This window comes from Pseudomonas pudica (assembly GCF_015680405.1).
Lineage (GTDB): Bacteria > Pseudomonadota > Gammaproteobacteria > Pseudomonadales > Pseudomonadaceae > Aquipseudomonas > Aquipseudomonas pudica.
The window spans coordinates 1-222058 of record NZ_JADLJS010000007.1; the positions used below are offsets into that span (position 1 = coordinate 1).

Genomic DNA, 222058 nt, shown 5'->3' on the forward strand with positions numbered 1-222058 from the left:
CTCCCACAGGTTCGGCACAGTTCCCAAGCCCCGTGATGAATCTGTGGGAGCGGGCGAGCCCGCGAAGAGGCCAGCAATGGCAGCCTCGCCCTCCGCCCATCAGCCAATATCAAAACTTTTTGATATTGCCCTTGCTAGGGCAACGATGCCTGTCTAGACTGCCGCACCATGAACCTCCGTGCGCAATCGATCCCCGAGCAACGCGAAGCATTAGCTGCCTTGTGCAAAGCCAGTGGCGACGAGTTGCGCCTGAACGTATTGCGCGCCCTGGCCAACGACTCGTTCGGCGTGCTGGAGCTGGCGCAGATCTTCGACGTGGGCCAGTCGGGCATGAGCCACCACCTGAAGGTGCTGGCCCAGGCCGAGCTGGTGGCGACCCGCCGCGAGGGCAATGCCATCTTCTACCGCCGCGCCCTGCCCGACAGCCTGCGCCTGGGCGGTCGGCTGCACGCGGCGCTGCTCGAAGAGGTGGATGACCTGGCCCTGCCGCTCGACGTGCAGGCACGCATCGCCCAGGTGCAGCAACGCCGCGCAGCCACAAGCCAGGACTTCTTCCTGCGCGTGGAAGAAAAATTCCGCGCACAGCAGGACCTGATCGCTGGCCTGCCGCAGTACCGCGAAAGCCTGCTGGCGCTGCTCGACAAACTGAATTTCGACCCGGCCGCCAGCGCCCTGGAGGTCGGCCCCGGTGACGGTGGCTTCCTGCCCGACCTGGCCCGGCGCTTCGCCCAGGTCACCGCCCTGGACAACAGCCCGACCATGCTCGAGCTGGCGCGCCAGGTGTGCCAGCGCGAAGGGCTCGACAACGTGAACCTGCAGTTGGCCGATGCACTGGGTGCAACGGATGTGGCCGCCGACTGCGTTGTGCTGAACATGGTGCTGCACCATTTCAGCGACCCGGCCCTGGCCTTGCGCCAGCTGGCCAAACGGGTGAAGGCAGGCGGCAGCCTGCTGGTAACCGAACTGTGCAGCCATGACCAGGGGTGGGCGCGCGAAGCATGCGGCGACCTGTGGCTTGGCTTCGAACAGGACGACCTGGCCCGTTGGGCCAATGACGCCGGGCTGGCCCCCGGGGACAGCCTGTACGTGGGCTTGCGTAACGGTTTCCAGATCCAGGTCCGCCATTTCCAGCGGACGGCTGGCGACATACACCATCGGTAAATTTCAGGAACCTTCGAGATGAGCGAATACTCCCTTTTCACCTCCGAGTCCGTGTCCGAAGGGCATCCGGACAAGATCGCCGACCAGATTTCGGACGCCGTCCTTGATGCCATCATCGCCCAGGACAAATACGCCCGCGTAGCCTGCGAAACCCTGGTCAAGACCGGTGTCGCCATCATCGCCGGCGAAGTCACCACTTCCGCCTGGGTCGACCTGGAAGAGCTGGTACGCAAGGTCATCATCGACATCGGCTACAACAGCTCCGACGTCGGTTTCGACGGCGCCACCTGCGCCGTGATGAACATCATCGGCAAGCAGTCGGTGGACATCGCCCAAGGCGTAGACCGCTCCCGTCCGGAAGACCAGGGCGCCGGTGACCAGGGCCTGATGTTCGGCTACGCCAGCAACGAAACCGACGTGCTGATGCCAGCACCGATCTGCTTCTCGCACCGTCTGGTCGAGCGCCAGGCCGAAGCGCGCAAATCGAAACTGCTGCCATGGCTGCGCCCGGACGCCAAGTCGCAGGTAACCTGCCGTTACGAAAATGGCAAGGTGGTCGGCATCGACGCCGTGGTGCTGTCGACCCAGCACAACCCTGAGGTTTCGCAGAAAGACCTGCAGGAAGCCGTGATGGAGCTGATCGTCAAGCACACCCTGCCTGCCGAACTGCTGCACAAGGGCACCCAGTATCACATCAACCCGACCGGCAACTTCATCATCGGCGGCCCGGTGGGTGACTGCGGCCTGACCGGGCGCAAGATCATCGTCGACTCCTACGGCGGCATGGCCCGCCATGGTGGTGGCGCGTTCTCTGGCAAGGACCCGTCCAAGGTCGACCGTTCCGCCGCCTACGCCGGCCGCTACGTGGCCAAGAACATCGTCGCCGCCGGCCTGGCCGAGCGTTGCGAGATCCAGGTGTCGTACGCCATCGGCGTGGCCCAGCCGACCTCCATCTCGATCAACACCTTCGGTACCGGCAAGGTCTCCGACGACAAGATCATCCAGCTGGTGCGCGAGTGCTTCGACCTGCGCCCTTACGCCATCACCACCATGCTCGACCTGCTGCACCCGATGTACCAGGAAACCGCTGCCTACGGCCACTTCGGCCGTACCCCGCAGCAGAAGACGGTCGGCGACGACACCTTCACCACCTTCACCTGGGAACGCACCGACCGCGCCCAGTCGCTGCGTGACGCTGCCGGTCTGTAAGTTTTCCTGCAGCGGAAACTGAAAGCCCCTGCCGAGCGATCGGCAGGGGCTTTTTTGTGACATATGGGCTGACAAACGCTGCATGGCGACCCGCACGCTACCTGCCTAGGCTGAGGGCTCCCACCCGCCATGCAAGGATGCTGGCCATGCCGCTCATGCTGCTTTTCGCCCTGCTGTTGACGTTGAATGCTCCCCTGGCCCGTGCTGCCACATGCCCCTCCTGGAAACCGCAACAAGTCGAGACTGAAGTGAGCCGACTGCGCGCCACGCTTGCTCGCTGGGACGACCACTACCATCGCCAGGGCGTTGCGCTCGTACCCGATGAGCTCTATGACCAGAGCCGCCAGCGCCTGGCGCACCTGCAGCAGTGCTTTGGCATTGCCGCTACTCCGTCCCCGCTTGCCAGTGCTCGCGGTCCAATCCCGCATCCGGTCCCGCATACCGGTGTCGACAAGCTGGCCGACCGCCTGGCTGTAGAACGTTGGCTGGCCGGCAAGGCCGATGTCTGGGTGCAGCCAAAGGTCGATGGCGTAGCGGTGTCCCTCATCTACCGACAAGGCCGGCTGGTGCAGTTGATCAGCAGGGGGGACGGCGTGCAGGGGCACGACTGGAGCCGCCACATCCCTCTGCTCGACGCAATCAACCGGAAGTTGCCCCAGGACATCGACCTGCAACTTCAGGGCGAACTGTACCTGCGCCGGGACGCACATGTGCAAGCCCAGGCAGGCAGCGCCAACGCCCGAGGGACGGTAGCGGGGCTGCTGGCTCGCAAGCAGCTGAGTCGTGAACAGGGCGAGCGCATCGGCCTGTTCGTGTGGGACTGGCCGCAGGGCCCTGAGCAGCAGGCCGAACGCCTCGCGCAGTTGACGGAACTGGGTTTCGCGCACAGCCAGGATTACAGCGTCGCCATAGAAACAGCGGACGATGCCGCGCACTGGCGTGACTACTGGTACCGCTCACCCCTGCCCTTCGCCACCGATGGCGTGGTGTTGCGCCAAGGCGTACGGCCCTCGGCCGAGCGCTGGCAGGCCAAGGCACCCTACTGGATCGCGGCGTGGAAGCACCCTTACACGCAGGCCCTGGCCGAAGTGCGCGAAGTACGCTTCCGCGTTGGCCGCACTGGTAGGGTCACGCCAGTCTTGCACGTGCTGCCGGTCACCCTGGATGACCGGAGAATCACCCAGGTCAGCCTGGGCTCACTGGCACGCTGGCTCAAGCTCGACATCCGCCCCGGTGACCAGGTGGCCGTCAGCCTTGCCGGGCTGACCATCCCACGCCTGGAGCAAGTGGTGCACCGCACCGCCGAGCGCCAACCGGTGACCGCACCAGCGCCTGGTCAACACCATGCACACAGTTGCTGGCAGGCCAGCGAAGGCTGCGAGGAACAGTTCATTGCCCGCCTCACCTGGCTCAGCGGCAAGCAGGGGCTGGCACTGCCGCGCACCGGGCCTGGCACCTGGCGCCGACTGGTGGCTGCCGGGCTGGTGACTTCGATGACCGACTGGCTGCACCTGGATGCCAACCGCCTGGGCCAGGTTGCAGGTATCAGTGACGCAACGGCTTCGCAGTTGCTGAGCAGTTTCGACCAAGCCCGCTCACGGCCCTTCGCTCAATGGCTGCGCGGACTGGGCGCCCCCATACCCACCGGCATGCAGGTGACAGGCGGCTGGCGGGAGCTTGCTGCCCGCACGAATCTCGAATGGCAAACCATGCCCGGCATCGGCGAAAAGCGCGGGCAACAGCTTGCAGTTTTTTTTGCGACCACCGAGGTTCAAGCCATTGCTACGCAGCTGGCCAAGGCAGGGATCGACGGTTTCCCCATCGACCGGCAACGCGTTGAGCAATGATTATTTACCAATTTACCTGTAGGAAAATCCCGAGATTAAGCCGGAAAACCCCAGCAAGGGTTTCTAAATGGGCAAAACCAAGGCAGGATTTCCCCCAACTTTTGCTGCCCCGCCCCGTCAAGGAGGCTTTTCATGAAACGTATTTCGTCCCTTTTCCTGTTTGCGACACTGGGCCTGGCCGCTAGTGCCGCACAAGCCGCCCAGCCGGATGCCGGCCTGACCGGTTGCGCCGCCAAACGCAGCGCCATCGAGAACCAGTTGAAGATTGCCCGCGAACACGGCAACACCGCCCAGGCCGCAGGGCTTGAAGAGGCCCTGCGAGGGGTCGACAACTGCACCGATGCCGGCCTGCGCAAAGAACGTGAGCAGAAGGTGCTCGACGCCCGTCACGAAGTGGCGCAGCGGGAAAGGGACCTGAAGAAAGCCGAAAAGAAAGGCGATCCGGAGAAGATCAACAAGCGCAAGGACAAGCTGGCCGAGTCGCGCAAGGAACTGCAGGAAGCGGTGGATGATCTGGATCGCTGACAGAAATCCGAATACTGCGCCTTTACTGGCCTCATCGCCGGCAAGCCGGCGATGAGGCCAGTAAAGGCCATCAATGATTACGAAACTCGGTATGACAGGCCTTGCAAGCCGCTTCGACCTTGTCCATCGGCGCCTTCAACTGCGCAGCGTCCAACGGCTGGCCACGGGTGACATCGACCAGTTCGCCAGTGACGCCTTCCAGCTGCCGGGCCAGGTCATGAAAGCGTGCCTGACGCTCCCACACCTCGGCACGCGCACTACTGTCGCCACCATCGCGCACCTGTGGGAAGTGCTGCCAAGGCTGGTGCGAAAGGTTGTCCAGCTTCAGCGCACCGTCGGCAAACTTCACCCCGTCGAACGGCAAACGCCCGCGCAACATGCCGCCAAGGTCTTCGCTGGTCTTGAGCATGTCCTTGAAGATCACCTTGCGCTTGCCCAGCGGGGAGTTCGGGTCAACCCGGTCACAACCACCCAGGGCCAGCACCGCCAGCAGAACAACAGTCAATCGCTTCAACATCACGGTCTCTTCGGCCAATGCAAATGGGCGGCCAGTATCGCTGCCAAGTGGCCAAAGACCAATAGCCACAAAAAACCAGGGGTGAATATCCGTGTTCACTCATGACAGGAACGTACTCATGAAATCTGCCCTGCGCCACCTGGCCTGGACACTCCCGGCGCTGGCCCTGCTGGCCGGCTGCAACGGCGGCGAAAGCGCCAAACCCGAACCCCATGCCATCGCCACCTACGCCAATGCCACCTGGCAGGACCTGCCCACCGTCAGCGACAGCGACCTGGTGGCGGGCTTCCAGGCCTGGCGCAACGGCTGTGAAAAGCTCAAGCGCGACACCGTCTGGGCCGGTACCTGCGAAGCAGCCGCCAGCGTGCCCGACGATGCCTTGCAGGTGCGCGCCTTCCTGCAACAGAACCTGCAGGTATACGGCCTGCGTTCGGCCGAAAACAATGCCAACGGCCTGATCACCGGTTACTACGAACCGGTCTACCCTGGCAGCCTGAGCCAGTCGGCAACCAACCATGTGCCGGTCTATGGCATCCCCGACGACATGATCGTGGTCGACCTGGCCAGCGTGTACCCAGAACTCAAGGGCAAGCGCCTGCGCGGCCGCCTCGATGGCCGGGTGCTCAAGCCTTACGACACCGCCGAGGTGATCAACCGCGACGGCGCCAAGGCGCCGGTACTGGCCTGGCTGACCGACCCGATGGACCTGCAGTTCCTGCAGATCCAGGGTTCCGGCCGGGTACAACTGGAAGATGGCCGCCAGCTGCGCCTGGGTTACGCCGACCAGAACGGCCACCCCTATCGGCCGATCGGGCGCTGGCTGGTAGAACAGGGTCAGTTGAAGAAGGAAGAAGTGAGCATGGGGGCCATTCACGCCTGGGCCCAGGCCAACCCGCAGCGGGTACCGGAACTGCTCGCCAGCAACCCCAGCTACGTGTTCTTCAGCACCCGCCCGGACAGCAACGAAGGGCCGCGGGGTTCGCTGAACGTGCCGCTGACGGCTGGCTACAGCGTGGCCATCGACCGCAAGGTGATTCCGCTGGGCAGCTTGCTATGGCTGTCCACCACTCGCCCGGACGGTACGCCGGTGGTACGCCCGGTGGGTGCTCAGGATACTGGCGGGGCAATTACGGGCGAGGTGCGCGCGGACCTGTTCTGGGGCACCGGGCCGGAAGCAGGGGAACTGGCCGGAAACATGAAGCAGCAAGGGCAGATCTGGATGCTGTGGCCCAAGGGCAAGCCGCTGCCTGAGGTGCCAAAAGTGCCTTGATCGGTGCTTGGATTCTTCGCGGGTTCATCCGCGAAGAAGGCGACGCGGTCTCAGATGGAAACCACGAAGAACGCCACGATCATGGCCATCCCGGCAAACCACACCAGCGATCGCAGCATGGCCCAGTCGGCCAGGTAACAGATGATGTAGAGCAGCCGGCTGGTGATGTACATCACCCCCAGTACATCCTGGGTCACCTGCTCGGCATTGCCGACGATATCTGCCACCAGCACCGCCGCGGCAAATGCCGGGAAGGCTTCGAAACTGTTCTGCTGGGCAGCATGTGCGCGCCGCGGGAGCCCGGACAGGGTATCCAGGAACGCGCGCGGGTCGTGGTTGTCGCGCAGGCGGAAGCGGCCACTACCAACTTTGGCTATCAACGCACACAGAGGCGGCAAGAACAGCGCGATCAGGATGCACCACAGGGCAACAGTCATGGACAGGACTCCTTGTTCAGTCTTCGGGTCAAAGCTTCATTACCAGCATGCCGGCCAATACCAGCCCGCAAGCTAGGAGTCTCGGCCCGCCAAAAGGTTCTTTCAGGTAGCGCATACCCAGCAGCACCACCAGGATCACGCTCAACTCCCGCAACGCCGCCGCTTCGGCCACCGACCCAAGGTGCATGGCCCACAGCACCAGCGCGTAACTGAGCAATACACACAGCCCCACCGCAAGCCCCAGGCGCCACTGCAGGCGCCAGAACAACACGAACGGCGCACGCCGCGCCACGCTGGCCAGCAACGGGAAGGGCCAGGCACTGAGCAAGGTCAGCCACACCAGGTAATCCAAGGGTTTGCCCCACAAGCGCACCGCCTGGCCGTCGAACCAGGTGTAGCAACCAATGCACAGGCCGATCAGGGCAACCACCGGCAGCATCGACCAAGGTAGCCGGTCACCCCCACCGCCCTGCCACAACAGGCAGGCCATGCCACAGGGGATCAACAGGATGCCGATTATCTGCTGCTGGCTCAGCGATTCACCGGCAAAGGTCAGCGTCAGCCCCAGCACAACCAGCGGCGACAGCCCGCGCATCAGAGGATAGACCAGCCCCAGATCGCCCACGCGGTAGGCCTGGATCAGCAGAAAGCGGTACAGCTGCTCGGCCAGCGCCGAAGCCAGCAGCCAGGGCCAGATGTTGGCCGGAGGCACCTCGACAAAGGCCACCGCAAGAACCGCGAAGGCCAACGCCACCGTATCCATGCTGGCGATTACCAGCAGGCGCTCGCCGCTGAATTTGATCAGGGTGTTCCAGGTCGCGTGCAGCAGGGCGGCGATCAGTACCAGGGAAGTTGCCAACACGCCTTCTTATCCTTGTGGCTATTTATGGCTGGGACTATATAGCGTTCGCGGGCCGCTGTGCGGCCCCTTACATGGGAACGATTCAAACGACTCTGGTCAAACCTTGTGTCCCGAACCCCGCGCCAGGTCATCAAAGAACTGCCCGAGTAATTCGGGTTACGACTTGGAAGCCACTGTTACAGGATTCGGGATGCTTGAACTAGTTGCCGCGTTTATCTGCCTTACCACCCTTCTCACCTATGTAAATTACCGTTTTATCGGCCTGCCCCCTGCCATCGGCGTGATGGTCACGGCGCTGCTGTTTTCACTGATACTGCAGGGCTTGAGCCTTATCGGCTTCCCTGGTCTGGAAGCGCGCGTCGAAGGGTTGATGAACCAGATCGACTTCAACGACCTGCTGATGCACTGGATGCTGGCGTTCCTGCTGTTCGCCGGCGCCTTGCACGTCAACCTCTCCGACCTGCGCAACTACCGCTGGCCCATCGGCCTGCTGGCCACCGTCGGCGTGCTGATTGCCACCGTGGTCATCGGTTACCTGTCGCACTGGGTGTTCGCCCTTTTCGGCTGGCAGGTGCCGCTGATCTACTGCCTGTTGTTCGGTGCGCTGATCTCGCCCACCGACCCGATTGCCGTGCTTGGTGCGCTACGTACCGCCAATGCCTCCAAACCGCTTAAAACCACCATCGTCGGCGAGTCGCTATTCAACGACGGCACTGCGGTGGTGGTGTTCACCGTGCTGCTGGGCATCATCCAGCTGGGGGAAACACCGAGCATGACCGACACGGCGATCCTGTTCGCCCGCGAGGCCATCGGCGGTGTGGTGTTCGGCGGCCTGATCGGCTACGCCACCTACCGCATGATCAAGAGCGTCGAGCAGTACCAGGTGGAAGTGATGCTGACCCTGGCATTGGTCATCGGCGGCTCGGCGATGTGCTACGAACTGCACGTTTCGGCGCCGATCGCCATGGTGGTGGCCGGGCTGATCATCGGTAACCTGGGGCGCAACCTGGCGATGAACGACATGACCCGTCGCTACATGGACGGTTTCTGGGAACTGATCGACGACATGCTCAACGCCCTGCTGTTCGCGCTGATCGGCCTGGAACTGTTGCTGCTACCATTCAACTGGATGCACCTGGCGGCCGGTAGCGTGCTGGCGCTGGCGGTGCTGCTGTCGCGGCTGCTGACCGTGGCCCCGGCGATAGTGCTGCTGCGGCGCTGGCGCCCGGTGCCCAAGGGCACGGTACGTGTGCTGACCTGGGGTGGCCTGCGCGGTGGGGTGTCGGTTGCCCTGGCACTGTCGCTGCCACTGGGCGAGGAGCGTGACCTGCTGCTGTCGATCACCTACATCGTGGTGCTGTCGTCGATCCTGGTGCAGGGGTTGAGCATCGGGCGAGTGGTACGCAAGGTCAGCGCTCAGCCGTGAGCAATTGTGCCGGCCTGTTTGCGGGTAAACCCGCTCCCACAGAATCTCCGCTACCTTTCGGGCAGTGAAAACCTTGTGGGAGCGGGTTTACCCGCGAAGAGGCCAGCACCTACAACCGGGATCTATTCGACTGCACTGTCCGGGAACTGGTCCTGGATGTACTTGATCTCGGTCCGCCCATGCGGTGCCGGCAACCCGTCCTCGCCAAGGTTGACGAAGACCATCTTGTCGACCGTGAGAATGGCCTTGCGAGTGATCTTGTTGCGCACTTCGCACTTGAGGGTGATCGAGGTGCGGCCGAACTCGGTGGCGGTGATGCCCAGTTCGATGATGTCGCCCTGACGCGAGGCACTGACGAAGTTGATTTCCGATATGTACTTGGTCACCACGCGCTGGTTGCCCAGCTGGACGATGGCGTAGATCGCCGCCTCCTCGTCGATCCAGCGCAGCAGGCTGCCACCGAACAAAGTGCCGTTTGGGTTGAGGTCTTCGGGTTTAACCCACTTGCGGGTATGAAAGTTCATCTGTACTCCTGACCTGCTTGGCTAACGTGCAGCAATGATGGCAGAGCTGCCGCTGCCGCTCCATTGAACATCGACTATCGTCGCGATTAATCGACAGAAAACCTTGGGCAAGCCGACGGGCACGGCTATAATCTCCGCCGCTTCACATGGCCGCCCACAGCGGCGCCATGCCCGCCACCCGTCCGAGGGGCGCTGCAGCAGGCTAGGCCTGTCAGGCTCGGATGGGGCGTTGCTCGCTCTCGCGAGCGCTTAACGCACAACGGCGCCCATTCGCACACTACGAATGGAGGCTCTCATGAGCGCTGCAAACATGCCTGCTGGTTTTACCGATTACAAAGTCGCCGACATCTCCCTGGCCGCCTGGGGTCGTCGCGAAACCATCATCGCCGAATCGGAAATGCCTGCACTGATGGGCCTGCGTCGCAAGTACCTGGCCGAGCAACCGCTCAAGGGTGCGAAGATCCTGGGCTGCATTCACATGACCATCCAGACCGCCGTGCTGATCGAAACTCTGGTTGCCCTGGGTGCCGAAGTGCGCTGGTCGTCCTGCAACATCTTCTCCACCCAGGACCAGGCCGCCGCGTCCATCGCCGCCGCCGGTATCCCGGTGTTCGCCTGGAAAGGTGAAACCGAGCAAGAGTACGAGTGGTGCCTGGAGCAGACCATCCTCAAGGATGGCAAGCCATGGGACGCTAACATGGTCCTCGACGACGGTGGCGACCTGACCGAGCTGCTGCACAAGAAGTACCCGCAAGTACTGGAGCGCGTGCACGGCGTGACCGAAGAGACCACCACCGGCGTGCACCGCCTGCTGGACATGCTGGCCAAGGGCGAGCTGAAAGTCCCGGCGATCAACGTCAACGACTCGGTTACCAAGAGCAAGAACGACAACAAGTACGGCTGCCGTCACAGCCTGAACGACGCCATCAAGCGTGGTACCGACCACCTGCTGTCGGGCAAGCAGGCCCTGGTGATCGGCTACGGTGACGTGGGCAAGGGCTCGGCCCAGTCCCTGCGCCAGGAAGGCATGATCGTCAAGGTCACCGAAGTCGACCCGATCTGCGCCATGCAGGCCTGCATGGACGGCTTCGAAGTGGTTTCGCCATTCATCGACGGTATCAACAACGGCACCGAAGCCAGCATCGACAAGGCCCTGCTGGGCAAGATCGACCTGATCGTGACCACCACCGGCAACGTCAATGTCTGCGACGCCAACATGCTCAAGGCGCTGAAGAAGCGCGCCGTGGTATGCAACATCGGCCACTTCGACAACGAAATCGATACCGCCTTCATGCGCAAGAACTGGGCCTGGGAAGAGGTCAAGCCGCAGGTGCACAAGATCCACCGCACCGGCGCCGGCAGCTTCGACCCGCAGAACGATGACTACCTGATCCTGCTGGCCGAAGGCCGCCTGGTCAACCTGGGCAACGCCACTGGCCACCCAAGCCGCATCATGGACGGTTCGTTCGCCAACCAGGTACTGGCGCAGATCTTCCTGTTCGAGCAGAAGTTCGCTGACCTGCCGGCCGAGAAGAAAGCCGAGCGCCTGACCGTTGAAGTACTGCCGAAGAAGCTCGATGAAGAAGTGGCCCTGGAAATGGTCCGCGGCTTCGGCGGCGTGGTCACCCAGCTGACCAAGCAGCAGGCTGACTACATCGGTGTCACCGTCGAAGGCCCGTTCAAGCCGCACGCCTACCGCTACTAAGCGGCCAGCTTGAAGCTTCAAGCGGCAATCAAAGGCAGACCATGCCATTGCCGCTTGCAGCTCGAGCATCAAGGATCTTGAACGATGCCCAAGCCAGGCCGGCCATGACCGATCTGGCTTTTACTTGCAGCCTGCCGCTTGAAGCTTGCTGCCAGAGGAACGCCCGATGTCCCAGGAACGCCGTTACAGTTTCGAGTTCTTCCCGACCAAGACCGATGCCGGCCACGAAAAGCTGATGGGCGTCGCCCGCCAGCTGGCCGCCTACAACCCGGACTTCTTCTCCTGCACCTACGGTGCCGGTGGCTCTACCCGCGACCGCACGCTGAACACCGTGCTGCAGCTGGAAAGCGAAGTGAAGGTACCTGCCGCGCCGCACCTGTCGTGCGTAGGCGATACCAAGGCCGAACTGCGCGCCCTGCTGGCCGAATACAAGGCTGCAGGCATCAAGCGCATCGTCGCCTTGCGTGGAGACCTGCCATCGGGCATGGGCATGGCCAGTGGCGAACTGCGCTACGCCAGTGACCTGGTCGAATTCATCCGCCAGGAAACCGCGGATCACTTCCACCTGGAAGTGGCCGCCTATCCGGAGATGCACCCCCAGGCCCGCAATTTCGAGGCTGACCTGGCCAACTTCGTGCACAAGGTCAAGGCCGGTGCCGACAGTGCCATCACCCAGTATTTCTTCAACGCCGACAGCTACTTCTACTTCGTCGAGCGCGCACAGAAGTTGGGCGTGGACATCCCGGTGGTACCCGGCATCATGCCGATCACCAACTACAGCAAGCTGGCGCGCTTCTCCGACGCCTGCGGCGCCGAGATCCCGCGCTGGATCCGCAAGCAGCTGGAAGCCTATGCCGACGATACTGCCAGCATCCAGGCATTCGGCGAAGAAGTGATCACCCGCATGTGCGAACAGCTGCTGCAAGGCGGCGCTCCAGGGCTGCACTTCTATACCTTGAACCAGGCCGAGCCGAGCCTTGCGATCTGGAACAATCTGAAGCTGCCACGCTGAAATTTTTTGCAAAACCTGTTTAAGATTTGATTAAGGCTTTGGTCATAGACTAAAGCCTTATTCATTTTCCGGTTACACAGGTCTTGCCTGCCATGCAGCCCCACCAGCCATCGCGTCCCCAGCTCGTCTACCTGGCTTTTGGCCCGGCAACCTACCATCAGGAAGCCTGTTTCAGCATCATCAGCGCCCTCGCCCACCTGGGCACGGCAGCAGACGAAGCCATGGACATCCAGGTCTACACCGACAACCCGCAGCCCTATACCGGCCTGCCTGTCACTGTACACCTGCTGGACGAAGCCACGCGCCAGGCATGGAACGCCCCTCACGGTTATCACTTTCGCAGCAAGCATGTGCTGTTGCGCCAGGTGCTGCAGCAACACCCGCTGGCAGTGCTGATCGACACCGACACCTTCTTCCGCAAGTCGCCGCTGGAGCTGTTCGCCCGGGTGGCCCCAGGCCGCCTGCTGTGCAATGCCATCGGTGCGCGCTATGGCAGCAACCAGAAGTGCCTGCTGTACAAGAACCTGCTGGCCATCCTTGAATCCCGCGGTCTGGCCGATTGCCAGATGCCACTGGTCAATTCCGGGGTGATCGGCCTCACCGCCGAAGACGCCGGCGCCCTGGACCGCTCCATCGCCATGATGGACGAGTTCCACCCCTTGGCTCGCGAAGCCTATACCCTCGAGGAGTTCTGCCTGGCGGTGGCGGCCTACCGCACGCTGGAGTTGGCCGAGTGCACAGATGTCATCCACCACTACTGGAGCCGCAAGGCGCAGTTCCGCGCCAAGATCCAGGCCTGGCTGCGCAAGCACGGCCATGACCCACTGAGCCACGCGGCGCTGGCCGACGTGTCCCTGGTCAATGACCAGCTGCCACGGCCACCAGCCCTGCAACGCCTGGGTTACAAGGCGCTGAGCATGACCCTGCCCAGCCACGAGCGCCAGTTCGCCCGCGAGCTGCTGTATGGCTGCTACCCCTACCCTAATGAATTCGACCGCGCCTGCGCGCCGGCCTGGTGGGACAAGGCCCTGGAAAACCTCAACGCCCGCCATGGCCATATGGGGCCCGAGCAACTGCGCCAGTGCCTGCGCCACCCGGGGTTGCGCCTGTCATTGGGCGAACGGCGCAAGGATATCGAAGCGCATCTGCTGAGGTCATCCCACACTTGAGTGACCCTGTGTCGGCCTCTTCGCGGGTAAACCCGCTCCCACAGGATCTGCTGGCTTGCAGGCTGGTGCTGTACTTGTGGGAGCGGGTTCACCCGCGAAGAGGCCAGCACAGGAGAACATCATCCTCACTGGCCTTGAACAGGCCGAGCGCGTAATCTCCGGCCATGCCACACGTCGCCCGCCTGTTCTGGATCCTGTTGCTTGCCTGCCTGAGCCCGCTGGCCCTGGGCGAGCGCCTGCGCCTGGTGACCGACGACTGGGCACCCTATGCATACCAGCACGACGGCGAGCCGCACGGCATCGACTACGAAGTCACCACACGGGTGTTCGAACGCCTTGGCGTCGAGGTGGAGTGGGAATTCCTGCCGTGGAAGCGCTGCCTGGCAATGATCGAGCAGGGCCAGGCCGACGGCATCATGGACATCTTCCAGACCGAGTCGCGCCAGCCATACCTGGTGTACGCCCCCGAGCCCATGTCGGAGGTAGAGTTCGTCCTGTTCGAGGCCAGTGCACGCCCCCATGCCGTCAAGGCGCTGGAAGACCTTGCCGGCCTCACAGTCGGTACCTCACCCGGCTACGTCTATGGTGCCGCGTTCAATGAGGCCGTACATTTCACGCGCGAAGCCGCGCCTACCCATGAAGCCAACTTCGGCAAGCTGGTGCTAGGCCGCATCGACCTGGCAATCACCGACCGCAGGGTCGGCCATTACCTGCTGCGGCATCTGGGCCTGCAACAGCAGGTCAAGGAGCTGCCACTGGTGATCAACCGCCAGGCGCAGTACCTGGGGCTCGCGCGCAAGCCGGGGCGGGAGGCACTGGCCCAAGCCTTCGCCGCGGAACTGCGTCGCTTCAAGCAGGAACCGGCCTATGCAGCAATCAGCAACCGCTACACAGGCGACATCGGAAACATTCTCAACGCCGTTGAGCAGCAGGAAAGCAGCACAGCGCGATAGCTCTGTTATACTCGGGCCTTCCCGCCCGGCTCACGCCCGGACGCTCGGCCTCGCAACAGGCATCCCGATCGGCATCGACGCGCCTTCGCGTTACCCTCCGCTACCCGGATGTGCAGTGAAAGCCCAGCTGGACCGGACGCGATCGCATCCCACCGATGCCCGTCGCGCCAGGCAGAACATCCCAAACGGGCCCAGCCCACACGAGAACAGGATTGCCCATGTCCTTTGCTTCCCTCGGTCTCTCCGAGGCTCTTGTCCGCGCTATCGAGGCTGCGGGCTACACCCAGCCGACCCCCGTGCAACAGCGGGCGATTCCCGCCGTGTTGCAAGGCCGCGACCTGATGGTCGCCGCACAGACAGGTACTGGTAAAACCGGCGGTTTCGCCCTGCCGATCCTCGAGCGCCTGTTCCCGGCCGGCCACCCCGACAAGTCGCAGCGCCATGGCCCGCGCCAACCTCGCGTGCTGGTCCTGACCCCGACCCGCGAACTGGCAGCCCAGGTGCATGACAGCTTCAAGGTCTATGCCCGTGACCTGCCACTGGTCAGCGCCTGCATTTTCGGCGGCGTCGGCATGAACCCGCAGATCCAGGCCATTGCCAAGGGTGTGGACGTGCTGGTCGCCTGCCCGGGTCGCCTGCTCGACCTGGCAGGCCAAGGCAAGGTTGACCTGGCCCACGTGGAAATCCTGGTGCTGGACGAAGCCGACCGCATGCTCGACATGGGCTTCATCCATGACGTCAAGAAGGTCCTAGCCCGCCTGCCGGCCAAGCGCCAGAACCTGTTGTTCTCGGCCACCTTCTCCAAAGACATTACCGACCTCGCCGACAAGCTCCTGCACAACCCGGAGCGTATCGAGGTCACCCCGCCGAACACTACCGTCGAGCGTATCGAGCAGCGCGTATACCGCCTGCCCGCCAGCCACAAGCGCGCGCTGCTGGCACACCTGATCACCCAGGGTGCCTGGGAACAGGTACTGGTGTTCACTCGCACCAAGCACGGCGCCAACCGCCTGGCCGAGTACCTGGAAAAGCACGGCCTGACCGCCGCCGCGATCCACGGCAACAAGAGCCAGAACGCCCGCACCAAGGCCCTGGCCGACTTCAAGGCCAACAACGTGCGCGTACTGGTCGCCACCGACATCGCCGCCCGAGGCCTGGACATCGACCAATTGCCGCACGTGGTCAACTTCGAGCTGCCGAACGTCGAGGAAGACTACGTCCACCGTATCGGCCGTACCGGCCGTGCCGGGCGTTCGGGCGAGGCCATTTCCATGGTCGCGCCGGATGAAGAGAAGCTGCTCAAGAGCATCGAACGGGTGACCAAGCAGAAGATCCCGGACGGCGACCTGATGGGCTTCGACGCCAGCCAGATAGAAGCCGAAAAACCTGAAGTACGCGAACGCCAGCAGAACAACGGCCGTGGTGGCCGCAACCAGCAGGCCCGCGGCGAAGGCGGCAAAGACGCCAACGGCGGCCGCAAGGACAAGGGCAAGGATAAAGGCAAGGCCAAGCAACAGGCTGCTGACAAGCCGGCCGACAAGGAAAAGAGCGGCGACAAGCAGCAGCAACGCAAGCCGCGTGACAAGAAGCCACGCCAGCAGCAACAGCAGGCCAGCAACAGCAGCGTGCCGAAAGTGCCTGTCGACCGTGATCCGGAAGAGTTCCTGGACGACGAAATCGACAACTTCGGCAACCGTGCCGACTACGTCAGCCCGTATCAGGGCAAGAACCAGGGCCGCAATCGCCGCCCGGGTGGCAGTGCCGGCCAAGGTCAGGGCCAGGGTAATGGCCAGCGCAGCAATGCCGGTGGCCAGGGTCGCACCAGCGGCCAGCCGCGCAGCGGCGGGGGCGGCGAGAAACGTCCGGCCCGCGGCAACAACGGTGGCGGTGCCCGTCGTGATGGCGGTGGCCGTGGCCGCCCGGCCCGTGACGATGCCGCCCGGCAAGAACCGGCCGTGCGCAACCCGCGTCAGCCGGAAAAACAGCCGGTGATCATCCGCAAGGAATCGAAGCTCGACCGATACCCGACGCCGGAGCAACTGGATGACCTGCCAAGCCGTCCGCGCGGTGAGCGCCCGGCGCTGCTTACCCGCAAGGGCTGACAAAAAGCATGAGGGGGCCGCTTTGCGGCCCTTTCGCGACACAAGGCCGCTCCTAAAGGTTTTGCGCAGTTTTCACTTGCAGCGCAATACCTGTAGGAGCGGCCTTGTGTCGCGAAAGGGCTGCGAAGCAGCCCCCTCGGTCTTTCAGCTAAGCCGAATTACTTCTGCTTCACGCCTTCAACACTGATATCCAGGTCCAGGGTCTGCGAAGTAGCGCCCGGGCCCTTGATGCCGAAGTCGTTCAGGTTCAGCGTGGTGGTAGCGTTGAAACCAGCGCGCTCGCCGCCCCATGGGTCCTTGCCTTCACCGTTGAAGGTGGCCTTGAAGGTGACCGGCTTGGTCACACCATGCATGGTCAGGTCGCCTGTCACATCAGCAGTCTTCTCGCCAGTCGGCTTGACGCTGGTGGAGACGAACTTGGCTTCGGGGTACTTTTTCACGTCGAGGAAGTCGGCGCTGGCAATGTGCTTGTCACGCTCGGCGTGGTTCGACCACAGGCTGGCGGTTTTCAGGTCGACGTTGATCTTGCTGGCTTCAGGCTTGGCGCTGTCCCAGGTGAAGTTGCCGTCGAAGTCCTTGAAGGTACCGTGAATGAAGCTGTAGCCCAGGTGGCTGATCTTCCAGTCAACGAACGCGTGCTGGCCTTCCTTGTCGATCTTGTACTCGGCAGCCATGGCCTGGCCGGCGGAGAACAGAGCGGTACCGAGCGCCAGGGCGGCAAAAGTCTTTTTCAACATCCTTACTTCCTTCCTATGCAATTGAGGTTGAGAGTCAAGCTTTGCGGCCCAGCATGCGGGTCAGGGTCGCGTCACGGTCGATGAAATGGTGCTTTAGCGCTGCCAGGCCATGCAGCACGGCAAAAATCACCAAGCCCCAGGCCAGCCAGAGATGAATCACGCCAGCCAGGTCTGCCTGGTCGGGCAGGTCGCTGACCAGTGCCGGCACTTCGAACAGGCCGAAGACCGGAATGCCGACACCGTCGGCGGTAGAAATCAGGTAACCGGCGATCATTACCGCGAACAACCCCAAGTACAGGGCCAGGTGGCCCAACTTGGCTGCCAGGCGGGTGAGTGCGCCATGGTTGGCCAGTGCAGGTGGTGGCGGGCTGATGAAGCGCCAGACCACCCGCAGCAGCATCACCGCCAGCAGCAGCAGGCCGATGCTCTTGTGCAGGTCCGGGCCGGCCTTGCGCCAAGGGCTGTAATAGTCGAGGCCGACCATCCACAGGCCCAGGCCGAACAGGCCGAAGACAGCCAGAGCCACGCCCCAGTGCAGGACAATGCTGACCACGCCGTAGCGAGAAGGTGAATTGCGCAGTTGCATGTTGACGTGTTTCCCCGTGAAAGCTGTGCACAGACTAACGCGTAACGTATCGAAGAAAAGCGGAAAAAATTGCTTTGGATTATCGAGAAATCCGATATTTATTGTGTGGGTTTCCCATTAAGGAAACATTAACGATAGTTGGGTAATCGGCGGTTGCCAGTGCCGACCCTTCGCAGCACAAGGCTGCTCCTACAGGGCAGCGCAGTACTTGTAGGAGCAGCCTGGTGCTGCGAAGAGGCTGGCAATAAATCAACCCGCTTTGGCCTGGGTATTGGCTACAGCTTTCCTGGCAGGCTCGGACTTGGCAGTTGCCTTCTTGGTCTCGGCAGGCTTGTGGGCCGGTTTGTGCGCCGGTGCATGCTTGCCAGGTGCAGCCTTGGTAGCAGCAGGCTTGGCCGCCGCTTCCTTGACCACAGGTGCTGGTGCAACCGGGGCCGGTGCTTGCGGCGCAGGCACAGGTGCCGGCGCCACTTCCTCGGCCTTGGCAATCGGCTCGGCCTTTATCTCAGGCTTGTCGGCCCCGCCGAACAGGCGCTTGAAGAAGCCCGGCTTGTCCTGCTTGGCCTCATCGACCGCCTTCGGCTCAGCTTTGGCCGGGGCCTTTTCAACCTTGTCGCCCTTGCTGGAAGAGCCGCCAAACAGGTTGGAGAAGAACCCACCCTTGCTCTCCTTGGCCGCCACGGCGCCTGCAGCTGCTGCCGCCGCCACCGGCGCCGCCTTGGCCGGGTCGAACGACTTGCCGGCCAGCAGGTCCTGCACCTGGTTGGCCGCGCGCTGGCCGCTGCGCAGCGCGCCCTCCAGAGTGCCTGGGTAGAGGGCGTCGGTATGCTCACCAGCAAAGGTGATGCGCTGCACCGGGCGCTCCCACAGGCGCCAGTACTTGCTGATCTGGCCCGGGCCATAGGCCAGGTAGGCGCCGCCGGTACCGGCGTCGGTGCTGTAGCGCTTGACCTCGTAGCCTGTGAACGAGCCACGGGCCTGTGGGTAGAACGCATGCAGGCGGATCAGCACCTGGTCGACCATCTGCTTGTCGCCGAACGCCTGAAGCAGGCGAGCGTTGTCACCCGACAGGTTGATCACCACGTTGGCGCCACCCTTGAGCGCAGGTTCGATCCACAGCATGCCCAAGCCAGCGTTACTGAAGATTTCGCCCGACATCCGCGCGCGGCTTTCCCACACCGGCTTCTTGAACTTGAGCATCAGCTGGTCACGCCAGCCATAGTTGGTGCCCTTCAATGCCGCCAGGTGCTGGCTGTCCAGGCCCGGGGTCATCTGGATCTTGGCCAGGGCACGCAGGGGCACGGCCATGACCAGGTAATCGGCCTGGTAGCCGACACTGCCGACCTTGACCGTGACGCCGTCCTTGTCCTGGACGATGGAGGTCACCGGCGAACTGGTCTTGATGGTCTTCAGTTGCTTGACGAAAGCCTGGGCCAGCACCGGGCTGCCGCCGGGCAGGCGAGCGGCACGCAGGTCACGGTCGCTGACGCCGCGATACACGCGGTTCTGCTGAGCGAAGTACAACAGCGACAGGCGCGATGGCTCATCGTAGCGGGTACGGATCTGCTGGTTCACCAACTGACGGGCGGTGGCCGGCAGTTGCAGCTTGTCCAGCCAGGTGGAAACGTTGATCTGGTCGAGGGCGAACAGCGTGCTGTTGGCTTGCGGGTTCAGCGGGTCATCAATCGAACGGGCCAGGTCATCGAGGGTTTTCTCGTAACGTTTGAGCGCATCGGCAGTAGCCGGCTGCTTGGTTGCCAGGTCGGTGGCGCTGAAATACTCGCCGTCGATCAGGTAACCGGGGGTACGTACGAACTCCGGTGCCGGCAGTGTTTCAAGTTTGAAACGGTCAAGGTACTGGTTGAGCACCGGCTGCGCCTTGGCGTTGCCGATCCACTCGCTGGTGGCCAGGCCCGAGCGCCCGCCCATGCCCGGTTTGGCTTCCAGCAGCGTCACCTGCCAGCCTTTGTTCTGCAGCTCATAAGCGGCGGTCAGGCCCGCCAGGCCGCCACCCACGACGATCGCCGAAGGTGTCTTGTCCTTTGCCAGCGCGGCGCCGCTGGACACACCAATCAATACCAACGCGCACAGGCGCACCCAAGCAGCAGCCATGTCGGCGAACTCCGAGTCAGGGGGTTACAGAAACGGGGAGAGGCAGGAATGCCCCGGGAGAGATGCGTTAAGAATACGTCAGGTCTGCGGACCCTGCCAGCGCAGTGACATCAAGTCCTTTTGGCCACTGACAATTTTGCCTGCGACGATTCGGCACGGTAGCAAGCGAAGCTGGCAACCCGGTGAACAGCAGCGGTTGTCCTGCCCTGCGGCATTGCTTAGGCTTACGCGGTCGAACCAAGCCGCAAAGCCAGGAGAAGTGCCCATGGGCCTCAATGATCAGTGGATGCAACGCGACCTCAAGGTCCTGTGGCACCCCTGCACCCAGATGAAAGACCACGAGCAGCTGCCGCTGATCCCGATCAGGCGCGGCGAAGGCGTGTGGCTGGAAGACTTCGAAGGCAAGCGCTACCTGGATGCGGTGAGCAGTTGGTGGGTCAACGTGTTTGGCCATGCCAACCCGCGAATCAACCAGCGCATCAAGGACCAGGTCGACCAGCTGGAGCACGTGATCCTGGCCGGCTTCAGCCACCAACCGGTGATCGAGCTGTCCGAGCGCCTTGTAGCCATGACTCCGGCTGGCCTCGACCGGGTGTTCTATGCCGACAACGGTTCGTCATGTATCGAAGTGGCGCTGAAGATGAGCTTCCACTACTGGCAGAACGTCGGCAAACCGGGCAAGAAGCGCTTCGTCACCCTGACCAACAGCTACCACGGCGAAACCATCGCCGCCATGTCGGTCGGTGATGTGCCGCTGTTCACCGAAACCTACAAGGCGTTGCTGCTCGACACCCTCAAGGTGCCCAGCCCCGACTGCTACCTGCGCCCCGAGGGCACGAGCTGGGAAGAGCACTCGCGCACCATGTTCCAGGCCATGGAACAGACCCTGGCCGAGCACCACGCCTCGATCAGCGCGGTGATCGTCGAACCGCTGATCCAGGGTGCCGGCGGCATGCGCATGTACCACCCGGTGTACCTCAAGCTGCTGCGCGAGGCCTGCGACCGCTACGACGTGCACCTGATCCACGACGAAATCGCCGTGGGCTTCGGCCGCACAGGCACCATGTTCGCCTGTGAACAGGCCGGCATCCGCCCGGACTTCCTGTGCCTGTCCAAGGCCCTGACCGGTGGTTACCTGCCACTGGCTGCCTGCCTGACCACCGACAAGGTGTATCAGGCGTTCTACGACGACTACCCGACCCTGCGCGCATTCCTCCACTCGCACAGCTACACCGGCAACCCGCTGGCCTGCGCCGCAGCGCTGGCGACCCTGGACATCTTCGAGCAGGACAACGTGATCGAGGCCAACAAGGCCCTGGCCACCCGCATGGCCAGCGCCACCGCGCACCTGGCCGACCACGAGCATGTGGCCGAGATTCGTCAGACCGGCATGGCTCTGGCCATCGAAATGGTCCAGGACAAGGCCGGCAAGGTCGCCTACCCGTGGCAGGAGCGCCGTGGCCTTAAAGTGTTCGAGCATGCCCTGACGCGTGGCGCCCTGCTGCGCCCGCTGGGCAGCGTGGTGTACTTCCTGCCGCCCTATGTGATTACGCCGGAGCAAATCGACTTCCTGGCAGAAGTGGCCAGCGAAGGCATCGACATTGCCACCCGCGACAGCGTCAGCGTGGCCGTACCAGCCAACTTCCACCCCGACTTCCGCGACCCGGGCTAGGTCCTACAGCCTGCCGCCTAACCCTGTGGGAGCGGGTTCACCCGCGAATGCGATAGTGGACTCACCGCCGCATTCGCGGGTAAACCCGCTCCCACAGGGTCACATGTCCCCTTTTCGTCCGAGCTGAACCATGAGACTGTCCCGCTTTTTCATCGACGCCCCCCTGAGCCTTGGCGAGCACGACCTGCCCGAAGCCCAGGCCCACTACATCGGCCGCGTATTGCGCATGGCACCCGGCGACCCCGTGCAGTTGTTCGACGGCAGTGGCCAGGAATACCGCGGCCAGTTGCTCGAAGTGGGCAAGAAAGCCGTGCGCGTCAGCCTCGACCAGGCCCTCGCTGGCCAAGCCGATTCACCACTGCACGTGCACCTCGGCCAAGGCCTGTCCCGTGGCGAGCGCATGGACTGGGCAGTCCAGAAAGCCACCGAACTGGGCGCCAACGAAATCACCCCGATCGTGAGCGAACGCTGCGAAGTGCGGCTGAAGGACGAGCGCGCCGACAAGCGCCTGGCCCACTGGCGCCAGGTGGCGATCAGCGCCTGTGAACAATGCGGCCGCTCGACCTTGCCGGTCATCCACCCGCCAGTGACCCTGGCTGAATGGCTGAACACCGCCAAGGCCGACCTGAAACTGGTCCTGCACCCGGTGGCCGAACCGCTCACCAGCCACGCCAAGCCTGCTACCCTGGCCTTCCTCATCGGCCCCGAGGGCGGCCTGAGCGAGGCGGAGGTCGACCAGGCCAAGGCTGCCGGCTTCCATGCAGCACGCCTGGGCCCACGCGTGCTGCGCACCGAAACCGCACCGGTGGTGGCATTGTCGGTGGCGCAGCAACTGTGGGGCGACTTTTAACTAACGCACGTAGAACGACACCGCCACGAAGTGCATGAGGCTGCCGGCGATCACGAACAGATGCCAGATGCCATGCCAGTGGCGGAAGCGGCTGTCGAAGGCGAAGAAGATGATGCCGACGGTATAGAACACCCCGCCGGCGGCCAACCAGGCAAAGCCTGCGCTGCCGAGCGAGTGCAGCAATGGCTTGACCGCCACCAGCACGATCCAGCCCATCACCGCATAGATGATGATCGACAGGATGCGCGCCTCGGATCGCGGCTTGATCTCCTGCAGCATGCCGATCACCGCCAGCCCCCAGACCACCCCGAACAGGCTCCAGCCCCAGGGGCCGCGCAGGCTGACCAGGCAGAATGGCGTGTAGCTGCCGGCGATCAGCAGGTAGATCGACAGGTGATCGAGCTTGCGCATGATCACCTTCGCCCGCCCGCGAGTGCTGTGGTACAGGGTAGAAATGCTGTACAGCAACAACAAGGTGCTGCCGTAGATGGAGAAACTGACGATCTTCCACGGGTCGCCCTGCAGGCCCGCGACCACGATCAGCCAGATGGCACCGATACAGGCCAGGACGGCACCGACCAGGTGGGTCCAGGCGTTGAAGCGTTCACCGTAGTACATGCAAACACAGACCTCCTGAGGTGGGCTGGGTTCCTGCGTCGTTCTGTTCCGGCCTCTTCGCGGGTGAACCCGCTCCCACAGGTACGGCACTGCCCTCAGGCTTTTGGGGGCCCCTGTGGGAGCGGGTTCACCCGCGAAGAGGCCCTATGGCTTACATCCTACCCAAAGTCAGGTTGCAGTTCCGCGTCACGCACCAGCCGTTCCAGCCCGACCAGGTCCGGCACCCGCGCCACCTGCTCGCCCACCTGCACTGCCGCCAGCTCCAGCCGGCCCAGCGCCACGTCCACGTAGTTCAGTTGGCTGTCGAGCTTGCACGAGCGCGGTATGTCTTGCAGCAACAACGCCAGGTAGCGCAGGCCGGTATCACCCAGGGCATTGAGCACCACCACGCGGGCCCGCTCGCCGCAGGGTGTCTCGCCACCGCACGCGGCTTCGAAGCCGATCAGCGGCAGGCGCTGCTGGCGCCAGTCGATCCAGCCCAGGTGCCAGGCCGGCTCGCCGCGTTGACACACCAGGTTGCGCTGGCCACTCAGTTCGGCCACCGCCACGTTGGGCAACACCAAGGTACGGTCGCCCAACGGCAGCAAAAGCCCGGTCAGGCTGCTGCGCTGGCCGGCGATCAGTTCAAGCATGGGTCTGGCTCCAGTGGGCAATGCTCTGCAACAGGACCGACTCCTGATAAGGCTTGCCCAGGTATTCGTTGACGCCGATGGCCATCGCTCGGTCGCGGTGCTTCTGCCCGGTGCGCGAGGTGATCATGATGATCGGCAAGTCTTTCAGCCGCTCGTCACGGCGGATGCGTGTGGCCACCTCGAAGCCGTCCATGCGCGGCATCTCGATGTCCAGCAGCAGCACATCGGGGCGGTGCTCTTCCAACAGGGCCATGGCGTCAACCCCGTCCTTGGCCGTCAGCACGCTCATGCCGTGCCGTTCCAGCAGGCGGCTGGTGACCTTGCGCACGGTCACCGAATCGTCCACCACCATTACCAGCAACGCCCGCCGTGGCGCCGGGCCGAACACTTGGCGCCGGGCCGCACCATCGCCCGGCAGGCGCGCCAGGCGCCGCTGCTGGCCACGCAACTGGCCCAGCAGGTCGAGAATCAATACCACCCGGCCATCGCCCAGCAGCGTCGCCCCCGACAACCCGGCAACCGCGGCAAACTGCGGCCCCAGGCTCTTCACCACGATCTCGCGGCTGGGCGACAGGCTGTCGGCCTGGATGGCGAACGATTGCTCCTGGGAATGCACCAGCAACACCGGCAGCGGCACGCTCTGCCCGAGCAATGCCGGGCGTGGCATGCCCTGCAGCAGTTCACCCAGGTAGCGCAGCTCGTATTCGTGGCCGGCGTACACATAACGCGGGGCATCCAGCTGGTAGCACGCCGCCAGTTCGGCCGGCGGCACGCGGACGATGCCCTCGATGGTGTTCAGCGGAATGGCGTACTGCTCTTCGCCCAGATGCACCATCAGCGCACGGTTGACCGACACGGTGAACGGCAGGCGGATCAGGAAGCGCGCGCCCTTGCCCTGGGCCGACTCGATACTCATCGAGCCGCCCAGTTGCTTGACCTCCTCATGTACCACGTCCATGCCCAGGCCACGCCCGGAGATCTGGGTGATCTTCTCGGCAGTGGAAAAGCCCGGGCGCAAGATGAACTGGAGGATTTCGTGATCGCTCAGTTGCGCCTGCGGGTCCAGCAGGCCGCGTTTGATGGCCTTGCGGCGCACCGCTTCCAGTGGCACGCCGGCACCGTCGTCGGTCATTTCGATTACGATGTCCGCGCCTTCGTGCAGCAGATTCAGGTGAATGGTGCCCTGCTCCGGCTTGCCGGCGGCCAGGCGCATTTCGCGGCTTTCCAGGCCATGGTCGACGGCGTTGCGCAGCATGTGCTCCAGCGGCGCCACCATACGTTCGAGCACGCTGCGGTCCAGTTCGCCCTCGGCATTGCCGACCACCAGCTCCACCTGCTTGCCCAGCTCGCTGGCCACCTGCCGTACCACACGCTGCAAGCGCGGCACCAGGCGCTCGAAGGGCACCATCAGGGTGGCGGTCAGGCCTTCCTGCAACTGGCTGTTCACCCGCGCCTGCTGCTGCAGCAGGCTGTAGGCCTCCTGGGCGCGCTGTGCCAGGGTTTCCTTGAGGTCCAGCAAATCCGAGGCGGACTCGAACAGGGCCCGCGACAGCTGCTGCAGTTGCGAGTGGCGGTCCATTTCCAGCGGGTCGAAGTCGTCATACGCATCACCTTCGAACTGCTGCCGGCTGGATATCCGCCCTTGGGTCTCGATGTCCAGGCGCAGCAACTGGTCGCGCATGCGCTCGAGGGTGGTTTCCATCTCGTTGAGGGTGAACTGCGCATCGTTGACCTGCTGCTCGATGCGCCCACGGATGATCGAGTGCTCACCGGCCAGGTTGCCCAGGTCGTCGAGCAGCTCGGCATCGACCTTGACCATGTCGCCCGGTGCCCGCTCCGGTGCCACCGCCGGCGCCTCACTGGTCGCGGCCTCGACCGCCCCCTGGCCGGCGGCGCTATCGGCCAGGGCCGAGAAGCTGAAGTTGCGGATGTAGTCGATCAGCGCGGTGGCGGCATGCAACGGCTGCCCCAGGCGCACGGCATCGAGCATGTGCGCCAGGCGGTCATGGCAGTTCTGCAGCAAGGCGAACAATGGTGCGCTAGGCGGCATACGGCCAGCGGCCAGCAGCTCGTAGAGAAACTCCAGCTCGTGGGCCAGGTCGCCGATCGGCGCAATTTCGACCATGCGCGCCACACCCTTGAGGGTGTGCAGGTCGCGCATCAGGTTGTCCACCTCCACACTGTTGCGCGGGTCGGCCTGCCAACGCGCCAGTGCTGCGGCGGCACTCTCGACGATGTCCGAGCTTTCTTCGAGGAAGACTTCCAGCAGCTCTTCGCCTGGGCTTTCCGGCTCTTCGACCAGCGGCTCGGCCACAGCAGGCAGCAAAGGGTGGTGCGCCGGCCCCAGGCCAAGGGTATCGGCCAGGTCCATGTCCGGGTGCAGCGGCGTGACCGTGTCGATGCCCACCAGGCCGGTAGCCTCCGGAGCCAGGGCCTGGCCCAGCAGGTGGCGCAGGCTGTCGACCAGCCCCGACCTTGGCGGGATGTCCTGCCCGGCCGCCACTTCGTCGAGCATGTCCAGCAGGGCCTCATGGGCCCGTTGCACGTGGGCGAAGAAACGCGCATCGGCGGGCAGGCTGCCCTCCTCCACGGCGCCGTACAGGTCGAGCAAGGCCTCGCACACGTCATCCATCTGCCACAGGTCGGCCGAGTGTGCTGCGTGGCCCAAGGTGGTCAGTTCGTCGAGCAGCGTGTCCAGCGCATCGCGCTGGCCGGGCTGTTCCTGCCAGCGCGACAGCAACGATTCGGCATCCAGCAGGATATCCATGGCCTGGGCCAGGAAACTGGCAATCAACTGCGGGTCGCGCTTGCTGCGCCGCTGATGCTGCGAGTCGTCATGCAAGCTGGCCAAGTGCGCGTCCACCGCCTGGCCAACCTGCTCGATCAGCTCCGCGGCACCAGGGATGGCCGCCAGCGGCGTACTATCGAGTTGCGCCAGGCCCAGGTGGAACAGCGAGCGAGCAGCTTCCAGCCATTCGATCTCGGCCATTTGCAGAGGCAGTTGGTGGCCTTTGTATTCACGTGCCAGGCGATCGAAGGCGGTGGCCAGTTCGGCGACCGGCATCACCCCGGCCATGGCGGCACTGCCCTTGAGCGTATGCAGGGCGCGCTGCAGGCCATCGCTGACCTGCGTATCGTGGCCGTCGGCGCCCTGCAGGAAAGCATCCAGGCTGGCCAGGTGGCCCTGCGCCTCGCTACGGAAAATGTCGAGCAATTGCGGGTCGAGACCATCGATGTCAGCTGCCACCGGGGCATCGTTTTCGGCCAGGGCATGCAGATGCCCGGCCAGCTCCTCGATTTCCGTCAGTTGCGGTAACTGGCCTGCGGCAAAGTCGGCGAGCAGGTCGGGCAGGTAGACGAATACCTGCTGCAGGGCCACAACGCCTTCCGGGCCGAGCACGCTGCGGCCCTCGAGTACCCGGTTCAGCAGGTGTTCGGCGCCCCAGGCCAGTTCGGCCACCGCCTCGGCATGCACCATGCGGCCGCTGCCCTTGAGCGTATGCAAGGCACGGCGCACTTCTCCCAATGCCTCGCGCTGCTGGTTATCGGCACGCCAGCGCAGCCAGTGGCGCTCGATTTCCGGCAGCAGCTCACCGGCCTCGTCGAGGAACACTTCACGCAACTCGTCATCGATGCCATCAGCGCTGCCATCGCGGCCCGCGGTGGCCTCGACCAGCGCGCAGTGCACCCCCAGCGCCGCAAGGCTGGCGCGCGCCATGTCGATGAAGGGCTGGCCATCCGCCAATGGGTCCGCCACCCGCCATTGCAGGTAGCATTCGGCGGCGCTCAGGGCCTCGGCCAGGTGCGTCAGCTCATCGGCTGGGGGCTCCATCTCCAGGTGCTGCAGCCAGCGCTGCACATAGCTGGCGCAACCGGCAAACAGCTCGGCCACGGCTGGTAGCATCAACATCGCCAGCGCACCGCGAATCTGCTGCAACAGCCCTGGCAAGGGTTGCAGGCGTTGCCGCGGCCAGCCGGACTCCAGGCAATCGCCGATCAGATCCTTGGCCTGCTGCAGTACGTTCAGCGACTCGTTCAACACCAGTTGGCGGATCTCGGCCAGGTCCGAGCCCGGCAGGCCGCCCTGGCCGTTTTCCTCCAGCGGGCCGACCATGCCGTTGAGCGTAGCCTCCACGTACAGCAAGGCCCCTGCTACATCCATCAACACCGCGTCGTCCACGGCCCGCTCGCCCTGGGCCAGGGCCTGCAGCGCCAGCACCTGGTCGATGATCACCCGGCGTGGCTGCTGGAAGCCCAGCACTGCCAGGGTGTCGGCCACGTGGCGCAGGGGCGCCAGCAGTGCATCGAGCTGCTCGCTGTTCTGGCGGTCGCCACGCACGAACTGGTCCAGCCGCTCCTTGATGCGCATCAGGTCGTCGCACAGCGCGGTCACCACCGAGCGCAGGGCATCGCGGCCAGGCCCTGCCTGCAGCTGCTCGCGCCAGTTGCCCAGCGACAGGTCGAGGTTGGCCAGGTCGTCGGCACCGGCAAAGCGTTGGGCGGCGCCGCTGATCAGGCTGGCCTGGGCCAATGGCTCCTCGCCACGGCAGGCACGCAGTTGGTTGAGCAGCGGCAGCATCACCAGAGGCAGGTCGTGGCGGGCGCCGCGCAGGCGCTCCAGGTACGACGGCAATTGCTCCAGGCCGCGGAACAACGCGCCCAGGCAATCACCGCGGGGGCTGACCTGGCCATCGGCCAGGGCCTTGGCGAACAGTTCCAGTTCTTCGGCCAGGCGCGTGGCGCCGCGCAGTTCGAGCATGCGCAGGCAGCCGTGCACCTGGTGCAGGTTGTCGACCACGAATGCCAGCATCGACAGGTCGCCAGGCTCGCCGGCAAAGCGCTCCAGCGCCTGGCGCGCCTGGCCCAGGCAGTCGAGGATGGCGGCCTTGGTCCAGGCCAGCGCCACCGTGTCGTGGCGCTCGGGGCTTACTGGTGCTACAGCCATGGGCACTCCTCGGCGCGGCTCTTCAGCAGGACCATTCACTTGGGCTCTGCTGGTGGCGGCAGGGTGAATCCGGACACCGAACGGCGCATCTCGCTGGCCATGCGTGCCAGATGGCGGATGCTGTCGGCGGTGGCGCCGGAACCGGCGGAGGTCTGCGCGGTAATCTGCTGGATGACCGCCATGGTGTGGGAGATCTGCCCGGCAGACGAAGTCTGCAGCTGGGCGGCATCGGAGATGCTGTGGATAAGATCGGCGAGGTTCTGCGATACGCCTTCGATCTCGGCCAGCGCCACCCCGGCATCCTGGGCCAGGCGGGCACCGCGCACCACTTCGGCGGTGGTCTGCTCCATGGAAATGACCGCCTCGTTGGTGTCGGCCTGGATGGTGCGCACCAGCGCCTCGATCTGCCGGGTGGCCGACGACGAGCGCTCGGCCAGGCGCTGCACTTCGTCGGCAACCACGGCGAACCCACGGCCAGCCTCGCCGGCCAGCGAGGCCTGAATCGCCGCGTTGAGCGCGAGAATGTTGGTTTGGTCGGCAATGTCGTCAATCAGGCTGACGATATCGCCGATTTCCTGGGAAGACTCACCGAGGCGCTTGATGCGTTTGGCGGTGTCCTGGATCTGCTCGCGAATGTTGTCCATGCCGTTGATGGTGTTGTGCACCACCTCGTTGCCCTTGTTGGCGATCGCCACCGAGCGTTCGGCCACCTTGGCCGACTCGTAGGCGTGTGCCGAAACCCGGTCTATCGACTCGACCATGTCGCCTACCGCCTCGGATGCCTCGCTGATCTGCTCGGCCTGGTGTTCGGAGGCCTTGGCCAGCTGGCGTGCGGTGTTCTGTGTGTCCTGCACGGCGGCAGCGACCTGCACGGCGCTGTGGTTGATGGTGGCGACCAGGTCGCGCAGTTGGTCCACGGAATAGTTGATCGAATCGGCAATGGCGCCGGTGAAGTCTTCGGTCACCGATACGGTCACGGTCAGGTCGCCGTCAGCCAGCTCTTCGATTTCATCGAGCAGGCGCATGATCGCCTGCTGGTTGCGTTCGTTCTTTTCCGCTGTCTCACGCAGCTGGCGGTTGGTGGTGCGCACCATCACCAGGCCGATGAGGATGATCGAAGCCAGCGCCAGCAGGCCCAGCACATAGCCGCCGACAGTGTCGAGGGTGCGCCCGCCGGCCAGGTTCTCGAAACCGTTGGCCAGGTGCGAGGCCTCGTCGAGCAGGGTTTGCGACAGGCTGAAGATGTTGCCGGCAGCCTCGCGCACCCGGAACAGTTCCGGCGAGGTTTCGAGGATTTCATCCACCGAGCCGGCAACGAACTGGAACAGCTCGGCAATTTCGGCCAGGCGCGCACGAGCGTCGGCGTCTTCGACACGGGTCACCTGGATCGCCGCGTTGCCACTGAGCATGCCCTCGAGCACCTGGCCGAAGCGCCCGGCATCGCGGCCGAAGGCGTCGGCCGCCTGGGCCGCGGCGTCGTCACCGGCCAGCACGGTGTTGACCGAGCCGAGAATGCGTTCGGCCAGCAGCAGCTGACGCTGGGCTACAGCCACCTGGCTGGCCGGGGCGCCGCTCTGCAGCAGGATTTCGACCACTTTCTCGTATTCCACCTGCAACTGCGGCACGGTCTCGGCCAGGGTCGCCGCCACCTGGTGCAGCGACAGCACCGTCTGCTCGCTGGCCAGGATGGTGTCGGTGTTCTTGCGCAGGTTTTCCCAGTCGCGGCGTACCGCCTCCATCTCGTCACGCACCGTGGGCGGCGCGGGTGGCAGGCCGGTGGACTTGTCACCTTCACGCAGGTAGCCCCAGCGCCGCTCGAAATCGTTGCGCGCGTCCGACAGCAGTTTGAAGGCCAGGGCCTTGCCGGTGGCGGCTTCCGTGGCGTTCTTGGCGATGCGCTGCGACAGCACCCGCAGTTCGCCGGCGTGGCCGATGTACTGCTTGTCGTAGTTGGACTGGGTATTCAGGTAGGCAAAGTTGGCGAACAGCAGGATGATCGACAGGATCAGGATCAGGAACAACAAGGTGATCTGCGCGATGCTGCGGGTACGCGGGGTCACGGTGGTGACGGGGGTGACAGGCTTGTTCACGTTCGCAGGTCCTATAACGCCACATCGAGAAAGCCCGGCGCCTGGGCCAGGGCGAAGGGGCTGAAGATCGCCCAGTTGCGTTCACGCGGGAAGTGCCCCTGCACGAAAGGTGCAGCGGCGCGGATCAGCGGCTGTGGTGGCGACAGCTGCAGGCTGTCGAGGGCAAAGTGCTGCAGGCCCAGCACCTCGTCCACCAGCAGGCCGACGAACAGGTCCTCGTGGTCCAGCACCAGCACCCGCCGCTGCTTGCCCGGGGCGGCGTGGCCCAGGCCGAAGAAGCTGCTCAGGTCCATCACCGGCAACAGCCGGCCGCGCAGGTTGGCTACCCCGCACACCCACGGCTGCACGCCGGGCACGCGGCTGCTGCGCGGTTCGCGCAGCACCTCGGCAACCTCGCCCATGGGCGCGACGAACCATTGCCCGGCAATACGAAAGCCGATGCCGCTCCACTGTTGCAGGCGGTTGTCCTGCGGCGGCTGGTCGGCGACCAGCAGGCGGCAGCGCCGGTCGATGTCCAGCAACAACTCGAAGGCGGTCAGCGACGCGCCCTGCGGGCGGGTGGTCAAGCCCCGAGCACTTCTTTGAGCTTGGCGATCAACGCGTCCTCTTCCACCGGTTTGGTCAGGAAGTCACGAGCGCCCTGGCGCGTGGCCCAGATACGGTCGGTTTCCTGGTCCTTGGTGGTGACCACGATCACCGGGATGGCGCTGGTTTCCGGGTCCTTGCTGAGCTGGCGGGTGGCCTGGAAGCCGTTCATGCCGGGCATGACGATGTCCATCAGCACCGCGTCGGGCTTGTCCTGCCTGGCCAGGGCCACGCCATCGGCACCGTTGTTGGCCTTGAGCACCTGGTAGCCGTGCTTTTCCAGCCATTCGGTCAATCGGTACATCTCTGTCGGCGAGTCGTCGACAATCAGAACTCGGGCCATGCTGGTTCCCCATCAGGAAAGAAAGACCGTGCCATGGCGGGGCGCGGTCAGGGTGCGTGTTGTTGGGCTGCGGCAAAACCGGGCACGTGGGCGCGGATCGCGTCGAGCAGTTCTTCCTTGCTGAACGGTTTGGTCAGGAACTGGTCGGAGCCGACCACCCGGCCGCGGGCCTTGTCGAACAGACCGTCACGTGACGAAAGCAGAATGACCGGGGTGTTCTTGAAGGCACTGTTGTGCTTGATTACCGCGCAGGTCTGGTAGCCGTCCAGGCGCGGCATCAACACATCGACGAAGATGATGCTGGGCTGGTGGTCGACGATCTTGGCCAGGGCATCGAAGCCATCACTGGCGGTGATCACCTCGCAGCCCGCTTCACCGAGCAACATCTGCGCGGTGCGGCGGATCGTGCGCGAATCGTCGATCACCATCACCTTCAGGGGTTGTTCCATCACTTGGGCTACCGTCGCTGCTTATGCCGAATTCCTGGGGCCGCTTCGCGCCCCTATCGCGACACAAGGCCGCTCCTACAAGGGACCGCAATCTCCTGTAGGAGCGGCCTTGCGTCGCGATAGGGCTGCGCAGCAGCCGCAAAGGCCTGTTGTATAGCGCTATGACTGGCATTTTTAGCACACTCCGGGTGGCCGTTCCATCTGCGGAGCCCCTTGACCGGCGGCGCTCACGGCGCCACCCTGAGCCACTTTTCTTTCGATCCATCGCGGCCATGCGCCGCCAAGAGGAACCACCCCATGAGCGTTCGCCTCGGCATTGTCATGGACCCCATCGCGTCCATCTCCTACAAGAAGGACAGCTCGCTGGCCATGTTGCTGGCCGCACAGGCGCGCGGCTGGAGCCTGTTCTACATGGAACAGCGCGACATGTACCTGGGCGCCGGCCAGGCGCGTGCGCAGATGCGCCCGCTGAAAGTGTTCGCCGACCCGGCCCGCTGGTTCGAGCTGGGCGATGAGCAGGACAGCGCGCTGGCCGAGCTGGACGTGATCCTGATGCGCAAGGACCCGCCCTTCGACATGGAGTTCGTCTACAGCACCTACCTGCTGGAGCAGGCCGAGCGCGAAGGCGTGCTGGTGGTCAACCGCCCGCAGAGCCTGCGCGACTGCAACGAAAAACTGTTCGCCACCCAGTTCCCGCAGTGCATGGCGCCGACCCTGGTCAGCCGCCGTGTCGACATCCTGCGCGAGTTCGCCAACAGCCGCGGTGACGTGATCCTCAAGCCGCTGGACGGCATGGGCGGCGCCTCGGTGTTCCGCCACCGCAAGGACGACCCGAACCTGTCGGTGATTCTGGAAACCCTGACCCAGCACGGCAACCAGCAGATCATGGCGCAGGAATACCTGCCGCAGATCGTCGACGGCGACAAGCGCATCCTGATGATCGACGGCGAGCCGGTGGACTACTGCCTGGCGCGTATCCCGGCCAGCGGCGAGACCCGTGGCAACCTGGCCGCCGGCGGCCGTGGCGAGGCACGCCCGCTGACCGACCGCGACCGCTGGATCGCCGCCCAGGTCGGCCCGACCCTGCGCGAGAAGGGCCTGATGTTCGTGGGCCTGGACGTGATCGGCGACTACCTCACCGAAATCAATGTCACCAGCCCCACCTGCATCCGCGAGATCGATGCCGCCTACAACACCGATATCGGCGGGAAATTGATGGATGCCATTGATCGCCAGCTGAAGGCGCGCTGACCGCCGACGCACGGCAACAACCCAGAGTGGGGTATGATGCGGGTCCTTTTGGCCTGGCCTGCTACCCCGCCCTGCGGTTGCTGGAAACCTGATGACGCTGCCCGCTGACATCCCCGCCGACCTGCTCCCCCCCCGTGTTCGCCCGGTGGACCGGCTCGGCTTTACCCTGTTCCTGGCCGCCCTGGTGCACCTGGCGCTGATCCTTGGCGTCGGCTTCAGCGTGGTCAAGCCTGCCGAAATCCGCCACACCATGGACATCACCCTGGCCACCTTCAAGAGCGAGAAACCGCCGGAGAAGGCCGATTTCCAGGCCCAGGACAACCAGCAGGGCAGCGGCACCCTGGACAAGAAAGCGGTGCCCAAGACCACCGAACTGGCACCGTTCCAGGACAGCAAGATCAACAAGATCACCCCGCCACCCGCCGCGAAGCCCGAGGTGGTACTGCCCCCTGTCCCGCAGAAGTCGGCGGTAGTGACCACGGCGCCCAAGCCACAGAAGGTCGAGCCCAAGCCCAAGGAAAGCAAGCCGCAGCCCAAGCCGGCAGCCCCGGCACCGGACTTCGACAGCTCGCAGTTGTCCAGCCAGATCGCCAGCCTGGAGGCGGAGCTGTCCAACGAACAGCAGATGTACGCCAAGCGCCCACGCATCCACCGGCTCAATGCTGCATCGACCATGCGCGACAAGGGTGCCTGGTACAAGGAGGAGTGGCGCAAGAAGGTCGAGCGTGTGGGCAATTTGAACTACCCCGACGAAGCGCGCCGGCAACAGATCTACGGCAACCTGCGCATGATGGTGTCGATCAACCGCGATGGCTCGCTCTACGAAGTGCTGGTGCTGGAGTCGTCCGGTCAACCGGTGCTGGACCAGGCGGCGCAGCGCATCGTGCGGCTGGCGGCGCCGTTTGCGCCGTTTACCGGGGACCTGGCCGAGTTTGACCGGCTGGAGATCATCCGCACGTGGCGCTTTGCCCGTGGGGACCGTCTGTCCAGTAACTGAATCAGGGCCGCTTTGCGCCCCATCGCCGGCAAGCCAGCTCCCACAGGGATAGCACATGGCTTGAGATCGATGCGATCGGTGTGGGAGCTGGCTTGCCGGCGATGGGCTGCACAGCAGCCTCAAAACAGCCATGCCGAGCACCTTGTCAGCCTCGCCACCTGGCGCCACACTATCCCCCATGAAAACCCTCACGCCGAGCTACCTCAAGCATCAGTTCCTGATCGCCATGCCGCACATGGCCGATCCGAACTTCGCCCAGACCCTCACGTACATTGTCGAGCACAATGCCCATGGCGCCATGGGTCTGGTGGTCAACCGGCCGCAGGAGCTGAACCTGGCCGACATCCTCGAGCAGCTGCGCCCGGACGAAATGCCACCGGCCAGCACCTTGCAGGTTCCGATCTACCAAGGTGGCCCGGTACAGACCGACCGCGGCTTCGTGCTGCACAGCAGCGAATGCAGTTTCCAGGCCACCGTGGCGCTGGAGGGGCTATCGCTGACCACTTCGCAGGACATATTGCTTGCCATCGCCGCCGGCGTAGGTCCGAAACAGAGCTTGATCACCCTGGGCTATGCCGGCTGGGAAGCGGGCCAACTGGAAGCGGAGCTTGCCGACAACGCCTGGCTCAACTGCCCGTTCGACCCGGAAATCATCTTCGGCCTGACCAGTGACCTGCGCCTGGAAGCCGCCGCCGCCAGCCTGGGGATCAACCTGAACCTGCTGACCAGCCAGGCGGGCCATGCCTGATGGCCGAACTGCACCCTGAACTGCGTCTGCTGCTGGGCTTCGACTACGGCAGCAAACAGATCGGCGTGGCCGTCGGCCAGGTGGTCACCGGCCAGGCCCGCGAGCTTTGCACCCTGAAGGCACAGAACGGCGTGCCGGACTGGGCCCAGGTGGAAAAGCTGATTGCCGAATGGAAGCCCGACGCAATCGTCGTTGGCCTGCCGCTGAACATGGACGGCACCCCCAGCGAAATGAGCGCCCGCGCAGAAAAGTTCGCCCGCCGCCTGAACGGCCGCTTCAACCTGCCCGTGCACACCCACGACGAACGCCTGACCACCTTCGAGGCCAAGGGCGAGCGCATGGCCCGTGGCGGCCAGCGCGGCAGCTACCGCGACAACCCGGTCGATGCCATCGCGGCCGCCCTGTTGCTGCAAGGCTGGCTGGAGGCCAATACCTGATCATCTTTGCCGCCGGGCCCGCCCGGCGCACCCTTCCGAGGAGCCTGCAATGAGCCTACCCGATCCAGCCGAACTGATTCGGCAGATGGCCGTCGACCTTCGCGCCCACCTGGCCCGCCGGGCAATTACCGAACCGCGCTACATCGGCATCCGCACCGGCGGCGTCTGGGTTGCCCAGGCCCTGCAGGAAGCCATGGGCGACACCAGCCCCATGGGCACTCTGGATGTGTCGTTCTATCGCGACGACTTCAGCCAGAACGGCCTGCACCCGCAAGTGCGCCCGTCCGAGCTGCCGTTCGAGGTCGAGGGCCAGCACCTGGTGCTGGTGGATGACGTGCTGATGAGCGGCCGCACGGTGCGCGCCGCGCTCAACGAACTGTTCGATTATGGCCGCCCGGCCAGCGTCACCCTGGTCTGCCTGCTGGACCTGGATGCCGGCGAACTGCCAATCCGCCCGAATGTACTCGGCGCCACCCTGTCGCTGGCCGCCCATGAACGGGTAAAATTGACCGGACCCGCACCGCTCGCCCTCGAGCGCCAGGACCTCGCCTCCGCTTCCGCCCTTTAAGAGTCCCCCGCGATGACGCCAATCGACGCCAAGCGCCCGCTGCAGCTCAATGATCAGGGCCAGCTGCGCCACTTCCTCTCGCTCGACGGTTTGCCCCGCGAACTGCTCACCGAGATCCTCGACACTGCCGACTCCTTCCTGGAAGTCGGTGCCCGGGCCGTGAAGAAAGTCCCGTTGCTGCGCGGCAAGACCGTGTGCAACGTGTTCTTCGAGAACTCCACACGTACCCGTACCACCTTCGAACTGGCGGCCCAGCGCCTGTCGGCCGACGTGATCAGCCTGAACGTGTCGACCTCCTCGACCAGCAAGGGCGAAACCCTGTTCGACACCCTGCGCAACCTCGAAGCCATGGCCGCCGACATGTTCGTGGTGCGCCACTCCGATTCCGGGGCCGCGCACTTCATCGCCGAGCACGTGTGCCCGGAAGTTGCCGTGATCAATGGCGGCGACGGCCGGCATGCGCACCCGACCCAGGGCATGCTCGACATGCTCACCATCCGCCGCCACAAGGGCAGCTTCGAGAACCTGTCGGTGGCCATCGTCGGCGACATCCTGCACTCGCGCGTGGCTCGCTCCGACATGCTGGCGCTCAAAGCCCTGGGCTGCCCGGACATTCGCGTGGTCGGCCCGAAAACCCTGATCCCGATCGGTATCGAGCAGTACGGTGTGAAGGTATACACCGACCTTGCCGAAGGCCTGAAGGACGTCGATGTGGTGATCATGCTGCGCCTGCAGCGTGAGCGCATGGCCGGTGGCCTGCTGCCCAGCGAAGGCGAGTTCTACCGCCTGTTCGGCCTGACCACCGCGCGCCTGGCCGGCGCCAAGCCCGACGCCATCGTCATGCACCCGGGCCCGATCAACCGTGGCGTGGAAATCGAGTCGGCGGTGGCCGACGGCAAGCACTCGGTGATCCTCAACCAGGTCACCTACGGCATCGCCGTGCGCATGGCCGTGCTGTCCATGGCCATGAGCGGGCAGAACGCGCAACGTCAATTCGACCAGGAGAACGCCCAGTGACCATCAGTATTCTCGGCGCCCGGGTCATCGACCCCAACAGCGGCCTGGACCAGGTCACCGACCTGCACCTGGACGGCGGCCGCGTTGCCGCCATCGGTGCCGCACCGGCCGGGTTCAGCGCCAGCCGCACGATCCAGGCTGATGGCCTGGTCGCCGCGCCCGGCCTGGTCGACCTCGGCGTGTCCCTGCGCGAGCCGGGCTACAGCCGCAAAGGCAACATCGCCAGTGAAACCCGCGCCGCCGTCGCCGGCGGTGTCACCAGCCTGTGCTGCCCACCGCAGACCAAGCCGGTGCTGGACACCTCGGCCGTGGCAGAACTGATCCTCGACCGCGCCCGCGAGGCCGCCAACAGCAAGGTCTACCCGATCGGCGCCCTGACCAAGGGCCTGGAAGGCGAGCAACTGGCCGAGCTGGTGGCCCTGCGCGACACCGGCTGCGTGGCCTTCGGCAATGGCCTGAAGGAAATCCCCAACAACCGTACCCTGGCCCGCGCCCTGGAATACGCCGCCACCTTCGACCTGACCGTGGTGTTCCACTCCCAGGACCGCGACCTGGCCCACGGTGGCCTGGCCCACGAAGGTGCCATGGCCAGCTTCCTCGGCCTGCCGGGCATCCCGGAAACCGCCGAGACCGTGGCCCTGGCGCGCAACCTGCTGCTGGTGGAACAGACCGGCGTGCGTGCGCACTTCACCCAGATCACCAGCGCCCGCGGCGCGCGGCTGATCGCCCAGGCACAGGCCCTGGGCCTGCCGGTGACCGCCGATGTGGCGCTGTATCAGCTGATTCTCACCGACGAATCGCTGCGCGAGTTCTCCAGCCTGTACCACGTGCAGCCGCCGCTGCGCACCGCCGCCGACCGCGACGGCCTGCGCGAGGCGGTGAAGTCGGGGGTGATCCAGGCGATTTCCAGCCACCACCAGCCGCACGAGCGCGACGCCAAGCTGGCCCCGTTTGGCGCCACCGAGCCGGGCATCAGCAGCGTCGAGCTGCTGTTGCCATTGGCCATGACCCTGGTGCAGGACGGCCTGCTCGACCTGCCAACCTTGCTGGCCCGCCTGAGCAGCGGCCCGGCGGCGGCCCTGCGCCTGCCGGCCGGCGAGCTGAAAGTGGGTGGCGCGGCCGACCTGGTGCTGTTCGACCCGCAAGCCTCGACTGTGGCCGGCGAGCAGTGGTTCTCGCGTGGCGAGAACTGCCCGTTCATCGGCCACTGCCTGCCGGGTGCGGTGCGTTATACCTTGGTCGATGGGCATGTCTGCCACGAGGCCTGAGTAACCCCTGTGGGAGCGGCCTTGTATCGCGATAGGGCCGCAAAGCGGCCCCAGCAATCTATGCATGATGCCGAGAACCTGGGGCCGCTGCGCGGCCCTTTCGCGACGCAAGGCCGCTCCCACATTGACCGCGTACAACCTTGAGCCTGCACCGACCATTCATCCCCCACGGTTGAAATCCTTCCCCCCACCCCCATATGAGTCTGCATCAGGCACTTTCGCCCCGCTGCGTGGAGACTCTCCCCTTGACCACCATCGTTTCTGTCCGCCGTAACGGCAAAGTCGTCATGGGCGGCGACGGCCAGGTATCCCTCGGCAACACCGTGATGAAAGGCAACGCCAAGAAGGTGCGCCGCCTGTACCACGGCCAGGTCATCGCGGGCTTCGCCGGCGCCACCGCCGATGCGTTCACCCTGTTCGAGCGCTTCGAAGGCCAGCTCGAGAAACATCAGGGCCATCTGGTCCGCGCCGCCGTGGAACTGGCCAAGGAATGGCGTACCGACCGTTCCCTGAGCCGCCTGGAAGCCATGCTGGCCGTGGCCAACAAGGACGCCTCTCTGATCATCACCGGCAACGGCGATGTGGTCGAGCCCGAAGACGGCCTGATCGCCATGGGTTCCGGCGGCGCCTACGCCCAGGCCGCAGCCCGCGCCCTGCTGAACAAGACCGACCTCTCGGCCCGTGAAATCGCCGAGACCGCCCTGAACATCGCTGGCGATATCTGCGTGTTCACCAACCACAACCTGACCATCGAGGAGCAGGACCTGGCCGACTGATCAGCTGTTCTGGCGCCTCATCCCGGTGATGGGGTTTTTCCACGCTGATTCATTCCGCCCGAGGACCATTTTCATCATGTCCATGACCCCCCGCGAGATCGTCCACGAACTCAACCGCCACATCATCGGCCAGGACGACGCCAAGCGCGCCGTGGCCATCGCCCTGCGCAACCGTTGGCGGCGCATGCAGCTCCCCGCCGAGCTGCGCACAGAAGTGACCCCGAAAAACATCCTGATGATCGGCCCCACCGGCGTCGGCAAGACCGAGATCGCCCGCCGCCTGGCCAAGCTGGCCAACGCGCCGTTCCTCAAGGTCGAAGCCACCAAGTTCACCGAAGTGGGCTACGTGGGCCGCGACGTCGAGTCGATCATCCGCGACCTGGCCGATGCCGCGCTGAAGATGCTGCGTGAGCAAGAGATCATCCGCGTGCGCCACCGCGCCGAGGACGCCGCCGAAGACCGCATCCTCGACGCCCTGCTGCCGCAGGCGCGGGTCAGCAGCTTCGCCGAGGAAGCCGCGCAGACCAGCACCGACTCCAACACCCGCCAGCTGTTCCGCAAGCGCTTGCGCGAAGGCCAGCTGGACGACAAGGAAATCGAGATCGAAGTGGCCGATGCAGTGGGCGTCGAAATTGCCGCGCCGCCCGGCATGGAAGAAATGACCAACCAGCTGCAGAGCCTGTTCGCCAACATGGGCAAAGGCAAGCGCAAGGCGCGCAAGCTGAAGGTTAAAGAAGCGCTGAAGATGGTTCGCGATGAAGAAGCGAGCCGCCTGGTCAACGAGGAAGAGCTCAAGGCCAAGGCCCTGGAAGCGGTCGAACAGCACGGCATCGTGTTCATCGACGAAATCGACAAGGTTGCCAAGCGCGGTAACGTTGGCGGCGCCGACGTGTCCCGTGAAGGCGTGCAGCGCGATTTGCTGCCGCTGATCGAAGGCTGCACCGTCAACACCAAGCTGGGCATGGTCAAGACCGACCACATCCTGTTCATTGCCTCGGGTGCGTTCCATCTGAGCAAGCCGAGCGACCTGGTGCCCGAACTGCAAGGCCGCCTGCCGATCCGTGTGGAGCTCAAGGCACTGACTCCGGAAGACTTCGAGCGCATCCTGCAGGAGCCGCACGCGTCGCTGACCGAACAGTACCAGGCCCTGCTCAAGACCGAAGGCCTGAACATCGAGTTCCTCGCCGACGGCATCAAGCGCCTGGCCGAAATTGCCTACCAGGTCAACGAGAAGACCGAGAACATCGGTGCCCGCCGCCTGCACACCCTGCTCGAGCGTTTGCTCGAAGAGGTGTCGTTCAGCGCTGGCGACCTGGCCAGCACTCATGACGAAGCGCCGATCCAGATCGACGCAGCGTATGTGAACAGCCACCTGGGTGAGCTGGCGCAGAACGAAGACCTGTCGCGTTACATCCTGTAAGACCGCACGGGGCCGCTTTGCGGCCCAATCGCCGGCAAGCCAGCTCCCACAAGTCAGCGCGGCCCTCAAGGCCAGTGGAGTACCTGTGGGAGCTGGCTTGCCGGCGATTGGGCTGCAAAGCAGCCCCCTTGCACAATCCCCCGAATCTCCCGAAGCTGTACACCATCAGTTCTCCAGAGATTCCAGCCATGGCCCGCCTGCCCACCGCCATCAACCTGCACAAAGCCTCGAAAACCCTCAGCCTCACCTACGCCCCCGGCGAGGTCTACCACTTGCCCGCCGAATTCCTGCGCGTGCACTCTCCCTCCGCCGAGGTCCAGGGCCACGGCAACCCCATCCTGCAGTTCGGCAAGATCAACGTTGGCCTCAGCGGCCTGGAGCCTGCCGGCCAATACGCACTGAAACTGACCTTCGACGATGGCCATGACAGCGGCCTGTTCACCTGGGAATACCTCGAGCAGCTGTGTCTGCGCCAGGAACAGCTGTGGGCCGAGTACCTCGACGAACTGCACAAGGCTGGGAAGTCCCGCGACCCCGCCGAGTCGGTGGTTAAACTCATGCTCTAGCGCAAGGCCTGCGGGATTTAGAGCGCATTTTCTAAAATCATCTGTTTGAATGCCTTACAGACAGCCCAGTGACGGGCTGTCTTGCGCATTACATGAAAGTCGGGTAACCAATGGGGGGTGGCAAGTTCCCTGCATCGAATTGCAGGTAGTCAGCACCCTCGCAGCACCGCTGTTCCTTATCACTGGTCACCCGAGTAGCAGTACCGGGCTCAGAACTGTGCACCCGTCACAGCAACCGGTACTCGTCTCAGGACAACGGAGCGTCGTAGATGAGTAACAAGAACAATGATGAGCTGCAGCGGCAGGCCTCGGAAAACACCCTGGGGCTGAACCCGGTCATCGGTATCCGTCGCAAGGACCTGTTGAGCTCGGCACGCACCGTGCTGCGCCAGGCCGTGCGCCAACCGCTGCACAGCGCCAAGCATGTGGCCCACTTTGGCCTGGAGCTGAAGAACGTGCTGCTGGGCAAGTCCAGCCTTGCCCCGGAAAGCGACGACCGTCGCTTCAATGACCCGGCCTGGAGCAACAACCCGCTTTACCGCCGCTACCTGCAAACCTACCTGGCCTGGCGCAAGGAGCTGCAGGACTGGATCGGCAGCAGCGACCTGTCGCCCCAGGACATCAGCCGCGGCCAGTTCGTCATCAACCTGATGACCGAAGCCATGGCCCCGACCAACACCCTGTCCAACCCGGCAGCGGTCAAACGTTTCTTCGAAACCGGCGGCAAGAGCCTGCTCGATGGCCTGTCCAACCTGGCCAAGGACCTGGTCAACAACGGTGGCATGCCCAGCCAGGTGAACATGGACGCGTTCGAAGTGGGCAAGAACCTGGGCACCAGCGAAGGTGCCGTGGTGTACCGCAACGACGTGCTGGAGCTGATCCAGTACAGCCCCATCACCGAGCAGGTGCATGCCCGACCTCTACTGGTGGTGCCACCGCAGATCAACAAGTTCTACGTATTCGACCTGAGCCCGGAAAAGAGCCTGGCGCGCTACTGCCTGCGCTCGCAGCAGCAGACCTTCATCATCAGCTGGCGCAACCCGACCAAGGCCCAGCGCGAATGGGGCCTGTCCACCTACATCGATGCCCTCAAGGAAGCGGTCGACGCGGTGCTGGCTATTACCGGCAGCAAGGACCTGAACATGCTCGGTGCCTGCTCCGGCGGCATCACCTGCACGGCATTGGTCGGCCACTATGCCGCCCTTGGCGAGAACAAGGTCAATGCCCTGACCCTGCTGGTCAGCGTGCTGGACACCACCCTGGACAACCAGGTCGCCCTGTTCGTCGACGAGCAGACCCTGGAGGCCGCCAAGCGCCACTCCTACCAGGCCGGGGTGCTCGAAGGCAGCGAGATGGCCAAGGTGTTCGCCTGGATGCGCCCCAACGACCTGATCTGGAACTACTGGGTCAACAACTACCTGCTCGGCAACGAACCGCCGGTGTTCGACATCCTGTTCTGGAACAACGACACCACGCGCCTGCCGGCCGCCTTCCACGGCGACCTGATCGAGATGTTCAAGAGCAACCCGCTGACCCGCCCGGACGCCCTGGAAGTGTGCGGCACCCCGATCGACCTGAAGAAAGTGCCGTGCGACATCTTCAGCGTGGCCGGCACCGCAGACCACATCACCCCTTGGCAGTCCTGCTATCGCTCGGCGCACCTGTTCGGCGGCAAGATCGAATTCGTACTGTCCAACAGTGGCCATATCCAGAGCATCCTCAACCCGCCGGGCAACCCCAAGGCGCGCTTCATGACCGGCGCCGATCGCCCGGGTGACCCAGTGGCCTGGCAGGAGAACGCCACCAAGCATGCCGACTCCTGGTGGCTGCACTGGCAGAGCTGGCTGGCCGAGCGCGCCGGCGAGCTGAAGAAGGCGCCGACCCGCCTGGGCAACCGTGCCTATGCCGCAGGCGAAGCCGCCCCAGGCACCTACGTTCACGAACGTTGAGCTGCAGCGCCGTTGCCCCCTGCGGGGCTACGGTGTTCATTTCACCCCATGAGTCACGCGCATGCCGCAACCCTACATCTTCAGGACCGTCGAGCTGGACAATCAGTCCATCCGCACCGCCGTCCGCCCGGGCAAACCGCACCTTACGCCGTTGCTGATCTTCAACGGTATCGGCGCCAACCTGGAGCTGGTGTTTCCGTTCATCGAAGCACTGGACCCGGACCTGGAAGTCATTGCCTTCGATGTGCCCGGGGTCGGCGGCTCGTCCACGCCCCGCCACCCGTATCGCTTCCCCGGTTTGGCCAAACTGACGGCGCGCATGCTCGACTACCTCGACTACGGCCAGGTCAATGTCATCGGCGTGTCATGGGGCGGCGCCCTGGCCCAGCAGTTTGCCCACGATTACCCCGAGCGCTGCAAGAAGCTGGTACTGGCCGCCACTGCGGCCGGTGCGGTGATGGTGCCGGGCAAGCCCAAGGTGTTGTGGATGATGGCCAGCCCGCGGCGTTACGTGCAGCCGTCGCATGTTATCCGCATTGCGCCGATGATCTATGGCGGCGGCTTCCGGCGCGACCCGGAGCTGGCCATGCACCATGCTGCCAAGGTGCGCTCCGGCGGCAAAATGGGCTACTACTGGCAACTGTTCGCCGGGCTTGGCTGGACCAGCATCCACTGGCTGCACAAGATCCAGCAGCCTACCCTGGTGCTGGCTGGCGACGACGACCCGCTGATCCCGCTGATCAACATGCGCCTGCTGGCCTGGCGAATTCCCAATGCCCAGCTACACATTATCGACGACGGCCATCTGTTCCTGATCACCCGGGCCGAGGCCGTCGCGCCGATCATCATGAAGTTCCTTCAGCAAGAGCGTCAGCGTGCCGTCATGCATCCTCGCCCGGCTTCGGGTGTGTGAGGGCGATTTGGGGGCCTGTGGGAGCGGGTTCACCCGCGAAGAATCCAACTCGGTGTATGGCACCGGCTTCGCCGGTGTGCGCGGGTGAACCCGCTCCCACAGAGACCCTGCTAAATCAGTAAGTATGTTTAGTCATGAGGCACCAGGTCAGGACGAGGGAGTGTTGCCATGAAAGACAAACCGGCCAAAGGAACGACAACGCTTCCCGCCACCAGCATGAACGTGCAGAACGCCATCCTCGGCCTGCGCGGTCGTGACCTGATTTCCACGCTGCGCAATGTCAGCCGCCAGAGCCTGCGCCACCCGCTGCACACCGCACATCACCTGTTGGCACTGGGGGGCCAACTGGGCCGGGTGATGCTGGGGGACACACCGTTTCAGCCGAACCCGCGCGATCCGCGCTTCAACGACCCGACATGGAGCCAGAACCCGCTCTACCGGCGCGGCCTGCAGGCCTACCTGGCGTGGCAGAAACAAACTCGCCTGTGGATCGAGGAAAGTCACCTGGACGATGATGACCGGGCCCGTGCGCACTTTCTGTTCAACCTGATCAACGATGCCCTGGCTCCGAGCAACTCGCTGCTCAACCCGTTGGCAGTCAAGGAACTGTTCAACAGCGGTGGCCAAAGCCTGGTACGCGGCATGGCCCATCTGCTCGATGACCTGCGCCACAACAACGGCCTGCCACGCCAGGTCGACGAGCGCGCCTTCGAAGTGGGCGTCAACCTGGCCGCGACCGCCGGCGCCGTGGTGTTTCGCAACGAGCTGCTGGAGCTGATCCAGTACAAGCCGATGAGCGAAAAGCAGTACGCCCGGCCACTGCTGGTGGTGCCGCCACAGATCAACAAGTTCTACATCTTCGACCTCAGCGCGACCAACAGCTTTGTCCAGTACATGCTCAAGAGCGGCCTGCAGGTTTTCATGGTCAGCTGGCGCAACCCCGACCCGCGCCACCGCGAATGGGGCCTGTCCAGCTACGTGCAGGCCCTGGAAGAAGCGCTCAACGCCTGCCGGAGCATCAGTGGCAACCGCGACCCCAACCTGATGGGGGCCTGCGCCGGCGGCCTGACCATGGCCGCGCTGCAGGGCCACCTGCAAGCCAAGCACCAGCTGCGCCGGGTGCGCAGCGCCACCTACCTGGTCAGCCTGCTGGACAGCAAGTTCGAAAGCCCAGCCAGCCTGTTCGCCGACGAGCAGACCATCGAGGCCGCCAAGCGCCGCTCCTACCAGCGCGGCGTGCTGGATGGCGCCGAGGTGGCACGGATCTTTGCCTGGATGCGGCCCAACGACCTGATATGGAACTACTGGGTAAACAACTACCTGCTCGGCAAGACACCACCAGCCTTCGACATCCTGTACTGGAACGCCGACAGCACACGCCTGCCCGCCGCGCTGCATGGCGACCTGCTGGACTTCTTCAAGCTCAACCCGCTGACCCACCCCGCCGGCCTGGAAGTGTGCGGCACACCCATCGACCTGCAGAAGGTCGAACTGGACAGCTTCACCGTGGCCGGCAGCAACGACCACATCACCCCATGGGACGCCGTGTACCGCTCGGCCTTGCTGCTGGGCGGTGACCGGCGCTTCGTGCTGGCCAACAGCGGGCACATCCAGAGCATCATCAACCCGCCCGGCAACCCCAAGGCCTACTACCTGGCCAACCCCAAGCTGTCCAGCGACCCGCGTGCCTGGTTCCACGACGCCAAGCGCAGCGAAGGTAGCTGGTGGCCGTTGTGGCTGGAGTGGATCACCCCACGCTCCGGTCCGCTCAAGCCACCGCGCAGCGAGCTGGGCAATACCACCTACCCACCGCTGGGCCCAGCGCCGGGTACTTACGTGCTGACCCGATGAGCATGCCGACTGGATGAAGACTCGCGACCGAATCCTCGAATGTGCCCTGCAGTTGTTCAACCGGCAGGGCGAACCGAACGTATCCACCCTGGAAATTGCCAACGAACTGGGTATCAGCCCCGGCAACCTCTACTACCACTTCCACGGCAAGGAGCCGTTGGTGCTGGGGCTGTTCGAGCGCTTCGAAGAAGCGCTGATGCCCTTGCTCGACCCGCCGCTGGAGGTACGCCTGGACGCCGAGGATTACTGGCTGTTCCTGCACCTGATCGTCGAACGCATGGCGCAGTACCGCTTCCTGTTCCAGGACCTGTCGAACCTGACTGGGCGCCTGCCCAAGCTGGCCCGCGGCATGCGTAGCCTGATCAACGCGCTCAAGCGCACGCTGGCGGCATTGCTGGCCAGCCTCAAGGGCCAGGGACTGGTGGAGAGCGAGACCCAGGCGCTGGGGCAACTGGTGGAGCAGATCACTTTGACACTGATGTTCTCGCTGGATTATCAGCGGGTACTGGGGCGCGAGGGGGATGTGGGGATTGTGGTGTACCAGGTGATGATGCTGGTGGCGCCGCATTTGCAGGCTCAGGCGCGGGGGGCGGCGGAGCAGTTGGCGGTGCGCTACCTGGAGGGTTAAGCCTGACAGGAATGTATTGCAGCAGCCGACGCATTCGCGGTTGAACCCGCTCCCACAGGTACGGTGCAGTACCTGTGGGAGCGGGTTTACCCGCGAAGAAGGCGACGGGGTATCAGATCAGGGTACCGGTGCCTGTCTGTGCCGAAGGTGGGTTGCTGGCCGGAGCCGCGGTTGGTGCAGGAGCTGCGCTAGCGACCGGAGCGGCGCTGGCCGCTGGGGCTGCCGGCTTGGCGGCTGCCGGTTTCGCCGGTGCTTTCTTCACCGCAGGTTTCTTGGCTGCCGCAGGCTTGGCTGCCGCAGGCTTGGCCGCTGCCGGTTTCGCCGCTGGTTTGGCTGCTACAGGTTTGGCAGCCGCCTTGGTGGCAGGTTTTGCCGCAGCAGTTTTGGCTGCCGGCTTGGCTGCCGCGGTTTTTGCCGCAGGCTTGGCCGCTGCCGTCTTGGCCAGTGGCTTGGCCGCCGCCTTGCTCGCAGCCGGTTTGGCCGCAGCGCGCGACGAAATCGGCGTAACCGAGGCACCGGTGAGTTTCTCGATCTGCTTGGTCAGGCTATCCACTTGCTGGTGCAGGGCCTTGATCTCGTTGCGGCTCGGCACGCCAAGGCGCGAGATGGCGCTGTTCAGGCGCTTGTCGAAGGCCTCTTCGAGTTCGCTCCACTTGCCCAGCGCACGGTCCTTCACGCCCGATACACGCGAAGTGGTCGACGACTTGGCAGTTTCAGCGACATCTTCGGCGGTCTTCTTCGCCTGCTTCTCGGCCTTCTCACCATCCTTCACCAGCGAGTCGAACAGCTTCGGGCCGTCCTGGTCGATCTTCGAATAGATACCAAGCCCAGCCAGCCAGATCTTGCGGGAGTACTTCTCGATCCCGCCGACCCAGGAGCTGCCTTCTTTCTCTGAATTCTTCTTGCCAGCCATCCTGCTCTCCTTATGGTTTGTGCGCGACGCGCTCGAGCAGCTCGTGCAGCTGTTCAAGCTTGATGGACAACGCCTCAACGTCATGTTTAGACGGAATGCCAAGGCGATTCAAGGCGCGACCTACCCGCGCGTCGAAAGCTTTTTCGATCTTGTCCAGTTGAACTTCGACCTTGCCGCGTACGCGACTGACTTCCTGGGTGGCTTCGTCGATCTGGTTGTTGGCAGCATCGAGCTCCTTGTCGATGCGCTTCTTGCCACGCTTCTCGACGCCTTCGCCGGCCTTGACCAGCTCATTGAAGTAGTCGGAGCCTTCATGGCCCACACGCGCATAGGCGCCGATGCCCGCCAGCCAGATTTTGCGCGCGTAGCCGCGCACCTCGCCCAGCGTGCCCGGGGCGTCGTCCTTTTTCTTCACAGTCACTTTGGCCATGCTCTGTACCTCATGCTCATGAGTGGAGGAGAAACCGCCCATGGAGGTTGGGCTTGAGCACAAGGTAGAGAGGGAAATTAGAATCTTCACCCTAAGGTGAAGGAGCATGGCCCGGGAAGGGCTCAGGCCAGGGCTTTGTCCAGCGCCCGCTCGATCTCGCCCTTGATGGTGCCGCTCATCATCGAAAGCATCATGCCCAGCTTCAATTCGACACGGATGCGGTCATCGAAGATGTGCACGCTGCCGTTGGCACCGCTGCGCGCCACGTCGACCCGGTCACCGTTCCAGGTGGCCTTGAGGTCGTACTCGCGGGTCAGTTTGTCGACCAGCGCTTCAGCCTTGGCACGGGCGGCATCGCGGCCGAGGGAATGTTTGCGTTCGACGCTGATCTGGGTCATGCGGGTGTTCCTGAAGATGAAGACATAATGAGCATTATGCCCGCCCCCGCCCACTGGCACACCCCGCCAAGACAAATCCGCCCGTTCGCCCTAGAATGGCGGTAATTTTTTCCGGTGAAGCGATATGAACGACCAGCGCAAAGGCGACCACGCCGAACCCACCACCCATTTCGGTTACCAGGACGTCCCTGAAAGCCAGAAGGCGAAGAAAGTCGCCGAGGTGTTCCACTCGGTAGCGGCCAAGTATGACCTGATGAACGACGTACTTTCCGGCGGCATGCACCGCCTGTGGAAGCGCTTCACCATCGAGCTGTCGGGTGTACGCGCCGGCAATCGTGTACTGGACATCGCCGGCGGTACCGGCGACCTGGCCGCCAAGTTTTCGCGGCTGGTCGGCCCGACCGGCCAGGTAGTGCTGGCCGACATCAACGAATCAATGCTCAAGGTGGGCCGTGACCGCCTGCTCGACCGTGGCGTGGCCGGCAACATCGAGTTCGTCCAGGCCGACGCCGAGAAGCTGCCATTCCCGGACAACCACTTCGACTGCGTGACCATTGCCTTCGGCCTGCGCAACGTCACCCACAAGGACGAAGCCATCCGCTCGATGCTGCGCGTGCTCAAGCCGGGCGGTCGCCTGCTGGTGCTGGAGTTCTCCAAGCCTACCAACAAGCTGATGTCCAAGGCCTACGACGCTTACTCGTTCGCCTTCATGCCGCTGGCCGGCAAGCTGATCACGAACGACTCGGAGAGCTACCGTTACCTCGCCGAGTCGATCCGCATGCACCCCGATCAGGAAACCCTGAAGGCCATGATGGTCGATGCCGGTTTCGACCGCGTCACCTATCACAACATGACCAGCGGCATCGTTGCCGTGCACCGGGGAATCAAACCCTGATGCTGCTGGCCGGGCTGTTCGCCAGCGTCGAACATGGCCTGAACCGCGTCCTGCGCATGGACAGCACGGCACTGCCGCGGCTGGCCGCGCTCGAGGGCAAGGTCATCGAGATCGACTGCCGCCAACCGGCCCTGCAGGTGTTCATCCTGCCCGATGAAGAGGGCCTGATGCTCGCCGCCCACTGGCAAGGCGAGGTCGACTGCAGCCTGCGCGCCCCGGCCGGCAGCCTGGCGCAACTGGCCCTGGCCAGGGACAAGACTGCCGTGCTGCACAGCCCGCAAGTGGAACTGCATGGCGACAGCGCCGTGCTGCTCGACCTGTTCGGTGTGCTGCAGGACCTGGAGCTGGACTGGGAGCACGAGCTGCAACGCTGGCTCGGCCCGGTCGCCACGGCGCTGCTGGCCGGCCACATCCGCCTGCGCGCACGTTGGACCCGTCAGGGCCTGGCGCGCTTCAGCCAGAACCTTTCCGAGTACCTGGCCGAAGAGTCCCGCACTCTGGTCGGCAAGCGCGAAGCCGAAGCCGCCTTCAGCGAGCTCGATGCCCTGAAGCTCGATACAGAACGACTCGAGGCGCGTCTCAAGCGCCTTTCCCGAACCCTTGATACCAGCGATAACGCATGAAGCTGCTCGCCGTCCGCCGTCTATTTCGCATCCAGCGTGTGGTGATCCGCTACCGTCTCGATGACCTGCTGTTCGACCTGCCGCTGCCCTGGTGGCTGATGAGCCTGCGCCTGCTGATGCCGTGGCGCTGGTTGCCGCGCAAGCCGTCCGAGCTCAGCCGTGGCGCGCGCCTGCGCCTGGCCCTGCAGGACCTGGGGCCGATCTTCATCAAGTTCGGCCAATTGTTGTCCACCCGCCGAGACCTGCTGCCCAACGACATTGCCGATGAGCTGATGCTGCTGCAGGACCGCGTGCCGCCGTTCGACCCCAAGCAGGCCGTGGCGCTGATCGAGGCACAGCTAGGCGCCCCGGTAACGCAACTGTTCAGCCGCTTCGACGTCGAGCCGCTGGCATCGGCCTCGGTGGCCCAGGTGCACGCTGCGCGCCTGAAAAGTGGCGAGGAAGTGGTGGTCAAGGTGGTACGCCCGGGCCTGAAGCCGGTGATCGCCCAGGACCTGGCATGGTTGTTCCTGATCGCCAAGGCTGCCGAGCGCGCTTCGGCTGATGCCCGCCGCCTGCACCCTGTGGAAATCGTCGGCGACTACGAAAAAACGATCTACGACGAGCTCGACCTGCTGCGCGAAGCGGCCAACGCCAGCCAGCTGCGGCGCAACTTCGAAGGCTCCGAGCTGATGTACGTGCCCCAGGTGTACTGGGACCTGTGCCGTCCCAAGGTGCTGGTGATGGAGCGCATCTATGGCGTGCCGGTGACCGACATGGCCACCTTGGCCGACCAGCGCACCGACATGAAGCTGCTGGCCGAACGAGGCGTGGAGGTGTTCTTCACCCAGGTGTTCCGCGACAGCTTCTTCCATGCCGACATGCACCCCGGCAACATCTTCGTCAGCACGGTCAAACCATGGAGCCCGCAGTACATCGCCATCGACTGCGGCATCGTCGGCAGCCTGACCGACGAGGACCAGGACTACCTGGCGCGCAACCTGATCGCCTTCTTCAAGCGTGACTACCGCCGCGTCGCCCAGTTGCACATCGACTCGGGCTGGGTGCCGGCGCACACCAAGGTCAACGAGTTCGAAGCGGCGATCCGCACCGTATGCGAGCCGATCTTCGAAAAACCGTTAAAGGATATTTCCTTTGGCCAGGTGCTGATGCGCCTGTTCCAGACCGCCCGGCGCTTCAACATGGAAGTGCAGCCGCAGCTGGTCCTGTTGCAGAAGACCCTGCTCAACATCGAAGGCCTGGGCCGTCAGCTGTACCCGGAGCTGGACCTGTGGAGCACCGCCAAGCCATTCCTCGAGCGCTGGATGCGCGACCGCATGAGCCCCAAGGCCGTGCTCGGCAACATCCACAGCCAGGTCGAGCAACTGCCGCACCTGGCAGACATGGCCCGCGACCTGCTCGAGCGCCTGTCGCAACCGCACCTGCACGATCCGCAACTGCCGGAGCGGCGCCGCCAGGGCGACCGTTGGGCGCTGCGCCTGCTCGGCGCCGGCCTGCTCGGCGGTGGTGCGGTACTGGCCGCTGGTGCCGCCGCAGATGCCAGCCTGGCCGCCCCTGCCGCCTGGCCGGCCTGGCTGATGCTGGCCGCCGGCCTTTACCTGATCGTGCGCCAATAGCCAGCCGCGCCCATGGCTGGCACACTAGCGCAAAGGGCCCGGCACAGGAGCGGGCCCGCTTTGGAGTCGACGATGAAAGACTGGCTGGACGAGATCAAGTGGAACAGCGAGGGCCTGGTACCGGCGATCGCCCAGGACCACAAGACCGGACGCGTGCTGATGATGGCCTGGATGAACCGCGAATCGCTGGCCCTGACCGCCGCCGAGCAACGCGCCATCTACTGGTCGCGTTCGCGTGGCAAGCTGTGGCGCAAGGGTGAGGAGTCCGGGCATGTGCAGAAGCTGCATGAAATGCGCCTGGACTGCGATGCCGATGTGATCATTCTGATGGTCGAGCAACTGGGCCATATCGCCTGCCATACCGGCCGGGAAAGCTGCTTCTACCGCGTCTTCGAAGACGGCCAGTGGAAAACCGTCGACCCGGTCCTGAAAGACCCGGATGCCATCTACAGCGCAGGACACTGACATGAGCGACACCCTCAACCGCCTTGCCGAAGTGCTTGAAGAACGCAAGCAAGCGGCGCCCGACAGCTCCTACGTGGCCAGCCTGTACCACAAGGGCCTGAACAAGATCCTCGAAAAGCTCGGCGAAGAGTCGGTCGAGACGATCATTGCCGCCAAGGACGCGGCGGTCAGCAAGGATTACAGCGATGTCATCTACGAAACCGCCGACCTGTGGTTTCATAGCCTGGTAATGCTCAGCGCGCTGGGCCAGCATCCACAGGCCGTGCTAGATGAGCTGGAACGCCGTTTCGGGCTTTCCGGGCATGATGAGAAGGCGGCTCGACAGCCGTCTGCCTGATGTAATTTAAGTGCGCGGGGCCCCTCTCTTTTTTGTGGGAGCGGGTTCACCCGCGAAGAATGCGACGTGGTGTATGGCACCGGCTAAGCCGGTGTTCGCGGGTGAACCCGCTCCCACAGGGACCGCGTTGCCAGAACAATTCGCTTTACATGTAAAATTCAGGAGTACGAAATGGGTATCTTTGACTGGAAACACTGGATCGTCCTGCTGGTGGTCGTGGTCCTGGTGTTCGGCACCAAGAAGCTGAAGAATTTCGGCAGTGACCTGGGCGAGTCGATCAAAGGCTTCCGCAAGGCCATGAGCGATGAAGAGAACAAGCCGGCCGAGCAGACCCCGCCGCCTGCCCAACCCGTTCCACCAGTGCAGAATACTGCCCAGCAGAACCAGGGCCACACCATCGAAGGCCAGGCCCAGCCGGTCCAAGAGCCGCAGCGGAAAGACTGACCTATGTTCGGCATCAGTTTCAGCGAGCTGCTGCTCGTCGGCCTGGTCGCCCTGCTGGTGCTCGGCCCCGAGCGCCTGCCCGGTGCCGCGCGCACGGCAGGCCTGTGGATCGGCCGGCTCAAACGCAGCTTCAACAGCATCAAGATGGAAGTGGAACGCGAAATCGGCGCCGACGAAATCCGCCGCCAGCTGCATAACGAACACATCCTGCAGATGGAAGAGGAGGCCAAGCGCATCCTCAACCCGATGACGCCACCGGCGCAGCCACCTGTTACCACCGCAACCGTTCAGCCGCCCGCCGGGCTCGAAGCCAGGCCGGTCGAGACCGCTGCCACCCCGGCCACGCCTTCTGAACCGCCTCAACCGCCGCGAGCCCCATGAGCGAAAATCCGGAACACGACCAGCCAATGCCGCTGGTTTCGCACCTGACCGAACTGCGCACCCGCCTGCTGCGTTGCGTTGCCGTCATTTTCCTGATCTTTGCCGGGCTGTTCTCCTTTGCCCAGCAGATCTACACCCTGGTCTCCGCGCCGCTGCGCGAGCACTTGCCGGCCAATGCCACGATGATCGCCACCGACGTGGCCTCTCCGTTCCTCACGCCGTTCAAGCTAACCATGATCGTCTCGCTGTTCCTGGCGATCCCGTTCATCCTGCAGCAGATCTGGGGCTTCATCGCACCCGGGCTGTACCGGCATGAAAAGCGCATTGCCATTCCGCTGCTTGTTTCCAGCATCTTCCTGTTCTACGCCGGCATGGCCTTCGCCTATTTCCTGGTGTTCCCGCTGATCTTCGGCTTCTTCGCCAGCGCCACACCGGAAGGCGTGTCGATGATGACCGACATCGCCAGCTACCTCGACTTCGTGATGACGCTGTTCTTCGCCTTTGGCGTGGCCTTCGAAATCCCGGTAGCGGTGGTGCTGCTGGTATGGATCGGCGTGGTCGACGTCAAGTACCTGAAGAAGATTCGCCCCTACGTGATCATCGGCTGCTTCGTGGTCGGCATGGTCCTTACCCCACCGGACATCTTCTCTCAGACCCTGCTGGCCGTACCCATGTGGCTGCTGTTCGAGATCGGCGTGCTGTGCGGCAGTCTGATCCGCAAGCGCAGCGCCCACGACGAAACCGCCAACGACCACAACGACCAGCCACCAGCGACCCAACCGTGAACCTGTTGCTCCTTGAAGAGGCCGACTTCGTGTCGGCCGAACGCGTCGTTCTCGCAGACCGGCGTTTCACCCACATGCAGGACATCCACCGTGTAGCGGTGGGCGACAACCTGCGCGTGGGCCGTATCAACGGCCTGATGGGAAAGGCCACGGTGCTGCGCCTGGAAAGGCACGAAGCCGAACTTGAAGTCGTCTTTGACCAGCAGCCACCGGCCAAGCTGCCGCTGACACTGGTGCTGGCCGTACCTCGGCCGAAAATGCTGCGCCGGCTGTTCCAGACCGTATCTACCCTTGGCGTGCCGCGGCTGATTTTGCTGAACAGCTACAAGGTCGAGAAAAGCTTCTGGCAAACACCCTTCCTGCACCCGGACAGCATTCGCGAGAACCTCATCCTGGGCCTGGAACAAGCCCGCGACACTGTGCTGCCCGAAGTGATCATCGAGAAGCGCTTCAAGCCGTTCGTCGAAGACCGCCTGCCGGCCATCGCCGCAGGCACCCTGGGCCTGGTCGGGCACCCCGGCCCCTACCCCGCCTGCCCGCGCGCAGTGGAGCAGCCAGTGACCCTGGCCATTGGCCCGGAGGGCGGCTGGATCCCCTACGAGGTGGACCTGCTGGGCAAGGCCGGCCTGGCTCCGGTCCAGCTGGGCGACCGCATCCTGCGGGTAGAAACCGCGGTGACAGCGTTGCTTTCACGGATTTTCTGACACACAAGTCAACTTTCACCCATAAAGTTTCCCTTCCCCAGGCCGATTGTCTTGGCAACACAACAATTAATCGTGCTGCCAAGGCGCCGGGGAGTCGTACATGTATCAATGGTTCGCCCAATCATTGGGCAATGTGAGCGTCAATCGCAAACTGGGGCTGGGCTTCGGCTTGGTGCTGCTGTTGACACTGGCCATCACCCTGGCCGGCTGGCACGGCATGGACAGCATCATCAACCGTGGCGACAAGCTGGGGAACATCTCGGTCATCCAGCAGTACACCCAGGAGCTGCGCATCGCCCGTCAGCATTACCAGCGCCAGCCTGACGAAGCCTCGGTGGCAGAGCTGGAAAAGGCCCTGGGCAACCTCGACCGCCAGGTACAGTTCATGCTCGGGCAGATCGAGCAGCCCGCTGACAGTCAACGCCTTGAGCAGCAGCGCGAGGCCGTGCGCGGCTATCAGCAGGCATTCAACGAGCTGAAACAGGCCGGCCAACGCCGCGAGGCCAGCCGCGCCGTGCTTGGCGACACTGCCGACAAGGCCGCGGAGCTGATTGCCCGGGTGCAACGCGGCCTGCTGCAGGGTGGCGATATCAGCCAGTACCAGCACGCAGTGGAAGTCAGCGCCCTGTTGCAGCAGGCGCGCTTCCAGGTACGCGGCTATACCTACAGCGGCAATGCCGACTACCAGCAAACGGCGCTGAAGGCCATAGACCAGGCCTTGGCCGAGCTGCGCGCGCTGCCGGCCAAAGTACCAGCGGAGCACGCTGCCAGCCTGGACGATGCCACCACCGCCCTGGCAGGCTACCGCGACGCGGTCACCCAGTTCGGCAATGCCCAGGTCGCCAGTGAGCAGGCCCTGCAGAGCATGGTCGAACACGGCACGGTACTGCTGCAGACCAGCCAGGCGATGACCACCTCGCAAACCGCTGTGCGTGACGCCGGGGCTACCCAGGCCAAGACCCTGCTCGCCGTGGCGACCGTCCTGGCGCTGGCCCTAGGCCTGCTGGCGGCCTGGGTCATCACCCGGCAGATCATCATTCCGCTGCGCCAGACCTTGCACGCCGCCGAACGCGTGGCCAGTGGCGACCTGACCCTGAACCTGCAGGTACAACGCCGCGACGAACTGGGCCAATTGCAAGCCAGCATGCATCGCATGACCCAGGGCCTGCGCGAGCTGATCAGCGGCATCGGTGATGGTGTCACGCAGATCGCCAGCGCTGCCGAGGAGCTGTCGGCGGTGACCGAGCAGACCAGTGCCGGGGTCAACAACCAGAAGGTCGAGACTGATCAGGTGGCGACCGCCATGAACCAGATGACTGCCACGGTGCATGAGGTGGCGCGCAATGCCGAACAGGCCTCGGAAGCTGCGTTGATGGCCGACCAGCAAGCCTGTGAAGGCGATCGTGTGGTCGGCGAGGCGGTAGCGCAGATCGAGCGCCTTGCCGGCGAAGTGGTCAACTCCAGCGAAGCGATGAACCAGCTCAAGGTCGAAAGCGACAAGATTGGCAGCGTGCTTGATGTGATCAAGTCGGTGGCCCAGCAGACCAACCTGCTGGCCCTCAACGCCGCGATCGAAGCGGCCCGTGCCGGCGAAGCCGGGCGTGGCTTTGCCGTGGTGGCCGATGAAGTGCGCAGCCTGGCGCAGCGCACCCAGCAATCGACCGAAGAGATCGAAGAACTGATTGCCGGGCTTCAGAGCGGCACCCAGCGCGTGGCCAGCGTGATGGACAGCAGCCGCCAGTTGACCGACAGCAGCGTCGAACTGACGCGCCGTGCCGGCAGCTCCCTGGAGACTATCACCCGGACCGTTTCGTCGATCCAGGCCATGAACCAGCAGATTGCCACGGCAGCGGAAGAACAAACCGCCGTGGCAGAAGAAATCAACCGCAGCGTGATGAACGTACGGGATATTTCTGACCAGACCTCGGCGGCCAGTGAAGAAACGGCCAGCTCAAGTGTGGAGCTGGCGCGGTTGGGTACCCACCTGCAAGGGTTGGTGGGGCGGTTCAGGCTCTAGGTTGATGTGTAGGTCGCCTGCAGTGGCCTCTTCGCGGGTTTGCCTGCGAAGAGGCCAGTGCAGGCGGTGTATTCCTACCTATTTAGGCGAAATTTCCTACCTGATTATCAGGTCAAGTCCTACAGCTCCGCTGCCGATTGGCAAAGGTGTGATGCCAGCAATGCGCCTGCATCCCCGCCCCCAATCGCACGGAGATCCCTCATGCTCGGCTACCTCAACCGAAAGCTCGGCAACATCAGTGTCGCAGCCAAGCTCGCCCTCGGCTTCGCCGTAGTCCTGCTGCTAACCCTGGCCACCACCGTCAGTGGCTGGCGTGCACTGGATGACGCCATTGTGCGCTCGCAGCAACTCAGCGAAATCGGCCTGATCAACGATCTGACCAAAGACCTGCGCGCAGAGCGCATCACTTACCGTGTGCTCAACGACGACGCCAGCAGAACGCGCATAGCCAACATTCTCGACCAGCTCGACAGCATGCTGACCACCTTGCAGCAACGCAGCAGCGTGGATGAATCTCGGCAGATGCTGACGGAAAAGCTGGTATTGCTGCAGCGCCTGCGCGACGACTTCAGCGAGCTGGAAAACACTGTCAACAAGCGCATCGCCCTGCGCCAGGCCATGCTGGCACAGGAGCAGAAGCTCAGTGAAGTAATCGATGATCTCCAGACCCAGGCCTTGCTGAAAATGCCTGCTGACAGCCAGCAAGGCGGTGTGCTGGGGCTGATGGACACGCTCAGCCGTCATATCGATGGTGCCAACCAGCAGAGCCTCGTTCCGGCCTATACCTTCTCCCCCGTGGAAAGCTTTGCCAAGGTCGGCGAGGCTTCGCTGGATGCCGCTGACAACAGCCTTGCGCAATTGCTCAAAGGCCTTGCTCCACTCGGCTTGCCCCGTACGCTCACCCAGCAGCCCGGGGAGCAGTTGGCCAGGTATCGCGCCAGCCTGGATGAATATCGCCGGACCGCAGTGCGTGTCGAACAGCTGCAAAACAACATGGAGAACATGGGCAACGAGCTGCGCGCGGTCAGCCTGGAACTTGGCAAACGCAAGATCGAGCAGCGCGACAGGGAAGCCCTCGAAGCACGCTCGCTACTGGCCACAGTAGCCCTGCTGGCGTTAGTCGTAGGTGTGGTGGCCGGCTGGTTGATCACTTTGCAGATCACCCAGCCTTTGCGCCAAACCTTGGCCGTGGCCGGGCGCATCGCCATGGGCGACCTGAGCCAGATCGAACCGGTACAACGCCGCGACGAGATGGGCCAGTTGCAAACCAGCATGCGCGAAATGACCTTGAGCCTGCGCGAGCTGATCGGTGGCATCGACCAGGGCGTCGGTCAGCTGTCACAGGCCGCCACACAGTTGGCGGCCAGCAGCGAAGACACCAAGTTGCGCATCAACCAGCAGCGCGAGGAAACCGACCAGGTGGCCACGGCCATGAACCAGATGAGCGCCACCGTGCAGGAAGTGGCACAGAACGCTGAACAGGCCTCGCTGGCAGCGACCAACGCCGACCAGCAAGCGCAGGTCGGCGACCAGGTAGTGGCCGAAGCTATCGGCCGTATCGAACAACTGGCCGGCCAGATGGACCATTGCCTGGCAGCCATGCAGCACCTGGCTGGCGAAAGCCAGCGTATCAGCGGCATCCTCGATGTGATCAAGTCGGTGTCCGAGCAAACCAACCTGCTGGCCCTGAACGCGGCGATCGAAGCGGCACGGGCGGGTGAAGCAGGACGTGGTTTTGCCGTGGTGGCCGACGAAGTACGCGGCTTGGCCCAGCGCACATCGACGGCGACCGAAGAGATTGGCCAGCTTATCGACAGCCTGCACAGCGGCACCGACGAAGTGACCCGCTTGCTGGACAACAGCAAGAACCTGACCGAACAGAGCGTGGAGCTGAGCCGCAAGGCGGGGCAGGCCCTGAGCCAGATAACTGATACCGTGTCGAACATCCAGGGCATGAACCAGCAGATTGCAACGGCCAGCGAAGAGCAGAGCGTGGTCGCCGAGCAGATCAACCGTAGTGTGCTGAATGTGCGGGATGTGTCGGATCAGACCAGTGCGGCCAGTGAGCAGACGGCGGCTTCGAGTGGGGAACTGGAGCAGCTGGGGCAGCAGTTGCGAGGGATGGTGGGGCGATTCAGCATTTGAGTTTGCGGGGGGCTGCTTTGCAGCCCATTCGCCGGCAAGCCAACGCCCACAGGGACCGCACAGTTCTCAGTACCTGTGGTAATCCTGTGGGAGCCGGCTTGCCGGCGATTGGGGCGCAAAGCGCCCCCTGCGGTTAAAGCACCTGGCGCAGGAACGCCTGCGCGCGCGGGTCTTTCGGCGAGGCGAAGAACGCAGCCGGCGCCGAATCTTCCAGCAGCTTGCCATGATCGAAGAACAGCACCCGGTCCGCCACTTCACGGGCAAAGCCCATTTCGTGTGTGACGCAGACCATGGTCATGCCTTCCTGGGCCAGGGTCTTCATCACATCCAGCACCTCGCCGACCATTTCCGGGTCGAGCGCCGAGGTCGGTTCGTCGAACAGCATCACTTTCGGGTCCATGGCCAGGGCTCGGGCGATCGCCACCCGCTGCTGCTGGCCACCGGACAGGCGCGACGGGTATTCGTTGGCTTTCTGCGCAATGCCCACCTTCTCCAGCAGCGCCCGGGCCTTGGCTTCGCGGTCGGCCTTGTTGCGCTTGCGCACCACCTTCTGTGCCAGGCACAGGTTCTCCAGCACGGTCATGTGCGGGAACAGGTTGAAGTGCTGGAACACCATGCCGACTTCGCGGCGATAGGCGTTGATGTCGGTTTTCGGATCGGCCAGTTGCAGGCCGTCGATGGCCACATGGCCTTCGTCGAAATGCTCCAGGCCGTTGAGGCAGCGCAGGAAGGTCGACTTGCCCGAGCCCGACGGGCCGAGTACCACCACCACTTCGCCCTTGGCGACCTGGGTGGTGACGTTATCCACGGCCCGTACCACGTGGCCACGGGTGTCGAAGACTTTCAGCAGGTCACGGACTTCAATCACTTTGCGCAAGCCTCCGCTCGAGCCGGCTGGCCAGGTGCGACAGCGGCAGGTTGATCAGCAGGTACAGGCCTGCCACGCAGAACCAGATCTCGAAGGTCGAGAACGAGGTGGTGATGGCCTCGCGGCCGCTCTTGGTCAGTTCGGTAATGGCGATCACCGAGACCAGCGAGGTGTCCTTGACCAGGCTGATGAACTGGCCGGCCAAAGGCGGCAGCACACGCTTGAAGGCCTGCGGCAGGATCACGTGGCGCATCGACTGGCCCGCGTTCAGGCCCAGCGAGCGGGCCGCTTCGTTCTGGCCCTTGGCGATGGACTGCACGCCGGCACGAACGATTTCGGCCACGTAGGCACCGGTGAACAGCGCCAGTGCAGCCACCCCGGCAAACTCGCGGGACAGGTTGAGCACGGTACCGATGAAGAAGTAGAAGATGAAGATCTGTACCAGCAGCGGTGTACCGCGCACCAGTTCGACATACACGGTCGACAGGTCACGCAGCGTAGGGTTGCTGGACAGGCGGCAGAGGCCGGCGAACAGGCCGATCAACAGGCCCAGGGCACCGGATACCACCGAAATCCAAAGCGTGGTCCACAGGCCCCAGGCCAGCGGGCCGGCCGCCCAGTGACGGGTGACGCCAATCTGGTCGCCTTCGGAAACATCGTCGCCGCGGGCCAGCTGCAGGCTGTCCTTGGCAACATCGAGCACCTGCTCGGCACCGCTCTCGTCTTTCAGCGTGACACGGGCATTGTCGCCAGAGATGACGATGTCCTGCACGGTGCCGTAACCGGCGGCGCGCTGTGCTTCCTCGGCCTTGTAGGCGAAGTACTGCGGTACGCGGTTCCAGCGCCACTCGTAGGAAATCATCGAGGTGGCCATGTACAGGCTGAACGCCAGGCCCACCAGGACCAGGGCAGTCAAACCGTGCCAGGGCCACTGGGCTTTCTTGTGTTTGATCACGTGGGGTACTTCCGTAAATGCGAACGCGCAGGGTTTGCCTGCGCGTCGGGGTCATAAAGCCGGCTTGTGGCCTGGGCCTTATTCCATTTCCTTCAGCCAGTCCTTGTTCTTGAACCACTTGTCGTGAATACGATCGTAGGTCCCGTCATGCTTGATCTGGTGCAGGAAGTTGTTGATGAAGTTGATGCTGTCGTAGTCGCCTTTCTTCAGGCCGAAGGCCAGCGGCTCGTAGGTGAAGGGTTCTTCGAGGAACAGCAGCTTGCCGGCACCGGCCTTGTCCACTGCCACCACGTTGTAAGGCGCGTCGTAGACGAAGGCGTCAGCCTTGCCGTTGACCACGTCCATCACCGCTTCCTGCTCGTTGTCGTAGCCGTGGTATTTGGCCTTGGCGATCAGCTTCTTGGAAACCATTTCGCCGGTGGTGCCGAGCTTGGAGGTGATGCGGTACTTCTCGTTGTTCAGGTCCTTGTACGACTTGATCTCGCCCGCCAGTTCCTTGCGGATCAGCAGGGTCTGGCCAACCACAATGAAGGGTTCGCTGAAGTTCAGGCGCAGGTTGCGTTCCTGGGTCAGGGTCATGCCGCTGCCGATCATGTCGAACTTGTCGGTCAGCAGGGCCGGGATGATGCCGTCATAGGCCGTGGATACCGGCTCGAACTTGACGCCCATGGACTTGGCCATGGCTTTGAGGATATCGACTTCGAAGCCGATGATCTCGCCACGCTTGTTGGTCATCTGGAAAGGCATGTAGGTCGGATCCATGCCCACCCGCAGGGTGCCGCGCTTGACCGCGTCATCGATCGCGCCCGCCTGGGCCGCCGTCACGGCGACCAGGGCGGTGACACCGACCAGCAGTCGCGAAAGGTATTTCTTGATCATCACCAAGTCCCCTAGCAAGAAAAGTAGCGAATCTTATTGTTGGCATGGCCGTGGCGGCCGATGCGTCATATCGGAGAGGGATGCTAACGCATGGCGGCTCGGGGACCTAGAGCCGGGGGGGACTTTGTTGGCCAAAATCGGTGGGAGCCCTGAAAAGCTTCGCGGGCACGCCCGCTCCCACAGGTACAGCGCATGCCTCAAAGGCTGTGAAGTACCCTGTGGGAGCGGGCGTGCCCGCGAATAGGCCCGATCAGGCGCCGACGAGTGCCGGTTGGCCTTCATTCTCCGGATGCAGCGGCAACAGCGGCGAATGCGGGTCGTTCTTGATCGATGCACGCCACACGTTGATCCACGCCGCATTGTGCTCGGCCCAGACCTGCTCGTGCAGGCGGGTCAGCGCCACCGGGTCGCTGAGCAGGGCCAGGCGGGTATTGAGGTCCAGCCCTTGCGGCCCGACCTCCATCGCCTTGGCCACGCGCTCGACGCGCAATGCCTCGATAGGCGCCGCCTGACCATGACGGGCAGTGGCCATGGCGCATGCCAGGGCGTTCTGCCGCGGGTCGACCACAGCCCGCACGAAGCCGTCATGCAGGGCATGCCAGCGGTTTTCGTGGGTGTACTGGTCGGTGGCCAGCAGCTCCTGCGGAGTGGCGTATTCCTCGGGGATGAGGAACAGCTTCTCGTCCTTGGCCGCCAGGCCCAGGCGGGTGCGGCTGGAGATCACCGAAACCGGAATCGACAGCACCAGCGAACCAACGATTGGCGCCAGCCACCACAGGAAGCTTGGGTTCAGCCAGGCCACCAGCGCCGCCCAGGCAATGCCCAACAGGGTCTGCGGGCCGTGGCGGCGCACCGCTTCGCTCCACGGAGTGGAGTCGTCGTCACGCTGCGGCGAGTTCCAGGTCGCGGCCCAGCCGAGGAACGCGGCCAGCACGAAGCGAGTGTGGAAGATCATGCGCACCGGTGCCAGCAGCATGGAGAAAAGCATCTCCATCAGCATCGACAGGGTGACCTTGATGCGCCCGCCAAACTCGGTCGCGCCCTTGGCCCAGATCAGGATGACGCTGAGCAGCTTGGGCAGGAACAGCAGCACGATGGTGGTGGAGAACAGCGCCACGGCCTTCTCCGGATGCCACTGCGGCCACAGCGGGTAGAGCTGGTACGGCTCGATGAAGTACTGCGGCTCCATCAGCGTGTTGGTCGCCAGCAGCGCGGTCGACAGCACCAGGAACAGGAACCACAGCGGTGCCGACAGGTACGACATCACCCCGGTGAGGAACACCGCACGGTGCACCGGGTGCATGCCCTTGACCAGGAACAGGCGGAAGTTCATCAGGTTGCCGTGGCACCAGCGGCGGTCGCGCTTGAGCTCGTCGAGCAGGTTCGGCGGCAGTTCTTCGTAGCTGCCCGGCAGGTCGTAGGCAATCCACACGCCCCAGCCGGCACGGCGCATCAGCGCAGCTTCGACGAAGTCGTGGGAGAGGATTGCACCAGCGAACGCACCCTTGCCCGGCAACGGCGCCAGGGCGCAGTGCTCGATGAACGGCTTCATGCGGATGATCGCGTTGTGGCCCCAGTAGTGCGACTCGCCCAGCTGCCAGAAGTGCAGGCCGGCGGTGAACAGCGGGCCATACACGCGGGTGGCGAACTGCTGCAGGCGCGCATACAAGGTATCCATGCCCGAAGCCTTCGGCCCGGTCTGGATGATGCCGGCGTCCGGGTTGGCCTCCATCAGGCGCACCAGGCTGCTCAGGCACTCGCCGCTCATGACGCTGTCGGCGTCGAGTACGACCATGTATTTGTATTCGCCGCCCCAACGACGGCAGAAGTCGTCGAGGTTGCCGCTCTTGCGCTTCACCCGGCGCCGACGGCGGCGGTAGAAGATGCGGCCGAAGCCTTTGGTTTCGCGGCACACGTCCAGCCAGGCCTGTTGTTCGGCCACGGCGATGTCGGTGTCGTTGGTGTCGCTGAGCACGAAGAAGTCGAATCGGTCGAGGTTGCCGCTGGCGGCCACCGATTCGAACGTTGCGCGCAGGCCGGCGAACACACGTGGCACGTCTTCGTTGCAGATCGGCATCACCAACGCGGTACGCGCCTCGGGCGCGATCGGCTCGTTGCCTGCACTGCTACCCGATATCTTGTACTTGTCACGCCCGGTGAGCAGCTCGAGGAAGCCCATCAGCGCGGTCCAGAAGCCCGCCGATACCCAGCAGAACAGGATGCCGAAGAGAACCAGGATGGACGTCTGCAAGGCATACGGCCAAACCTGTACCACGGTGTCCCACAGCGGCTGGTTGACGACTTCGTCAAAGTCCACGAACGACCAGCCTTGGTACGGCAGGATGCCCTTCATGTACCAGCCGGCAACGATGGTCTGGCCGATCATCAGCGCCAGCAGGATGTAACGGCGGATCGAGCCGACCGTGCGCCAGCGGGCTGGCGGCAGCTCGCGCTTGGGCGGCTGCGGGGCGTTGGTGCGACCGGTCATGCGCCGCCACATGCGAATCAGCACGTTGGTGCGCCATGGCTCGGGCACGACCTTGGTGCGCTTGATCGGCGGTGCGATCTTCAGGCACAGGCGGCCACTGCCGTCGACGCCAAGCATTTCGGCGTCTTCCAGCTCGGCGGCGCTGCCTACGGTCAGGCGCGGGCCCACCGAGGCCTGCACGGCCTCGGCAGAGCTAGCGGCCGGGTTGGCCGCCAGGCGTTGGTGCAGCTCACTGAAGGACGTGCAGCTGGCGAGTTCCGCACGCTGCTCGTCGCTCAGTGGTAGGTGGGCCAGGTACTCGCGAAGCGATTCCGGCCTTGCGCTTGAGTTACTCATCGGCAGGCAACTGATAGCTCCAGGTCTCGGTCAGCACCTTCTCGGTGGTGGCCGGGGTCCCGTTGGTGGGCGCCGCATCGGCGGCAGGTTGTTCGGCCTTGGCGGCTTTCTCGGCCTTGGCTTGCTTGGCTGCAGCCTTGTCCTGGTTGGCGTCCTTGGCAGGCTTGGCGGCTTCGACCGGCACGTCACGCACCAGCGCGGCACGCATTTCGGTCGATTTGTTGGCTTCCTTGACCTTCAAACGAAGGGTCAGGCGCCAGCCCTTGGTCTCAGGGTTATAGCGCAGGTTGTTCTCGACCACCTCGGCATTGTCGCCCACGCTGATCTGGCTGCGCACGGCGGTATCTTCCGGCAGGGCGGCCAGCGTCGGGCCGGCGAAGTCGACCAGGAAGGCCACGCTGCCGTCTGGCTGGCGGATCAGGTTGGACTGCTTGACGTCGCCGGTGGAACGCAGGGTCTGCTTGACCCAGCCCAGCTCTGGAGCCTGGAACTTCGGCTCGTCGATGGTCCAGTGCAGGCGGTAGGCGTACTCGAATGGCTTGCCTGGCTCAGGCAGCTTTTCCGGGCTCCAGAAGGCCACGATGTTGTCGTTGGTCTCGTCGGCAGTCGGGATTTCGACCAGGTCGACGGTGCCCTTGCCCCAGTCACCCTTCGGCTCGATCCAGGCGCTCGGGCGCTTCTGGTAGTTGTCGTCGAGGTCTTCATAGTCGCTGAAGGCACGCTGGCGCTGCATCAGGCCGAAACCACGCGGGTTCTCGACACTGAAGTTGCTCACGGCCAGGTGTTTCGGGTTGTTCAGCGGGCGCCACAGCCACTCGCCGTTGCCGGCATGGATCGACAGGCCTTCGGAGTCGTGCAGGGCCGGGCGGTAGTTGAGGACCTTGGACGGCTGGTTGGGGCCGAACAGGTACATGCTGGTCAGCGGGGCAATGCCCAGGCGGCTGACATGGTCACGCAGGAAGACGCGGGACTGCACGTCGACCACGGTGTCGTTGCCTGGGCGCAGGATCAGCTTGTAGGCACCGGTGGAGCGTGGCGAGTCCAGCAAGGCGTAGATGACCAGGTGCTTGTCGGCCGGCTTGGGCTTCTCGACCCAGAACTCGGTGAAGCGCGGGAATTCCTCGCCCGACGGCAGTGCGGTGTCGATGGCCAGGCCACGGGCCGACAGGCCGTACACGTGGCCCTTGCCGACCACGCGGAAGTAGCTGGCGCCAAGCAAGGTCATGATCTCGTCCTGCTTGTCGGCCTTGTTGATCGGGTACAACACACGGAAGCCGGCGTAACCGAGGTTCTTGGTGGTTTCCGGGTCGTGTGGCACGTCACCGAACTCGAAACGGCTCGGGTCGTACTTGATTTCCTCGACCTTGGTGGCGGTGACCTGGTTGATCTTCACCGGGGTGTCGAAGTGCATGCCCTGGTGATAGAACGACAGCTTGAATGGGGTCTTGTCCTTGGCCCACTCGGCCTTTTCCTGCAGGAAATGAATCTTCTGGTAGTCCGCGAACTTCATGTCGCGGAATACGGCCGGCAGGTTGCTTTTCGGTGCTTCGTACTTCTGGCCGGCCAGATCCTTTGCCTTGGCTGCAACATCGTCAAGATTGAATGCCCACAGCTGGCCCGCGCTCATCAGGCCGACCACTGCCACACTGGCCATCAGGGCCTTGCGCAGCCCGGTACCGGGGATTCTTGATGCTTTTTGGGGACTAACAATCACGAGCAACCCTCGCCGAAAACAGATCATGAAACCAACGGCCAGCGACAAATGCCGGGTTGGCGAGCACTGTTCGGACCCCGTGAGGGCGTAATGATTCCCCAAACGGATCCAGACAGTACTCGAGTCAGAGTGAAACGAACCTGCGAACGCAGGTCCATGCAGCGCGCGATTATCCAGCAGGTCGCGTGACAACGCATCAGGCTGGAACAACTATTTATCGTACAAAACCCCTTGTTTTCCTGTGAACAAGGGGTTTTTTATACTCACATTTGTAACATAAATGTTACGGGGCCATCATTGACCAGGTGCACCTGCATGTCTGCCCCGAAACGGCCGCTTGCCACATTGGCGTGCCGGGCCTTCGCCTGCTGCAAAAGATAGTCGAACAACTCGGCGCCGAGGGCCGGTGGCGCTGCTGTCGAAAAGCTCGGGCGCATGCCGTTGCGGGTGTCCGCCGCCAGGGTGAACTGCGACACCAGCAACAAACCTCCCCCGACATCCTTGAGCGACAGGTTCATCTTGCCCTGCTCGTCGCTGAACACCCGGTAGTTCAACAGCTTGTGCAACAGTTTGTCGGCCTGCTCACGGGAATCTTCAGGCTCGACGGCCACCAGTACCAGTAACCCCTGGTCGATTGCACCCACTACCTCCCCCGCCACCTCCACCCGTGCGCCACGCACACGCTGCAATAGGCCCCTCATGCTTCTTCCAGGGGCAGGTCGAGCAGGCGCCGGGCCATCTGGTCGGCGGCACGCACCAGGGCATCGGTGATGCCCGGCTCGGAAGCGGCGTGGCCAGCGTCACGGATCACCTTCAGCTCGCTGTTCGGCCAGGCCTGGTGCAACGCCCAAGCGTTGTCCAGCGGGCAGATCACATCATAGCGGCCATGCACGATCACCGCCGGCAGGTGGGCGATCTTTGGCAGATCGCGGATCAGCTGGTCCGGCTCGAGGAAGGCATTGTTCATGAAATAGTGGCATTCGATACGGGCGATCGACAGCGCGCGCTGCGGCTCGGAGAAACGGTCGACCACCAGCGGGTTGGGGCGAAGGGTGGCGGTACGGCCTTCCCAGGTGGACCAGGCCTTGGCCGCGTGCATCTGGGCGATCTGGTCGTTGCCGGTAAGGCGCTTGTGGAATGCCGTGACCAGGTCACCACGCTCCTCTGGCGGGATTGGCGCAATGTAGTCCTGCCAGTAATCGGGGAACAGCCGGCTGGCGCCTTCCTGGTAGAACCACTGGATCTCCTGAGGCCTGCACAGGAAGATGCCGCGCAGGATCAGGCCATGCACCCGCTCGGGGTGGGTCTGGGCGTAGGCCAGGGCCAGCGTGGAGCCCCACGAACCGCCGAACAGCACCCACTTGTCGATGCCAAGGTGCTCGCGGATGCGCTCGAGGTCCTCGACCAGGTGCCAGGTGGTGTTGTTCTCCAGGCTTGCGTGCGGCGTGGAACGGCCACAGCCGCGCTGGTCGAAAGTGATTATGCGGTACAGGGTCGGGTCGAAGTAGCAGCGGCTCTGGGCGTCGCAACCGGCGCCCGGGCCGCCGTGGATGAACACCACCGGCAGACCTTCTGGCGAGCCGCTTTCGTCGACATACAGCACATGCGGCGCTTCCACGGCCAGATCGTGCCGGGCGTAGGGTTTGATCTGCGGGTACAGGGTCTGCATTGCGCACTCCGTGTGAGGATTATTCGGCCGTGGGCCATCATAAACCTGAATTGCGCTTTGAGCACTGCCCGCGCTTATGCCACCGCACGGCAAGGGGCACATATATCTACCTCCAGCAACTCAGGCAGGCCCGCGATAGTCCCTCGCCCCAAATCAAGCAAGGGCCTCGCCATGCCAACTGCAGTCACTGCCGTGCCTAGTGCTCATTACGCCACCATCGAGCGCAGAATCCCCACCTGGCTCAAGCACGCTCCACCAGAAACCCACCGTGCGATGCGCAACTGGCATCAGCCCCCTGCTTGGCTGGCGATGGCCCTCCAGCAACAACCGGAAGTCGCCAAGGCATGGCAGGTAGAACACGCACGCCACCGCGAGCACCAGGTACAGGTGCACAAGCTTTTCGAACAGCTTCCCACCCTGGAAACTTACGCCACCAAGGCACTCACCGAAGCCATAAAGCAGCGATTCAGGCTTGACCTGGATGTGCGCAACACTTACCTCGTCGATGCCCGCCTGATCGAAACGACCAACGCCGTCGACAGCCGCCAGGCCGTCGACCGGGCTACACGCTCGCTGCTGCAGTGCGCCTTGCACAACTTCGACCGTGACGCCACCGCCGAACATGGCATGGACGCGCCCGCCTCCCTGCTCAAGCGGTCGGTCATCGTCGATCACCGCCGCTTCATGGGCACCGTGCCGATCATCAATACACTGGATATCGCCGCCGAAGATTTCGCCGACTTGTGTCGCACGCTGGATATCGGCGGCAAGTACCATGAACAGGTACATGCCATCTATTACCCGGCGGCCACGCTTTCACTCGGCGCCGATGAAGCTGCACTGGCCGTTTATGAAACCCTGGGGCGTGCCGAGGTCTCGGCATTCCGGCAATCCCTGCATTTCGCCCGCCTCAAGGGTGATATCAGCGAAGCACTCTATTGCGCCGCTCTTGCAACACCACTTGACCAGGTGCCATCGCCCTCTTCGCCGGTGACGTTCAGCTTGCTCGACCTGTGGGAAGCCGAGCTGACCGGCGTTGTGCTCATTACCCTGCAAACTGAAGGGCATCAGGCCGTGGCGCTGTACATTCCTGAAGACAGCACGACGCCCCTCAAGGAGTTCGCCAGCCAGCAAGCCGTGCACGACGAATTGCGCGACAGGCTACAGACCGATATCGGCTATCTGGACAGGCACCTCGCCGACCGCGACAAGGCGTCTATAACCACCCGCCTGAAAGACCGGCTCATGCCCCTCGCCTGGAGTGCCCGCGGCTTGCATGAACGTGTAATGGACCCGCATGCCACCCTGTACCCGGTCATGAGGCCTTTCAGCCACGCCTTCCAAGGCGTGATGGCTTTCCAGAAGGCCCAGCGTCATGAGAAGGATGTGCTGTTCCACGCCACTCCGACCGAAATCGTCGACCGGCGCACAACGCAAGCCCACCGGGAATTGGTTGCCGGCCGCGTGCTTACGGCCTTGAACATCGCCGGCTTCTTCGTGCCAGGGCTTGGCGAGGCAATGCTTGCCGTTTGCCTGGCCCAGCTGGCCCATGAGGTGTATGAAGGGATCGACGCCTGGAAAAACGACGAGCGTGACACTGCCTATGGCTATCTGGTCGATGTGATCGAAAACGTGGCCGTCATGGCCGCCCTCGCCGCAGCAGCCAGGGCATTGGGGGGCTCACGGGGCAGCGAAAGCGGCACGGCGCCGGAAGGGCCGGAGACAGAAGAGCGAGCGGGCGCGGAGCCAGAGATAGCCCGTATTCCTGTAGAAACGCCTTCATTCATCGAAGAACTGGAAAGCGTGGAAACAGCCGATGGTCAGATACGGTTGTGGAAACCCGACCTGACGCCCTACCAGAGCTCCGAAATGCTGCCCCATGACCTGGTACCGGACGAACTGGGCCTACGGCATCACCAAGGGAAACGCTGGCTGGTACTGCAGGGCAATCAGTACATCGTCAGCCAAGCGCCAACGACAGGTGAATATCGTTTGCAACACCCTGCAAGTCCTCGCCGTTACCAGCCGCCAATGCGGCACAACGGTGCCGGAGCATGGTTGCACGTTACGGATAAGCCACTGAGCTGGTCGGGCATGACACTCCTGCGCCGCATCGGCCACTTGAGTGCGCACTTCGATGAGCCGACGCTGCAGCAGATTGTCACCATCAGTGGCGTACACGAAGACGAGCTGCGCCGAACCTTGGCCGAAAGCCGGCGGCTGCCCGCCTTGCTGGAAGACACCCTGCAACGCTTCAAGCTGGACGAAACAATCCGCCAGCTAGCAGACGAGAGCACTCGGCCAGCTGAGTTTTACAGGGCCTACGCCGGCCTTTCGCGCAACCTGGCACCGGGCGCCGAGGCGATCCAGAGAGCGTATCCGAAATTGCCGCCAGCAGTCGCCGATGAGCTGGCGCGCGAGGCCAGTGCCAACGAACTGAAGATGCTCGACAACGGCAAGGTACCAATACGCCTTGCCGAGGAAGTGCGCATCTACCAGCAACAAATTCGCCTTGCCCGCGCCCGCGAAGGGCTGTACCTGTCCAGCGTGCCGAACTGGGATAGCGACCTGTTGATCATGCATATGCTAGAACGCTTGCCAGGCTGGCCTGCGCAGACCAGGCTCCGGCTGCTCCAGCGCATGTTCTGGCCGACCCAGGCTCATGCCATAGGCACGCCTGACACCTACCCAGTCAAGACCATCACCCATGCCCAAGCAGGGTACATCGTCCACGACCAGAGTCTGCCCAGTGCGGTGGTCAAGGTGCATCCAAGCCTTTTCGCTGCATTGTACGAGGCACTACCAGCGGCCATGGCAAGCATGGACGTCACCGATCAGCAAGCGCTGCAGCGCCTTGTACAGGAGAGCCCGTTGCCGCCCCGCCCGGCCCTGAGGATGCTACTGGGCATGCAGCCCGTACGTCCTGGCTACCGTTCTCCCATGCGCCTGGCCGATGGCCGCCTGGGCTACCCGCTCAGTGGCGGCGGCCCGGCCACCCATGGCATCACCCGCCAGCGCCTGCTGGAAGCTATCGAAGCCACAGGGCTCGCCGCACGTACCGGCCGCTCAGCGGATCAGATTCTGCTGGCACTTGCCAGCCGCGGCCGTACGCAACTGCAGATACTCGAACATTTGCAGACACTGCTGGAGCAGCGCCAGGAGCTGCAAAGCAGCCTTGACGATTGGAGCGAAGCCATTTCGCCGGCAACCGACCAGGCAGCACACGACTACGACAGCCTGCGTGACTCGATCATGCAACATTGGTACGACACTGCTCTGGACGAGAGCAGCGGGCCCACCACCGAACTGCGTATTGCCCGCGTCCCCCTTGCCGACGTGCCGCTCACCTTGCCCGCCTTTTTCAATTCACGCGTGCGCAGCCTGAGCCTGATCGACCTGCCGTCTGGGTCCTTGGCGGGTTGGGCGCAGAACGAGCGCCTGCTGCAACGCCTGCTCAGGCAGATGCCACAGATCGAGTCGCTGGAAATCAGCCGTTCGTTTGACCCCAGGGCAACGCCCTCGCCCTTCCTGTTCAGCGTGCCCACCATCACCGAGTGCCTGCCAGGGTTGCAACGACTGGTGCTCACCAACCAGAACATGACGCTCTCCGAAAGCGACCTGAACCTGCTGTCAGGGCTTCGCCAATTGAGACACCTCGACCTGAGTGGTAACCGGCTGGCGCAGAGTAACAGGCCAAGCTTCCATGAATTGACCCTGGATTACCTGGGCCTGGACCAGATGCAACTGGCCCAATGGCCGATCGGGATTGGCAGCGACGCCCTGGCGCGCATTGCCCATCTGTCATTGCGCCACAACAATCTCAGGTCGTTGCCCTCGTTCCTGCTTCATGAAGCAGACATGCTGACCACCCCACCGGTGATCTCGCTGGAAGGCAACAGCATCAATGAAACCCACCTGCAGCGCTTGTTGCTGAATGACCGCATCGACACCTCGGGTATCACCACTGACCAGCCAGCAGCACTTTCCGAACAGCTCACACGCATTCGCGATGAGCGACGGCAGATGCGCGATGCGATCGATGGCTGGGCCCAGGCATCCAGCTCGAGCAACCCATTGACCCAGGCCGCGCTGGCGGACAGGCAACGCATCGCGTCGGCGATCGGTCAATTCTGGGAACAACAGGAGCAGGGCCAGTCATACCTGCGCCTGCAACTCGAGGATGTGGCCATCGAGCATTTCCCCAGGCGACTTCCAGCATTCTTCGGCGCCCGGGTGCGTGCACTAAGCCTGACGCGGTTGCGGGGCAGCGCCTCGCAGCTCGATGAACTACTCAGCCGGTTCCCCAACATCAGCCGGTTGACCATCGATGAACACCAGGCCGCCATGCCCTCGCTGGCATCTGCCCTGGTTCGCCTTCCCCGACTTACCTACCTGGAGTTTCGCAACATGGGGCTGGAGGTCGACCAGGCCATGATGGACATTTTCGCAGGGCTGCGAAACCTGACCTCGCTGGACCTGTCGGGCAACCGTGTAGGCAACATCGACCGGGTACCCGCATCATTGGCCAACAACCTGCAGTCACTCGCATTGACCAACATGAACCTGCAAGCCTGGCCCAGCTGGTGTGACAGCTTGCTGCCACTGGAACTTCTGGACCTGAGCTCGAACAACATCACCCAGTTGCCCGAGCACATCCTGTCGAACCTGAACAATCCCATGCCGATCTCGTCGATCGCGTTGTTCGACAACCCGCTGCCTCTTGAAACCATCCTGCGGGTACGCACCTTCTCGGACAGTCAGCACAGCTATTCCTTTGCCCTGGATATCCCCGACGACCTGATGTTCGCCGATTCTTCAAGCGAAGGATCTCTCGACCATCCTCACTTCCCACTGCTGGGAGATGATACGCCCAGGCTGGAACACTGGATGCTGGGTAGCGAGGCGCAGAATGCCGCATTGCAGGACTGCTGGGAGCAGCTCGAAGGCAGTGACCTATTGCGTCTGACGGGCCGCTTGCACAATGCCGCCCCATACGTTGACCCAAATACGCGAGCCACCTTCTGCGAACGGGTGCGCTTGATGCTGGTGGTGGCTGCAAGCAACGAAACCGAGCGCCTGATCATGGAGAGCATCGCCGCAGCGGCATTGCCAGACCCGATAACCGGCTCGCAGACCTGCCATGACGGAGCGCTGCAGGAGTTCAACAATATTGAACTGTACCTGATGAGCCAACGCCTGTTGGTCGACGCCGGCGATTCCCTGCAAGCATTGCGTCGTCGCCTGTTGCAGCTTTTCCGGATCGAACAGCTGGAGCTGCTGGCAAACCAACGGACCGGCTCGGGTGACCGGGTTTCGGTACGCCTGGCCTACCGCCGGGAACTGGCCGGGGAACTGGACCTGCCGATTGCCGACAGCATGCGTTTTCGAGGTGCTGCGAACCTGGCGCACGATGAGCTATCCAGTGTGCTGGAAAAGGTCCGGAAAAGTGAACTGAGCGACGCACTGGTCGACTACATGCTGGCAAATACGGACTGGACCACGCGTCTGCGAGCCGAGTGTGCCGACCGCTTCGCCGAAATAGACGCACGTTTCCGTCTGCGGGTGCTCGAGCTGGCCAGCAAGGACCACTCGCTTCAGGACGAGTTGAACTTGCAGCAAGGCCTGCAAGATGACAAGGATCAGGAAGAGAGGGAGCTACTGCGCGAACTCACCATCAAGCAGATCAACAACAACTGACCCAAAGTAACTGGCGACGCGCATGACCTGCATCGCGTCGCCCATTTAATGGCCGAACCTTACCACCGATATCTCGCCTTCCCCCCATTCCATCAGCGCCTGCGCTGATACGGGAGCTACCCCTTCCGAGCAACTCCGATCACTGGCCGCGAGTTTGCAAACAACTATCTAACACCTCCGGCCCCACCAAGGCGCCAAAACTTTCGCAAGCCACAGCTCGAATGAAACCTGTGGCGACCTTGATCAGCAAGATTCGGAGATGTTCATGCGAAAGCTTTCCCAAGCACCCACGGTGTCCACTCGCCACGTTGAAATCGTCCAGGCCAAGCTTCCAGAATGGGTGAGCGACCTCTCCGCGGACGAGGCCAGCGCGTTGAAAACATTCAGCTCCTCGCTGTGGGATTGGTTCGACCGGTCCAACCGCTCTCATCCAGACATCATCAAAGAGTTGCTGCACCACTATGCTGCTTATCGCAAGAGTACGGGCCCGCTGGCGGCTACCGTCGCAACCCTCCCAACCGTTGAGGAGTACGCGGCACCACTACTGACAGCTGCGATCAAGGCACGCTTCCGTATCGACCTTGATGTTCGCACAACCTATCTGAATGACGCCCGCCTATGGTCCTCGCATGCCACGCATATCGACGTGGCGAGCTATCCGACCGATATTCGCAAGCCGGTGCTACGTACTGACTACAGAACACTGTTGACCGCAGCGTTGCAAAACTTCAGCCCTAGCGAAACTGCATTGGGTGCGCTGGATTTCGATCGGCGTATCCGGGCCAAGATCGCTACGGGTCCGTCCCATGATAAACGCACGCTTTACGACATGGAGCCTGCACATTTCGCTGCGCTTTGCCGCGACCTCGATTTGGGACAAGGCTATCAAGACCTGATTGACTCGACGTTGGCGGATACGCAGCAGCAGCGGACGGCAGAGCGTTCAGCATTACTTGTAGAGGCTCACATGGCGTACCTCAAAGGGGATGTGAGTGAGGTATTCTACGAGCGGATAAAAGCGACCGCTGCCGGGCAGACGCCTGACGATGGCGCTGCCAACCTGACTGCTTACGCGCTTCGGCTCTGGGATATACCTCTTAACGGCGTGCTGGTTTTGAGCGACGATCTGGACAGCGTCGAACGCACCCTGCCCGTGGTCGTCCATATCCCCGGCGACCCGGTGGCCCCGCTGAAAGAGTATCCATCATCGACCGCTTTTACCCAAGCGCTGGTAAAACGGCTTGAACAGATGAATTACCTGGATTTCTTCCAGCGTTTCTTCCCGGCAAGGCACCGGGCCAAGTTGCGCGAAAAGGTCGTTGCCAGTATTTACCCCTATGGCTGGAGCCCGAAGTCCAACCTTTTGATACGTCAGCGCAGCACCAACCCTTCATTGCATCTACGTGCCAGCAAGCTCCCCGGGTCACCACTGGATGAAATGGTGAAGAGGAAAGTGGCCTCGGTGAAAGACGATGCCTTGTTCCATGCGGTACCCACTCGCCTGAAGAACCAACAAGCATTTGATGAGCGCATTCATCACTATCTGGCATTGGGCCTCGGTGCCCTCAATGCAGCTGCGTTCATCGTGCCGGTCGTTGGCCAGGCGATGGCTGTGGTCAATGTCATACAACTCGCATCCGAAACCTTCGATGGCATCCAGGCCTGGTCCCGCGGTGAGCAGGAACAGGCCTGGAGCTACCTGACGGATGTGATAGAGAACATAGCCTTGATCGGCGCGCTGGGGGCGGAGGGCCAAAGCAGTGTGCCTGCCAGAGAAATCATCCCCGTGGAAACTCCTTCCTTCATTACCGAACTGGAGCCGGTGACCTTGCCAGATGGACAGGAGCGTTTATGGAAACCAGACATGACGCCCTATGCCCACGACATCGTTCTGCCTCCTGGCCTGCAACCAGACCAATACGGCATCTATCACTATCAGGACAAAGCATGGGTCGCCATCGAGGACAAATATTTTGCGGTCACCCACAACCGGAATGGCGCCGACTATCGAGCCCGGCACGCCACTCTGATCGGGACCTACGAGCCCAAGCTGCGTCATAACGGGTTTGGCACTTGGCAACATGAACTGGACCGCCCTCTGCAGTGGCAGGGAGCCAAGCTGGTAAAACGTCTGGGACCCGACTTCTGGCAGCTGGATGAGCAAACCGCACAGCGGCTGTTGCGCATAAGTGACACCCACGAAACCGTACTTCGCCGCGCCTTGAGCGAAAACGACCGACCGCCGGCGCTGCTGGAGGACGCCAGGCGACGCTTCGCAGCGGATGAGCAAGCTTGCCTGGCTTACCCGGCAAGCGAAGCGTCAGCCCGGGCCGAGGCGTTCGAAAACTACTATCTGGAACTGTCCAGCACGGACGACCCAGCGGCGCTAGCCTTACAGCAGCACTATCCTCGGCTGCCGACGGTCATTGCCGAAGAGCTTGGTTTTCACGCCAATGCCGAGGAGCTGAACCAGCTCGCCCAAGGCCGGGTACCTCAACGCCTTGCCGAGGAAGTCAGGGTCTATCAACAGGAGGTGCGCCTGGCTCGCGCCTATGAAAAGCTGTATCTGCAAACCCCGGCCTACAACCCGGATAGCGACAAACTGATCTTCCACAGCCTCGCTCGGATTACCGGCTGGTCAGATCAGCTACGTCTGGAAATACGCGATCGCTGGTACGGCGGTGCATTGATCGACAGCATCGGACAACCCAATGCGCCGACCCGGAAAATCCTCGTGCGAGAGGCCCCCCTGTACCAAGCCCAAGATGACCAAGGTCTTCACCTGCATGGCGCTGACGAGCTCTATGCATCGGTACTGCACGCGTTGCCTGACGACATGCGTACCGCACTGGGTTTCCCCGGCACTTGGCAAAGCCAGGACCTGAAAGCGGCAATAGAACACAACTTGATGCCACGTCATGGCTTGCGCAAGCTACTGGGCATGCAACCGACACATCCTTCCCGCGTACCACCCATGCGCCTGGCTGGGGGCCGTATCGGCTATGCCTTGAGCGGCAGGGGCGCGCTAAGCGGCTTCATTGCACGGGAAACGCTGCTCGACTTGATATTGACGCTGCAGCTGGGTCCAGGCCTGGACCTGGAGCCTGAGAACATACTCAGGGCACTGGAAGCAAACTACGACCGCCAAAGCATTCTGGACAGGCTGCGGCAACTTCTGGACGAGCGCAGCCAGCTGGCCCTAGCCTTGGATACATGGGGGGCAGGCTCGGCGCATTCATTGGACCCGCAAGCCGAAGCACCAGGTCGAGCGAGGTTGGTAGAGGCAATCTGGCAAGCATGGTTGGATACCGCATTGGCCGACGTAATGGAGACCCCGTCTACCCTGTGGCTACAAGAGATATGGCCTACATTGTTACCTACCCAATTGCCTGCTTTCCTCACTCGGCGGATCAGGCAACTTCGCATCCAGACAACGACTCCGACGGCCAATGAGTTTGTCCGCGCTCATGAAACGATGGTCGCTTTCCTAGAACAATTCAGCGACCTGAGGGTACTGGAGCTGACCACTGCGGACCACACTCCCAGTAATGTGAGCCTCCCCCTGCTGCCTACACTTTTCAGCCGCTTTCCCAACTTGCAAGAACTTCGCCTGATCAACCAGAGCCTGGTGATCGGCACATGGGAGATTCAAAGACTTCGGGAGATGCCACACCTTGAAGTTCTGGACCTGTCCGGCAACCTTGTACCAGATTCCGCAAACCTTGAGCGTTTACTGCAGATGCATTTGCGTTACCTCGGCCTCGATCGTATAGCGCTACGCCAATGGCCCACCTGGATCACGCCCACCAATCTGGAAGGCGTGGGGGAACTCTCACTGAGAGAAAACAACATCACCAGTATCCCGGGTGACCTTTTCAGTCAACCCAGTCTCCATGCTGCCCGGACGCGGATCAATCTGCATGGCAACGTTCTGACGGATCGAACCATTCGCAGGATCCTGCTTGACTGGAACCACCCGGGATACCCACTGTGGTTTGAATTGGATGTGCCGCAAGGGCTGCAAACTCAAATAGAGCATCTGCAAACCGAACGCTCCGAACTGAATGCTGTCATCAAGCAATGGACTTACGGCCAAGCTTCGTCCTCCGCACAAGCGGCGGACCGGCAGCATATAGGCGAATGCATCATGAATGCCTGGCGCCGCCAAGCCGAAGGGGACAACTTTTCAGCAATGGAGCTCAGGAATGTCGGCCTCGAACATTTTCCTGAACGATTGCCAGCATTTTTCTGCAATCGCCTGCGCAGCCTGCAGCTTGACCGAGTAACTTTCTGGCAGCCCCAGCTGGACAATTTCTTGATGCGCTTTCCTAACCTGGAGGCGCTGAGAATGCATGGTCATGTCTACCCGTTACAGGCAGTCCCGAATGCCTTGCTGCGGTTGGAACAGCTTCGAACTGTGGTACTGGTAGACCAAGGTCTTCTGGTGGATCAGCAGGCCATGACGTTACTCGGCCAAATCCGCCAACTGGACACACTTGAACTCAGCGGCAATACCATTGGCCAGATCACAGATCATTCAACTTTGCCGCGGCACTTGAGCATGCTGCACCTGGATAACACAGGTTTGGTCGCCTGGCCCGAATGGGTCGAATCTATGATGCCAATCAGCGTTCTGGACCTGGACCACAACCAGATCAGCACGTTGCCTGCGCATGTTCTCGAAAATCCGCGCGACGACGGCATTCATACTGAAATTTCGCTGATGGGCAACCCGTTGAATCGGGAAACCATGATCAGTGCACATACCTCCGAGGGATATCACCGACGCTTTTCTTTCAATATGGACTTGCCGCCTGATATCGAGGCAATGTCCCCTAACGTCCACTCCGACTCCAACAGCAGCTCCGTGGCATCCAGTGGGCATGTACATTCACCGGCACCCTTGGAGCAGGAAGTACCTACCGTTGATCATTGGTTATCGACACAGGAAGGCCAGGCGAGCGCCCGGAGAACTGTCTGGGCCAGGCTGGAACAACAAGACCCCAATAACAACCTGCTGCGCCTGGTACAGCGGTTGACACACTCTGCGCCCTATCGCAACACTACCCTGCGCCCCGAATTGGTTCAGCGCGTGTGGGCAGTGATAGAGGCTGCGGACCGTGATGATGGCCTGCGAGCCTTGTTCAACGGGATAGCACAAGATGCATTACCCCAAGCTGACGGCAACCAGACTTGTGCCGATGGCGCGCTGCTGGTGTTCGTCCAGATTGAACAACAGATACTCCTGCAAAACATCCTTGGCGGACCGCCTGAGCATTATGGCGAAAACCTGCTCCGGTGGATGCGGAGCCAGTATCGTCTTCAGGCGCTTGATGAATACGCAGGCGCTCACCTTGTCGGGCGGGACGAAGCAGAGGTACGGCTGGCGTACCGCTTGCGCCTGAGTGCCGAACTTGACCTGCCGCTGCCCCCACAAGGCATGCTCTATGAAGGATCAGCTGACGTGGGTCAGCGCGAGCGGGAAGCCGTTGTCGAGTATGTACGCCAACGTGAAGACGGTGACGGCTGGCTCAGTTATGCGGCCGCGCAAGACCAATGGGTCCAATATCTGAGAAGTACGGATGAAGCGTACTTCCGCCAACAGAAAGAGGCCTATGAACTCAGTGTGCTCAACCTGCCTGACAGATACCCTGGCATGACCATCGAAGCACTACAACCTATGTACGAGCAGCTCAAGCTCGACTATGACTCTCTGGTGCTCAGCCGCATTTATCAGCTGACCATTCAAAAGAGACGCGAGTACTTGCACGACTGATCGGCGCAAAGCCCGGCAGCATTGTAGACGCTGTCGGGCTTTGGTAACTGCTCGCTTTCCATGCATGGCTGCTTGTCAGCTATTCCCCAGGTTGGCCGGGTTACCGACCATAACGCTGTTCCGCCCACGCCAGGCACGCCTGCAACAATCTCCGCAGCGCCTCCTGTGTCGGCCGTGCCAGGTCTTCGCGGTAATCGAACGGCTCGCTTTCTTCCATATACGTGCTCTGCGCCAGCTCCAGCTGCACCGCATGGATGTGATTGGCTGGGTTGCCGTAATGCCGGGTGATATGCCCGCCTTTGAAACGACCGTTGAGCACATGGCTGTAGCCCTGTGCCTGGGCACAAACACCTTGCAGGCGCTCGGCCAAATCCGGATCGCAGCTGGCGCCATTGAAGGTACCCAGGTTGAAGTCCGGCAGCTTGCCGTCGAACAGGTGCGGGATCAGCGAACGGATCGAATGGGCGTCCCACAGCAGGGCGTAGCCGAATTGCTCGCGCAGCCGCGCCAGCTCGCGACGAATCGTGTCGTGGTAGGGGCGCCAGATCTGCTCCAGATACTGCTTGCGCTCCTCGCCTGTCGGCACCAGCCCGTCCTTGAACAATGGCTCGCCATCGAACAGCGTGGCTGGGTACAGGCCAGTGGTGGCACCGGCGTACAGCGGCTTGTCGTCATCCGGGCGGTTCAGGTCGATGACGAAGCGCGAATACTCCGCGGCCACGACACTGGCGCCCATCTCACGGGCAAAGTCATACAGCCGTGGAATATGCCAGTCGGTGTCCGGCAGGCTGCGCGCCTGGTCCACCAGACCGTCTCGTACAGCCGGCGAAAGTTTCAGGCCGGCATGGGGCATGCTGATCAGCAGCGGCAGGCGCCCCTGGTGAAAACTCAGTACCTTGTCCATCGTGCCTCACTCAGTTGGAAATCTCGTGGCCCTTGCGCACCACGCGCTTGGGCAGGTCGCCGCCCAGCCAATAGGCCAGGTCGGCGGGGCGTTCGATCTGCCAGGCGACGAAGTCGGCGACCTTGCCCACTTCCAGCGAGCCGTGGCTGTCACCCAGGCCCAGCGCCGTGGCGGCGTGCACGGTGACACCGGCCAGGGCTTCCTCTGGAGTCATGCAGAAGCAGGTGCAGCCCATGTTCAGCATCAACCGCAGCGACAACCCTGGCGAGGTGCCGGGGTTAAGGTCGCTGGCCAGGGCAATCTTCACGCCGTGGTGGCGCAAGGCGTCCATCGGTGGCAGCTGGGTTTCGCGCAGGAAGTAGAACGCGCCCGGCAGCAGCACGGCGACCGTGCCGGCTTTTGCCATGGCTATGGCGTCTTCCTCGGTCATGAATTCCAGATGGTCGGCCGACAGCGCGTGGTAGCGCGCCGCCAGGCTGGAACCGTGCAGCGACGACAACTGTTCTGCGTGCAGCTTGACCGGCAAGCCCAGCTCGCGCGCCTTGATGAACAGCCGCTCGACCTGGGTCGGGGAGAACGCCAGGTGTTCACAGAAGGCATCCACTGCGTCCACCAGGCCTTCGGCGGCCAGGGCCGGCAGCATTTCGTCGCAGATGTGCGCGATGTAGTCGTCAGCCCGGCCCACGTATTCCGGCGGCAAGGCATGGGCTGCCAGGCAGGTGGCGCGCACCGCCAGCGGCAACTCGTCGGCCAGGCGCCGGGCCACGCGCAGCATCTTGCGCTCGTTGGCAAGGTCCAGGCCATAGCCGGACTTGATCTCCATGGTGGTCACGCCATCGCGCATCAGCGCCTGGACCCGCTGGCGGGCACTGGCGAACAGCTCGTCCTCGCTGGCAGCGCGGGTGGCCCGCACGGTGCTGGCGATGCCGCCGCCCTGTGCGGCGATTTCGGCATAGCTAACGCCCTGCAGGCGCTGCTCGAACTCGCCGCTGCGGTTGCCACCGAACACCGCGTGGGTGTGGCAGTCGATCAGCCCCGGGGTGACCCAGGCGCCGCCAAGGTCAACCGTACGCTCGGCCTCGACCGCCGCCAGCTCGACACGTGGGCCGATCCACTCGATCAGCCCGGCGTTGGTGACGATGGCCGCGTCCTCGATGGCCGAATAACGACCCCCGACCATGGTTGCTACATGGCAGTGCTGCCAGACGGTTCTCATACATTGACTCCTGTACTTAGCGGTGCAGCTCGGCCGGTTCCGCTACCGGTTCGCCTTGCCCTGCGCGCGGCTTGCACCACAGCAGGTAGGACGCCACCAGGAACACCACCCAGACCACGCCGACGAGCAATGCCGCCTGGGTATCCGGGAAGTAACCGAGCACGCCAAAGATGAACACCATGAACGCAATGGCCATGGCCGGGCCGTAAGGCCAGAACGGTACCGGGAACTGCAGCTGGGCCACTTGTTCACTGCTCATGCTGCGGCGCATGGCCACTTGGGTGAGCAGGATCATCAGCCACACCCACACGGTGGCGAAGGTGGCGATCGATGCGATCAGCAGGAACACATTTTCCGGGATCAGGTAGTTGAGCAGCACGCCGATCAGCAACGCAGCCCCCATCACCACCACGGTCATCCACGGCACGCCATGCTTCGACAGCTTGCTGAAACCGCGCGGTGCATGGCCTTGCTGGGCCAGGCCGTACATCATGCGGCCGGCGCCGAAGATGTCGCTGTTGATGGCCGAGATCGCTGCGGAAATCACCACGATGTTCAGCACGGCGGCGGCAGAGCCGATGCCCAGGTTACTGAAGATCTGCACGAACGGGCTGCCCTGGCTGCCGATCTGCGGCCATGGGAACAGGCACATCAGCACGAACAGGGTGAGCACGTAGAACAGCAGGATGCGCAGGGGCACGGCGTTGATCGCCTTGGGGATGACCCGTTGCGGGTCCTTGGCCTCACCAGCGGTGACGCCGATGATCTCGATGCCGCCGAACGCGAACATCACCACTGCAAAGGAGGCAATCAGGCCACCCACGCCATTGGGCATGAAGCCGCCGTGCTCGAACAGGTTGCTGACACCCACGGCCTGCCCGGTGCCTACCTGACTGAAGCCGAAGGCCATGATGCCGAGGCCGGCCAGGATCATCGCCACGATGGCGCCGACCTTGAGCAGCGACAGCCAGAATTCCATTTCGCCAAAGACCTTGACGTTGCACAGGTTGAGGCCGCCGATCAGGAAGACGATGCCCAGCACCCAGATCCAGCGGGCCACTTCCGGGAACCAGAAGCCCATGTAGATACCGAAGGCGGTGACATCGGCGATGGCGACGATGACCATCTCGAAGGCGTAGGTCCAGCCGAGGATGAAGCCGGCCATGGGGCCGAGGTAGGTGCTTGCATAGTGGCCGAACGAGCCGGCGACCGGGTTGTGCACGGCCATTTCGCCGAGGGCGCGCATGACCATGAATACGGCGGCGCCGCCGATCAGGTAGGCCAGCAACACGGCCGGGCCGGCCATCTGGATGGCCGAGGCGGAACCGTAGAACAGCCCGGTGCCGATGGCGGAGCCGAGGGCCATGAAACGGATGTGGCGGGCACTTAGCCCGCGTTTTAGACCTTGAGCTTGTTGCATGTCACGTCCTTAAATTGTTTTTGTGGTCGTGAGATCGAGGGGGCTGCCTTGCAGCCCTTTCGCAGCACAAGGCTGCTCCTACAAGGGAGCGCGTCGCCTTTGCAGGAGCAGCCTTGCGCTGCGAATGGGCCGCAGAGCGGCCCCTGGGGGCATTACAGGCTTGGCAGCACACCAGCCGGCAGCAGGCCGGTCAGGCGACCCTTGGCCAACAGTTCCACGGCCTTTTCGATGTCGGGCGCGAAGAAACGGTCACGGTCGTAGTGCGGCACTTCGCTGCGCAGCGCCTGGCGCGCCTGCTCCAGCTTGGCCGAGGTCTTCAGGCCCTTGCGCAGGTCCAGACCCTGGCAGGCGCCCAGCCATTCGATGGCCAGCACGCCACGGGTGTTTTCGGCCATTTCCCACAGACGCTTGCCGGCAGCCGGGGCCATCGACACGTGGTCTTCCTGGTTGGCCGAGGTCGGCAGGCTGTCCACACTGTGCGGGTGCGACAGGGCCTTGTTCTCGCTGGCCAGGGCAGCAGCGGTGACCTGGGCGATCATGAAGCCGGAGTTGACCCCGCCGTTCTCCACCAGGAACGGCGGCAGCTGGGACATGTGCTTGTCCATCATCAGCGAGATACGGCGCTCGCTGAGCGAACCGATTTCGGCAATCGCCAGCGCGATGTTGTCGGCGGCCATTGCCACCGGCTCGGCGTGGAAGTTACCGCCGGAAATCACATCACCTTCGGCAGCGAACACCAGTGGGTTGTCCGACACGGCGTTGGCCTCGATGCCCAGAACCTCGGCGGCCTGGCGCAACTGGGTCAGGCAGGCGCCCATGACCTGCGGCTGGCAGCGCAGCGAGTACGGGTCCTGGACCTTGTCACAGTTCTTGTGCGACAGCGACACTTCGCTGGAGTCACCCAGCAGGTCACGGAAGCAGGCAGCAGTGTCGATCTGGCCACGCTGGCCGCGCACTTCGTGGATGCGCGCATCGAACGGCGAGCGCGAGCCCAGTGCGGCTTCGACGCTCAGGCCGCCACAGGCGATGGCAGCGGCGTACAGGTCTTCGCCCTGGAACAGGCCACGCAGGGCATAGGCGGTGGACGCCTGGGTGCCGTTGAGCAGGGCCAGGCCCTCCTTGGCGGCCAGCGTCAGCGGCTCGAGGCCGGCCACGGCCAGGGCTTCGGTGGCTGGCAGCCACTGGCCCTTGTAGCGGGCCTTGCCTTCACCCAGCAGCACCAGCGACATGTGCGCCAGCGGGGCGAGGTCACCGGAAGCGCCCACCGAACCCTTCAGCGGGATGTGCGGGTAGACTTCGGCGTTGACCAGGGCGATCAGCGCGTCGATGACTTTGCGACGGATACCGGAGAAGCCACGGCTGAGGCTGTTGATCTTCAGCACCATGATCAGCCGCACCAGGTCGTCATCCAGCGGCGCGCCGACACCGGCGGCGTGGGACAGCACCAGCGAGCGCTGCAGGTTTTCCAAATCATGGCTGGCGATGCGGGTCGAGGCCAGCAGGCCGAAACCGGTGTTGATGCCGTAGGCAGTACGGTCTTCGGCAATGATCTGCTCGACGCAGGCAACGCTGGCGTCGATGGCTGGCGCGGCGCTGGCGTCCAGTTGCAGGCGCACGGGCGCGGCATGGATGGCGCGCAGTTGGGCCAGGGTCAGGGTGCCGGGCTTGAGGGTCAATTCGGTCACTTCACTACTCCAATCGCGTGGAGCCGCAGGCCCGTTTGCAGGTGCCTGCGTGCTCCTTCTTGTTGTTCAGTATCACCCCTGGCGGGGTGCGATCCAAAGCGTGGCGATCAGCCAGTGATCATCGGCAGGTCCAGGCCCTGCTCCTTGGCGCACTCGATGGCGATGTCGTAACCGGCATCGGCATGACGCATTACACCGGTCCCTGGGTCGTTGGTCAGCACGCGCGCGATACGCGCGGCGGCTTCATCGGTACCGTCGCAGACGATGACCATGCCCGAATGCTGGGAGAAGCCCATGCCCACGCCACCACCGTGGTGCAGCGAAACCCAGGTAGCACCGCCGGCGGTGTTCAGCAGGGCGTTGAGCAGCGGCCAGTCGGAGACAGCGTCGGAACCGTCGCGCATGGCTTCGGTTTCACGGTTGGGGCTGGACACCGAACCGGAGTCCAGGTGGTCACGACCGATCACGATCGGTGCCGACAGCTCGCCGCTGCGTACCATTTCGTTGAACGCCAGGCCCAGCTTGGCGCGCAGGCCCAGACCCACCCAGCAGATACGTGCCGGCAGGCCCTGGAAGCTGATGCGCTCGCGGGCCATGTCCAGCCAGCGGTGCAGATGGGCGTCGTCGGGGATCAGTTCCTTGACCTTCGCGTCGGTCTTGTAGATATCTTCGGCATCACCTGACAGCGCCGCCCAGCGGAACGGGCCGATGCCGCGGCAGAACAGCGGGCGGATGTAGGCCGGTACAAAGCCCGGGAAATCGAAGGCATTGGCCACGCCTTCTTCCTTGGCCATCTGGCGGATGTTGTTGCCGTAGTCGAAGGTCGGCACACCCTGCTTCTGGAAATCGAGCATGGCTTGCACGTGCACGGCCATAGACTGCTTGGCGGCCTTGACCACTGCAGCCGGCTCGGTCTGCGCGCGGTCACGGTATTGTTCCCAGGTCCAGCCGGCCGGCAGGTAGCCGTTCAGTGGGTCGTGGGCGCTGGTCTGGTCGGTGACCATGTCCGGGCGCACGCCACGCTTGACCAGCTCCGGCAGGATTTCGGCAGCGTTGCCGTGCAGGGCGATGGAGATGGCCTTGCCTTCGGCGGTGTACTTGGCGATGCGTGCCAAGGCGTCGTCGAGGTCAGTGGCCTGCTCGTCGACGTAACGGGTTTCCAGGCGGAAGTCGATGCGGCTCTGCTGGCATTCGATGTTCAGCGAGCAGGCACCGGCCAGGGTGGCGGCCAGTGGCTGGGCGCCGCCCATGCCGCCCAGGCCGGCGGTCAGTACCCACTTGCCTTTCAGGCTGCCACCGTAATGCTGGCGACCGGCTTCGACGAAGGTTTCGTAGGTGCCCTGGACGATGCCCTGGCTGCCGATGTAGATCCAGCTGCCGGCAGTCATCTGGCCGTACATGGCCAGGCCCTTGGCGTCCAGTTCGTTGAAGTGTTCCCAGTTGGCCCAGTGCGGCACCAGGTTGGAGTTGGCGATCAATACGCGCGGGGCGTTGCTGTGGGTCTTGAACACGCCGACCGGCTTGCCCGACTGCACCAGCAGGGTTTCGTCGTCTTCCAGCCGGGTCAGGGTCTCGACGATCTTGTCGTAGCACGCCCAGTTACGGGCAGCGCGGCCGATACCGCCGTACACCACCAGTTCTTTCGGGTTTTCCGCGACCTGTGGATCGAGGTTGTTCATCAGCATGCGCAGTGGCGCTTCGGTCAGCCAGCTTTTGGCGGTCAGCTTGTTGCCACGTGGGGCACGGATTTCAACGTCACGGTATTTGTTGTTGTCGGTCACGGGAAAGGTCCTCTGCGGTCGTCCGCGGGCGGGTATGTCGTGGTAGATATACAAACACACCTTTACTTGTATGTACAAGCATGGACAACCAAAATAGTTGGACCTTTCCGCTGAGCGGTGCGGAAAACCAAGGGGCCGCTGCGCGACCCATTCGCAGCACAAGGCTGCTCCTACAAGGGTTTGCGTTCCCCTGCAGGAGCAGCCTTGTGCTACGAATGGGCTGCGCAGCAGCCCCCGGCTATCTCAACGTGAAACGAGTTCGATCAGGCAGAACCGCCCCTGCACATCCAACCCCAACAACTGGTCATTGCCCTCCAAGCGCAGGCAGTCATACAACCCCAAGCGCTGCGTCTCACCCCCGGCGATGCCAACCTCGACCTGGCTGCTGGCAGCGAACAGCAACAGCGTCGACGCCGAGCTGTACAAGCGGCTGGTGCCATCGAACCACTGCAACCGCGCCCGGTAGCGCTGCGGTGCATAGATCAGGTTGAAATCCCGGATCGCCCCGCCCAGCAGCTTGCAGCTAACCTGGCTCTCTCCACTGAAGGCGAAGGCATCGAACGGCAGCAATGGCCTGCTGGCCTGGCCGTCGACCAGCAGGCGCATGCCGTCACCCTGCAGAACGGTGATGATCCGCTGGTAGCCGGCGAAGGTCGAAAACCCGCCCGACTCCTCGATATCGGCAATCGACAGGCGCCAGCCAAAGCCTTCCAGGCCTTCGCCACTGTCGCGGGTGATCTCTTCGGTGAAACCGCCACCGTTCTTCCACGGCATGCGCGGGTAGCCCTGCGCACGCAACAACTGCAGCTGGCTCATTTACTGAAACGTCCTTCCAGGCGATGACGGGAACCGGGGTGGATCAGCCGCGCGGCGGTCACCGGCTGGCGGCCGGACCAGGTGCGACGGCGGATCAGCAGGCAGGGCTCGCCCCGCTCGATCTGCAACAGGCGGCATTCTTCCGGCTCGGCCAGGATTGCCTCGACCACGTGCTCACCCTCGGTCAGCGGCGCCACCTGCGACAGGTAGGCGTAAGGCGTCTGCCGGGTGAAGTCCTGCTTGAGGTAGTCGGGGGCAATCGCCGCATTGACGTAGCGGTCCTCGATCTGCACCGGCACGCCGTTCTCGAAATGCACGATCAGCGAGTGGAACACCCGCTGGCCTTCGCGCATGTCCAGGGCCAGGGCCCGCTCGGAACCGGCCGCTTCCTCGGTGAGGGTGATTACCTGGCAGCTATGCTGGTGGCCACGCGCGGCAATTTCGTCGGCGATGTTGTTGACCTCGAACAGCGCCGAACGCCCCTTGGGCTCGGCAACGAAGGTACCGACCCCTTGCATGCGCACCAGCAGGCCTTCGGCGGTAAGTTCGCGCAGGGCGCGGTTGATGGTCATGCGGCTGAAGCCCAGCTGGCTGACCAATTCGCTCTCCGAGGGTACCCGGTGATGCGGTGGCCAGCTGCCGTTGTCGATCTGCTGGATGATCATCTGTTTGACCCGGGCGTACAGCGGAGCCGGGCCCTCGCCCATCTGGGCAACCAGCGCGGAGACAGGAGGTGTCGGCACGGCGTTGGATCCTTGTGCAAATGGAATGAGCGGTAGCTTGCCGCAGTTTACCCGGCAGGCAAACGCCTGTATATGTATATACAAGTTAACAATAACAGGATTTTCACCAATGTCCGCCTACTTCGCCGAACGCGCCCTGCTGCCTACGGGTTGGGCCAGCCATGTCCGCATCGAGGTTACCAGTGATGGCCAGCTGGCCCGCATCGAACCAGGTGCCTCGGGCGAGGGCGCCGAGCGGCTGGCCGGCCCGCTGCTGCCCGGCATGCCCAACCTGCACTCGCATGCCTTCCAGCGCGCAATGGCAGGGCTGGCGGAAGTCGCCGGCAACCCCAACGACAGTTTCTGGACCTGGCGCGACCTGATGTATCGCCTGGTCGGCCAGATCAGCCCAGAGCAGCTACAGGTCATCGCCCGCCAGCTGTACATCGAGATGCTCAAGGCCGGCTACACCTCGGTCGCCGAGTTCCACTACGTGCACCATGACCAGGCCGGCAAGGCCTACGCCGACCCGGCCGAACTGTCCCGCCGCATCAGCGCAGCTGCTGCCGACAGCGGCATTGGCCTGACCTTGCTACCGGTACTGTACAGCCACGCAGGCTTCGGTGGCCAAGCCCCGAACGACGGGCAACGGCGCTTTATCAACTCCACCGAACAATACCTGCAACTGCAAGCGCAGCTGGCCCCACTGCTGGCCGCACAACCTGCGCAGCAACTGGGTTTGTGCTTCCATTCGCTGCGCGCTGTGACGCCCGGGCAGATCGCAGAAGTGCTGGCAGCCAGCGACAAGCAGTGCCCGGTGCATATCCATATCGCCGAGCAGCAGAAGGAAGTCGACGACTGCCTGGCCTGGAGCGGCCTGCGTCCGCTGCAGTGGCTGTACGAGCACGTGGACGTGGACCCACGCTGGTGCCTGGTGCATGCAACCCATGCCGAGCCGGATGAAGTCACCGCCATGGCCCGCAGCGGCGCGGTTGCGGGGCTGTGCCTGACCACCGAGGCCAACCTTGGCGACGGGATTTTCCCGGCAGTGGACTACCTGGCGCAGGGTGGGCGCATGGGCATTGGTTCAGACAGCCATGTGTCGCTGAGCGTGGTGGAGGAGCTGCGCTGGCTGGAATATGGCCAGCGGCTGCGCGACCAGCGGCGTAACCGCCTGTATCGCGGCGACCAGCCGATGGTCGGGCGCACGCTGTATGACGCTGCACTGGCGGGCGGCGCGCAGGCGCTGGGGCAGGCGGTCGGGGAACTGACCGTGGGCAACCGTGCCGACTGGCTGGTGCTCGATGGACAGGACCCTTACATCGCCATGGCCGATGGGGATGCGATTCTCAACCGCTGGCTGTTTGCCGGGGGCGATCGCCAGGTGCGGGATGTGATGGTGAATGGGCAGTGGGTGGTGCGCCAGGGGCGCCATGCACAGGAAGAGCAAAGCCGGTTGGCGTTTGCCAAAGTACTGCGGCAGCTTTTGGGCTGAGTGTATTGGGGCTGCTTTGCAGCCCCCCAGAAACTCAGTGCCTCTTGACGATCTGCTGGTCCGACGCACGCCAGATCAGCCGACTGGTGTCGTACCCCTGCTGCCGGGCCTTGGACATCAAGTTCTCGCGCTCCCAGGCCGGTAGCGTCGGCGTGCGCGACAGGATCCACAAGTGCTTGCGATCCGGGCTGCCGACCACCGCTGTGCGGTAGCGCTCATCCACATAAAGAATCCAGTACTCGCCCCTCGCCACCCCTGGCACCAGCTTGGTGAACCAATTGTCGAACTCGACCCACAACTTGTCGGTGTGCCCCGGCTCCTGGATGTTCGCATGTCCTTCGGCGCGCAGCCATTCGTCACCCATGGTGCGGCAGCGGTTGAGGACGCCGAGGCTACCATCGAGCCTGAGATTGTAGTGCGCTTCGGACTGCTCGCAGCCGGTCTGGTAGCGCATCGGTAGGCGTGCCAGCTCGTACCACTTGCCCTGATAGCGCTTGAGGTCGATGTTGCCCGCAGTTTTCGGTGCCAGCGGGTCGTGCACAGAGCCGGCACAGCCGCCCAGCAGCAACGCCAGGCATACCCCCATCAGCAGATACAGGTGCCTCATTTGAGACCCTGCCCTGAATACATGAGCACCTTGTCAGCCGCGTACTGCACACTGATGAAGCTCTTCTCGTCCCCCCAGGTGCAACTGCTCATCCCCAGCGCGCCAGAGCACTCGGTCGGCGTGCCAAGCAGCTGCTCGACCTCGGCCTTGTTCATACCGGCCTTGATCTTGGAATAATTTTCCTGATTGATCTTGCTGCAGGCAGTCAGGACGACGCACAGCGACAACAGGGCGAGGGAACGCAACGACATGAAGGACACTCCTGGAGAGGGGATACAGGCGAGTGGCCTGCAGTGACCTTCGACGGTAAAAACCCTCCCAGGTTCCCTGGTCACCCTCCTCTCCCCCTACGCCATTGGTCGGATGGCCACTACTGTGCGATTAATCACAAAGAATTATCCTGCTCAAACAAAAAAGGCCGCCCCTACACACTGTAGGAGCAGCCTTGTGCTGCGGAAGGGCCGGTAAGGCCAACAGGGATGCAAGGGCAGCAGGGGCCTCTTCGCAGCACAAGGCTGCGCCTACAAAGATCCCGCCAGCCCTGGAATCAGAACCTGGACCCAGGCTCCAGCAAAAAGTCCATCTCTTCGCTGGTACTCGGCCGCTCCAGCACCAGGTTGCGGTGCGGAAAGCGCCCGAAACGGGCTATTACCCGCTGGTGCTGCTCGGCGTAGTCGAGGAAGCCTTCGAACAACCTGCGGTTGGCTTCGGGTTGCTCGTCCAGCAGCACCTGGTAGCGCTCGACGCACAGGTTCTGCCAGTCCAGCACCTCGGCATGCTCCAGCACAAGCAGCACGAACACTCGCTGGATCGGCAGCAACTGGTAATCCCAGTTTTTCTGCAAACCCTGCATCGCCACCACCTGGGCACGCCGGTCGCCCTCGAAGGCGCGCGGCGTGTCGCGGTAGATCATGCGTGGCAGCTGGTCCAACAGGATCAGCAGGCCCAACCAGCCCTGCGGGCTTTGCTGCCACTCGTCGAGCCCACCCGCCAGGGCGTGCTCGACCAGCTCGCCAAACAGCGCATGGGCCTCGGCATCATGATGCTTGCCGAACCATAGCGTGCTCTTCTCGTCAGCCACGGCCTGGGGACTGGTGCCCCAACCGAACCACCACTCCAGCAACGGCTGCCAAGGTGCGAGCATGACTTACTCCTTGTGGTAGGCGGTGACGCGCTCGACCTCTTCCTTCGAGCCGAGGATTACCGACACACGCTGGTGCAGGCTTTCTGGCTGAATGTCGAGGATGCGATCGTAACCGTTGGTGGAGGCGCCACCGGCCTGTTCGATGATGAAGGACATCGGGTTGGCTTCGTACATCAGGCGCAACTTGCCCGGTTTGCTCGGCTCGCGGGCGTCACGTGGGTACATGAACAGGCCGCCACGGGTCAGGATGCGATGTACGTCGGCCACCATCGAGGCGATCCAGCGCATGTTGTAGTTCTTCTTCAACGGGCCGGTCTCGCCTGCCAGCAGTTCGCCCACGTAGCGCTGAACCGGGGCTTCCCAGTGGCGCTGGTTGGACATGTTGATGGCGAACTCTGCGGTGCTTTCCGGCACACGGATGTTTTCGTGAGTAAGGACGAAGCTGCCCAGTTCGCGGTCGAGGGTGAAGCCCTTGACGCCGTTGCCCAGGGTCAGGATCAGCATGGTCTGCGGGCCGTAGATGGCGTAACCGGCGGCGACCTGCTGGGTGCCTGGCTGCAGGAAGGCATTTTCGTTCAGGGTTTCGTTCTGGCTCAGGTATTCGTTAGGGCAACGCAGTACCGAGAAGATGGTGCCGACCGAAACGTTCACGTCGATGTTGGACGAGCCGTCCAACGGGTCGAAGACCAGCAGGTAGGCGCCTTTCGGGTACCGGCCCGGGATCTGGTAGGCGTTGTCCATTTCTTCGGAGGCCATGCCGGCCAGGTGGCCGCCCCACTCGTTGGCTTCCAGCAGGATATCGTTGGAAATCACGTCCAGTTTCTTCTGGACTTCGCCCTGCACGTTTTCAGTGCCCATGCTGCCCAGCACGCCACCAAGGGCACCTTTGGACACGTGATGGCTGATTTCCTTGCACGCACGCGCCACCACTTCGATCAGGAAGCGCAGATCGGCAGGGGTATTGTTGCTGCGGGTCTGCTCAATCAGATAGCGACTCAGGGTAACGCGGGACATGTATGGCTCCGAAAGGATTGGGGGATGAAAACCCCCGCAGTTTACAGGGAGAGTTGCGGGCTAGCGAGCAAAGAGACTCGACTTCAGCCCCTGAAGTTCAGCAAGCACCAAGCCGATGGTCGGTTGGGGCTGCTGTGCAGCCCAGCGCCGGCAAGCCAGCCCCCACCGGGCCTGCACAGGGCGCGTGGGCGACGCGGTCGAGGTAGGAGCTGGCTTGCCGGCGATGGGCCGCACAGCGGCCCCTTTTCCTCAATCCAGCGCCTTCCAGATCTCGCTGGCATACTCCCGAATGGTCCGGTCCGACGAGAACCAGCCCATCCGCGCGGTATTCAGCACCGCCATGCGCCACCATTCCTGCGGCGTGTGCCACAGCTCCTCTACCCTTCGCTGCGCATCCCAGTAGGCATCGAAATCGGCACACACCAGGAAGCGGTCATGAGCCACCAGCCCGTCGATCAGCGCGCTGTAGCGCGACGGGTCGTCCGACGAAAACACCCCGCTGCGAATGGCCTGCAGCACGTCGTTCAGGCGACTGGACGCAGCAATCGCCGCACTGGCGCCAAAGTCCCCGTCACGCCGCCTGGCCTCCACCTGCTGCGCGGTGAGGCCGAAGATGAACATGTTTTCGGTACCCACCTGCTCGCTCATCTCGACATTGGCACCATCCAGGGTGCCGATGGTCAGCGCGCCATTCAGGCCGAACTTCATGTTGCTGGTGCCGGAAGCTTCGTAACCGGCGGTGGAAATCTGCTCGGAAAGGTCCGCCGCCGGGATGATGCTCTCGGCCAGGCTGACATTGTAGTTGGGCAGGAACACCACTTTCAGCAGGCCGCGCACGGTCGGGTCGTTGTTCACCACCCGGGCGATGTCGTTGGCCAGCTTGATGATCAGCTTGGCCTGGTGATAGCTGGCCGCAGCCTTGCCGGCGAAGATTTTCACCCGCGGCACCCAGTCGGTACCGGGGTCGTTGCGCATGGCCTGGTACAGCGCCACGGTGTGCAGCAGGTTGAGCAACTGGCGCTTGTATTCGTGAATGCGCTTGACCTGCACATCGAACAGCGCTTCGGGGTTCACCGTAACGCCAAGGCGGTCCTGGATGATGCTGGCGAGGGCACGCTTGCTGTGCAGGCGCTGCGCGGCGAACTGCTTGCGGAAGCCGCTCTTGTCGGCAAACGGCACCAGATTGGCCAGGCGCCCTTCCGGGTCGTCCAGCAGTTCAGGGCCCAGCGCCTCGACCAGCATGGCGGTCAGCTGCGGGTTGGACTGGTACAGCCAGCGGCGGAAGGTAATGCCATTGGTCTTGTTGTTGATCCGTTGCGGGTAGAGCTTGTGCAGCTCGGCGAACACCGTGCTCTTCATCAGCTTGCTGTGCAGCGCCGACACACCGTTGACGCTGTGCGAACCAAGGAACGCCAGGTTGCCCATGCGCACCCGACGACCGTTGTCTTCTTCGATCAGCGACACGGCCCGCAACACGTCGAAGTCGTGCAGGCCTTTCGCCCTCAGCGCGTCGATGTGGTAGGCGTTGATCAGGTAGATGATCTGCATGTGCCGCGGCAGTATGCGTTCCATCAGCGCCACCGGCCAGGTTTCCAGGGCTTCGGGCAGCAAGGTGTGGTTGGTGTAGGCCAAGGTGCCGACGGTCAGCTCCCAGGCGGTATCCCAGGGGATTTCATGCTGGTCGACCAGCAGGCGCATCAGCTCGGCCACGGCGATCGACGGGTGGGTGTCGTTGAGCTGGATGGCCGCCGCGTCCGGCAGGTTGAGCAAGTTCTCGTGCATGTTCAGGTGGCGGCGCAGCAGGTCCTGCAACGAAGCCGAGACGAAGAAGTACTCCTGGCGCAGGCGCAGTTCCTGGCCCGCCTCGGTGCTGTCAGCCGGGTACAGCACCCGCGAGATGCTTTCAGCCCGTGCCACCTCGGCCACCGCCCCCAGGTGGTCACCGGCATTGAAACGTTCCAGGTGCAGCTCTTCCAGCGCCCGCGCACGCCACAGGCGCAGGGTATTGACGCTGGCCCCGCGCCAACCGACCACCGGAGTGTCGTAGGCCACCGCCCGCACGGTCTCGCCCGGCCACCACACCTGGCGCTGCTGGCCGTGGGTGTCGTGCACCGTTTCGACGCTGCCGCCAAAGCTGATGGGGTAGATCACCTCGGCGCGCTCGAACTCCCAGGGGTTGCCGAAGTCCAGCCAGTTCTCGGTCTGCTCCTGCTGCCAGCCATCGACCATGGCCTGGCGGAAAAGCCCGTGCTCGTAGCGGATGCCATAGCCGTGAGCGGCAATGCCCAAGGTCGACATGCTCTCCATGAAGCACGCCGCCAGGCGGCCAAGGCCGCCGTTGCCCAGCGCGGCATCGGGCTCGAGCAGGCGGATGCGCTCCAGGTCCACGTCCAGCCCTTCCAGTGCGTCACGGGCAATGTCGAGCAGCCCCAGGTTGCTCAGGCTGTCGTACAGCAAGCGGCCGATGAGGAATTCGAGGGAAAGGTAATAGACCCGCTTCTGGCTGCGGCGATAAGCCTGGCGGGTGTGGTCCATCCAGTGATCGACCATGTGATCGCGCGCGGCCAGGGCGATGGCTTCGAACCAGTCGTGGTCGAAGGCGTGCTCCGGGTCCTTGCCGACCGCGTAGGTCAGCTTGTCCAGTACAGCGGCGCGAAATTCGGCCACCTCGGCGTCACGAGCTTTGGGTTCCTGGGACATGCGGCATCCTCGGGCAAGTTGACGAAAACGGAGGGAGACTGTTGAGCCTAGACCCTTCGACAGGGAGTGACAGTTACCGTTCGCAGTTTTCATGCCTACTCTGCGATTCCGGCAAAAGGTTGTTCATAAATTGAACAATTCCGGTATGATCGCGCGCCCCAAGACCGTGATACACCACCATAACGATGAAAACGACCCTGATCGCCGCAGCCGAAGTCGACCGCCTGGAGACCTGGCAGCGCTACACCAGCAACATGTGCCATGGCTGCCATTCGACCTGCTGCACCCTGCCGGTGGAGGTGAAGATCAAGGATCTGATCCGTATCGGCGTGGTCGACGAGTTCGAGAAAGACGAACCGCCGAAGAACATCGCCAAACGCCTGCAGAAGGACGGCATCATCGAACGCTTCAACCAGAAGTCGGGAATCTTCACCCTGACCCGGATGAGCAATGATGACTGCCTGTACCTGGATCGTAAAAGCCGGCTGTGCACCATTTATGACAAGCGGCCGGATACCTGCCGCAACCACCCCAAGGTCGGGCCGCGGCCAGGTTACTGTGCTTACAAGCCAAAGGTGGCCTCGCGCTAGACCAGCCTTCCACTACCCACCAGCGGGGAAGCTCTTGCACGCACCGCCATGATCCATCGGCGGATGCTCAGGATAAGTCTGCGGCAGCACGCTGACCGGGCTGGTGGCGATGAAGCCGTCAGCAAATTTCGCTTCGATGAACTGCGCCTGCCAGCCTACAGCCGGCGCGGTGTGCCGCAGTGTGAAGCTCTGCATGGGAGCGAGCGTCTCGGACTGGTAGCGCACACCGCAGGCATAGCGGAAGTCGCGGTCATGGCTGTTGCTCGCCGTCCACAGCTTCACCGCCACGGGCGGCTCAGAGAAGCCGACGCTCATCTGCCCGGCATGGCCGCTCGCCGATACCTGCACGCTTGGCAAAGGTGTGCCATCGCGCAAGCGCGTCAGCGCAGGCACCAAGGTGCTGACAACCGCCTGACGCACTCCACCATGGTCCGAATTGGGTAGCACCCTGAGGCTGGTCTGGCCTGGCAAGCGCTGCTGATAGTCAGTGACCGGGTCAGGGGCGAAGAAATCGTCACCGCTGGCGGACACCAGGTACTTGGGAATGGCCAGACGCTGCCCTTTTTCGTTCAGGTACTGCATCGGGTCCATCATCGCCATCAGCCGCTCGAATGCCGGCGTTCCCAGCTGTTGCAGGACACCGGCCTGCTGGTAGGAACCCAGTGCCAAGGGCCAGTGACCACCATAACGCTTGCGCAATCCGGCCAGCATGTCCGAAGTATCCGCGACGTCGATCACACTGGGCACGATGGCCATTACCCGCTCATCGGCCAATGCCGTGAGCCATGCGCTCCAGCCGCGTTTGGAGGCGCCAGTGATAATGAAGCGATCAACAGTGAGCCCTTGCTTTTCCAGCTCTTGCTCGGCCAGATCCATCGCCCGGCTTGCCGCCGCGGCCATCGGCACGTGCAGTGGCAATTCCGGCGCGGCGCCGCGTAGCGCATGCGCCCAGGTATGGGCCACGGCGTCATCCTCACGCAAGGGCTTCTCGTTATCGTTGAAGGTCACGTACTGATTGGGCACATCGCTGATCATGACCACGGCCATCCGTGCCTTGAGGGCGACTTCGCGTAATGCCTCGCGGGTATAGTCAGGAGTTTGCGCCGGCCCGAACCGCACACCGTTGTTCACAACCAGCAAGGCTTTGCCGGGCACGGCATTGTGTGGGATATGCAGCTCGACATCATGCTCCCAGCGGTGCGGCTCAACCACCGGGGCTGGCTCCCACACCTGGGAGACCATCTGCAAGCGACGGAACTCATAGCCAGGCTCGGAGGCTTGCTCTAGCAATACGGCTTCCAAGGGTGCCTGACGCACCTTGCCAATATGACACTGGACGACATCTTGCGGACGCGGGTTGGCACAGTCCTGCACGGCACAAGCCTGCAAGCCAGCCATCAGGCAAGGGATGGCCAACGCTAAACGATAATTCATGTGCATGCTTCCTGCTTCAAGAAAGCACTTCACGCTAGGCCTCACAACAAGCGCACACAAGTCGCAAAAGGCCGTGAAAGATGCAACCTACATCCGCTTGAGATATCCCCTACAAAAACCCGATAAACAAAAACGCCCCCGACCTTTCGACCGGGGGCGTTCTCGTTTCAGCTCAAGCTAGACGATCAAGCCTTGGCTTTCTTGGCAGCGCGGGTACGCTCGCCTTCGTCCAGGATCTTCTTGCGCAGGCGGATCGACTTCGGAGTCACTTCGCACAGCTCGTCGTCCTGGATGAATTCCAGGGCCTGTTCCAGGGTGTGGCGAACCGGCGGTACCAGGGCGATGACTTCGTCTTTGCCCGAAGCACGCATGTTGTCGAGCTTCTTGCCCTTGGTCGGGTTCACGCCCAGGTCGTTGTCACGGCTGTTCAGACCGATGATCTGACCGTTGTAGATGTCCTGGCCGTGCTCGATGAACAGCTTGCCGCGAGCCTGCAGGGTTTCCAGCGAGTAGGTCAGCGCCTTGCCGGTCTCGATCGAAACCAGTACACCGTTCAGGCGGCCGGACATCTGGCCGGCTTTCATGGTGTCGTAGCGATCGAAGATCGAGGTCAGGATGCCGGCACCGTTGGTCAGGGTCAGGAACTGGTTACGGAAACCGATCAGGCCACGAGCAGGCACGTTGTACTCCAGACGTACACGGCCCTTGCCATCCGGCGCCATGTTGGTCAGGTCGCCCTTACGCAAGCCCATTTCTTCCATGACCTTGCCCTGAGATTCTTCAGGGATGTCGATGGTGACGTTCTCGAACGGCTCCTGCTTCACGCCGTTGACTTCGCGAATGATCACTTCAGGGCGGCCTACAGCCATCTCGAAGCCTTCACGACGCATGGTTTCGATCAGAACCGACAGGTGCAGCTCACCACGGCCGGAAACCTTGAACTTGTCAGCCGAGTCGCCTTCTTCAACGCGCAGTGCAACGTTGTACAGCAGTTCTTTGTCCAGACGTTCCTTGATGTTGCGGCTGGTGACGAACTTGCCTTCCTTGCCACAGAACGGCGAGTCGTTGACCTGGAAGGTCATCGAAACGGTCGGCTCGTCAACGGTCAGTGGCTTCATCGCCTCGACGTGGTTCATGTCGCACAGGGTGTCGGAGATGAACAGCTCGTCGAAACCGCTGATGCAGACGATGTCGCCAGCCTGGGCTTCCTCAACGTCGACGCGGTGCAGGCCGTGGTGGCCCATCAGCTTGAGGATACGGCCGTTACGCTTCTTGCCTTCGGTGTCGATGGCAACAACCGGGGTGTTCGGCTTGATACGGCCACGGGCGATACGGCCAACGCCGATAACACCGAGGAAGCTGTTGTAGTCCAGAGCGGAGATCTGCATCTGGAACGGGCCATCGACGTCAACGTTCGGCGCAGGTACGTTGTCGACGATCGACTGGTACAGCGGGGTCATGTCTTCGGCCATGTCGGTGTGGTCCAGACCGGCGATGCCGTTCAGGGCCGAAGCGTAGACAACCTGGAAGTCCAGCTGATCATCGGTGGCACCGAGGTTGTCGAACAGGTCGAAGATCTGGTCCAGAACCCAGTCAGGACGCGCGCCAGGGCGGTCAACCTTGTTGATCACGACGATTGGCTTCAGGCCAGCTTCGAAAGCCTTCTTGGTCACGAAGCGGGTTTGCGGCATCGGGCCGTCCTGGGCATCGACCAGCAGCAGCACGGAGTCGACCATCGACATTACACGCTCAACCTCGCCACCGAAGTCGGCGTGGCCGGGGGTGTCGACGATGTTGATGTGGTAGCCGTTCCAGTTGATGGCGGTGTTTTTCGCCAGGATGGTAATGCCGCGCTCTTTTTCCTGGTCGTTGGAGTCCATCACGCGCTCGTCGTTGAGCTCGTTACGCTCCAGGGTGCCGGACTGGCGCAGGAGTTTGTCTACCAGGGTGGTTTTACCATGGTCAACGTGGGCGATGATGGCGATGTTACGCAGATTTTCGATCACAACTGTATCTCGATCAGAGGATTCGGTTGCCGCCAGTGTAGGCGGCGAATATGTACGGTTTGAGGCTCAGCGGGCCCGATGGTCGGGAGGGCGATGGCGGATGCTGCCGCCATACAGCCCTGGCGTCTTATGCCGGACGATAAACACGCACATTGGCATGTCCCTCACTGAGCAGGTGGTGTGCGTGCAGACGGCTCATCACACCTTTGTCGCAATACAGCAAGTACTGACGGTTGGCATCCAAATGCTTGAACTTGCTGTTGATGGCATAGAACGGCATGGCCTGGACTTCGATACCGTCGAGCACCAGAGGTTCGTCTTCCTGGGCATCGGGGTGACGAATGTCGATGACGATCTGGCCGGGCAGCGCCTCGGTCACTTCCTCGATTTCGATGTCCTTGCCCAGTTCATCGATCACATGGTCGATGGATATCAGCCGGGCGCGTTCCAGTGCGCGCTCCAGCACGGCCATGTCGAACTGCTTCTCTTCATGCTCCATGCGGTGGCGCTTGGCGTGGGTGGTCGGATTTACCGAGATCACGCCGCAGTATTCTGGCATGTGCTTGGCGAAGTCGGCAGTGCCGATCGCGTAGGCCTGATCGATGATGTCCTGCTTGTGGCTGGCCAGCAGCGGGCGCAGCACCAGCTTGTCGGTGGCCGAGTCGATGATCGACAGGTTCGGCAGGGTCTGGCTGGACACTTGGGAAATCGCCTCGCCAGTGACCAGAGCGTCGATCTCCAGGCGGTCGGCCATGTGCGCGGCACCGCGCAGCATCATGCGCTTCAGGGTCACACCCATGTAGCTGTTGTCGACCTTGTTGAGGATCTCGCCGACCACTTCCTCGAACGGCACGCTGATGAACAGCACGCGCTGGCTGCTGCCGAACTTCTTCCACAAGTAGTGGGCTACTTCCATAACGCCCAGCTCGTGGGCACGGCCGCCGAGGTTGAAGAAACAGAAGTGGGTCATCAGGCCACGGCGCATCATCTGGTAGGCCGCCACGGTGGAGTCGAAACCGCCGGACATCAGCACCAGAGTCTGCTCCAGGGCGCCCAGCGGGTAGCCGCCGATGCCTTGGTGCTGGTTGTGGATCACGTACAGACGCTGGTCGCGAATTTCGATGCGCACCAGCACTTCCGGGTTCTTCAGCTCGATGCCGGCGGCGCCGCACTGCTGGCGCAGCTGGCTGCCGACGTAACGGTCGACGTCCATCGAGGTGAAGTCGTGGTGGCCGCCGCGCTTGCAGCGCACGGCGAAATGCTTGCCGGCCAGCAGGTGGCCGAAGTGCTGCTTGCACTTGGCGACGATGTCATCGAAGTCGCCGAGCGGGTATTCCTCTACCTGCAGGAAGTGGGTGATACCGGGGGTGCAGGTCAGGCGCTCGATCATTTCGCGCTGGACTTTCTCGTCTTCGACGCGGGTGACCACTTCGAGATTGTCCCAGACACCATCGACCACGAGCTCAGGGTCGAGGTCCTTGAGCACGTTGCGGATGTTCTTGCCGAGCTGGCGGATGAAGCGCTTGCGCACCGGCCGGCTCTTGATGGTGATTTCTGGGAAGACTTTGACGATAAGTTTCATTGGTTAACAGCGCGCGCAGGGCCTGCCGAAAATGAGGGGCGCGAATTATAGCGGAAATTGCTCAGGATTTGACCAACTTTTGATCAGAAGCTTTCAGATAAATGCAGGAAGCGGGTTTTGCCCTGCCTGCTCCGGCCCTTTCGCGGGCTCGCCCACTCCCACAGGGACCGCACACATTTCCAAGGTTGTGCTATCCCCTGTGGGAGCGGGCGAGCCCGCGATGAGGCCCTCAAAGAAAGCACACAACTCAAGCAATGCACGCTATTGGTGCACTGCTACCAAAATTCGCATCTTAAGAGTGCATTTTTAACCGCCAACCCTACGCCAAATGCCCGCAAACGCCCCCTTTTATCCCGCCCTCGCCATTTTCGGGCACTGGCATGCAATTTGCTCCCTTGTGAGGCAGGTAAGCTTGGCCGACTATCCGCGCCCGGCAACACCCTTTTTCCAGGGCAGCGGCCCACCGCGCTCTAGACCATCCGGAGGACAACATGTCGAAGTCGGTTCAACTCATCAAAGATCATGACGTCAAGTGGATTGATCTGCGTTTCACGGACACCAAAGGCACTCAGCACCACGTGACCATGCCGGCGCGTGATGCACTGGAAGACGACTTCTTCGAAGTCGGCAAGATGTTCGACGGTTCCTCCATCGCTGGCTGGAAAGGCATCGAAGCTTCCGACATGATCCTGATGCCGGTCGACGAAACTGCCGTACTGGACCCGTTCACCGAAGAGCCGACCCTGATCATCACCTGCGACATCGTCGACCCCTCGAGCATGCAGGGCTACGATCGCGACCCTCGCGCCATCGCCAAGCGCGCCGAAGAGTACCTGAAGAGCACCGGCATCGGTGACACCGTATTCGCAGGCCCGGAGCCAGAGTTCTTCATCTTCGACGAAGTGAAGTTCCAGTCGGATATTTCCGGTTCGATGTTCAAGATCTTCTCCGAGCAAGGCTCGTGGATGACCGGCGCTGACGTGGAAGGCGGCAACAAAGGCCACCGTCCAGGCGTGAAAGGCGGCTACTTCCCGGTTCCGCCGTTCGACCACGACCACGAAATCCGTACCGCCATGTGCAACGCCCTGGAAGAAATGGGCCAGACCGTCGAAGTTCACCACCACGAAGTGGCGACTGCCGGCCAGAACGAAATCGGCGTCAAGTTCAACACGCTGGTGAAGAAGGCTGACGAAGTACAGGCGCTGAAGTACGTCGTGCACAACGTTGCCGACGCCTACGGCCGCACCGCCACCTTCATGCCTAAGCCACTGTACGGCGACAACGGCTCGGGCATGCACGTGCACATGTCGATCTGGAAAGACGGCAAGAACACCTTCTCGGGTGAAGGCTATGCCGGCCTGTCCGACACCGCCCTGTACTTCATCGGCGGTATCATCAAGCACGGTAAGGCCCTGAACGGCTTCACCAACCCATCGACCAACTCCTACAAGCGTCTGGTTCCAGGCTTCGAAGCCCCGGTAATGCTGGCCTACTCGGCTCGCAACCGTTCTGCCTCGATCCGTATTCCTTACGTCGGCAGCCCGAAAGCCCGCCGTATCGAAGCTCGCTTCCCGGACCCATCGGCCAACCCGTACCTGGCCTTCGCCGCCCTGCTGATGGCTGGCCTGGACGGTATCCAGAACAAGATCCACCCAGGCGATGCTGCCGACAAGAACCTGTACGACCTGCCGCCTGAAGAGGCCAAGGACATCCCGCAGGTTTGCGGCAGCCTGAAAGAAGCTCTGGAAGAGCTGGACAAGGGCCGTGCGTTCCTGACCAAGGGCGGCGTGTTCTCCGACGACTTCATCGATGCCTTCATCGAGCTGAAGAGCGAAGAAGAAATCAAGGTCCGCACCTTCGTTCACCCGCTGGAATACGAGCTGTACTACAGCTGCTGATCTGATCGGCGCCTCGCGCCGATGACATGATCACGAACGGCCTCCTTCGGGAGGCCGTTTTCGTTTCCGTGGCTGCGTCCTCGATTTCATACAGAACCGGCAGATGCCGCTGACATTTCGCCGCCCCCTCAGCACGCACGGTAGGCGTCCCTTCAGTCAACGGACATCACGCCATGCGCAAACTTCTACCCATGATGATTACCGTATCCGTCCTCCTCATCGGCTGTGGTAGCAATGCCACCGCGCCAGGCCAGGCAACGTCGCAGGTGCTTCACCGCGCCACCGGCAGTTGGGACGGTACCGCCTATGGCAATTACCCCGAAGGGCGACCAGTGCTGTCGCTGGTGAAAGTCAGCATTCCCGCCCACACCACACTTGGCTGGCACTGTCACCAGGCGCTTAATCTAGGTTATCTGACCGAGGGCAGACTTGAGGTGGAAACCCGCGACGGCAAGCGCACAAGCCTGGTTGCAGGCCAGACGCTGGCCGAACTTCAAGGGGAAGTGCACCGCGGGCACACCACTGGGCAGCCCGCCACTGTCATGGTGTTCCACGCTAGCAATGAAGACCTGCCGTTTTCAACGCCAGAAGCCGAATGCCTACCGCTTGACGCGACAAGCGAAAACGCCTTTGACACCCTGATCGATGCTATCGAGAAGCGCCTGGCCACTGCCGAGTCTATTGCCTTGTACAAGTGGGACAATGGCAAGGCTGTGCAGGACACCGAGAGGGAGCAGCAAGTCCAGGCCAGGGTTCGCAACAGCGCATGGCGCCATCAGCTACCAGCCGAGCGAGCTACGCGCTTTTTTGCAGACCAGATCGAAGCACACAAAATGATGCAATACGCCCTGCTTGAGCGCTGGCAGCGTCGAGGCGCCGCACCGGATGCACATCGTCGCGATCTGACAAGCGAGCTACGACCCGAACTGGACAGATTGCAAGCCGAACTGCTGCACTCCCTCGCTGCCTTCGACAAAGAACGAAGGGCGGACTGTGCTCGGCAGCTGGCAACCAAGCTCCGCAAACGGCCTCAACCCATTGCCCTCAAGCAGGCGATGATTCGTGCCTCGAGCAAACTGTGCGATAAAACCTGAAACCACCTATGCTCCATATTGGTGCATTCCAGGAGCTGACGCCCCCGAATGCACCCCAAAAGCGATCACGTGAACCGTTTAATCAGTTCATTCTGGTGCGGTTTTTCCCGTTTCCAGGGCTTTATCGGCAAATTCCGCTTCTTTTCGGAGCCTTGGTTTGTTTTTTGCATTTTTTGCCAAAAGACTGGAATCAGCGGATCCACCGCGCGCCCGACCATGGCCGCGCCCATGCCCGACACGCGCCAAAAGAGGTCGACGACGCCCTATGACCATCAGCGATGCCCAGCACCGTCTGCTTCTGGACAACCTGACCACCGCCACGCTGCTGCTCAACGCCGAGCTGCGCCTGGAGTACATGAACCCGGCCGCGGAAATGCTTCTGGCAGTGAGTGGCCAGCGCAGCCATGGGCAGTTCATCAGCGAACTGTTCACCGAGTCGACCGAGGCGCTCAGCTCGCTGCGCCAGGCGGTCGAACAGGCGCACCCGTTCACCAAGCGCGAAGCGCAACTCACCTCGCTGACAGGGCAGACCATCACCGTAGACTACGCGGTAACGCCGATTCTGCACCAGGGCCAGACCCTGCTGCTGCTCGAGGTGCACCCGCGTGACCGGCTGCTGCGCATCACCAAGGAAGAGGCCCAGCTGAGCAAGCAGGAAACAACAAAGATGCTGGTGCGCGGCCTGGCCCACGAAATCAAGAACCCCCTCGGCGGCATCCGCGGCGCAGCCCAGCTGCTGGCCCGCGAGCTGCCTGAAGAAGGCCTGCGCGATTACACCAACGTGATCATCGAGGAAGCCGACCGCCTGCGTAACCTGGTCGACCGCATGCTCGGCTCGAACAAGTTGCCGTCGCTGGCCATGACCAACATCCACGAAGTGCTTGAGCGGGTCTGCAGCCTGGTAGAGGCCGAAAGCCAGGGTTGCATCACTTTGGTGCGCGATTATGACCCCAGCCTGCCTGATGTACTGGTCGACCGCGAGCAGATGATCCAGGCCGTACTCAACATCGTGCGCAATGCCATGCAGGCGATCAGCTCGCAGAACGAACTGCGCCTGGGCCGCATCACCCTGCGCAGCCGTGCCCTGCGCCAGTTCACCATCGGCCATGTGCGCCATCGCCTGGTGGCGCGGGTGGAGATCATCGACAACGGCCCGGGCATCCCGCCGGAACTGCAGGACACCCTCTTCTATCCCATGGTCAGCGGTCGCCCGGACGGTACCGGGCTGGGCCTGGCCATTACCCAGAACATCATCAGCCAGCACCAGGGCCTGATCGAGTGTGAAAGCCATGCAGGCCACACCGCATTCTCGATCTACCTGCCCCTGGAACAAGGAGCCACCGCCTCATGAGCCGAAGTGAAACCGTATGGATCGTCGACGATGATCGCTCCATCCGCTGGGTCCTGGAAAAAGCCCTGCAACAGGAAGGCATGACCACCCAGAGCTTCGATAGCGCCGATGGCGTGATGGGCCGCCTGGCACGTCAGCAACCGGACGTGATCATTTCCGACATCCGCATGCCGGGCACCAGCGGCCTCGACCTGCTGGCACAGATCCGTGAGCAGCACCCACGCCTGCCGGTCATCATCATGACCGCCCACTCCGACCTGGACAGCGCCGTTGCGTCGTACCAGGGCGGTGCCTTCGAGTACCTGCCCAAACCATTCGATGTGGACGAGGCGGTCTCGCTGGTCAAGCGCGCCAACCAACACGCCCAGGAGCAACAAGGGCTGGATGTGCCGCAGAGCCTGGCGCGCACGCCGGAAATCATCGGTGAAGCACCGGCAATGCAGGAGGTGTTCCGCGCCATCGGCCGCCTCAGCCACTCCAACATCACCGTGCTGATCAACGGTGAGTCCGGTACCGGCAAGGAGCTGGTGGCCCACGCCCTGCACCGCCACAGCCCGCGCGCGGCCTCACCATTCATTGCCCTGAACATGGCAGCCATCCCCAAGGACCTGATGGAGTCCGAGCTGTTCGGTCATGAAAAGGGCGCTTTCACCGGCGCCGCCAACCTGCGCCGGGGCCGCTTCGAGCAGGCCGACGGCGGCACCCTGTTCCTCGACGAAATCGGCGACATGCCTGCCGACACCCAGACCCGCCTGCTGCGGGTATTGGCCGATGGCGAGTTCTATCGCGTGGGCGGCCACGTACCGGTCAAGGTCGACGTGCGCATCATCGCCGCCACCCACCAGAACTTGGAGTCGCTGGTACAGGCCGGCAAGTTCCGCGAGGACCTGTTCCACCGCCTGAACGTGATTCGCATCCACATTCCACGGCTGGCCGACCGCCGCGAGGATATCCCCGCCCTCGCCCGCCACTTCCTCGCCCGCGCCGCCCAGGAACTGGCGGTCGAACCGAAGATCCTCAAGCCGGAAACCGAGGAGTTCATCCGCAACCTGCCATGGCCCGGCAACGTGCGACAGATGGAGAACACTTGCCGCTGGATAACCGTGATGGCTTCCAGCCGCGAAGTGCTGATCGGCGACCTGCCGCCAGAGCTGCTGAACCTGCCACAGGACGCCGCCCCGGTAACCAACTGGGAGCAGGCCCTGCGCCAGTGGGCCGACCAGGCGCTGGCACGTGGGCAAACCAGCCTGCTGGACAGCGCAGTGCCGAGCTTCGAGCGGATCATGATCGAGACGGCGCTCAAGCACACCGCTGGCCGTCGGCGCGATGCGGCACTGTTGCTGGGTTGGGGGCGCAATACCCTGACCCGCAAGATCAAGGAGCTGGGGATGAATGTGGCGGGTGGCGATGATGAGGAAGGTGATGACCACTGAGTTCCGGTAAACCCATTGATCCTCGGGGCCGCTTTGCGGCCCCGAACATTTCAGCCCTTCGATGCACCGATCCTGTGCCCGATGCACCTCACTAAGGCACAAACCCCCTCAAAAAACGGCCAATTCACCCTGAAACCCAATATTCATGGGCGTTTAAAAATTGGCACGCCACCTGCAATGGACAGTACATACCCAGTTTCGGGGGCCCTGGTACAGGCAGGCCGGGTGAACCCCTCTTTTATTCGCAACATCGCCAGTTTTGGGGACCTCGGTACAGGCAGGCCGGGCCATCCCCCCTTTATACGCAGTACCCCTTTCGGGGACCCTGGTACAGGCAGGCCGGGATATCCCCTCTTTTATTCGTGCAGTTTCACCTGCAAACGCCAGCGCCCAGCGTCCTCTGCACCGGCCCACTCGCCGTGCAGAGGGCGCGCGGCCACCACCGTCAACAACAGACCTTCCTTGCTATTCTGCACCCGCCAGCTCACAGGCTTGCCCTGCAGGCTCAGTTGCCCTTGCCGGGCCGTGCCCTGGGCCTGGAACAACAGTGCTACCGTACCGTCCACATTCTCACCATGCAGCTGGGGTTCTTCGTTGAACCACAGCTCCAGGCCATCCTGCACTACCTCCACCTGCTGCAGCTCGCGCTCTTCGGGCGTGGTCAGGCGGCCGATCATCAGCCCCACCATCAAGCCGACGATCGCCAGCGACAGCATCACCCGCGGGAACGCCTTCGAACGCACGTCCGGTTCAGGGGTAGAATGCTCGTCATCTTCACGCTTGGAGCCGTGCATGTTTCACGTCATCCTTTTTCAACCAGAAATTCCGCCGAATACCGGCAATATCATTCGCCTGTGCGCCAACAGTGGCTGCGACCTGCACCTGATCGAGCCCATCAGCTTCGAACTGGATGACAAGCGCCTGCGGCGCGCGGGGTTGGACTACCACGAGTATGCCACGCTCAAGCGCCACGAGAGCCTGGCCGGATGCCTGGAAAGCCTGGGCAATCCACGGCTGTTTGCCTTCACCACCAAGGGCTCGCATCCCTTCCACGAAGTGGCCTACCAGCCGGGTGATGCCTTCCTGTTCGGGCCAGAAAGCCGTGGTTTGCCGACCGAAGTACTGGACAGCCTGCCGGCCGAACAACGTCTGCGCCTGCCAATGCGGCCGGGGTGCCGTAGCCTGAACCTGTCCAATACCGTGGCTGTAACGGTGTATGAGGCGTGGCGGCAGAATGGGTTTTCCGGCAGTTGATACACTGCCTGCACTGGCCTTATCGCCGGCAAGCCAGCTCCCACAGGGACCGCACCGGCCTTGAAACCTGTCAGTAACTGTGGGAGCCGGCTTGCCGGCGATAGGGCGGGAACAGGCCAACAAAAAAAGGCGACCGAAGTCGCCCTTTTTCAAACGCAGCTATTACTGCACAGTCGGCGCTTCGCCAGCTTCCTGCATGCGCTGCATTTCCTGCGCGTACAGGGCGTCGAAGTTGACCGGCGACAGCATCAGGGCCGGGAACGAACCGCGGGTCACCAGGCTGTCCAGGGTCTCGCGGGCGTACGGGAACAGAATATTCGGGCAGAACGCACCCAGGGTGTGGCTCATCGAAGCCGCATCCAGGTTCTTGATCAGGAAGATACCGGCCTGCTGCACTTCAGCGATAAAGGCCACTTCGTCACCGTTCTTGACGGTAACCGACAGGGTCAGCACCACCTCGTGGAAGTCGCCTTCCAGGGCTTTCTGCTTGGTGTTCAGATCCAGGGCAACGCTCGGTTCCCAGGTCTGACGGAAGATCTGCGGGCTTTTCGGGGCCTCGAACGACAGATCGCGCACATAGATGCGCTGCATGGAGAACTGAGGGCTGTTGTCTTCTGCAGCAGCGCCGTTGGTCTGTTGGTCAGTCATGGCAGATCCTTATCCTAATGTTTTTGAATGCAGTGCAAATTCAGGCCGCCAGCAGCGCGTCGAGCTTGCCGGCGCGCTCCAGGGCATAAAGGTCATCGCATCCACCGACGTGAGTGCTGCCGATCCAGATCTGCGGCACCGATGTACGACCGGCCTTCTGGCTCATTTCGGCACGAACCTGTGGCTTGCCGTCGACCTTGATTTCCTCGAAGGCCACGCCCTTGCTCTCGAGCAGGTACTTGGCGCGCATGCAGTAGGGGCAGTAGTCGCTGGAATAGACGATGACGGGCTTCATATCACTTCACCAGGGGGAGGTTATCGGCTTTCCAGCTGGAAACGCCACCGCTCAGCTTGGCGGCGTTGTAACCAGCCTTGAGCAATTCGCGGCAGATGGTGCCGGACTGCTGGCCCATCGAGTCGACGACGATCAGGGTCTTCTCTTTGTGCTTGTCCAGCTCGCTCATGCGGTTGACCAGCTTGTCCTGCGGGATGTTCACCGCACCGACGATGTGACCGGCGGAGTATTCCTTGGTCGGGCGGATATCGATGACCAGGGCTTTCTCGGCGTTGACCAGAGCAGTCAGCTGGCCGTTGCTCAGGCTCTGGCCACCACGACGGATTTCGTTGACCAGCAATGCGACCAGCAAAACAACGAAGATCGCCACCAGGATGTAGTGGTTTGTCGCAAATTGAATCAGGTTAGCAACCATCTGGGGTGTTCCACGCGATTGAAAATGCCGGCCAGTATACACAGCCCCTTATTGCCACCAAAGCCCGACGGGCCGGCCGGAAAGGTACCTTCATGTTGCCACATTGGCCACGCTGGTCAGGGAACAGGACGAATATTCGCCGCCAGTGGCGCATTTGCCCTAAAATGCGTGTCTTTATCATCTTTGAACAACCGTGAGTTTGATTGATGACGAGTACGCCCAAACCCCTGGTCCTGATCATCCTGGATGGCTTCGGCCACAGCGAAAGCCCCGAATACAACGCCATCTATGCCGCCAACACACCGGTCTATGACCGCCTGCGCGCCAGCCAGCCGCATGGCCTCATTTCCGGCTCGGGCATGGATGTCGGCCTGCCGGACGGGCAGATGGGCAACTCCGAAGTCGGTCACATGAACCTCGGCGCCGGCCGCGTGGTGTACCAGGATTTCACCCGGGTGACCAAGGCCATCCGCGACGGCGAGTTCTTCGAAAACCCGGTACTGACCGGCGCCGTGGACAAGGCAGCCAGTGCTGGCAAGGCCGTGCATATCCTCGGTCTGCTGTCCGATGGCGGCGTACACAGCCACCAGGACCACCTGGTGGCCATGGCCGAACTGGCCGCGCAGCGCGGTGCGCAGAAAATCTACCTGCACGCCTTCCTCGACGGCCGCGACACTCCGCCACGCAGCGCGCAGTCGTCCATCGAACTGCTCGACACCACCTTCGCCAAACTGGGCAAGGGCCGCATCGCCAGCCTGATCGGCCGCTACTACGCCATGGACCGAGACAACCGCTGGGACCGCGTCAGCGCCGCCTACAACCTGATCGTCGACAGTGCTGCCGAATACACTGCCGACACCGCACTGGCCGGCCTGGAAGCAGCCTACGCCCGCGACGAGAGCGACGAGTTCGTCAAGGCCACGCGCATCGGTGAAGCAGTCAGGGTCGAAGATGGCGACGCGGTAATCTTCATGAACTTCCGCGCCGACCGCGCCCGCGAACTGTCGCGCGTGTTCGTCGAAGCCGACTTCAACGAATTCCCGCGTGCCCGCCTGCCAAAACTGGCCGCCTACATCGGCCTGACCCAGTACTCGGCGAAAATCCCGGCACCTGCCGCCTTCGCCCCGGCCAGCCTGAACAACGTGCTGGGCGAGTACCTGGCGAAAAACGGCAAGACCCAGCTGCGCATCGCCGAGACCGAGAAGTACGCCCACGTCACCTTCTTCTTCTCTGGTGGCCGCGAAGAGCCGTTCGAAGGCGAAGAGCGCATCCTGATCCCGTCGCCGAAGGTCGCCACGTACGACCTGCAGCCGGAAATGAGCGCACCGGAAGTTACCGACCGCATCGTCGAGGCCATCGAGCAGCAGCGTTATGACGTGATCGTGGTCAACTACGCCAACGGCGACATGGTCGGCCATACCGGCGTGTTCGAAGCTGCGGTGAAGGCCGTCGAGGCCCTGGATGGCTGCGTCGGGCGCATTGTCGAGGCGCTGGACAAGGTCGGTGGCGAAGCGCTGATCACCGCCGACCACGGCAATGTCGAGCAGATGGAAGACGAGTGCACCGGCCAGGCGCACACTGCGCACACTACCGAGCCGGTGCCGTTCATCTATGTCGGCAAACGCAACGTCAAAGTGCGTGACGGCGGCGTGCTGGCCGATGTGGCGCCGACAATGCTGAAGCTGCTGGGGCTGGAAAAGCCGGTGGAAATGACCGGCACCTCCATCCTGGTCGACGCCTGATTCTGTGTATCGGGGCCGCTCTACGGCCCATTCGCAGCACAAGGCTGCTCCTACAAAGGGCTCGCGCAATGCCTGCAGGTGCAGCCTTGTGCTGCGAATTGACTACACGGCAGCCCCGATAACACATGAATTCCAGACAAACGCCCCTCTGCACCCGCAGCGAGGCGTTTTTTTTGCCCGCCCGCGCGGGCATACTAGGCCAGTCTCCATCCTTGGTACGCCAAACCCCATGCTTCGCGCCCTGATCCTCCTAGCCCTGTCTTGCCTGCTCAGCCCGGCCTTTGCCGATGAGCGTGCGCAGACCCAGCAGCAACTGGACGCCACCCGCCAGGACATTGCCGAGCTCAAGAAGACGCTGAGCAAGCTCCAGGAAGAAAAGGCCGGCGTGCAAAAGGACCTCAAAGCCACCGAGACCGATATCGGCAACCTCGAAAAGCAGGTGGAGGCCCTGCAGCAAGAACTAAAAAAGACCGAGGGCGAGCTGGAGCGCCTTGATACCGAGAAAAAAAAACTCCAGAGCGCCCGCGTTGAACAACAGCGACTGATCGCCATCCAGGCCCGTTCGGCCTACCAGAATGGCCGCGAGGAATACCTCAAGCTTCTGCTCAACCAGCAGAACCCCGAGAAGTTCGCCCGCACCCTGACCTACTACGACTACCTGAGCAAGGCGCGCCTGGAGCAACTGCGCACCTTCAACGAGACCCTGCGCCAACTGGCCAACGTCGAACAGGAAATCGCTACCCAGCAGCAACAGCTGCTGGCCCAGCGCGCCGACCTCGACAGCCGCCGCCAGGCCCTGGAAACCGAGCGCGGCAAGCGCCAGCAGGTTCTGGCCAAGCTCAACAGCGACATGAAGGACCGCGACCAGAAGCTGCAATCGCGTGAACAGGATCAGGCCGACCTGTCCAAAGTTCTCAAGACCATCGAAGAAACCCTCGCCCGCCAGGCCCGCGAGGCCGAAGAAGCGCGCAAGAAGGCCTTGCTGGCCCAGCAGGAAGCGGAAAAACGCCGCCAGCAGGAAGCCCTGGCCGCCGCTGCCGCCCGCGAACCGGTGGAGCCACCGAAAAAGGCCCGTACAACCCTGGGCCCGATGGTTTCCAGCGACGGGGCGAGCTACGGCGGCGCATTTTCTGCCGCACGGGGAAAACTTCCATGGCCAGTCAATGGTCGATTGCTGGCACGTTTCGGTGATGCCCGCGGCAGCGATGCCCGTGCCAAGTGGGACGGGGTGATGATCAGCGCCAACCCGGGCACCCAGGTACGTGCCGTGCACGGCGGGCGTGTGGTGTTCGCCGACTGGTTGCGCGGTGCCGGGCTTCTGGTCATTCTCGACCATGGCAACGGTTACCTGAGCCTGTACGGCCATAACCAGAGCCTGCTCAAGAGCGCCGGTGATATCGTCAAGGCCGGCGAGGCCATTTCCACCGTTGGCGACAGCGGCGGCCAGGACGCTGCCGGCTTGTACTTCGCCATCCGCCAGCAGGGCCGGCCTACCGACCCTTCGCAGTGGTGCCGGGGCTAGTCAAATTTCCACGGGGTAGCCACAGGCTGCACCGATGCTCCCAAGGGAGCACTTACAGGATCAGGAGTTAGTTCGACATGCTGCACTCGCCTCGTCTCACCCAGCTGGCCCTGTCCATCGCCCTGGCGGTCGGCGCGCCCCTGGCCACTGCCGCGGAGCCGGCCAAGCCGGCCGCAGTACCGGCCACCGAGGTGACCGCCAAGGCACCACTGCCGCTTGAAGAGCTGCGCACCTTCGCCGAGGTCATGGACCGCATCAAGGCGGCCTACGTGGAGCCGGTGGACGACAAGACCCTGCTGGAAAATGCCATCAAGGGCATGCTCAGCAACCTCGACCCGCACTCGGCCTATCTCGGCCCCGAGGACTTCCAGGAACTACAGGAAAGCACCAGCGGCGAATTCGGCGGGCTGGGCATCGAAGTAGGCCAGGAAGACGGCTTCATCAAGGTGGTCTCGCCGATCGACGACACCCCGGCCTCGCGTGCCGGCGTGCAGGCCGGCGACCTGATCGTCAAGATCAACGGCGCCCCGACTCGTGGCCAGACCATGACCGAGGCGGTGGACAAGATGCGCGGCAAGGTCGGCGAGAAAATCACCCTGACCCTCGTGCGCGACGGCGGCACCCCCTTCGACGTGACCCTGGCCCGCGCGGTCATCCAGGTCAAGAGCGTGAAGAGCCAGCTGCTGGAGAACGACTACGGCTACATCCGAATCACCCAGTTCCAGGTCAAGACCGGCGACGAAGTAGGCAAGGCCCTGGCCAAGCTGCGCAAGGATAACGGCAAGAAGCTGCGCGGCGTGGTGCTGGACTTGCGCAACAACCCGGGCGGCGTGCTGCAGTCGGCGGTGGAAGTGGCCGACCACTTCCTGACCAAGGGCCTGATCGTCTACACCAAGGGCCGCATTGCCAATTCCGAACTGCGCTTCTCGGCCGACCCGGCCGATGCCAGCGACGGCGTGCCACTGGTGGTGCTGATCAACGGCGGCAGTGCCTCGGCCTCGGAAATTGTCGCCGGCGCCCTGCAAGACCAGAAGCGCGCCGTGCTGATGGGCACCGACAGCTTCGGCAAGGGCTCGGTGCAGACCGTGCTGCCATTGGCCAACGACCGTGCGCTGAAGCTCACCACCGCGCTGTACTTCACCCCCAACGGCCGCTCGATCCAGGCCCAGGGCATCGTACCCGACATCGAAGTGCGCCCGGCCAAGCTCACCGCCGAAGCCGACACCGACAACTTCAAGGAAGCCGACCTGCAGGGCCACCTGGGCAACGGCAACGGCGGTGCCGATCGCCCGACCGGCAGCGGCAAGCGCAAGGAGCGCCCGCAGGATGACGACTTCCAGTTGAGCCAGGCACTGAGCCTGCTCAAAGGGTTGAACATCACCTCCGGCAAGTGATCCCCATGCGGTATCTGCTTTGTCTGCTGTTCTGCCTTATGGCCGGGGTCGCGCAAGCGGCGCCGGCCGGCAAGGCCTACATGAGCATCATCATCGACGACCTGGGCCAGAGCAGCGAGCGCGACAGCCGTACCTTGGCCCTGCCCGGCCCAGTGACCATGGCGATCATGCCCGACATCCCGCATGCCACCACGTTCGCCCGTCAGGCACACAAGGCCGGCAAGACGGTGATCCTGCACATGCCAATGGACCCGGCTACCGGCCCTTACGCCTGGCACCCCGGCACACCTCTGCCGGAGCTGGCCCGGCGCCTGGACGCCGCCCTGGCGCAGGTGCCGTGGGTGGTCGGCATCAACAACCACATGGGCAGCCGCATGACCGCCGAACCCGAAGCAATGGCGATGCTGATGGCCGACCTGCAACGCAGGCACCTGTTCTTTGTCGACAGCCGTACCAGCGCCGCCACGGTGGCCGCATTCCAGGCTCAGGCCCAGGGCGTGGCACAAGTATCCCGTGATGTCTTTCTGGATAACATTCGCACGACCGAGGCCATTGGCAACGAATTGCAGCTCGGGGTCGAACTTGCTCGGAAACAAGGCTCAGCCGTACTGATCGGCCACCCTTATCCGCAAACCCTCGAGGTACTCGAACGCGAGCTGCCCCGGCTGAAGCGCCAGGGCATAGAGCTGATCGGCCTGGAACAGATGATTGCCGAGCGGGGCAATCAGACGATGCCTGCACATGCCAGGCACCACCCCAAAGCTCCCGTTGATCGGCTCACTGGAAAGGAATGATTCCCCGCGCCTGGTCCAGCGTGAGTTTTCCCCTGTGCACCCGCTGGCCCGAGACTGCAGCGACCTGGCTACTCAAACGACGCTGGCTCCAGGTCTTGAGGTGACCCACCGTGAAATCCTCTGCAAAAGCGTCTGGCGAGCGGAAATGGAAGTGCGCAGCCCAGAGGTTTCGCTTGCTCGGTAGACGCAGGATCCGGTATTCGTCAAAAGCACTGCCATCCTGCATAGTGCGCCGCTCCAGGTATTCGACCTGTATCAGGCCCTCCTCATGGAGATACTGCAAACCTTCGGCCGACGGATATTTTGTGTCGGTATAGAGCGTGGTCATTTGCAGTTTCTTCTCCGCTCCCAACTTGTCCAGTTCCAGTTCCAGCGTCCTGACCAGCTTGTCGTTTCCGCCAGCATCACGCACCACACTGAGAGCCTGATTCAGCTTTTCCAGATGCTGGTCGAACAACTGCTTGAGCAACGTCCCTTTGATGTCGTGTTCGAGATAGTCCTTGGCCTGTTCCCTCACGGAATCGCTCTTGTCCAGAAGCGCCTGTACCCACATGGACAGATCTGTTGGAGTAGCTTCGTCAGCCAATGAAGGGCGCTTGCTTTCACGCTGTCGCCATTCCCCATCCACCAGGTCGAAAATGGCCAGTACTTCTTCACTGAAGGTTTCGCGCACTTCCACGATCTGGTTTTCGCCTATCGTCCTTTCTACCCCGATCATCAACTGCCCAGCAAGATTGCGCACCACTCGCTGCTCTTCGGTAGACACCTTGTAGGGCGTGCGCTTTTGCGCAACCTTTCCACCCTCCTGCTCCGAGATCGCGGCAACCAGCCGCTGCCCCGCATCTTCCTTCAGTTGCTCTACATGGTTGCGATACCGCTCGAGCATTGCGGGCTCGATCAGGTCGCCACCTTCGCGGAGAATGCGGGCACTATTGAGCAGTGCGGCAGAGTACTCATCCCATGCCTCTTGCAGGATCACGATGCGGTCATCTGCCGACAGATTGGCGAAATCCAGCTCCCCATGAGCCTCTGCAGCATTGCGCAACGCCATGCTGACCAGTTCGTCCCGGTAGCGGGCGACTGTCTGAAGGTCGCCGGGAGCATCGAAATGCACGGACAGCTCAGCCAGGTTCTGAGCCTGATGGAAGCGCATCTGCACAGTCGAGAAGGGCCTTTCGTCGATCAACTGCCCCACTGTGCGATCCTTGCCAGGGCGGCTGGAAGGTATAACGAGCCCAACCGGCGTCTCGGCGAGCAAATTGTCCAGATGCACTTGCATGGCGAGCATGCGGTCCTGGTACTCCACCACAAGCTCCAGCTTGATACGATACGCAGCATATTGTTCACCAGCTTCAGCAAATTGCTTCGCATCCATAGCCCGCTGCAGAGCGGTAAGTTGCGGATAGTCCGTCAGATCACTCAGCTCCTTGTAAACGAACTCGCAATCGCGAATCAGCTCTATGCGAGCACTCTCTTCAAGCATGACGACAGGCTCATCCAACCCATCCTTTCGGCGTTGCGTGGCATATTTGGGCTCTGCCATCGTGATCAACAGCTTTAGCTGTTCGTCTTCGTTGCCAATGGCTTCTTCAATCAGCAAAGCGATTTGCTCTCGGTGCTGGGCGATGTTTTCCCGCACTTCCATCGCTCGTTGCTCATACCGCGCGGTCAGTGACCGGAGTGCTTTCGTATCGGTACCTGCCGGAGCCGAATTCACATCCTCCTGCGTCTTTACCTTCAACGCGTCTATTTTGGTAAGGCTCTGGTACAAAACCTTTATCTGCTCGGTGGTTGTCCGAACTGTCGATTTCAATTTTAAGATTTCCACATCCAGCTGGCCGACGCGGTCGTACAGTTTCTTGAATCGGCCCGATACCGATGTCCTGGGGCTGGGAGCGCCTCCCGCAAGGCGCAGTTTCGTATCCACCTGCCAAGCCCCATCGACAAATGCCAGCCAAGGCCCGTAACCGCCAGTCGCATCGACCACCCGAACTCCATCAGCCAGCAACTCCACGCCATAGAGGTCACCAGCCATAGCCGCGTAGTAGTTTCCATCGATCTGGTACAGACCTTCACCATCACCCACTGACAAGGGGTTCAACCCATTGACCGAGACGCTTGAGCGCATGGCTTGCAACCTCTGCCGCTGTTGCGCGGGCAGCCAGTTGAACCCTTGCTGGCCGCGCCAGGAAAAATCCAGCACCTGGCTGCCTGGCTCGCCCAGTTTGCCTTCCGGCTCTTCGCGCACCTCGATAGCAAGCTCGGTGAACGCGCCGCTTTGCCGGTCAGGCCCTTCGAACAGTGAAACCTCTGGCAACAGCCTTGCGGGGGCAGTCTCCAGCTTCGGCTGATGGGCATGCAGCAGCGCCATTCCAAGGTTGAGCAACATGTCGGCCACTGCGGCGGATCGATCGAACTCACCACCCTGCTCCAATGCGGCCAGATCGTGTTGCAGCGAAGCCAGAAACTGTACTAACCAGGCCACTGAAGCGACCGGGCCGCGTATCGCCTGGGTTACCACATCGAACAACAGCCAAGCGCCTTCGCACAAAAGCTGCCAGCGGCTCTCGGCGTCAGATACCGATTCCAGGCCGGCCAGCTCGACCAGCAGGTCTCGATTGGCCTGGTAGATTTTTTCATCAACGTCGTTGCGCCACAGTTCCAGGTCGAGCATCGCCGGCTCCGGCTGGGCCGGCAGCGCATAAGGGTCGATACCAATGCTCACAATGTGTGGCTCACTGAACCCGCCCTCTGCATATACGTCGCGCGCGGCCGGATCGATCCAGTCAAGAATGCTTTCCTGAAACAGAGCCGACTCACGGATATGTGCAAGCAAGGCCTCAAGGCTTGCGTAGTCGCGAACCGTGTCCTGTCGATATAGCGGGCGGTACAACAGAACCTTTGCCGGCTCGGCGCAGAACAGCAAGTACATGCCGCGCACAGCGTCTTTCTTACGCGAATGACGACTGCGCCTGAAAGCCAGGGGGATCAATGACATGCGCGGAACCAAAGGGTCCTGATGACCTGCGCAAAAATCAACCACGCACTGTAGACCTACCTCGGAGACTTTCGCGTCTAGCCTGGCCGCAAGGGCACTGGAAAGAAACGCGCTTCGCCACTCCCTGGCAAAACGCACAACGCGCTCGGCACGCATGGTCTTGTCATCGAACTGTTCGGCAACATAGGCCGGGTAACGGCCACCAATGTCGACCTGGGTGACCAGTCGCTTCGCTGCATCGGCATCCAGCCACTTCGGTGGAGTGATGCCTTTCTTATGGCGGACCTGTTTGATGTACGCGCCCTTGAGCGAAGCAAGGTTGCCGATAGCGAATTCGGTAAGCGACTTCGTACCCACGAACGCCAGCGACTCGCCACCGCCAGCACCTGTCGCAGCACCGCCAGGCACACCCCGGGCGATGTACAGGTCGAGGAGCAAGTGATCTGGAGAGGTTTCGTCCCCATACTCCTTTTTCATCTGCTCGCCCAATTGCTGTGCGGTAAATGCCGTCAACGACTGGATGCCGTCCAGCACCGAAACACCCCCGGCATCCAGCTGGTCAAGGGCGAGCTGCAACAACGCGGCGCGACAGGCAAAGCTGTCCTGCGGGGCACTGGCTCTGAGCCCTGGCGGGGCCATGGCGGGTGGCGTGTCGTCCTCGTAGCGTACGAACCAGGCTGCCGGGTCGCTCAGGTCGGCGAAACGCCTCTCCATTGCCGCCACATCGGACAAGCCACTGAAGCGCAACAGTTCGAAAGACTGGAACATGGACTCAAGCAGCAGCGAAACCTGCTGGGCAAAGACGTTGCCCTCGACCGGCTGACGCGTCCACGACAGGCTTTGAAAACTGTAGTGCCGCGCCAGTTCGCCCCTCAACGCGTCACCGAAATCAGCCAAGGAAGCGAAGCTGCGCGTGATACCGGACGGTGCGCACCACAGCACCACCTGCCGCTCATCGTAGTCGCCAGTGACCAACAGGTGACTGAGCACCTGGTCGTATTGCATCGACCCACAGGTCAGGCTGGCTTTCACGAAGTAAACCGAAGGCTGGGCAGCTCCTCCGCGGATCAAGCCGCGAATGCACGCCTGCTCCTGAGCATCCAATCCTTGCAGAGGCAGGCCACGCAACAGTGCAGTCCTCAGCAGTAGTTGCAGCCACTGATCACGGCTGACTCCTGCGCTGCCCTTGGCATTCCAGTATTTGAGCTGCGCCTCGCAGAAAAGCCTTGGCAGTTGTTGTACCAGCTCTTCGAGTGCATCAGAAATGCCGCTCAGTTGACGGGTATCGAACGCGCTGTCCGAGCCTGGGAAACGGTATGAGGAAGTCAGTGCAAGATTGTGATGTCGCTCACCGACAGGCTCGATGTCCAGCGACTTTGCTTCGAGCAGTGCCTGGAGCACACGATCAACCAGCGGTTGGGTAGTCCAATAAGGCGTGCTGGGATCGGGACTATCCAGCATGAGAGGGTCGGCGTTGGACAGCGCCGGCTTCACATACTCAAGCCAGGGCAGCTTCCCCAGCAGCACGGTCCACAGCTTCTCGCTGGTCACCTGCCGCAATGTCGGCCGATCACTGAACTGACTGGCTGCGGCGTACTGAAAATCGAATGTGGAACGTTTCATGAAGCATGCCTCCGGAAGAAAACCGGCAGGCTGCAGCAAACTTGTCCGACACCCGGGCTAATTATTGCTTGCCAATGAAAAAGGCCCTGCGTCTTGCAGGGCCTCCTCATCGCTCAAGAATCAGCTGTACACACGCCCCAGCAACTGGCGGTGGCTTTCGAACTGGTCCAGTACATCACGCACGATCTGCTCTGGCGCAAAGCCCATCAGGTCGTACTCCTGGCTGCCATCGTGCAGGTACACCTCGGCACGATAGAAGCGCTGGCGCACTTCCGGCTCGCCTTCCACCGGTGCTTCGCTCGGCGCGGCCAGGTAGCCGTCCAGGCTCACTTCATAGACGAACGGGTTGCCCTCTTCCATCATCACCCGCAGGCCCATCATGTTGCGCGACTGGCCAACCCGGGTTTCCACCTCGAAGCCCAGGGTCTGCAACTGCGCGGCGGCTTCTTTCAGCGCCGGGCTGACCTGCTTGTCCATGAAACGCTGCACCACGGCCTGGGTCGGCTGCAGTTCCAGCTGGGTCAGGCGCTCGCTGAAGCCACGACGGCCGCGGGCGGCCAACTCGGCACGCTCCTGCTCCACCGCCACGTCCTGTTTCATGGCCTTGTACAGGCCGAACATGAACAGCACCAGCACCACCGAGAACGGCAGGCCCGCGAGCACAACCATGGTCTGCATGGCTTCGAAGTTACCGGCGAACAGCAGGCCGATGGTGACCAGGGTGATGACCACCGACCAGAACACCACCATCCAGTGCGGGGCGTCTTCGTCGACCTTGCCGCCTTTGCACGACAGGTTGGCCATCATCACCGCACCGGAGTCGGCCGGTGTGAGGAACAGCACGAAGCCGACGAACACCGCTACACCGATCACGATCTTGGCCGCCGGGAAGTATTCCAGCAGCTGGTAGATCGACATCGACGGCTGTTCCAGGGCGGTCTTGCCCAGCTCCACGGCGCCCTGGTTGATCACCAGGTCCAGCGCGGTGTTGCCGAAGATCGACAGCCAGGCCAGGGTGAAGCCCAGCGGGATCAGCAACACGCCGCTGACCAGTTGACGCACGGTGCGGCCCTTGGAGATACGGGCAATGAACATGCCGACGAACGGGCCCCAGGAGATCCACCAGGCCCAGTAGAACACGGTCCACAGGCCCAGCCAGCGCTCGGACTTGCCGGCTTCGCCTTCATACACATAAAGGTCGAAGGTTTTCAGCACGATACCGTTGAGGTAGTCACCGATGTTCTGCACGAAGCCGTTGAGCAGGTGCAGGGTTTCGCCGCCCAGCAGGACGAAGATCAACAGGCCGCTGAACAGTACGATGTTCAGGTTGGACAGGCGGCGAATGCCGTTTTCCACACCCGAGACCGCCGCCACGGTAGCAACACCGGCCATGACCAGGATCACCACCAGCAGGTTGGTCTTGCTGTGGTCCATGCCGAAAAGGTATTCCAGGCCAGAGGCTACCTGCATCGAGCCGATGCCCAGGTTGGTCACCAGGCCCAGCAGGGTGACGAACATGCCGAAGATGTCCACGGCATTGCCGGCAGCGCCCTTGACCCAACGCTCACCCACCAGCGGGTACAGTGCCGAACGCAGGGCCAGCGGCTGGTTGTGGCGGTAGGCGAAGTAACCCACGGCCAGGCCGACCAGGGCGTAGATCGCCCAGCCATGCAGGCCCCAGTGCAGGAAGGTCAGCTGCAGGCCCTGGCGCGCTGCGTCGAGGCTGGCAGAAGTACCTTCCGGTGGATTGAAGTAGTGGTCCAGTGGCTCGGAGGCGCCGAAGTACAGCAGCGAAATGCCGATACCGGAGGAGAACAGCATGCCGGCCCAAGCGCCATAGCTGAAGTCGGGCTGGTCATCCTTGCCACCAAGCTTGAGCTTGCCGTAGTCGGAAAAGGCCAGGTAGATGACGAACAGCAGGTAACCGCCGATTACCAGCATGTAGTACCAGCCGAAGGTGCGCGTCAGCCATTTCTGGGCCACGCCCAGCACTTGGCCGGCGGTTTCGGGTACAGCGATAAGCAAGGCAGTCAGAACGAGGATCATCAGCGCGGAGGTGAAGAACACCACGCGGTTGACCCGTACCCTCTCGGCCGGAGGGTTGGTAAGTGAGGCAGAACTCATTGCACGAATGCTCCGGGCAGTGCGGCTGTGGAGGCTAATCAGTCTTTCCCGAGCAATTGGTGGAATATCCCCACTGCATCAGGTGTTATAAAAGCACCCTGGAAACCGTGATCCCGAATCGATACGTTGCAAAAAAACAGACAGGTGGCCTGCTGCAAATGCCACACCTTCGCTGAGGTGCGCGCATTCGTCACAGATCACCCCGCCCGCTCCAAGGGCCCGCCGCAGGGTCCATGACCGCACGGCAGAATCTGCATTTCGCATCGCTCATGCCCGTCAACGCCTTGTATTCCGGGGGTTACGCGATTTCCTGGGGTGTCAATCCGTGCCTTCTCGACCGCCTGAAAAACTGTCAATGGCACAAATTGTCGCAGAGCTTATTCTTTATTGATTGAACGTTCAATCAAAACAAAATAGACTGGCCTTCGCCGAGTCAGCCGCCCGTCGTCTGCTCGCAGGCCTGAGGAGATAGCAAGATGCCCAAGGTCGGTATGCAACCCATCCGCCGCCAGCAGTTGATCGAAGCCACGTTGCAGGCGGTCGATCAGGTCGGACTGGGCGACGCCAGCATTGCGCTGATTGCCCGTTTGGCCGGTGTGTCGAACGGCATCATCAGTCACTACTTTCGGGACAAGAACGGCCTGATCGCAGCGACGATGGGTTACATCATGAACATGCTCAACGAAGGCGTTAGAGCACGTCGCCAGGCCCTGACGGACGACAGCCCGCGCGCCCACCTGAAAGTGATCATCGAGGGCAACTTCGATGCCAGCCAGGTGAACGGCCCGGCGATGAAAACCTGGTTGGCCTTCTGGGCTTCCAGCATGCACCAGCCCGATTTGCACAGGTTGCAGCGGATCAACGACCACCGCTTGTATTCCAACCTGTGTTGCCAGTTCCGCCGCGCCCTGCCGCTCTACCATGCGCGCAAGGCAGCCCGCGGCCTGGCAGCCTTGATCGACGGCTTGTGGCTGCGTGGTGCCCTGTCGGGAGATGCATTCGACACCGACCAGGCGATACGGATTGCTTACGAATACATGGATCTACAACTGGCTAAGCAGCACACCCTGGGTACAAACGACCAGGCCGCTGAACAGCCGCGCACGGCCCTTGCCAACCCGGCAGGAGCGTGACGCGCAAGCCAAACCACACACTGCACTTGCGAGGACACTATGGCCCGTTTCGGAACGCAAAAACTCTACATTGATGGCGCTTACGTCGACGCTGGCAGCGATGCCACCTTCGAAGCCATCAACCCGGCTACCGGCGAAGTCCTCGCCCACGTGCAACGTGCCACCGAGGCTGACGTCGAGAAGGCCGTCGAAAGCGCCGAGCGTGGCCAGAAAGTCTGGGCCGCGATGACCGCCATGCAGCGTTCGCGCATCCTGCGCCGCGCCGTCGAGATCCTGCGCGAGCGCAACGACGAGCTGGCCATGCTGGAAACCCTGGACACCGGCAAGTCGTACTCGGAAACCCGCTACGTCGACATCGTCACCGGCGCCGACGTGCTGGAGTACTACGCTGGCCTGGTTCCGGCCATCGAAGGCGAGCAGATCCCGCTGCGTGAATCGTCCTTCGTCTACACCCGCCGCGAGCCGCTGGGCGTGACCGCCGGTATCGGCGCCTGGAACTACCCGATCCAGATCGCCCTGTGGAAATCCGCCCCGGCCCTGGCCGCCGGCAACGCGATGATCTTCAAACCCTCGGAAGTCACCTCGCTGACCACCCTGAAACTGGCCGAGATCTACACCGAAGCCGGCCTGCCGAACGGTGTGTTCAACGTCCTGACCGGCAGCGGCCGCGAAGTCGGCACCTGGCTGACCGAGCACCCACGCATCGAAAAAGTCTCCTTCACCGGCGGCACCACCACCGGCAAGAAGGTCATGGCCAGCGCCTCGAGCTCGTCGCTCAAGGAAGTCACCATGGAACTGGGCGGCAAGTCGCCACTGATCATCTGCGCCGACGCCGACCTGGACAAGGCCGCCGACATCGCCATGATGGCCAACTTCTACAGCTCGGGCCAGGTGTGCACCAACGGCACCCGCGTATTCATCCCGGCTGAAATGAAAGCTGCCTTCGAGGCCAAGATCGTCGAGCGCGTTGCCCGCATCCGCGCTGGCAACCCGGAAGACGAAAACACCAACTTCGGCCCGCTGGTCAGCTTCCAGCACATGGAAAGCGTGCTTGGCTACATCGCCAAGGGCAAGGAAGAAGGTGCCCGTGTGCTGTGCGGTGGCGAGCGACTGACCGCCGGTGATTTCGCCAAGGGCGCGTTTGTGGCCCCGACCGTGTTCACCGACTGCACCGACGACATGACCATCGTCAAGGAAGAGATCTTTGGCCCGGTGATGAGCATCCTCACCTACGAAACCGAAGAAGAAGTCATCCGTCGTGCCAACGACACCGAATACGGCCTGGCCGCCGGTGTCTGCACCAACGACATCACCCGCGCCCACCGCATCATCCACAAGCTGGAAGCCGGTATCTGCTGGATCAACGCCTGGGGCGAATCGCCGGCCGAAATGCCGGTCGGTGGCTACAAGCAGTCGGGCGTCGGCCGTGAGAACGGCGTCAGCTCGCTGGCTCAATACACTCGCATCAAGTCGGTCCAGGTCGAGCTGGGCGGCTACAACTCGGTTTTCTAAGACCCTGTCCAGCCACGCCCGTGCCTCTGCGCACGGGCGTTCCCGCTCCCTGATCACCGCCAACACGAGGGTACTTTCATGTCCCAAGAATTCGATTACATCATCGTCGGTGCCGGCTCGGCCGGTAACACCCTGGCGACCCGCCTGACCGAAGACGCCGGCGTCACCGTACTGCTGCTGGAAGCCGGTGGCCCCGACTACCGCTTCGACTTCCGTACCCAGATGCCGGCCGCCCTGGCCTTCCCGCTGCAGGGCCGCCGCTACAACTGGGCCTACGAGACCGACCCGGAGCCGTACATGGGCGGCCGCCGCATGGAATGTGGCCGCGGCAAGGGCCTGGGTGGTTCGTCGCTGATCAACGGCATGTGCTACATCCGCGGTAACGCCATGGACTTCGACGGCTGGGCGGAACTGCCAGGCCTGGAAGACTGGACCTACCTGGACTGCCTGCCGTACTTCCGCAAGGCTGAAACCCGCGACATCGGCCCGAACGACTACCACGGGGGCGAAGGCCCGGTCAGCGTGACCACGCCGAAAGCCGGCAACAACCCGCTGTTCCACGCCATGGTCGAAGCCGGCGTGCAGGCCGGTTACCCACGCACCGAAGACCTCAACGGCTACCAGCAGGAAGGCTTCGGCCCGATGGACCGTACGGTGACCAAGAACGGCCGTCGTTCTAGCACCGCCCGTGGCTATCTGGACCAGGCCAAGAAGCGCCCGAACCTGACCATCGTCACCCACGCCCTGACTGATCGCGTACTGTTCGACGGCAAGCGCGCCATCGGTGTGACCTACCTGGTCGGTGACAGTGAAGAGCGCGTTGAAGCCCGTGCCCGCAAGGAAGTGATCGTCAGCTCTGGCGCAATCGCTTCACCGCAGTTGCTGCAGCGCTCCGGTGTTGGCCCGCGCGCCCTGCTGGAAAGCCTCGACATCCCGGTGGTACACGACCTGCCGGGCGTTGGCGAGAACCTGCAGGACCACCTGGAACTGTACCTGCAGTACGCCTGCACCCAGCCGGTGTCGCTGTACCCGTCGCTGCTGTGGTGGAACCAGCCAGCCATCGGTGCCGAGTGGATGCTCAACGGCACCGGCATCGGCGCCAGCAACCAGTTCGAAGCCGGTGGTTTCATTCGTACCCGCCCTGAATTCAAGTGGCCGAACATCCAGTACCACTTCCTGCCGGTGGCCATCAACTACAACGGCTCCAATGGCGTGAAGGAACACGGCTTCCAGGCGCACATGGGTTCGATGCGTTCGCCTGCGCGTGGCCGCATCCAGGCCAAGTCGAAAGACCCGCGCCAACACCCGAGCATCCTGTTCAACTACATGTCCACCGAGCAGGACTGGCAGGAATTCCGTGACGGCATCCGCCTGACCCGCGAAATCATGGCCCAGCCAGCACTGGACCCGTACCGTGGCCGTGAGATCAGCCCAGGCGCACACGTGCAAACCGATGAAGAGCTGGACAAGTTCATCCGCGAGCACGCCGAAACCGCCTTCCACCCATCCTGCTCGTGCAAGATGGGCACCGACGACATGGCAGTGGTCGACGGTGAAGGACGCGTTCATGGCATGAAGGGCCTGCGCGTGGTCGATGCGTCGATCATGCCGCTGATCATCACCGGCAACCTCAACGCCACCACGATCATGATCGCCGAGAAAATCTCGGACAAGATCCGTGGCCGCAAGCCGCTGCCGCGCAGCACCGCCAAGTACTACGTGGCCAACGGTGCACCGGTTAAGGGCAAGCCGATGCGTGAGGTCAAGCAGGCGTAAATCCTGCACCGGCCTTTTCGCGGTTAAACCGCTCCCACAGGGTTTGCACAGGTCTGGAAACTGTGCAGCACGTGTGGGAGCGGGGTTCACCCGCGAAAGGGCCTGCCCAGACAACACCAGAAAAGGCACCCACCGCGGTGCCTTTTTTTCATCTGCAGAAACGCTTTACAGCCTGCCAATTCATCAGGTTAGAATCATTTGGCACGCGACCTGCTAGCGTCATGCTATCAAGTCCCCTCCCCCCTGCGGTCCCCGGAGTATCTGCCTTTGGATGCAAGCACCATCAACAGCCTGTTCCTGATCGGCGCATTGCTGGTGGGCGCAAGTATCCTGGTCAGTTCGCTGTCGTCGCGCCTGGGCATCCCTATTCTGGTCATCATCCTCGCCGTCGGCATGGTCGCCGGGGTCGATGGTGGCGGCATCATCTTCAACAACTACCCGACCGCCTACCTGGTGGGCAACCTGGCGCTGGCCGTGATCCTGCTTGACGGCGGCCTGCGCACGCGGGTGGCGAGCTTCCGCGTGGCGCTGTGGCCGGCGCTGTCGCTGGCCACCATCGGCGTGATGATCACCACCGCCCTCACCGGCCTGGTCGCCGCCTGGCTGTTCGACCTGAGCCTGATCCAGGGCCTGCTGATCGGCGCCATCGTCGGCTCCACCGACGCCGCGGCAGTGTTCTCGCTGCTCGGGGGCAAGGGCCTGAACGAGCGGGTCACCGCCACCCTGGAGATCGAGTCGGGCAGCAACGACCCAATGGCGGTGTTCCTCACCGTCACCCTGATCGACATGATCGCCAGCGGCCAGACCGGCCTGCACTGGAGCCTGCTCACCCACTTGCTGCGCGAGTTCGGCATAGGCGGGCTGCTCGGCCTGGGCGGCGGCTGGCTGATGCTGCAGTTGGTCAACCGTATCAAGCTGGCTGGCGGCCTGTATCCCATCCTGGTGATCGCCGGCGGCCTGGTGGTTTTCTCGGCAACCAACGCCCTGCACGGCAGCGGCTTCCTTGCCGTGTACCTGTGCGGCCTGGTGCTGGGCAACAAGCCTATCCGCAGCCGCCACGGCATCCTGCACATGCTCGACGGCATGGCATGGCTGGCGCAGATCGGCATGTTCCTGGTGCTGGGGCTGCTGGTCACGCCCCACGACCTGCTGCCCATCGCCCTGCCGGCGTTGGGCCTGGCGCTGTGGATGATCCTGGTGGCGCGGCCGCTGTCGGTGGTCGCCAGCCTGTTGCCGTTCAAGGCCTTCCACGGCCGTGAAAAGGCCTTCATTTCCTGGGTCGGCCTGCGCGGTGCGGTACCGATCATCCTCGCGGTGTTCCCGCTGATGGCCGGCCTGCCGGACGCCCAGCTGTTCTTCAACCTGGCATTCTTCATCGTGCTGGTGTCGCTGCTGGTGCAAGGCACCAGCCTGCCGTGGATGGCCAAGTTGCTGAAAGTGACTGTACCGCCAGACCCAGCGCCAATCTCGCGTTCCGCGCTGGAAGTGCACATCACCAGCGAGTGGGAAATGTTCGTCTACCGCCTGGGTGCCGAAAAATGGTGCATCGGCGCCGCCCTGCGCGAGCTGAAAATGCCCGAAGGCACGCGAATCGCCGCGCTGTTCCGGGGCGAGCAACTGCTGCACCCGTCCGGCAGTACGGTACTGGAAGTAGGCGACATGCTCTGCGTGATCGGCCACGAGCACAACCTGCCGGCCCTGGGCAAACTGTTCAGCCAGGCGCCACAACGTGGTCTGGACCTGCGCTTCTTCGGTGACTTCGTGCTCGAAGGCGATGCCGAACTGGGTGCTGTAGCGGCGTTGTACGGCCTGAAACTCGACGGCCTGGACGCGAAAATGCCGCTGGCCCAGTTCATCCGACAGAAGGTCGGAGGCGCTCCAGTAGTAGGTGACCAGGTCGAATGGCATGGCACGATCTGGACCGTGGCCACCATGGACGGGAACAAGATCCAGAAAGTAGGCGTCAGATTCCCCGAAGGAACGCGACCCGGACCAGGATTGTTCCTCTAAACTTCGTTTCTGCCGGATCCACAAGTAGCCTGCCTATGTCCCTGCGCGTGTACCTCCGCACAGCCCTGCTCGGGCTGTGCCTGTCTCTCTCTTTTGCAGCCACCGCAGCAGAAGCCCCGACCACCGCCAGCATCCAGAACAGCCTCGACAAGATCGCCGAGCGCAAGCTGCCCGAGGCCGAGCAGAAAGCCCTGCAGCAGGTGCTGGAGCAAACCCTCAGCCTGCTCGCCAGCAAGGAAGACAACGAAAAGAAACTCGCCGCGCTGAAGCAGCAGCTTACCGGTGCGCCGAAAGAAACCAGCGACAGCCAGCGCGAACTGGCCAGGCTAAAGGAAAGCAAGCCACAGCCGGTGGCTCAGCGTTACGCCAGTCTCTCGGTGCCGCAACTGGAGCAGATGCTCAGCGAGCGCAGCACCCTGCAGGGCGAGCTGCAGAAGGCGTTGTCCGAAGCCAACAGCCTGATCATCAACTCACAGACCCGCCCGGAACGCGCCCAGGCCGAAATCAGCAACAGCCAAGCGCGCACCCAGCAGATCAACAGCATCCTCAAGACCGGCAAGGACGCCGGCAAACCGATCAACGCCGACCAGCGCAACCAGTTGAATGCCGAACTGGCATCGCTCAACGCGCTGACCCTGCTGCGCCGCCAGGAGCTGGCCGGCAACAGCCTGCTGCAAGATCTGGGCAACGCCCGCCACGACCTGCTGATCGAGCGCTCCGCGCGCCTGGAACAGGAAATCCAGGACTTGCAGACCCTGATCAACGACAAGCGCCTGGCCCAGTCCCAGGAAGCGGTCACCCAGCAGTCGATCGAGGCCCAGAAAGCCGGCGGCAGCAGCCTGCTGGCCACCGAAAGCGCGGTCAACCTCAAGCTCTCCGACTACCTGCTGAAAAGCACCGACCGCCTCAACGAACTGACCCAGCAGAACCTGCGCACCAAGCAGCAACTGGACACCCTGACCCAAGCCGACCAGGCGCTGGACGAGCAGATCAACGTGCTCAAGGGCAGCCTGCTGCTGTCGAAGATCCTCTACAAGCAGAAGCAGACCCTGCCGCACCTCAAGGTCGATCGCGACCTGGCCGACCAGATCGCCGACACCCGCCTGTACCAGTTCGAGGTCAACCAGCAACGCGAGCAGATGAGCAGCCCGGTAACCTATGTCGACAAGCTGCTGGCTGCCCAACCACAGGAAGATGTGACGCCACAGCTGCGCAAGGCCTTGCTGGAAGTGGCGATTACCCGCAGCGATCTGCTGGAGCGACTGAACCGCGAGCTGTCGGCGCTGCTCAACGAATCCATCACCCTGCAGCTCAACCAGAAGCAGCTGCTGGGCACCGCCCAGAGCCTGCGCACCACCCTCGACGAGCAGATGTTCTGGATCCCCAGCAACAAGCCGCTGGACTGGGACTGGCTGCGCTATGTGCCGGAGCGCCTGGCCGACCAGATGGCCAACCTGCCGTGGGGCTCGGGCCTGAAGGAGCTGGGCGACGGCCTGAGCCAGCGCCCCTTGCTGTTCCTGCCGCTGCTGCTGGTGATCGGCGCCCTGCTGTGGCGCCGCAAGTACCTGTACCAACGGCTGGGCAAGGTGCACCAGGACATCGGCCACTTCCGCCGTGACAGCCAGTGGCACACACCCCAGGCGATCCTCATAAACATCCTGCTGGCGATGCCGGTCAGCCTGGGCCTGGCCCTGTGCAGCTACGCCCTGCAGATCGACGCCCGCGGGCAGAACGCCAACCTCGGTGCGGCCCTCTGGCAACTGGCCCAGGCCTGGCTGGTGTTCTACACCGCCTACCGCATCCTCGCCCCGGGCGGCGTGGCGGAAATCCACTTCCGCTGGCACAAGCCACAGGTCGAGTTCCTGCGCGGCTGGGTGCGCCGCCTGGGCACCGTGGTACTGGCACTGGTCGGTGTGGTGGCGGTGGCCGAACATCAGCCTTCGGCGCTGGCCGATGATGTACTGGGTATCGGCGTGGTACTGACCTGCTACGCACTGATGGCCTGGCTACTCAGCCGCCTGTTGCTCAGCAGCCCGGCGCACCGCGACACCTCGCTGTTCCGCAAGGCCGTGGGTGTGGCCTTCACCGCCCTGCCCATCGCTCTGTTCGTGGCCGTGTGCTTCGGCTACTACTACACCGCGTTGAAACTTACCGACAGGCTCATCTACACCCTGTACCTGCTGCTGTTCTGGCTTGTGATCGAAGCCGCGTTCGTGCGTGGCCTGTCGGTGGCGGCACGGCGCCTGGCCTACCAGCGCGCGCTGAGCAAGCGGGCGGCCGCCAAGGAAGGCCTGGATGGCGAAGTCATCACCGAAGAGCCAACGCTGGACATCGAGCAGGTCAACCAGCAGTCGCTGCGCCTGATCCGCCTGGCCCTGCTTGGCGGCTTCATCGCCGGCTTGTACTGGGTGTGGGCGGACCTGATCTCGGTGTTCGCCTACCTCAACAATTTCGTCCTCTACGAATACACCAGCGGCACCGGCGCCGCCGCCAGCATGGTGCCGATCAGCCTCGGCGACCTGCTGGGCGCATTGGTGATCGTCGGCATCACCTTTGCCCTCGCCGGCAACTTGCCGGGCCTACTGGAAGTGCTGGTGCTGTCACGCCTGAACCTGGCTCAGGGCAGTGCCTACGCCACCACCACGCTGTTGTCGTACACCATCGTCGGTATCGGTATCGTCAGCACCCTGTCGACCCTGGGGGTCAGCTGGGACAAGCTGCAATGGCTGGTGGCCGCGCTGTCGGTGGGCCTGGGCTTCGGCATGCAGGAGATCTTCGCCAACTTCATCTCCGGCATCATGATCCTGTTCGAGCGCCCGGTGCGGATTGGCGACACCATCACCATCGGCAACCTGTCGGGCACGGTGAGCAAGATCCGCATCCGCGCCACCACGATTACCGACTTCGACCGCAAGGACATCATCGTCCCCAACAAGACCTTCATCACCGGTCAGCTTATCAACTGGTCGCTGACCGACACGGTCACCCGGGTAACGCTGAAGCTGGGCATCGACTATGGCTCTGACCTGGATCTGGTGCGTGACCTGCTGCTCAAGGGTGCCCACGAAAACCCACGCGTGCTCAAGGACCCGGAGCCGATCGTGTACTTCCTCAACTTCGGCGAGAGCTCGCTGGACCACGAGCTGCGCATGCACGTACGCGACCTGGGCGACCGCAACCCGACGCTGGACGAGATCAACCGCTACATCAACCGCGAGTTCAAGGCACACAACATCAAGATCTCGGTGCGCCAGGTCGAGGTGTTCCTGATGGATCCGAAGGGCGGCAAACAGCAGCTGATTCCGGTGGAGCAGCCGAAACCGGATGGCACTGCTTCGGCCTGAGTGGGCTCTAATACTTTATTCTGTGCAGAATCCCTGCGAGGGCTTTGCCCTCGATCGCCGGCAAGCCAGCTCCAACAGGGGCCGTGCCGCACCCAGGCCCTGCACATCCCCTGTGGGCGCTGGCTTGCCGGCGATAGGCCGCAAAGCGGCTCCCTAGGTACCGACTTCCAGGAGCAGCCCGTGAAAGCCCTCGACCAACTCACCTTTGACAATCGCTTCGCTCGCTTGGGTGACGCGTTCTCCACCCAGGTCCTGCCCGACCCCATCTCAGACCCGCGCCTGGTGGTAGCGAGCGAGTCGGCCATGGCGCTGCTCGACCTCGACCCGGCCCAGGCAGAGCTGCCGGTTTTCGCCGAGCTGTTCAGTGGCCAAAAGCTGTGGGAAGAGGCCGACCCGCGGGCTATGGTCTATTCCGGCCATCAGTTCGGCTCCTATAACCCACGCCTGGGTGATGGCCGCGGCTTGCTGCTGGCCGAAGTGCTGAATGACCAGGGCGAGCACTGGGACCTGCACCTCAAGGGCGCCGGACAGACGCCCTATTCGCGCATGGGCGACGGCCGCGCCGTGCTGCGCTCCTCGATCCGCGAGTTCCTCGCTTCCGAGGCCCTGCACGCCCTGGGCATTCCCAGCAGCCGGGCACTGTGCGTGATCGGCTCCAGCACCCCGGTGTGGCGCGAAACCCGCGAAAGCGCGGCGATGCTCACCCGCCTGGCGCAGAGCCATGTGCGTTTCGGGCATTTCGAATACTTCTACTACACCAGGCAGCCGGAACAGCAGCGCGTGCTGATCGACCATGTGCTGGAGCAGCACTACCCCGAATGCCGCGATGCCGTGCAGCCGTATCTGGCCATGTTCCGCACCATCGTCGAGCGCAATGCAGAGCTGATCGCCCTGTGGCAGGCCTATGGCTTCTGCCATGGGGTGATGAACACCGACAACATGTCGATCCTCGGCATCACCTTCGACTTCGGCCCGTACGCCTTCCTCGACGATTTCGACGCCAACTTCATCTGCAACCACTCCGACGACCGTGGCCGCTACAGTTACGCCAACCAGGTCCCTATCGCCCACTGGAACCTGAGTGCGCTGGCCCAGGCGCTGACCACGGTGATCGAAGTCGAAGCGCTCAAGGAGGCGCTGGGCCTGTTCTTGCCGCTGTACCAGGCACACTACCTGGACCTGATGCGCCGGCGTCTGGGCCTGACCACCGCGGAAGAGGACGACATGGCGTTGGTGGAGCGCCTGCTGCAGCGCATGCAGAGCGGTGGTGTGGACTACAACCTGTTCTTCCGCAAGCTGGGCGATCAGCCCGTCGCCGAGGCGCTGAAGGTGGTGCGTGACGACTTCATCGACCTGGCCGGTTTCGATGCCTGGGGGGCGGACTACCTGGCCCGCTGCGAGCGTGAAGCGGCCAATGCGGAAGGGCGGCGTGAGCGCATGCATGCGGTGAACCCGCTGTACGTGCTGCGTAACTACCTGGCACAGAAAGCCATCGAAGCGGCCGAAGCGGGGGATTACAGTGAAGTGCGACAGCTGCATCAGGTGCTGAGCCGCCCGTTCGAGGAGCAGGCCGGGATGCAGGGCTATGCCGAGCGACCGCCGGAATGGGGCAAGCACCTGGAAATCAGCTGCTCATCATGAATCCTGGGGCCGCTGCGCGGCCCATCGCGACACAAGGCCGCTCCTACGAGGGTACTCGGACTCCTGTAGGAGCGGCCTTGTGTCGCGATGGGCTGCAAAGCAGCCCCAAAAACCTCAAGGAATTGACATGTCCGAACCACTGGTAATCCCCTGCCCCCACTGCAACGGCCTCAACCGCCTGCCCGCCGAGCGCCTGGGCGACGCGCCGAAATGCGGCCGCTGCAAACAGGACGTGCTGCTGAGCACCCCTTTCGAACTCACCGAAGCCAGCTACGCCAGCCAGATCAAAGGCGATCTGCCACTGCTGGTCGACATCTGGGCGGATTGGTGCGGTCCGTGCAAATCTTTCGCCCCCACCTTCGAACAGGCCGCCCGCCAACTGGCCGGCCGCTGCCGCCTGGCCAAGCTCGACAGCGAAGCCAACCGCAACCTGGCCGGGCAACTGGGCATCCGCTCGATCCCCAGCCTGCTGCTGTTCAAGCATGGCCGTGAAGTCAGCCGTCAGGCCGGGGCGTTTCCACTCCAGTCGTTGATGGAGTGGTTGCGTAGCCAGGGGGTCTAAGCGTTCTCCTCGAGCAGCGAGTGCAACTCGACAAACTGCAGGGTCAGCTTGTGCCTGGGCTCCAGATGAATCAGCGGAAGGCTGGCATGGTGCGACTCACGCATCTTCACCGAGCTGCCCAGGTACACCGGTAGCACCGGGAGCCCTTCGGCCAGCAGCTCGTCGAGCATCTGCTGTGGCAGGCTGGCGCGGGACTGGAATTGGTTGACCACGATGCCTTCGACCACCAGGTCTTCGTTGTGGTCATCCTTGAGTTCTTCGATCTCGGCCAGCAGGCCATACAGGGCCTGGCGAGAGAAGCTGTCGCAGTCGAAAGGAATCAGCACGCGATCGGCGGCGATCAGTGCGGAAACCGCATAGAAGTTAAGCGCTGGCGGGGTATCGATGTAAATGCGCTCGTAGTCCTCGTCGAGTTCGTCGAGCAACTTACGCAGCTTGTTGATCTTGTGTTTCGCCTCAAGCTTCGGCTGCAGATCGGCCAGCTCGGCCGTGGCGGTGACCACGTGCAGGTTGTCGAACGGGGTTTCATAGATATCGACCTGATTCTTCTTGCTGAACGGCCCGCTGGACAGGCTTTGCTTGAAGAAGTCGGCGATGCCCATGGGGATATCGTCGCCGGTCAGGCCAGTCAGATACTGGGTCGAGTTGGCCTGGGCATCCAGGTCGATCAGCAGGGTCCGATAACCTTCGCTGGCGCTCACCGCCGCCAGGTTGCAAGCGATGCTCGACTTGCCCACGCCACCTTTCTGATTGAACACCACGCGCCGCATGATTGACCTCCGTGTATCAACGAATGCCCGAGTATGTGGTGCGGCTGCGGCAATGACCAGTGCCTTTTGCCCGAAGCAACAGCCTCAAGCCATGCGCGCCCGCTGTGGGTGCTGGCTTGCCGGCGATGGGGCCCGATCAGGCAACTACACTGCCCCCGCCAGCCACCTGCCCCGTGAGCAACTCGGCAAATGCCCGTGCCATCGCCGACCCACCATGCTCGCGCTGCACCAGCCACACCGCCGACATCGCCCCTTCATCCAGCAGTGTGCGATAAACCACCCCTTCGATGCGCATGCGCTGGAACGACGCCGGCAGCACCGATACCCCAAGCCCTGCCGATACCAGCCCGATGATGGTCATTGCCTCCCCCGCCTCCTGGGCAAAATGCGGGCTGAAACCCGCCTGGCGCGCCAGGCTCAGCAACTGCGCGTGCAACCCGCTGCCATAGCTGCGCGGGAAGAACACGAACGGTTCATGGGCCAGCGCGGCCATGTGCACGCCGTGGTCCGTGCCTTCGGCCAATGGATGCGAGGCATTGATCACCGCCACCAGCGGCTCGCGAAACAGTTCGGTGGCCACCAGCCCTTCCGGCAGCGGCATCGGCCGCATCAGCCCGACCTCGATGGACTCGTCAAACACCCCTTCCGCCACATCGCGACTGCTCATTTCCTTGAGGTTCAGGTGCACCGCCGGGAAGCGCTGGCGAAACGCGTGGATGGCCTTGGGGATCTTCGAGGTGAACGGTGCCGAGGAGGTAAAGCCGATCTTCATCTCCCCCAGCTCCCCCAACTGCGCACGCCGGGCGACATCGGCGGCCTTTTCCACCTGCGCCAGCACCTGGCGGGCCTCCTCGAGGAACAACCGCCCCGCCTCGCTCAGCTCGACCCGACGGTTGGTACGCTCGAACAGACGGGCCCCCAGCTCCTGCTCCAGCGCCTGGATCTGCTGGCTCAAGGGTGGCTGAGAAATGCCCAGCTGCTGGGCGGCGCGGCCAAAATGCAGCTCTTCGGCCACGGCGATGAAGTAACGCAAATGGCGCAGTTCCATGATCAGCTCCGAACAGGTCGCACAACGTCTTAAATAGGTCGAACAATATATTGGATCTAATCATTAGCCAGCTATATGCTTTTTTTCATTGCGCCAGAGGTACCCGCCCGTGAAAACTGCTGTAGCCCCCCTTCCCGTCGAGCCAGACCCTGCCCCGCTGAACGAAATGTGGATCGAAAAAGGCACACCCGCCTTCATGAAAACCGTGCTGGCGCTATTCAGCGGCGGCTTCGCCACCTTCGCCCTGCTGTACTGCGTGCAACCGATGATGCCGTTGCTGTCGAAGGAATTTGCCATCAATGCGGCGCAGAGCAGCCTGGTGCTATCAGTCTCCACAGCCATGCTGGCGTTCGGCCTGCTGATCACCGGCCCGATCTCCGACCGCATCGGGCGCAAGCCGGTGATGGTGTTTGCCCTGGTCTGCGCCGCCCTTTCCACCCTGGCCAGCGCTGTGATGCCGAGCTGGGAGCTGGTACTGGCCTCCCGCGCCCTGGTCGGCCTGTCGCTGAGCGGCCTGGCGGCGGTGGCGATGACCTACCTGAGCGAAGAGATCCACCCGCAGCACATCGGCCTGGCCATGGGCCTGTACATCGGCGGCAATGCCATTGGCGGCATGAGCGGGCGCCTGATCACCGGCGTACTGATCGACTTCGTCAGCTGGCACACGGCTATGCTCACCATAGGCGGCCTGGCCCTGGTGGCGGCGCTGGTATTCTGGAAGGTGCTGCCCGAATCGCGCAATTTCCGCCCGCAGGCGATGAACCCACGCAGCCTGCTGGATGGCTTCGTCAGGCATTTCAGGGATGCCGGCCTGCCTTGGTTGTTCCTCGAAGCCTTCCTGCTGATGGGCGCCTTCGTCACCCTGTTCAACTACATCGGCTACCGCCTGCTGGCCGAGCCCTATCACATGAACCAGGCGCTGGTCGGCTTGCTGTCAGTGGTGTACCTGTCTGGCATCTACAGTTCGGCGCAGGTGGGCGCGCTGGCTGACAAACTGGGCCGGCGCAAGGTGTTCTGGGCCAGTATCGTGGTTATGGCGGGCGGCTTGATGATGACCCTGGCCAGCCCGTTGGCGATGGTGATCGTCGGTATGCTGGTGTTCACCTTCGGCTTTTTTGGCGCGCACTCGGTGGCCAGCAGCTGGATCGGCCGCAGGGCTTTGAAGGCCAAGGGACAGGCGTCGTCGTTGTACCTGTTCAGCTATTACGCCGGGTCAAGTGTGGCCGGTACGGCGGGCGGGGTGTTCTGGCATCAGTGGGGCTGGAATGGCATCGGGCTGTTCATCGGCAGCCTGCTGGCGGTGGCGTTGCTGGTGGCGCTACGCCTGAGCAAGTTGCCGCCCAAGACAGCCTGAGCATGGGGCTGCTTTGCAGCCCATCGCCGGCAAGCCAGCTCCCACAGGATCCCACAAGGCTCATGACCTGTGGAGTACTTGTGGGAGCTGGCTTGCCGGCGATAAGGCCCTCGGATCAGTTGATGATCTCGACCATATCTACATCCACCTCCCGGCTCATCAGGTGCTTCTCCACCTCACCGGTCAGCTTGACCTTGGTCTTGTCGTTGAACGGCGTCGGCGGCAGGTCTTCATCATCGATTTCCACGGTGATAGTGCCGGTGTTGTCCTTGAACTCGTACTTGTCGTCGTTGTTGATCTTCTTAGTCACGAAGCCTTGCAGCACCACTGGGGTGTCGTCGGCAGCATCGTTGGCCGCAGCTACGGTGGTGACCGACTGGTCGCCGGGGCCGGTGTAGCCGGCAGCCAGGGCGGCAGTGCTGAACAGAGGGGCGAGGATCAAGGCGAGGTAACGGATTTTCATGGGACAGGTCCTGATTCGATTTCGATGGAAACAGCCTACCGCTGCTGGCTGAAGCCAACCTTAATCAGCACTGGCCTCATCCAGCGCAAACCCCAACTGCGCCTGCAGCCGCTCCCCGACAATTTGCAACTGCAAACTGCGGACCTGCGCGCCGTCAACCTCCAGCGCATGCAGCCACTCCAGCAGTGGCGCAGGCTCACCCTCGAGGCTTACGTCCACCTGACCGGCCCGTGCCTGCAACCCGATAATTCGCAAACCGGCGGCCAGTGCGCGCTCGTTCAGAACAGCGGGTGTCAGCACCGTCACCGGTTCCCTGGCCAAGGCCGGACCTGTCGAAACCCGTTGCAGATGCCCGGTGAGCTTCAGCTCATGCGCATGGGCGAGCTCGGCCTGTTGCAAGCTCTGCTTGCCGGGTACCCAGGCAAACTGCCAGAGCAGGACCATGGCCAAACTCCAGAGTGCGGCCATGATCACTGCCCTTCGATCACCGGGTATCGATTGCCATTGGCCTATCAGGGTCTGCTCAATCCACCGCATCAGCGAGTCTCCCTGAAAGTCAGGGTCGCGCGCACAACCTGCTCGGCCTGCCGGGCCTGGTCCATCAACACGGCAGGCGCCCGCTGGCGCAGGCGCTCAAGGTCATCGAAACCTTGCGCAACCACTTCCATGCGCCACCCTCCGCGGGGACTGGACACGGCTCGCTCAACCGTGATGTTCCCGGTTTCCACCAATTGCTCCGTGAAAGATACCAGCCCCTCCACGGTAGTCTTCTCTCGGGGACGGAATTCCAGTGCCCTGATCTGTGTGGCCAGGTCACCTGCGACAGACTGCTCGGGCGCCCAACGCAGAAACGTCTGAAGATTCTCGGCATGTAGCTGTGCTGTACGTTCCGACAGCCATTCAGCACGCAGATGTTCCGCCAGGCACACCATTGCGAAGGCCAGCAGCGCTCCGCCCGCCAGGGATGGCCAGGGCACGATAGGGCTTCGTCGCCGAAATGGCCCCTGGCGCAGGTCCAGGGCCTTGGCCCGACCTTGGATGAAGGTGTGAAAGGCGCTATCGACGGCTTGGTTATGGAGGGTCTGCCCTGCATCAGCAGGTTCGGCCGGCCGCTCCATCGGCGGCAGTTGCCGCACCAGTACCTCGGCTGCCTGGGGGCCGGCGGCCAGCCAAGGCCCACCATGCCCGCCCAACAACCAGCGCCCCTCGAGCCACAGGGCACGGGGCTGCTCGGCGCCCAGCAGGTCGGCATCGGCGTGGATCCCGAGCGGGTCGATTCCCTGGCTTTTCAACAAGGCCATAAGGCTGGCCAGAACCTGACGCTCTATCACCAGAGCCCGGCGATGTCCCTGCGCATCCGGCGGGCCGAAAACCAGATGCAGCGTTTCCAGCGGCGCAGCCAAATAGTCTTCGGCAGCGTAGGCCAATGTTTCAGGCTTGGGCCGCTTGCACGGCACAGGACCGATCTCGCAACTGCCCAACATCTCCATAGGTACCACCACGATAGCAGGACCGGTGAGCGTCGGAGCCAGCTCCTCCAGTCGTGCCTTGTGCAGGCTGCCGTCCGCCGCACGCAGCCACACCGGCCACCGCGCATCGGCTGCCGCAACCCCTTCCGGCAACAGGTACAGCCAATTCTCACTCATCTGCTCTTTGCTCCCGCATCGCAGAAAACACACGCCGCACCACACGAACCTGATGCGTGTCCAAATCGATCTCCAGGTCGCTGTACAGGTACATGCGCTTACCTGCCATCTCTGCCTGCACCTCCAGGCGAAACCAGCGGCTGGTCACGGCCAGCCCGCGCCTGTCCAGCCCCACGCCTTCCAGTTGGGGCAGGGCCAAAAAACGTTCTACCGTGGGGTAACCCGCTTCGGGGCGCTCGCTTACCAGTTGGCTTGCCACCGTAAGCGACACCTCGGCGGACGCCGCAAGCAGTAGCGCCGGGGCCGTGTTGATGTTGAGCCGCGCCTCCTTGGGCAACACCACTACCCAAGGCTGCAAACGCGCCATTACCTCAGCGGAAACACCCGGCAACGTACGCAACTGGGTTGGGTCGAGCATCGGCTGGCCAGCGAGCCCTTCCAAAGCGGGTGGCTCCACCTGCAACGAATGGCACAGGCGCTCCCAGCGCTTGAGCAGCAGCGGGTCGGGTTCCTTGCCTGCCATCAGGGCGCCGAGGTTCAAGCGGCCAGAGAGGTCCTCCAGCTGCAGGCTCAGTTGCCCCTGACCAAGGGTGAACGCTCGGGGCTGGGCCCAGGATTGTCGAACATGAGTGACCTGCAGTACTTCGCCAACCTCACGGCGCAAGCTCGCCAGGGCATGCTGCTCGCCGGCCTGAGCCAAACGCAGCAAGCGCGACGCGTCGATCTGCTGGCTGACACCACCAATCAGCAGTTGATGGCTGCGCAACATACCGGCTGACAGCAACGTGAGCAGCGCCATGACAAGCAGCACGGTGACCAGCGCAAGCCCCTTTTGACGTTGCCTTCTCATTGGCTGGTGCCTCCCAGCGGCAGTACCCGCCGGATCTGTTCAAAACGCCTGGTCGACAGTGTCACCTCCAGCGCCTGCGGTGGCACCGGCCGACGCTGGGCCATTGGCCAGCGCGCCTGCCAGCCGCTACCGGGCACGTGCAGACGCCAGTGCAGCTCGCTTACACCTTCGAGCAAACGCTGCGGGCGTGGCAGGCCTTGCCCCAGCGTGCGTCGCTGGCGCCACAGCACGCCGTCTTCGAGCCAGTACTCGACAACCCTCAGCTCGCTGCGCTTGAGCGTTTGGCTGCCTTGTTCGCTGGCCAACCAATGGACCCGAGTGCCGTTCAACAGAATACCGTAACCGCCTTTGCCCAGGCTCGAGGGCGCATACCCCAGCATGGCGTCGCGCTGAATCAAACTCATGGCCCTACCCAGCGCACGCAGCTCATCGGCCTGTGCCTGTCGTGCGTTCTCGGCACGCATGAACACATCAAGCACGCGCGCACTTCCAATTGCCAGGACTGCAAAGATAGCGAGCGCCAACAGCAGCTCGATCAAGGTGAAGCCCCCCTGGCGTGTCATCCTGCCCGGGCTAGCGCGGCGCATCCGCCATCCCCAGCCACCCCGTGGCCTGATGCATCACCTGGCGGTCCGCAGCAAGGCCCACACGCACATGCACCTCCAGCAAGCCACCCACGCCCAGGCGGCGGCTTTCGTGCAGAGTCCAGTGGTGTTGACCGAACATGACCTCCAGGCTCCGCTGGCCGGGAGTCCGCGCAGCTTGCAGGCCCAGCTCTGTCAGGTGATTGTCGGCCACCCAGCTAGCCAATAGGCGCTCTCGAACCCCCTGCGATTGCGCCAGCACATGCTGGCTGGCCGTGGTCACCGCCACAGCCAGCACCGCAAAAATCGCCAGCGCCACCAACACCTCCAACAAGGTGAAGCCGCGTTCAGTGCATGAACTGGGGGTCATTGAGGCCATCACTCGACACGGAAACAAGGCGCACATTGTCCGCCTCGAAATGCAGGGTAAACGGCGTGTGCTCGTCATTACCGTACATCAGCAGTTGCGGCGCCCCACCAGCCAGGGCATGCGGCACAGGCAGCCCATCGATCTCCAAGCGCAGGTCCAGGCCAATATCGCGGTGCCTGCCGGCTGCCTCCCAGCCATCCTCGGAGGCGTTGAGCAGTTGGTAGCCCTGAGCATCGATGCGAATACCTTGAGTCAGCCTTTCCAGCACCGCCTGCTGTCGCGCGTACTGGACCAACTGAAGGAAGAGGTTGGCCTCCTGGCTGGCCACACGCTGCGGATCGCGTGCGAACGTGAACCCGGCCATGCCCATCACAATGCCCAGCAACAGCATCACCAGAAGCAGCTCCAGCAGGGTGAAGCCTCGAGAGCGGCGCTGTTTCATTCAGACCAGTTACCGATATCAGCATCCATTTCCTCACCGCCCGGCTGACCATCGCTGCCCAGGGAGTAAAGGTCATAGCCATGGGGCGAACGGGTTCCTGGGCTTGCGTACTGATAATGCGAGCCCCAGGGGTCGGTTGGTGTGCTTTTCAGATAGCCTTGGGCACTCCATTGACGTGGCAATGGCGCCACCGTGGGGCGTTTCACCAAGGCGTCCAGTCCTTGCTCGGTTGTCGGGTAGCGGCCGTTGTCCAGACGGTAGATTTCCAGCGCGGTGGAAATTGACTGGATATCGGTGCGGGCTGCGGTCAGCTTGGCATGGTCGGGACGGCTCATGACGTTGGGCAGCACCAGCGCGCCAAGAACCCCCAGGATAATGACCACCACCATGATTTCGATGAGAGTGAAGCCGCGTTCGGCGCGGCGTGATGAACGCATGGACATGTCAGTTGACCAGTTGGTTGAGGTTAAGGATCGGCAGCAGGATGGCGAGCACGATGAACAGCACGATGCCCCCCATCAACAGCAGCATCAGGGGCTCACAGAGGCTCACCAGCAAGGAAATACGCCCTGCCAGTTGTTTGGCCTGAAGGTCTGCGGCACGTTCGAGCATGGTGTCGAGCTCACCGGCGCGTTCGCCGCTGGCGATCATGTGCAGCATCAGTGGTGGCAAGGCTTCGCTGCGCGCCAGGCAGTTGGCCAGCGTGGTGCCCTCGCCCAGCTCACGGGCGGCCCGCAGCAGGCGCTCGCGTAGAATCAGGTTGCCGATCACGGCCGCGCTGATGTTCATCGCCTCGACCAATACCACGCCGCTGCGCCCCAGAATCGCAAGGGTGCTGATGAAGCGGGCCGCTTCGCTGGCCCGGACGAATTCGCCATATCCGGGCAGGCGCAGTGAAAAGCCATGCCATTGCCTGCGCCGTGCCGGTTGGCGAAGGGCACAGGCAACCAGTGCGATGGCCATGGCCAATAGCGCCAGCGCTGCCAAGCCATAGTGGTTCGTGGCATCGCTCAAGGTGATCAGCACTCGCGTTGCCAGCGGCAGTTGTGCATGGTCACGCGAAAAGGCCTGCACCACGTCTGGCACCACATAGCCCAGCAGAAAACCCACCACCAGCAACGAGATAACCAGCAGGATCACTGGGTAAACCATCGCCAGCTGTACCTTCTGCCGCAGGGCCTGATGGTTCTCGCCATGCTCGGCCAAACGCTCGAGCACACCTGCCAGGTGGCCGGAACGTTCGGCAGCGGCCACGGTGGCCCGATAAACCATGGGGAATGCCTGTGGGTAATGCGCCAGTGCCTGCGCCAGCGCATGGCCTTCGGCAACCCGCTCAGCCACGCCGCGCAATACCTGACGTACGTGACGCGGCGTACTCTGCTCGGCAACTGCCTGCAAGGCCTCGGTCAACGGCACCCCGGCATGCAGCAGAGTCGCCAGCTGGCGCGTCAGCAGCGAGCGCCGGGCCAGACTCAGGGTACTGCGTGCCAGCAACCGGGCCATAGGGGATGCCCCCAAGGGGCTCATGCTCAGCACCAGCAACCCTTGCTCGCGCAATGTTTGCCGGGCCTGGCGCGCACCCGACGCCTCCACGGTGCCTCGCTGGCGCACACCCTTGGCATCCTGGGCCTGGTAGCGGAACAGCGCCATGTCAGTCCTGCCCTGTCACGCGCAGCAGTTCTGCCACGCTTGTCTGCCCCTGGCAGACACGCTGGACGCCATGCTGGAACAGGCTTGGTGTATCCACGCGGATCAATTCGAGCATGTCGTCATGAGACGCCCGGGCATGAATCGCCTGGGCCAGTGCGGGCTTCACCACCAGCATCTCGTGCAACGCCAGGCGCCCGCTGTAACCCAGCTGGCATTCGCTACAACCCTGGGCCTTGTAAAGCCGCGGCGGCAATTCGGCCGGGTGGCCCAGGACGCTGGCCGTAGCCTCGTCCACTTCATGTTCGACCCGGCAGTGGGGGCAAAGCCGTCGCACCAGGCGCTGGGCCATGATCCCGGCCAGTGAAGATGCGAGCAGGCAAGTATCGATGCCCATGTCGGCAAGGCGTGTTATTGCGCCCAGAGCGCTGTTGGTATGCAAGGTGGACAGCACCAGGTGGCCTGTCAGCGAGGCCTGCACCGCAATCTCGGCGGTCTCCCGATCGCGGATCTCGCCCACCATGACCACGTCGGGGTCCTGTCGCAAGATGGCACGCAGCCCCCGGGCGAAGGTCATGTCGACCTTGGTATTGACCTGGGTCTGGCCGATGCCGGGAAGGTAGTACTCGACCGGGTCTTCGACGGTGAGGATATTGCGCGATACCTGGTTCAGGTACGAAAGCGCGGTGTACAGCGTCGTGGTCTTGCCGGAACCGGTGGGCCCGGTGACCAGGAAAATGCCATGTGGTTTCGCCAGCATGCGCATGAAGCCAGCACGTACCGAGCCGGGCATCTGCATATGGTCGATGTCCAGACGCATTGCCTGTTTGTCCAGCAAACGCAGTACCACCCGCTCGCCATGGGCGGCGGGCAAGGTCGACACCCGCACATCCACTTCGTGGCCGGCCAGGCGCAGGCTGATCCGGCCATCCTGAGGCACGCGCTTCTCCGCGATGTCCAGGCGCGCCATGACCTTGATGCGCGAAACCAACAGTGCAGATAGCTCCCGCGGTGGCGCCAGCACCTCGCGCATGACGCCGTCGATACGCATGCGTACGCGCAGCTGATGCTCGAAGGTTTCCAGGTGGACGTCCGAGGCCCGGGCCCTCACCGCCTCGCTGAACAAGGCATTGAGCAGGCGGATGATCGGCGCATCGTCCTGTTGCTCCAGCAGGTCGCTGGTTTGCGGCAAGGCTTCAGCCAGCTGCGCAAGGTCGATTTCCCGGTCCAGGCCCTGAACAACGGCCTGCGCTGCGTCCTGACCGGGGCCGTAGCAACTGGCAAGGCGCTCGGCGAAGTCGGCATCGCTGACACGCCGCAGGTGCCAGTTACTGCCCACTACACGGCAGGCCTCGGCAAGAGCGGCCAGCGAAGTGCTCTCTCGCATCAGCAAGGCAGGCTCAGCCGCCTGGCGGTCGAGCAGGATGCCGTGACGTCGGGCAAAGCTGAACGGCAGGTCGCTGTTCATGAGCGTGGCCCTGGTGCGCCGGGCAGAGCCTGCGACTCGAACATCTGCCGGGGATCTTCCGGCAGGGTCGAATCATCCGCAGCGCGTACCCCTTCGTAGGCGCGTCGCCCCGTTTCGACCAGCTCGGCCTGGCTGCGCAGAATGGTCGGGCGCAGGAAGACCATCAGGTTGGTTTTTTCCTGAGTATCGCTGCGCCACCGGAACAGACCGCCCACCCATGGGATTCGGCTGAGCAGCGGAACACCGCGCTCTACCTTGCGCACGCTGTCCTTGATCAGGCCGCCGATCACGATAATCTCGCCATCGGCGGCCAAGATGGTGCTCTTGAGCGTGCGCTTGTTGGTGATCAGGTCGTTCTCGGTCGTGCTGGGTGCAATTTCCGAGCTCTCCTGCTCGACCTCGAGGCGCAGGCTGCGCCCTTCATTGATGTGCGGGCGCACCTTCAGGCTGATACCGATGTCCTTGCGCTCGACTGTGGTAAAGGGGTTCTCCGAACCACTACCGGGGGTAACGTAGGAGCCAGTCTTGAACGGCACGTTCTGGCCTACCAGAATCTGCGCCTCCTGGTTGTCCAAGGTCAGCAGGCTCGGCGTCGACAACAGGTTGCTGCGGCTATTGCTGGCCAAGGCCGAAACCAGCGCGGCAAAACGGTCCGAGCCAATGGCCAGGGCGACGCCCCCCGGCAGCTTGGTTTCCTTGCCCAGCAGGTCGGCCAGGGCAGCACCACTTTCGCTGAAGGTAACGCCGCCTTTGAGGCCACCTTTGTCGATGCCCCATTGCAGGCCCAACGCTTCATCGATGCTGCCACTGACTTCGACGATTGCCGCATGGATCAGCACTTGCGCCCGGGGCTGGTCCAGTTGTTGGATGATCTGCTCCACGCGGCCCAGCGTCTGCGGCTCGCCCATTATCACCAGGGCGTTCTGGCTGGCATCGGCCTTGACCATGGCCTCTCCGGGGAGGTCCGCCCCCAGAGCCTTGGTGCCTGGCGTACCATCGAGCCGCTTGCCCACCTCACCCAATACTTCGGCAAGCTGCTCGGCACTGCTGTGTTGCAGGCGCACCACCCGCCAGTTCTGCGAAGTGGCCGGGAGCGGTACATCCAGCGAGCGGGTCAGTTGCGCAAGACGTTGCCTGGACTTGATCGGGCCCAGGATCAGAAGACGGTTGCCGTTCATGTCAGCCAGTACACGAACGCCGCTGTCCGGGCCGCCGGCGGCGGCTTCGACCACCGGGAGCACAACCTCGGCCTGGGCTTTGCGCAAAGTCACCAGTTCATGATCATGCCGCTGACCACTGTCCAGCTGCAGGACCAGGTTTTCCAGGCGGTCCAGGTTGGCTGCGGAGTCGGTGATCACCAGGGCGTTGGCGGAGCTGGACGGTCCAATGTAGCCATTGCTGGAAACCAACGGCCGCAGCAAACCGGCCAGATCGGCAGCGACACTGCCCGACAGGTTGAAAACCCGTGTGGTGACCGCTGCCGGTATGGCCTCCACCTGCTGGTTTGCCCAGGCCTTGGCTTCGCTTGCAGGCAGTACCAGCAAGCGGTCGCCGTCGTTCACGGCGGCAAAGCCATGGGCATTGAGCACCGAGTAAAAAAGCCGCCGTATCCCTTCGCGATCAAGCGCCTCGTTCGAAAGGACGGTGATGCGCCCCTGCACGCGCGGGTCAAGAATGATCGGCTGGTCAAGGATCGCCCCCACCTCACGCACCACGTCGCGCACGTCGGCATCGCTCATCGCCAGTTGCCAGGTGGGTGCCTCTGCAAGCGCCAGGGAGCAGGCAAGGGTAAGAGAGGCGCCGAACGAGGCGGCGCGCAGATATCGCATCAAAGTCATTGCACCTCCCGCAACAGGCGGGCTGAGGGGTCTGAAACAGCGCGCGGGCGAGTCGCCGCACCCGTGGGCAAAAATACAGAGGGGGTATCGCTGGACAACGACACGACTTCCTCGCGACCGTCGATCCACAGCACGATGGAACGCACATTTATGTGGCGCAGCACGCCATGGCCCGGTAACCGGTCACCGACGCGATAGATGGCCTCGCCGCTATCGCTTCTCACCAACGCTCGGGCATCGCCCTGACTGGAAACGAAGCTGGCCTTGAGGGCGATATCCGCCCGGGTCGACTGCCGTTGACCCGGGGCCTGAAAGCCGAACGCCAGGGCCAAGGTAGCCGCCGATAACGGCTTTTCCGGCAAAGCCGCTGTCGTCAACGGCGGGACCTGGGCGATCGGGGGCGCAACTGCGGGATAAACGCTTTCACGCCATGCCAGGCAGACAAGCGTTACCAGCGCGAACGCAAGCCAAATCAGATACCTCGAGCGCTTCATCGTAATCAGGGCAGCATCCGCCTCAGCACGCGCCGCCCGGACAGCTCATGCAAGAGCACGGCGCCGATGTGCAGCGAAACGCCCAGTGCCAGCAGCAGGCAAGAAGCGATGTGAGCCTTGAACCAGACGTTGTGCCAGAACGGGTTGCTCAGCATGGGCGCGATGGAGAACCAACCGAACACATCGATGACCCGATCCATCATCAGCACCCCGGACAACAGCACGATAGCTGTGGTCCAGTACAAGCCCTCATGAGCGACATGAGCGATGCGTTGGTGTTTGAGATGGTCATGCAGGCTGCGGGGTTTGGGTCTGGTCAGACGCAACAGCCAGCGCAGCATGAATACCGGGATGAACAGGGTCGTCATGGCCACATTGACGAATGCCACAAAGTGGCGCGTGGCGGGGGCGACATTCAGGTACGCCACGTAGAAACCGCTGATCAAGACCCAAATGATGACCGTGGCAGAGATCCAGTGCAGGAGGATCTGCTGCCAGCAATATTTTTGCACTTGCATAGATAGTACTCGAAGAGCCTGGCCCCGCCGGAAGGGGCCAGGTCAGACGCTTTACTTCTCGATCCAGGCCATGTTCCAGTGGGAACCAACACCTGGCTCGAACTGGGTGGCATCTGCGGAGTACTGCAAGCAGTAACCCGAGTTGGGGAACGGCTGGCACTCGTAAACCTTGCCGTTCTTAGGCTGCAACACTGTTGTGCCAGCCTTGTAACTCGACAGCGATTCCGGGAAAACGAAGTCGTGAGCCCCATCGCCAGCCGCTTTGAGCTGAACCGTCTTCTCGTCCTGCAGCAGCACCCGCTCACGCTTGTCCACGCCTACGACCTTGAGGGTATGCTCGCCTTCGGTACTTTCGACATTCAGCACGAACGGCTCGGTGCCGTTGACGCTCTGGCGCAAGTAAGAAACCTGCTTCTTGTTGGTATCGAACAGCCGCGCTGTCACTGTCAGGGCCTTGTTGGTCATGACGGTGAAATCCACACCACCCTTGCCGTCGGTGATCGTGTATTCGGGTTTGACATCGCGCAGGTGCATCGTGGCCTGCTCGCCAGCGGCGGTTTCAAAGTGCAGAAGGTAGTTGGTCAACCCACTTTCGGTTTTGGCGAAGATGCTGTTGGAACCCTGCACAGGCTCGATATTACCGTCCGCATCCATTTTACCGGCGCGTACCAACGTCTGGGTTTCGTTGATCTGCTTGGCGAGCTTATAAGCCCAGTTGGCAGCTATGGCTTCTTCGGCATTTTCGATCTTGATGCTTACATGGTTTTCAGTACGCTCCCCGTTGGCATCGAATGCCCGGGCAGTAACTTTGTCGCCAACTTCAAGGTCACGGCTGGCGCTGATTTCAGCAAGGCGCGGCCACTCAGGGACCGGGCCGCCATCCAGCTGGATATCGACGTCAGCAACACTGTGGAAAGCCTTATCGGTATCGCCAACCTTCCAGACGGCGAGAATCACGTGCTGGCCCGAACGGTCGCCTGGCAATGTGCAGCTATGCCTTGGATTGGTGCCGGTACCTTTTGCCGGTATCTGGTTGCCGCCATCCAATGCACAGAACGGGGTCGAATCGAATGAGTCACGGGTCAGCGCAGCGTTGGGGTTCCAATCCGCCTTGGTAATGAAGTACTCCCACGACCGCACCGGATGCGGGGCTTCATAATGCCAGTCGAACTGCATGTTACGGTCCACGACCGGGGTCAGATGCCAGCGATTGGCTGATTGCTCATCGAGTGCGGCAAAGTCGCCCCGAACGCCACCACTGGCGATTTTTCCATCCTCGGGACCTTGGCTTGGAAAGCGCCCTATCACTTCGCCGACCGACCACGGTTCGTACTGGGCACCTCCGCAGTTGACGTTCAGGTTTTTAAAACCTGCATGGCAGAGCGCTGCACGAGACGGAGGATCAGCCAGGTGACCATGTGCATTGGCAATTTGCGTCTGCAAACCTGCACCTGCGATTGCCACCCACACACCGGTGGCGACAACGCTTTTTCGCAGGGTCTTTCTTGTATTCATCACGAACTCCGAACGCATTGCTGGTTAAATGCGTAAAGGCGCATTTATTGAAATGCAATGCACCTTCAGCGCGAATGGAGCGCGGAGAGTAAAGAAAACAACTTTGCTTTTATGTAGGAATAAACCTGGCAGGCCGCGATCTTTTCTCGTGGCCTTGAGGCAATTTCCATGTTGAGACTTTCGAAACAAAAGCGCTAAAGACGCGAGGAGGAATTACTATCGATCTTCAATGTCGAGAACTTTCTCTACATCGAAAGATTCACAGCAACATGCAAGCCTTTGGTGAAACGCTGACATGTAACTTGAAGCCTGTTCAACATCAGGGAAATATCACCAACCTGATGCGAACAGGCATACTAAAGCCCCCCCCCGACCCGCTCGGGGACCCTCGAATCAAGCGTGGTATTGCGCCGACAGCTCATGCACGGCGTTGATGAACACGCCGGCGTGCTGCGGGTCGACTTCCGGTGTGATGCCATGGCCCAGGTTGAACACATGGCCTGTGCCATGGCCATAGCTGGCCAGGATGCGCGCCACTTCCTTGCGGATGGCCTCGGGCTTGGCGTACAGAACGGTCGGGTCCATGTTGCCCTGCAGCGCAACCTTGTCACCCACGCGGCGGCGGGCGTCGCCGATTTCGCAGGTCCAGTCCAGGCCCAGCGCATCGGCACCGGCTTCGGCGATGCTTTCCAGCCACAGGCCGCCGTTCTTGGTGAACAGGATCACCGGCACCTTGCGCCCCTCGTGCTCGCGGATCAGGCCGCTGACGATCTTGCGCATGTAGGCCAGGGAGAATTCCTGGTAAGCCGCCGCCGACAGGTTGCCGCCCCAGGTGTCAAAAATCTGCACGGCCTGGGCACCAGCGAGGATCTGGCCGTTGAGGTAGCTGGTGACCGACTGGGCCAGCTTGTCCAGCAGCAGGTGCAGAGCCTGCGGGTTGTCGTAGGCCATGGCCTTTGTCTTGCGGAAGTCCTTCGACGAGCCGCCTTCGACCATGTAGGTAGCCAGGGTCCACGGGCTGCCGGAGAAGCCGATCAGCGGCACGCGGCCGTTCAGCTCGCGGCGGATGGTGCTGACCGCGTCCATCACGTAGCCGAGGTCTTTCTGCGGGTCGGGGATCGGCAGCGCTTCGATGTCGGCCGGGGTGCTGATGACCTTCTTGAAACGCGGACCTTCGCCGCTTTCGAAGTACAGGCCCAGGCCCATGGCATCGGGGATGGTGAGGATGTCCGAGAACAGGATCGCCGCGTCCAGCGGGTAGCGGTCCAACGGCTGCAGGGTGACCTCGCAGGCGAACTGCGGGTTCATGCACAGGCTCATGAAGTCACCGGCCTTGGCGCGGCTGGCGCGGTACTCCGGCAGGTAGCGGCCGGCCTGGCGCATCATCCACACCGGGGTGACGTCTACGGGTTGCTTGAGCAGTGCACGCAGGAAACGATCGTTCTTCAGGGCAGTCATGTCGGCATCCGGAAAAATAGTGCGGGCATTTTCTCAGACGCACAAAGAAAAGGCACGGCCGTTTGCCGTGCCTTTTCTCTATAGGTATGTCCTGGATCAATAGATTTTGTATACAAAATCCTAATGATGGAAGGTGCCAATGGCCCTGTCGCCTACAAACCAGCTCCCACAGGGTGAGCCGCAGCCCTTGTGGAAGCCGGCTTGCCGGCGATCAGCCAAGTACAGGCAGCATCAGACTTCCAGGTAGTCCAGGATACCTTCGGCAGCAGTGCGCCCTTCGAAGATAGCCGTCACCACCAGGTCCGACCCACGCACCATGTCGCCACCGGCAAACACTTTCGGGTTGCTGGTCTGGTGCTTGAACTTGCCTTTCTCCGGTGCCACCACGCGGCCCTGGCTGTCCAGCTGGATGCCATGCTGCTCGAACCACGGCGCCGGGCTTGGGCGGAAGCCGAAAGCGATGACCACGGCATCAGCCGGCAGGATCTCTTCGGACCCTGGGATCGGCTCCGGGCTGCGGCGCCCACGGGCATCCGGCTCGCCGAGACGGGTCTCGACCACCTTCACGCCTTCGACCTTATCCTCGCCGACGATGGCGATAGGCTGGCGGTTGTAGAGGAACTTCACGCCCTCTTCCTTGGCGTTCTTCACCTCACGACGCGAACCCGGCATGTTGGCCTCGTCACGGCGATAGGCGCAGGTCACCGACTTGGCGCCCTGGCGGATCGAGGTGCGGTTGCAGTCCATCGCGGTGTCACCACCACCCAGCACCACTACCTTCTTGCCCTGCATGTCGACGAAGTCTTCCGGCGACTTCTCGAAGCCCAGGTTGCGGTTGACGTTGGCGATCAGGAAGTCCAGCGCGTCATGCACGCCCGGCAGGTCCTCGCCCGGGAAGCCGCCCTTCATGTAGGTGTAGGTACCCATGCCCATGAACACCGCGTCGTACTCGGCGAGCAGTTGCTCCATGGTCACGTCCTTGCCCACCTCGGTGTTCAGGCGGAACTCGATGCCCATGCCGGTGAACACTTCTCGGCGGTTGCTGAGCACGGTCTTTTCCAGCTTGAACTCGGGAATGCCGAAGGTCAGCAGGCCGCCGATTTCCGGGTTGCGGTCGAACACCACCGGGGTAACGCCGGCACGTACCAGCACGTCGGCACAGCCCAGGCCGGCCGGGCCGGCACCGATGATGGCGACGCGCTTGCCGGTTGGCTTGACCTTGGACATGTCCGGGCGCCAGCCCATGGCGAAGGCGGTATCGGTGATGTACTTCTCCACCGAGCCGATGGTCACCGCGCCGAAGCCGTCGTTCAGGGTGCAGGCACCCTCGCACAGGCGGTCCTGCGGGCATACGCGGCCACACACTTCCGGCAGGGTGTTGGTCTGGTGCGACAGCTCCGCCGCAGCCAGGATGTTGCCTTCGGAGACCAGCTTCAACCAGTTGGGGATGAAGTTGTGTACCGGGCACTTCCATTCGCAATACGGGTTACCGCAGCCCAGGCAGCGGTGCGCCTGCTCCACGGACTGCTGCGGCTTGAAGGGCTCGTAGATTTCCACGAACTCCTTCTTGCGCTGGCGCAGCAGCTTTTTCTTCGGGTCCTTGCGGCCCACTTCGATGAACTGGAAGTCGTTGTTCAGACGTTCAGCCATTTTTCAAAACCTCTTTACCGCAGTTGCCAGCCTCAGGCTGCAAGCTGCAAGACGATCACTTGAGCACGACAGGCCCCGCGTACGGGGCCGTCACTTGCAGCTGTTGTTACTGCGGGTTGGCACGGGTGCTGGACAGCAGTTGCTTCAGGTTGGCTGCTTTCGGCTTGACCAGCCAGAAGCGCCGCACGTAGTCGTCCAGGTTCTCCGAGAGCTCACGCCCCCACTCGCTGCCGGTCTCTTCCACGTACTCGGCAAGGACCCGAGCCAGGTGGCTGCGGTAGGCCTCCATCGCTTCACCACTGATACGCTGGATTTCCACCAGCTCATGGTTGAGCTTGTCGACGAAGGTATTGTCCATGTCGAGCACGTAGGCGAAGCCGCCAGTCATGCCAGAACCGAAGTTGTAACCGGTCTTGCCCAACACGCAGACAAAGCCGCCGGTCATGTATTCACAGCAGTGATCGCCAGTGCCCTCGACAACAGCGTGGGCGCCGGAGTTACGTACAGCAAAGCGCTCGCCAGCAGTACCGGCGGCGAACAGCTTGCCGCCAGTGGCGCCGTACAGGCAGGTATTGCCGACGATGGCGCTGTGCTGGGTTTCGAACGGGCTGCCGGCTGGCGGCACGATAGTGACCTTGCCACCGGTCATGCCCTTGCCGACGTAGTCGTTGGCATCGCCTTCCAGGTGCAGGTTCAGGCCACCGGCGTTCCACACGCCGAAGCTCTGGCCCGCAGTACCCTTGAAGCGGAAGGTGATCGGCGCCGCGGCCATGCCCTGGTTGCCGTGCAGACGGGCGATTTCGCCCGACACGCGCGCACCGATGGAGCGGTCGCAGTTGCAGATGTCGAGGCTGAACTCGCCACCAGCCTGGTCGCGGATGGCCGGCATGGCCATTTCCACCATCTTCTCGGCCAGCTCGCCCTGGTCGAACGGCGGGTTCTTTTCTACTTCGCAGAACTGAGGCTTGTCAGCCGGGATGTGCGAGCTGCCCAGCAGCGGCGTCAGGTCCAGGTACTGCTGGCGCTCGGTGTCGCCTGGCAGTACATCGAGCAGGTCGGTACGGCCGATCAGCTCGCCGAGGCTGCGCACACCCAGCTTGGCCAGCCACTCACGGGTTTCTTCCGCGACGAAGGTGAAGAAGTTGATCACCATGTCGACGGTGCCGATGTAGTGGTCCTTGCGCAGCTTGTCGTTCTGGGTGGCTACGCCGGTAGCGCAGTTGTTCAGGTGGCAGATGCGCAGGTACTTGCAGCCCAGGGCGATCATCGGCGCGGTACCGAAACCGAAGCTTTCGGCGCCGAGAATGGCTGCCTTGATCACGTCCAGGCCGGTCTTCAGGCCACCGTCGGTCTGTACCCGTACCTTGCCGCGCAGGTCGTTGCCGCGCAGGGTCTGGTGGGTTTCGGCCAGGCCCAGCTCCCATGGGGCGCCGGCGTACTTGATCGAGGTCAGCGGCGAAGCACCGGTACCACCGTCGTAGCCGGAGATGGTGATCAGGTCGGCATAGGCCTTGGCCACACCGGCGGCGATGGTGCCGACGCCAGCTTCTGCCACCAGCTTGACCGAAACCAGGGCTTGCGGGTTGACCTGCTTGAGGTCGTAGATCAGCTGGGCAAGGTCTTCGATCGAGTAGATGTCGTGGTGCGGCGGTGGCGAGATCAGGGTCACGCCCGGTACCGCGTAACGCAGCTTGGCGATAAGGCCGTTGACCTTGCCGCCTGGCAGCTGGCCGCCTTCACCGGGCTTGGCGCCCTGGGCAACCTTGATCTGCAGCACTTCGGCGTTGACCAGGTACTCCGGGGTCACGCCAAAGCGGCCGGTGGCCACCTGCTTGATCTTCGAGCTCTTGATGGTGCCGTAGCGCGACGGGTCTTCACCGCCCTCGCCAGAGTTGGAACGCGCGCCCAGGCGGTTCATCGCCTCGGCCAGCGCTTCGTGGGCCTCTGGCGACAGTGCACCCAGCGAGATACCGGCGGAATCGAAGCGCTTGAGGATCGCCTCCAGCGGCTCGATCTGCTCCAGCGGCAGCGGCTGTTCGGCCACCTTCACCTTCAGCAGGTCGCGGATCATCGACACCGGGCGCTGGTCGACCAGCGTGGTGTATTCCTTGAACTTGGCGTAGTCGCCCTGCTGCACGGCGGCCTGCAGGGTGTTGACCACATCCGGATTGTAGGCGTGGTATTCGCCACCGTGAACGAACTTCAGCAGGCCACCTTGCTGGATCGGCTTGCGCGCGCTCCAGGCTTCGGCTGCCAGCAGCTTCTGGTCGCTTTCCAGGTCTGCGAAACGCGCACCCTTGATGCGGCTGGAAACGCCCTTGAAGCTCAGGCCGACCACTTCCTCGGACAGGCCGATGGCTTCGAACAGCTGCGCACCACGGTAGGAGGCGATGGTGGATATACCCATCTTCGACAGGATCTTCAGCAGGCCCTTGGAGATGCCCTTGCGGTAGTACTTGAAGACTTCGTCCAGGTCGCCCAGCACTTCGCCGGTACGGATCAGGTCGGCCAGCACTTCATAGGCCAGGTACGGGTAAACGGCCGAGGCACCGAAGCCCAGCAGCACGGCGAAGTGGTGCGGGTCACGGGCGGTGGCGGTTTCCACCAGGATGTTGCTGTCGCAACGCAGACCCTGTTCGGTCAGGCGGTGGTGCACCGCACCAACGGCGAGCGAGGCGTGCACCGGCAACTTGCCCGGGGCGATGTAGCGGTCGCTTAGCACCAGCTGGGTCTTGCCAGCGCGCACGGCTTCTTCAGCCTGGTCGGCGATATTGCGAATGGCCGCTTCCAGGCCGACGCTCTCTTCATAGTTGAGGTCGATCAGCTGGCGATCGAAACCTTCGCGCTCCAGGTTCATCAGCGAACGCCACTTGGCGGGCGAGATGACCGGCGAGCTGAGGATTACCCGCGAAGCGTGCTCCGGGGACTCCTGGAAGATGTTGCGCTCGGCACCCAGGCAGATTTCCAGGGACATGACGATCGCTTCGCGCAGCGGGTCGATCGGTGGGTTCGTCACCTGGGCGAACTGCTGGCGGAAGAAGTCGTACGGTGAACGCACGCGCTGCGACAGCACGGCCATCGGCGTGTCGTCCCCCATCGAACCGACCGCTTCCTGGCCCTGCTCGCCGAGCGGGCGCAGCACCTGGTCACGCTCTTCGAAGGTGACCTGGAACATCTTCATGTATTGCTTGAGCTGGTCAGCGTCGTAGCTGGCCACGCCCTGATCGTCGGTCAGCGTCGCCTGGATGCGCGTGGCGTGCTGACGCAGCCAGCGCTTGTAGGGGTGGCGCGACTTCAGGCGGTTGTCGATGGCGTCGGTGTCGAGGATCTGGCCGGTTTCGGTGTCCACGGCGAAAATCTGGCCCGGGCCGACACGGCCCTTGGCAATGACATCCTCGGGCTTGTAGTCCCATACGCCGATTTCCGACGCCAGGGTGATGTAGCCGTTCTTGGTGGTCACCCAGCGCGCCGGGCGCAGGCCGTTACGGTCGAGCAGACACACCGCATGGCGGCCTTCGGTCATTACGATACCGGCCGGGCCATCCCATGGCTCCATGTGCATGGAGTTGTATTCGTAGAAGGCGCGCAGGTCGGCGTCCATGGTCTCGACGTTCTGCCAGGCTGGCGGTACCAGCATGCGCACGCCACGGAACAGGTCGATACCGCCAGTTACCATCAGCTCCAGCATGTTGTCCATGCTCGAGGAGTCGGAACCGACGCGGTTGACCAGCGGGCCGAGCTCTTCAAGATCGGGGATCAGGTCGTTGGCGAACTTGGTGCGACGGGCCATGGCCCAGTTGCGGTTGCCGGTGATGGTGTTGATCTCGCCGTTGTGGGCGAGGAAGCGGAACGGCTGCGCCAGCGGCCATTTCGGCAGGGTGTTGGTGGAGAAGCGCTGGTGGAACACGCAGATCGCGGTTTGCAGGCGCTCGTCACCCAGGTCTGGGTAGAAGGCCGCCAGATCGCGCGGCATCATCAGGCCTTTGTAGATGATGGTCTTGTGCGAGAAGCTGCAGATGTAATGATCGGCGTCGTGGGCGTTGGCCACAGAGGAACGGCGACGGGCACTGAACAGCTTGATGGCGAATTCCTGGTCGCTCAGGCCTTCACCGCCGATGAACACCTGCTCGATCTGTGGCAGACGCTCAAGGGCCAGGCGGCCGAGCACGCTGGTATCGATCGGCACCTTGCGCCAGCCGACCAGCTTCAGGCCAGCAGCGAGGATCTCGCGGTCCATGTTCGCGCGAGCGGCTTCGGCTTTGACCGGGTCCTGGTTGAAGAACACCATGCCGACGGCGTACTGCTTGGGCAGCTCGACGGCGAAATGCTCCTGGGCCACGGCACGCAGGAATTGATCGGGCTTCTGCATGAGCAGACCGCAACCGTCACCGGTCTTGCCGTCGGCGTTGATGCCGCCGCGGTGGGTCATGCAGGTCAGTGCCTGCATGGCGGTTTGCAGAAGGTGGTGGCTCGGTTCGCCCGTCATATGGGCGATCAGGCCAAAACCACAGTTGTCCTTGAATTCTTCGGGATGGTACAGACCTGTTTTCATAGACACATTCTCACCAGGTTCACCTCTCAACGGAGGTAAATCTCTTTTTTAACAACCACTTACCATCCACGCCGATCAAACGCCAGCTTTTTTGCGGTGGCCATGGAAAACCATTGTTGCACAGCGACAGCGATGCTCACAAATTTTCATGTCTCACCATTGAAAATTTATGTCGCAATTTTGAATGTTTTTGCGCCTGCGCCGTGATAGCGGCTTGGCTCGAGTCTGAAGCGTTTCAGCCATGACTGCAAGTAAGGCTTGTGGCCGGCAGTCTGGGACAGAAAAGCCTGCCGCGTGACAACGCAGCAGGCTAGTCGAAAGTCAGTAATCGCTCAGCAACTGGGCGGCGGGGTGGTGCCGCCCGGAAGGTATCAGCGGGCCGAGGCCAGCTCTTGTTGGACGCTGGCGACAGTACGTGGCCAAGGTTTACCAGCCTGGACCTTCGCTGGCAAGTTCTTGATTGCCGCAACCGCTGCGTCGCGGCTGGCAAAGTTGCCGTAAGTGACTACGTACAGCGGCTTGCCCTGCAGGTTTTTCTTGAAGTAGCGATAGTCGCCACCCTGCGCCTTGACGAACGCCTGGGCCGAAGCCTCGGAGCTGGTACCCAGGATCTGCACCACGTAATTGCCCGGTTTCTGCCCGGCGTACCAACCGCTGTTGCCGCTGCCACCGGCCACCGGCTTCTCGACAGGCTTGGCGGCCGGCTTGGCCACGGCGACCTGGGTCGGTGCTGGTGCCGGCTTGGCAGGCGCAACCGGCTTGGCAGGCTGGGTTGCGACAGGTTTTTGCGCTGGCGCAACCGGCTGTGGTTGCGGCTGCGCTGGCGCTGCGGCCACGGACTGGGCAGGTACCGGTGCCGGGCCTGCCGGCACACCTTGCGGCGGTGCGATGGTGGTCACGGTTGGTGGCGGGTTGCCTGGCTGCAGGGCGGTATCACCGGCCGGGCTGCCTTCCTCACCTTCGCCCATGCCTGCGGCCTGGGCCAGCGGCTCGCGCATCACCGGCTGCGACTGGCCAACCAGGGGCAGCGGCATCGGCTGGGACGAACCCGAGAACTCGATGGCCGGGTTGCCACCATTGGCCTGGCCCTCGCCAAGTGGCAGCTGGGCCTGGGCGGCCGGCGCTTCGGCAGGCGCCTTGTCACCTTTTTTCGGCATCAACACCGCGGCCGCAACGGCGACCACAACCACAGCGGACAGCGCGAGCACATGTTTTTTAGGCATCTTGAACCCCATGGATGGTCGCTTGGCCGTCGAGCGGCTGGCGATCATGGCTTCGATCAAAGTGTCACGGGCGACCTGGTTGATGTTGCCAGGCCAGCCGTCGGAGTTTTCATGGATATCGACGATCTGTTCACGGCTGAACACCTCGATGCCCCGGCCAGCACCTTCCAGGCGCTGCTCCAGGTACTCGCGGGTTTCTTCTTCGCTGTAGGGGGCGAGTTCGATTATGTGGAAGCGTTCTTCCTCGATATTGATCTCATCCAGCCCGGCAATCAGCGACGGCTCACCGAACAGGAACACATGCGGGCGCCCTTCCGGTACACCCGCCGCCAATTCCAGCAACGCTTGGAGTGCCGACTCGTCGAGTTGTTCCGCATCGTCCACCAGCAAATACACTTCCTGGCCGGTCAGTGCCAGTTGCACCACCTTGGCCAGGATCGCCTGCATTTCGGCCTCGGCCACATCCAGGCTCTGCGCGACCTGGCCGAGTACGCTTGCGGCATCGCTGGCGCCACGGGCGGATACCACCACGCTCTGCACCGCCTGCTTGTTGGTACTGGCCACCAGGGCCTGGCGCAGCAGGGTCTTGCCGCTGCCCAGTGGACCGGTGACAACCAGCATCAGCTGGCTGTAGCGCGCCAGGTGGTGCAGCTGGCCGAGCACGGGCTTGCGCTGGGCCGGGAAGAACTTGAAACCGGGCACGCGGGGTGCGAACGGATCGTGGCTCAACTGGTAATGGTCGAGAAAGGCCTCATCGGCATGCAAACTGGTCATTGCGCTGTCACAACCTCAAAGCTGGGCCACGATCGCGCGGTAATCCGCCGACAACGTGGCCTGAAGAATCTCTTTCGGATAGTCGTCGGTCACCACGGCCTCGCCCATCTGGCGCAGCAGCACCAGACGCAGCCGGCCGTCGAGCACCTTCTTGTCGACCGCCATGTGCTCCATGAAATGCGCCGGGGTCATTTCCTGTGGTGGCACCACCGGCAAACCCGCGTCCTGCAACAGGCGGATTCCGCGATCGCGCTCGTCCTGGTCGATCCAGCCAAGACGCATGGACATTTCCAGGGCCATCACCGTGCCCGCCGCCACGGCTTCGCCGTGCAGCCACACACCGTAACCCATGTGGGTCTCGATGGCATGCCCGAAGGTATGCCCCAGGTTCAGCGTGGCGCGTACGCCAGACTCGCGCTCGTCGGCACCTACCACCGCGGCCTTGGCCGCGCAGGAGCGGCGGATGGCTTCGGTCAGCGCCACCGGGTCGAGGGCGCGCAACGCCTGCATATTGTCCTCGAGCCAGGCGAGGAATGGCTTGTCGCAGATCAGGCCGTACTTGATCACTTCGGCCAGGCCTGCGGACAGCTCGCGCGCCGGCAGAGTCTTGAGGCTGGTGGTATCGATCAGCACCGCATTGGGCTGGTAGAAGGCACCGACCATGTTCTTGCCCAGCGGGTGGTTGATACCGGTCTTGCCGCCAACCGAAGAGTCGACCTGGGACAGCAGGGTGGTCGGCACCTGAATGAAGTCGACGCCGCGCTGGTAGCAGGCGGCAGCGAAGCCGGCCATGTCACCGATCACGCCACCACCCAGGGCAACCACGGTGGTGCGGCGGTCGTGCCGTGCAGTCAGCAGGCCATCGAAGATCAGTTGCAGGGTTTCCCAGTTCTTGTGGGCTTCACCATCAGGCAAAACCACCGGCAGCACCGAATAGGCACCCAGGGTCTTGCTCAGGCGTTCGAGATACAGGGGCGCGACGGTCTCGTTGGAAACGATGGCAACCTGCCGCCCGGCGATGTGCGGCGCCAGCAGCTCGGGCTGGTCCAGCAGGCCTTCGCCAATGTAGATCGGGTAGCTACGCTCGCCCAGGTCGACCTTTAGTGTCTGCATGTATCCCCACAATGTACTTGGGCGCGGCGCCGTTCGGGCACCCGCGCGGTAACGTTGAACCTCGCCTCGGCGCTGGTGGCCGAGAATAGTCCCGGGCTAACGGGGCGGCAACTGCTGCAAGCGCTCGAGAATATCGATCACCACCATGCGTGGCGGCCGCTCGTCGGTTTCCACCACCAGGTCGGCGATCTCACGATAAAGCGGGTCACGGGTTTCCAGCAGGGCGCGCAACGTCGCCTCGGGGTTGGCGGTGCGCAGCAGGGGGCGATTACGATCGCGCGCGGTGCGGCCAACCTGCTGTTCCACAGAAGCATGCAGATAGATCACCCGGCCACCCTTGTGCAGGGCCTGGCGGTTGGCTTCGCGCATTACCGCGCCACCGCCGGTCGCCAGGACCACGCCGTCGAGTGCGCACAGCTCGGCGATCATCGCCTGCTCACGGTCACGGAAACCCGGCTCGCCTTCCTTGTCGAAAATCCACGGGATGTTGGCACCGCATCGCAGTTCGATTTCCTTGTCGGAATCCTTGAACAGCAAGCGCAGCTCTTTGGCCAATAGGCGTCCGATGGTGCTTTTACCAGCGCCCATGGGTCCCACAAGTATCAAATTTCGCACAGAATCAACGACTCACAGCAATCGCCTGGTCACTCATGATACGCGGAGTCAGGAAGACCAGCAGCTCGGATTTTTTCTCTTGTAATGCATCGCGTCGAAACAGCCGCCCAACATACGGCAGATCGCCGAAAAATGGCACCTTGTCGACCACATTGTTTTGCGAAGTCGAGTACACGCCACCGATAACGATCGTTTCACCGTCCACCACGCGAACCTTGGCATTGACCTCGTTCTTGCGGATCGGTGGTACGTTGTTCAAGGCATTGACGTAATCCGGCTCGTCCTTGGTCACCCTGACGGTCATGATTACCTTGTTGTCCGGGGTGATCTGCGGGGTCACCTCCAGCGACAGCGAGGCTTCGCGGAACGCTACCGAGGTTGCGCCGCTTTTGCTGGTTTCCTGGTACGGCACCTCGGTACCCTTGAGAATCCTGGCCGTTTCCTTGTCAGCCGTGACCACCTTGGGCTGCGAAATGATTTCGCCGTTGCCGCTCTTTTCCATGGCACTGAGTTCCAGGTCGAGCAGCACGTCGCCACGCAGCACGCCCAGGCCGATACTGCCGCCCACCCGCTCCACCCCGAGATCGACGAACAGGCCCTTGCCCGGCCGAGGGTCCTCAATGTAAAGCGGCCCACCCCAGCGCACCCCCAGGCTTTTTTCGTAATCGACATTGGCTTCGACGATACGCGCCTCGATCGCTACCTGGCGCACCGGCACATCCAGTTGCTCCACCAGTTGCCTCAGCTCGGCAAGGCGGTCGGCCGGCTGGTGCACCACCAGCGTGTTGGTGCGCTCATCGACACTGAGGCTGCCCCGACCGGTGAGGATGCCGTCATCCGCCAGGCTCGCCAGCAGCAGCTCCGCAAGTTCGGCGGCCTTGGCGTGATGGATGGGCAACAGCTCTCGGCGCAACGGCTGCAACCGCGCATCCAGCGCCTGACCCACACGGGCATCGACAGACTGCGCGGCGAACTCGGCCGCAGGCGCCACAAGCAGCACATTACCCTCCTGGCGCCGGGCCAGGCCCTTGCTGCGCAGCACCAGGTCCAGCGCCTGGTCCCATGGCACATCCTGCAAGCGCAAGGTGACGCTACCCTGCACGGCATCGCTGGCGACCAGGTTTACCCCGGCATAGTCAGCCAGCACCTGCAGCACCGAGCGCACTTCCACATCCTGGAAGTTCAGCGAAAGAGGCTCACCCTGGTAGGGCGTCGCCGACGCCAGCGGGACCGGCAGCAGGGCTGCCAGCATCCATTTCATCAATGTTTTCATCGTCGTCCGGGGCCTCCGTGCCCAAGTGCTTTGCGAGCGTGATGAACGCCGTACGTTCATGCCACTCCCCTGCGATGAACAGCCGTTCGAGTACTTCGACCTGGGCTTGATCAACCCTCGCCACCACCCCCTGGTCACGCCCGACTCGGTCCCCAGGGCGCACGCGATAGAGTCTGCCAGCAGCCACCAGCAGTGCTTCGTGTTCCGCCCCACGCGACAGGCTGCCGACCATCTCCAGTTGCGCCAAAGGCACGCCGGCCAACCCGCTGACCGTCAATCGCTTCGCCCCAGGCGCAAACGGGTCGACTGGCGGCGCTGCCATCACGCCCCTGGCTGGCATGCGCGCATACATCGCAGGCTCCGGCACTGGCGCCAGCGCCTGAAAGGCATCAACCCGCAACTGCAGGCGCAGCAGGCCAGGCTTGCCATCTACTGCAGCCAGCTGCAGGTCACCACTGCGTAGCACACGCGCCTGGCCCAGCCAGTCGCCCAGCCACTGACGCAGGGCCGCGTAACGCCCCACCACCTGAAGCTCCAGCGGCACCTTGCGAAAGCCGGCCTGCTGTTCGTCTTCATGTACATCGAAGCGCTCGATGAGCAAGCCGTGCGCATGGCCCGACGCCGCCAGGCGCTCGAGCAGGTCACTCATGCCCTCCCCGGCTGCCAGGTGCCAGTACGCCTCCCGCAAGCGTCGCTCGGCAACGGCCACAGACGCGTGGAGTTGCTCCAGCTCGGCCAGCTGCACCTCGCCGGCTGAATGCTGCTCGTGCAACTCGGCATGCCGAGCCTCCTCCCGCGCCTGCTGCTGCAGTGCTGCAGGGAGAAGTATGGCGCAGCCCAGGCCGAACAACGCCAAGGCCACCAGCACGGGCGCCAGCTGCCTGAAGCGGCTGGAGCGCTCGGCCACGGCCAACCAGCCGAGCACCTGCGCAGCATTCACGACCAGAACGCCGAAACGCGCGCACCCAGCAGGAATTCATCGCCGCCCGGCAGGCTCCTGATGCGCTTGAGCTCCAGACCGACCAGCGCGCCGGAGCGGCTCAGGTCACGCATGAACTGCGCGACCACGGCGCCCGAGGTGGCCAGCCCGGTCATCTGCAGGTTGCCGTCTTCCAGGCTGAGGTCGAGCAATTGCACACCCACTGGCAACGCCCGCTCGAGGTCAGCGAACACCCCGGCCAGCACATCCTGGTGGGCACGCAGGCCCTCCAGCGCCACCGCACGTGCCAGTAGCGCCTCGTGCTGCGCACGCACATCGGCCAGCGGCTGCAATTGTTCGCCCAACACCTCAAGTGCTGCCTGGTGTCGGGTATTGGCCAGCGCCTGCTGCTGCCCGCGCTGGCGGGCCAGCTGGTCGACCAGCGTCACGCCACACAGGGCCAGCAGCGCTCCGGCGACCAGCTGCCTTCGAAAAGACCGCAACGCGGCCTGGCGTTGCCGTTCGCGCCAAGGCAGAAGATTCAGCCGCATCATCGGCGCAACCCTCCCAGAGCCAGGGCGCACGCCAGGATCATCGCGCCATCGACATGTTCCAGGCGCGCCAGATCGGGTACCAGGCGACACGGCAGGTTCAACCGAGAGCCGAGGCTCTGCAACTGCCCCGGTTCGATAGGGGAACGGCTGGCAATCAACAGGCAATCGGGCAAAGGCTCACTGGCGAGCAAGGCCAGCAGGCGCTCCGGCAGCGCTCCCGCTATCGTCGACAGGCCCAGGCTCAGCTCACGCCGCTGCTGAGGCCGGCCCGACTGCCAGCCATGAAGGGTGGTGCTTTGCGCCTCGATACGCAGCAGCGCCGAGCGCTGCTGCCTGTCCAGTGGCAGCATGCGCCCCAAGGCAATGCTGTCGACCTCCACGGCCTCCAGTTGCAACCCGGCCTCCTCGATGATGCTTTCAAGTGGCGCCAGTGCACTCTGCCGGCACGCAGCTACCATCACCTCAGCGCAGCCTGGCTCGACGCTAGAGCCTCCCAGAACCTGAAAATCCAGGGCCAGGTCTTCCAGCGGAAATGGAAACAGCCGTTCGGCGTCAGCCAGCAACTGCGCCTCCATTTCTGGCCCACCCTGTTCCACCGGCAGATGGCACACTTTGCAGATCACCTGGTTGCCCGGCAGTGCCAGCGCGACCCTGCGCTGCCTGAGGCCGCTGCGTCGGTAGGCCCGCCTCAAGGCAGCCGCCACGGCGCCAGGTTCTGCCACCCAATCACTGCCAGCCGGTGATTCGAACGGTTCTTGTACCGAGGCAAGCACCCGGCAGCGCCGGTTACGCCGCTGCAATTGCACAATCCGAACGGAGTCAGGGGCAATTTCCACCCCCAAGAGTGAACCGGCATCCTTGCCGAAGCGTCCTAGCATCGTGGCATCCTTGTTGTCTGTCGCCGCCGTCTGTCGCGACTACCTGCCCCAACCCCGCGACAACACTAGGCCGCGCCGCCCCATCGAGGCGACGGGCAGCCTGGCCGGTAACCCGGAGAGGCGAAAAAATGCTTATAATGCCCAGCGTTTTTTGGTCCGCCGGACCTGCGTGCAATCCACTCCCAACCTGGACACCGAAAAGCCTTGATACGTCTGCTGAAGTTCTTCTGGTGGTCTTCCGTCGCAGTCATCTGCGCGCTCGTACTCGGTGTGAGCGGTGCGTTTCTGTATCTTAGCCCCAGCCTGCCCTCGGTCGAATCGCTCAGAAGCATCCAGTTGCAGATCCCCCTCAGGGTGTACAGCAGCGACGGCAAGCTGATTGCCGAGTTTGGCGAAATGCGTCGCTCGCCGATCCGCTTTGCGGAAATTCCCCCACAATTCATACAGGCGCTTCTGTCAGCCGAGGACGACAATTTCCTCAACCACTACGGTGTCGACCCCAGCAGCCTGATGCGCGCCGCAACCCAGCTGGTGAAAACCGGCCACATCCAGACCGGCGGCAGCACCATCACCATGCAGGTGGCGAAGAACTTCTTCCTCACCAGCGAGCGCAGCTTCTCGCGCAAGACCAACGAAATTCTGCTGGCGCTGCAGATCGAACGTGAGCTGACCAAGGACGAGATCCTCGAGCTGTACGTGAACAAGATCTACCTGGGCAACCGCGCGTACGGTATCGATGCCGCTGCGCAGGTGTACTACGGCAAGTCGATCCGCGACGTGAGCCTGGCGCAGATGGCGATGATCGCCGGCCTGCCCAAGGCACCCTCTCGCTTCAACCCGCTGGCCAACCCGGTGCGCGCCAAGGAGCGCCGCGACTGGATCCTCGGCCGCATGTACAAGCTTGGCAAGATCGACGAAGCCAGCTACCAGGCAGCCCTGGCCGAGCCGCTCAACGCCAGCTACCACGTGCCCACGCCTGAAGTGAATGCGCCTTACATCGCCGAAATGGCCCGCGCCGAAATGGTCGGGCGCTACGGCAGCGACGCCTACACCGAAGGCTTCCGTGTCACCACCACGGTGCCCAGCGACATGCAGGAAATGGCCAACAAGGCCATCCTCAACGGCCTCTCCGACTACGATGAGCGCCACGGCTACCGCGGCCCCGAAGCACGCTTCCCTGGGCGCACCCAGGCGGCCTGGCTGCAGGAACTGGGCAAGCAGCGCAGCCTTGGCGGCCTGGAGCCGGCCATCGTCACCCAGGTCGAAAAAACCGGCCTCAAGGTGCTGACCCGCAGCGGCCAGGAAGAGCTGGTGGCCTGGGACACCATGAAATGGGCACGCCCGTTCATCAATAGCAACTCCCAGGGCCGTGCGCCGCAGTCGCCGGCAGACGTGGCCCAGGTCGGTGACCTGGTGCGCCTGCAGCGCCTTGAGGATGGCAAGTTCAAGTTCAGCCAGGTGCCTGGCGCGCAGAGCGCGCTGGTCACCCTCGACCCTTACAACGGCGCCATCCGCGCCCTGGTCGGCGGCTTCTCGTTCGAGCAGAGCAACTACAACCGCGCCATGCAGGCCAAGCGGCAGCCGGGCTCGAGCTTCAAACCGTTCATCTACAGCGCCGCCCTGGACAGTGGCTACACCGCATCCAGCCTGGTCAACGATGCACCGATCGTCTTCGTCGACGAGTACCTGGACAAGGTCTGGCGACCGAAGAACGACACCAACACCTTCCTCGGCCCGATCCGCATGCGCGAAGCGCTGTACAAGTCGCGCAACCTGGTGTCGATCCGCCTGCTGCAGGCCATGGGCGTGGACCGCACCATCGACTACATCGCCAAGTTCGGTTTCAACAAGCAGGACCTGCCACGCAACCTGTCGCTGGCACTGGGCACCGCCACCCTGACCCCGATGGAAATCGCCACTGGCTGGAGCACCTTTGCCAACGGCGGCTACAAGATCACACCGTACCTGATCGAGCGCATCGAAAGCCGCAGCGGCGAGACGCTGTTTACCGCCAACCCGGCCCGCGTACCACAAGGTGCAGAGGACCAGGCGGGTGTGGCCGCGCCCGAACAGCCGATCAGCACCGCCGCCATGCCGGGCGAGGCACCCGCCGCCTTCGGCCAGGTGGCGCCTGCACCGCAGGCGCCGGCTGTGGCCGAGCAGATAGTCGACGGGCGTACCACCTACATCCTCACCAGCATGCTGCAGGACGTGATCAAGCGCGGTACCGGCCGCCGGGCGCTGGCCTTGGGCCGCACCGATCTGGCAGGCAAGACCGGTACCACCAACGAATCCAAGGACGCCTGGTTCTCCGGCTACAACGCCGACTACGTGACCACCGTCTGGGTCGGTTTCGACCAGCCCGAAACCCTTGGGCGCCGCGAGTACGGCGGCACGGCGGCACTGCCGATCTGGATGAGCTTCATGGGCGCGGCGCTCAAGGACAAGCCTGCGCATGCGCCAGCAGAGCCGGAAGGCATCCTCAGCCTGCGCGTCGACCCGGTCAGCGGCCGTGCCGCTTCGCCGAGCACGCCGAATGCCTACTTCGAGCTGTTCAAGGCCGAGGATTCGCCGCCGTCGGTGGACGAACTGGGCACTGGCGCAGCACCGGGCAGCCCGTTGCCGGCGGATGAAGCGGCGCCGATGGATCTGTTCTGAAGCACAGCGGTTAACGCCGCCCCCTACAAGGGACGGCATCATCAGTGCAGCGTGTAAACAAAAAGCCCCGGCTCATACGAGCCGGGGCTTTTTGTGTCGCCAGGCAGCAATCAGCCTTTGAACACGTCATCCACGCTGGTCAGCGGGTAGTGCTTCGGATACGGCAGGGTAGCCACGCCGGATTCGATGGCGGCCTTGGCCACCGCGTCGGAAACGACGGTGATCAGGCGAGCGTCCAGCGGCTTCGGAATGATGTACTCACGGCCGAACTCCAGGCCTTCCACGCCGTAGGCCTCGCAGACTTCCTTCGGCACTGGCAGCTTGGCCAGGTCTTTCAGGGCGATGGCGGCGGCGATCTTCATTTCTTCGTTGATGCGCTTGGCGCGAACGTCCAGGGCACCACGGAAGATGAACGGGAAGCCCAGTACGTTGTTGACCTGGTTCGGGTAGTCGGAACGACCGGTAGCCATGATCACGTCGCTGCGAGTGGCGTGCGCCAGCTCAGGCGAGATTTCCGGGTCCGGGTTCGAGCAGGCGAACACGATCGGGTTGGCAGCCATCGACTTCAGGCCTTCGGCGCTCAGCAGGTTCGGGCCGGACAGGCCTACGAACACGTCGGCACCGTCGAGGGCGTCAGCCAGGGTGCGCTTGTCGGTTGCGTGGGCGAACTGCGCCTTGTACTGGTTCAGGTCGTCACGGCCAGCGTGAATCACACCGCTGCGGTCGATCATGTAGATGTTCTCGACCTTGGCGCCCATGCTCACCAGGAGCTTCATGCAGGAGATCGCGGCAGCGCCGGCACCCAGGCAGACGATCTTGGCGTCTTCCAGCTTCTTGCCGGCGATTTCCAGGGCGTTGATCATGCCGGCAGCGGTCACGATGGCAGTACCGTGCTGGTCATCGTGGAATACCGGGATGTCGCACTGTTCGATCAGGGTGCGCTCGATTTCGAAGCACTCAGGCGCCTTGATGTCTTCGAGGTTGATGCCACCGAAGGTGATCGAGATGCGGCGAACGGTGTCGATGAAAGCCTGTGGGCTTTCCGATTCCACTTCGATGTCGAACACGTCGATACCAGCGAAACGCTTGAACAGAACACCCTTGCCTTCCATGACAGGCTTGGAAGCCAGTGGGCCAAGGTCACCCAGACCGAGGATGGCGGTGCCGTCGGAAATCACCGCAACCAGGTTGCCTTTGCCGGTGTATTTGTAAGCCAGCTCTGGATCACGGCCGATTTCACGCACGGGCTCAGCAACACCTGGGCTGTAGGCGAGGGCGAGATCACGGGCGGTGGCGGTGGGCTTGGAGAGCTCGACGCTCAGTTTCCCCGGACGAGGTTGAGCGTGATATTCGAGAGCGGCGGTTTTCAGGTCTGACATGGTGGGCATTCCGCTATTTACTGTTCTGACGGACCGCCGAGGATACGCAAAGAGCCGGGGAGCCACAAGACTGGTCGGTCACTTGTGTCAAGGCCTTTAGCCTACGACTTTACGCTATAACCCACGGGGCATACGCCTCACAGTGTGTACAATTTAATAGCGAAATGTCTACATCTTTTAGCCTGAAATGCGCTCCAACATGCCCGGATCGGTCAACGGCAACAGCCAGCGTCGCTGCCCGGGCTTCAGGCCGCCCTTACGGGAACGATCCAGCACCCAGCCACGCGCCTCGACCTGGCGCCCCTTGAGGTTATCGAAGAAGCTGGCGGGGAAGTTGCGCTGCAGACGAGCGGGAACCTGCAGCACCACGGCCCCGTCCAGGTTCAGCCAGACCCCGCCACGGTTGCGCTCCACGCCTTCGATGCGGCCCGCAATGATCGCGAAACCCGACTGCCTCACATCCCCGGCACGCACCACAGGCGAACGACGCCACAGCCCGGAGCCAGCCTTGCGCGCAGCCTGCTCGGCAAGCTGCTGGCAAGCGCTGAGGCGCACATTTGGGGCAACCGCGACGCGATAGCCCAAACCCTCGCTGAGCAACTGTGCCTCGATATTGTCGCCATTGCGGCCGTAGATATGCGCCAGCGTGCGGCCGTATTTGTCCTTGGACTGGACGCCCGGCTCCAGCACGACACGCCCGTCGCTGGCCTTGACCAAGGCCTGCAAACGTTGCCTGGCGAACTCGGCATAGGGCTCGCTGTTGCGCCCGTTGCGGCCGATTTCCGGGGCGTTGATACCGATCAGTCGCACGCTGCGGCCATCGACTAGACGCAAGGTATCGCCATCCACCACCTGCCGTACCGCCACCCACTGTGGGCTGTCCGGCAGCGGGCAGAACGCCAGGGCCGGGAAATGCCAGATGACGCCCATAAAAAAGGCGCCCACAAGGGGCGCCTTTTTTTGCAGCAATGCGAAACCCGAGGGGCTCGCCATGCGCATGATTACTTCTTGGTACCGAACATACCGAAGCGATCGGCGAACTTCTGTACGCGACCACCGGTGTCCAGGACTTTCTGCTTACCGGTGTAGAACGGGTGGCACAGGTTGCAAACGTCGATCGACAGGGTGCTGCCCAGGGTCGAACGGGTTTCAAACTTGTTGCCGCAGCTGCAGGTGACTGCAACTACTTCGTAGTTCGGATGAATATCTGCTTTCATGGTCACTTCCTCGAGCTGCGTGCCGCCACCCAACACCAATTGTTGAATACCGCACGTAATTAGGCGGCGAATAATACCAGAGCATCACGCCAACGCAAGTTGTCGCTTGCACCGACCGTCGTCTGCTAGGCTCGCCAGTCTTTGAAACGCCCTCCGAGACTTTTCGCGTGTCCGACGTCATCCTGCGCCTTGCCCTGCCCTCCCCGCTGCGTCGCCTGTTCGACTACAAGGTGCCGGCAAGCATGGCGCGCCAAGCCTTGACCCCGGGCATGCGCATTCGCGTGCCATTCGGCCGCCGCGAAATGATCGGCGTGCTGGTGGAGGTGTGCGAGCAAAGCGAAGTGCCCGCCGACAAGCTCAAGCCGGCCAGCGCCCTGCTCGACCCGGTGTCGCCGATCCCGCCGTCGCTGTTCAGGTTGTGCCTGTGGACCGCCCAGTACTACCAGCACAGCCTGGGTGACACCCTGAGCTGGGCCTTGCCGACCCTGCTGCGCCAGGGCGAACCCGCCGAGATGCGTCAGGAGCGCTTCTGGCACGTCGCCCCCGACGCCCGCCTGGAAGACCCTCGCATCGCCCGCGCACCGCGCCAGCGCGATGCCCTCAAGACCCTGGCCCAGCACCCGCACGGCGTGGCCCACAGCCTGCTGGCCAAGCTCAACCTGAACAAGGACAGCCTCGACCTGCTGCTGGCCAAGGACCTGGTACAGATCGAGGTCCGCCGCCACCTGCCGGCGCTGCGCCACGAACACTGGCTGGCACAGCCGGAACTACCGCTCAACGAAGAGCAACGCGACGCCTTCGACGCCGTGCGCGAAGGCTTTGGCGGCTTCGGCGCCTTCCTGTTGGCCGGTGTCACCGGCAGCGGCAAGACCGAGGTGTACCTGCAACTGATCCGCGAAACACTGGAGGCGGGCAAGCAGGCCCTGGTGCTGATCCCGGAGATCAACCTCGGCCCTCAGACCCTGGCCCGCTTCGAGCAACGCTTCAACGCCCGCATCGCCCTGCTTCATTCGGCGGTGAACGACCGCGAACGCCTGGATGCCTGGCTGGCAGCCCGGGACGGCGAGGCAGACATCATCATCGGTACCCGCTCGGCGCTGTTCACGCCGATGAAGAACCCCGGCCTGATCATCATCGACGAGGAGCACGACGGCTCCTATAAACAGCAGGAAGGCCTGCGCTACCACGCCCGCGACCTGGCGTTGGTGCGTGCCCATCAGGAAAACGTCCCGATCCTGCTCGGTTCTGCCACGCCATCACTGGAAACCCTGCACAACGCGCTGACCGGCCGCTACCGCCTGCTGCGCATGAACCAGCGCGCTGGCGGCGCCCGCCCGCCGCGGATGCTGCGTCTGGATGTGAAGAGCCTGCCACTGGACAGCGGCATCAGCGGCCCACTGCAGCAGGCCATCCGCCAAACCCTGGAGGCAGGCCAGCAAGTGCTGGTTTTCCTCAACCGCCGCGGTTTCGCCCCGACCTTGCTGTGCCACGACTGCGGCTGGCTGTCCGAATGCCCGCGCTGCGATGCGCGCATGACCGTACACCAGCGCTCCGGCGTGCTGCGCTGCCACCATTGCGGCTATGACGAGCGCCTGCCGCAGCAGTGCCCGCAGTGCAACCACGTTGACCTCCGCCCGGTCGGCGCCGGCACCGAGCGCGCCGAGGAACGCCTGAAAGTGCTGTTCCCTGATTACCCGATCCTGCGTGTGGACCGCGACAGCACGGCACGCAAGGACGCCATGCACAACCTGTTCAGCACCATCCAGCGCGGCCAGCCGAGCATCCTCGTCGGCACCCAGATGCTCGCCAAGGGCCATCACTTCCCGCGGGTGACCCTGGTGGCTATCCTCGATGCCGATGGCGGGCTGTTCTCCGGCGATTTCCGCGCCAGCGAACGCATGGCGCAGCTGATCGTGCAGGTTGCCGGGCGGGCCGGGCGGGCCGAGGATCCCGGCAAGGTCATCATCCAGACCCACCTGGCCGACCATCCACTGCTGGTGCAGCTTACCGAGCAGGGTTACTTCGCCTTCGCCGAACAGGCCCTGGACGAGCGCCGCGCCGCCGGGCTGCCGCCTTACTCACACCTGGCACTGCTGCGCGCCGAAGCGCACAAGCCCGGGCAGGCCGAAGCTTTCCTCGACGAGGCCTGCGCCGCCGCTGAGCGCCTGGTGGCCGAACAGCGCCTGCCTGGCATCGAGCTGCTGGGGCCGGTGCCAGCACCGATGGAGCGTCGCGCCGGGCGCTTCCGGGCGCAACTGTTGATACAGGCCAATACCCGGGCGCCTTTGCATCGACTGATCAGCTCCTGGTTGCTAGTGTTGGAGCAGATGCCGAGCGGGCGCCAGGTGCGTTGGTCGCTGGATGTCGACCCTGTAGACCTGTACTGAATCGACCGGCCTAATCGCCGGCAAGCGAGCTCCCACACGTTGCGCGCGCTCTTCTGCGGGAACTGGCTTGCCGGCGATGAGGCCCTCGAACACAACATGGAACCCTTGATGGTTGCACCCCAAAGGTTGGCAACCCGCCCCCGGCCACGGATAATGCCCAGTTTTTCCACCTGCGCATCCAAGCGCTCCACCGCGCTTGCGGTCGAAAAGAGATCCCCATGAAAGACACCATTCGCCAGCTGATCCAGCAAGCCCTCACCCAACTCGTCACCGACGGTGTGCTGCCTGAAGGGCTGTCGCCGGCGATCCAGGTGGAAAACGCCCGGGACAAGACTCACGGCGACTTCGCCAGCAACATCGCCATGATGCTGGCCAAGCCGGCCGGCATGAAGCCGCGCGACCTGGCCGAGAAACTGATCAATGCCCTGCCGGCCAGCGCCGACATCAGCAAGGTCGAGATCGCCGGCCCCGGCTTCCTCAACTTCTTCCAGAACACCGACGCCCTGGCCAACCGCCTGGATGCCGCACTGGCCGACGCCCACCTGGGCGCGCGCAAGGCCGGCCCTGCGCAAAAGGTCGTGATCGACATGTCGGCACCCAACCTGGCCAAGGAGATGCACGTCGGCCACCTGCGTTCGACCATCATCGGTGACAGCGTGGCGCGCGTGCTGGAGTTTCTCGGCGATGAGGTGATCCGCCAGAACCACGTGGGCGACTGGGGCACCCAGTTCGGCATGCTGCTGGCCTACCTGGAAGAAAACCCGATCACCAGCGACGAACTGTCCGACCTGGAAAACTTCTACCGCGCCGCCAAGAAGCGCTTCGACGAATCCGAAGAGTTCGCCACCCGCGCCCGCGGTCTGGTGGTCAAACTGCAGGCCGGCGACCCGGACTGCATGGCCCTGTGGACGCGCTTCAAGGACATTTCGCTGTCGCACTGCCAGAAGACCTACGAACTGCTCAACGTCAAGCTGACCATGGCCGACGTGATGGGTGAAAGCGCCTACAACGATGACCTGGCCAACGTGGTCGCCGACCTCAAGGCCAAGGGCTTGCTGGTCGAAGACCAGGGCGCACAGTGCGTGTTCCTCGACGAGTTCAAGAACAGCGAAGGCGAACCTTTGCCGGTTATCGTGCAGAAGGCCGACGGCGGCTACCTGTACGCCACCACCGACCTGGCCGCCGTGCGCTATCGCAGCAACGTGCTAAAGGCAGACCGCGCCCTGTACTTCGTCGACCAGCGCCAGGCCCTGCACTTCAACCAAGTGTTCGAAGTTGCACGCCGCGCAGGCTTCGTCGGCCACCCGATGCAGATGGAGCACATGGGCTTCGGCACCATGAACGGCGCCGATGGCCGCCCGTTCAAGACCCGTGACGGCGGCACCGTGAAGCTGATCGACCTGCTCACCGAGGCCAAGGAGCGCGCCTACGCGCTGGTCAAGGAAAAGAACCCGAGCCTGGCCGATGACGAACTGCGACACATCGGCGAAGTGGTGGGCATTGGCGCGGTTAAGTACGCCGACTTGTCCAAGCACCGCACCAGCGACTACAGCTTCAACTTCGAGCTGATGCTCAACTTCGAAGGCAACACCGCGCCTTACCTTCTGTATGCCTACACCCGCGTGGCTGGCGTATTCCGCAAACTGGGCAAGGGCTTCGATGAAGTCGACGGCAACATCGTGCTGCAGGCTGCCCATGAGCAGGACCTGGCCGCGCGCCTGGCGCAGTTTGGCGAAATCCTCAACAACGTCGCCGACAAGGGCACACCACACGTACTGTGCAGCTACCTGTACGACCTGGCCGGCCTGTTCTCCAGCTTCTACGAGAACTGCCCGATTCTTGCCGCCGAAACCCCGCAGCAGCAGCAGAGCCGCCTGCGCCTGGCGGCCCTGACCGGTCGCACCCTCAAGCAAGGTCTGGAACTGCTCGGTCTGGAAACCCTGGAGCGCATGTAAGTTGGCTGCCAAGAAAAAACCTGCACCCAAACGCGGCGCCAGCCGCCAGACGGCACCGGCCAAGCAGCCGATCCCCGGTTGGGTATGGCTGGCGGTAGGCCTGACCGTAGGCGCCTTCATCGTGTTCCTGATGAAACTCGAGCCCGGTGGCGAAGACATCAAGCGCACCAAACCCGAGCAGCAGAAGGCGGAAAAAGTGGCCGAAGCCGGCAAACCGGCGCAGACCACCCCGCAGCAGCCGGTGAAGCCGAAGTACGACTTCTACACGTTGCTGCCGGAGTCCGAGGTGATCGTGCCGCCGGAGGCCGTGCCAGAGAAGACGCCACCCGTCCCGGCCCAGCCGGTGACCCCGGTGACGCCGGCCGAAGCGGCGAAGATCGACACGGCGCGAGCTCAGGCTGCGCTTATGGGCCAGACCCCGCCACCGGCACCACCGGTGATCAAGCCGGCGGCAACAACCCAGTTCTTCCTGCAGGCCGGTTCGTTCCGCAAGCAGGCTGATGCCGACAAGGTACGCGCGCAGATCATCCTGCTGGGCCAGTCGGTGAAGGTGGAGTCGGGCACGGTCAAGGACGAAACCTGGTACCGCGTGCTGGTGGGCCCGTTCAGCAACCGCGAGCAGCTGACCGGGGCGCAGAAGCAGCTGGCCGGGGCAGGTTTCAGCAACCTGCTGCTGCAACAGCGGCAGACCCGTCAGTAAAAAAAAGCCTTGCCGCTTCGGTGCGACAAGGCTTTTTCATAGGCGCTTCCGGCCTCTTCGCGGGTGAACCCGCTCCCACAGGGCTCTATGGTGCCTGTAGGAGCGGGTTCACCCGCGAATAATTTCAGCGCCCCGCATTCCGCTCGGAAACCTGGCTGTTCAGCGTCCAGAAGTCATACAGCACCCCCACAAGGAACAGCCCGCCGGTAAAGAAGTAGATGATCGCGGTGATCCACTTGCCCTGATACAGCCGGTGCAGCCCAAACACCCCCAGGAAGGTCAGCAGGATCCAGGCGATGTTGTAGTCAATGCGCCCGGACTGGAACCTGAGGTCGGCTTCACGGTCCATGGACGGGATCAGGAACAGGTCGATCAACCAGCCGATGCCCAGCAAGCCAAGGGTGAAGAACCAGATGGTGCCGGTTACTGGCTTGCCGTAATAGAAACGATGCGACCCGGTAAAGCCGAAAATCCATAGCAGGTAGCCAATGGTCTTGCTGTGGGTGTCGTGAAACGGCGCCCCTTGTTGATAACTGTTCATTCATAGCCCCCGTGGGTTATCCGAAAATTTTCTAAGAAAAAATGTGACTTTCTTGTCGCAGGCCGACGTACGGCACCTGGACAATCGACCAACGGATCAAAGATTGATCAAAAAGCTGTTATAAAGTTGCGCGCCCAACACATAACTATTCATAAGAGCTTCATCTATGCCGCCTTTACTCAAGACATGGCTGACCCTCTGCCTATTATTGCCCCTGGCCGCCCACGCCACCAATCGTGAGCAACGTCTTCCCAATGGTTTTACCGGCTACACCACCAATGCCTCGGTAAGACATGCACCGGTCAAGCAGACCGCGCTGCGCACCCGCCCAAGCAATGTCGCCAGCAGCCGCAGCGTGCCCGGTGTGCCGGTCGCCGCCATGTCGCCGAAGCAGAGCAGCGACGTGCTCAGCCGTGCGGTGAATGTGCTCGGTACCCCTTATGTCTGGGGCGGCAGCAGCCCGAAGAAAGGCTTCGACTGCAGCGGGCTGGTCAAATACGCCTTCAACGACGTCGCCGACGTCGACCTGCCGCGCACCTCCAATGCCATGGCTCAGGGCCACGGCGTCAAGGTGGCAAAGAGTGACCTGAAGCCAGGTGACCTGATCTTCTTCAACATCAAGAGCCGCCGGGTGAACCACGTTGCCATCTACCTGGGCAACGACCGCTTCATCCATGCTCCACGCCGTGGCAAGCGGGTAAGCATCGATACCTTGAGCAAGCCCTACTGGCAGAAGCATTACGTGGTGGCCAAGCGAGTGCTGCCGAAAGAACAGCAGCAGCTGAACCTGGCCAAGCGCTGATCTGATCAGCCCTCTCCTGTATCGGCCTCTTCGCGGGCACGCCCGCTCCCACAGGTACCGCGTCGCTCTCGCGGGCAGCGCCATACCTGTGGGAGCGGGCGTGCCCGCGAAGGGGCCGGTACCGCCACTACAAGTCTTCGATCAGCCCTCGCTCCCTCAGCCCCCGCATTGCCCCTTCCATCGTCCGCATCCCGTCCGCACCACCCGCCTGCATCACCGAACACAACTGCGCCATCCGCCCTTCCCGAACCAGGTTACGCACCGCTGGCGTTACCACCAGCACTTCCCGCGCAGCAACTCGACCACCGCCCGCACGCCTGACCAGCACCTGCGCCACCACCAGGCGCAACGACTCGGCCAGCATCACCCGCACCAGTGGCTTCTCTTCTGCAGCGAACACCTCCACCAACCGGTCAATGCTGTTGACCGCCGAACGCGTATGCACGGTCGCCAACACCAGGTGCCCGGTCTCGGCCGCACGCAAGGCCAGGCGAATGGTTTCCAGGTCGCGCAGCTCACCGATCATGATCACATCCGGATCCTGGCGCAGGGCACTGCGCAGCCCCTGGGCGAACCCACCGCAATGGCGGCCGACCTCACGCTGGTTGACCAGGCTGCGCTGGCTGCTGTGGATAACCTCGACAGGGTCTTCGAGGGTGATGATATGCAGAGCCCGATCGCGGTTCAGTTGGTCGAGCAGTGTCGCCAAGGTGCTGGACTTGCCGCTCCCGGTCGGCCCACCAACGAGGATCAAGCCATCGCTGCACTGCGCAACAGCTTGAAACACATCCCCCAGGTCGAGTTCATCGAGTGTGGCGATATGCCCCGGAATCAGGCGAAAGGTGGCCGCAGGGCCATGCAACTGGCGAAACAGATTCAGCCGAAAGCGCCCCAGCATCGGCAGTTCCAGCGCAAGGTCCAGCTCATCACCCTGGGCCCACTGTCGGCGCTGGCCCTCATCCAGCATGGGCGCCATGCCCTCGGTCAAGGCAGCCGGGCCCAAGGTCGGCAGTGCCATGCGCTGCAGCTCGCCATCCAGGCGCAACATCGGTATCTGGCCCGCCGCCAAGTGCAGGTCGGAAGCCCCCGCATCCACGGCCCGGGCCAACAGTTCGGTCACATCCATGAGACTCCCCAAAGGCCTTCAAGTAGGTAGAATGCCGCAACCCCCACAGCCGCCGGCATCAGTCCATGTCCACCCTAGCAGACAACCTTTCCGCTATTTCCGCCCGAATCGCCAGCGCTGCCCAGGCTGCCGGGCGTGATCCGGCCAGCGTCCAGTTGCTGGCCGTGAGCAAGACCAAGCCAGCCAGCGCCATCCGCGAGATCCACGCCGCCGGTGTGTGCGATTTCGGGGAAAACTACCTACAGGAAGCGCTGACAAAGCAGCAGGCTCTCAGCGACCTACCCTTGATCTGGCACTTCATCGGCCCCATTCAGTCGAACAAGACCAAAGCCATTGCCGAGCATTTCGATTGGGTACATTCCGTGGACCGCCTGAAAATCGCCCAGCGCCTGTCGGAGCAGCGCCCGGCCGGGCTGGCGCCACTGAACATCTGCCTGCAGGTGAACGTCAGCGGCGAAGACAGCAAGTCCGGCTGCGCACCCGCCGACCTGCCGACCTTGGCCAAGACGGTAGCAGCACTGCCCAACCTGCGCCTGCGCGGGCTGATGGCCATCCCGGAACCTACCGATGACCGCGCCGCCCAGGAAGCCGCCTTCGCCACCCTGCGCCAGTTGCAGGAAGGCTTGGGCCTTGGCCTGGACACCCTGTCCATGGGCATGAGCCACGACCTGGAAGCGGCCATCGCACAGGGTGCGACCTGGGTGCGTATCGGTACCGCCCTGTTCGGTGCCCGCGACTACGGGCAGCCCTGATTCCATGCTTTACTCACTCTTTCCCACAAGGACCTGACATGAGCAAGACTCGTATTGCCTTTATCGGCGCCGGCAACATGGCCGCCAGCCTGATCGGTGGTCTGCGTGCCCAGGGCCTGGACGCCTCGCAGATCCGCGCCAGCGACCCGGGCGCCGAGACCCGCAGCCGCATCCAGGCCGAGCACGGCATCGAAACCTTCGAGAGCAACGCCCAGGCCATCGACGGCGCCGACGTCATCGTCCTGGCGGTCAAACCGCAGGTCATGAAAGCCGTGTGCCAGACCCTGCAACCGAACCTGCAGGATGGCCAGCTGATCGTTTCCATCGCCGCCGGCATCACCTGCGCCAGCCTGCAAAGCTGGGTCGGCGCTCGCCCGGTGGTGCGCTGCATGCCCAACACCCCGGCACTGCTGCGCCAGGGCGTAAGCGGCCTGTACGCCACCGCGGAAGTATCCAGCGAACAACGCCAGCAGGCCGAGCAACTGCTGTCGGCCGTGGGGACCGCCCTGTGGCTGGAGCAGGAGCAGCAACTGGACGCCGTGACTGCCGTTTCTGGCAGCGGCCCGGCATACTTCTTCCTGCTGATCGAAGCAATGACCGCGGCAGGCGAAAAGCTTGGTCTGCCACGTGAAACCGCCTCCCAGCTGACCCTGCAGACAGCCCTGGGCGCCGCACGCATGGCGGTTGCCAGCGATGTCGATGCCGCCGAACTGCGCCGGCGTGTCACATCGCCTGCCGGCACCACCGAAGCGGCGATCAAGTCGTTCCAGACCAGCGGCTTCGAAGCCATTGTCGAACAGGCGCTGCAGGCTGCGGCTACGCGTTCCGCCGAGCTGGCCGAACAACTGGGCAAATAAGGAGCCTTAGATGAATGCACTGTCCGGCGCCGCGATCTTCGTGGTGCAAACCCTGGTCAGCCTGTATCTGGTGATCGTCCTGCTGCGCTTCGTCCTGCAGCTGGTCAAGGCCAACTTCTACAACCCGCTGTGCCAGTTCGCCGTGCGTGCCACGCAGCCGCTGCTCAAGCCGATTCGCCGGTTCATCCCCAGCGTCGGTGGGCTGGATACCTCTTCGCTGCTGTTGTCGGTGGTCATCCAGGCGCTGCTGATGGCATTCGTGCTGATGGTGACCTACGGCACCTTCGGTGACATCCTGCACCTGCTGATGTGGGCCATCATCGGTATCACCTCACTGTTCCTGAAGATTTTCTGGGTAGCGATGATCGTCATGGTGATCGTGTCCTGGGTTGCTCCCAACAGCCACAACCCGGCAGCCGAACTGGCCTACCAGATCAGCGAACCAGTGCTGGCACCGTTCCGCCGCATCGTGCCCAACCTGGGCGGCATGGACATCTCGCCGATCTTCGCCTTCCTCGCGATCCAGGTGATTCAGTCGTTCGTAATGCCGCCGCTGGCCGCCTACGCCGGCATGCCACAAGAGCTGTGGCGGATGATCTGAGCCTCACCTGACCCTGGTTGCTTCCAGCGGCAAGCCTCTGCTTGCCGCTGGGGGTAGCGCTCTTTAGACTTACGCCTCCGTCAAGCGTGAGCAGGGTCGATGTCCACTGTCTTTCCCGAAGATTCCGTCGGTCTGGTAGTACCGCAAACCGCCCGGTTCGATGAACCGCTGGCACTGGCCTGTGGCCGCTCCCTGGCCAGTTACGAACTGGTCTACGAGACCTATGGCACCCTGAACGCCAGCGCGAGCAACGCCGTGCTGATCTGCCATGCCCTTTCCGGCCACCACCATGCCGCTGGCTACCATGCCGCCACGGACCGCAAGCCGGGCTGGTGGGACAGCTGCATCGGCCCTGGCAAGCCGATCGACACCAACCGCTTCTTCGTGGTCAGCCTGAACAACCTGGGCGGCTGCAACGGCAGCACCGGCCCCAGCAGCGTCAACCCGGCCACCGGCAAACCCTATGGCGCCGACTTCCCGGTGCTGACCGTGGAAGACTGGGTGCACAGCCAGGTGCGCCTGGCCGAGCGCCTGGGCATCCAGCAGTGGGCTGCCGTGGTCGGAGGCAGCCTGGGTGGCATGCAGGCACTGCAGTGGACCATCAGCTACCCCGAACGCGTGCGCCATTGCGTCGACATCGCCTCGGCGCCCAAGCTGTCGGCACAGAACATCGCCTTCAACGAAGTGGCACGCCAGGCCATCCTCACCGACCCCGAATTCCACGGTGGTTCGTTCCAGGACCAGGGCGTGATCCCCAAGCGCGGCCTGATGCTGGCGCGCATGGTCGGCCACATCACCTACCTGTCGGACGACTCGATGGGGGAGAAATTCGGCCGTGAGCTGAAGAGCGACAAGCTCAACTACGACTTCCACAGCGTCGAATTCCAGGTCGAGAGCTACCTGCGCTACCAGGGCGAGGAGTTTTCCGGGCGCTTCGACGCGAACACCTACCTGCTGATGACCAAGGCGCTGGACTACTTCGACCCCGCCGCCGCCCAGGGCGGTGACCTGGCGGCCACCCTGGCCCACGTCAAGGCGGATTACTGCATCATGTCGTTCACCACCGACTGGCGCTTCTCCCCGGCCCGTTCGCGCGAGATCGTCGACGCCCTGATGGCCGCGCGCAAGAACGTCTGCTATCTGGAGATCGACTCGCCTTACGGGCACGACGCCTTCCTGATCCCCACGCCTCGCTACATGCAGGGTTTCTCGAACTACATGAACCGCATTGCCATCTGAGGACAGCATGAGAGCCGATCTGGAAATCATCCACGACTGGATCCCCGCCGGCAGCCGGGTACTCGACCTGGGCTGCGGCAGCGGCGAACTGCTGGCCTCGCTGCGCGACCGCAAGCAGGTCACCGGCTATGGCCTGGAGATCGACGCCGACAACATCGCCGCCTGCGTGGCCAAGGGCGTCAACGTCATCGAGCAGGACCTGGACAAGGGCCTGGGCAACTTCGCCAGCAACAGTTTCGATGTGGTGATCATGACCCAGGCCCTGCAGGCCGTGGAGTACCCTGACCGCATCCTCGACGAGATGCTGCGCGTGGGCCGCCAGTGCATCATCACCTTCCCCAACTTCGGCCACTGGCGTTGCCGCTGGTACCTGGCGACCAAAGGCCGCATGCCGGTTTCGGACTTCATGCCGTACACCTGGTACAACACGCCGAACATCCACTTCTGCACCTTCGCCGACTTCGAGGAACTGTGCCACGAGCGCCGCGCAAAGGTGCTCGACCGCCTGGCCGTGGACCACTTGCACCGCAACGGGTGGGGTGGCCGGCTTTGGCCTAATCTTCTAGGTGAGATCGGCATCTACCGCGTCAGCAGCCCGGGCCTGCAAGAACATCAGCTCGCGGTCTGACGCCCACCGGAGGAATCACCCCATGCGTCGCCTAGCCCTGTTCCTGATCAGCCTGTGCCTGGCCCTGCCGGTACTGGCTGCCGATGCTGCCCGCCCCGAGCGCAAGGAAGTGTTTGGCGACGTGACGGTGCACTACAGCGCGTTCACCTCGAGCATGCTGACACCGGAGGTGGCCGCAGCCACCGGCCTGGTACGCAGCAAGAACCAGGGCGTACTCAACATCGCCGTGCTCAAGGCCAACAAGCCCGCCACGGCTGTGGTCAGCGGCACGGTCAAGGACCTGACCGGGCGCAGCAGCCCATTGTCGTTCAAGCAGATCACCGAACAGGGCGCGGTTTACTACATCGCCCAGTTCAAGATCGACCAGGCAGAGACCGTCACCTTCGACCTGAATATCGAAACCGGCGGCATCAGCAACTCCCTCAGCTTCAACCAGGAAGTGTTCCCAGGCGAATGATGAATTTCCAGCAACTCGTATTGGCCAGCCATAACGCCGGCAAACTCAAGGAACTCCAGGCCATGCTCGGCGCGTCCGTGCAGCTGCGCTCGATCGGCGAGTTCAGCCAGGTCGAGCCGGAAGAGACCGGCCTGTCGTTCGTCGAGAACGCCATCCTCAAGGCGCGCAACGCTGCTCGCATTTCCGGTCTGCCGGCCTTGGCCGATGATTCGGGCCTGGCGGTGGACTTCCTCGGCGGCGCGCCAGGCATCTACTCGGCGCGCTATGCCGACGGCAAGGGTGACGCGGCGAACAACGCCAAGCTGCTTGAAGCACTGAAAGACGTGCCTGAAGCCGAGCGCGGCGCACAGTTCGTTTGCGTCCTGGCACTGGTGCGCCACGCCGACGATCCGCTGCCGATCCTGTGCGAAGGCCTGTGGCACGGGCGCATCATGTTCGAGGCCAGTGGCGAGCACGGGTTTGGCTACGACCCGCTGTTCTGGGTACCGGAGCGCAACTGCTCCAGCGCCGACCTGGCCCCTGTGGACAAGAACCAGCTCAGCCACCGCGCCCGCGCCATGGCCCTGCTGCGCCAACGCCTGGGCCTGGCATGATCGAAACGCTGTCCACCCCCGGCGCGGCAAGTTTCACCAGCCTGCCGCCGCTGGCGCTGTACATCCACATCCCGTGGTGCGTACGCAAATGCCCTTACTGCGACTTCAACTCTCACGCTGCCGGGCCTGAACTGCCGGAGGATGCCTACGTCGCCGCCCTGCTGACCGACCTCGACCAGGAACTGGCCGCCGTGCAAGGACGGCCGATCAGCTCGATCTTCTTCGGCGGCGGGACCCCGAGCCTGTTCAGTGCCGACGCCCTTGGCCGGTTGCTGCGTGGCGTGGAACAACGTATCCCGTTTGCGCCGGACATCGAAATCACCCTGGAGGCCAATCCGGGCACGTTCGAGCAGGACAAGTTCAAGGCCTACCGGCAAACCGGCATCAATCGTCTTTCCATTGGTGTGCAAAGTTTCCAGCCAGCCAAACTGCAGGCGCTGGGGCGTATCCACAATGGCGATGAAGCGGTCCGCGCCGCCGGCATGGCGCGCGCCGCCGGCTTCGACAACTTCAACATGGACCTGATGCACGGCCTGCCCGACCAGTCGCTCGACGATGCGTTGGGTGACCTGCGCCAGGCCATAGACCTGGGGCCGACGCACCTGTCGTGGTACCAGCTGACCGTGGAGCCGAACACGGTGTTCTGGAACCAGCCACCCGAGTTGCCCGAGGACGACATCCTCTGGGACATCCAGGAGGCCGGCCAGGCACTGATGGCCGAGCACGGCTTCCGCCAGTACGAGGTCTCGGCCTATGCCCAGGCTGGGCGCGCTGCCCGGCACAACCTCAACTACTGGCGCTTTGGCGACTTTATCGGCATCGGCGCCGGTGCCCACGGCAAGCTGACCTTCGCCGACGGGCGTATCCTGCGCACCTGGAAAACCCGCCTGCCCAAGGATTACCTGAATCTGGCCAAGCCGTTCAAGGCCGGCGAAAAGCAGCTCCCAGTCGAAGAACTGCCGTTCGAGTTCCTGATGAACGCCCTGCGCCTGACCGATGGGGTGGAAGCCGAACTGTTCACCCAACGCACCGGTTTGCCGCTGGCGCAACTGCATGAGGCACGCCGCGCGGCCGAACAAAAGGGCCTTTTGCAGGTCGAACCGGATCGACTAGTGGCCACGCCAAGGGGCCAGTTGTTCCTCAATGACCTGCTGCAGTATTTCTTGACCTAAGGATGACCCATGGATCTGGTACTTGATTTGCTCGCGACGGTTTCTCGCTGGAGCCGCAGCAACCTGTCGGAGATTTCACTGGCCTTGGTAGGCTGCCTGCTGGTGCTGTTCGGCACCGATATCAAGGGCTGGGTGGAACAGCGCCTGGGCGGCCTGGCGGGCGCCCTGCGCGTACCGTTCATGGCCTTGCTGGTTATGATCGGCAGCGGTGCGGCGCTGATCTATGCAACGCCTTGGGTGGTGAAAGGGCTGAGCCAGTTCAACAACTATGCGCTGGCGCCGGTGTTGCTGGTGGTACTGGTGCTGATCGGGGTGGTGGCGGATCGACGGGGCTGAGCCACGGCCTTGCAGGAGCAACTGTCTTGCTCAAAATTTAAATGCGCATGCGGTCACTGTGGGAGCGGGCATGCCCGCAAACACCGGCGAAGCCGGTGCCATCCACCGCGTCGCCTGTTTCGCGGGCACGCCCGCTCCCACAGAAGTCCCGAACGCTCTTGAGCACAGTCATAAAAAAACCGCCCTTCTCAAGGCGGTTTTTTTCGCCTGCATTTCTGCAGGCATCAGCATATTGAAAGGCCGATCAGCCGATCAATCCACCTTCTCAAACTTCAAATCCCAAACCCCATGGCCCAACCGCTCGCCGCGGCGTTCGAACTTGGTGATCGGGCGCTCTTCCGGCCGTGGCACGTAGGTACCGTCGGCCGCACGGTTGCGATAGCCCGGGGCAGCGCTCATCACTTCCAGCATGTACTCGGCATATGGCTCCCAGTCGGTGGCCATGTGGAACACGCCACCGGGCTTGAGCTTGCGTCGTACCAGCTCGGCGAACTCCAGCTGGACGATGCGGCGCTTGTGGTGGCGCGCCTTGTGCCATGGGTCGGGGAAGAACAGCATCAGGCGGTCGAGGCTGTTGTCAGCCACGCAGCGGTTCAGCACTTCGATGGCATCGCAGTCATAAACCCGCAGGTTCTTCAGGCCTTGGGTCAGCACACCGTTGAGCAGCGCGCCAACACCCGGGCGGTGTACTTCCACACCGATGAAGTCCTGCTCAGGCGCGGCAGCAGCCATTTCCAGCAGGGAATGGCCCATGCCGAAGCCGATCTCCAGGGTGCGCGGCGCCGAACGGCCGAACACCTGGTCGTAGTCCACCGGGCTGTCGGCCAGCGGCAGGATGTACAGCGGGCCGCCCTGCTCCAGGCCACGTTGCTGGCCTTCGGTCATGCGCCCGGCGCGCATCACGAAACTCTTGATGCGGCGGTGCGGGCGGGCTTCGCCGTCGGGGGTGATCGGCGTATCGTGCGATTCAGTCATCAGGGGCTCTTACTTGATCAGACCATCCAGCGGCGAAGAGGCGCTGGCATAGAGTTTCTTCGGCATACGGCCGGCCAGGTAGGCCATGCGACCGGCAACGATGGCGTGCTTCATGGCCTCGGCCATCAGCACCGGCTGCTGGGCGTGGGCGATGGCCGAGTTCATCAGCACCGCTTCGCAGCCCATTTCCATGGCGATGGTGGCGTCGGACGCGGTACCCACGCCAGCATCGACCAGCACCGGCACCTTGGATTCCTCCAGGATGATCTGCAGGTTGTAGGGGTTGCAGATACCCAGGCCGGTACCGATCAGGCCAGCCAGCGGCATGACCGCAATGCAGCCGGCTTCGGCCAGCTGGCGGGCGATGATCGGATCGTCGCTGGTGTAGACCATCACATCGAAACCATCCTTGACCAACACTTCGGCGGCCTTGAGGGTTTCGATCACATTGGGAAACAGGGTTTTCTGGTCGGCCAGCACTTCCAGCTTGACCAGGTTGTGGCCATCCAGCAGTTCGCGGGCCAGACGGCAGGTGCGCACGGCTTCGACCGCGTCGTAGCAGCCAGCGGTGTTCGGCAGGATGGTGTAGCGGTCCGGTGGCAGCACATCGAGCAGGTTCGGCTCGCCCGGATTCTGGCCGATATTGGTGCGGCGCACGGCAACGGTGACGATCTCGGCACCCGAGGCTTCGATAGCCAGGCGGGTTTCTTCCATGTCACGGTACTTGCCGGTACCGACCAGCAGGCGCGACTGGAAAGTACGCCCGGCCAGGGTGAAGGGCTTGTCGCTACGAACGTTGCTCATGGTTGTTCCTCGGGAAAAGGTTGCTGGGCTTGCAGGTGAATCGCCGGCCGGAATCAGCCGCCACCGATGGCGTGGACCACTTCGACCTGGTCGCCATCATTCAACAGCGTGCTGTCGTGCTGGCTACGCGGCACGATATCCAGGTTCAGTTCCACCGCGACGCGGCGCCCGGTCAGCTCCAGGCGGGCCAGCAGGGCCGCGACGCTTTCGCCAGCGGGCAATTCGTAAGGTTCACCGTTCAGTTGAATGCGCATGCGCACGGCCACCATTGTTCTTTGGGGCCCGCATTCTAGCGCCGAACCGCCCCGCAACCCAAGGGCGCTGCACGCCATTAGTCGCGATTGTGGACCACTCGGTCAACCGAGCCGCCAGGCTGCCAGGCCCAAGCACAGCCAGCCGGCGAGGAAGCACAGGCCACCAATCGGAGTGATGATGCCCAGCTTGCCCAGGCCGCTGAGGGTCAGCAAGTACAGGCTACCGGAGAACAGCACTATCCCCACGGAAAACAGGCCGCCAGCCCAGCCGACCAGCCGCCCTGGCAGGTGCACCGAGAGAACGGCGACAGCAAAGATGGCCAAGGCATGTACCAACTGGTAGGTCACACCAGTCTGGAAGATCGCCAGATAATCGGCCGTGAGCCGGCTTTTCAGGCCGTGGGCGGCAAATGCACCCAAGGCGACACCGGTGAAGCCGAAAAAGGCGGCAAGCATCAGGAAGCTGCGAAGCATGGGACGACTCCTTGGATCGGGTCTGTATAATGGCCCCTTCCACCCGTACGGCCAAGCCATCGCCATGCTGCCAACCCTTCTCCGCCGCCTCTCCCGCGCCCTGCTCTGGTTCGCTGCCGGCAGCATCGTGCTGGTGCTGGTGTTCCGCTGGGTGCCACCACCCGGTACGGCGCTGATGGTCGAGCGCAAGGTGCAGTCCTGGGTGAATGGCGAGCCGATCGACCTGCAGCGCGACTGGGAGCCGTGGGAGAATATCTCCGATGACCTCAAGGTCGCGGTCATTGCTGGCGAGGACCAGAAGTTCGCCAACCACTGGGGGTTCGACATCCCGGCCATCCAGGCGGCGCTGGCCTACAACGAGCGCGGCGGCAGCATTCGCGGTGCCAGCACCCTGACCCAGCAGGTGGCCAAGAACCTGTTCCTGTGGTCCGGGCGCAGCTGGTTCCGCAAAGGGCTGGAGGCCTGGTTCACCGCGTTGATCGAGCTGTTCTGGTCGAAGGAGCGGATTCTCGAGGTCTACCTGAACAGTGCCGAATGGGGCAAAGGGGTGTTTGGCGCCCAGGCGGCAGCGCGCTACCACTTTGGCGTCGATGCTAGCAGGCTTAGCCGCCAGCAGGCGGCGCAGCTCGCGGCGGTGCTGCCGAGCCCGATCAAGTGGAGCGCCAGCCGGCCGAGTGCCTACGTAGCCAGCCGGGCCAGCTGGATTCGCCGGCAGATGAGCCAGTTGGGCGGGCCCAGCTACCTGATGCAGCTCGACACTTCGCGCAAGCTTTGAGCCTTATGGGGCTGCTGCGCAGCCCATCGCGACACAAGGCTGCTCCTACAGGGGATCGCAGTCTCTTGTAGGAGCGGCCTTGTGTCGCGAAAGGGCCGCAAAGCGGCCCCAAAATCTCCCAGCCAATAAAAAAGCCGCTCACCCTATCCGGGCCAGCGGCTTTTCCTTGCAGCCAGGGCTCGATCAGGCCGCGATCAGCGCCTTGACCTTGTTCATCGCATTCTTCTCAAGCTGGCGAATCCGCTCAGCCGAAACGTTGTACTTGTCCGCCAGTTCGTGCAACGTGGCCTTCTCCTCTGCCAACCAGCGCTGGTAGAGAATGTCGCGGCTACGTTCGTCCAGCCCTTGCAGTGCTTCGTGCAGGTTGCTGGTGGAGTTGTCGCTCCAGTCGGCATCCTCAAGCTGCACCGCCGGATCGTAGCGGTGGTCTTCCAGGTAATGCGCAGGCGACTGGAAGGCACTGTCGTCGTCAGCTTCCGCTGCCGGGTCGAAGGCCATGTCCTGGCCGCTGAGGCGGCTTTCCATCTCGCGCACTTCACGCGGCTCCACGCCCAGGCTTTCCGCCACGCGGTGCACTTCGTCGTTGTTCAGCCAGGCCAGACGCTTCTTCTGGCTGCGAAGGTTGAAGAACAGCTTGCGCTGGGCCTTGGTGGTGGCCACCTTGACGATGCGCCAGTTGCGCAGGATGAACTCGTGGATCTCTGCCTTGATCCAGTGCACGGCGAACGACACCAGGCGCACGCCCATTTCAGGGTTGAAGCGCTTGACGGCTTTCATCAGGCCGACGTTGCCTTCCTGGATCAGGTCGGCCTGGGCCAGCCCGTAGCCGGCATAGCTACGAGCGATATGTACGACGAAACGCAGGTGGGCCATCACCATTTGACGAGCGGCCTCGACATCCTGCTCATAATAGAGACGCTCGCCCAGATCACGCTCCTGCTCGACAGTCAGCAGCGGAATGCTGTTGACCGTGTGCACGTAGGCTTCCAGGTTTGCACCGGGTACCAGGGCATAGGCAGGTTGCAACGATGTGGTCATTCAAGAACCTCCGACTTACAGAACTCACGCCTTGTGGGCGCTGCCAACATTGACCTGGAACGACGGTACAAGTTCCATAGTGAAGAATTTGTCAATGCTGGCACGTAAAAACTATCGCGGCGCCAGCTCGTTCAGATGGCGGGCCACTGCGATCCATGCACCGATATACCCCAACAGCACCGCTCCGATCAAGAGCGACAGACCATCGGACGCCGGCACCCCGCCCAGGGCGAAGTCGCTGCCGTACAGCCCGGACAGCCCTACCACCGCCTCGTTCAGCCAGTTCAGGCCAAACGCCAGTATGCCCCATGCGATCACACCTGCGCCCAGGCCATACAGTGCGCCCATATAGAGGAAAGGCCGCCGTACGTAGGCGTCTGTGCCACCGACCAGCTTGATCACTTCGATCTCGGTACGGCGGTTTTCAATATGTAGACGAATTGTGTTACCGATTACTAACAGCAGGGCAGATATCAGCATCACGGCCAGGCCGAAGACGAAGCGGTCACCCAGCTTGAGAATGGCCGCCAGGCGCTCGACCCAAACCAGGTCGAGTTGCGCAACTTCCACCCGTGGCAGCTCCGACAGGCGCTGACGCAAGGCTTCCAGGGCCGGTTTGTCAACTTCGGTAGGGGTCACCACAACCACGCCAGGCAGCGGGTTGTCAGGAAGTTCACGCAGGGCTTCGCCCAGGCCGGACTGCTGCTGGAACTCCTCCAGCGCCTGCTCGCGGCTGACATACTGCGCGTCGGCCACGCCGGGCATGCCCTTGATCTCGTCGCGTAGCGCCTCGCCTTCGCGGCTGCTGGCATCAAGCTTGAGGTACAGCGAAATCTGCGCGGCGCGCTGCCACGAGCCGCCAAGCTTCTCGACGTTCTTCAGCAGCAACGACAGGCCCATGGGCATGCTCAGCGCCACCGCCATCACCAGGCAGGTGAAAAAGCTGCCGATCGGCTGCTTGCCCAGCCGGCGCAGGCTGTCAGCCAAGCTGGCACGGTGGCTTTCCAGCCAGGCATGCAGCAGCGTGCGGAAATCCGGGCCGTCATCGTCGTCGTGCTTTTTCTTCGCCGGTTGCGGGTCGGCCGGCTTCGGCGCAACCCGCTCGGAAACCTTTGGCGTACGTGTAGTGCTCATTGCCCGGCCTCCCCATCGCCGATCAAGCGGCCGCGCTGCAAGGTCAGCATGCGGTGGCGCATGCGCGCAATCAGTGCCAGGTCGTGGCTGGCGATCAATACCGTGGTACCCAGGCGGTTGATGTCCTCGAACACCCCCATGATCTCCGCGGCCAGGCGCGGGTCGAGGTTACCGGTGGGTTCGTCGGCCAGCAGCAGGGCTGGCTGGTGGACGATGGCGCGGGCGATGCCCACCCGCTGCTGCTGCCCGGTGGACAGATCGGCAGGAAACAGCTCGCCCTTGTCGGCCAGCGACACACGCTCCAGCGCCGAGTCCACGCGCTTGGCAACCTCGGCCTTGGACAGGCCGAGAATCTGCAGCGGCAAGGCAATGTTGTTGAACACGGTACGGTCGAACAACAGCTGGTGATTCTGGAACACCACGCCGATCTGCCGGCGCAGGAATGGAATCTGCGAATTGCTGATCTGGCCCAGGTCCTGTCCGGCCAGCATCAGCTTGCCGCTGGTCGGGCGTTCCATGGCCAGCAGCAGGCGCAGCAAGGTGCTCTTGCCCGCGCCCGAGTGGCCGGTGACGAACAGGAATTCGCCCCGGCGCGCCCGGAAACTCAGCTCATGCAAACCCACATGACCATTGGGATAGCGCTTGGCAACCTGTTCGAATCGGATCATGTTCAGTCTCGCTCGGCGAACAGAGCCTTGACGAACGGCTCGGCTTCGAAGGTACGCAGGTCGTCGATGCCTTCACCGACACCGATGAAGCGGATCGGCAGCTTGAACTGCTTGGCCAGGGCAAAGATCACCCCGCCCTTGGCAGTGCCGTCCAGCTTGGTCAGGGCCAGGCCGGTCAGTTCGACGCTCTGGTTGAAGTACTTGGCCTGGCTGATGGCATTCTGGCCGGTGCCAGCATCGAGTACCAGCAGCACTTCGTGCGGCGCCTCGGCGTCGAGCTTGCCGATGACCCGGCGGACCTTCTTCAGCTCTTCCATCAGGTTGTCTTTGGTGTGCAGACGGCCAGCGGTGTCGGCGATCAGCACATCGACACCACGAGCCTTGGCGGCCTGTACGGCATCGAAGATCACCGAAGCGGAGTCGGCGCCGGTGTGCTGGGCGATCACCGGGATCTGGTTACGCTCGCCCCACACCTGCAGCTGCTCGACCGCAGCAGCACGGAAGGTGTCGCCAGCAGCCAGCATCACTTTCTTGCCTTCGAGCTGCAGCTTCTTGGCCAGTTTGCCAATGGTGGTGGTCTTGCCGGCGCCGTTCACACCGACCACCAGGATCACATAGGGCTTGTTCTGCGCCTGTACCACCAGCGGCTGCTCGACCGGGCGCAGCAGCGCAGCCAGTTCTTCCTGCAACGACTTGTACAGGGCATCGGCGTCGGCCAGCTGCTTGCGGGCAACCTTCTGGGTAAGGTTCTGGACGATGGTCGAAGTGGCTTCCACGCCAACGTCGGCAGTCAGCAGGCGGGTTTCGATCTCGTCGAGCAGGTCGTCGTCGATGACCTTCTTGCCCAGGAACAGGCTGGCCATGCCCTCGCCGATGCTGGCGCTGGTCTTCGACAGGCCCTGCTTGAGGCGGGCGAAGAAGCCGGGCTTGGCCTGCTCGGTCTGTGCGGCGACCGGGGCTGCAGCCACAGGGGCAGCAGGCTCTGGCGCTGGGCGCTCCGGGATGGCGGGCGGCGCTTTGGGCTCCAGATCCGGCACCAGGGCCACGGGCTCTTCGGCAACCGGCAGCACCAGGTTGCTGACAGGTGCGGCCGATTCGACGACCGGGGCTGGCTCGACCGGCACCGCCTGCAAGGGCATTGACGCGACCGGCTGCGGTGCAGGTGCCACCAGCGGCGGGGACGCGACCGGCTCGGGTTCAGGGGCCTGCAACGGTTGGGAAGCAACCGGTTCGGGGACAGGGGCCTCGACCACCGGGGATTGGACGGGTGCGGCGACCTGCTGCGGTTCTGTCAGCTGCGGAGCCGCAGGGGCCTGAACCGGTTCAGGGGCCTGTGGCACTTCGGCGGTAGAACCCTCGACCGGAGCGGCTGCAGGCTGCTCGACGGCTGGGGGTTCATCCGCGGGCACTTCCGTTGCCACAGGTTGCTGCGGTTTCTTGCGAAACCAGCTGAACAGGCCTTTCTTCTCACCAGCCTCGGCTGGCGCTTTTTTGTCGTCGTTGGAACCAAACATGGAAGACGGCTATCTCAGGGTAGCGATGGGCCAGCTATGGCGCATCGGGAATTCTCTCTACGCAGAACAGACTATCTTGAAGCCGGCTGGTTCATGCGCAACGTTTTGTCTTAGTGTCCTGCGGGCCAGAACGGCGACAGGCATGGTCGCCAGGCAACCGGATCAGTATCCTAGCACCTCCTGGCCCGCCGACGCTAAACCAGCGGGCCGCCGAACAGGTTAAACACCGTATGAATGCTCTAGCCCGCCGCGCCGCTGGCCTGTTGCTCGGCACGCTCTGCCTGCCGCTCGCGGCTTTCGCCGCCGATGTGCAACCCACCCACGAATTCATCCTCGACAACGGCCTGAAAGTAGTCGTGCGCGAGGACCACCGCGCCCCGGTTGTGGTCTCGCAGATCTGGTACAAGGTTGGCTCAAGCTACGAAACCCCTGGCCAGACCGGCTTGTCCCACGCGCTGGAACACATGATGTTCAAGGGCAGCGCCAAGGTCGGCCCTGGCGAGGCCTCACGTATCCTGCGTGACATTGGCGCCGAAGAAAACGCTTTCACCAGCGACGACTACACCGCCTATTACCAGGTACTGGCCCGCGACCGCCTGCCAGTGGCCCTGGAACTGGAGGCCGACCGCCTGGCCAGCCTGCGCCTGCCCGCCGACGAGTTCAGCCGCGAAATCGAGGTAATCAAGGAAGAACGCCGCCTGCGCACCGACGACCAGCCCAACGCCAAGGCGTTCGAGCTGTTCCGCGCCATGGCCTACCCGGCCAGCGGCTACCACACCCCGACCATCGGCTGGATGGCCGACCTGGAGCGCATGAAGGTCGAGGAACTGCGCCACTGGTACGAATCCTGGTACGCCCCCAACAATGCCACCCTGGTGGTGGTCGGCGATGTCACCGCCGATGAGGTCAAAGGCCTGGCGCAAAAGTACTTCGGCAGCATCCCCAAACGTGCCGTGCCGCCGGCCAAGTTGCCGCTCGAACTGGCCGAACCAGGCCAGCGCCAGCTGACCCTGCACGTGCGCACCCAGTTACCGAGCCTGATCTACGGTTTCAACGTACCTGGCCTGTCCACTGCCAAGGAACCGCGTACGGTGCATGCCCTGCGCCTGATCTCGGCGCTGCTCGACGGCGGCTACAGCGCTCGCATGCCGGCACGCCTGGAACGTGGCCAGGAGCTGGTGGCCGGTGCTTCGTCCAGCTACAACGCCTTCACCCGCGGCGACAGCCTGTTCCTGATCTCGGCCACGCCGAACGTGCAGAAGCAGAAATCCCTCGCCGATGTCGAGAAAGGCGTCTGGCAGCTGCTGGATGAACTCAAGATCACCCCTCCAAGCGCCGAAGAGCTGGAGCGCGTACGCGCCCAGGTCATTGCCGGCCTGGTCTACGACCGCGATTCCATCAGCAGCCAGGCCACCACCATCGGCCAGCTGGAAACCGTAGGCCTTTCCTGGAAGCTGATCGACAGCGAGCTGGACGAACTCAAGCGCGTTACCCCGCAGGACATCCAGAACGCCGCGCGCACCTACTTCACCCGCGAACGCCTGAGCGTTGCCCATGTATTGCCCGAGGAGTCCGCTCATGAGTGATCGCCGCGCACCACGCCCAACCCTGCTGGCCACGGGCATTCGCGCCCTGGCGCTGGCAGCGGTGCTGGCCGCCCCGGCCATGGCCGACAACGCCGCCAAGGCCGATACCAACGCGGCACGCCCGGCCAACACCTTGCAGTCTCTGGCCGAGCTGGATGGCAAGGCGCCCAGCCGGCGCCAGTTGAACATCCAGCACTGGAACACCGCTGAAGGCGCCCGGGTATTGTTCGTCGAGGCCCGCGAACTGCCGATGTTCGACCTGCGCGTCACCTTCGCTGCCGGCAGCAGCCAGGATGGCGGCACGCCAGGCCTGGCCGCCCTGACCAACGCCATGCTCAACGAGGGCGTGGCCGGCAAGGACGTGACTGCCATCGCCGCAGGCTTCGAGGGCCTGGGCGCCGACTTTGGCAACGGTTCCTATCGCGATATGGCCGTGGCCTCGCTACGCAGCCTCAGCGCCAAGGACAAGCGCGAGCCAGCACTCAAGCTGTTCACCGAGGTGACCGGCAAGCCTACCTTCCCCGAGGACGCCTTCAAGCGCATCAAGAACCAGATGCTGGCCGGCTTCGAATACGAGAAGCAGAACCCCGGCAAGGTCGCCAGCAAGGCGTTGTTCGCCAACCTCTACGGCGACCACCCCTACGCACACCCGAGCGATGGCACCGCCGAGAGTATCAATGCCATCAGCCTGGCACAGCTGCGCGCTTTCCATACCAAGGCCTACACTGGCGGCAATGCGGTCATTGCCCTGGTTGGCGACCTCAGCCGTAGCGAGGCCGAAGGCATAGCTGCCCAGGTATCCGCCGGCCTGCCCAAGGGCCCGGCACTGGCAGCACCGGCACAACCCGCTGAAACCTACCCGAGCCTCAACCACATCGATTTTCCGTCGTCACAGACTCACCTGATGCTCGCCGCATTAGGTATCGACCGCCAGGATCCGGATTGGCCAGCGCTGTCGCTGGGCAACCAGATTCTCGGTGGTGGCGCCTTTGGTACCCGATTGATGAGCGAGGTGCGCGAGAAGCGCGGCTTGACCTACGGCGTGTACTCGGCATTCAGCCCGATGCAGGTACGGGGCCCGTTCATGATCAACCTGCAAACCCGTGCCGAGCTGAGCGAAGGCACCCTCAAGCTGGTGCAGGAAATTCTCGCCGACTACCTCAACACCGGCCCTACCCAGCAAGAACTGGACGACGCCAAGCGCGAGTTGGCCGGGAGTTTCCCACTGTCCAATGCAAGCAATGCGAGCATCGTCGGCCAACTGGGCGCCATCGGTTTCTACAACCTGCCACTGACCTGGCTGGAGGACTTCATGCAGCAGTCCCAGGCACTCACGGTCGAGCAGGTCAAGGCAGCCATGAACAAACACCTGTCAGCGGATAAACTGGTGATGGTCACCGTGGGCCCGAAAGTGCCACAGAAGCCGCTGCCTGCCCCCACTGACAAGCCCTCCGAGCAGCCGCTCGGGGTACCGGAGCACTAATGCCAAGATCCACCCCTCCCTCCCGCCCGCAACCGGGCCAAAGCAAGGGCCAGGGCCACCTGCGCATCATCGCCGGCGAATGGCGCAGCCGCCGTCTGGCGGTGCCGGACGGCGAAGGCCTGCGGCCAACGCCCGACCGCGTGCGCGAAACCCTGTTCAACTGGCTGGCGCCCTATATCGAGGGCGCCCGCGTGCTGGACGCCTTTACCGGTAGCGGCGCCCTGGTGCTCGAAGCCCTGTCCCGCGGGGCCGAGGACGCCGTCGCGCTGGACAGCAACCCGGCGGCCATCGCCAACCTGAAGAACAACCTCGAGATCCTGCGCTGCCCGCGCGGGCAAATCCTGCAGACCGACGCCCTGCGCTATCTGCAAGGCCCGGCCAAGCACCAGTTCGACGTGGTATTCCTCGACCCGCCGTTCCACCAGAACCTGCTGGCCGAAACCTGCAACCTGCTGGAACAGAACCAGTGGCTGCGCGAACAGGCGTGGATCTATACCGAAAGCGAGGCGGCACCATCGGCTTTGCAGTTGCCGGGCAACTGGCGCCTGCATCGCGAGAAGAAGACCGGCCAGGTGCATTACGCACTTTGGCAACGGGGTTGACCCTATAACCCTGGGCTGCCGTATTTAGTTACCACAAACCTGCCGCCTTCATGGCTGAAGCTGCTCCTCCGATTCCTGCAGGAGCACTTCAACCATGACCAACCACCACGCCCCACCCGCGCCGGCAGGCTCGGTACACACCTTTACCCTTGCCAACGGCCTGCGCGTCTACCTGCGTGAAGACAACCGCGCACCGCTGGTCAGTGTACAGCTTTGGTACCACGTAGGCTCCAGCTACGAGCCCGAAGGCCACACCGGGCTGTCCCATGCCCTGGAGCATCTGCTGTTCGAAGGCAGCAGCAAACTGGCTCCTGGCCAGTATTCCGCACTCATGAGCCACTTGGGCGGTGACCCGAATGCCTATACCTACGCCGATGCAACGGTCTTTCCGCTGACATTGCCTCGCAACCGCCTGGAGATTGCACTGGAGGCCATGGCCGACGTCATGGCCAGTGCCACCCTGAGCGACGTGCCTTTTGCCCGTGAGTTGGCTGTCGTCATGGCTGAGCGACGCGAGGATATCGACAACAGCCCCTTGGCACTGGCACTTGAACATCACCAGTTGCTGGCCTATGGCGACAGCGGCTATGGCCCCCCAGTGACCGGGCACAAGACCGACCTCGGCCATATGACCCTGGCGGCGGCGCGCACTTGGTACCAGTCCTGGTACCACCCCAACAATGCCACGCTCGCCGTGGCCGGTGACATCGCGCTGGCCCAGCTACAAAAGCTGGTGACACGACACTTTGCAGCGATCCCCGCCAACCGCCTGCCAACACGGCAAATACCAACAATGCCCTCAGGGCAGGTTCGGCGCAGCCAGACCCTGCGCTGGCATGGCCTATACACCGGAGTGGTCGTCAGCTTCAACCTTCCCAGTCAATGCACTGCGCGCTCAAGTTCACAAGCCTACGCGCTGCGCCTACTGCCGGAGATCCTTGCTGAAGGCCACGCCAGTACGCTACAGCGCCTGTTGGTGGTAGACGCTCCGCTACTGCAAGGCCTGAGAGCGACCTATGAGCCTTGGCAGCGCGGTGACAGCCTGCTGACCCTCTACGCGTTCTGCAGCCCACAAGTTACACCGGAGGCTGCCGCAGAAAGGTTGATGCTGGAAATCGAAGCGTTCCGCCAGTCGGCCCCCTCCAAGGAAGACCTTGAACGCGCCAAGGCTCGCCTGCTGGCCAGGCAGCTGTTCGAAAGGGACGACATCGGCAAACAGGCAGAGGCCATCGGCAAACAGGCCGCCTGCGGCCTGGACCCTGTTGCCCTGGACGATGAGCGGCAAGCCATCGAAGCCGTGACAGCCGAGCAGGTAGGTCTGGTTGCGTTGGAGTTCCTGACTGAAGCCCGCGCGGCCATCACCTTCATGCACCACAAGGAGAGCACCGATGAATGACATGATCGAGCGCACGCCGCAGCAGGCTGCAGCCAACGGAAACTACAGTGGCTTGGTCTCGGCCCGGGGTGTTGACCTGGACCAGCTCGAACCCCTTCGGACACAGGTGCAGACGTGGACCACGAAGGCAGGCACAGGCGTGAAGTTCGTCGAAGCCCGCGGGTTGCCTATCGTCGATGTGGTTTTACGGTTCAAGGCCGGCACGACCCAGGACTCCTTGCAACCCGGCCTGGCAGCTTTGACGCTGTACATGCTCGACGAGGGCAGCCGGCGCTACACCGGTGCCCAGCAGGCGGAGCGCATGGAGCGCCTGGGCGCGATCATGGAAAAGCAGATACGCCTGGAGCACGCAACGCTGAGCCTGCGCAGCTTGAGCACGAAAACGATACTCGAGCCGGCCTTGGAAGTGTTTACCGACCTCGTGGCACAGCCTGCTTTCCCCGCGCCGGCACTGGAGAAGATCAAGCGTCAGCTCGTGCAGCACAACGTTTCACGTGAACGGCGCCCCAGCCTCCGGGCGCGCAGCGAGGCGTTTCGACATTTGTTCAAAGGCCATCCCTATGACAACCCGCTGGGCAGCACCATTCAAGGTGTGGACGCCGTCAGCCGTGAGCACTTGCGGGCATTCCACCAACGCGCCTACAGCGCCAGCAACCTGGAAATGGTGCTTGTCGGAGACCTGGCTCTGAGCGAGGCCCAAGCCATCGCGCAACAGATCAGCCAGGCTTTGCCGCAAGGCTGGTCCGCGGTCGACCTGCCAGCCGTCCCGGCAGCGACACCCGCAACCATCAACGTCGAACAGCCCGGTGCCAGCAGTGCTGTGCTGGTGGCACTGCCTATGAACGTCCCCGCCAATGACCCGGAATTCCAAGCCTTGGTCTTGGCCAGTGAAGTGCTGGGTTCAGGCCTCGAATCGCGTCTGATGGTGGAACTGCGCCAACGTCGCGGGCTGACCTACGGCATCTACAGCCATGCCTCGCCGTTGAGTTCCGGTGGGTTGTTCACAATCGAGTGGGAGGTCGCGCCACGCTACGTGCAAGCCACGCAAGAACTGGTAACAGCCGTGCTGCGCGATTTCATCGAGCACGGGCCAACCCAGGCCGAACTAAAGCTGGCACGCAAACAGCTGGCTGGGCAGTTGCTGCGTGGCATCGCGCAGAACAACAGCCTCGCAGCATTGCTTACGGAGATCACCCGGCAAAACCAACCAGAGGACCATCTGAACGGCTACATCGAACGCATCGAAAGGCTGAGCCCGGCGGATATTCGCGCGATAATGCAACGCCGGCTTGACCTGAACTACAAGGTGTTGGTCAGTGTCGGCCCACGTGTCGTCCAGCAGCAGCTGCCAGCCACCGACCAATAGCCCAGGTACAGTGGCGCTGTTTCATGGCACTCTAGGCAGGCACATCACGAGTTGCCCAGCATGCCCAGCACCAGCGCCACATTCCGCCCGGCCATCGGCCTGTCCAACCCCCACCTGCAAACCCTGTGGGGGCCACTGTGGCGCAAGCTGCCTGAATTGCAGCGCAACCGCGAGCGGCTTTGGCTGGCCGATGGCGACTTCATCGACCTGGACTGGCTCGGCCCGCACCAACCCCACGCGCCATTGGTGATGGTGCTGCACGGCTTGACCGGCTCGTCCCACTCGCCCTACGTCAAAGGCTTGCAGCAAGCGCTGCAAGGCCGCGGCTGGGCCAGCGTGGCGGTGAACTGGCGCGGTTGCTCGGGCGAGCCCAACCTGCTGCCACGCAGCTACCATTCCGGCGCCAGCGAAGACCTGGCCGAAATCGTCAGCCACCTGCGCGCCCAGCGCCCGTTGGCGCCGTTGTATGCGGTGGGTTATTCGCTGGGGGGCAATGTGCTACTGAAATACCTGGGCGAAAGCGGTGTCGCCAGCCAGTTGCAGGCTGCGGTGGCGGTGTCGGTGCCGTTTCGCCTGGACCACTGCGCCGACCGCATCGGCCAAGGCTTTTCAAAGGTGTACCAGGCGCATTTCATGCGCGAGATGCTGGCTTATGTGCAGCTCAAACAGCGGCACTTCCATGACAAGGGCCAGCATGAACGGCTGGCGACGCTGCAACGGCTGGGGCCGCTGGGCGGCCTGCGCACGTTCTGGGATTTTGACGGCAAGGTCACCGCACCACTGAACGGTTTTCGTGATGCGCACGACTACTACCGCCGCTCATCGAGCCATTTCTTCCTCGGCCAGAACCGCACACCGACGCTGATAATCCACTCCAGCGATGACCCTTTCGTCTCCGGCCACAGCCTGCCCGCGCCCCGCGAACTGGCACCGCAGACCCGCTTCGAACTGCACAGCCGCGGCGGCCATGTGGGCTTTGTCGATGGCAGCCTGCGCAACCCGGGGTATTACCTGGAGCGGCGGATTCCGCAGTGGCTGGTGGAGGGCACATAAGCGATTGTTTTGCAGGCCTCCTGTGGGAGCGGGCCTGGGCGATCTCCTACAGAATTTGACCGGCTTACTCGCCAGTGGCTACGCCATGCTGCGGATCGTTGATCCACTCACTCCACGACCCGGCATACAGCTTGCCCAGCGGGTACCCGGCCAACGCCAGGGCAAACAGGTTATGACATGCCGTCACCCCTGACCCGCAATACGCCACCAACTGCTCCGGCGCCCGCCCGGCCAGCATTTCGGCAAAGCGCTGTTTTAGCTGGTCCGGCGGCAGAAAACGCCCATCAGCCCCCAGGTTGTCCGTGAACGCCGCGCACTGCGCCCCGGGAATATGCCCCGCCACCGGGTCGATCGGCTCCACTTCACCACGGAAACGCGGCAAGGCACGCGCATCGATCAAGGTCAGGTCTGCGTTACCCAAGCGCTTGCCCAGGTGCTCGGCATCGATCAGCAGCTTGCCGTCCGGCTCACCGTTGAAGGTGCCTTCCCGCTTGAGCGGCGGGTCCAGGCTGAGCGGCAGGTGCGCCGCATGCCAGGCCTTCAGGCCACCGTCGAGGATCGCCACGCCGCTGCGCTTGCCCAGCCAGGCCAGCAGCCACCAGGCACGGGCAGCAAAAGCGCCAGGGCCGTCGTCGTACAGCACCACCTCGCTGTCATCGTCCAGGCCCCACTCACGCAGGCGCTCGACCAACCGGCGCGCATCCGGCAATGGGTGACGCCCGGTGCGTCCCTTGCTCACAGGCCCGCTGAGGTCACGCTCCAGGTCGGCAAAATGCGCCCCGGCAATATGCCCCTGGGCATAGCTGCGTTGGCCATAGTCCACATCCTCGAGGGCAAAGCGGCAGTCGAGGATCACCAACTTGGGCGAGCCCAGACGCTCGGCCAACTGCTGCGGGGTGATCAATTGCGCAAGGGGCATGACAATCTCCTGATCGATGGCACTATCGATAGCACTGAGGCCCTGGGTTAGTGCTCCAGGGCCTGGTTGAACGGTACATGGAATTCCTGGCACAGGGCGTCCACGGCATTGCGGGCGTTGTCGGTGACGAAGCCGAGCTCCAGCACCAGCACCTGGTAGACGCCGCGCTTGAAGGCTTCTTCACCCAGGTGCGCGGAATGCTCACGCGTGGTGCTGAGAAAACGTACCCAGGACGTCAACACGATCCAGGCATTGATGGTCAGCGATTCGATCTGCGCCGGTGCCATGGCCAGGATGCCTGCCTCGACAAAGCCGCGGTAGATCGCCTGGCCCTGGCGCAGGCAGCGCTCGGAAAAACGCCGATAACGGGCGGCCAGCTCCGGGTCGCTGTCCAGCAGGTGCTCCAGGTCGCGGTGCAGAAAACGGTAGTTCCACATCGCCGCCAGCAGGGCCTTGAGGTAGAAGCGCTTGTCCTCCACGGTCGCCGCGCGGCCTTGCGGCGGGCGCAGGAAGCTGTCCACCAGTTCTTCGTACTGGCTGAACAGCAAAGCGATGATCGCCTGCTTGTTGGGGAAGTGGTAATACAGGTTGCCGGGCGAAATTTCCATGTGCGCGGCAATGTGATTGGTACTGACGCTGCGTTCGCCCTGCTGGTTGAACAGCTCGAGGCTGTTCTGCACGATGCGCTCTCGGGTCTTCATGCGCGGGGCCATGCTCAGCTCCCAGTCTGCGGGCCTTCATCAAAGGGTCATCTTACGGCGTATTGGCGGTGGAATGCACCGCTCGACAACGCGGAAAAATTCGCACCATCGTACAAATTAGAGTATAGGCTCTAGTGATTCCCTGCCCGGACTCGAAGCCGCCATGAACTCGCCCAGTGCCTTGCCCCCTGTGCAATCCGACCTCGACCTTGCGGCGACGTTCGCCACCCAGCGCCAGGCCTTTGCCGGCAACCCCTTGCCAGCGGCGGCGCAGCGGCGCCAATGGCTGAAAAGCCTGCGGGAAGCCTTGCTGGCCGGCCAAGCCGAACTGATCGAGGCAATCGGCCAGGACTTTGAGGGGCGCAGCGCCGACGAGACCCTGCTGGCCGAGGTGCTGCCCTCGGTGCAAGGCCTGCGCCACGCCGAAAAGCACCTGCAGCGCTGGATGCGCGCCAGCCGGCGCAAGGTCGGCCTGGCCTTCCAGCCGGCCAGCGCGCAGGTGCACTACCAACCCCTGGGGGTGGTCGGCATCATCGTGCCGTGGAACTACCCGCTGTTCCTTGCCATCGGCCCGCTGACCTGTGCCCTGGCCGCCGGCAACCGGGTCATGCTCAAGCTCAGCGAAGCCACGCCTGCCACTGGTCTGGCACTCAAGCAACTGTTGGAGCAGGTGTTCCCCACCGATCTGGTCAGCGTGGTACTCGGCGAGGTCGAGGTAGGCCAGGCCTTTGCCCGCCTGCCGTTCGATCACCTGCTGTTCACCGGCGCCACCAGCGTGGGGCGCCAGGTAATGCTGGCTGCGGCGCATAACCTGACCCCCGTCACCCTGGAGCTGGGTGGCAAGTCGCCAGCCATCGTCTCGGCCGACGTACCGCTGGACAGCGCCGCCGAACGCATCGCATTCGGCAAGGCCCTCAACGCCGGCCAGACCTGCGTCGCCCCTGACTACGTGCTGGTGCCACGCGAGCGCCTGGAGGCCTTCAGCGACGCTTACCAGCGTGCCGTACGCAGGCTGTACCCGCGCATTACCGACAACCCCGACTACACCGCCATCATCAACCAGCGCCAGCTGCAGCGCTTGCAGCATCTACTGGACGATGCCCACGCCAAAGGTGCGCAGGTACTCGACCTGTACCCCGGTGAAACCCGCCAGGGCCGGCGCCTGCCACCCCACCTCCTACTGGGGGTGAACGACGGCATGCAGGTGATGCAAGAAGAAATCTTCGGCCCGCTACTGCCGCTGGTACCCTACGACAGCCTCGAGCAGGCACTGGCATACATCAACCAGCGCCCGCGCCCGCTGGCTCTGTACTACTTCGGCTATGACCGCGCCGCCCAGGAGCAGGTGCTGCGCCACACCCACTCCGGCGGAGTGTGCCTGAACGACACCCTGCTGCACGTGGCCCAGGATGACTTGCCGTTTGGCGGCATCGGCCCCTCAGGCATGGGCCATTACCATGGTCATGACGGCTTCCTGACCTTCAGCAAGGCCAAGGCGGTGCTGGCCAAGCAACGCTTCAACGCTGCCCGCCTGATCTACCCACCTTATGGCAAAGCCTTGCAGCGCTTGCTCTTCAAGCTTTTCATCCGCTGAGGGCCGGCCCATGCACCGCCGCGAACTGCTGCGCTTCAGCCTTGGCGCAAGCGTCTTTCTGGCGGGTACCAGCCTGGTCGGCTGCAGCGCACAGACAGCCGCAACGGGTTACCAGGTACTGCGCGACGACGACCTGCCGCTGCTGCGCGCGCTGATCCCGGTGGTACTGGCCGGCACCCAGGCCGCCGAGACACTAGTGCTGCATAGCCTCGACCACAAGCTGGCGGCGCTGTCACCAGAAATGCTCAAACTCACCCGGCAGTTGTTAGACGTCCTCAACCTACCGCTCACCCGCGGCCCCTTGACCGGTGTCTGGGGCGCCTGGGAGCAAGCCAGCGCCGCGCAGATCACAGCCTTCCTGCAACGTTGGCAGGACAGCTCGCTGAACCTGCTGCGCATGGGCCACGCCTCGCTGCTGCAGTTGCTGCAGATGGCCTGGTACGAACGCCCCGAATCCTGGGCCGCCTGCGGCTACCCCGGGCCACCGAAAATCTGAAAACAACAAGAGCAGCGCCAATGCCTGTACCCGACCCGTTTCGCCAAGGCCTGGAAAGCGGCTGGATCACCCATGACGCCTCGCGCCTGGAGCACGACCTCACGCTGGAAACCGACGTTGCCGTGATCGGCAGCGGTGCCGGTGGCGCTACCAGCGCGCAAATGCTCAGCACTGCCGGCCTCAAGGTGCTGCTGATCGAAGAAGGCCCGCTGAAGACCAGCAGCGATTTCCACCTGCTGGAAAACGAAGCCTATGCCAGCCTGTACCAGGAAGGCCTGGGCCGCATGAGCAAGGACGGTGCCATCACCATCCTGCAGGGCCGCGCCGTGGGCGGCACCACGCTGGTCAACTGGACCTCCAGCTTTCGCACGCCGCCACAGACCCTGGCGCATTGGGCCGCAGCCCACAACGTGAGCGGGCTGGGCGAGGAGCAAATGCGCCCCTGGTTCGAGCGCATCGAGCAGGAACTGGGCATCACCCCCTGGGCCCTGCCACCAAACGCCAACAACGACGTGCTGCGCCGTGGCTGCGAACAGCTGGGTTACCGCTGGGCGGTGATCCCGCGCAACGTGCGCGGCTGCTGGAACCTGGGCTACTGCGGCATGGGTTGCCCGGTGAATGCCAAGCAGTCGATGCTGGTAACGCGTATTCCCGCCACCCTCGAACAGGGCGGCGAGCTGCTGTACCTGGCTCGGGCCGAGCGCTTCGAACACAACGGCGAGCGCGTCCAGGGCCTGTCATGCCAGGCCCTGGATAGCCAGGGCATACACGCCACAGGTCGGCAGGTCCGCGTTCGCGCGCGTCACTACATCCTTGCCGGTGGCGGCATCAACAGCCCGGCCCTGCTGCTGCGTTCCGACGCGCCCGACCCCCATTGCCGCCTGGGCAAGCGTACCTTCCTGCACCTGGTCAACTTCAGCGCAGCACGCTTCAACGACCGTATCGACCCCTACTATGGCGCCCCGCAGTCCATCTACAGCGACCATTTCCAATGGCAAGGCGGCAGCGACGGCCCGGTTGGCTACAAGCTGGAAGTACCACCGCTGCACCCGGCCCTGGCCAGCACCCTGCTGGGCGGGCACGGCCACGAGAATGCCCGGCGCATGGCCGAACTGCCACATACCCACGTGATGCTGGCGCTGCTGCGTGACGGCTTCCACCCACAAAGCCAGGGCGGGGCCGTGGAGCTGCGCGGCGATGGCTCACCGGTGCTCGATTACCCGGTCACCGACTACCTGCGCGACGGCCTGCGCCGCGCCTACCGCAGCATGGCGCAGATCCAGTTCGCCGCCGGCGCCACCCAGGTCACCCCCCTGCACAGCGATGCCAGCGCCGCGTCCAGCCTGGAGCAGGCCTTGGCCATGATCGACAAATTGCGCCTGGAGCCGTTCCGCACGCGCCTGGGCAGCGCTCACGTGATGGGTGGCTGCGCCCTCGGCGACGACCCGAGCCAGGCGGTATGCGACAGCCTTGGCCGCCATCACCAGCTGGAAAACCTGTCGGTTCACGACGGTTCGCTGTTCCCCACCAGCATCGGCGCCAACCCGCAACTGTCGGTATATGCCATCAGCGCCAGGCTCACCGAAGCGCTGGTAGCCCGCCTGGCACACAGCGCATGACAAGGAACAGGCCCCCTGTCTATAGTGCCATCAGCCGGCCGCATGACTTGGCCGGGGCGCCGTCGCTGCGCTACCATCCGACTCCCCAACGCACTCCAGCCAGGATGACGCGATGAACCGAGTGTTGTACCCGGGTACTTTCGACCCCATTACCAAAGGCCATGGCGATCTGGTCGAGCGCGCCTCGCGGCTATTCGACCACGTGATCATCGCGGTGGCGGCCAGCCCCAAGAAAAACCCGCTGTTCCCGCTGGAACAACGGGTGGAGCTCGCCCGTGAGGTCACCAAGCACCTGCCCAATGTCGAAGTCATCGGCTTCTCCTCGCTGCTGGCGCATTTCGCCAAGGAACAGGGCGCCAACGTCTTCCTGCGTGGTCTGCGTGCGGTGTCCGACTTCGAGTACGAGTTCCAACTGGCGAACATGAACCGGCAACTGGCCCCCGATGTCGAGAGCCTGTTCCTCACGCCTTCGGAGCGCTATTCGTTCATTTCCTCGACCCTGGTCCGGGAAATTGCCGCGCTGGGCGGTGATATCAGCAAGTTCGTCCACCCGGTGGTGGCCGAGGCGCTGACCGAACGCTTCAAGAAATGACCTTTAACGGCTGATCATCGCGCCCGCGTGCACTGCGGGCGCGAATGCGGCACAATTGTGCCCACTGCGTTGAACATGCCCGGGCGCAGAGCCCCGGCCGGAGTCCCCATGTCCCTGATCATCACCGACGATTGCATCAACTGCGACGTCTGCGAACCCGAGTGCCCGAACGAGGCCATCTCTCAAGGCGAAGAGATCTACGTGATCGACCCTAACCTGTGCACCCAGTGCGTGGGCCATTACGACGAGCCGCAATGCCAGCAGGTCTGTCCGGTCGACTGCATCCCGCTGGACGAAGCGCACCCGGAAACCGAAGAAGAGCTGATGGCCAAGTACCGCCGGATTACTGGCAAGGCCTGATATCAGGCCAGCCCTCATCGCCGGCAAGCCAGCCTCCACAGAGAAATCATCGCCCTCGAGGGCTTTGCAGTACATGTGGGAGCTGGCTTGCCGGCGATCGGGCCCCAAGCCTCAGCGCTGGCAGCGCGGGCAATACACACTCGCCCTCTGCCCCAGCTTCACTTCGCGCAACTCAGTGCCGCACACCTTGCACGGCTGCCCGCCCCGCCCGTAAACGAACAATTCCTGCTGGAAGTACCCCGGCTGCCCGTCGCCACCGATGAAGTCGCGCAAGGTCGTGCCGCCCTGCTCGATGGCCGCCGCCAGCACGCGCTTGATCTCGATCGCCAGCTTCAGATAGCGCGCGCGGGAAATCCCGCCCGCTTCTCGACGAGGGTCGATGCCGGCGGCAAACAGCGCCTCGGTGGCGTAGATGTTGCCCACCCCCACCACGACCGCGTTGTCCATGATGAACGGCTTGACCGCCATCGACCGCCCACGGGACAGCTGGAACAGCCGCTCGCCGTCGAACAGGTCGGTCAGCGGTTCCGGCCCAAGGCGCAGCAGCAGTTCGTGGTTTAGCGGGTCCAGGCTCCACAACATCGCGCCAAAGCGGCGCGGGTCGGTGTAGCGCAGCATCAACCCCGACTCCAGCTCGATATCCACATGTTCATGTTTGGCCGCAGGCAAACCCAGCTGGACCAGGCGCAGGTTGCCCGACATGCCCAGGTGACTGATCAGGGTGCCGACCTCGGCATTGATCAACAGATACTTGGCACGCCGCTCGACACTGACGATGCGCTGCCCCGACAGTCGCACATCCAGGTCTTCCGGAATCGGCCAGCGCAGGCGCCGATCACGCACCACCACCCGGCTGACGCGCTGGCCTTCCAGATGGGGCGCAATACCGCGCCGGGTGGTTTCTACTTCTGGCAATTCCGGCATGTGTCAGTGCCCACCCATCTCGCGAATGTTCTGCTTGAGGTTTTCGAAGTCGTATTCCGACAAGCCAATGTAATCGAGCACCAGCGGGCCGACCACATTCCATTCGTGGTCCACGACCTGGTTGCCCAGCACCCGGTGCGATGCGCAGATGTGCTCGGCCATCTTCAGCACCGCCAGCAGGTTTTTCAGCTGGTTCTGCGTATTGCGCGAACTCTCGTCGCGGAACACCGCCAAGGCGTTGTGGTGGTTGGCAATGGCCGCGCTGAGGTGCTCGGGCAAGCGCCAGGACTTGGCCGTGAAATAGCCGACCACAGAATGATTGGTGTTGAACGCGAGGTTTTCGGTGTCGACCACGCGGGTTTCCGCGTCGGCCTTGGCATAGGCCTCTTCCAGTACGTCCATGTAGTCCGGGAAGCGCTTGAGCATCAGCGGCACGCCACAGTCATGGAACAGGCCCAAGGTGTAGGCCTCGTCCGCCGCCTGGACGCCAGTGCGCTTGGCCAGGGTCAGGCAGGTCATCGCCACGTCCTGGGCGGTGTCCCAGAAGCGGTTGAGGGTAACGATGGTCTCGTCGGTCATCTCACCCTTGATCGACTGGGCGTTGATCAGGTTGATGATAGAACGGCTGCCCAGCAGGTTCACCGCGCGCTGGATCGAACCGATCTTGTTGGAAAGGCCGAAATGCGGGGAATTGACCAGCTTGAGCAAGGCACCCGAGAGGCCCGGGTCCTGGGAAATCAGCTTGGCGATGGTTTCCAGGTCCGGGTCAGGCATGTACTGCTCGAACTGCAGGTCCACCATGATCTGCGGTTGCGGCGGGATGGTGATGCCTTGCAAGGCTTGCTGGATTTGTTCGGCGCTGAGTTCTTGGGACATACGTGCACACTCGTTTGGGACCGGCGATTCTAACCCTCCAGACCGGAAAGGGACCAACCACTGAATCATTGCGCCGGAACTTTACTTTATCCATCCGGGCCTCTTGCTCACATTCATCAAAGAAAGGAGCAAGGCCCATGAGTGCAGAACTGAACGGCAAGCGAGTGGCTTTCCTGGTCACTGACGGCTTCGAGCAAGTGGAACTGACAGGCCCTCGAGAAGCCTTGGAACAGAGCGGCGCGGTGGTGGACATCCTCAGCGACAAGGAAGGCACCGTACACGGCTGGAACCACGACCAGCCGGCCGACGCATTCGCCGTTGACGCCACCTTCGAAAGCGCCCACCTGGACCTCTACGATGCCCTGGTCCTGCCCGGCGGCGTGCAAAACTCTGACACGATTCGCTTGATCCCCGCCGCGCAGAAACTGGTGAAAAGCCACGATTCGGCTGGCAAGCCGCTGGCCGTGATCTGCCACGGTGGCTGGTTGCTGGTGTCGTGCGGGTTGGTCAAGGGCAAGAGGCTGACCAGCTACAAGACCCTGCAGGACGACATCCGCAACGCCGGTGGAGACTGGGTAGATGAAGAAGTGGTAGTCGATGGCAACCTGATTACCAGCCGCCAACCCGACGACATTCCGGCGTTCAACCGGCAACTGATCAAGGCATTGGCAGCCTGACTACCGCTCGACGGCATCACATGCTCCTGCGAGGGACGTATGGCCAGGCAGCAGGCTATAATCCCGCTCTTTTTTCCGGAGCGACGTCATGTCCCTGCCCAGCCTACGCCTCAAAGCCAATGCCGACCGCCGCCTGCGCGCCGGCCACCTGTGGGTCTACAGCAACGAAGTCGACGTCAGCGCGACCCCGCTGCAAGGCCTCCAGGCCGGCCAGCAGGCTATTCTCGAGGCGGCCAACGGCAAGCCACTGGGTATCGTCGCACTGAGCCCTAACAACCTGATCTGCGCCCGCCTGCTGTCGCGCGACGCCAAATTGCCGCTGGACAAATCGCTGCTGGTGCATCGCCTGAACGTCGCCCTGTCGCTGCGCCAGCGCCTGTTCGACCAACCGTGCTACCGCCTGGTCTATGGTGACTCCGACCTGTTGCCAGGCCTGGTGGTCGACCGCTTCTTCGACATCCTCGTGGTGCAATTGGCTTCGGCAACGATGGAAGCGCACAAGGACGACGTGATTGCAGCCCTGGTACAGGTGCTCAAGCCAAGCGGCATCCTGTTCAAGAACGACTCCTCCGCGCGTGATGCCGAAGGCCTGCAGCGCTATGTCGAGACCGTCTATGGCGAAGTACCGGACTGGGTGCCGCTGGAAGAAAACGGCGTCAAGTTCGAAGCCCCGGTACGCGAAGGCCAGAAGACCGGCTGGTTCTACGACCACCGCATGAACCGTGCACGCCTGGCGCCGTACGTGAAAGGCAAGCGTGTGCTCGACCTGTTCAGCTACATCGGTGGCTGGGGCGTGCAGGCCGGTGCCTTCGGCGCCAGCGAAGTATTCTGCGTCGATGCCTCGGGCTTTGCCCTGGACGGCGTGGAGCGTAACGCCGCGCTGAACGGCATCAGCGAGAAGCTGACCTGCATCGAAGGCGATGTGTTCGAGGCCCTGCGCGAACTGAAGGCCGCCGAAGAGCGCTTCGACGTGATCATTGCCGACCCACCCGCCTTCATCAAGCGCAAGAAAGACCTGAAGAACGGCGAAGCGGCCTACCGCCGCCTGAACGAGCAGGCCATGCGCATGCTTACCAAGGACGGCATCCTGGTCAGCGCCTCGTGCTCGATGCACCTGCCTGAGGACGACCTGCACAACATCCTGCTGACCAGCGCCCGTCACCTGGACCGCAACCTGCAGTTGCTCGAGCGCGGCGGCCAGGGCCCGGACCACCCGGTGCACCCGGCTATCGCCGAAACCCGCTACATCAAGAGCATCACCTGCCGGTTGCTGCCAAATAGCTGACCGATGACAGCCGGGGGCTTCATGCCCCCGCTTCACATCATATCTGCAATACCTGGGCGCAATCCCGAAATACACCAGCCCCCGCCGCATCGGCAATCCAAATGAAGCAACTCTCGCGGGGGCAAGCCTATCATTTTTGCCAGTAGCCACCTTTTAAAAATTCGAGTGTACTCCCGTCGCGCAATTGATGCTTATCACCGTTGATGTTTCCTATATCCATCGATAAAGGTGGCGACATGACTAGCAAGCCATACCCCCGAACACTGCAAGCTGCGAAAATTGAAGGAGCGACCGCCGAGAACTTCGTTCCACTTGAAGCCCTGCGCAAAGGTATCGACATTGTCATCCCATGGAGTGATGACTTTAGAGCCGGAGGAACTATCAAATTACACCTGTCGGGTGGAGGCTCAGGCACATTTCACGAATTGGATATTGATGAATTTCCCCCGGAGCAGGATCTGCGTGACTATTTCCAACCCGAAGAAATAAGAGACCTCTGGGATAGCAAAGTCGAACTTTACTATTTCGATCAGAATTTGAACAGAAGCCCAATTTCCACTTACAGCTTCGCAGCAGAACTCTACCGCCCACGGGTCCCAGGCATCATCGATAACGAAGGATTACCGTGGTCCCAAGCGGCACAGGGTTTCACAATCAACATCCCTGCTTACGAAGGAGCGTCCGCCGGGGAGCTGATCCGCTTATTCCTGATAGGCCAGCACCCCAATTCAAGCTTCATCCTTGAAACCGAGGTTATCGAGACAGGTGAGCAGACAGTTTTCTTCATAAATGAAACAATATCCTCGGCACTAAGCGGAGGCATGGTGTATCTGCATTACCACGTCATCAACACCACCATAGAAAGAAGCAGTCGCCCACTCTCCTTCATGATGGGAAGCCTAGTAGCAGCCCCCATCGCAAAATACGTCTTGTGGGCCGGAGGCGATATGCCTTTCGTCTTAAACCCCATTGACGAACCGAAGGGAAAGTATCCTTTCATCACAAATTTCGGCCTCTCGCTGGAAAGAGATGATGAAGTCTTCTTCCTGGTACTGGACGACAGATCCTGGCAGAATGAAGTCATTGTGCAGAAAATTAGCACTCCCACGCTCTCCGCAGACTTCCTGGCATCCAAACCTATTATTGATAACTTTAACAATTCGGTCTTCCTGATCGCGACCTTACTACGTCGCCATGGCAAAGTCCTCGCCTCAAACAGCAACTTGGTGAATTTTCCAGAAGATTCCACTAAACAGCGTCCGGCAGCTGGACCGCAAGCTGCAATTGCTCAACCGCGTTAGCCAGGGTCCAGCTCCCGCGAAGATTACCAAGGCTGACCGGGGCGGCCTGTGGGCGCTATAGGCCCGCAGGCCGATTAAGCCACCACCAGCTACCGCAAACCACCGTCCAGACACATCTCCATTCCCTCGCCGCGCCAGCGGTGTAGAATCGGCCTATTCATCGCCAGTCATCCCCGGCGGGTTTATGAGCTCTGCCCAAGCACGCGGCGATCCCGCGCGGTCTTCGGCCCCATCCGTGCCAGTGGCAACCGGCCTGCGGTACAAAGGACAAGAGAAGCTCACTCCCCTTTTTGTTACCTGATTAAGCCGCCAGGAGTGTTTCATGCCTGATTATCGTTCCAAGACTTCCACCCAAGGCCGCAACATGGCCGGCGCCCGCGCCCTTTGGCGCGCCACCGGGATGAAGGACGAAGATTTCAAGAAACCGATCATCGCCATCGCCAACTCGTTCACCCAGTTCGTCCCGGGCCACGTGCACCTGAAGGACCTGGGCCAGCTGGTCGCCCGCGAAATCGAACGCGCCGGTGGCGTGGCCAAGGAATTCAACACCATCGCGGTCGATGACGGCATCGCCATGGGCCACGACGGCATGCTGTACTCGCTGCCAAGCCGCGAGATCATCGCCGACGCCGTGGAGTACATGGTCAACGCCCACTGCGCCGACGCCATCGTGTGCATCTCCAACTGCGACAAGATCACCCCCGGCATGCTGATGGCCGCCCTGCGCCTGAACATCCCGGTAATCTTCGTCTCCGGCGGCCCGATGGAAGCCGGCAAGACCAAGCTGGCAAGCCACGGCCTGGACCTGGTCGATGCCATGGTCATTGCCGCAGACTCCTCGGCTTCCGACGAAAAAGTCGCCGAATACGAGCGCAGCGCCTGCCCGACCTGCGGTTCGTGCTCCGGCATGTTCACCGCCAACTCGATGAACTGCCTGACCGAAGCCCTGGGCCTGGCCCTGCCGGGCAACGGTTCGACCCTGGCCACCCACGCCGACCGCGAACAGCTGTTCCTCACCGCCGGCCGCACCATCGTCGAGCTGTGCAAGCGTTACTACGGCGAGAACGATGAGTCGGTACTGCCGCGCAACATCGCCAACTTCAAGGCGTTCGAGAACGCCATGATGCTCGACATCGCCATGGGCGGCTCGACCAACACCATCCTGCACCTGCTGGCCGCCGCCCAGGAAGCCGAGGTGGCGTTCGACCTGCGCGATATCGACCGCCTGTCGCGCAAGGTGCCGCAGCTGTGCAAGGTTGCGCCGAACATCCAGAAATATCACATGGAAGACGTGCACCGTGCCGGCGGCATCTTCAGCATCCTCGGCTCGCTGGCCCGTGGCGGCCTGCTGCACACCGACCTGCCGACCGTGCACAGCCGCAGCATGGAAGAAGCCATCGCCAAATGGGACATCACCCAGACCGATGACGAAGCTGTGCACACCTTCTTCAAGGCCGGCCCTGCCGGCATCCCGACCCAGACCGCGTTCAGCCAGTCGACCCGCTGGCCGAGCCTGGACCTGGACCGTGCCGAAGGTTGCATCCGCAGTGTCGAGCACGCCTATTCGCAGGAAGGCGGCCTGGCCGTGCTGTACGGCAACATCGCGCTGGACGGCTGCGTGGTGAAAACCGCCGGTGTCGACGAGTCGATCCTGGTGTTCGAAGGCACCGCGAAGATCTTCGAGAGCCAGGACAGCGCCGTACGCGGCATCCTCGCCGACGAAGTGAAGGCCGGCGACATCGTGATCATCCGCTACGAAGGCCCGAAAGGTGGCCCGGGCATGCAGGAAATGCTGTACCCGACCTCGTATCTGAAGTCCAAGGGCCTGGGCAAGGCTTGCGCCCTGCTCACCGACGGTCGCTTCTCGGGCGGCACCTCGGGCCTGTCGATCGGCCACGCCTCGCCGGAAGCCGCCGCTGGCGGCGCTATCGGCCTGGTGCGCGACGGCGATAAAGTGCTGATCGACATCCCGAATCGTTCGATCAACCTGCAGGTCAGCGATGAAGAGCTGGCTGAGCGCCGTATCGAGCAGGACAAGAAGGGCTGGAAACCGGCTGAAGTACGCCCACGCAAGGTGACCACCGCGCTGAAGGCCTATGCTTTGCTGGCGACCAGTGCCGACAAGGGCGCGGTGCGTAACAAGGCGATGCTGGAAGGGCTGTAAGGCTCTGACGGTATGAATGAAGAACCGGCGCCCTGGGCGCCGGTTTTTTTATACCTGTGATTTGTGTGCTGCTCGTACTGGCCCTATCGCCGGCAAGCCAGCTCCCACAGAGACCACACAGTTCTGAAGGCCTGTGTGTTCCCTGTGGGAGCTGGCTTGCCGGCGATAGGGCCAGTACAGGCGAAACACCAACTACTGAATCTGCTCCGGCGTCACGATCACCCAGTTCTTGTCTGCCGTCACCGGCAACCCTTCCTTGGCCTGCGCCGCGGCATTCCTGGCAATCATCCCGTTCATCTGGTCCATGTACTTGGCCTTGCGGTTTATCCACAAGTGGATGCCACCTTTGCCCACGTCTACCCCATGGAACTGCATGTAGCCATCACTGGTCGGCGTATCGCCCCCCACCAGCACCGGTTTCTTCCACTCATCGATATAGGTCAGGATCGCCGCCTGCTTGCCTGCCATCCAGGTGGCCGGGGTCCACAGGTACGGGGTCAGCTCCAGCCCCACGTTGGCCTTGGCATCATAGTGCCCGGCGCTGATCTGCTTGCGCGCCGTGGTCAACTGGCCGCTGGCGCGGTCCTTCAGCAGCAAGCTCACGCCAATCACATTCTGCGGCTTCACGTTGTAGCCGTACTTGGGGTCCGACGCGACCATGCGCACCAGCTCCTCGGAAGCAGCGGAAACCACATAGACCTCGATACCGTTCTCCATCAGCTTGTTGTACAGCTCGGCCTGGCCCTTGAAGACCTTGGGCGGCTGTACCTCGATGGCCTTTACCTGGTCCCCTTCGTAATAAGTGGCCGGGATCGGTTTTCCGGAGGCCATCAGCTCATCCACCTGCACCTTCAGCTCCTGCAGGGTAAAGCCGGAGAACACCTGGGCCACCCACGGGTAGCAGACCATGTCGTCCACTTCGCACAGCCGGTAGTAGTAGCTGAACAGGCTTTCCTTGTGCTCGGCGGTGTCCTTGAACGGCATCAGCTTCAACGAGGGGTCGAGCTTGTCGCGGTTCAGCAGGCCCTTGTTTTCCATGAACGGCAGCAAGGCCTCTTCAAGGTCGTAGCGGTAGCTGGTGTTGTCCATGTCGAACACCGCGTAGTTACCCTTGTTGGCATTGGCGGCAATCATGCTGTCGAGCTGCCTGGCCGCCTCGGCGGGCCAGTGCTTGAGCTCGGTGGCGAAGGTTTCGATACTGAACAACAGGGACAGGCCGATGGCGATGGCTCTCGGAGCGAACTTCATGTACGAATCTCCTGAAATGACCCAGAAACGCTAGTGCAACAATCCCCGCCGGCAGCCCTTGATAACGACCTCAACGCAGCTGCAAACGCCGTGTTCATTGCAATCCGCGACACGCCGTTATTCCATAAACGACTATGCACATTCCATTTGGGTATAAATTCGTTTGTTTTCAGCCTGTTAGCATTTCCGTTCGCAATCGCTCACAGAGGCGATGCCAATTCTGCTTTTTTCTGCTGGAGCTTCAATGAACCTGCCACTGTCCCTTAACTTGCTGGCGTTCCTGGCCCTGTTGCTGGGCCTGGCACAAACCCGCCGCACCGACTGGAGCCTGGCCAGAAAAGTATTGCTGGGCCTGGTGCTGGGCGTGGTGTTCGGCCTGATACTGCATACCATCTATGGTGCTGGCCACCCTGTGCTCAAGGCCACCATCGCCTGGCTCGACCTGGTCGGCAACGGCTACGTCGGCCTGCTGCAGATGATCGTCATGCCGCTGATCTTCGCCTCGATCCTCAGTGCCGTGGCGCGCCTGCACAATGCCTCGTCGCTGGGCCGCATCAGCGTGCTGAGCATTGGTACCCTGCTGCTGACCACCGCCATCGCCGCGTTGATCGGCATCGTCCTGACCAACCTGTTCGGCCTGAGCGCCGAAGGCCTGGTGGCCGGCGCGCAGGAAAGCGCGCGCATGCAGGTTATCCACAGCGACTACGCCGGCAAGGTCGCCGACCTCAACATCCCGCAACTGCTGCTGTCGTTCATCCCCAGCAACCCGGTAGGTGACCTGGCACGGGCCAAGCCGACCTCGATCATCAGCGTGGTTATCTTTGCCGTCTTCCTCGGCCTGGCCGCGCTGCAGCTGATCAAGGACGATGCCGAGAAAGGCGAACGCGCGCTGTCGGCCATCGACACCCTGCAGGCCTGGGTGATGCGCCTGGTGCGGGTGGTGATGAAGCTGACCCCGTATGGCGTAATGGCGCTGATGACCAAGGTGGTGGCCAGCTCGAACATGGAAGACATCCTCAAGCTGGGCAGCTTCGTGGTGGTGTCGTACCTGGGCCTGGCGCTGATGTTCGTGGTGCACGGCATTATCCTGGCCGCCACCGGCGTGAGCCCGCTGCGCTTCTTCCGCAAGGTGTGGCCGGTGCTGACCTTCGCCTTCACCAGCCGCTCCAGTGCCGCCAGCATTCCGCTTAACATCGAAGCGCAAACCCGCCGCCTGGGCGTACCGCAGTCGATTGCCAGCTTCAGCGCATCGTTCGGTACCACCATTGGCCAGAACGGCTGCGCCGGCCTCTATCCCGCCATGTTGGCGGTGATGGTGGCGCCGGCGGTGGGCATCGATACCTTCGACCCGCTGTGGATCGCGACCCTGGTGGCCATCGTCACCTTGAGTTCGGCAGGTGTTGCCGGCGTAGGTGGCGGTGCGACTTTCGCCGCGCTGATCGTGCTGCCGGCCATGGGCTTGCCGGTGGAGCTGGTGGCGTTGCTGATTTCGGTGGAGCCGCTGATCGACATGGGCCGCACGGCGTTGAACGTGAACGGTTCGATGACCGCAGGGGTGGTGACCAGCCAATTGCTGAAAGAGACCGACAAGGATGTGCTGGCTGGCGATGAACATGCCGAGCTGAGCCATTCCTGACGGATTGCCGGGGCTGCCTTGCAGCCCCGGCAATCTCAAACCTTGTCCCAGACCTCGAAATGATACCCAGGCTTGCCTTCCTCAGCCTGCGCCTCGCTCGACACCAGTTTCCACTGCCCCCGATCAAACTCAGGGAACCAGGCATCCCCCTCCGGCGACAACTCGACCCGCGTCAGGTACATGCGGCTGATCAGCCCTTTCTCCAGCGCCTGCGCATACAGCTGGGCCCCGCCAATCAGCATCAGCTCATCGACACCGGTCTCGCGCGCCCACTGCTCGGCCCGCACCAGCGCCTCTTCCAGCGAGCCAAACACCTCGGCCCCCGCCAGTTCCAGCCCTGCCTGCCGGCTGACGACGATATTCAACCGCCCGGGCAATGGCCTGCCCAGCGAGTCCCAGGTCTTGCGCCCCATGATGATCGGCTTGCCCAGGGTAGTGGCCTTGAAGTACTTGAAGTCCCCCGGCAAATGCCAGGGCATGGAGTTGTCGATGCCGATCACGCGGTTCTCGGCGTGAGCCGCGATCAGGCTGAGGGGGAGTGATGTATTCATGCCAGCGAGGATAGCACCGGGCGTGTGGGTTATGCTTCTGCCCTGACCTGTGCAATGGAAGACCTTGTGACCGCACCGACTTCACTGGACAAGCGCTGGCTCACCGAAGCGGTACGCCTGCGCGAGGAACATGCCGGCCCCCTGGAGGACCAGGAGGCCAACCGCCGCGCCCGCCAGGCAGGCGGTGACCTGGCGGCCCGCATCGAAACCCGCGCCCTGTTCCTGGCCGAACGCGACGGCATCACCACCGCCCTGGGCCACTGGAAACAGGGCGCACGCCTGGCGCTGCTGGCCTTGCTGGTGCTGGCCGTGCTCAGCGGATCGGGGTTGGGGCTGGCCGCCCTGGGCGATGGGCAGCGCCCGGTTAACGTGTTCTGGGCCCTGGGCAGCCTGCTCGGGTTGAACCTGTTGATGCTACTGGGCTGGGCCATCGGCTTTGCCCTGAGCGGTGAGCACGGCGCAGGGCTGGGCCGCCTTTGGCTGTGGCTGAGCGAACGCTTTGCCCGTGACGCCAAGGCCGCGCACCTGGCACCGGCGCTGCTGGTGCTGCTGCAACGCCAGCGCCTGAACCGCTGGCTGCTCGGCCTGCTGGTACATGGCCTGTGGCTGCTGGCGATGGTCACCGCACTGGGCATGCTGCTGGCCTTGCTGGCGACCCGGCGCTATGGCTTTGTCTGGGAGACCACCCTGCTCGCCGCCGACCCGTTCATCCACCTGACCCAAGCCTTGGGCGCGCTGCCTTCGTTGCTGGGTTTCACAGTACCCGACGAGGCCATGATCCGCGCCAGCGGCGACAGCCAGCCGGCCCTGGACCTGGCGCGCCAGGCCTGGGCCAGCTGGCTGCTTGGCGTGGTGCTGGTGTACGGCCTGCTGCCGCGCCTGCTGTTGGCCGGGCTGTGCCTGTGGCGCTGGCGCCAAGGCCGACAACGCCTGGCGCTGGACCTCAGCCTGCCCGGCTACGCGCAGCTGCGTGAAGCGCTGATGCCACGCAGCGAACGCATAGGTGTCCAGGATGCCGCGCCCGAAGCCTTGCCGCAGTTTGCCGCTGGCCAGCTGGAAAGCGGCAGCAGCGGTGCCCTGCTGGTCGGCCTGGAGCTGGACGACCAGCACCCCTGGCCGCCCGCCCTGCCGAAAAGCGTGACCAGTGCCGGCGTGCTCGACAGCCGCGAATCGCGCAACCACCTGCTCGAACAGCTCAGTCGCTTCCCGCCGGCACGCCTGGCCATCGCTTGCGACCCGCGCCGTTCGCCCGACCGCGGCAGCCTGGCGCTGCTCGCCGAGCTGGCACGCAATGCCGGTGCCACCCGTGTCTGGCTACTGCAGGCAGCACCGGGCGAGGCCCTGGACGCCCAGCGCCTGGGCGACTGGCACGAAGCCCTCGACCGCCTTGGCCTGGCGCATGCCGATACCTCGCCGCTGACCTGGCTGGAGCATGGCCATGACTGAGCCGCTTAAACTGGCCGTGGTCGGCCACACCAACGTCGGCAAGACCTCGCTGCTGCGCACCCTGACCCGTGACGTCGGCTTTGGCGAAGTGTCCCACCGCCCCAGCACCACCCGCCATGTGGAAGGTGCGCGGCTGTCGGTGGACGGCGAACCCTTGCTCGAGCTGTACGATACCCCGGGCCTGGAAGACGCCATCGCCCTGCTCGACTACCTCGAACGCCTGGAGCGCCCGGGCGAGCGGCTGGACGGCCCGGCCCGCCTCGAGCGCTTTCTGCAAGGCAGCGAGGCACGCCAGCGTTTCGAGCAGGAGGCCAAGGTGCTGCGCCAGCTGCTGGCCAGCAATGCCGGCTTGTATGTGATCGACGCCCGTGAACCGGTGCTGGCCAAATACCGCGACGAACTGGAAGTGCTGGCCAGCTGCGGCAAGCCGCTGCTACCGGTGCTCAACTTCGTCGCCAGCCATCAGCACCGCGAGCCGCAATGGCGTGAAGCCCTTGCCAGGCTTGGGCTTCACGCGTTGGTGCGGTTCGACAGCGTGGCCCCGCCAGAGGATGGCGAGCGCCGGTTGTACGAAAGCCTGGCCCTGCTGCTTGAAGACGCCCGCCCGGCCCTGCAGCGGCTGATAGACGACCAGCAGGAACAGCGCCTGGCGCGTCGGCACAGCGGCAAGCGCCTGATTGCCGAGCTGCTGCTGGACTGCGCTGCCTGCCGGCGCAGCGTCGAGGCCGAACCGGCTGCCGAAGCCCGGGCCATCGAGGCATTGCGGCAAGAGGTGCGCCAGCGCGAGCAGCGCTGTGTCGAGGCACTGCTCAAGCTGTATGCCTTCCGCCGCGAGGACGCCCATGCCAGCGACCTGCCGTTGCTGGATGGCCGTTGGGGCGATGACCTGTTCAATCCCGAAACCTTGAAGCTGCTGGGCGTGCGCTTGGGCAGTGGTGTGGCCGCTGGTGCTGCGGCGGGTGCCGGGGTGGACCTGCTGGTCGGCGGCCTGACACTGGGGGCTGCCGCCCTGGCCGGGGCGATTGCCGGCGGCGCGCTGCAGACGGCCCGCAACTATGGGTCGCGGTTGATGGGCAAGCTCAAGGGCAAGCGCGAGCTGACGGTGGACGACACGGTGTTGCGCCTGCTGGCCTTGCGTCAGCAGCAGTTGATGGTAGCGCTGGAAAACCGCGGGCATGCGGCGCAGGACAGCATTCGGCTGGGGGAGCTGGATGAGAAGGCCTGGCGGGAGGGCAAGTTGCCGGAGGCGTTGAGCAAGGCACGGGCGCATCCGCAGTGGTCCACCCTGAACCCAGGGGCGAAGCTGAACCAGGCTGAGCGGCAGGAACAGCTGGAGGCTCTGGTTTCACAATTTTGAGTGGGCAGGTCTGGCCTCTTCGCGGGCATGCCCGCGAAGAGGCCCGCACAGGCAACCCACATCTCAAAGCAATGCCAAAGCCTTCTGCTTCAACCCATCCAGGTCAATCACCGCCACCCCGACCACCTTGGCCCGCTCATCCCACTCCCTCATCCGCAAGCTCACCTCGAACAGCGGATCCCGTTCGAACACATCCGCCTCGTCCTCGCTCATCACGCCCCCCTGATACTCCAAGGTCCGCCGGCTCGCTTCACTCAACCGCTGGTAATACCCAGGCTGGCGCAAAGTCAGGTAGCGCTTGGCCTCCACGTGATACTGCACCAGCCGCGCCATGCGTTCGCCGAAGCCACAGCGGCGTAAGTATTCTGCGCCGATGCGTTCATGGCTGACTACGCCATAGCCGCCCATGCTGGCGTCACCGCCGCACAGGTGGCCGATGTCGTGGAAGAACGCCGCCAGCACCACTTCGTCGTCGAAGCCTTCGGCCATGGCCAGTTGCGCGGCCTGGGACATGTGTTCGAGCTGGGTGATGGCTTCGCCGATGTAGTCGTCACTGCCGTGGCGTTCGTACAGCGCGAAGGTGCTGTCGATGATCTGGGCTGGGGTGGGCATCACTGTTTATTCCTGGCTGGATTGCAGCAGTGGCTTCTTCGCGGGCATGCCCGCTCCCACAAGGATCGCACACAGCTGAAGGACTGCGCGGTACCTGTGGGAGCGGGCGCGCCCGCGAAAAGGCCGGTGCAGGTTACTGCTGAGCCACCTTCTCCGATTTGCCGTCATAGCGCTTGCGCCACTCGGCCAGGATCTGGTCACGGTTCTTCGAGGCCCAGGCAAAGTCGTTCTTGATCAGGCGCTGTTCATAGTCCGCCGGCAGTTCGGTCTGCGGCTTGGCAATGCCCGGGGCAGCCAGCACGGCGAAGTTCTCCTTGTACAGCTCCATGGCCGCCGGGCTTGCCGAGAAATCAGCCAGGCGCCTGGCCGCATCCGCTTTTGGCGAACCTTTGATCACCGCAGTCGCCTCGATCTCCCAGCCCAGGCCTTCCTTCGGCAGCACGATGTCCAGCGGCGCGCCCTGGCGCTTGAGCTGCACGGCCGGGTACTCGAACGAGATACCGATCGGAAACTCACCCGCTGCAGCAAGCTTGCACGGCTTGGAACCGGAATGAACGTACTGGCCGATGTTCTGGTGCAGTGCATCCATGTACGCCCAACCCTGTGGCTCGCCAAAGGTCTGCAACCAGGCACTGACATCCAGGAAGCCGGTGCCGGACGAGGCCGGGTTCGGCATGACGATCTTGCCCTTGTACTCGGGCTTGGTCAGGTCCTGCCAGCTCACCGGCTTGCTCAGGCCCTGCTTCTCGGCCTCGATGGTATTGAAGCAGATGGTAGCGGCCCACACGTCCATACCGACCCAGGCTGGCGGGTTGGCAGCATCGCGGTAATTGGCGGCAATCTTGCCCAGGTCCTTCGGTGCGTAGGCTTCGAGCATGCCGTTCTGGTCGAGAATGGCCAGGCTCGATGCGGCCAGGCCCCAAACTGCGTCGGCCTGCGGGCGCTCTTTCTCGGCCAGCAGCTTGGCGGTGATGATGCCGGTAGAGTCGCGTACCCACTTGATTTCGATGTCCGGGTTGGCCTTTTCGAAGGCCTGCTTGTAGCTCTTCAGCTGTTCGGCCTCCAGGGCGGTGTAGACCGTCAGCTGGGTGCCAGCGGCCGAAGCCTGCAGGCTGAACACGGCGGAAACGGCAGCGGCAAGTGCAAGGTGCTTGTACATGGTTAGTTCCTTACAGGTCAGACGGTCGCGGCGCGTTGGCGCCAGGCTTGGGAGCGGCGCAGCAGGCCGCGTGAGGCTGCGGCCAGCAGCAGTGAAGCACCGGCACTGGTCAGCAGGATCAGGGTGGACATGGCGGCGGCACCACCGACATTGCCGGCGTCGTCCATGTTCAGCACGGCGACGGCAGCCAGAATGGTGTCGGGGCTGTACAGGAAGATTGCCGCCGACACGGTGGTCATCGCCGATACGAACAGGTAGCGGATGATGTCCAGCAGCGCCGGCAGGCAGATCGGCACGGTCACCCGCAGGAAGTGCCTGTACAGCGGCGCCTTCAGCGACAGCGCGGCGGCCTCGAACTCGCCGTCGAGCTGACGCAGGGCAGTGGTCGCGGTCATCTGCGCGGTGGTCAGGTAGTGGGCGATGGTGCACACCACCAGCAGCCCCATGCCGCCGTAGAACACATGCAGCGGGTTGCCGTTCAGGTTGAAGAAGAATACATAGCCCAGGCCCAGCACCAGGCCCGGCACGGCCATGGGGATGAAGCTGAGCAGGCGCAGCGCCTGGTTGAGCAGGCGTTGGCCCTGGGTCTTTTCCATCAGGTAGGCGCCGGTGAAGATCACGATGCTGCCGATCAATGCGGTGCCGATGGCCATGGTCACGCTGTTGCGGTAGGCCAGCCAGCCGCCACCGGCGGTGTCCTCGAACATGTAGTGACGCAGCGACAACGACAGGTTGTAGGGCCAGAAGGTGACCAGCGACGAGTACACCGCCATGCCGATCACCAGCAGCAACGCCGAGCACACCAGCAGCACGATCCCCAGGAAGCAGGCATCACGGCCCCACGACGGCTTGGGCTCGAACACCTGTGCACGCCCGCTCATGGTCTCGCCCTGGCTCCGACGCAGCCAGGCATCGACGGTAAAGCTGAACAGCGCCGGCAACAGCAGCACCATGCCGATCAGCGCGCCGCGGCCGAACTGCTGCTGGCCGACCACCGCCTTGTAGGCTTCCAGCGCCAGCACCTGATAATCGCCGCCGACCACGACAGGTACACCGAAGTCGGTGATGGTCAAGGTGAACACCAGGCAGAACGCTGCGAATACTGCCTGGCGCGTGGCCGGCCAGGTGATGCTGGTGAACGCTCGCCAGGGGCCGGCACCCATGCTGGACGCTGCGTCGAACAGGCGTGCATCGGCCAGCGACAGTGCCGACAGCAGGATCATCAGGGCATGCGGGAAGGTGTAGATGGCCTCGCCCAGCACAATGCCCCAGAAGCCATAGATGTTGTCGCTGAGCAACCCGCGCAGCAGCCCTTGGTTACCGAACAGGTAGACCAGGGCGATGGCCGGCAGCATTGACGGAGCCAGCAGCGGCAGCAGCGAAATCCCCCGCCACAGGCCTTTGCCCGGAATCAGCGTGCGTTGCAGGGCGTAGGCGAACAGGTAGGCCAGCGGTACCACGATGGCTGCCACCGTGAAGGCCACCGACAGGCTGTTGCCTAGCAGCCAGTGGAAGTTTTCACTGGCGAACAGTTCGCGGGCCGCCAGCAGGCCGCCACCCTGGCCCGCATCTGCGCTGAAGCCGCGCCAGAAGATCGCCAGCAGCGGCATCAGCACCGCCAGTACCAGAAGGATCAGCAGCAGGCTCTTGCCGCCGACGACGAACAACCGGTCGCCCAGGGCAACGCCAGCACGCGGCGTGGCCTTGGCCTGGCTCAGCGGCAGGGACATTGGCGCGGCCATCTCAGGCAAACACCTGCAGGCTCTGCGGTGGCAGCGCCACCCAGATGTCCTGCGAGCCCAGCCGCGGAATTGCCTCGGGAGCCAGCTCCGCCAGCAGTGCATGGCCAGGCAGCGCCTTGAGTTCGAAGCTCATGCGGCAGCGGTTACCGAGGAAGGTGATTTCACGGACCATGGCCGGGAACAGGTTTTCTTCGTGCACCTCAGGGTTGACCGTGATCGCCTCCGGGCGGCAGAACAGCCGGCCACTGCTGGGGCGGGCCGAACCTGGTGCCAAACGCATGTTCATGCCACCGACCTGGGCATGGCTGTCACTGCTGCGCTGGAACGGCAACCAGTTGCCCTGGCCGACGAACTCGGCAACGAACGGCGTGGCCGGTTGGTCGTAGATTTCCTGCGGGGTGGCGTACTGCTCGACCTGGCCGTTGTTCATCACTGCAATGCGGTCGGCCATCAGCATGGCCTCGTCCTGGTTGTGGGTGACCATCAGTGTGGTGATACCCAGCTGGCGTTGCAGCTGGCGCAGTTCAGTGCACAGGTGCTCGCGCACCCGGGCATCCAACGCCGACATCGGCTCGTCCAGCAGCAGCAACGACGGCGACGGTGCCAGCGCGCGGGCCAGGGCCACACGCTGCTGCTGGCCCCCGGAAAGCTGACCGGGGTATTTCTTCTCGCTGCCGGCCAGGCCCACCAGTTCGAGCATTTCGGCCACTCGCTGGCGGGCCTGCTCGCGGCCACTGCCAGTCAGGCCATAGGCGATGTTGGCTTCGACGGTGAGGTTGGGGAACAGCGCGTAGGACTGGAACAGGATGCCGTAGTCACGGGCCTGAGGTGGCAGCTCGGAGATGTCGCGCTCGCCGATGTATAACGTACCGCGGTCCTGGCGCTCCAGGCCGGCGATGCAGCGCAGCAGCGTGGTCTTGCCGCAGCCAGACGGACCGAGCAGGCACACCAGTTCGCCGGCGGCGATGTCCAGCGAGACATCGTTCAGCGCCGTGAAGGCGCCGAAGCGCTTGTGGATGTTGCGCACTTTCATCTGTGCGCCGGGGGTGGTGTGGTTCATGGCAGGGCCTCATCGAAGAGATGGGGGCCATGCTAGGAAGGCTGTGCGAAGGTTCTGTGGCTTTAGAGCAAAAGCGGATGATAGTGGTATAGGCAGATTTTGTAGTGGCCGCCAAGGGCCCTATCGCCGGCAAGCCAGCTCCCACAGGTACTGCACAGGTCTGAACGACTGGACTGCCCCCAAGAAGTTGGACAAAAAATCCAACCCTTGGGGGACCTATGGGCAAATACACAGAGCAATTCAAGCTCACAGCCATCTCA

The 222058-nt window shown here is 63.1% G+C and carries 187 protein-coding genes, 3 pseudogenes and 1 riboswitch; of the genes and pseudogenes, 95 read left to right on the plus strand and 95 right to left on the minus strand.

The features are described 5' to 3' along the window. The first annotated feature begins 168 nt into the window (after positions 1-168). The 4 genes from IRZ77_RS07400 (at position 169) to IRZ77_RS07415 (ending at position 4742) form a co-directional block, all read left to right on the plus strand. A complete protein-coding gene (locus IRZ77_RS07400) occupies positions 169-1161 on the plus strand; it encodes an ArsR/SmtB family transcription factor (RefSeq protein WP_196173208.1) in 993 nt (330 codons plus the stop codon). Between the two features lie 18 nt (positions 1162-1179). Then, the gene (metK, locus tag IRZ77_RS07405) at positions 1180-2370 is read left to right on the plus strand and encodes a methionine adenosyltransferase (protein ID WP_015272060.1); all 1191 of its coding nucleotides are present in this window, start codon (positions 1180-1182) and stop codon (positions 2368-2370) included. Positions 2371-2516: 146 nt separating this feature from the next. Beyond that, positions 2517-4217, plus strand: coding sequence for an NAD-dependent DNA ligase LigB (gene ligB, locus IRZ77_RS07410; RefSeq protein ID WP_153671370.1), 1701 nt, complete (start codon positions 2517-2519; stop codon positions 4215-4217). Between the two features lie 132 nt (positions 4218-4349). Beyond that, complete coding sequence (locus IRZ77_RS07415) at positions 4350-4742, plus strand: DUF1090 domain-containing protein (protein ID WP_196173210.1); 393 nt, start codon at positions 4350-4352, stop codon at positions 4740-4742. 70 nt (positions 4743-4812) lie between these two features. Here IRZ77_RS07415 and IRZ77_RS07420 read toward each other — a convergent pair whose 3' ends face one another. After that, positions 4813-5259: a c-type cytochrome gene (locus tag IRZ77_RS07420; RefSeq protein ID WP_046613415.1), complete on the minus strand. Its 447-nt coding sequence runs from the start codon at positions 5257-5259 to the stop codon at positions 4813-4815. Between the two features lie 118 nt (positions 5260-5377). Here IRZ77_RS07420 and mltA point away from each other — a divergent pair, with 118 nt between their 5' ends. Further along, positions 5378-6529 (plus strand): murein transglycosylase A, encoded by a 1152-nt coding sequence (gene mltA / locus IRZ77_RS07425; protein WP_046613416.1) that lies wholly within the window; start codon positions 5378-5380, stop codon positions 6527-6529. Positions 6530-6579: 50 nt separating this feature from the next. Here the strand turns inward: mltA and IRZ77_RS07430 are convergent, their stop codons facing one another. Together IRZ77_RS07430 and IRZ77_RS07435 are read right to left on the minus strand one after the other, a co-directional pair. Beyond that, a complete protein-coding gene (locus IRZ77_RS07430) occupies positions 6580-6966 on the minus strand; it encodes an MAPEG family protein (RefSeq protein ID WP_025340889.1) in 387 nt (128 codons plus the stop codon). A 28-nt stretch (positions 6967-6994) separates the two neighbouring features. Next, complete coding sequence (locus tag IRZ77_RS07435) at positions 6995-7828, minus strand: EamA family transporter (RefSeq protein WP_108480785.1); 834 nt, start codon at positions 7826-7828, stop codon at positions 6995-6997. A 190-nt stretch (positions 7829-8018) separates the two neighbouring features. On the opposite strand from IRZ77_RS07435, the gene IRZ77_RS07440 reads away from it, so the two are divergent. Further along, complete coding sequence (locus IRZ77_RS07440) at positions 8019-9254, plus strand: cation:proton antiporter (RefSeq protein ID WP_046613421.1); 1236 nt, start codon at positions 8019-8021, stop codon at positions 9252-9254. Positions 9255-9376: 122 nt separating this feature from the next. Here the strand turns inward: IRZ77_RS07440 and IRZ77_RS07445 are convergent, their stop codons facing one another. Then, complete coding sequence (locus IRZ77_RS07445; RefSeq protein WP_009399312.1) at positions 9377-9778, minus strand: acyl-CoA thioesterase; 402 nt, start codon at positions 9776-9778, stop codon at positions 9377-9379. Between the two features lie 178 nt (positions 9779-9956). Then, positions 9957-10053, plus strand: a riboswitch (S-adenosyl-L-homocysteine riboswitch). A gap of 20 nt (positions 10054-10073) precedes the next feature. On the opposite strand from IRZ77_RS07445, the gene ahcY reads away from it, so the two are divergent. The 5 genes from ahcY to IRZ77_RS07470 all read left to right on the plus strand — a co-directional run bounded on the left by ahcY (position 10074) and on the right by IRZ77_RS07470 (position 16719). Continuing rightward, the gene (gene ahcY / locus IRZ77_RS07450; protein ID WP_046613422.1) at positions 10074-11483 is read left to right on the plus strand and encodes an adenosylhomocysteinase; all 1410 of its coding nucleotides are present in this window, start codon (positions 10074-10076) and stop codon (positions 11481-11483) included. A 166-nt stretch (positions 11484-11649) separates the two neighbouring features. Further along, positions 11650-12495, plus strand: coding sequence for a methylenetetrahydrofolate reductase [NAD(P)H] (metF, locus tag IRZ77_RS07455; RefSeq protein WP_025340893.1), 846 nt, complete (start codon positions 11650-11652; stop codon positions 12493-12495). A gap of 92 nt (positions 12496-12587) precedes the next feature. Continuing rightward, complete coding sequence (locus IRZ77_RS07460; RefSeq protein WP_046613423.1) at positions 12588-13664, plus strand: hypothetical protein; 1077 nt, start codon at positions 12588-12590, stop codon at positions 13662-13664. Between the two features lie 164 nt (positions 13665-13828). Continuing rightward, positions 13829-14617 carry a substrate-binding periplasmic protein gene (locus IRZ77_RS07465; RefSeq protein ID WP_108480786.1) on the plus strand — a complete coding sequence of 263 codons (789 nt, stop codon included), beginning with the start codon at positions 13829-13831 and terminating at the stop codon, positions 14615-14617. A 218-nt stretch (positions 14618-14835) separates the two neighbouring features. Beyond that, complete coding sequence (locus IRZ77_RS07470) at positions 14836-16719, plus strand: DEAD/DEAH box helicase (protein WP_173015120.1); 1884 nt, start codon at positions 14836-14838, stop codon at positions 16717-16719. A 158-nt stretch (positions 16720-16877) separates the two neighbouring features. Here the strand turns inward: IRZ77_RS07470 and IRZ77_RS07475 are convergent, their stop codons facing one another. The 3 genes from IRZ77_RS07475 to IRZ77_RS07485 all read right to left on the minus strand — a co-directional run bounded on the left by IRZ77_RS07475 (position 16878) and on the right by IRZ77_RS07485 (position 20154). Continuing rightward, positions 16878-17456 (minus strand): YceI family protein, encoded by a 579-nt coding sequence (locus tag IRZ77_RS07475; protein WP_046613427.1) that lies wholly within the window; start codon positions 17454-17456, stop codon positions 16878-16880. Positions 17457-17490: 34 nt separating this feature from the next. Further along, positions 17491-18042 carry a cytochrome b gene (locus IRZ77_RS07480; protein ID WP_046613428.1) on the minus strand — a complete coding sequence of 184 codons (552 nt, stop codon included), beginning with the start codon at positions 18040-18042 and terminating at the stop codon, positions 17491-17493. Between the two features lie 249 nt (positions 18043-18291). Then, positions 18292-20154 (minus strand): flavin monoamine oxidase family protein, encoded by a 1863-nt coding sequence (locus IRZ77_RS07485; protein ID WP_046613429.1) that lies wholly within the window; start codon positions 20152-20154, stop codon positions 18292-18294. Positions 20155-20419: 265 nt separating this feature from the next. Between IRZ77_RS07485 and IRZ77_RS07490 the strand changes: the two genes are divergently transcribed. Beyond that, positions 20420-21826: an adenosylmethionine--8-amino-7-oxononanoate transaminase gene (locus IRZ77_RS07490; protein ID WP_046613430.1), complete on the plus strand. Its 1407-nt coding sequence runs from the start codon at positions 20420-20422 to the stop codon at positions 21824-21826. Positions 21827-21956: 130 nt separating this feature from the next. Beyond that, complete coding sequence (locus IRZ77_RS07495) at positions 21957-22676, plus strand: 16S rRNA (uracil(1498)-N(3))-methyltransferase (RefSeq protein WP_085599807.1); 720 nt, start codon at positions 21957-21959, stop codon at positions 22674-22676. On the opposite strand, the gene trhA is transcribed toward IRZ77_RS07495, so the two are convergent. From trhA to IRZ77_RS07530, 7 genes are all read right to left on the minus strand, one after another. Then, positions 22677-23294 carry a PAQR family membrane homeostasis protein TrhA gene (trhA, locus tag IRZ77_RS07500; RefSeq protein WP_013974522.1) on the minus strand — a complete coding sequence of 206 codons (618 nt, stop codon included), beginning with the start codon at positions 23292-23294 and terminating at the stop codon, positions 22677-22679. Positions 23295-23452: 158 nt separating this feature from the next. Continuing rightward, complete coding sequence (locus tag IRZ77_RS07505; RefSeq protein WP_046613432.1) at positions 23453-23926, minus strand: chemotaxis protein CheW; 474 nt, start codon at positions 23924-23926, stop codon at positions 23453-23455. Continuing rightward, positions 23919-28871: a hybrid sensor histidine kinase/response regulator gene (locus tag IRZ77_RS07510; RefSeq protein WP_196173212.1), complete on the minus strand. Its 4953-nt coding sequence runs from the start codon at positions 28869-28871 to the stop codon at positions 23919-23921. The genes IRZ77_RS07505 and IRZ77_RS07510 overlap by 8 nt, the downstream gene beginning before the upstream one ends. A gap of 35 nt (positions 28872-28906) precedes the next feature. After that, positions 28907-30961 (minus strand): methyl-accepting chemotaxis protein, encoded by a 2055-nt coding sequence (locus tag IRZ77_RS07515; protein WP_046613435.1) that lies wholly within the window; start codon positions 30959-30961, stop codon positions 28907-28909. A gap of 11 nt (positions 30962-30972) precedes the next feature. After that, positions 30973-31527, minus strand: coding sequence for a chemotaxis protein CheW (locus tag IRZ77_RS07520; RefSeq protein WP_003257767.1), 555 nt, complete (start codon positions 31525-31527; stop codon positions 30973-30975). Next, the gene (gene pilH / locus IRZ77_RS07525; protein WP_025340906.1) at positions 31524-31889 is read right to left on the minus strand and encodes a twitching motility response regulator PilH; all 366 of its coding nucleotides are present in this window, start codon (positions 31887-31889) and stop codon (positions 31524-31526) included. Before pilH ends, IRZ77_RS07520 begins: the two co-directional genes overlap by 4 nt. Positions 31890-31936: 47 nt before the next feature. Next, positions 31937-32338, minus strand: a complete 402-nt coding sequence (locus IRZ77_RS07530; protein WP_196173215.1) for a response regulator — start codon at positions 32336-32338, stop codon at positions 31937-31939. A 297-nt stretch (positions 32339-32635) separates the two neighbouring features. Here IRZ77_RS07530 and gshB point away from each other — a divergent pair, with 297 nt between their 5' ends. The 14 genes from gshB (at position 32636) to IRZ77_RS07600 (ending at position 46727) form a co-directional block, all read left to right on the plus strand. Then, positions 32636-33589 (plus strand): glutathione synthase, encoded by a 954-nt coding sequence (gene gshB / locus IRZ77_RS07535; RefSeq protein WP_046613437.1) that lies wholly within the window; start codon positions 32636-32638, stop codon positions 33587-33589. Between the two features lie 91 nt (positions 33590-33680). After that, on the plus strand, positions 33681-34586 hold the full coding sequence (locus tag IRZ77_RS07540) for an energy transducer TonB (RefSeq protein ID WP_108480789.1): 906 nt from the start codon (positions 33681-33683) through the stop codon (positions 34584-34586). A gap of 178 nt (positions 34587-34764) precedes the next feature. After that, entirely contained in the window at positions 34765-35334 is a 570-nt protein-coding gene (locus IRZ77_RS07545; RefSeq protein ID WP_015272081.1) for a YqgE/AlgH family protein, read from the plus strand. After that, positions 35334-35771: a Holliday junction resolvase RuvX gene (gene ruvX / locus IRZ77_RS07550; RefSeq protein WP_013974530.1), complete on the plus strand. Its 438-nt coding sequence runs from the start codon at positions 35334-35336 to the stop codon at positions 35769-35771. Before IRZ77_RS07545 ends, ruvX begins: the two co-directional genes overlap by 1 nt. 49 nt (positions 35772-35820) lie before the next feature. Further along, a complete protein-coding gene (pyrR, locus tag IRZ77_RS07555; protein ID WP_025340908.1) occupies positions 35821-36339 on the plus strand; it encodes a bifunctional pyr operon transcriptional regulator/uracil phosphoribosyltransferase PyrR in 519 nt (172 codons plus the stop codon). A gap of 12 nt (positions 36340-36351) precedes the next feature. Then, positions 36352-37356: an aspartate carbamoyltransferase catalytic subunit gene (locus tag IRZ77_RS07560; protein ID WP_046613439.1), complete on the plus strand. Its 1005-nt coding sequence runs from the start codon at positions 36352-36354 to the stop codon at positions 37354-37356. Continuing rightward, positions 37353-38624 (plus strand): dihydroorotase, encoded by a 1272-nt coding sequence (locus IRZ77_RS07565; protein WP_046613441.1) that lies wholly within the window; start codon positions 37353-37355, stop codon positions 38622-38624. The genes IRZ77_RS07560 and IRZ77_RS07565 overlap by 4 nt, the downstream gene beginning before the upstream one ends. Positions 38625-38869: 245 nt before the next feature. Continuing rightward, positions 38870-39400, plus strand: coding sequence for an ATP-dependent protease subunit HslV (hslV, locus tag IRZ77_RS07570; protein ID WP_003249309.1), 531 nt, complete (start codon positions 38870-38872; stop codon positions 39398-39400). 76 nt (positions 39401-39476) lie between these two features. Beyond that, a complete protein-coding gene (hslU, locus tag IRZ77_RS07575; RefSeq protein WP_085599815.1) occupies positions 39477-40820 on the plus strand; it encodes an ATP-dependent protease ATPase subunit HslU in 1344 nt (447 codons plus the stop codon). Positions 40821-41008: 188 nt separating this feature from the next. Continuing rightward, a complete protein-coding gene (locus IRZ77_RS07580; protein WP_003249306.1) occupies positions 41009-41386 on the plus strand; it encodes a gamma-butyrobetaine hydroxylase-like domain-containing protein in 378 nt (125 codons plus the stop codon). Between the two features lie 269 nt (positions 41387-41655). After that, positions 41656-43335 carry a class II poly(R)-hydroxyalkanoic acid synthase gene (gene phaC, locus IRZ77_RS07585; RefSeq protein WP_046613445.1) on the plus strand — a complete coding sequence of 560 codons (1680 nt, stop codon included), beginning with the start codon at positions 41656-41658 and terminating at the stop codon, positions 43333-43335. Positions 43336-43396: 61 nt separating this feature from the next. After that, entirely contained in the window at positions 43397-44248 is an 852-nt protein-coding gene (gene phaZ, locus IRZ77_RS07590) for a poly(3-hydroxyalkanoate) depolymerase (protein WP_046613446.1), read from the plus strand. A gap of 168 nt (positions 44249-44416) precedes the next feature. Beyond that, positions 44417-46099, plus strand: coding sequence for a class II poly(R)-hydroxyalkanoic acid synthase (phaC, locus tag IRZ77_RS07595; protein WP_196173216.1), 1683 nt, complete (start codon positions 44417-44419; stop codon positions 46097-46099). Positions 46100-46112: 13 nt separating this feature from the next. Then, positions 46113-46727: a TetR/AcrR family transcriptional regulator gene (locus IRZ77_RS07600; RefSeq protein ID WP_196173218.1), complete on the plus strand. Its 615-nt coding sequence runs from the start codon at positions 46113-46115 to the stop codon at positions 46725-46727. 112 nt (positions 46728-46839) lie between these two features. Here the strand turns inward: IRZ77_RS07600 and IRZ77_RS07605 are convergent, their stop codons facing one another. The 3 genes from IRZ77_RS07605 to IRZ77_RS07615 form a co-directional block, all read right to left on the minus strand. Next, the gene (locus IRZ77_RS07605) at positions 46840-47640 is read right to left on the minus strand and encodes a phasin family protein (RefSeq protein WP_108480791.1); all 801 of its coding nucleotides are present in this window, start codon (positions 47638-47640) and stop codon (positions 46840-46842) included. Positions 47641-47650: 10 nt separating this feature from the next. Continuing rightward, the gene (locus IRZ77_RS07610; protein ID WP_085599821.1) at positions 47651-48070 is read right to left on the minus strand and encodes a phasin family protein; all 420 of its coding nucleotides are present in this window, start codon (positions 48068-48070) and stop codon (positions 47651-47653) included. 122 nt (positions 48071-48192) lie between these two features. Further along, positions 48193-48468 (minus strand): polyhydroxyalkanoic acid system family protein, encoded by a 276-nt coding sequence (locus IRZ77_RS07615; RefSeq protein ID WP_015272091.1) that lies wholly within the window; start codon positions 48466-48468, stop codon positions 48193-48195. Between the two features lie 124 nt (positions 48469-48592). On the opposite strand from IRZ77_RS07615, the gene ubiE reads away from it, so the two are divergent. The 13 genes and pseudogenes from ubiE to IRZ77_RS27270 all read left to right on the plus strand — a co-directional run bounded on the left by ubiE (position 48593) and on the right by IRZ77_RS27270 (position 58880). After that, positions 48593-49363, plus strand: coding sequence for a bifunctional demethylmenaquinone methyltransferase/2-methoxy-6-polyprenyl-1,4-benzoquinol methylase UbiE (ubiE, locus tag IRZ77_RS07620; RefSeq protein WP_046613452.1), 771 nt, complete (start codon positions 48593-48595; stop codon positions 49361-49363). Further along, positions 49363-49986, plus strand: coding sequence for a ubiquinone biosynthesis accessory factor UbiJ (locus IRZ77_RS07625; protein WP_085599823.1), 624 nt, complete (start codon positions 49363-49365; stop codon positions 49984-49986). The genes ubiE and IRZ77_RS07625 overlap by 1 nt, the downstream gene beginning before the upstream one ends. Continuing rightward, positions 49983-51602 (plus strand): ubiquinone biosynthesis regulatory protein kinase UbiB, encoded by a 1620-nt coding sequence (gene ubiB / locus IRZ77_RS07630; protein ID WP_046613454.1) that lies wholly within the window; start codon positions 49983-49985, stop codon positions 51600-51602. Before IRZ77_RS07625 ends, ubiB begins: the two co-directional genes overlap by 4 nt. Before the next feature lie 72 nt (positions 51603-51674). Further along, positions 51675-52067, plus strand: a complete 393-nt coding sequence (hisI, locus tag IRZ77_RS07635) for a phosphoribosyl-AMP cyclohydrolase (protein ID WP_013974544.1) — start codon at positions 51675-51677, stop codon at positions 52065-52067. A 1-nt stretch (position 52068) separates the two neighbouring features. Beyond that, a complete protein-coding gene (locus IRZ77_RS07640; protein WP_013974545.1) occupies positions 52069-52404 on the plus strand; it encodes a phosphoribosyl-ATP diphosphatase in 336 nt (111 codons plus the stop codon). 171 nt (positions 52405-52575) lie between these two features. Next, complete coding sequence (locus tag IRZ77_RS07645) at positions 52576-52848, plus strand: twin-arginine translocase TatA/TatE family subunit (protein WP_003259853.1); 273 nt, start codon at positions 52576-52578, stop codon at positions 52846-52848. 3 nt (positions 52849-52851) lie between these two features. Then, positions 52852-53229 (plus strand): Sec-independent protein translocase protein TatB, encoded by a 378-nt coding sequence (tatB, locus tag IRZ77_RS07650; RefSeq protein WP_025340918.1) that lies wholly within the window; start codon positions 52852-52854, stop codon positions 53227-53229. After that, positions 53226-54014: a twin-arginine translocase subunit TatC gene (gene tatC / locus IRZ77_RS07655; RefSeq protein WP_013974546.1), complete on the plus strand. Its 789-nt coding sequence runs from the start codon at positions 53226-53228 to the stop codon at positions 54012-54014. The genes tatB and tatC overlap by 4 nt, the downstream gene beginning before the upstream one ends. Continuing rightward, positions 54011-54718 (plus strand): 16S rRNA (uracil(1498)-N(3))-methyltransferase, encoded by a 708-nt coding sequence (locus IRZ77_RS07660; RefSeq protein ID WP_108480208.1) that lies wholly within the window; start codon positions 54011-54013, stop codon positions 54716-54718. The genes tatC and IRZ77_RS07660 overlap by 4 nt, the downstream gene beginning before the upstream one ends. 217 nt (positions 54719-54935) lie before the next feature. Further along, positions 54936-55880, plus strand: a pseudogene (locus IRZ77_RS27255) (methyl-accepting chemotaxis protein); the annotation flags it as partial. Between the two features lie 141 nt (positions 55881-56021). Beyond that, the gene (locus IRZ77_RS27260; RefSeq protein ID WP_408003929.1) at positions 56022-56735 is read left to right on the plus strand and encodes a methyl-accepting chemotaxis protein; all 714 of its coding nucleotides are present in this window, start codon (positions 56022-56024) and stop codon (positions 56733-56735) included. Positions 56736-56936: 201 nt separating this feature from the next. Further along, a pseudogene (locus IRZ77_RS27265) lies at positions 56937-58025 on the plus strand (methyl-accepting chemotaxis protein); the annotation flags it as partial. Positions 58026-58166: 141 nt separating this feature from the next. Continuing rightward, positions 58167-58880, plus strand: a complete 714-nt coding sequence (locus IRZ77_RS27270) for a methyl-accepting chemotaxis protein (RefSeq protein WP_408003930.1) — start codon at positions 58167-58169, stop codon at positions 58878-58880. 133 nt (positions 58881-59013) lie between these two features. Here the strand turns inward: IRZ77_RS27270 and IRZ77_RS07675 are convergent, their stop codons facing one another. The 7 genes from IRZ77_RS07675 to pip all read right to left on the minus strand — a co-directional run bounded on the left by IRZ77_RS07675 (position 59014) and on the right by pip (position 67789). After that, the gene (locus IRZ77_RS07675; RefSeq protein WP_013974550.1) at positions 59014-59748 is read right to left on the minus strand and encodes an amino acid ABC transporter ATP-binding protein; all 735 of its coding nucleotides are present in this window, start codon (positions 59746-59748) and stop codon (positions 59014-59016) included. Beyond that, positions 59741-60703, minus strand: a complete 963-nt coding sequence (locus IRZ77_RS07680) for an amino acid ABC transporter permease (protein ID WP_025340922.1) — start codon at positions 60701-60703, stop codon at positions 59741-59743. The genes IRZ77_RS07675 and IRZ77_RS07680 overlap by 8 nt, the downstream gene beginning before the upstream one ends. Positions 60704-60781: 78 nt before the next feature. Then, the gene (locus IRZ77_RS07685; protein WP_024087841.1) at positions 60782-61579 is read right to left on the minus strand and encodes a transporter substrate-binding domain-containing protein; all 798 of its coding nucleotides are present in this window, start codon (positions 61577-61579) and stop codon (positions 60782-60784) included. A 253-nt stretch (positions 61580-61832) separates the two neighbouring features. After that, complete coding sequence (gene mdoH, locus IRZ77_RS07690; RefSeq protein WP_025340923.1) at positions 61833-64406, minus strand: glucans biosynthesis glucosyltransferase MdoH; 2574 nt, start codon at positions 64404-64406, stop codon at positions 61833-61835. Beyond that, positions 64399-66120, minus strand: a complete 1722-nt coding sequence (locus tag IRZ77_RS07695; protein WP_219928545.1) for a glucan biosynthesis protein G — start codon at positions 66118-66120, stop codon at positions 64399-64401. Before IRZ77_RS07695 ends, mdoH begins: the two co-directional genes overlap by 8 nt. A 263-nt stretch (positions 66121-66383) precedes the next feature. Then, positions 66384-66821, minus strand: coding sequence for a D-aminoacyl-tRNA deacylase (gene dtd / locus IRZ77_RS07700; protein ID WP_108480213.1), 438 nt, complete (start codon positions 66819-66821; stop codon positions 66384-66386). After that, complete coding sequence (pip, locus tag IRZ77_RS07705) at positions 66818-67789, minus strand: prolyl aminopeptidase (protein ID WP_013974556.1); 972 nt, start codon at positions 67787-67789, stop codon at positions 66818-66820. The genes dtd and pip overlap by 4 nt, the downstream gene beginning before the upstream one ends. A 171-nt stretch (positions 67790-67960) precedes the next feature. Between pip and IRZ77_RS07710 the strand changes: the two genes are divergently transcribed. Both IRZ77_RS07710 and IRZ77_RS07715 read left to right on the plus strand, forming a co-directional pair. Then, the gene (locus IRZ77_RS07710) at positions 67961-73486 is read left to right on the plus strand and encodes a dermonecrotic toxin domain-containing protein (RefSeq protein ID WP_230386307.1); all 5526 of its coding nucleotides are present in this window, start codon (positions 67961-67963) and stop codon (positions 73484-73486) included. Between the two features lie 265 nt (positions 73487-73751). Beyond that, on the plus strand, positions 73752-79262 hold the full coding sequence (locus IRZ77_RS07715) for a dermonecrotic toxin domain-containing protein (protein WP_173015121.1): 5511 nt from the start codon (positions 73752-73754) through the stop codon (positions 79260-79262). Between the two features lie 100 nt (positions 79263-79362). On the opposite strand, the gene hutG is transcribed toward IRZ77_RS07715, so the two are convergent. From hutG to hutC, 7 genes are all read right to left on the minus strand, one after another. After that, the gene (gene hutG, locus IRZ77_RS07720; RefSeq protein WP_108480216.1) at positions 79363-80166 is read right to left on the minus strand and encodes an N-formylglutamate deformylase; all 804 of its coding nucleotides are present in this window, start codon (positions 80164-80166) and stop codon (positions 79363-79365) included. A 10-nt stretch (positions 80167-80176) separates the two neighbouring features. Continuing rightward, on the minus strand, positions 80177-81382 hold the full coding sequence (gene hutI, locus IRZ77_RS07725; protein WP_108480217.1) for an imidazolonepropionase: 1206 nt from the start codon (positions 81380-81382) through the stop codon (positions 80177-80179). A 16-nt stretch (positions 81383-81398) separates the two neighbouring features. Next, the gene (locus IRZ77_RS07730; protein ID WP_085599840.1) at positions 81399-82802 is read right to left on the minus strand and encodes an amino acid permease; all 1404 of its coding nucleotides are present in this window, start codon (positions 82800-82802) and stop codon (positions 81399-81401) included. 152 nt (positions 82803-82954) lie between these two features. Continuing rightward, positions 82955-84487: a histidine ammonia-lyase gene (hutH, locus tag IRZ77_RS07735; protein ID WP_003259868.1), complete on the minus strand. Its 1533-nt coding sequence runs from the start codon at positions 84485-84487 to the stop codon at positions 82955-82957. A gap of 107 nt (positions 84488-84594) precedes the next feature. Next, positions 84595-86268, minus strand: coding sequence for a urocanate hydratase (hutU, locus tag IRZ77_RS07740; RefSeq protein ID WP_039612503.1), 1674 nt, complete (start codon positions 86266-86268; stop codon positions 84595-84597). A gap of 243 nt (positions 86269-86511) precedes the next feature. Then, on the minus strand, positions 86512-87084 hold the full coding sequence (locus tag IRZ77_RS07745) for a HutD/Ves family protein (protein WP_046613474.1): 573 nt from the start codon (positions 87082-87084) through the stop codon (positions 86512-86514). Continuing rightward, complete coding sequence (gene hutC / locus IRZ77_RS07750; protein ID WP_153671434.1) at positions 87081-87791, minus strand: histidine utilization repressor; 711 nt, start codon at positions 87789-87791, stop codon at positions 87081-87083. The genes IRZ77_RS07745 and hutC overlap by 4 nt, the downstream gene beginning before the upstream one ends. A gap of 145 nt (positions 87792-87936) precedes the next feature. On the opposite strand from hutC, the gene IRZ77_RS07755 reads away from it, so the two are divergent. After that, a complete protein-coding gene (locus IRZ77_RS07755) occupies positions 87937-89301 on the plus strand; it encodes a formimidoylglutamate deiminase (RefSeq protein ID WP_108480220.1) in 1365 nt (454 codons plus the stop codon). A 34-nt stretch (positions 89302-89335) separates the two neighbouring features. Here the strand turns inward: IRZ77_RS07755 and IRZ77_RS07760 are convergent, their stop codons facing one another. From IRZ77_RS07760 to IRZ77_RS07780, 5 genes are all read right to left on the minus strand, one after another. Beyond that, positions 89336-89908 (minus strand): lipocalin family protein, encoded by a 573-nt coding sequence (locus tag IRZ77_RS07760; RefSeq protein ID WP_046613480.1) that lies wholly within the window; start codon positions 89906-89908, stop codon positions 89336-89338. After that, positions 89905-90159: an outer membrane protein assembly factor BamE domain-containing protein gene (gene bamE / locus IRZ77_RS07765; RefSeq protein ID WP_003249234.1), complete on the minus strand. Its 255-nt coding sequence runs from the start codon at positions 90157-90159 to the stop codon at positions 89905-89907. Before bamE ends, IRZ77_RS07760 begins: the two co-directional genes overlap by 4 nt. A gap of 296 nt (positions 90160-90455) precedes the next feature. Then, entirely contained in the window at positions 90456-91052 is a 597-nt protein-coding gene (locus IRZ77_RS07770) for a DUF924 family protein (RefSeq protein ID WP_046613482.1), read from the minus strand. A gap of 3 nt (positions 91053-91055) precedes the next feature. Next, complete coding sequence (locus IRZ77_RS07775) at positions 91056-92066, minus strand: class 1 fructose-bisphosphatase (protein ID WP_085599848.1); 1011 nt, start codon at positions 92064-92066, stop codon at positions 91056-91058. A gap of 249 nt (positions 92067-92315) precedes the next feature. Further along, a complete protein-coding gene (locus IRZ77_RS07780; RefSeq protein WP_108480221.1) occupies positions 92316-94766 on the minus strand; it encodes a glycogen/starch/alpha-glucan phosphorylase in 2451 nt (816 codons plus the stop codon). A 185-nt stretch (positions 94767-94951) separates the two neighbouring features. Between IRZ77_RS07780 and IRZ77_RS07785 the strand changes: the two genes are divergently transcribed. Then, positions 94952-95356, plus strand: a complete 405-nt coding sequence (locus IRZ77_RS07785) for a YkgJ family cysteine cluster protein (RefSeq protein WP_046613485.1) — start codon at positions 94952-94954, stop codon at positions 95354-95356. A gap of 12 nt (positions 95357-95368) precedes the next feature. Here IRZ77_RS07785 and IRZ77_RS07790 read toward each other — a convergent pair whose 3' ends face one another. The 3 genes from IRZ77_RS07790 to thiI all read right to left on the minus strand — a co-directional run bounded on the left by IRZ77_RS07790 (position 95369) and on the right by thiI (position 100378). Continuing rightward, positions 95369-96790 carry a PhoPQ-activated pathogenicity-related family protein gene (locus IRZ77_RS07790; protein ID WP_046613486.1) on the minus strand — a complete coding sequence of 474 codons (1422 nt, stop codon included), beginning with the start codon at positions 96788-96790 and terminating at the stop codon, positions 95369-95371. A gap of 185 nt (positions 96791-96975) precedes the next feature. Then, positions 96976-98796: a translational GTPase TypA gene (typA, locus tag IRZ77_RS07795; protein WP_013974573.1), complete on the minus strand. Its 1821-nt coding sequence runs from the start codon at positions 98794-98796 to the stop codon at positions 96976-96978. Between the two features lie 127 nt (positions 98797-98923). Next, positions 98924-100378 carry a tRNA uracil 4-sulfurtransferase ThiI gene (gene thiI / locus IRZ77_RS07800; RefSeq protein ID WP_085599850.1) on the minus strand — a complete coding sequence of 485 codons (1455 nt, stop codon included), beginning with the start codon at positions 100376-100378 and terminating at the stop codon, positions 98924-98926. Positions 100379-100869: 491 nt separating this feature from the next. Between thiI and glnA the strand changes: the two genes are divergently transcribed. From glnA to ntrC, 5 genes are all read left to right on the plus strand, one after another. Next, the gene (glnA, locus tag IRZ77_RS07805) at positions 100870-102276 is read left to right on the plus strand and encodes a type I glutamate--ammonia ligase (RefSeq protein ID WP_015272115.1); all 1407 of its coding nucleotides are present in this window, start codon (positions 100870-100872) and stop codon (positions 102274-102276) included. 173 nt (positions 102277-102449) lie between these two features. After that, positions 102450-103370: a gamma subclass chorismate mutase AroQ gene (gene aroQ / locus IRZ77_RS26900; protein ID WP_108480222.1), complete on the plus strand. Its 921-nt coding sequence runs from the start codon at positions 102450-102452 to the stop codon at positions 103368-103370. A gap of 8 nt (positions 103371-103378) precedes the next feature. After that, positions 103379-103639 carry a hypothetical protein gene (locus IRZ77_RS07815; RefSeq protein WP_153671376.1) on the plus strand — a complete coding sequence of 87 codons (261 nt, stop codon included), beginning with the start codon at positions 103379-103381 and terminating at the stop codon, positions 103637-103639. Next, positions 103636-104721 (plus strand): nitrogen regulation protein NR(II), encoded by a 1086-nt coding sequence (glnL, locus tag IRZ77_RS07820; RefSeq protein ID WP_013974577.1) that lies wholly within the window; start codon positions 103636-103638, stop codon positions 104719-104721. Before IRZ77_RS07815 ends, glnL begins: the two co-directional genes overlap by 4 nt. Next, complete coding sequence (gene ntrC / locus IRZ77_RS07825; protein WP_046613491.1) at positions 104718-106154, plus strand: nitrogen regulation protein NR(I); 1437 nt, start codon at positions 104718-104720, stop codon at positions 106152-106154. Before glnL ends, ntrC begins: the two co-directional genes overlap by 4 nt. Positions 106155-106510: 356 nt before the next feature. On the opposite strand, the gene IRZ77_RS07830 is transcribed toward ntrC, so the two are convergent. Then, positions 106511-106948 carry a hypothetical protein gene (locus IRZ77_RS07830; protein ID WP_046613493.1) on the minus strand — a complete coding sequence of 146 codons (438 nt, stop codon included), beginning with the start codon at positions 106946-106948 and terminating at the stop codon, positions 106511-106513. On the opposite strand from IRZ77_RS07830, the gene trmL reads away from it, so the two are divergent. After that, positions 106947-107408 carry a tRNA (uridine(34)/cytosine(34)/5-carboxymethylaminomethyluridine(34)-2'-O)-methyltransferase TrmL gene (gene trmL, locus IRZ77_RS07835; protein ID WP_046613495.1) on the plus strand — a complete coding sequence of 154 codons (462 nt, stop codon included), beginning with the start codon at positions 106947-106949 and terminating at the stop codon, positions 107406-107408. The genes IRZ77_RS07830 and trmL overlap by 2 nt on opposite strands. Before the next feature lie 162 nt (positions 107409-107570). On the opposite strand, the gene secB is transcribed toward trmL, so the two are convergent. The 3 genes from secB to IRZ77_RS07850 are packed head-to-tail and all read right to left on the minus strand — an operon-like array spanning position 107571 to position 108766. Further along, positions 107571-108056 (minus strand): protein-export chaperone SecB, encoded by a 486-nt coding sequence (gene secB / locus IRZ77_RS07840; RefSeq protein WP_013974581.1) that lies wholly within the window; start codon positions 108054-108056, stop codon positions 107571-107573. A 40-nt stretch (positions 108057-108096) separates the two neighbouring features. Further along, entirely contained in the window at positions 108097-108351 is a 255-nt protein-coding gene (gene grxC, locus IRZ77_RS07845; RefSeq protein ID WP_003249204.1) for a glutaredoxin 3, read from the minus strand. A 1-nt stretch (position 108352) separates the two neighbouring features. Beyond that, positions 108353-108766: a rhodanese-like domain-containing protein gene (locus tag IRZ77_RS07850; protein ID WP_003259887.1), complete on the minus strand. Its 414-nt coding sequence runs from the start codon at positions 108764-108766 to the stop codon at positions 108353-108355. Positions 108767-108972: 206 nt separating this feature from the next. On the opposite strand from IRZ77_RS07850, the gene gpmI reads away from it, so the two are divergent. The 4 genes from gpmI to IRZ77_RS07870 all read left to right on the plus strand — a co-directional run bounded on the left by gpmI (position 108973) and on the right by IRZ77_RS07870 (position 114218). Continuing rightward, complete coding sequence (gene gpmI, locus IRZ77_RS07855) at positions 108973-110508, plus strand: 2,3-bisphosphoglycerate-independent phosphoglycerate mutase (RefSeq protein WP_085602045.1); 1536 nt, start codon at positions 108973-108975, stop codon at positions 110506-110508. A gap of 229 nt (positions 110509-110737) precedes the next feature. Then, positions 110738-112030, plus strand: coding sequence for a murein hydrolase activator EnvC family protein (locus tag IRZ77_RS07860; RefSeq protein WP_085602044.1), 1293 nt, complete (start codon positions 110738-110740; stop codon positions 112028-112030). 77 nt (positions 112031-112107) lie between these two features. Beyond that, on the plus strand, positions 112108-113424 hold the full coding sequence (locus IRZ77_RS07865) for a S41 family peptidase (protein WP_046613499.1): 1317 nt from the start codon (positions 112108-112110) through the stop codon (positions 113422-113424). Between the two features lie 5 nt (positions 113425-113429). Then, the gene (locus IRZ77_RS07870) at positions 113430-114218 is read left to right on the plus strand and encodes a divergent polysaccharide deacetylase family protein (protein ID WP_196173222.1); all 789 of its coding nucleotides are present in this window, start codon (positions 113430-113432) and stop codon (positions 114216-114218) included. Here the strand turns inward: IRZ77_RS07870 and IRZ77_RS07875 are convergent. Both IRZ77_RS07875 and IRZ77_RS07880 read right to left on the minus strand, forming a co-directional pair. Next, positions 114202-118839, minus strand: coding sequence for a dermonecrotic toxin domain-containing protein (locus IRZ77_RS07875; RefSeq protein ID WP_108480380.1), 4638 nt, complete (start codon positions 118837-118839; stop codon positions 114202-114204). The two genes, IRZ77_RS07870 and IRZ77_RS07875, sit on opposite strands and share 17 nt — an antisense overlap. Before the next feature lie 120 nt (positions 118840-118959). Next, positions 118960-120906, minus strand: a complete 1947-nt coding sequence (locus IRZ77_RS07880; RefSeq protein WP_223998156.1) for a BCCT family transporter — start codon at positions 120904-120906, stop codon at positions 118960-118962. A gap of 533 nt (positions 120907-121439) precedes the next feature. On the opposite strand from IRZ77_RS07880, the gene betI reads away from it, so the two are divergent. The 7 genes from betI to trxC all read left to right on the plus strand — a co-directional run bounded on the left by betI (position 121440) and on the right by trxC (position 132941). Beyond that, positions 121440-122096, plus strand: a complete 657-nt coding sequence (gene betI, locus IRZ77_RS07885) for a transcriptional regulator BetI (protein ID WP_003259891.1) — start codon at positions 121440-121442, stop codon at positions 122094-122096. 39 nt (positions 122097-122135) lie between these two features. Further along, the gene (betB, locus tag IRZ77_RS07890) at positions 122136-123608 is read left to right on the plus strand and encodes a betaine-aldehyde dehydrogenase (protein WP_025340943.1); all 1473 of its coding nucleotides are present in this window, start codon (positions 122136-122138) and stop codon (positions 123606-123608) included. Positions 123609-123686: 78 nt separating this feature from the next. Further along, positions 123687-125384: a choline dehydrogenase gene (gene betA / locus IRZ77_RS07895; RefSeq protein WP_108480381.1), complete on the plus strand. Its 1698-nt coding sequence runs from the start codon at positions 123687-123689 to the stop codon at positions 125382-125384. 267 nt (positions 125385-125651) lie between these two features. After that, positions 125652-127394, plus strand: a complete 1743-nt coding sequence (locus IRZ77_RS07900; RefSeq protein ID WP_046613503.1) for a potassium/proton antiporter — start codon at positions 125652-125654, stop codon at positions 127392-127394. A 35-nt stretch (positions 127395-127429) separates the two neighbouring features. Continuing rightward, positions 127430-130738, plus strand: coding sequence for a mechanosensitive channel MscK (gene mscK, locus IRZ77_RS07905; RefSeq protein WP_085602039.1), 3309 nt, complete (start codon positions 127430-127432; stop codon positions 130736-130738). 180 nt (positions 130739-130918) lie between these two features. Then, on the plus strand, positions 130919-132379 hold the full coding sequence (selO, locus tag IRZ77_RS07910) for a protein adenylyltransferase SelO (RefSeq protein ID WP_108480382.1): 1461 nt from the start codon (positions 130919-130921) through the stop codon (positions 132377-132379). A 127-nt stretch (positions 132380-132506) separates the two neighbouring features. Continuing rightward, positions 132507-132941 (plus strand): thioredoxin TrxC, encoded by a 435-nt coding sequence (gene trxC, locus IRZ77_RS07915; RefSeq protein WP_063912048.1) that lies wholly within the window; start codon positions 132507-132509, stop codon positions 132939-132941. Here the strand turns inward: trxC and IRZ77_RS07920 are convergent. Together IRZ77_RS07920 and IRZ77_RS07925 are read right to left on the minus strand one after the other, a co-directional pair. Then, complete coding sequence (locus tag IRZ77_RS07920) at positions 132938-133711, minus strand: ParA family protein (protein WP_046613507.1); 774 nt, start codon at positions 133709-133711, stop codon at positions 132938-132940. The two genes, trxC and IRZ77_RS07920, sit on opposite strands and share 4 nt — an antisense overlap. A 136-nt stretch (positions 133712-133847) precedes the next feature. Beyond that, the gene (locus tag IRZ77_RS07925) at positions 133848-134759 is read right to left on the minus strand and encodes a LysR family transcriptional regulator (RefSeq protein WP_046613508.1); all 912 of its coding nucleotides are present in this window, start codon (positions 134757-134759) and stop codon (positions 133848-133850) included. A 166-nt stretch (positions 134760-134925) separates the two neighbouring features. On the opposite strand from IRZ77_RS07925, the gene IRZ77_RS07930 reads away from it, so the two are divergent. After that, positions 134926-136113 (plus strand): MFS transporter, encoded by a 1188-nt coding sequence (locus IRZ77_RS07930; RefSeq protein WP_153671436.1) that lies wholly within the window; start codon positions 134926-134928, stop codon positions 136111-136113. Positions 136114-136228: 115 nt separating this feature from the next. Here the strand turns inward: IRZ77_RS07930 and IRZ77_RS07935 are convergent, their stop codons facing one another. The 25 genes and pseudogenes from IRZ77_RS07935 to pilM form a co-directional block, all read right to left on the minus strand. Continuing rightward, positions 136229-136576: a YgiW/YdeI family stress tolerance OB fold protein gene (locus IRZ77_RS07935; RefSeq protein ID WP_108480384.1), complete on the minus strand. Its 348-nt coding sequence runs from the start codon at positions 136574-136576 to the stop codon at positions 136229-136231. A gap of 60 nt (positions 136577-136636) precedes the next feature. Continuing rightward, positions 136637-137020, minus strand: a complete 384-nt coding sequence (locus IRZ77_RS07940; protein ID WP_146190374.1) for a hypothetical protein — start codon at positions 137018-137020, stop codon at positions 136637-136639. Positions 137021-137112: 92 nt separating this feature from the next. Further along, a complete protein-coding gene (gspL, locus tag IRZ77_RS07945; RefSeq protein WP_085602035.1) occupies positions 137113-138222 on the minus strand; it encodes a type II secretion system protein GspL in 1110 nt (369 codons plus the stop codon). Next, positions 138215-139072, minus strand: a complete 858-nt coding sequence (locus tag IRZ77_RS07950) for a type II secretion system minor pseudopilin (protein WP_108480386.1) — start codon at positions 139070-139072, stop codon at positions 138215-138217. Before IRZ77_RS07950 ends, gspL begins: the two co-directional genes overlap by 8 nt. After that, positions 139069-139551, minus strand: coding sequence for a type II secretion system protein GspJ (locus tag IRZ77_RS07955; RefSeq protein WP_181381624.1), 483 nt, complete (start codon positions 139549-139551; stop codon positions 139069-139071). Before IRZ77_RS07955 ends, IRZ77_RS07950 begins: the two co-directional genes overlap by 4 nt. Positions 139552-139566: 15 nt before the next feature. After that, positions 139567-139659, minus strand: a pseudogene (locus IRZ77_RS27275) (prepilin-type N-terminal cleavage/methylation domain-containing protein); the annotation flags it as partial. Beyond that, positions 139646-140026 carry a type II secretion system minor pseudopilin GspI gene (gene gspI, locus IRZ77_RS07965; protein ID WP_108480388.1) on the minus strand — a complete coding sequence of 127 codons (381 nt, stop codon included), beginning with the start codon at positions 140024-140026 and terminating at the stop codon, positions 139646-139648. The pseudogene IRZ77_RS27275 and the gene gspI, both read right to left, overlap by 14 nt. Then, complete coding sequence (gene gspH, locus IRZ77_RS07970) at positions 140004-140468, minus strand: type II secretion system minor pseudopilin GspH (protein WP_108480389.1); 465 nt, start codon at positions 140466-140468, stop codon at positions 140004-140006. The genes gspI and gspH overlap by 23 nt, the downstream gene beginning before the upstream one ends. Next, complete coding sequence (gspG, locus tag IRZ77_RS07975; protein WP_085602031.1) at positions 140465-140911, minus strand: type II secretion system major pseudopilin GspG; 447 nt, start codon at positions 140909-140911, stop codon at positions 140465-140467. The genes gspH and gspG overlap by 4 nt, the downstream gene beginning before the upstream one ends. A 1-nt stretch (position 140912) precedes the next feature. Then, positions 140913-142118 (minus strand): type II secretion system inner membrane protein GspF, encoded by a 1206-nt coding sequence (gspF, locus tag IRZ77_RS07980; protein ID WP_108480390.1) that lies wholly within the window; start codon positions 142116-142118, stop codon positions 140913-140915. 1 nt (position 142119) lies between these two features. Beyond that, positions 142120-143583 (minus strand): type II secretion system ATPase GspE, encoded by a 1464-nt coding sequence (gene gspE, locus IRZ77_RS07985; RefSeq protein WP_135002186.1) that lies wholly within the window; start codon positions 143581-143583, stop codon positions 142120-142122. After that, entirely contained in the window at positions 143580-145421 is a 1842-nt protein-coding gene (gene gspD, locus IRZ77_RS07990; protein ID WP_108480392.1) for a type II secretion system secretin GspD, read from the minus strand. Before gspD ends, gspE begins: the two co-directional genes overlap by 4 nt. Further along, positions 145418-145798 carry a type II secretion system protein N gene (locus IRZ77_RS07995; protein WP_173015122.1) on the minus strand — a complete coding sequence of 127 codons (381 nt, stop codon included), beginning with the start codon at positions 145796-145798 and terminating at the stop codon, positions 145418-145420. The genes gspD and IRZ77_RS07995 overlap by 4 nt, the downstream gene beginning before the upstream one ends. 122 nt (positions 145799-145920) lie before the next feature. Continuing rightward, complete coding sequence (locus IRZ77_RS08000) at positions 145921-146433, minus strand: cytochrome b (protein ID WP_046613522.1); 513 nt, start codon at positions 146431-146433, stop codon at positions 145921-145923. A gap of 51 nt (positions 146434-146484) precedes the next feature. After that, the gene (gene gbpA / locus IRZ77_RS08005; RefSeq protein ID WP_230384964.1) at positions 146485-147948 is read right to left on the minus strand and encodes an N-acetylglucosamine-binding protein GbpA; all 1464 of its coding nucleotides are present in this window, start codon (positions 147946-147948) and stop codon (positions 146485-146487) included. Positions 147949-148341: 393 nt separating this feature from the next. After that, positions 148342-149406, minus strand: a complete 1065-nt coding sequence (gene hemE, locus IRZ77_RS08010) for a uroporphyrinogen decarboxylase (protein ID WP_153671386.1) — start codon at positions 149404-149406, stop codon at positions 148342-148344. A gap of 231 nt (positions 149407-149637) precedes the next feature. After that, a complete protein-coding gene (locus IRZ77_RS08015; protein ID WP_013974599.1) occupies positions 149638-151056 on the minus strand; it encodes an FAD-dependent oxidoreductase in 1419 nt (472 codons plus the stop codon). A 106-nt stretch (positions 151057-151162) separates the two neighbouring features. Continuing rightward, positions 151163-155608 (minus strand): glutamate synthase large subunit, encoded by a 4446-nt coding sequence (gene gltB / locus IRZ77_RS08020; RefSeq protein WP_046613524.1) that lies wholly within the window; start codon positions 155606-155608, stop codon positions 151163-151165. A 371-nt stretch (positions 155609-155979) separates the two neighbouring features. After that, complete coding sequence (locus IRZ77_RS08025) at positions 155980-157605, minus strand: SPOR domain-containing protein (protein ID WP_108480395.1); 1626 nt, start codon at positions 157603-157605, stop codon at positions 155980-155982. A gap of 15 nt (positions 157606-157620) precedes the next feature. After that, positions 157621-158718 carry a 3-dehydroquinate synthase gene (aroB, locus tag IRZ77_RS08030; RefSeq protein WP_046613526.1) on the minus strand — a complete coding sequence of 366 codons (1098 nt, stop codon included), beginning with the start codon at positions 158716-158718 and terminating at the stop codon, positions 157621-157623. Positions 158719-158814: 96 nt separating this feature from the next. Next, positions 158815-159333, minus strand: a complete 519-nt coding sequence (gene aroK / locus IRZ77_RS08035) for a shikimate kinase AroK (RefSeq protein WP_046613527.1) — start codon at positions 159331-159333, stop codon at positions 158815-158817. Between the two features lie 4 nt (positions 159334-159337). Then, entirely contained in the window at positions 159338-160606 is a 1269-nt protein-coding gene (locus tag IRZ77_RS08040; protein WP_108480396.1) for a type IV pilus secretin PilQ, read from the minus strand. Beyond that, the gene (locus IRZ77_RS08045) at positions 160530-161531 is read right to left on the minus strand and encodes a pilus assembly protein PilP (RefSeq protein ID WP_046613726.1); all 1002 of its coding nucleotides are present in this window, start codon (positions 161529-161531) and stop codon (positions 160530-160532) included. Before IRZ77_RS08045 ends, IRZ77_RS08040 begins: the two co-directional genes overlap by 77 nt. A gap of 11 nt (positions 161532-161542) precedes the next feature. Further along, the gene (locus tag IRZ77_RS08050; protein ID WP_108480397.1) at positions 161543-162079 is read right to left on the minus strand and encodes a PilN domain-containing protein; all 537 of its coding nucleotides are present in this window, start codon (positions 162077-162079) and stop codon (positions 161543-161545) included. Further along, positions 162076-162957 (minus strand): type IV pilus biogenesis protein PilM, encoded by an 882-nt coding sequence (gene pilM, locus IRZ77_RS08055; RefSeq protein ID WP_108480398.1) that lies wholly within the window; start codon positions 162955-162957, stop codon positions 162076-162078. The genes IRZ77_RS08050 and pilM overlap by 4 nt, the downstream gene beginning before the upstream one ends. Before the next feature lie 207 nt (positions 162958-163164). Between pilM and IRZ77_RS08060 the strand changes: the two genes are divergently transcribed. Further along, a complete protein-coding gene (locus IRZ77_RS08060; protein WP_371916251.1) occupies positions 163165-165615 on the plus strand; it encodes a penicillin-binding protein 1A in 2451 nt (816 codons plus the stop codon). Positions 165616-165725: 110 nt separating this feature from the next. On the opposite strand, the gene IRZ77_RS08065 is transcribed toward IRZ77_RS08060, so the two are convergent. From IRZ77_RS08065 to rpmE, 3 genes are all read right to left on the minus strand, one after another. Then, positions 165726-166994: a malic enzyme-like NAD(P)-binding protein gene (locus IRZ77_RS08065; RefSeq protein ID WP_046613532.1), complete on the minus strand. Its 1269-nt coding sequence runs from the start codon at positions 166992-166994 to the stop codon at positions 165726-165728. A gap of 177 nt (positions 166995-167171) precedes the next feature. Beyond that, the gene (locus IRZ77_RS08070; RefSeq protein ID WP_196173224.1) at positions 167172-167993 is read right to left on the minus strand and encodes a thermonuclease family protein; all 822 of its coding nucleotides are present in this window, start codon (positions 167991-167993) and stop codon (positions 167172-167174) included. A gap of 2 nt (positions 167994-167995) precedes the next feature. Continuing rightward, on the minus strand, positions 167996-168211 hold the full coding sequence (rpmE, locus tag IRZ77_RS08075) for a 50S ribosomal protein L31 (protein WP_046613534.1): 216 nt from the start codon (positions 168209-168211) through the stop codon (positions 167996-167998). 167 nt (positions 168212-168378) lie between these two features. Here rpmE and IRZ77_RS08080 point away from each other — a divergent pair, with 167 nt between their 5' ends. The 3 genes from IRZ77_RS08080 (at position 168379) to IRZ77_RS08090 (ending at position 173253) form a co-directional block, all read left to right on the plus strand. Then, complete coding sequence (locus tag IRZ77_RS08080; protein WP_196173226.1) at positions 168379-170598, plus strand: primosomal protein N'; 2220 nt, start codon at positions 168379-168381, stop codon at positions 170596-170598. 218 nt (positions 170599-170816) lie between these two features. After that, positions 170817-172553 (plus strand): arginine--tRNA ligase, encoded by a 1737-nt coding sequence (gene argS / locus IRZ77_RS08085; protein WP_046613536.1) that lies wholly within the window; start codon positions 170817-170819, stop codon positions 172551-172553. 1 nt (position 172554) lies between these two features. Then, positions 172555-173253 carry an SPOR domain-containing protein gene (locus IRZ77_RS08090; protein WP_046613537.1) on the plus strand — a complete coding sequence of 233 codons (699 nt, stop codon included), beginning with the start codon at positions 172555-172557 and terminating at the stop codon, positions 173251-173253. Between the two features lie 124 nt (positions 173254-173377). Here IRZ77_RS08090 and IRZ77_RS08095 read toward each other — a convergent pair whose 3' ends face one another. After that, on the minus strand, positions 173378-173794 hold the full coding sequence (locus tag IRZ77_RS08095; protein ID WP_085602019.1) for an NINE protein: 417 nt from the start codon (positions 173792-173794) through the stop codon (positions 173378-173380). Positions 173795-173960: 166 nt separating this feature from the next. Here IRZ77_RS08095 and IRZ77_RS08100 point away from each other — a divergent pair, with 166 nt between their 5' ends. Continuing rightward, positions 173961-174596, plus strand: a complete 636-nt coding sequence (locus IRZ77_RS08100) for a C40 family peptidase (protein WP_085602018.1) — start codon at positions 173961-173963, stop codon at positions 174594-174596. 127 nt (positions 174597-174723) lie between these two features. Here IRZ77_RS08100 and IRZ77_RS08105 read toward each other — a convergent pair whose 3' ends face one another. Beyond that, positions 174724-175722, minus strand: a complete 999-nt coding sequence (locus IRZ77_RS08105) for a type IV pilus twitching motility protein PilT (RefSeq protein ID WP_108480277.1) — start codon at positions 175720-175722, stop codon at positions 174724-174726. 65 nt (positions 175723-175787) lie between these two features. Here IRZ77_RS08105 and IRZ77_RS08110 point away from each other — a divergent pair, with 65 nt between their 5' ends. The 9 genes from IRZ77_RS08110 to IRZ77_RS08150 all read left to right on the plus strand — a co-directional run bounded on the left by IRZ77_RS08110 (position 175788) and on the right by IRZ77_RS08150 (position 182357). Continuing rightward, complete coding sequence (locus IRZ77_RS08110) at positions 175788-176474, plus strand: YggS family pyridoxal phosphate-dependent enzyme (RefSeq protein ID WP_108480276.1); 687 nt, start codon at positions 175788-175790, stop codon at positions 176472-176474. Positions 176475-176512: 38 nt separating this feature from the next. Continuing rightward, a complete protein-coding gene (proC, locus tag IRZ77_RS08115) occupies positions 176513-177331 on the plus strand; it encodes a pyrroline-5-carboxylate reductase (protein ID WP_108480275.1) in 819 nt (272 codons plus the stop codon). Positions 177332-177341: 10 nt separating this feature from the next. Further along, a complete protein-coding gene (locus IRZ77_RS08120) occupies positions 177342-177932 on the plus strand; it encodes a YggT family protein (RefSeq protein ID WP_108480274.1) in 591 nt (196 codons plus the stop codon). 99 nt (positions 177933-178031) lie between these two features. After that, positions 178032-179171, plus strand: coding sequence for a homoserine O-succinyltransferase MetX (gene metX, locus IRZ77_RS08125; RefSeq protein WP_046613543.1), 1140 nt, complete (start codon positions 178032-178034; stop codon positions 179169-179171). 7 nt (positions 179172-179178) lie between these two features. Beyond that, positions 179179-179799 (plus strand): methionine biosynthesis protein MetW, encoded by a 621-nt coding sequence (metW, locus tag IRZ77_RS08130; protein ID WP_015272149.1) that lies wholly within the window; start codon positions 179179-179181, stop codon positions 179797-179799. 22 nt (positions 179800-179821) lie between these two features. Then, entirely contained in the window at positions 179822-180256 is a 435-nt protein-coding gene (locus IRZ77_RS08135) for a DUF4426 domain-containing protein (protein WP_046613544.1), read from the plus strand. After that, complete coding sequence (rdgB, locus tag IRZ77_RS08140; RefSeq protein ID WP_046613545.1) at positions 180253-180849, plus strand: RdgB/HAM1 family non-canonical purine NTP pyrophosphatase; 597 nt, start codon at positions 180253-180255, stop codon at positions 180847-180849. Before IRZ77_RS08135 ends, rdgB begins: the two co-directional genes overlap by 4 nt. Then, the gene (gene hemW / locus IRZ77_RS08145) at positions 180846-182021 is read left to right on the plus strand and encodes a radical SAM family heme chaperone HemW (RefSeq protein ID WP_046613546.1); all 1176 of its coding nucleotides are present in this window, start codon (positions 180846-180848) and stop codon (positions 182019-182021) included. Before rdgB ends, hemW begins: the two co-directional genes overlap by 4 nt. A 9-nt stretch (positions 182022-182030) precedes the next feature. Then, positions 182031-182357 carry a DUF3392 domain-containing protein gene (locus IRZ77_RS08150; protein ID WP_003257821.1) on the plus strand — a complete coding sequence of 109 codons (327 nt, stop codon included), beginning with the start codon at positions 182031-182033 and terminating at the stop codon, positions 182355-182357. Positions 182358-182609: 252 nt separating this feature from the next. Here the strand turns inward: IRZ77_RS08150 and trmB are convergent, their stop codons facing one another. The 4 genes from trmB to IRZ77_RS08170 form a co-directional block, all read right to left on the minus strand. Next, positions 182610-183332 carry a tRNA (guanosine(46)-N7)-methyltransferase TrmB gene (trmB, locus tag IRZ77_RS08155; protein WP_013974624.1) on the minus strand — a complete coding sequence of 241 codons (723 nt, stop codon included), beginning with the start codon at positions 183330-183332 and terminating at the stop codon, positions 182610-182612. A gap of 9 nt (positions 183333-183341) precedes the next feature. Then, complete coding sequence (locus tag IRZ77_RS08160; RefSeq protein WP_013974625.1) at positions 183342-184136, minus strand: thiazole synthase; 795 nt, start codon at positions 184134-184136, stop codon at positions 183342-183344. A 53-nt stretch (positions 184137-184189) separates the two neighbouring features. Next, the gene (thiS, locus tag IRZ77_RS08165; RefSeq protein WP_003257817.1) at positions 184190-184390 is read right to left on the minus strand and encodes a sulfur carrier protein ThiS; all 201 of its coding nucleotides are present in this window, start codon (positions 184388-184390) and stop codon (positions 184190-184192) included. A 102-nt stretch (positions 184391-184492) separates the two neighbouring features. Continuing rightward, positions 184493-184864, minus strand: coding sequence for a DUF423 domain-containing protein (locus tag IRZ77_RS08170; protein ID WP_046613548.1), 372 nt, complete (start codon positions 184862-184864; stop codon positions 184493-184495). Between the two features lie 64 nt (positions 184865-184928). Here IRZ77_RS08170 and mtgA point away from each other — a divergent pair, with 64 nt between their 5' ends. Next, positions 184929-185639: a monofunctional biosynthetic peptidoglycan transglycosylase gene (gene mtgA / locus IRZ77_RS08175; protein ID WP_046613549.1), complete on the plus strand. Its 711-nt coding sequence runs from the start codon at positions 184929-184931 to the stop codon at positions 185637-185639. A 183-nt stretch (positions 185640-185822) separates the two neighbouring features. Here mtgA and rpoH read toward each other — a convergent pair whose 3' ends face one another. From rpoH to ftsY, 4 genes are all read right to left on the minus strand, one after another. Then, positions 185823-186677: an RNA polymerase sigma factor RpoH gene (rpoH, locus tag IRZ77_RS08180; RefSeq protein WP_046613550.1), complete on the minus strand. Its 855-nt coding sequence runs from the start codon at positions 186675-186677 to the stop codon at positions 185823-185825. A gap of 111 nt (positions 186678-186788) precedes the next feature. Beyond that, positions 186789-187811, minus strand: a complete 1023-nt coding sequence (ftsX, locus tag IRZ77_RS08185) for a permease-like cell division protein FtsX (RefSeq protein WP_046613551.1) — start codon at positions 187809-187811, stop codon at positions 186789-186791. Further along, entirely contained in the window at positions 187808-188479 is a 672-nt protein-coding gene (gene ftsE, locus IRZ77_RS08190; RefSeq protein ID WP_013974630.1) for a cell division ATP-binding protein FtsE, read from the minus strand. The genes ftsX and ftsE overlap by 4 nt, the downstream gene beginning before the upstream one ends. A gap of 2 nt (positions 188480-188481) precedes the next feature. Continuing rightward, positions 188482-189993 carry a signal recognition particle-docking protein FtsY gene (gene ftsY / locus IRZ77_RS08195; protein WP_196173227.1) on the minus strand — a complete coding sequence of 504 codons (1512 nt, stop codon included), beginning with the start codon at positions 189991-189993 and terminating at the stop codon, positions 188482-188484. A gap of 230 nt (positions 189994-190223) precedes the next feature. On the opposite strand from ftsY, the gene IRZ77_RS08200 reads away from it, so the two are divergent. The 6 genes from IRZ77_RS08200 (at position 190224) to IRZ77_RS08225 (ending at position 197479) form a co-directional block, all read left to right on the plus strand. After that, the gene (locus IRZ77_RS08200) at positions 190224-191579 is read left to right on the plus strand and encodes a M16 family metallopeptidase (protein ID WP_196173228.1); all 1356 of its coding nucleotides are present in this window, start codon (positions 190224-190226) and stop codon (positions 191577-191579) included. Then, positions 191572-193062 carry a M16 family metallopeptidase gene (locus IRZ77_RS08205; RefSeq protein WP_196173229.1) on the plus strand — a complete coding sequence of 497 codons (1491 nt, stop codon included), beginning with the start codon at positions 191572-191574 and terminating at the stop codon, positions 193060-193062. The genes IRZ77_RS08200 and IRZ77_RS08205 overlap by 8 nt, the downstream gene beginning before the upstream one ends. After that, entirely contained in the window at positions 193062-193664 is a 603-nt protein-coding gene (gene rsmD, locus IRZ77_RS08210; RefSeq protein WP_046613555.1) for a 16S rRNA (guanine(966)-N(2))-methyltransferase RsmD, read from the plus strand. The genes IRZ77_RS08205 and rsmD overlap by 1 nt, the downstream gene beginning before the upstream one ends. Before the next feature lie 94 nt (positions 193665-193758). After that, a complete protein-coding gene (locus IRZ77_RS08215; RefSeq protein ID WP_196173230.1) occupies positions 193759-195060 on the plus strand; it encodes a M16 family metallopeptidase in 1302 nt (433 codons plus the stop codon). Beyond that, complete coding sequence (locus IRZ77_RS08220) at positions 195053-196426, plus strand: M16 family metallopeptidase (protein ID WP_408003928.1); 1374 nt, start codon at positions 195053-195055, stop codon at positions 196424-196426. Before IRZ77_RS08215 ends, IRZ77_RS08220 begins: the two co-directional genes overlap by 8 nt. Positions 196427-196486: 60 nt before the next feature. After that, positions 196487-197479, plus strand: a complete 993-nt coding sequence (locus IRZ77_RS08225; protein WP_153671392.1) for a hydrolase — start codon at positions 196487-196489, stop codon at positions 197477-197479. Positions 197480-197543: 64 nt separating this feature from the next. Here the strand turns inward: IRZ77_RS08225 and IRZ77_RS08230 are convergent, their stop codons facing one another. Both IRZ77_RS08230 and IRZ77_RS08235 read right to left on the minus strand, forming a co-directional pair. Then, positions 197544-198398 carry a sulfurtransferase gene (locus IRZ77_RS08230; protein WP_046613558.1) on the minus strand — a complete coding sequence of 285 codons (855 nt, stop codon included), beginning with the start codon at positions 198396-198398 and terminating at the stop codon, positions 197544-197546. A gap of 47 nt (positions 198399-198445) precedes the next feature. Beyond that, on the minus strand, positions 198446-199111 hold the full coding sequence (locus IRZ77_RS08235; protein ID WP_025340981.1) for a TetR/AcrR family transcriptional regulator: 666 nt from the start codon (positions 199109-199111) through the stop codon (positions 198446-198448). A gap of 151 nt (positions 199112-199262) precedes the next feature. On the opposite strand from IRZ77_RS08235, the gene IRZ77_RS08240 reads away from it, so the two are divergent. The 5 genes from IRZ77_RS08240 (at position 199263) to IRZ77_RS08260 (ending at position 203760) form a co-directional block, all read left to right on the plus strand. After that, positions 199263-200693, plus strand: a complete 1431-nt coding sequence (locus IRZ77_RS08240) for a coniferyl aldehyde dehydrogenase (protein WP_153671393.1) — start codon at positions 199263-199265, stop codon at positions 200691-200693. Between the two features lie 10 nt (positions 200694-200703). Next, positions 200704-201189 carry a twin-arginine translocation pathway signal protein gene (locus tag IRZ77_RS08245; RefSeq protein ID WP_108480266.1) on the plus strand — a complete coding sequence of 162 codons (486 nt, stop codon included), beginning with the start codon at positions 200704-200706 and terminating at the stop codon, positions 201187-201189. Positions 201190-201209: 20 nt separating this feature from the next. Then, positions 201210-202808 (plus strand): GMC family oxidoreductase, encoded by a 1599-nt coding sequence (locus IRZ77_RS08250; protein WP_108480265.1) that lies wholly within the window; start codon positions 201210-201212, stop codon positions 202806-202808. A 112-nt stretch (positions 202809-202920) separates the two neighbouring features. Beyond that, positions 202921-203400, plus strand: a complete 480-nt coding sequence (gene coaD / locus IRZ77_RS08255; RefSeq protein ID WP_014861498.1) for a pantetheine-phosphate adenylyltransferase — start codon at positions 202921-202923, stop codon at positions 203398-203400. A 108-nt stretch (positions 203401-203508) separates the two neighbouring features. Continuing rightward, the gene (locus IRZ77_RS08260) at positions 203509-203760 is read left to right on the plus strand and encodes a YfhL family 4Fe-4S dicluster ferredoxin (RefSeq protein ID WP_013974644.1); all 252 of its coding nucleotides are present in this window, start codon (positions 203509-203511) and stop codon (positions 203758-203760) included. 111 nt (positions 203761-203871) lie between these two features. On the opposite strand, the gene mutM is transcribed toward IRZ77_RS08260, so the two are convergent. Both mutM and IRZ77_RS08270 read right to left on the minus strand, forming a co-directional pair. After that, a complete protein-coding gene (gene mutM, locus IRZ77_RS08265) occupies positions 203872-204684 on the minus strand; it encodes a bifunctional DNA-formamidopyrimidine glycosylase/DNA-(apurinic or apyrimidinic site) lyase (protein WP_108480264.1) in 813 nt (270 codons plus the stop codon). Between the two features lie 3 nt (positions 204685-204687). Then, on the minus strand, positions 204688-205506 hold the full coding sequence (locus IRZ77_RS08270) for an HDOD domain-containing protein (protein ID WP_178081817.1): 819 nt from the start codon (positions 205504-205506) through the stop codon (positions 204688-204690). Positions 205507-205697: 191 nt separating this feature from the next. Here IRZ77_RS08270 and IRZ77_RS08275 point away from each other — a divergent pair, with 191 nt between their 5' ends. From IRZ77_RS08275 to ilvD, 4 genes are all read left to right on the plus strand, one after another. Continuing rightward, a complete protein-coding gene (locus IRZ77_RS08275) occupies positions 205698-206237 on the plus strand; it encodes a type 1 glutamine amidotransferase domain-containing protein (RefSeq protein WP_108480263.1) in 540 nt (179 codons plus the stop codon). A gap of 88 nt (positions 206238-206325) precedes the next feature. Further along, positions 206326-207522 carry a class I SAM-dependent rRNA methyltransferase gene (locus tag IRZ77_RS08280; protein ID WP_108480262.1) on the plus strand — a complete coding sequence of 399 codons (1197 nt, stop codon included), beginning with the start codon at positions 206326-206328 and terminating at the stop codon, positions 207520-207522. 236 nt (positions 207523-207758) lie between these two features. Then, positions 207759-208823, plus strand: a complete 1065-nt coding sequence (locus IRZ77_RS08285) for a hypothetical protein (protein WP_108480261.1) — start codon at positions 207759-207761, stop codon at positions 208821-208823. 322 nt (positions 208824-209145) lie between these two features. Beyond that, a complete protein-coding gene (ilvD, locus tag IRZ77_RS08290) occupies positions 209146-210987 on the plus strand; it encodes a dihydroxy-acid dehydratase (protein ID WP_108480260.1) in 1842 nt (613 codons plus the stop codon). Positions 210988-211179: 192 nt separating this feature from the next. On the opposite strand, the gene IRZ77_RS08295 is transcribed toward ilvD, so the two are convergent. Continuing rightward, entirely contained in the window at positions 211180-212235 is a 1056-nt protein-coding gene (locus tag IRZ77_RS08295) for an HAD family hydrolase (protein ID WP_196173231.1), read from the minus strand. A gap of 244 nt (positions 212236-212479) precedes the next feature. Here IRZ77_RS08295 and IRZ77_RS08300 point away from each other — a divergent pair, with 244 nt between their 5' ends. Continuing rightward, positions 212480-213871 carry an L-cystine transporter gene (locus IRZ77_RS08300; RefSeq protein WP_108480259.1) on the plus strand — a complete coding sequence of 464 codons (1392 nt, stop codon included), beginning with the start codon at positions 212480-212482 and terminating at the stop codon, positions 213869-213871. Between the two features lie 35 nt (positions 213872-213906). On the opposite strand, the gene IRZ77_RS08305 is transcribed toward IRZ77_RS08300, so the two are convergent. Continuing rightward, positions 213907-214422, minus strand: a complete 516-nt coding sequence (locus IRZ77_RS08305) for a dihydrofolate reductase (RefSeq protein ID WP_135001750.1) — start codon at positions 214420-214422, stop codon at positions 213907-213909. Between the two features lie 54 nt (positions 214423-214476). Between IRZ77_RS08305 and IRZ77_RS08310 the strand changes: the two genes are divergently transcribed. Beyond that, entirely contained in the window at positions 214477-215868 is a 1392-nt protein-coding gene (locus tag IRZ77_RS08310) for a DUF2868 domain-containing protein (protein WP_196173232.1), read from the plus strand. Beyond that, a complete protein-coding gene (locus IRZ77_RS08315) occupies positions 215861-217225 on the plus strand; it encodes a GTPase/DUF3482 domain-containing protein (protein ID WP_085601859.1) in 1365 nt (454 codons plus the stop codon). The genes IRZ77_RS08310 and IRZ77_RS08315 overlap by 8 nt, the downstream gene beginning before the upstream one ends. A gap of 63 nt (positions 217226-217288) precedes the next feature. On the opposite strand, the gene IRZ77_RS08320 is transcribed toward IRZ77_RS08315, so the two are convergent. The 4 genes from IRZ77_RS08320 to IRZ77_RS08335 all read right to left on the minus strand — a co-directional run bounded on the left by IRZ77_RS08320 (position 217289) and on the right by IRZ77_RS08335 (position 221798). Beyond that, entirely contained in the window at positions 217289-217837 is a 549-nt protein-coding gene (locus IRZ77_RS08320; protein WP_135001751.1) for a phosphonate degradation HD-domain oxygenase, read from the minus strand. A 133-nt stretch (positions 217838-217970) separates the two neighbouring features. Then, the gene (locus IRZ77_RS08325) at positions 217971-218996 is read right to left on the minus strand and encodes a putative 2-aminoethylphosphonate ABC transporter substrate-binding protein (protein ID WP_046613573.1); all 1026 of its coding nucleotides are present in this window, start codon (positions 218994-218996) and stop codon (positions 217971-217973) included. 17 nt (positions 218997-219013) lie between these two features. Continuing rightward, the gene (locus tag IRZ77_RS08330) at positions 219014-220738 is read right to left on the minus strand and encodes a putative 2-aminoethylphosphonate ABC transporter permease subunit (protein ID WP_196173233.1); all 1725 of its coding nucleotides are present in this window, start codon (positions 220736-220738) and stop codon (positions 219014-219016) included. Position 220739: 1 nt separating this feature from the next. Next, positions 220740-221798 carry a putative 2-aminoethylphosphonate ABC transporter ATP-binding protein gene (locus IRZ77_RS08335; protein ID WP_196173234.1) on the minus strand — a complete coding sequence of 353 codons (1059 nt, stop codon included), beginning with the start codon at positions 221796-221798 and terminating at the stop codon, positions 220740-220742. Positions 221799-222058 lie beyond the last annotated feature (260 nt).

What these genes read in the sequence shown, in the direction of transcription:
- IRZ77_RS07400 (WP_196173208.1), top strand. Translation starts at nt 169, where the DNA reads ATGAACCTCCGTGCGCAATCGATCCCCGAGCAACGCGAAGCATTAGCT.
- metK (WP_015272060.1), top strand. Translation starts at nt 1,180, where the DNA reads ATGAGCGAATACTCCCTTTTCACCTCCGAGTCCGTGTCCGAAGGGCAT.
- ligB (WP_153671370.1), top strand. Translation starts at nt 2,517, where the DNA reads ATGCCGCTCATGCTGCTTTTCGCCCTGCTGTTGACGTTGAATGCTCCC.
- IRZ77_RS07415 (WP_196173210.1), top strand. Translation starts at nt 4,350, where the DNA reads ATGAAACGTATTTCGTCCCTTTTCCTGTTTGCGACACTGGGCCTGGCC.
- IRZ77_RS07420 (WP_046613415.1), bottom strand. Translation starts at nt 5,259, where the DNA reads ATGTTGAAGCGATTGACTGTTGTTCTGCTGGCGGTGCTGGCCCTGGGT.
- mltA (WP_046613416.1), top strand. Translation starts at nt 5,378, where the DNA reads ATGAAATCTGCCCTGCGCCACCTGGCCTGGACACTCCCGGCGCTGGCC.
- IRZ77_RS07430 (WP_025340889.1), bottom strand. Translation starts at nt 6,966, where the DNA reads ATGACTGTTGCCCTGTGGTGCATCCTGATCGCGCTGTTCTTGCCGCCT.
- IRZ77_RS07440 (WP_046613421.1), top strand. Translation starts at nt 8,019, where the DNA reads ATGCTTGAACTAGTTGCCGCGTTTATCTGCCTTACCACCCTTCTCACC.
- IRZ77_RS07445 (WP_009399312.1), bottom strand. Translation starts at nt 9,778, where the DNA reads ATGAACTTTCATACCCGCAAGTGGGTTAAACCCGAAGACCTCAACCCA.
- ahcY (WP_046613422.1), top strand. Translation starts at nt 10,074, where the DNA reads ATGAGCGCTGCAAACATGCCTGCTGGTTTTACCGATTACAAAGTCGCC.
- metF (WP_025340893.1), top strand. Translation starts at nt 11,650, where the DNA reads ATGTCCCAGGAACGCCGTTACAGTTTCGAGTTCTTCCCGACCAAGACC.
- IRZ77_RS07460 (WP_046613423.1), top strand. Translation starts at nt 12,588, where the DNA reads ATGCAGCCCCACCAGCCATCGCGTCCCCAGCTCGTCTACCTGGCTTTT.
- IRZ77_RS07465 (WP_108480786.1), top strand. Translation starts at nt 13,829, where the DNA reads ATGCCACACGTCGCCCGCCTGTTCTGGATCCTGTTGCTTGCCTGCCTG.
- IRZ77_RS07470 (WP_173015120.1), top strand. Translation starts at nt 14,836, where the DNA reads ATGTCCTTTGCTTCCCTCGGTCTCTCCGAGGCTCTTGTCCGCGCTATC.
- IRZ77_RS07475 (WP_046613427.1), bottom strand. Translation starts at nt 17,456, where the DNA reads ATGTTGAAAAAGACTTTTGCCGCCCTGGCGCTCGGTACCGCTCTGTTC.
- IRZ77_RS07480 (WP_046613428.1), bottom strand. Translation starts at nt 18,042, where the DNA reads ATGCAACTGCGCAATTCACCTTCTCGCTACGGCGTGGTCAGCATTGTC.
- IRZ77_RS07485 (WP_046613429.1), bottom strand. Translation starts at nt 20,154, where the DNA reads ATGGCTGCTGCTTGGGTGCGCCTGTGCGCGTTGGTATTGATTGGTGTG.
- IRZ77_RS07490 (WP_046613430.1), top strand. Translation starts at nt 20,420, where the DNA reads ATGGGCCTCAATGATCAGTGGATGCAACGCGACCTCAAGGTCCTGTGG.
- IRZ77_RS07495 (WP_085599807.1), top strand. Translation starts at nt 21,957, where the DNA reads ATGAGACTGTCCCGCTTTTTCATCGACGCCCCCCTGAGCCTTGGCGAG.
- trhA (WP_013974522.1), bottom strand. Translation starts at nt 23,294, where the DNA reads ATGTACTACGGTGAACGCTTCAACGCCTGGACCCACCTGGTCGGTGCC.
- IRZ77_RS07505 (WP_046613432.1), bottom strand. Translation starts at nt 23,926, where the DNA reads ATGCTTGAACTGATCGCCGGCCAGCGCAGCAGCCTGACCGGGCTTTTG.
- IRZ77_RS07510 (WP_196173212.1), bottom strand. Translation starts at nt 28,871, where the DNA reads ATGGCTGTAGCACCAGTAAGCCCCGAGCGCCACGACACGGTGGCGCTG.
- pilH (WP_025340906.1), bottom strand. Translation starts at nt 31,889, where the DNA reads ATGGCCCGAGTTCTGATTGTCGACGACTCGCCGACAGAGATGTACCGA.
- IRZ77_RS07530 (WP_196173215.1), bottom strand. Translation starts at nt 32,338, where the DNA reads ATGGAACAACCCCTGAAGGTGATGGTGATCGACGATTCGCGCACGATC.
- gshB (WP_046613437.1), top strand. Translation starts at nt 32,636, where the DNA reads ATGAGCGTTCGCCTCGGCATTGTCATGGACCCCATCGCGTCCATCTCC.
- IRZ77_RS07540 (WP_108480789.1), top strand. Translation starts at nt 33,681, where the DNA reads ATGACGCTGCCCGCTGACATCCCCGCCGACCTGCTCCCCCCCCGTGTT.
- IRZ77_RS07545 (WP_015272081.1), top strand. Translation starts at nt 34,765, where the DNA reads ATGAAAACCCTCACGCCGAGCTACCTCAAGCATCAGTTCCTGATCGCC.
- ruvX (WP_013974530.1), top strand. Translation starts at nt 35,334, where the DNA reads ATGGCCGAACTGCACCCTGAACTGCGTCTGCTGCTGGGCTTCGACTAC.
- pyrR (WP_025340908.1), top strand. Translation starts at nt 35,821, where the DNA reads ATGAGCCTACCCGATCCAGCCGAACTGATTCGGCAGATGGCCGTCGAC.
- IRZ77_RS07560 (WP_046613439.1), top strand. Translation starts at nt 36,352, where the DNA reads ATGACGCCAATCGACGCCAAGCGCCCGCTGCAGCTCAATGATCAGGGC.
- hslU (WP_085599815.1), top strand. Translation starts at nt 39,477, where the DNA reads ATGTCCATGACCCCCCGCGAGATCGTCCACGAACTCAACCGCCACATC.
- IRZ77_RS07580 (WP_003249306.1), top strand. Translation starts at nt 41,009, where the DNA reads ATGGCCCGCCTGCCCACCGCCATCAACCTGCACAAAGCCTCGAAAACC.
- phaC (WP_046613445.1), top strand. Translation starts at nt 41,656, where the DNA reads ATGAGTAACAAGAACAATGATGAGCTGCAGCGGCAGGCCTCGGAAAAC.
- phaZ (WP_046613446.1), top strand. Translation starts at nt 43,397, where the DNA reads ATGCCGCAACCCTACATCTTCAGGACCGTCGAGCTGGACAATCAGTCC.
- phaC (WP_196173216.1), top strand. Translation starts at nt 44,417, where the DNA reads ATGAAAGACAAACCGGCCAAAGGAACGACAACGCTTCCCGCCACCAGC.
- IRZ77_RS07600 (WP_196173218.1), top strand. Translation starts at nt 46,113, where the DNA reads ATGAAGACTCGCGACCGAATCCTCGAATGTGCCCTGCAGTTGTTCAAC.
- IRZ77_RS07605 (WP_108480791.1), bottom strand. Translation starts at nt 47,640, where the DNA reads ATGGCTGGCAAGAAGAATTCAGAGAAAGAAGGCAGCTCCTGGGTCGGC.
- IRZ77_RS07610 (WP_085599821.1), bottom strand. Translation starts at nt 48,070, where the DNA reads ATGGCCAAAGTGACTGTGAAGAAAAAGGACGACGCCCCGGGCACGCTG.
- IRZ77_RS07615 (WP_015272091.1), bottom strand. Translation starts at nt 48,468, where the DNA reads ATGACCCAGATCAGCGTCGAACGCAAACATTCCCTCGGCCGCGATGCC.
- ubiE (WP_046613452.1), top strand. Translation starts at nt 48,593, where the DNA reads ATGAACGACCAGCGCAAAGGCGACCACGCCGAACCCACCACCCATTTC.
- IRZ77_RS07625 (WP_085599823.1), top strand. Translation starts at nt 49,363, where the DNA reads ATGCTGCTGGCCGGGCTGTTCGCCAGCGTCGAACATGGCCTGAACCGC.
- ubiB (WP_046613454.1), top strand. Translation starts at nt 49,983, where the DNA reads ATGAAGCTGCTCGCCGTCCGCCGTCTATTTCGCATCCAGCGTGTGGTG.
- hisI (WP_013974544.1), top strand. Translation starts at nt 51,675, where the DNA reads ATGAAAGACTGGCTGGACGAGATCAAGTGGAACAGCGAGGGCCTGGTA.
- IRZ77_RS07640 (WP_013974545.1), top strand. Translation starts at nt 52,069, where the DNA reads ATGAGCGACACCCTCAACCGCCTTGCCGAAGTGCTTGAAGAACGCAAG.
- IRZ77_RS07645 (WP_003259853.1), top strand. Translation starts at nt 52,576, where the DNA reads ATGGGTATCTTTGACTGGAAACACTGGATCGTCCTGCTGGTGGTCGTG.
- tatB (WP_025340918.1), top strand. Translation starts at nt 52,852, where the DNA reads ATGTTCGGCATCAGTTTCAGCGAGCTGCTGCTCGTCGGCCTGGTCGCC.
- tatC (WP_013974546.1), top strand. Translation starts at nt 53,226, where the DNA reads ATGAGCGAAAATCCGGAACACGACCAGCCAATGCCGCTGGTTTCGCAC.
- IRZ77_RS27260 (WP_408003929.1), top strand. Translation starts at nt 56,022, where the DNA reads ATGAACCAGATGACTGCCACGGTGCATGAGGTGGCGCGCAATGCCGAA.
- IRZ77_RS27270 (WP_408003930.1), top strand. Translation starts at nt 58,167, where the DNA reads ATGAACCAGATGAGCGCCACCGTGCAGGAAGTGGCACAGAACGCTGAA.
- mdoH (WP_025340923.1), bottom strand. Translation starts at nt 64,406, where the DNA reads ATGAGTAACTCAAGCGCAAGGCCGGAATCGCTTCGCGAGTACCTGGCC.
- dtd (WP_108480213.1), bottom strand. Translation starts at nt 66,821, where the DNA reads ATGAGGGGCCTATTGCAGCGTGTGCGTGGCGCACGGGTGGAGGTGGCG.
- pip (WP_013974556.1), bottom strand. Translation starts at nt 67,789, where the DNA reads ATGCAGACCCTGTACCCGCAGATCAAACCCTACGCCCGGCACGATCTG.
- IRZ77_RS07710 (WP_230386307.1), top strand. Translation starts at nt 67,961, where the DNA reads ATGCCAACTGCAGTCACTGCCGTGCCTAGTGCTCATTACGCCACCATC.
- IRZ77_RS07715 (WP_173015121.1), top strand. Translation starts at nt 73,752, where the DNA reads ATGCGAAAGCTTTCCCAAGCACCCACGGTGTCCACTCGCCACGTTGAA.
- hutG (WP_108480216.1), bottom strand. Translation starts at nt 80,166, where the DNA reads ATGGACAAGGTACTGAGTTTTCACCAGGGGCGCCTGCCGCTGCTGATC.
- hutI (WP_108480217.1), bottom strand. Translation starts at nt 81,382, where the DNA reads ATGAGAACCGTCTGGCAGCACTGCCATGTAGCAACCATGGTCGGGGGT.
- IRZ77_RS07730 (WP_085599840.1), bottom strand. Translation starts at nt 82,802, where the DNA reads ATGCAACAAGCTCAAGGTCTAAAACGCGGGCTAAGTGCCCGCCACATC.
- IRZ77_RS07745 (WP_046613474.1), bottom strand. Translation starts at nt 87,084, where the DNA reads ATGAGCCAGCTGCAGTTGTTGCGTGCGCAGGGCTACCCGCGCATGCCG.
- hutC (WP_153671434.1), bottom strand. Translation starts at nt 87,791, where the DNA reads ATGGGCGAGGGCCCGGCTCCGCTGTACGCCCGGGTCAAACAGATGATC.
- IRZ77_RS07755 (WP_108480220.1), top strand. Translation starts at nt 87,937, where the DNA reads ATGTCCGCCTACTTCGCCGAACGCGCCCTGCTGCCTACGGGTTGGGCC.
- IRZ77_RS07760 (WP_046613480.1), bottom strand. Translation starts at nt 89,908, where the DNA reads ATGAGGCACCTGTATCTGCTGATGGGGGTATGCCTGGCGTTGCTGCTG.
- bamE (WP_003249234.1), bottom strand. Translation starts at nt 90,159, where the DNA reads ATGTCGTTGCGTTCCCTCGCCCTGTTGTCGCTGTGCGTCGTCCTGACT.
- IRZ77_RS07770 (WP_046613482.1), bottom strand. Translation starts at nt 91,052, where the DNA reads ATGCTCGCACCTTGGCAGCCGTTGCTGGAGTGGTGGTTCGGTTGGGGC.
- IRZ77_RS07775 (WP_085599848.1), bottom strand. Translation starts at nt 92,066, where the DNA reads ATGTCCCGCGTTACCCTGAGTCGCTATCTGATTGAGCAGACCCGCAGC.
- IRZ77_RS07780 (WP_108480221.1), bottom strand. Translation starts at nt 94,766, where the DNA reads ATGTCCCAGGAACCCAAAGCTCGTGACGCCGAGGTGGCCGAATTTCGC.
- IRZ77_RS07785 (WP_046613485.1), top strand. Translation starts at nt 94,952, where the DNA reads ATGAAAACGACCCTGATCGCCGCAGCCGAAGTCGACCGCCTGGAGACC.
- IRZ77_RS07790 (WP_046613486.1), bottom strand. Translation starts at nt 96,790, where the DNA reads ATGAATTATCGTTTAGCGTTGGCCATCCCTTGCCTGATGGCTGGCTTG.
- thiI (WP_085599850.1), bottom strand. Translation starts at nt 100,378, where the DNA reads ATGAAACTTATCGTCAAAGTCTTCCCAGAAATCACCATCAAGAGCCGG.
- glnA (WP_015272115.1), top strand. Translation starts at nt 100,870, where the DNA reads ATGTCGAAGTCGGTTCAACTCATCAAAGATCATGACGTCAAGTGGATT.
- aroQ (WP_108480222.1), top strand. Translation starts at nt 102,450, where the DNA reads ATGCGCAAACTTCTACCCATGATGATTACCGTATCCGTCCTCCTCATC.
- IRZ77_RS07815 (WP_153671376.1), top strand. Translation starts at nt 103,379, where the DNA reads ATGCTCCATATTGGTGCATTCCAGGAGCTGACGCCCCCGAATGCACCC.
- glnL (WP_013974577.1), top strand. Translation starts at nt 103,636, where the DNA reads ATGACCATCAGCGATGCCCAGCACCGTCTGCTTCTGGACAACCTGACC.
- ntrC (WP_046613491.1), top strand. Translation starts at nt 104,718, where the DNA reads ATGAGCCGAAGTGAAACCGTATGGATCGTCGACGATGATCGCTCCATC.
- trmL (WP_046613495.1), top strand. Translation starts at nt 106,947, where the DNA reads ATGTTTCACGTCATCCTTTTTCAACCAGAAATTCCGCCGAATACCGGC.
- IRZ77_RS07830 (WP_046613493.1), bottom strand. Translation starts at nt 106,948, where the DNA reads ATGCACGGCTCCAAGCGTGAAGATGACGAGCATTCTACCCCTGAACCG.
- secB (WP_013974581.1), bottom strand. Translation starts at nt 108,056, where the DNA reads ATGACTGACCAACAGACCAACGGCGCTGCTGCAGAAGACAACAGCCCT.
- grxC (WP_003249204.1), bottom strand. Translation starts at nt 108,351, where the DNA reads ATGAAGCCCGTCATCGTCTATTCCAGCGACTACTGCCCCTACTGCATG.
- IRZ77_RS07850 (WP_003259887.1), bottom strand. Translation starts at nt 108,766, where the DNA reads ATGGTTGCTAACCTGATTCAATTTGCGACAAACCACTACATCCTGGTG.
- gpmI (WP_085602045.1), top strand. Translation starts at nt 108,973, where the DNA reads ATGACGAGTACGCCCAAACCCCTGGTCCTGATCATCCTGGATGGCTTC.
- IRZ77_RS07860 (WP_085602044.1), top strand. Translation starts at nt 110,738, where the DNA reads ATGCTTCGCGCCCTGATCCTCCTAGCCCTGTCTTGCCTGCTCAGCCCG.
- IRZ77_RS07865 (WP_046613499.1), top strand. Translation starts at nt 112,108, where the DNA reads ATGCTGCACTCGCCTCGTCTCACCCAGCTGGCCCTGTCCATCGCCCTG.
- IRZ77_RS07870 (WP_196173222.1), top strand. Translation starts at nt 113,430, where the DNA reads ATGCGGTATCTGCTTTGTCTGCTGTTCTGCCTTATGGCCGGGGTCGCG.
- IRZ77_RS07875 (WP_108480380.1), bottom strand. Translation starts at nt 118,839, where the DNA reads ATGAAACGTTCCACATTCGATTTTCAGTACGCCGCAGCCAGTCAGTTC.
- betI (WP_003259891.1), top strand. Translation starts at nt 121,440, where the DNA reads ATGCCCAAGGTCGGTATGCAACCCATCCGCCGCCAGCAGTTGATCGAA.
- betB (WP_025340943.1), top strand. Translation starts at nt 122,136, where the DNA reads ATGGCCCGTTTCGGAACGCAAAAACTCTACATTGATGGCGCTTACGTC.
- betA (WP_108480381.1), top strand. Translation starts at nt 123,687, where the DNA reads ATGTCCCAAGAATTCGATTACATCATCGTCGGTGCCGGCTCGGCCGGT.
- mscK (WP_085602039.1), top strand. Translation starts at nt 127,430, where the DNA reads ATGTCCCTGCGCGTGTACCTCCGCACAGCCCTGCTCGGGCTGTGCCTG.
- trxC (WP_063912048.1), top strand. Translation starts at nt 132,507, where the DNA reads ATGTCCGAACCACTGGTAATCCCCTGCCCCCACTGCAACGGCCTCAAC.
- IRZ77_RS07920 (WP_046613507.1), bottom strand. Translation starts at nt 133,711, where the DNA reads ATGCGGCGCGTGGTGTTCAATCAGAAAGGTGGCGTGGGCAAGTCGAGC.
- IRZ77_RS07925 (WP_046613508.1), bottom strand. Translation starts at nt 134,759, where the DNA reads ATGGAACTGCGCCATTTGCGTTACTTCATCGCCGTGGCCGAAGAGCTG.
- IRZ77_RS07930 (WP_153671436.1), top strand. Translation starts at nt 134,926, where the DNA reads ATGTGGATCGAAAAAGGCACACCCGCCTTCATGAAAACCGTGCTGGCG.
- IRZ77_RS07935 (WP_108480384.1), bottom strand. Translation starts at nt 136,576, where the DNA reads ATGAAAATCCGTTACCTCGCCTTGATCCTCGCCCCTCTGTTCAGCACT.
- IRZ77_RS07940 (WP_146190374.1), bottom strand. Translation starts at nt 137,020, where the DNA reads ATGGTCCTGCTCTGGCAGTTTGCCTGGGTACCCGGCAAGCAGAGCTTG.
- gspL (WP_085602035.1), bottom strand. Translation starts at nt 138,222, where the DNA reads ATGAGTGAGAATTGGCTGTACCTGTTGCCGGAAGGGGTTGCGGCAGCC.
- IRZ77_RS07950 (WP_108480386.1), bottom strand. Translation starts at nt 139,072, where the DNA reads ATGAGAAGGCAACGTCAAAAGGGGCTTGCGCTGGTCACCGTGCTGCTT.
- gspI (WP_108480388.1), bottom strand. Translation starts at nt 140,026, where the DNA reads ATGACCCCCAGTTCATGCACTGAACGCGGCTTCACCTTGTTGGAGGTG.
- gspH (WP_108480389.1), bottom strand. Translation starts at nt 140,468, where the DNA reads ATGAAACAGCGCCGCTCTCGAGGCTTCACCCTGCTGGAGCTGCTTCTG.
- gspG (WP_085602031.1), bottom strand. Translation starts at nt 140,911, where the DNA reads ATGTCCATGCGTTCATCACGCCGCGCCGAACGCGGCTTCACTCTCATC.
- gspF (WP_108480390.1), bottom strand. Translation starts at nt 142,118, where the DNA reads ATGGCGCTGTTCCGCTACCAGGCCCAGGATGCCAAGGGTGTGCGCCAG.
- gspE (WP_135002186.1), bottom strand. Translation starts at nt 143,583, where the DNA reads ATGAACAGCGACCTGCCGTTCAGCTTTGCCCGACGTCACGGCATCCTG.
- gspD (WP_108480392.1), bottom strand. Translation starts at nt 145,421, where the DNA reads ATGACTTTGATGCGATATCTGCGCGCCGCCTCGTTCGGCGCCTCTCTT.
- IRZ77_RS08000 (WP_046613522.1), bottom strand. Translation starts at nt 146,433, where the DNA reads ATGCAAGTGCAAAAATATTGCTGGCAGCAGATCCTCCTGCACTGGATC.
- gbpA (WP_230384964.1), bottom strand. Translation starts at nt 147,948, where the DNA reads ATGAATACAAGAAAGACCCTGCGAAAAAGCGTTGTCGCCACCGGTGTG.
- hemE (WP_153671386.1), bottom strand. Translation starts at nt 149,406, where the DNA reads ATGACTGCCCTGAAGAACGATCGTTTCCTGCGTGCACTGCTCAAGCAA.
- IRZ77_RS08015 (WP_013974599.1), bottom strand. Translation starts at nt 151,056, where the DNA reads ATGGCTGAACGTCTGAACAACGACTTCCAGTTCATCGAAGTGGGCCGC.
- gltB (WP_046613524.1), bottom strand. Translation starts at nt 155,608, where the DNA reads ATGAAAACAGGTCTGTACCATCCCGAAGAATTCAAGGACAACTGTGGT.
- IRZ77_RS08025 (WP_108480395.1), bottom strand. Translation starts at nt 157,605, where the DNA reads ATGACCAGTTTGCATGCCGATGAGGCCTTTCTCGACCATTACCAGTTG.
- aroB (WP_046613526.1), bottom strand. Translation starts at nt 158,718, where the DNA reads ATGCAGACACTAAAGGTCGACCTGGGCGAGCGTAGCTACCCGATCTAC.
- IRZ77_RS08040 (WP_108480396.1), bottom strand. Translation starts at nt 160,606, where the DNA reads ATGAAAACATTGATGAAATGGATGCTGGCAGCCCTGCTGCCGGTCCCG.
- IRZ77_RS08050 (WP_108480397.1), bottom strand. Translation starts at nt 162,079, where the DNA reads ATGATGCGGCTGAATCTTCTGCCTTGGCGCGAACGGCAACGCCAGGCC.
- pilM (WP_108480398.1), bottom strand. Translation starts at nt 162,957, where the DNA reads ATGCTAGGACGCTTCGGCAAGGATGCCGGTTCACTCTTGGGGGTGGAA.
- IRZ77_RS08065 (WP_046613532.1), bottom strand. Translation starts at nt 166,994, where the DNA reads ATGTCAGACCTGAAAACCGCCGCTCTCGAATATCACGCTCAACCTCGT.
- IRZ77_RS08070 (WP_196173224.1), bottom strand. Translation starts at nt 167,993, where the DNA reads ATGCGCATGGCGAGCCCCTCGGGTTTCGCATTGCTGCAAAAAAAGGCG.
- rpmE (WP_046613534.1), bottom strand. Translation starts at nt 168,211, where the DNA reads ATGAAAGCAGATATTCATCCGAACTACGAAGTAGTTGCAGTCACCTGC.
- argS (WP_046613536.1), top strand. Translation starts at nt 170,817, where the DNA reads ATGAAAGACACCATTCGCCAGCTGATCCAGCAAGCCCTCACCCAACTC.
- IRZ77_RS08095 (WP_085602019.1), bottom strand. Translation starts at nt 173,794, where the DNA reads ATGAACAGTTATCAACAAGGGGCGCCGTTTCACGACACCCACAGCAAG.
- IRZ77_RS08100 (WP_085602018.1), top strand. Translation starts at nt 173,961, where the DNA reads ATGCCGCCTTTACTCAAGACATGGCTGACCCTCTGCCTATTATTGCCC.
- IRZ77_RS08105 (WP_108480277.1), bottom strand. Translation starts at nt 175,722, where the DNA reads ATGGATGTGACCGAACTGTTGGCCCGGGCCGTGGATGCGGGGGCTTCC.
- IRZ77_RS08110 (WP_108480276.1), top strand. Translation starts at nt 175,788, where the DNA reads ATGTCCACCCTAGCAGACAACCTTTCCGCTATTTCCGCCCGAATCGCC.
- proC (WP_108480275.1), top strand. Translation starts at nt 176,513, where the DNA reads ATGAGCAAGACTCGTATTGCCTTTATCGGCGCCGGCAACATGGCCGCC.
- IRZ77_RS08120 (WP_108480274.1), top strand. Translation starts at nt 177,342, where the DNA reads ATGAATGCACTGTCCGGCGCCGCGATCTTCGTGGTGCAAACCCTGGTC.
- metX (WP_046613543.1), top strand. Translation starts at nt 178,032, where the DNA reads ATGTCCACTGTCTTTCCCGAAGATTCCGTCGGTCTGGTAGTACCGCAA.
- metW (WP_015272149.1), top strand. Translation starts at nt 179,179, where the DNA reads ATGAGAGCCGATCTGGAAATCATCCACGACTGGATCCCCGCCGGCAGC.
- IRZ77_RS08135 (WP_046613544.1), top strand. Translation starts at nt 179,822, where the DNA reads ATGCGTCGCCTAGCCCTGTTCCTGATCAGCCTGTGCCTGGCCCTGCCG.
- rdgB (WP_046613545.1), top strand. Translation starts at nt 180,253, where the DNA reads ATGATGAATTTCCAGCAACTCGTATTGGCCAGCCATAACGCCGGCAAA.
- hemW (WP_046613546.1), top strand. Translation starts at nt 180,846, where the DNA reads ATGATCGAAACGCTGTCCACCCCCGGCGCGGCAAGTTTCACCAGCCTG.
- IRZ77_RS08150 (WP_003257821.1), top strand. Translation starts at nt 182,031, where the DNA reads ATGGATCTGGTACTTGATTTGCTCGCGACGGTTTCTCGCTGGAGCCGC.
- trmB (WP_013974624.1), bottom strand. Translation starts at nt 183,332, where the DNA reads ATGACTGAATCGCACGATACGCCGATCACCCCCGACGGCGAAGCCCGC.
- IRZ77_RS08160 (WP_013974625.1), bottom strand. Translation starts at nt 184,136, where the DNA reads ATGAGCAACGTTCGTAGCGACAAGCCCTTCACCCTGGCCGGGCGTACT.
- thiS (WP_003257817.1), bottom strand. Translation starts at nt 184,390, where the DNA reads ATGCGCATTCAACTGAACGGTGAACCTTACGAATTGCCCGCTGGCGAA.
- IRZ77_RS08170 (WP_046613548.1), bottom strand. Translation starts at nt 184,864, where the DNA reads ATGCTTCGCAGCTTCCTGATGCTTGCCGCCTTTTTCGGCTTCACCGGT.
- mtgA (WP_046613549.1), top strand. Translation starts at nt 184,929, where the DNA reads ATGCTGCCAACCCTTCTCCGCCGCCTCTCCCGCGCCCTGCTCTGGTTC.
- rpoH (WP_046613550.1), bottom strand. Translation starts at nt 186,677, where the DNA reads ATGACCACATCGTTGCAACCTGCCTATGCCCTGGTACCCGGTGCAAAC.
- ftsX (WP_046613551.1), bottom strand. Translation starts at nt 187,811, where the DNA reads ATGAGCACTACACGTACGCCAAAGGTTTCCGAGCGGGTTGCGCCGAAG.
- ftsE (WP_013974630.1), bottom strand. Translation starts at nt 188,479, where the DNA reads ATGATCCGATTCGAACAGGTTGCCAAGCGCTATCCCAATGGTCATGTG.
- ftsY (WP_196173227.1), bottom strand. Translation starts at nt 189,993, where the DNA reads ATGTTTGGTTCCAACGACGACAAAAAAGCGCCAGCCGAGGCTGGTGAG.
- IRZ77_RS08200 (WP_196173228.1), top strand. Translation starts at nt 190,224, where the DNA reads ATGAATGCTCTAGCCCGCCGCGCCGCTGGCCTGTTGCTCGGCACGCTC.
- IRZ77_RS08205 (WP_196173229.1), top strand. Translation starts at nt 191,572, where the DNA reads ATGAGTGATCGCCGCGCACCACGCCCAACCCTGCTGGCCACGGGCATT.
- rsmD (WP_046613555.1), top strand. Translation starts at nt 193,062, where the DNA reads ATGCCAAGATCCACCCCTCCCTCCCGCCCGCAACCGGGCCAAAGCAAG.
- IRZ77_RS08215 (WP_196173230.1), top strand. Translation starts at nt 193,759, where the DNA reads ATGACCAACCACCACGCCCCACCCGCGCCGGCAGGCTCGGTACACACC.
- IRZ77_RS08220 (WP_408003928.1), top strand. Translation starts at nt 195,053, where the DNA reads ATGAATGACATGATCGAGCGCACGCCGCAGCAGGCTGCAGCCAACGGA.
- IRZ77_RS08225 (WP_153671392.1), top strand. Translation starts at nt 196,487, where the DNA reads ATGCCCAGCACCAGCGCCACATTCCGCCCGGCCATCGGCCTGTCCAAC.
- IRZ77_RS08230 (WP_046613558.1), bottom strand. Translation starts at nt 198,398, where the DNA reads ATGCCCCTTGCGCAATTGATCACCCCGCAGCAGTTGGCCGAGCGTCTG.
- IRZ77_RS08235 (WP_025340981.1), bottom strand. Translation starts at nt 199,111, where the DNA reads ATGGCCCCGCGCATGAAGACCCGAGAGCGCATCGTGCAGAACAGCCTC.
- IRZ77_RS08240 (WP_153671393.1), top strand. Translation starts at nt 199,263, where the DNA reads ATGAACTCGCCCAGTGCCTTGCCCCCTGTGCAATCCGACCTCGACCTT.
- IRZ77_RS08245 (WP_108480266.1), top strand. Translation starts at nt 200,704, where the DNA reads ATGCACCGCCGCGAACTGCTGCGCTTCAGCCTTGGCGCAAGCGTCTTT.
- IRZ77_RS08250 (WP_108480265.1), top strand. Translation starts at nt 201,210, where the DNA reads ATGCCTGTACCCGACCCGTTTCGCCAAGGCCTGGAAAGCGGCTGGATC.
- coaD (WP_014861498.1), top strand. Translation starts at nt 202,921, where the DNA reads ATGAACCGAGTGTTGTACCCGGGTACTTTCGACCCCATTACCAAAGGC.
- IRZ77_RS08260 (WP_013974644.1), top strand. Translation starts at nt 203,509, where the DNA reads ATGTCCCTGATCATCACCGACGATTGCATCAACTGCGACGTCTGCGAA.
- mutM (WP_108480264.1), bottom strand. Translation starts at nt 204,684, where the DNA reads ATGCCGGAATTGCCAGAAGTAGAAACCACCCGGCGCGGTATTGCGCCC.
- IRZ77_RS08275 (WP_108480263.1), top strand. Translation starts at nt 205,698, where the DNA reads ATGAGTGCAGAACTGAACGGCAAGCGAGTGGCTTTCCTGGTCACTGAC.
- IRZ77_RS08280 (WP_108480262.1), top strand. Translation starts at nt 206,326, where the DNA reads ATGTCCCTGCCCAGCCTACGCCTCAAAGCCAATGCCGACCGCCGCCTG.
- IRZ77_RS08285 (WP_108480261.1), top strand. Translation starts at nt 207,759, where the DNA reads ATGACTAGCAAGCCATACCCCCGAACACTGCAAGCTGCGAAAATTGAA.
- ilvD (WP_108480260.1), top strand. Translation starts at nt 209,146, where the DNA reads ATGCCTGATTATCGTTCCAAGACTTCCACCCAAGGCCGCAACATGGCC.
- IRZ77_RS08295 (WP_196173231.1), bottom strand. Translation starts at nt 212,235, where the DNA reads ATGAAGTTCGCTCCGAGAGCCATCGCCATCGGCCTGTCCCTGTTGTTC.
- IRZ77_RS08300 (WP_108480259.1), top strand. Translation starts at nt 212,480, where the DNA reads ATGAACCTGCCACTGTCCCTTAACTTGCTGGCGTTCCTGGCCCTGTTG.
- IRZ77_RS08305 (WP_135001750.1), bottom strand. Translation starts at nt 214,422, where the DNA reads ATGAATACATCACTCCCCCTCAGCCTGATCGCGGCTCACGCCGAGAAC.
- IRZ77_RS08310 (WP_196173232.1), top strand. Translation starts at nt 214,477, where the DNA reads ATGGAAGACCTTGTGACCGCACCGACTTCACTGGACAAGCGCTGGCTC.
- IRZ77_RS08315 (WP_085601859.1), top strand. Translation starts at nt 215,861, where the DNA reads ATGACTGAGCCGCTTAAACTGGCCGTGGTCGGCCACACCAACGTCGGC.
- IRZ77_RS08320 (WP_135001751.1), bottom strand. Translation starts at nt 217,837, where the DNA reads ATGCCCACCCCAGCCCAGATCATCGACAGCACCTTCGCGCTGTACGAA.
- IRZ77_RS08325 (WP_046613573.1), bottom strand. Translation starts at nt 218,996, where the DNA reads ATGTACAAGCACCTTGCACTTGCCGCTGCCGTTTCCGCCGTGTTCAGC.
- IRZ77_RS08330 (WP_196173233.1), bottom strand. Translation starts at nt 220,738, where the DNA reads ATGGCCGCGCCAATGTCCCTGCCGCTGAGCCAGGCCAAGGCCACGCCG.
- IRZ77_RS08335 (WP_196173234.1), bottom strand. Translation starts at nt 221,798, where the DNA reads ATGAACCACACCACCCCCGGCGCACAGATGAAAGTGCGCAACATCCAC.